Source organism: Lysinibacillus parviboronicapiens (genome assembly GCF_003049605.2).
In the GTDB taxonomy this organism is placed as follows: Bacteria; Bacillota; Bacilli; order Bacillales_A; family Planococcaceae; genus Lysinibacillus; species Lysinibacillus parviboronicapiens.
In genome coordinates this window covers 2,933,227-3,163,912 of record NZ_CP073713.1, presented here as the reverse complement: position 1 = coordinate 3,163,912, position 230,686 = coordinate 2,933,227, and the positions used below count along the sequence as shown (strand labels likewise).

The window sequence follows — 230,686 nt, the reverse complement described above, 5'->3', positions numbered from 1 at the left end:
GCAGACGGAACGGGAGTTCACACAAGGGGAGCTCGACCAATTATTCCATTACCATGGGGGCAATGAAGAGAGCGTGCAGGCAAATGTCATCAACTACGAAAAGAATTTGCCAAAGGGTTTTAATCGGACGACCCTTGAAAAGGTTGTCCATTATTTACAATCAGTGGATGGGGCTTCAGCAGAAGAAGTTGCGAGTGGCGTTGGTATCGCCCGCGTAACGGCAAGACGTTATTTAGATTATTTAGAGAAACAACAAGAAATAACGATGGATGTGCATTATGGAGGCATCGGTCGGCCTATAAATTATTACTTTAGTAAATAGTAATCGGAGTTGTCTCAACTGTCGTTATGATGACAATTTTTAGTGAAATTACTTTTTCTAAAAGGAAAGCTGTCTAAAAAGTATGTTCTCTCACTTTTTAGACAGCTTCTTTTAAGATTTAGTACATCACCTGAAGAATTTTAGTAGGGCATAATTTTTTCTACAGGCTTTGGCGTTTTGATTTTTGGTAAGATTTTGTCAAGTGTGACTGTACGATTGATAGTATGTGTTGTTTCGTCCTGATTATCGTATTGCTCAAGGAATGTAATAACCTCTTTTACAATCGGTGTGGGCGTAGAGGCTCCAGCAGTAACTGCTACGGTATTAATGCCTTTTAACCAGTCGATTTTTAGTTCAGAAACGTCTGCGATACGATAAGATGGTGTACCAGCAATCTCAACTGACACTTGCGTCAAACGATTTGAGTTATTTGATTTTGGGTCCCCAACAACAATTAGTAAATCGGCTTCCCCTGCTTGTTTCGCAACGGCCTCTTGACGTACCTGCGTAGCTAAACAAATTTCTTTATGCACTTCTATATGAGGAAATTTTTCTTTTAAACTATCCATTAAATGAGCAACATCCCACTGACTCATTGTTGTTTGGTTCGTTACAAGTAATTTATCATTTGTTAAGTTTAACGAGTCAACATCAGTGGACGACTGAACTAAATGGACGTGTTCTGGTGCAACGCCAATTGCACCTTCTGGTTCGGGATGCCCCTTTTTACCAATATAAATAATATCGTAGCCTTCAGCTGATTTTTCGCGAATTAAATCGTGTGTAACAGTTACGTCAGGACATGTGGCATCAATGGATACTAAGCCTTTACGCTTCGCGATCTCACGAATTTCAGGTGAAACACCATGCGCTGTGAAAATAACAGTGCCTGTTTCAACTTGTTCAATAATCTCTAAGCGATTGTCGCCGTCTAATGTGATGATACCATCCTCTTCAAAGGCATCAGTGACATGTTTATTGTGTACGATCATCCCTAAAATGTAGATAGGTCTTGGTAATGATTTATCTAGTGCGGCGTTACGTGCGATGACCATCGCATCAACAACGCCGTAGCAATAGCCACGTGGATTAATTTTTAATACTTGCATGGTTGTGACTCCTTTCAAGCTTACGTATCTACATTATAACGGACAGCCACAGCGAATACAAAGAAACGTTCTGTCAATTAAGTCTTGACGCAATTGCATCAAGACAGTGAATCGGTATCTACATAACAAACGATATTCAAATATGCTGCTGTATCATTGCTAATGTGCAAAAGTTATTCACTCTACCAAATTACATAGGTGGCTGGAAAATACGTGGTTTGGAAGGAAGCGGTTCACGTGGTGTTAATGGTGTATTTTGTTGTGAAGAACGCCTACTTCTTGACGTACTTACGGAATCGCTAGCGGCTGCCTCGGCTGCAACAGCTCCTGCCCCTGCAACTGCACCAGTAGCAGGAAGGCCCTGAAACCCTTTATACAATTTTAAAAGGGAAGGGATGTTTTTCACCATTGGCATTGCTTGCTGAATATAAGGGGTATACGTTTTGGCAGAGTTAAACAAACTATTTGCTGATTGTAAAAATGAGCCTATTTTTGAAGGCTCTTGCACAGGTGGCGTTGGCATTTGCCCTCCAAAAGACCCTATCCCATTAGACATTGGAAAGCCACCTGGAACTCGTGGTTGAAAGCCACCAGGAATTCTTGGTTGTGCAGGGAAGCTTCCTGGTGGATAGAAGGATTGTGGTGACATTGGTGTAGGGGTAGGCATTTGCATTGGCATTTGCATGGGCATCCCCATGCCGCCGGGATACATTTGAAACGGATAAGGTGGTCGAAATACCATGTTAATCTCCTTTCATACAAGTTTATCATTGATGACATACCTGATTATAGATATGATATGCAGATACTTAAATTAGCGTTCGACAAACACACTTAAACAAAACAAATGATAGGTATGACTACATTTCCTGTGTTCATGCAACTCTTCACTAAAATTACACTGATGTAGCGGATGGAATTAAAGAAATTTCTCAAATAACTAACTTTTCCCTTTTTTATAATTTCGGAAGCGCTAAATTTGTCGAAAAATGTCCTTATTTAGCTAAAAAGTAGTACAAATGAAGCGGAATTCTAAGGAGATTTGTTTAACTTTTCTGAAAGTTCCCCTTTGGAGAGATATTTTATGTTACGTTTATGAAAACATGTAAAGTTATTGTTAAGATTGTTTCGTTTAACAAACAAATACCATTTAACAGTAGCATGCAATTTAGGGGGAGTTCTGTGACTATTAAACTTAGAAGTATTTTATCTTTTAGTCTTATCGTATTATTAGTGTTAATTTTGGGTATTTTTCAACAACAGAATTCAAAATCTCAACTGGAACAAATACAATTGATTAAAGAAAAAACGCTTCAAGCAACATTACTAGCTGATGAGATGAAATTGTCTGTTGTGCAGGTGCAACAATATTTAACTGATATTAGTGCAACACGTGCTCAGAATAATTTAGACGATGGGTTTGAACAAGCAGAAAAATATAGTCAGATATTTTATAAAGATTTAGAACAACTGAAAAACATACATCCTCAACATAAAGAAAAATTGGAAGATATTAAAGTAACTTTTGATGAGTACTACAGTTCAGGGCGGGAAATGGCAACTAGCTATATTCAAGGTGGCCCAGAGCAAGGAAATCAAATCATGCTCGAATTTGACTCAACTTCGATTGAAATTAATGAAAAGGTTGAAATTCTTCAGCAAGAAAGTATCTTGGAAACGCAAACTGCATTAGACAGTGTTGAAGCACTAATAGATTATAATAAGAAATGGTTTTTATGGATATTTGGCATCATAGTAGGTATTTGTATAGCTGTAGGCTTTATATTGGTTCGTTCCATCGTGGTACCTGTCAATAGACTTGCTGTTGCTGCTGAAGTTATAGCTAAGGGTGATTTAAGTCAAAAAGATGTAGAAGTCAGAACAAAAGATGAAATAAGAGATTTAGCCAATTCATTTAACTTAATGAAGTCCAATTTACATAGACTGATTCATAGTATGACGGCAAATGTCGAACATACCACTTCAGTTGCTGAAGAATTAGCGGCGAGCACAGATGAAATTTCACAGTCATCAAGTGATATTGCTAAACTTGTTGAAAAGATGGCAACAAGTGACAGTCAAGCTGCTGCTACTGGACATGAAAGCTCGAGTGCGATGGATGAAACAGCGCACGGAGTGCAACGCATTGCCGAAGCAACACAGATACTGCATTCTAAAGCAATGGACACACAATCTATTGCAAATGAAGGTGAAAAAACGTTACACATAACAGAAAATCAAATGACGATTATTCAGCAATCATCGCAAGATACAAGTGAACGCATTAAGAAGTTAAGTGCACAATCGACTGAAATCGTTTCTATAACAAAAGTTATAACAGACATTACTGAACAAACGAATCTGCTTGCGCTTAATGCTGCTATTGAAGCGGCACGTGCTGGTGAACATGGAAAAGGCTTTGCTGTAGTTGCTGATGAGGTACGTAAACTTGCGGAGGAATCCAAAAAATCTGCCAATCAAATAGTTGATTTAATAGCGCTCATCCAGCAAGATACAGTCGAAGTGGAAAAGGCAGTGGGTGTCACGGTACTAAATGTGGACGAGGGTGTAACATTTATTCAAAATGCCCAAAATGCCTTCGATAAGATATTGAGCGCGATTGAAGCGATGACTTCTCAGATTGAAGACGTTTCCGCTTCTACACAACAAATTTCAGCAAGTACGGAAGAAGTGGCTGCATCTGTCAATGAAATGTCTTCCTCAGCCAATCATGCTGCAAAGCAGTCAAGTTTGATCGCATCGGCAATTGAAGAGCAAGTAGCAACCATTCAGGAAATTAACACTGTAGCAAAGTCATTAAGCGATGAAGCGTTATCGGTGAAAGAAGAAATTATTAAATTTAAAATTTAAACGAAAATAAGAAGAGCTGGAGAGTTGATTTCTATTCTCCTACTATTTTTGAAAGAGCTTTTTCGGAGCTCTAGTATCCTGATGAAACTTTACGTAAGAAAATAGAGGATAATTCATCTACTCCAAGGTATATCCATGTCTGTTGGAACTACATTTCGTCATATTTCCTTTAATAGAAATTATGCGTCCAGTACTTTGTACATATGCTCAAAACGAATTATAGTCAATCGGCGTCAAATACACTTTTTCATCATGCACGAACACTGTGTTTTGCTAAATGCAGAATTTCTAAATTTCTGACCAAGCGGTCGATCATGAGTAATGGTAGGGAAATTGTGAAAGCTAACACCGAAAGCCGTGATTTAGGGGTATTTGGAGAGAAAAAGTAAATTTCCTGCTGGCAAACTGGGAGATATTTAAAAAGATGAAAGAACATGATTAGTGAGCGTATGTAGAAAGATCCCCAAAATAAAGCCGGTAGAGCATAAAATGTGCTCTACCGGCTTCTATATGGATAAGCGAGTGCCTCGCTCTGCTACTGTTGTGAATTTACAAGTATTTTAATATGGTTTTTTTCTTTCATTAATGCTTCAAAGCCTTCTGTGACAACTTCATCAAGGTCAATACGTTTTGTCACAAGCTTGTCCGCAGGGAAATAACCTTTTGTCATTAACTCCATTACAGCTGGGAAAATATCACGATAAGCAATAATGCCTTTTACAGTGCGCTCTGAAAGAACGATGTTGTTAGGCAGAATGGAAGCTGCTGATTCCCAAATCGAAACGATAATCGTCTCGCCTTCAAATGTAGTAGCGTCAATGGCTTGTTGTAATACTACAGGTACCCCTGTCACTTCAAATGCAACATCCACGCCTCCATCTGTTAACGCATGTAATCGAGCTACTGCATCTTCATCTTTTGGATTGATGACTGCTGTAGCACCTAATTCCATGGCTTTTACTGCACGTTCTGCGGAAAGTTCTACTGCGTAAATTTCAGATGCTCCTGCTGCGCGAAGTGCTTCAATAACAAGTAGCCCAATAGGACCTGTTCCAAAAACAGCTGCTTTGTCTCCTGCTTTTAATTTACTCTGACGAACGGCATGTAATGCTACTGCTGCTGGCTCTACCAGCGCTCCTTGTTCAAATGAAAGACCTTCTGGCATTTTGTGTACCATATGTTCGTCTACCATTGTGTATTCAGAAAAGCCGCCACCACCGCCAGAAAGACCGTGGAATCCTAAATGTTTACAAATATTATATTTTCCTTTCTTACAAGCAGCACATTCACCACATGCAAGTATAGGTTCAACCACAACAGGATCACCTGTTTTAACTTTTGTAACACCTTCGCCAACTTCTACAACTTCACCAGAAAACTCATGACCCATAACTATTGGCGCAATGTCTTTACTTACATAGTGAGGTTGTTCAACTGGAATAAATATTGGCCCGGCTGCGTACTCGTGTAAATCACTACCACAAATACCTGTCCAATGTACTTTAATTTTCACTTTTCCAGGCGCAATAACTGGTTCTTCAATGTTTTCTACTCGGATGTCTCTTGCTTTATACCATCTTGCTGCTTTCATCATAAATCAACCTCCTCTAGTATCTTACATTTTCTATCATAACATGTGGTAATTCTACAAATCATTAGTTAGTGAAAATTGACATAAAAACTACTAAAAATTTACCTGCATGGCTTTTCAATTTACACATATCACTTTTTTAATTGCATAAAAGCTATATTTAAAGTAAGTTTGATAAGGGTTTGCGTTGAAACGGGGATAAATACATGAGATTAATGATAATACTTGTGTTTATAGAACGTAAGGATACCTAAATGTGCGAATCATGGTACAATAGGTTAGATATTAGGAGGTACGAAATATGTCAAAATATACAGATTATAATTTTCAGCCATTTTTGCAGGACGCAATAGCAAAACTTGGCTTCACAGAACCAACGCCAATACAAAAAGAAATCATTCCACTTATTCTTAAAGGAAAAAGTGCAATTGGCCAAGCACATACGGGTACAGGGAAAACACATAGTTTCTTAATTCCGATAGTGCAACGTGTCGATGTGACAAAACAAGAGGTACAAGCTGTTATTTCTTCACCAACACGTGAATTAGCGCAACAAATCTTTGATGCATTAACTCAACTAATTGAAGGAACAGAAATTCAAGCGAAATTATTTATTGGGGGTACGGACAAACAACGCTCCATTGATAAGTTAAAAACGCAACCACAAATCGTTGTTGGTACACCAGGACGTATTCGTGATCTTGTGAAAGAGCAAGCGTTATTTGTGCATACGGCACCAATTTTAGTAGTGGATGAAGCAGACTTAGCTTTTGATATGGGCTTTATCGAAGATATCGATGGCTTTGCTTCCCAAATGCCGGATAAGCTTGAAATGTACGTTTTCTCAGCAACAATCCCAGAACGTCTGCAACCATTCTTGAAAAAATATATGGAAGCACCAGTTCACGTGCATATGAACGACAAACGCCCTGTTGCGGAAGGTATTGACTTTGTTTTAGTCCCAATTCGTTCAAAATCACGTAACAAACGTTTGCTTGATGTGATTGAAGGCATCAACCCATTTTTAGCGGTAATCTTTACGAATACACGTAAAACAGCTGAGCACGTCGCGGGCTATTTAACAGAAAATGGTATTCGTTGTGGACAAATTCACGGTGACTTAGCGCCACGTGAACGTAGCCGTATGATGAAGCAGATTCGTGATTTAGATTATCAATATATCGTGGCAACTGACCTAGCTGCTCGAGGAATCGATATTCAAGGGATTTCCCATGTTATTAACTATGAAATTCCGGAAGATTTAGAGTTCTTTATTCACCGTGTTGGTCGTACAGCGCGTGCAGGGAATAAAGGAACTGCCATTACATTATTCGAGCCATCTGATGAGGATGCATTAGCACGTGTGGAAAAAATGGGAATTCCGTTCGTACAAAAGGACGTAAAAGATGGGGAATGGACAGAACTGAAAGATCGTCATGCCCGCAAAAACCGCGTGAAGCACGAAAATGAAATTGATGCGAAAGCAAAATCTTTAGTGCGTAAGCCGAAAAAAGTAAAACCTGGCTACAAGCGTAATATGAAGTGGGAAATGGAAAAAATTAAAAAACGTGAACGTCGCATAAAAGCACGTGGCAAAAAATAAGGGGGTATACTGATGCTACTTGGCTCACATGTTTCGATGAGTGGGAAAGAAATGCTGCTCGGCTCTAGTAAAGAAGCACTTTCTTATGGAGCCAATACCTTTATGATTTATACAGGGGCTCCACAAAATACACGTCGTAAAGCTATCGCTGATCTCAATATTATGAATGGTTTAATACACATGAAAGAGCATGGGATGACAAACATCGTCGTACATGCACCTTATATTATTAATATTGCGAACACAGAAAAACCAGAAACATTCCGCCTTGGTGTAGATTTCTTGCAATCTGAAATCGAACGTACTGCAGCTTTGGAAGCTACACAAATTGTGTTACATCCTGGTGCACATGTAGGCGCAGGGCCAGACGCAGGAATTGCGAAAATTATTGAAGGCTTGAATGAAGTATTAGCACAGGATTTCCCTGTACAAATTGCTTTAGAAACAATGGCAGGGAAGGGTACTGAATGTGGTCGCTCTTTCGAAGAATTAGCAAAAATTATCGATGGTGTGACACATAATGAACGTCTTTCAGTATGTTTTGATACTTGTCATACGCATGATGCTGGCTATAATATTGTAGAAGATTTTGATGGTGTGTTAAATGAGTTCGATAAAATCATTGGTGTGAATCGTATAAAAGTGCTTCACATTAACGACTCTAAAAATGTTCGTGGTGCCGGTAAAGATCGACACGAGAATATTGGTTTTGGTCATATTGGCTTTGATGCGTTAAAATATGTTGTACATCATCCACAGTTAATGGCGATACCAAAAATTTTAGAAACACCTTTTGTTGCATTAAATAGTGATGCAAAATCGAAGTCAGCACCTTATAAGTACGAAATAGAGATGTTGCGTAGTGAAGAATTCAAACCTGAACTGATCGATGCATTACGTGGATAAGTAAAAAATAGCCCGAAATCAGTAGATATATCTACTGATTCGGGCTATTTTATTGTCAATTATGGCTAGTGGGTCAACAGCACATTACTTGGTAAATAGGGCTATAAGTTGGCGAGAACGTTTTCTTCCCAACACCGCTTCGACTTCTACAAGTATATCTTTGGGAATACCTAAAAAGAGCCAAGAAAATGAAAATTGCTCTAAATAAGGTCTAAGTTTTTTCACTTCAGAAGTACTAATTTCAAAACCTTCACTACGTGCAATCGCCACAATTTCCTTATCACTACTCTGCGATAATTGCTGTAAAAATTGAATACTCAAAGCTAACCCTCCTCTTAAGTTGTGTTTCTTTACAAAAACGGAACTTTCATTTATACTTACAATTTGTAAATCGTAATGATTTTGAATTAGAAAGAAGCGAAAACATGAAAAAAACGTTAATTGCAATTGAAAACGTGTCATTTCAATATGACTATACACAAGTATTAAAAAATATTTCTTTTCGAGTGGAAGAAGGAGATTTTTTAGCATTACTTGGTCCGAATGGTTCAGGTAAATCGACGTTACTAAAAATTATTTTAGGTTTATTAAAGCCAATGTCTGGTGACATCAAGTTGTTTGGCGAGGCTAGTGCAACGTTTAAGCACCGCGAATGGATTGGATATGTGTCACAAAAATCAAATGCCTTCAATTCTGGTTTTCCAGCAACTGTACAAGAAGTTGTTAAAAGTGGCTTAACAAAAAAATTAGGGCTTTTTAAACGTCCTCCCCGAGATGCGAAAGCTAAAGTGCAAGAAGCTTTACAAGCAGTTGGGATGGAAGATTTTATGAATCGTAATATTGGAGAATTATCCGGTGGGCAACAACAGCGCGTCTTTATTGCACGTGCTTTGGTGAGTGAGCCCAGTCTACTAATTTTAGATGAACCAACAGTCGGCATCGATCATGAGAATGTGCAGTCATTTTATGATATGCTGGCGAAATTGAATCGGGAACAGGGAATTACGATGATTCTTGTCACACATGATGTTGATACAGTGTCAAACCGTATTAGCCATGTTGCGTGTTTAAATCAAACGATTCACTTCCATGGCTACAAAAATGAATTTGATACGATTTCGCAGGATGCGCTAGATGCTTGGTACGGCCATTCGGTGAGAAAGATACACTAAAGGAGAAGGCGTAATGATTGAAGCAATATTAAACTATGAATTTTTACAAAACGCCTTTTTCTCAGGGCTTTTAATTGGCATCATTGCACCACTTCTAGGTGTATTCATTGTAGTTCGCAGATTATCATTAATTGCGGATGCCTTATCACATGTTACACTGGCTGGGATAGCAGGTAGCTTATATGTAAGTCAAACTTTTGCTACATTTGCAATGCTTAATCCAATCTATTTAGGTATATTTGCTTCAGTAAGTGGTTCTGTGTTAATTGAACGTTTACGACGGTTATATAAGCATTATGAGGAGTTGGCGATTCCGATTATTATGTCAGGTGGGATTGGAATTAGCGCTATATTCATCTCGCTAGCAAGTGGCTTTAGTACGGATTTAATGAGTTACCTATTTGGCTCTGTATCAGCCGTATCACGTCAGGATTTATGGGTAGTCGTGGGGATAGCTGTAGTTGTCATTGTCTTTTTATTTTTATTCTTTAAGGAACTATTTGTGCTGTCCTTTGATGAGGAGTATGCAAAGGCTAGTGGCTTGCCTGCACGTTGGGTACATCTATTGTTTATGATTGTGACAGCGCTTGTTATTGCTGCTAGCATGCGTATCGTTGGTATTTTACTTGTATCTTCACTGATGACGTTACCAGTGGCCGCGGCCATGCGACTAGCAAAAGGCTTTAAACAAACAATTATCTATGCGATTATCTTTGGCGAAACAGCCGTATTAATTGGTTTAGTGAGTGCATTTTATTTAGATTTAGCACCGGGTGGGACAATTGTAGTCACGTCAATTTTAATATTATTACTCGTAATCGTGGGCAAGAAATTAGTATTTAAACGATCGGCAAAACAAGGGGAGGCAGCACTGTGAATATTTCAAGAGCGTGGGAAATTTTAAAAGAAAACGGCTATAAAAAAACCGATAAACGTGAATTGATATTAGCTATGTTTGCGGCAACGGATAAATATTTAACCGCTCGTGATTTATTAGACGTGCTGAAAAAAGATTTTCCAGGCATGAGCTTTGATACGATTTATCGTAATCTGGCAACGTTTGTGAAGCTAGGCATATTAGAAGAAACGGAATTAACTGGCGAACGTAATTTTCGTATGCAATGCGAGTCTGAACATCATCACCATCATTTTATTTGCATGGACTGTGGTAATGTCAAAGAGCTTCATCTTTGCCCAATGGAAATGCTTGGAGAAAAACTTCCTAATTATGAAATTGAAAACCATAAATTCGAGATTTACGGAAAATGTCCAAATTGTAAGTAAGAAACACTGTCAAAGTAATCTTTGACAGTGTTTTTTGGATTGTAAATATAACTGTAAAAGAAAAAACCTCTTTATGAAGAGGATCTTTCAGCAACTAACTAGGATAATCTACGAAGCGCATCAATTTTTTTACAGTCAATAATTAGTGGTGAAGTTGTTGTGCCAGCTTCAAGGAAATAAGCGCAACAATTTTGTGGACTGAAGCTAATAAATGTCAAGCCAAGGAAGCTACCACCTCCTGACAAGAAGATATCAACTAAAGTTCCTGCTTCTAATTTTCTTAGTTGGTCACAAATACAACTTCTACAATTGTTAGCGAATCTGTTTGCGCATTTGTCTTCTTTATGAGAGTGACATTTTTCTTCTTTATGAGAGTGACATTTTTCTTCTTTTTTACAGTGGCACTTTTCTTCTTTTTTACAGTGACATTTTTCCTCTTTTTTACAACAACTGCTCATTTTTTGGCATTTGCAACGATCCCAGTTCATATGTGTTCCATATCGTCTATCTTCCATGTTCAAGACCTCCTTTCTCCATAGTGAATGTAAAGCAGCGCCTTACACTAATAATCTATGATTTTTGAAGGAAAGGAGATTGGTAATATGTCCGATAAACGATTGGAAAAACTATTTTTTTCTTAAAAACTTTTCTATTGTATGAATCCCTAAGCTGATAAGGATGCTATAAAACGATAAAATTTTTATTTGTTTTCCTCGCTATTTTTCTTGTAAAGTTTACCCTCATTCAACAATTGTATTATTGTACTGGAAACAAAGTGATAGCTACAGAAATTCTCGCACGGCTCAAAAAGCGAGATAGCTGTCGGAATTTTTATGATTTAAGGGATGCAACATTCTACTTAGAAAAAAGACGGGAATGTTCAGGGAATGTTGTGTTCACTAACAAAAAATGACGAATGATTATCGTAATGAAATCATTCGTCATTCTTCATACTATTGATGTTTGTTTTGGAATGCTACCATAAAGTCGCGTAATGCTTCACAAGCTTCTAAAGGTACTGCATTATAAGTAGATGCACGACAGCCCCCTACAGAACGGTGACCGTTTAGTCCCACGAAACCAGCTGCTTTTGCTTCAGCTAAGAATTGTTTTTCTAGCTCCTCATCAGAAACACGGAAAGTGATGTTCATCAATGAACGGCTTTCTGGTGTTGCATGCCCTGTATAGAAGCCATTACTATTGTCAATTGCATCGTAGATAACTTTTGCTTTTGCTTCATTGTGCTTGGCAATTTCTTTAACGCCACCTTTAGACTCAACCCATTTCAACACTTCACCTAACATATAAATACCAAATGTCGGAGGCGTGTTGTATAAAGAGTTGCTATCAGCATGTGTTGTATATTTAAGCATTGTTGGAATCTCTTTGTTTGCTTTTTCAAGTAAATCTTTACGGATAATAACTACAGTAACACCAGAAGGTCCAAGATTTTTTTGAGCACCTGCATAAATAATTCCAAATTTGCTGATATCTACTGGTTTAGAAAGGATGTCACTAGACATGTCTGCTACTAATGGGACGTGGCCAGTTTCAGGGAAGTCATGCCATTGTGTACCGTAAATTGTGTTGTTTGATGTGATGTGGACATAAGCATCATCTTCATTGAATTGAATGTCAGCTAATGCAGGAATATTGCGGTATTTGTTCTCTTTGGTACTTGCCGCTTCTACAGCTGTACCGAAGAACTTTGCTTCTTTGATGGCTTTTTCAGACCAAGAACCTGATAAAACATAGCTAGCTTTTTGATTTGACTGTAAGAAGTTCATTGGCACCATTGTGAATTGAAGGCTTGCCCCGCCTTGGAGGAATAGTACTTCATAGTTTTCAGGGATGGCATAAAGTTTTTTCAAAAGTGTAATTGCTTCGTTATGTACTTCATCAAAAATGGCGCTACGGTGGCTCATCTCCATAATCGACATCCCTGATTCACGGAAGTTTACTAATTGTTGTTGCGCGTTTTCTAATACTTCTTGTGGTAGTGCAGAAGGGCCTGCGTTAAAATTGTATGCACGTTGTGTCAAAATGGTACACTCCTTGTTTTTGTTTAATAAATGAACTTTATAGGATTATAACTTAATTTTCAAGAGAAAAAACAAAATTCTCAATATTTGAGCATAATAGTGCCTGGCACGCACACAAATTACACACAATTAGAAATATCTCGAAATTCAAGGCGTCCACTACATGGTGAAAAATGTTGACTTTGTCCACTAAATGCCTTAAATTATTTGTTGACTAGGTCCACAAAAAGGAGGGCGACAATGAATATAGAAGATACTATCGTAGCTGATATACGAGAGTTCAATCGGTTTTATACGAAGATTCTTAGTTTATTAGATAAACACGTGTTGAATACTAGTTATTCTTTTACAGAGGCACGGGTCGTTTTAGAGATTGGTTTCATGGAATCATGTATTGCAAACAATTTAGTGGAAAAACTGGATATTGATCGTAGCTATATGAGTAGAATTATTGCCAAGCTTAGTAAAGATGGGCTACTTACTAAGGAAATTTCAACGTTAGATAACAGAACGAGTGTCATTCAATTGACAGCGAAAGGCATTGCTTTATTTAATCAATTAAATGAAAAATCGGATAAACAACTCATAAATTTACTGCATGGTTTGTCACAACGGCAAATTACAGAAATACATGCTTCGATGTTGTTGATTAAGAAGAATTTAGAAGCTTCGGGGGGCTATTGCAATGATACGATTTGAAAATGACTATACAGAAGGTGCTCATCAGCAAATTCTGCAACGTTTGGTAGAAACGAATGAAGAGCAGTCACCCGGCTATGGGACGGATGAACATTGTGAAAAGGCTAGATCTTATATTAGAAAAAGGTGTGCTGTTAAAAATGCAGATGTTCATTTTTTAGTAGGTGGAACTCAAACGAATACTACGGTCATCGCTTCAATATTGCGGGCCCATCAAGGAGTGATAGCCGCTAATAGCGGTCATATAGCCGTACATGAAACGGGTGCAATAGAAGCTACTGGACATAAAGTACTTACTTTGCCGAGTGATGATGGGAAAATTAAGGCAATGCAGATAAAAGAATTATTTGATGCGCATTGGGACGATGTGACGCATGAACATATGGTACAGCCAGGCTTAGTGTACATATCCCATCCAACAGAGAATGGAACGACTTACAGTAAAACCGAACTGGAACAAATCAGTAAAGTTTGCCGTGAATGTGGGTTACCATTGTTTATGGATGGAGCCAGATTAGGATACGGTCTAGTTTCCCAAGATGGTGATCTAACATTAGCAGATATTGCAAAACTCTGTGATGTGTTTTATATCGGAGGAACGAAAATAGGTGCTCTGTTTGGAGAAGCCGTAGTCATCATCAAGGAAGACCTTAAAAAGGATTTTCGGTATTTGATGAAGCAAAATGGTGGATTACTAGCAAAAGGGAGATTATTGGGCATCCAGTTTGAAGTGTTGTTTGAAGATGGTTTATACTATGAGATTTCTAAACATGCTGTGGAAATGGCGAATATGATTCGACAAGCATTTGTAGAAAAAGGTTTTTCGCTACGATATGATTCAAAAACAAATCAGCAGTTTCCTATTTTATCTAATGATGTGTTAGCAATATTGGGCGAAAAGTATTCTTTTTCCTTTTGGGAAAAAGTTGATGCTACACACAGTGTTGTGAGATTTTGTACCAGTTGGGCTACCAAAAAAGAACATGTTGAAATGCTAGTAGCAGATATTAAGGGATTAAAATAGGATAACTTGAATCGAGTAATGTGTAAACTTATTTTACGTATTAAATTGTCAGCTAATTTTCTCCATCAATCAAGTAACTTTCTGTATAATGAATCGTGAATAAGAAAATAAGGGGTGTTGTTATTGTTTACAGTAGAGGATGCATGTTTAGTTGTCGTTGATGTGCAAGGCAAGTTAGCGACAATTGTAGATGAAAGTGAAGCGGTAATTGGAAATGTGGCAAAATTAGTGCAAGCTATGCAGGCATTAGAAATACCTATTTTATGGCTTGAGCAAAATCCAAGTCGTTTAGGGGGCACAGCGCTGGAGATTGCACAGCACATCCACGGACAACCCATTGCTAAAATAGCTTTTAGCGCATGCCAAGAGGCTGCTTTTGTTGAGTCTATGAAGGCGAGTGGTCGTACGCAGTTTATTGTGACAGGTATTGAAACACATATTTGCGTGTATCAAACTGCAAGACAGTTAAAGGAGCAAGGATTTGAAGTTGAGGTTGTAGTGGATGCCGTATCTTCTAGAACAAAGGCAAACAAAGCGGTTGGTCTTGAAAAAATGAAGGCGCTTGGAATTTTGCCTACGAGTACAGAAATGATTTTGTATGAGCTACTTCAACGAGCGGATCATGCACATTTCAAAACAGTATTACAACTTATTAAATAAAGAAAAAAACTCATCATTATGATGAGTTTTTTGTTGTTATGCGGGCATTGCTGTTGGTGTTGGTTTAGCATAGCCATTTTTATAAGTATCATCAATTGTTTGGCGAATTTCTTGTAGGCTCATGCCGTCTTTATGCATTTTTGCTGATTGTAGGGCGATCTCTAAGCAAACCAGGCAGCGTGTACCATGATCATCCCATACAATTGTTCCATCCTCACGTTTTTCTTGAATAAAGCAGTTCAAATTACTTTTATGTCCAGCGGATTCACCACAACCACAGTAACAGGGCATCCATTCTAGAATCTCGGTAGATTGACCAGCAATTTGGTATACTAATCGAATATTTTCTGATTGACTATCTAAAAAAGATGGCAGGACATCAGCACCAGCAGTTTCTTCTTGAATATCTCCAGAATCATGTGCATGTTCGTCATGTGAAGCTTCACGTTGTGACTCATCTAGATTTTGTTCAATGACTTGTTTTTTTTCCCCACAAGCACTTAAAACAAGTAAGGCCATAACAAAAATTGATATAAGCTTTTTCAAAAATAGCGCCTCCTATATGTTTACAATGCTTCCATTATAACATCGCTCACATGTACATATATAGAAGACGAGGGCGAATATTAGTGAAATATATCTGAACCACGAATTTTGTTCATTAAAAGTTCCATTTTTTCACTCAGCAATTTTTTTAAGAAGAAACCAAACAGTATGAAAAATAACCAGAAGCATAGTAAGAAAGCAAGGTCTATCCAAACTTTGGTCCATATGATGCCACCGACTGCTTCTCGCATCATTTCAATGGCATAGGTAAAAGGTAAAAATGGATTGATGGATTGAAAAAACTTTGGTAATAATTCAACAGGGTACGTGCCGCCTGAGCCAGCAATTTGTAAAACCAACATGACAATCGCCAATGCTTTACCAACATTCCCAAATACAGATACAAGCGTGTAAACAACCGTCACAAATACAAAGCTAATAAATAGACCAAATAAGATAAAATAGTAAGGCGCACTAATTGAACCGTCTAATATGATAATATCACCGATTGTAATGATAAGTGTTTGGATAAAGGAAATAGTAGCAAATGTAAATAAACGACCAAAGTATATTTCACGAATACTATATTGTTCTGTCTGATGAATATTTACTGCAAGGAGTGATATCAATAATAAACAACCAACCCAAATAGATAACACGGTATAAAATGGTGTCATAGCCGTTCCATAATTAGCGATAGGGAACATTCTATGTTCTTCAAGTTTGATGGGTTCTTCAAAGAAATCGCGTTCGGCATTCACATCATTTTTTAGTAATTGGACGATTTCGGATAAATCAGCTTCATTTTCAAGTGTTCTCAGTTTCGTGGCAAGTTCGATAATTTTTTTGCTTAACGTAGGAAAATCAGATTGTGCAGCAGTAAGTGAATTTTGTGCGGTAGTTAATGTTTTTTGTGCATTGGTTACTAATTGAGTTGCCTGTGGAATAATCGATTGTACTTTGGTAAGCATGGATGATGCATTTGTTAATGTGTTTTTTGCAGTTGTCAACGTCGTTTGAATTTGAGGCTCTAGCTGATTGACGTAATAACTAAGAAATTCATTTATATTATTTGCAGCGTTTTGTGCAACTTGTTGTACATCCGCTATGTCTTTTTTTATGGTCTCCTCATCTACTTGACCCAATTGCTGTAAATTTTCAGATAGAGTGGTTAGTAAAGATTTTAGCTGATTTAAGGCAGTTAGTGAGTTCAAGGAATAGTCGGTTAAACTAGGGTTAGCTTGCAAATCGCCTTGTATGGCTTCAAGCTGCTGAATCAGTTGCTTAGTATTCAACTCGGAAATGGCTGTTTCTGAGTCGCTTTGTTGTAGTGAAGTAATAACGGCTTGTAAATCTTTTTCAAGCTGCTTTCGTGTTGTTGAGTCTGCTAAGGTTAAGTTTTGTAAAGCTTCGAGTGTTTGAATGCTGCTATTCACTTTCTGTAGAGACGAATTCACTTGGTTTTGAAGATTCTCTTTGGCTTGTGATAAGCCAGAAGCGTCTAAATTTGCATTATTGAGTCTTTCAAAAAGTTGAGTAAATTGATTTGCCAAATTCTGTACGCTTTGTAAATCCTTTTTGACAATTGGCGATAATTTAGTGAACACAGCCTCTGCATCATTTACCAGTTGTAAACCGTTGTGTATAGTTGAAAGGCCGTCATTTGTGAGTGTTTGAACTTCAGGAATTTGCATTTTAGCTCGATTCATTAATTTTTCAGCTTGTTGTACATCTTTGGCCGTTTGACTTAAAAATGATTCAATTTCTGGTAGGTGCTGCTCAATGGTAAAAATATAGTTTTCAAATTTTCTAAAGTCAGGGATATCTTGTTCCATTTCTATACCAAGTGTATTAAAAATAGAGAAAAGTGTTCCGTTTACGGTGGAAATAAACTCACTGGACACTTGTTGAGTAAGAACACTGGCCCCTTTACTAGTAATTTTGGGAGCAATCGGATTGATTTTTTCATTAACATAATAATCGATATGTGCTTTTGTTGGTTTATCAGTAAGTATTGACGTCAGATTTTTGGAAAAATCGTTTGGGACAACGATTACGGCAAAATAGTCACCGTTTTTTAATTCAGCAATAGCCTTTTGCCTGGAAGTAAAATGCCAGGCGAAATTTTTATTGGTATTTAAATTAACGAGTAATTCTTGTCCGACGTTTATATCCTCTCCCTTAACAGTTGTTCCGGTGTCTTCGTTGACAACAGCAATTTTCATATTTGCTGTATGCGCATATGGATCCATGGAGGCATAAATATTAAGCCAAGCATAAAGAGAAGGTAAAAAGAGTAGACCTCCAATAATGACTGCAACAACCCAATTTGTTAATATGTTATGGATATCACGTTTATAAATTTGGAAAACATGATGGATAGTATGTTTCATAGCAACATTTCACTCCATATTCATTTTGAGCATTATAGTAAGTAGGGTTCCAAAAAAGATCTAAATTATGTTTGAATTGTGGAAAAACTTAATTTGAAAGACTAATTAGTTTACTAGGATTTCAAAACCCTTTATAATCAATTCCGAATACACTAAAACTAGGATTTTAGTGTAAAAAAGGAGGAACACAGTCTAGTGAAAAAGCTATTAATTATTGGGTCAATTATTGTTGTCTTGTTTGCAGCGGTGATTGTGCTAACAAATGTGTCTAATAACAACAAGCTATCGAATGCAAATAACCCGTATGGTGACAAAAAATTAAAACAAGAAACTATTGATCAGTTAGATGATGAAAATTACCAAAATATTATGCTGCCTGACGAGCTAGAAGCAAAAATCGAAGCTGGTGAGGATGTAAATGCTTATTTCTTCAGCCCGATTTGTGTACACTGTCAAGCGTTTACGCCAGAATTAATGCCGATTGCAGATGAGCTAGGTGTCGACATTGCGCAATTAAACGTCTATGAATATGACGATTTATGGAATAAGTACAAGATTGAAGCCACACCAACATTCATCCGTTTTGAAGATGGTAAAGAAGTTAATCGCTTCGTAGGTGCGTTAAAGGAAGAAGACTTACGCGCATTCTTAAATACAGAGGTACTAAAAAAATAGCTATTACAAAGTGACTGTACAAAATTAAACTGCACCTCCATTGTTAGAGATATTTCTAACAAATGAGAGGTGTAGTTTTTTTGACGAAAGATTGTACTACAGTTAAAAGCTGTTATAGTTTCCTTAGCTATAATTTGGCTGTTGAAAGGAAGTCTATTTGTCGTTTATGTTGATATGCGTTGATTAATAAGACTTTTATTTGTTAAATGCATTGTATCTAGAGATGTTTTTTGTAGTGTATACTATAATTACTGATGAGTTGTAAACTGGAGGAAGATGTATGATAATGGATGATTATTTTTATAATGGTGAGTTGATGAAATGTTATGAGATGGCAAAGCTAGTAGTTGATGGACCTGAAAAGGCATTAGCTGATAAATATATTGCTTTACTTGAAGAATATGATTTTGCGAAATATCCAAAGCCAACACTTATCGTGGAAGTACAGCACGCTGAACGAGCGGATGAAAGCTATCCTGAATCCGATGCTGTCGTAGCAATTCGAGCTATAAAGGATGAGGCTGCGTTTGCGCAGCATGTAAAAGAGCTAGAGGAAATAGCGAAAACAGGCACAGCGAGCGAAAAGGCGCAATCCTTTTTTACCCAGGGTGAGTTATTCTTATTTGCACATCATTATAATGAAAGTGTACATTGCTTCAAACAGGCAGTTAAGGAAAATCCCAATAAGGGATTGTATTGGGGGATAACGGGTCAAACAATGCACCGCTTTGGCTGGATGCCGTTTGATGCACTCGGTTATTTAGAGCAGGCAATTATTCTTGATCCAAACAATGCGCGCTGGAAGTGGAATAAGGCACTCGTTCTTATCCAATTAGCAAAAGATTTACAAATGGCTCCGTTTATGGCCAATGCAGCCATTGCATTAGAAGAAGCGCTTGCTGACTGTGGGGAACATCAGCTATCATTAACAGATGCGATTCAAAATACTATTAATAATATGGATAGTTATGTATTTTCATAAAAAAATGAGGGTAATTTAAATTTCCTACTTGCTGAACAAGAGCATATTTATTCTTCATTCGAGTTGTCTCAAATACCAATTGAGACAACTCTTTTTTTGCATAAATAGGAAAGATTGAGCGTCAATTTACATTGTTTTTTTACATTCTAGCGTTTTAATTAATTGAATTATCGGAATTTCATGGTAATCTAATAGTATAATAGTTCCAATGTATCATGTTGATAATTAACTGTTTCATAACTTAAAATGGTGAAAGGAAGGTGTAACCATGTGGAAGATAAACGAAAATTTTTCTTTTCTTAGACAGAGTGTCCCATTTGTCCTACTATCATTCGTTTTATTGATGATGATTAGCTTTTGGAGTGACGAACTTTATGGGATTTTCGGCGAAAGCAATTATGTCACGATTCATTTAATGATGGAAATACTTATTATAGTTGTGACAATGTCGATTGCGATTCAGTCATGGTTGATTTCCCGGTATATTGTATCAAATAGAGCTCTCTATATTGGTGCTTTATTTTTAACGATTAGTTTTATTGAATTAGCACATGCCCTCTCCTATAAAGGGATGCCGTTTTTTATCACGGAGAGTACAACTTACGCTGCTACATGGTTTTATATATTAGCAAGATTGCTATTATCTATCGGGTGCTTTTTAATTTTTCTAGTAAAGGAAAAAGAGCATCATACATCCTCTCGTTGGTTGATATATAGCATACCTTTCCTGATAATTAGTGGCTGTTTTGCTCTTATATATGCACCGACACACATATTGCCCCCTCTTGTTATTGATGGTGTTGGCCCAACGATTTTAAAAAATACTTTGCAATATATCGCAATTGCATTTCATGTCATCGTTATGGTCATTTTGCTCAAATATTTTAAATATGTCCCCAAAATAATATTCTTACTGCTAGCTAGTGCAATTTACTTAATTTTTAGTGATATTCTTTTTACAATTTATCGTGATGTGTACGATATTAAAAATTTTATCGGTCATATTTTCCAACTTTGTGCTTTTTATTTTCTTTTTAGAGCGCTATATTTTTCCTCAATTGAAAAACCGTTTCAGCAGTTATTAGATACGCAAGAAAACCTAGAAAAGTCTCAAGAAAAAATGCACTTTATGGCCTATCATAATGAGTTTACAAATTTACCTAATGAACGTTTTTTGATGGAAAAATTAACACGAAATTTATACATATCTAAATCACAAAAGGCCATTTTGGCCATAGAGATCGAGCGTATTGCCACGATTAAAGCATCTCTTGGTAGTACATATGCTGACCAACTGATAAGCTTGGTTGCGCATAGGCTGAAAGAAGTTTTACCAGAGAAGTACCTACTGTGTTTGTTAAGAGAGGATTATTTTGTTGTTGTAGTAGACGAGGTGAAAAATAGCTATCATCTTACAGAGCTTAGTCAACAGCTACAGGAGGCCATGGTAGAGACATTCCAAGTACAACATTTTTCACTAAACGGCAATTTAAACATTGGGATTGCCTTATATCCGGAAGATTCCTATAAAGGAGAGGAATTAGTTAGATTTGCCTTATATGCCATGCATGAGGCAAGTAAAGTACCTACACGTCTTTTATTCTATGAGTCTTCTATGTCTAGTGAAATTACGGAAAAACTTATGTTAGAAAATGACTTACACCATGCACTTGATAATCAAGAGTTATTTGTAGAATATCAGCCGCAGATAAACTTACAGACAGGGTATATTACATCAGTAGAAGCACTTGTGCGTTGGAGACATCCAGAAAAAGGGTTGATTTCGCCTGGTGTCTTTATACCAATTGCAGAAGAATCAGGATTAATCATTCCGATAGGACAATGGATATTGGAGACTGCTTGTAAGCAAGTGAAACAATGGCAACGAGCTGGTTTACCATCGATTAAAGTAGCTGTCAATCTTTCATTAGGTCAACTGTTCCAATACGACCTGGTTAGAATGATTCAAGATGTACTACAGCGAACAGAGTTAGAGTCTCAATACCTACAACTAGAAATAACAGAAAGCATGACCATAAATACTGATCATATGACAACTATGTTGCATCAACTTAAAGACCTAGGTGTGACAATTGCGGTAGATGATTTTGGGACAGGTTACTCATCGTTATCCTATCTGAAGGATTTCCCAATCGATTGTTTAAAAATTGATCGTTCATTTATTCATAGAATTCAAACCGATTCTACTGATAAAGCGTTAGTTGACATGATCTTGTCTATGGCCAAGCATTTACGACTGAAAGTAGTGGCAGAAGGGATTGAGGAGGTAGAACAGCTTTCCTATCTAATAGCAAGTCATTGTGAAACTGTGCAAGGCTACTTATTTAGTAAACCGCTACTTCCAATATTTTTACAAGAAAACTATGACAGTATTCAACGAAATGCACAAAATATTTTAGAAAAGCTTAATGTAGTGGAAGGTTAGAAAATGAAAAGTTTTAAAACAGCCTTGCTACTTGAACTGCTTCGTGTTAAGTAGACAGTGGAAATAATATAAATGACGTTAGGTGATTTGAGCCCTGAAATTGAAAGGACTATAATGAACGCAAAAGCTGTTGGAAGTACAAATATTAAATCTGGCGTGTCCATTCTATTCTAACAAGCAACTATACAAGCCTTAATGTTGTACGTTTATTTATGTTCGACAATCATGGTATGATAGATGTGAAATGATTTGTAGATATAAAGGACGGGTTTTATAATGGCACAAGAAGTGGCGAATAAATTTATAGAAGATGTTTGTAATCATTTGGTTCGAAATATGAATATTGTACAGGTTGAACAGCATTTTAAAAAGACAATTGCGATGCAACGAGAGTCAGAGCCATCACAGATAGCTTTTTGGGATATGTTGATGATGAATATGCTATATTTCACAGAAAATGAGCAAACTTGGGAACAAGAGTTTATGAAAATGCTTGTAAAAAAAGAGTGGTTACAGCCAACTGTTCTTGAAGAGGAGCTACTGATGCACCAAATGCGCGTTCGTCAGCAAGTAGCTGAACAAATGGAGACAGCAAAGGAATTGTTCCATAAACAGTATGAAGCAGAAGGCTTAACAGAAGAAGATATTGTCTATGATTATGCTTATAGTTCAGCAGGGCATTCAATGCGCATGGATTTATTGGCAGTGTTCGTATCTACACCAGAACAATCGAAGGTGCTTTTTGATGCCGATCCGCAGGAAACGATTCGTATTATCAATGGCTATATTGCTTACCACATAGATAGTCTTATTAATAAAACGACATTAATGTAATGTTGACTGGCTCCCTTCCTAAACTGAAGTGGAGTCTTTTTATTGAAGGGTGCTAGAGCTAAAGAGTGGGTACAAGAAAAATTTTTAATTTTTTATGTGTAGTAAATAAACCAACATATGTGCAGGGGAATTATTGAATATGGTAAGATAGGAGTAATTTTATTTGAAAGGGATTTTGTTCATGAATTCACCATTTACATTTAAACATACACAACCGTCCAATATGGAACCACATAAAAAATACCCAGCAATCTTTTTACTACACGGTATGGGGAGTAATGAGGATGACTTACCACAATTAGTACAAAATTTTCAAGAGCAGTGTCACATTTTCAGTTTACGTGGTCCAATCACTCAAAAGCCGGGCTATGCATTTTTTACAATACAAGAAATTGGTCAGCCAGATCGTGCGATTTTTGATCAGGTGTTAGTGGCTCTGCAACGTTTTATGTTAGAAGCAATTGATGAATATCAAATAGACCCACATAAAGTTTACGTTTTAGGCTTTAGCCAAGGAGCGATTTTAGCGCAATCTTTGGCATTCGTCATGGGTAATTTAATTCGTGGGGTTGTCGCACTTAGTGGCTACATACCAAAATTTGTTACAGAAGAGTATGCTATTCGTCCAGTTAATCATCTACAGATATTTATCTCACATGGTGATTATGATTATGTTATACCATCACAGTGGGGCATTGAAAGTAAGGAATTATTCGAGCAATTTGGTGCACAAGTTACGTTCAAACAGTACCCAGATGGCCATGGTGTCACACCAGAGAATATGCAAGATATAGGTATTTTTTTAGCACAAGAATTACAAGAGAACATACATTAAAAAACGAGGTTGGGACAAAACATTAAATTTTAAGAAAGAGGAGCAAAGGTATTATTAAATTTGTGCTATCTAAAATGAAGAAAAAATTAGACGTTCTTCCTTTTGGCATCAATAAAATTTAGAAGAGAGCACTAGTTGATGGTTGCGAAGGCGGCGACTCCTGGGGATTAGCGTGACGCCTGAGACTACAGGCTCAGGCCACGCCCCCGGAAAGCGTCCGCCGTAGTGGACATCAACGTTCACAGCAAAAAAGTGTTAGATCGACATCAGTCAATCTAACACTTTTTTCTCTTTTGTCCCAGCCTCTATTTTTAATTTGTCACAAGACCAACGTATTATCGCCCTATCTAATATATGCTGATCGCGAAAGTAGTAATAAACTAACATATCAGATTAAAACAACTTGTACGACATCGAAACAAATTATTGCAGCTACTGCGAGTCTAGAGAAATTGCGCTAATTTTTTCTACGAGATTAAATGGTCATAGTTGTGAGTCATGATGCTATAAAAATATTACAGCCGACTTCCGTTAAGAGGGAAGCGGCTTGTGCATTACTTCGATAGGCTTCGGTCTTTATCGGTTACTGCAGCCACTGCATCATGAATCGTTGTTTCAAAATGATTACTTTGTAGAGATGATACACCTTGTATAGTCGTACCTCCTGGAGAACATACTTGGTCGACAAGTGACCATGGGTGCTCCTGTGATTGTAAAATCATTTTGGCACTGCCGAGTACCGCATTTGCGGCAATTTCGAGGGCCATATTTTTAGGCATACCTTCTCGTACGGCTGCTCGAGCTAATGCATCAATATACATATAGGTGAATGCTGGAGAAGCACCGCCAATTGTTGTAAATATCGAGAATAAGTGTTCAGGTACTTCGATAATTGTACCGACGGTTTCGAATAATGTCGTAACCAACTGAAGTTGTGTATTTGGTACTTGCTCGCTAGCCGTATAACAACTTGTCGATGCACCGATCAGGGCATTAATATTGGGCATCACACGAATAATAGGTGTGACCTCAGATAAATATCCCTGAAAATACGTTATATTTTTCCCAGCAGCAATGGAAACGATCACATGTTTTTCTTGTAAGTACGTTCTGACTACAGGTAAAACATCTGGTAGCATCTGTGGTTTGACGCCTAAAACAATAACATCACAATGCGACATTAACTCTTCAATAGAGTCTGTTGCTTGTATGCCATATGAAGTTGCTAATTTTGTTGTTTTTGCTTTTGTACGATTATAGCCGTATATAAAATGGGACTGGAAATCGCCGCTATTGCACATTCCTTTAATAATGGCTGTGGCCATATTTCCTAGGCCAATAAATCCGTATTTCACTTGGTAACACTCCTTCGTTTAGTAGAACATAGACATAAGTATAGAACAGAATGTTTTTCTTGAATAGCAATATGCAGGAATGAAGGCAATACTGTTCAAATTCATGTCAGACGGTGGTATCATAGAAGGAGTTGTGACATGGACAGGCATCTACCATTTACGAAATCATGTACTTTATGTGAACTTTGAGACATAGCCGTTCCAAAAGAGGTAAAATAATAATTTGATATGTTTGATGCAAAATTTGTCGCTTTCTATCGGGGGAGGAAGGCGTGTAGAAATTATGAGAGAAAAGGAATTAAGATGAATGGAACAGAATCTAAAAACGGAGCACAATCCACAATCTGTAGAAACGACTTTAGAGAAGCATTCGCGCTCTGATATTTTGGCGCAGACAGTGAAAACTGGGATTATAAAATCTAATTTAATTCCTATGTGGGCTGGATTGGCGCTAGGTATGTATAAAAATAAAATGACATTAATGGCAAATGTGCCAGAAATAATTTTTGCAACAATTGGTTCTGCTCTCGTTATCGGGGCAGCTGGGGCATTTAATAATGTGTATGATCGTGATATTGATGCCATTATGCCACGTACGAAAAATCGTCCGACTGTCACTGGTGAAATGACTGCGAAAACAACTTTGATGTTAGCCATTGCTATGCTTATTGGTGGCGTAGGAGTGCTAGCATTTGCTTCTCCACTTGCTGCACTATTTGGATTCTTAGGCGTCTTTTTATATGTAGTGCCCTATACAATGTGGACAAAGCGCCGCACGATTTACAATACTGAAATCGGTAGTATCTCAGGAGCTGTACCTCCATTAATCGGTTGGTCCGCTGTATCTTCTGATATTACGCACCCTGCCTTAATCGGGCTATTTTTTGTTATGGTGATTTGGCAAATGCCACATTTCTATGCCATTGCTATTCGTAAACGCGCGGATTATGAAGCGGCAAGTGTACCGATGCTACCTGTGATTAAAGGGATGCGTCGCACATACTATCAAACGAACTTTTATTTAATTTTACTGATTTTATCAAGCTTTTTATTTGGCACGTTGAGTATTGGTATTATGCTCGTTGCTTTATTACTAAGTGTCGCATGGCTTGTGATGAGTATTTACGGTTATCATAGTAATAAGGATCAAGTGAAGTGGGCGACAAAAATGTTTGTCTTCTCCCTATTTCATATGACAATTCTATTTTCAACGGTAATCATTTACTCGTTGGTAGGAGTTATATTTAAACTATATTAAGAGTAGTAATATTAAATTTAGAAGCAAAGGCCAACAAGTTATTCTTCACTTGTTGGCTTTTCCTTTTCTACGGATGTAATATGGCAACTCGGCCATTCCAATGCATGTAGCTGTCCACCAAATACTGCACCACCGTCAATTCCAATGATATTATTTTCCCCGAAATAAACCGTGTAATTGGCAGGGTCGTGGTGCAGTTTATAGGTTGGGGTATGTCCGAAAATCACTGGTTTTTCCCCTTCATAGCCTGTATGAAATTCTTCACGAATCCATAAAAGCTGCAAGGGGTCTGTATCTTCCAGAGCTAAACCAGGCACTACACCGCCATGCACGAATATAACATCCTCTAATTCAATATATGTTTCAAATGTTTCAATCAACTGTAAATGTTCTTCAAGCTTAGGTAAAGTTTGAATAAAACTAGGTAATGTATTAGTGGCAATGGCATCTACAAAGTCTTCTACCTGATAACCATAGCTAGCTAGTGTTTTATCTCCACCACAAAGATTAATCCAGTGCATCCAAGATTTAGGGATGCCTGAGCGACAGGCTTTTAACATAATAGCTTCATGATTTCCGAGCAAAACACGAGCACCCTGTGTCTGTAGTTCTCCAACTAAATTTAAAACGCCGCTAGATGAAGGCCCACGGTCGATATAATCACCAAGTAAAAATAGCTGATCTTGTTGGGCATCATAGTTTATTTTTACTAATAATTCTTCAAAAAGGTCTAATTCTCCGTGTATATCACTAATTGCTAATATTCGTGTCATAAAATAGCATCCTTTCCAGTATAAATACAGTTATTAATAAGTATAGAGAAATGTTTTACAAAATTCGACTGTTCTATCTTTTAGCACGCCGTGCCAGTTGCTAAACCTACTACTTGAAAACAGCGAGGAAATAAGACATTCAAGTAAGAACAAGCGACTATAAGTACTAACGAATGGTCTCACTGTAAATCTCTTGATAGTACTTGCACTGTATCATATGTCAGGAGGATTCCATTTCTTTATTCATTCGTCTATAGAGTTGGTATAGGAAAGGAGGAGGCGCAAAAACAATGACAAGGAGGACTATGAAATCTAGTGAAAAGTAATATTTACAACCTTTATATTGAGTGGGCAATAAGGAACTAGCAGGGAGATAACAAGGAAACGTTTAATAAAGCTTTCAGCATCTTCATACAGATAGACAACAATCAAAGGTCCAGCTATTGACTGTGGCATTTCATAGGAAGGTTATTTCAATAATGCATTAACGATAAGCCATTCCCCGTATATTGTATGCTTATCTAATATAAGCCTCACTTGAAAGGGTGGGCTTATATTAGCGTAGTATGTTTACATAAATCACTATAAACCTTAAAGTTTCTTCCATACTTGCATAGCGATTTGCTCATCAAATGAAGAGAGAAGGCAGTAGTTATTGGTATCTAAAATTCGATAATGATTACTGATAACGTTCTGCTGCAGACGATAGCCATTGCGTTCGCTAAGATTTTTCCACCATATGTAGCCGCCCATTGTTTTTTCTTTCGGTTGCAATGTCCCGTGATTGGCGATTAAATCAACGACCTCAAGTGGGTCACCACCGAGTTCATGTTGTAAAACGGTGCTATCGCGGCAAAGTGCACAAACGGCAACCGCTGTTGTCCAGCCTGTTTCAATACGGCCCTTTTCAATTTGAACAAGCGTTTTTTTGGAAAGGCCTAGTAAATCACTCATTTGGTCTTGAGTTAATGCTTTTTCTGTTCGAATTAATTTTAGTTTTTCTGTAACAAGTGTGATTAATTGTTCACGATTCATCCAAACACCCTTTCTCTCAGGTTATTAAGCTCCATTATACATGAAAGCCCAAACAGCGTAAGCGTCACTGGCTGATGTCGGTAGAATACACACTAAAAAAATAGACTGCTCAAATGCGGTATGTACACATTGAGCAGTCTATATGATAGGTATCATGGGAAAAGGCTTTTAATATTCGTATTTTTTCGTATCAGAGATGACTCTGAAATGAATGCCTTTAATTTGAGCACTTACTTTATGACGAAGTGTATCAATATCTACTAGCTCGTCTCTGTCATTTACGCACTCAGCGATTTCCTGTAAAAGTTTTGTGAATGCCTCTTTGAATAATGTGCGCATTGTATCGAAGTCCAAGCTCCGGAAGCTACCGTCAATATCAAATGCTTCCACAGAATTTAACTGCTTTGAAGCACCCGCAAAACGATCGTCGTATACTGTATAGTTTTCGTCAGTCACAACGATTATATATAATACTTCGCCTGTAATGGTTTTTAATTCAATATTTGTTTTGTGTTTTTTAACGTCGGTAATAATGTGAATACCGTCCGAATGATAAAGCTTGAATAATTTCATAGCAATGCCCCCTGAGAATAGAATCATAATTTATTATATAGGGGGATGGCTAATAATGGAACAAGTCAAGCGTATTTGGATAGAATAGCCCTATAGGTACAGGGTGATGGAAGCTAAATTTGATATAAACTATCAATAAAATATTAATACTATTTTGTTATTTCTGTTACGATAGGTGCAGTTTTTCGTAAAGGACGAACCTCTACATAATGTAGCTGGTGACCTTGTTGCTCATAGACACTAAATACATATGGAGCAAGTTCAATGTTTTTGGCTATTTTGTTACCATTATTCACTGTTAAAAACCAGCCGCCTAGTGTTTCTACTTCTTCTGCATCAAGTGCCACACCTAATAAATTTTCTACATCTTTAACACTCATTTTAGCATTTAGAATATAATGATTTTCGCTTATTTTTCGAATCTCAGCAATTTCATCATCATCAAATTCATCGCGAATTTCACCGACGATTTCCTCTAAAATATCCTCAACTGTAACTAGTCCAGACGTACCACCATACTCATCCATTAAAATAGCCATATGAATACGTTCTTTTTGCATACGTACGAGTAATTCTTGAATTGGAATCGTTTCAATAACATGAATAACAGGGTTAATAAAATCTTCAAGTACTAATGAGTCGTCTGTTAACTGTTCAATCAATCCACGGGTGAATAATTCCTTTGAGTTAAGTGAGCCTAAAATATTATCACGGTCGCCGTCATAAATGGGATAGCGTGTATATTTTTCGGAAGCGATATAGTGAATGATATTTGTAAACGTTTCATTCTTTTCTATACCAACGATTTCTGTTCGAGGCACCATAATTTCGCGTGCAATACGTTCGTCAAATTCAAAGATATTATTAACGAATTTCAACTCATTTTTATTGATTTCACCGCTTTTAAAACTTTCAGAGAGCAATAGACGTAATTCTTCCTCTGTATGGGATAGTTCATGCTCAGAAGCGGGCTTCATACCAAAGAAGCCAACGAGAACACGAGCTGAACCATTTAAGAACCAGATAAATGGATACATTAGTTTATAGAATGCCATAATTGGTTTAGCAAAAAGTAGTGTAATCTTTTCTGCTTTTTGTATCGCAGCTGTTTTTGGTGCTAATTCACCGACAACAACATGTAGGAATGTTGCGATGGCGAAGGCTGAACCAATCGTGAAAATTGTCATGTACTTATCGGAAATACCGACCATATCGAAAAGGGGATGCAGCATAAATTCAAAGGTTTTTTCACCCACCATCCCGATACCAAGGGCTGTCACCGTAATACCAAGTTGGCACGCCGATAAGTACTCATCTAAGTGATCGACGACATGTTTTGCAGAAATCGCTTTTTTATTGCCTTCCGCAATCAATTGGTCAAGCCTTGAGGAACGTACTTTTACAATGGCGAATTCCGTTGCGACGAAAAAGCCTGTTAATGCTAATAAAATGGTAAAAATCGATAAGTTAAGTATGGTCTCCAAATAGTCGTTCTGTTAAAACAGAACGTCACCTCCTAATTATTAATGAGTAGTAGTAAGGATTGCATTAGTGCAATACTTTCAGGCGAAACGTTTTTTTTTATTGTTTGTATATTTTTTTGGTCTTGTTTATCCATCTGCGCAAGGAGAGACGTTACCTCATGCTCTAAATCTTGCATTTTCAAGCGAAGCATTTGGACATCTATTTCTTCATATGGCGTGATGTTTAGTTCGTGTTGTATTTCTTCAAGTGAAAGACCCTCCAGTTTGCGTCGCTCGATATAATGCAGCCGCTCAACCATTGCAGGTGCATAATAGCGATAATTTGATGCAGATCGTTCAGCTTCTAACAGGCCAATATTTGTATAGTAATCAATTGTTCTTTTGGTAATGCCCGTTTTTTCTGCAAACTCGCCAATTCTTAATTTCTCTGTCCCAATACAAACACCTCCCAAACCATCACGTGATACTTTGATTATAGCGTGATGGTTTTATAGAATTCAAATAATAGGCTTGAATATTTCAAAATTGTAGATTTATTTAACAACGTATTTGCTAAATTCATGATTGATGGTTCATGCCATTTTTGCTGTGCAAATAAAGTTAGTACATAAAATAGAGCTGACCCAAAGATTCTCCAACCAATACTAATTAGCTTTCAAGAAGGGAACAAGGAGGGCAGGGCACAAGCCGTAACGCTCGTTGCTGTTATTTTCCTCACTATCGTTATGCTTGCTGTGCCATAGAGGCAACATGGTCTTGACCCTTTGTCTCAAAAAAAACAGCATGCCATGAGGATTACGGGCATGTTGTTTTTACTTTTGAGACAGCGCGTCTTTTATGTTTCGATAGATGTACCATTATTTTGGCTTTCCAAACGTATATGTGTTTTGTAATGGCCAATGAGCATGATCACTAATGCCGCAAAAACCATTATTCCTGCAAACAGTAAGGCAGCTTTATAGCTATTAAAATGAGCGGCTAGTTTACCTGCAATAATCGGTCCGATAATTTGACCGAAAGCATAAAAAGTAGTTAACACAGAAACGACTGCATTGCTTTGGCTAGGGAATACCTGTCTTGCATAGGACGTGGTCATCGTTACAATACCAACGAAAGTCATCCCAAATAAAAACGCTGAAACAAGTACGCTTGCAACCGTTTGTGAAAAGACTGGTAGAATGATGCCGACAACCTGCATCACATAAGCGACCGATAATATGGTTACTGGTGAATATTTTGATAACAACATTATCCATACTGGGGCAGATGGCACAGCAGCCAATCCTACTACCACCCAACTATATGTAGAATAGCTTGATAATGCAGGGATATTATGAATGATATCCACTAAGAAGGTGCCTGTTATAATATAGCCAAGCCCCTCTAAACCATATGAAGCAATCAGCCAAGGCATAAAGCCCACTGTCATCTTGTCACTAGTGGAAGACACTTGCTTGGCACCATCTTGTATGGTTAAATTGCGCCATGTGACAACTGTGATGCAGAAGAAAGCAAGTGAAAGTATACCTAGTCCTAACCATGCTCCCTTCCATGTGTAGGATAGCTCTAAGTAAGGCACAAGTAAGCCTGAAATTGCGATACCAAGCCCAATGCCACTAAATAAATAGCCTGACCATTTTGTTAATATAACCTGCGCTAGGTAATCCATAATAATACTGGAAGTTAATACAAAAATAAGGCCCCCTGTAACCCCAGCAATAAAACGCAATAACATCCATACGAAGAAAGCTTCTGTTAAGCCCATCCAAATAACCGATATGATATTTAATATAACACTGATTAATAAAAATAATTTTTTGCGTCTAAACAAAAATCCTGCCCATAATGCCCCCACAAAATAGCCAACATAATTGCTTGATGCTAAATAACCTGCTGTTTCTAATGTGAAGCCCGCGTCCCTCCGCATAAACGGTAAAATCGGTGTGAACGCGAAACGACTGATGCCCATCGCAATGATAAGCAACAGAACACCCCCCAGTAAAATGCCAGCATGCTTTTTATTCATAGCCAAAACCCCTTTGTGTAAAAATGTAAAGCGATTATTTTAGTATATAGTAGATTAGGTAGTAGGGGTATTACATTTAAGCTTTGCATAGTAGAGTGTTGCATAAAAAAACTTTTCTTAACGAAAGAATCGCTAGAAAAGCTAAGAAATTTATTTTTGTAAGTATGTATCATAGAGGTAATGAAGAGCCTCTTCACCATTCATTTGGTACATTATTTCATTATTATAGACAAGCTTTAAATCTGTGAGAGTACTATCGATTTTATCGCCGTCAATCACACACGTAACAGTAACCAAACCAGTTTCTGCTAGCTGTTTTTGCTTATCTTGGTTCCAGCCTTGCTCAGAAAATAATGGTGGTTGCCAAGTGCCTTGTACTTGAAGCTCGTTTTGTTTAGCGTCATAATCCCAGCGTACGTCACGTAAAATAGTTTTGAATAAGTCGTTTATCGTAAATGATTTGTCGTTGTAGTCAATCGCTATCGCTCTAATAGCGTGAACATCTCGACTAACAGCATTAGCTGCTGAGTCTGCTGCGGAAGTAATGCCAGATGCGGCATCTTTAATTTCAGTTAATCGCTCGCTACAGCCTACCAGTAATGTAGAAAGGCATAACACACAAGCTACTTTTGTTATCCATTTCACTAATAATCCCTCCAATATAGCAAGTTGTTACTTTCTATATTAGCGAAAAGGAAAACAGGAGAAAAGGGCATGGGGAGATGAGTTTGTGTCGTTTTTGCAACGATACGCGTTGTCATTAATTGTGATGTTGTCCATGGCAGGTAAAAAAATCTCAAAACTTCGTAACTTATTTCCAAAGAAAAGGAGCTGTTTGTTATGAAGATTAATGATGAAATACTTGAAAGGTTAGGAACTTATTTTGTGTATCACGCAATTTATGAAAACTATGGTATTACATTTGAAAGCTTTGTTGATCGATGGGTTCGAGGGATACTTGAGGTTTAAGTTGTTGAAGGGGCTTTTGTTCGTTATAAAAAAGAGTCGTGTTCAGCAATGTGAACACGACTCTTTTATTGGTAAGGCCGATGAATAATTTAGAGCATGATGATCGTCTTGGCAAAAACGCTACATCCGCGATGTTGCTTCGATTCCTTGGCCAATAATGGCAAAGTGCTTACCTATTGCTCGCACTTGTCAAGGGATATTTACTACATTTTAGCGTATTTGTTCCTTAAAATAATCTGTAATAAATTGATTGGCTTCTTGCCAGTTGTAAACACGCACAACATTGTCAGGTACAACAAGGCGATTATATGGTGTATCAAATAATACGACAGGTATTTTTAACTCTTCAGCGAGCATAACCGCATTATCATGCTTATCCTCAAAGAATGCCTCAACGCCATGTTTTTTCGCTACTGCCAGCTTATCATGACTACCTATTAATTCGATATGATCGTACGGAATCGCTTGCGAATTAAACCAATTCAACGTAATATCCGCTACATTGTCACCTCGTGCAGAAATGTAATACAACTCATAGTTATTTCGCCAAGCATTTAAAATATCTTTAGCATCTTTGGCAGCCTCTGATACTTCATACATGTAGGGTTCATTTTCTTTAAACCATGTATTGAACGCTATACGATCCACAGGATGTGGAAATGCAGACAAAAAGTCATATTCGCACACATCATCTAACGTGATATTGACATTGTATTGCTTATTAATATGTGGAATGAGTGTACTAGGACATGTCACAGTGCCATCAATATCGATACCAAAACGAGGCTTTTTCATGCTAGTACCTCCTTAAGCATTGGCTTTCGCTGCTTCTTCAGCCGCCCGCTTTTCTGCCATTTCAGCAGCTAATTTATCGATTTCTTTCTTTAACTCTTCAACCATTGTTTTTTCAGGAACTTTACGTACTGTTTTGCCTTTCATGAATAATAAACCTTCGCCACGTGCACCAGCGATACCGATATCTGCTTCACGTGCTTCACCAGGTCCATTTACCGCACAACCAAGAACTGCGACTTTTAACGGTACATTAAGTTTAGAAATGTATTCTTCTACTTCATTGGCAATCGAGATGAGGTCAATTTCAATACGACCACATGTTGGGCAAGAAATAAGTGTAGCCATGTTAGAGGCTAAACCAAATGATTTTAATAGTTCGCGTGCTACTTTTACTTCCTCAACTGGATCTGCTGATAGGGAGATACGTAGTGTATTACCGATTCCTTTTGACAGGATTGCACCTAGACCAGCAGCAGATTTTACTGTACCTGCAAATAAAGTTCCTGATTCAGTAATTCCAAGGTGAAGCGGGTAATCAAAGGCCTTTGCAGCTTTTTCATAGGCCTCGATTGCTAAATTGACATCTGATGCTTTCATCGACACGATAATATCATGGAAATCTAAGTCTTCCAAAATTTTAATATGGTGAAGAGCTGATTCTACCATGCCATCTGCTGTTGGGTAACCGTATTTTTCTAAGATATGACGCTCTAACGAACCAGCGTTTACACCAATACGAATAGGAATTCCCTTAGCTTTTGCAGCGTTGACAACTGCTTCTACTTTTTCTTTACGACCGATATTACCTGGGTTAATACGGACTTTATCGATACCATTTTCAATCGCTTTTAATGCTAATTTATAGTCAAAGTGAATATCAGCTACTAATGGAATATGGATACGTTTTTTGATTTCTGCAATCGCATCAGCCGCTCGCTCATCAGGTACTGCGACACGAACGATTTGACAGCCTGCTTCTTCTAGTCGAAGAATTTCTGCAACTGTTGCTTCGACATCATGTGTTTTTGTTGTACACATACTTTGAATGAATAATTCATTACTACCACCTATTGTTAAATTACCGACACGTACAGGACGTGTTTTTGAACGGTGACAAATTTCACTCATTAACTTTCTCTCCTTTTCGGGCCACTACTTTCAGCCGTCACTGTCATTTATTTTAGCAGTGTAAGAAAATAAGGACAAGGAAGAAACGTTAACTTTTCATTTTCCGCAGTTGTTTTCGAATGCAAAAGAGAGCGGAAGCTTAATATTTTCACCTGGAATAAGAGCCTGCAACTGTAAATGTGGGTTTAATTCGTAAAAGAGCTGTAGTCGTTCAGGAAAGGTCATGGGTACTTTTGCAGGATGTAGAGCAAATAAGCTATGGATAGTATCTCCTTGAATGGTTTGGACACTGAGATAATTTGGCTCACGTTGGTCTTCACAAAGTGCGTTTGCTGTATCTTTTGGATAAAATGCAGCAAGGGGTAATGTCCCTTCTGTTAAATCTATTTTTACAACAAAGGCGATAACTATAATAATGGCTGTTAAAATTAAGGCACGCAAAAAATCCCCTCCTTTTCTACACTATATTGAGAAGAGAGGGGATTCATGCACACTATTTTGCAATTGGTTGTTTTGGATATTTTGTAAAGGCGACAATTAATAGAGTAATGGTTAATAACAGCGATAAAATTGAGATAATTGTATTGCTAATTGGCAAGTATTCTGAAAGTGTACTCAAGATAGTCGCCCAAGTAATTGCGAATGTAGTTGTACGCCATATATGACGGTATTCTCCACGGCGTTTCATCACCTTTAAGATAAAGTGGCCAGCCAATGCATAAATGGCGATTTGCGCAAAAATAAGCATGGTTGTAAAGACAAATAGCAAGATGAATGTCGCCGGATATAATAGCCATTTAATATCTTCTATGTATTCCGTCAAACCGCTAAAATCGATGGTATTGATAGACACACCAGCTGTAAAACGTCCAAATGAGAAAACTGTGACAAAGCTCACTAGTAAAAAGGTGTATTGAATAACCTTACCGATAGGCAGTAGACGGTAAGCAGCTAGTTTTTTAGGATGAATCAGACTGTCGATAAATAGTTGTGAGTGTTTCATAAAATATCACCTCCAATCGATATTCTAACATGTTCATCTGGGACAAGATATGAATTGACTTCGATTGGCTGTTTAACAAATGCTAAAATGTTAACATTATGTAAAGAAGTTAAAGGTTTTCTTTACTTTTTGTACTTTTTCATTTAAAGATTAGAAATAGAGTAGTAGAGACAAGGAATTGGAGCGAATACAATTGACAATAGATTGGCAAAGCATACTATTTCAATTTTTAGGCGGTTTAGGGGTCTTTTTATTTTCCATTAAATTAATGGGGGAAGGGCTACAAAAATCCGCAGATGACCGACTGCGCGAATGGTTGAATCGTTTTACGACAAATCCGTTAATGGGTGTATTAGTAGGTATTATCGTAACAGTTTGTATTCAGTCGAGCTCTGCAACGACAGTCATAACAGTTGGACTAGTGAGTGCTGGCTTTTTAACATTGCGTCAAGCAATTGGTGTAATAATGGGGGCAAATATTGGTACGACATTAACGGCATTTATTATCGGTATTGATATTGGCATTTATTTTTATCCGCTACTCGCGATTGGAGCGGCATTTTTATTTTTCTTTAAAAGAGCAATTTATCATCATGTTGGGCAAGTCTTATTTGGCTTTGGCGGTCTGTTTTTAGGGCTTGAGCTTATGAGTGCTAGTATGCAGATGCTCCATCAATTAGCTGACTTTGCTTCATTAACGATACTTCTAAGTAACCAACCGATTTTAGGCGTGTTTCTTGGTACAATTTTTACGCTGCTTGTTCAAAGCTCAACAGCAACTGTCGGTGTACTACAAGGTTTATATGCTGAACATTTAATTGGATTGGAAAGTGCTTTACCCATTTTATTTGGCGAAAATATCGGCACAACGATTACCGCAGTATTAGCCTCACTGGGTGCTTCCATCTATGCCAAGCGAGCAGCGGCGGCACATGTCCTTTTTAACATCATTGGGACAGTGATTTTTATGGTATTTTTCATACCATTTATGCACTATGTTCAATGGATAAGCGGGCTGCTCCATTTAGAAGCGCGCATGCAAATAGCTGTCGCACACGGCTCGTTTAATGTCTTTAATATGTTGATTCAATTACCCTTTATTGGCGGATTGGCCGTTCTAGTAACAAAAATACTGCCAGGGCACGATGGAAATATTGATGTTACGACGAAACATCTTGATCCGACGTTCATTGATTCTTCGCCGGCTATTGCGCTTGGTCAGGCGAAAGAAGAGGTTTTACGTATGGGTGACCATGCATTACGTGGTTTGGAAGAAACATTTTTATATATGAAAACGGGTGATTCAGAGCATATCCCCACAGTCCTACAATTAGAAGTAGCACTTAATCATTTAGATAAAGAAATTACTAACTATCTCGTGATGGTGTCTAAGCAACCGCTGTCTCGGGCAGATTCGGTACGTCATCATACATTGTTAACGAATGTACGAGATCTTGAACGTATTGGTGATCATTTCGAAAATATTTTAGAACTTCTACAGTATAAGGATCACCATGAAGTAAGTTTAAGTAAATCAGCGCGACAGGATTTAATTGGCATGTTTAGTTTGGCGATAGAAGCGGTACGTAAAAGTATTGCAGCACTTGATACAGCGAGTCTTAGCCTAGCGCAAGAAGTAACTGAATTAGAAAGTCTAATTGATGATATGGAGGATAAACTAAGACAAAAACATATTGCGCGTTTAAATACGAATGAATGCAGCGGTGCAGCAGGCATAGTCTACACGGATATTGTCAGCAATTTAGAGCGTATTGGCGATCATGCCGTTAACATTGCAGATTCTATTTTAGGTATTCGCCATTAAAATTGTGAAACTTTTTATAGTATTTTACGTATAAAAGTCAATGTGAGGCAAAGGAGAGAGATTTTATGGAAGTTGTTGGCTGGATATTAGTAATCGCCTGCTTTATCGTATCTTTTGTAGGGCTAGTGTATCCGATTATACCTGGTGTAATTTTTCTAGTCGGAGGCTTTTTACTATATGGACTGTTTTTCTCATTTGCTGATTTAAGCTGGTGGTTCTGGGTAATTGAAATATTATTTGTAGTATTATTATTCGGCGCTGATACGGTTGCAAATGCATTCGGTATAAAAAAATTTGGTGGCTCGAATGCGGGCATGTGGGGAAGTACAATTGGTTTATTAATTGGCCCATTCGTCATCCCATTTGCCGGGATATTAATTGGTCCATTTTTAGGTGCTGTGATTGCAGAGCTAGCAGTGGAACGTCGTACAGTAAGTGAGGCCGTAAAAAGTGGTGTTGGTTCACTGATTGGCTTTTTAACATCAACTGTAGCAAAAGGTGTTATTCAAGTCGTCATGATTGTAGTTTTCTTTATCGCTATTTAACGTTGACAAATGCGGCTATTTCGCAAGAGTGAGACAACGAGTACAAAAACGTTCATCGAATTGATGGTATGTTTAACAAAACAAAAGAGCGGGAATGATAGTAATTGAATTGGTTTTTCAGTCAAAAGGCTGAAATCTTGGATTTGAGGTATTTTTCATTGAATGGTTTGACCAATTTTGATAATCTAAGGATGTACTAATTATTTCTTTATTTTAGGGAGGAACTTAACAATGGCTTACGAATTACCACAATTAACTTACGCTTATGACGCATTAGAACCACATATCGATGCAAAAACAATGGAAATTCACCATTCTAAACACCACAATACTTATGTAACAAATTTAAACGCAGCAGTTGAAGGCACTGAATTTGCAGAAAAAGATATTAACGAATTAATCGCTAACATCGATGCGCTTCCAGCTGATAAACAAACAGCGGTTCGTAACAATGGTGGCGGACATGCTAACCATACATTATTCTGGGAATTAATCGCTCCAGGCGGTTCAAATACACCAGTTGGTGAAGTGGCAAAAGCAATCGATGCTAAATTCGGTTCTTTCGACGCTTTCAAAGAGGAATTTGCAAAAGCTGCAACTACTCGTTTTGGTTCAGGCTGGGCATGGTTAATCGTTGATGGTGACTCAGTAGCTGTAACATCTACTCCAAACCAAGACTCTCCAGTAATGGAAGGTAAAACTCCTGTTCTAGGCTTAGACGTTTGGGAGCATGCTTACTACTTAAACTACCAAAACCGTCGACCAGACTATATCGGTGCTTTCTGGAACGTAGTAAACTGGGATGTAGTAGAAGCTAAATTCCAAGCTGCAAAATAATATTATCTAATACAGAGCTATGCTAAGGTGCGAAATCACCGTGGCATAGCTTTTTTGATTTATTGAGTACTTTCTTGATTTATCGCCTAAACTTTAAATTTTATCGAGTATTTTTTGTGATTTATCCCCCAAATTCACTAATTTACAATGGTAAGAAACTTTTTTATGAAAGTGCCGTCAAATAAATGATGCTTTCACTCAAGAGTATGCTTTTCTGTCGGTACTTCGGATGGTATACTTAATATCGTGTATTTAAACAGTAATTGAGAAGGAGGGGAATACATGCGCAAAACACCAGGGAAAAATCGCGCGGCGAGTGTTAAAGCTAAGCATCATTCCAATTTAACATTTCGAATGAATGTCCTTTTCTTTGCTATATTTATCATATTTTCGATGTTAATTTTTAGGCTTGGTTATATGCAAATTGTAAAAGGGGAAGATTATGTTCGTATTCTAGAGCGTACAGAGGAAGTTCCAGTAAATACGAGTGTACCAAGAGGGCGAATGTATGACCGTTATGGCCGTATTTTAGTCGACAATCAACCAGAAAATGCGATTACATATACAAAAATGCAGACGACAAAAACGGATGAAATGCTGGAAATTGCCGAGAAGCTGGCGCAATTGATTGAACAGCCAACGAAACGTGTCACATTACGGGATAAAAAGGATTTTTGGATTCTTAAAAATCACGATGCTGCCTATGAGAAAGTAACCGATAAAGAACAAACGAAAATTAAAACGCAAGAAAATATTACGACAAGTCAAATCAATGCTGAGATTGATAGACTTGTGCGCGAACGTATTACCGACGAAGAATTAGCGCAACTTACAGAGGCTGATTTAGAAGTGTTGGCGATTTACCGAGAAATGGCATCCGGCTATAATTTATCACCCCAAATCATTAAAAGTGAAAATGTATCCGCTGATGAATTTGCTCGTGTCTCAGAGCGGCTAACAGAATTACCTGGGGTCAATACGACAACTGACTGGAAGCGTGTCAAATTATCATCGCTTTCTATTTTAGGACGTACAACGCTACCAACGAAAGGGATTCCTAAAGAGAAACTAAACTATTATTTAGCGCGCGACTACTCACGCAATGACCGTGTTGGGGAAAGTTATATTGAAGCCCAGTACGAAGAGCTTTTACAAGGACAAAAAACAGTTGTCAAAAATATTACCAATAAAAAAGGGCAAGTTGTCGATACTGTTACTACGTATGAGGGCGAGCCAGGTAAAGATTTAGTGTTAACGTTTGATAGCGAATTACAGGCAGAGACGGAGAAAATTGTAGAGGAAGAGCTGCTCAACTTAAAATCGATAGCTGGTTCGTATTTATTAGATCGTGCCTTTTTAGTGATGATGAATCCGAATACAGGAGAAATTTTATCGATGGTTGGTAAGAAAATTGAGAAAGATCCTGAAACAGGTAAAAACATCATCGTCGATTATGCATATGGTTCATTCACAACAGCCTATGAGGCAGGGTCAGTTGTCAAAGCTGCAACCTTACTTACTGGCTATAATCAAGGAGTCATTACGCCAAGCACTGTATTAGGAGATGAACCAATTCATTTACTTGGTACACCAGTAAAGAGCTCGATTTTTAACCGTTCTGGCTATGTATCGATGGATGGTTTGACCGCTCTTGAGCGTTCTTCTAACGTATATATGTTTAAAACGGCCCTACTTATTAACGGGACACCATATAGTTATATGATGCCGCTCCGTTTAAGGGACGATACGTTTTCAAAAATGCGTAATTCCTATGCACAATTTGGCTTAGGAGTAAAAACAGGCATTGATTTACCGAATGAATTTAGTGGCGTGCAGGGTCCATCGGGTCCTACAATGGGTGGTAAAACACTCGACTTAGCGATCGGACAATACGACACATACACACCAATGCAATTAGCACAATATATTTCGACAGTAGCAAACGGCGGTTATCGTATTCAACCACACGTGGTGAAAGAAGTACGTGAGCCATCAAAAGATGGTCAAAATCTTGGCCAATTAGTATCAGAAGTGGGACCGACGATTTTAAATAGCATTGAGAATTCTGCAGATGAAATTAACTATGTGAAAAAAGGGCTTCGTCGTGTATATACTGGTAATCAAGGTAGTGCTCGAAAACAGTTTGCAAATACACCTTATACTGCAGCAGGGAAAACGGGAACAGCTGAGGTAGTTTATTATGGACCATTAAAAGAGCATTACGGTACAAATACAACTAACTTAACACATGTTGGTTTTGCGCCATATGAAAATCCTGAAATTGCTTATGCTGTTGTTATTCCTTGGGTAACTACAAACTTCAAAATTTATTTGGATCAAAATAATGAAATTGCAAAACGTTCTTTAGATAAATATTATGAACTAAAAGCGAAATATGATTCTACGAAAGTTTCTGATAGTAATGTAGAGCAACCAATTTTACCGGCAATCACAAAAGAGAAAATTGGTGAAGATGAGCAAGAATAAGAAAAACCGCTAGTGCATGAAAAATGCCTAGCGGTTTTTTTCTTTCAGTGACGGATAGAATCATTAAAGTGACGGATTAAGTGCAAAACAACAGATAGATAGACGGACTCGCCACAAAACTGGAATGGGTTTTACAGCGCGTGCTTCTATTAAATAAGAAAATCGACTGTCTCTCTTTGTAGAGGCAGTCGATTTTGTATTAGGCAGATAGTTGCTGAACAGCTAATTCAAATTGTTGCTTTGGTTTTGTACCATAAAGCTCTATATTATTACAGAAATAAGACTGTACCATAAAATCCACAGCCTCCTGTAAAGATAACTCTCGATGAGTCATGACAAGTGTTAAATACGTTTTAAAGTAATCGGCATTTTGTACTTTTGCATGTTTTATCACAAAGTCAAACCCCTTATATATTATTTTCTGACACACAATTGCTTATTATAGCACCTTTCATTGAGGAAGCAAGCTTTTTCAATTGTAAAGGTATCTTTACAATCATTTACAAACCATTACATTCCTTTACGTCTCTTTTACGAATGGTTTATACGACTTCAACAATCAGTGTTTATAGTAAAGATTGTAAGGCAAACAACTATAAAAAAAGTTAGTGACGGAGGCAAATGAGATGAAAAAGTGGAAGTACTTAACGATGACGGCGGTAATGGGTTCAGCATTAATGCTAGGTGCATGCGGTAGTGACAACTCTACTCAAAATGGTAACAATACAGAAACGAATGCACCAGCAAGTTCAGGACAAGATGCTGCTGACGAAAAACTGCAAGGTTCTGTAGCTGGAGATGGTTCATCAACAGTAGCACCAATTATTGAAGCAGTTGTAGAAGAGTATGCAGGTGCACAACCGGATGTCAAAGTATCAGTAGGTGTTTCTGGAACTGGTGGTGGCTTTGAAAAATTCATCGCAGGGGAGACAGACTTTTCAAATGCATCTCGTTATATAAAAGATGAAGAGAAAGCGAAACTAGAAGAAGCAGGTATTGCTTTTACAGAACTAGCTTTAGCATATGACGGTTTATCAGTTGTAGTAAATCCTGAAAATGATTGGGCGAAGGATTTAACAGTAGAGCAATTAAAACAGATTTGGATTGAAGACGGTAAAGAGAAGAAGTGGTCTGATATTGATCCATCATGGCCAGCAGAAAAAATCGTATTCTATTCTCCAGGTACTGACTCTGGGACATATGACTACTTTGATGAAGTGATTTTAGATGGAGCGGATCTAGTAAGTTCTGCAACATTATCAGAGGATGATAACATGCTAGTGCAAGGTGTAGCAGGTGACAAAAATGCAATTGGCTTCTTCGGCTATGCGTATTACCTAGAAAATAAAGATAAATTAAACATTGTGAAAGTAAATGGAGTAGAACCTACAAACGAAACAATTGAAACTGGTAAATACGCACCACTTTCTCGTCCATTATTCACATATGTAAAAAATAGCGCGATTAAAGATAACGCAGCAGCATACGATTTTATGAAATTCACACTAGAAAATTCAGGAGATATGGCTGAGGCTGTAGGTTATGTACGTCTACCAGAAGAAAAATATGCTGAAGGTTTAAAAACTTTAGAAGGCTTAAAATAAGTAGACATGCATTAGGGGGAAAGAGATGTATGCTCTTTCCCTCGCTTACTTGAAAGGAGCACCCAATGGTTTCTCAAAAAGAAAATAAGACAACATCTGTGCAACAATTAATTGCGAATTCACGCAATCAAAAAACGAAGAAAATAGTGGAAAAAGCAATGCCAGCTCTATTATTTTCTGCAGCCCTTATCTCTATTTTGACGACATTTGGCATTGTTTTCACCCTTATTTTTGAAACGTTTGAGTTTTTTAAACGTGTTTCGATTACGGATTTCCTATTTGGTACACAGTGGTTACCGTTTTCAGGGAAGGAACCGTTATTTGGGATTCTACCACTTATTGCAGGAACGTTGAAAGTCACACTCATAGCAGTTGTCGTGGCCGTACCGTTTGGGATTGCGTCAGCGATTTATTTAAGTGAATATGCGAATGAGAAAACAAGACGTACGGTTAAACCAATATTAGAAGTTTTAGCAGGGGTGCCCACAATTGTTTATGGTTTCTTCGCTCTGACATTTGTCACACCAATGTTACAACAAATTATTCCAGGGTTAAAATTATTTAATGCACTTAGTCCGGGGATTGTTGTGGGAATTATGATTTTACCGATGATCACTTCGCTGTCAGAAGATGCTATGTCGTCTGTCCCTAACAGTATGCGAGAAGGTGCATTGGCTCTCGGTGCTACAAAGTTTGAAGTAGCCATTAAAGTAGTTTTACCTGCTGCACTATCAGGAATTATAGCATCTGTTGTACTTGCTATTTCCCGGGCAATCGGTGAAACAATGATTGTCTCACTTGCCGGAGGGTCCACACCGAAATTTGATTTGGATGTCACGGACTCTATCCAAACGATGACAGCTTATATTGTACAGGTTTCAACAGGTGATGCGGGCTATGGAACGACAATTTACTACTCTATTTACTCAGTAGGTTTCACATTATTTATCTTTACATTAGTGATGAACTTACTCGCTCATTATATTTCGAAACGTTTCAGGGAGGTTTACTAGCATGCGCTATATGGATGACTCAGTCGTCATGAAACGAATGACAAAGCGTATTACGTTCAATAAAGTCTGGAAAACCTTGTTTTTCTTAGCTACTACATTTGCATTAGTAATGCTTGCTATTTTACTCTATCGTATTGTGACACAAGGTATTGACTTTTTAAATTTCGACTTCTTAACAAACTTCGCTTCGCGTTTTGCAGATAAAGCAGGTATTAAGGCGGCATTAGTCGGCTCACTTTGGCTGATGGGCGTTGTCGCACCTGTGTCAATCATTCTAGGTGTAGGAACTGCGATTTATTTAGAAGAATATGCAAAGAAAAATAGACTAAATGACTTTATTCGTATGAATATCTCAAACTTAGCAGGGGTACCTTCCATTGTTTTTGGTTTACTAGGGTTAACGATTTTTGTTCGTATGATGGAGCTAGGTAAAAGTATTTTAGCGGCTGGCTTTACGATGAGTTTACTAATTTTACCCGTTATTATAGTAGCTGCACAGGAAGCAATTCGTGCTGTGCCAAGTGAACAACGTGAAGCATCTTACGGCATGGGGGCGACAAAATGGCAAACAATACTACGTGTCGTTCTTCCTGCAGCAATACCAGGGATATTAACTGGAAGTATTTTAGCATTATCTCGTGCAATTGGTGAAACAGCGCCACTTGTGGTTATCGGAATCCCAGTTATTTTACAATTCTTGCCAGATAATTTACTAAGTCAGTTTACGGCGCTACCAATGCAGATTTATGATTGGGCAAAACGCCCACAAGAGGCATTTCAATATGTAGCAGCGGCAGGTATTTTAGTGCTAATGACAGTGCTCTTACTGATGAACTCTATCGCGATCTTTATTCGAAATAAATTCCAAAAACGTTATTAATGAGGTGACCTTATGGTAATAGATTTTAAAGAGGAAAAGTCAGTTGTCAAAACGATTCATACAGGCGCAAAGCCTTCTATAGATGTAGCAAAAAAAGTGGTATATGATACACGCAATTTAAATTTATGGTACGGCGATCACCATGGTTTAAAGGATGTCAATTTAAGTATTTATGAAAACGAAGTAACAGCGATAATTGGCCCTTCTGGATGTGGGAAATCGACGTATTTAAAAACATTAAACAGAATGGTAGAGCTAGTACCAATCGTTCGTACATCTGGTGAAATTTTATATCGTGAGCGCAATATTTTAGATAAAAACTATACGGTAGAAGAATTACGTACGCATGTCGGAATGGTCTTCCAAAAGCCAAACCCATTCCCGAAATCGATTTATGATAATATCGCCTATGGTCCGCGGATACATGGCATAAAAAACAAAAAAATTCTTGATGAAATTGTTGAAAAATCATTGCGTGGTGCGGCTATTTGGGATGAGGTAAAAGACCGCTTAAATCAAAATGCCTATGGCCTTTCAGGTGGTCAACAGCAACGAATCTGTATTGCGCGTTGTTTAGCAATCGAACCAGATGTCATTTTAATGGATGAGCCTACCTCCGCTCTTGATCCCATTTCTACATTAAAGGTTGAAGAATTGGTTCAAGAACTGAAAAAGGATTATTCGATTATTATTGTGACACATAATATGCAACAGGCGGCGCGTATTTCAGACCGTACAGCATTTTTCCTAAGCGGCGAAGTCATCGAATACGATAAAACAGATGTGATCTTCCAAACACCTGCAGATCAACGTACAGAAGATTATATTTCAGGACGCTTCGGCTAAGGAGGAACGATAGATGGTAGTACGTGAACGTTTTGAGCAGGAGCTAAAAGAAATTCAAGCTCAATTTGTTGAAATTGCAAGTAGCAGTATTAATGCTTTAAAAATAGCTTTTAATGCGTTATTAGAGCAGGATTTAGAAAAGTCCTTAAAGATTCTAGAGGATGATTTAATCATTAATCGTCTAGAGGAAGAAATTAATGACCGTGTAATTTTGATGATTGCCAAGCAACAACCAGTAGCGACTGATTTACGCCGTTTAATGGTGTTAGTGAAAGCGGCATCAGATATGGAAAGAGTTGGAGATTATGCTGTCAATATTGCCAAAGAGACGATTCGTCTTGGAAAAGAGCCCCTTATCTTCCCGACAACAAATTTACAGACAATGTGCAATAAAACGGTTGAAATGCTTGACAGTATTATCAAAGCCTTTACTGAAGAAGATACTGTAAGTGCGAAAGAAATTGCGGAGCTTGATGATTATGTAGATGATTTATATGGTGCAACAGTTACACTGTTGTTGCGTGCAGGTGCTGATAATCCAGCTCATATTCACCAGATTACGCATTTAACTTTTGTCTGCCGATATTTAGAACGTTCAGCTGACCATGCAACAAATATTGCCGAGCACCTATTTTACTTAGTCAAAGGTAAACATTACGAATTGAATAATTAAAAAGGAAGAGAAGGGCGGATGAAGCCATTCTCTTCCTTTTTATGTTGCTGTGCAAGTACTGAAAAAATACTGAAATAACAGCAACATTGTACTGCGTAGTAACGTCAAATATTGCGCAGCGGGTTTGTATTGTCAAAATACTAATTTGGTTATACTATAGACATTATCCAAAATTTATGCGCTAAGGTGGTGCTGCTTCGTGAAAGATGTTGTAGAAACACTCATAGAGAAATTTGAACTAGATCTCACAACTGAACAACGAGAAAGCTTGTGTTTTTTATATGAACACTTACATCTAGAGGAGTTAAGTGACAAAGAACAACATTTTTTTATTGAATATTTTTACAAGAGTGAGACATTACGAAATATGGCAGCATTTGCATATGAGTTAGCTGATATCATGCATGAAATTCGAGAAAATATACCTGCAATTGAGCAGGCGGAACGGCTAGCAAATGGCAAGGAGCAACGCTTGTATTATGAACGGAAATGGCAGGAAGCTAAGCGACAACAACTAAAACATCATACTACAAAAGAAGGAAACATCTTTTATGTGCCGTTTGCTGCTTATAAAAAAGAGCCTGGACCAATGATTGTTTGTCTTGAACAAACAACGGGAATGGTGGCCTATTCTGAGCTGTGCAAAAGTATGATTTTACCGTTATTTATGAATGCCCATCGAGAGCAACGGGATTTATATATCGTACCGTATGATCGCCAAATTCATGTACATTACCGATTTGAAAACGGGCATATAAATTTGACTGATTTTAAAGATTTTATAGAATATAAGGCAAGAGGAGAATCTGCAATCTTGCCAGTGTTACAGTTTGTGAAAGGATTGCTCAAAGAAAATCAGCAATGTACTGAAGCGGAAATTATAATTTTCACTGAAGGTAACCCTGTCGATGGTCAATATTTATTAGGAAAGCGTGCGAAAGCAATGATAGAAGATATGAAGCATAGCTACCATGCAGAGTTTGCTGTAATTGCAATGCATGAGCAAAATTTTAACGAGCAACAATTTTGGTTTGCGAATAGAGCTTTTTTTGCGGAGGATGCTATTCAATAAACACATGAAGCTGACCAGTTGGATGTTGGTCGGCTTATTTTTTGTAAACATAGGTAGGAAAAAGGAGAATTACATGGACACAATAAAATGGTTATTACCAAATGTGACAGTACCGACTTGGATGGACATAATGATTGCAATGGCTATCTGTCTAATTGGCTGGTTATTCCAGCAGTTCGTGCTGAAAAAAATAATAACGGTCATGGTTGCATTTTTGAAAAAAAGACAGCGTAACTTTCAAGCAACAGTGCTGGAACAATTTAATAAAGCGATACGTTATGCTTTCATGTCAGCCGTTATTGTACTTAGCTTAACGGTGTTACTAGAAGTACGCTTTTTTACAGATGCGGCAACAAAGAATTTTGTATTGTCCATTATGGTATTTTTTGCCTTTAAAGGCGTGTACGATGTATTGCATTATTATACAAAGCAACCTTTGGCTATCAATAGTGACGAGGAGCAAAATGTACTGTTGCCATTTTTCCTGCGCATAGGTAAAGTGTTAATCATGATTTTAGCCATGTTTACAATTGCTTCTTTTTGGGATTTTAACTTGAATGGCTTTTTAACAGGTATCGGTTTAACAGGTGTAGCCATTGCGTTTGGGATTCGTGATACACTGGCACATGTATTTGGAGGTATGTCCGTTGCACTTGACAACCCGTTTCAAATTGGTGATTGGGTAGCAACAGAAGATCAAAAGATTGAAGGAACAATTGAAGATATTAACCTACGTAGTACGCTTATTCAAACCGGTGATAAAGGACTGGTTTATGTACCTAACGCCTATTTAGTGAATCGCCCACTATATAATTTATCGAAACGAGAAAAACGAAAATGTGAACAATTTTTTTATGTAGCACTTGAAAACGAAGAAGAAAAACTACGTAGTGCATTAAGTATGATTCATCAGCAAATTTATTTACATGATGATACAGAAAAAGATCTGATTCATGTATTTATAGATGATTTCCGACCTGATTCCTACCGTATTCTAGTGCGATTCTTTGTGGCAACTAACGATACGGGTGTGTTATTGGGTGCAAGACAGGATATACTATTCGCGATTCGACAGATATTGAAAGATTATGATATTGTGCTGCCAAAGTATGATGAGAATTATTGGCTACATAACGAAAAATAATTTGAATTGTGTGACTTTTTGTTTTACAATATACACTAACAATCAGCGTTGATGAAGAGTAGTAGCTATTACATGTTGTTTCAGAGAGCTAGCGTTAGGTGAGAGCTAGTACAGATGAATGGTGAATGGACTTCGGAGCTCTAATCCTGAAAGAAGTAGTACGGGTTAGCGTTTGCCTACGTTATCAGGCTTAGAGTGGGTCTTTATGAGACCAATGAAGGTGGCACCACGGCTTTTCCGTCCTTTTGTGATGGAAAGGCCTTTTTATATTCATTCGTAAATTTGTGGAATAGTGAAGTAATAGCCCCATAAGATGGTTGCCGACTAAATAGTTAGTAACAAGAATGCGAGTGTTGCTTTTTTCAGTTTGTCGTCAAACACTGATTGATTGAAGATATTGCCTCTGACGGAAGTCTTGGATTTGAAGGCTATCGAGTAGGATGTTAGTCAAGGACTGAAATACGCTGAGGTGTTAGTAACAAGAGTATTTGGTGTAGAAGAGCAGAGCATAGCGAAGGAGAGAAAGAGCATGACAGTTGAGCTTAGAAAATTTGCCACGAAGGTATTACAAGGGGATATGATGACGCCGATTTCGGTGTATCAAGCGCTAGACGGAAAACTTAAGATGCTATTTGAATCCTCGGCCAAGCACGAGGAAAGTGGGCGTTATTCCTTTATCGCCGTTAATCCAATTGCTGAACTTATTGGGGATAAAAATGGCTATACATTTACGAAAGAGCAGGATTTGGAAAAATCAAGCGGTAATGTCTTTGCTAAATTAAAGCAGGTGATGCATGTCCATGAGGCACATTATCCATTTGCTTTTTTCGGAGGAGCAATGGGCTTTTTTGGTTACGAAACAGCGTTTTATGCAGAGAAAATCGGTGATTATTTGCACGATGATTTAGATATGCCAGATGTACATGTTTTTTTCTATGACACGTTTATCGTCTTCGATCATTTAAAGCAAGAGGTTACACTAGCAGCAATTGATTTATTTGAAGAAGGACGTTCGTTAACAATGATGGAGTCAGCTATTGATGAGATGGAGGCACAGCTTTATGCGGGTACGACATTTGGAGACATGGAGTTAGGAGCATTAAAATTCCAACCTATGCTCCCAAAAGAACAATTTGTCGCTATGGTGGACCGCGCCAAACAGCATATTATGAAGGGGGATATTTTCCAAATCGTACTATCTCAGCGTTTTTCGTCACCCTATACAGGCGACCCCTTTGCTTTATATCGTCAGTTGAGAACATCAAATCCGTCACCGTATATGTTTTATATGGATTATGGCGCATATATAATTTTAGGCACTTCTCCTGAAAGTCTTGTAAAGGTGAAGAATCGCAAGGTAACAACGAATCCTATTGCAGGTACGAAGCCTCGAGGTAAAACGGTTGAGCAAGATGAGACAATAGCGCAGAACTTGCTAAACGACGAAAAGGAAATTGCTGAACACCGGATGTTGGTAGATTTAGGTCGCAACGATATCGGCCGTATATCAAAAGTAGGTTCAGTGAAATTGGCTAAATATATGAACATTGAGCGCTATAAATATGTTATGCATATTGTATCAGAGGTTGTCGGCGAACTACGCGATGATGTACATGTATTGGATGTGCTGAGTGCATGCTTGCCAGCAGGTACTGTTTCAGGGGCGCCGAAAATTCGTGCCATGCAGCTCATTAATGAGATGGAACCAGTGAAACGCGGTGTTTATGCAGGAGCAGTTGGTTATATTTCTTCAACGGGAGCTATGGATTTAGCTCTTGCAATTCGGACAATGATTATCAAAGATGACCGTGCGCATGTACAGGCAGGGGCAGGTATTGTTTATGATTCAATCCCTTTGTCTGAATATGAAGAAACACTCAATAAAGCTCGCGCGCTACTGGAGGTAAAAAAATGATTTTACTAATCGATAACTATGATTCATTCACCTATAATTTATATCAGCAGGTAAGTATGCTGGGGAAAGAAGTGAAGGTAGTTCGAAATGATGAACTAACGATTGAAGAGATAAAGGATTTACAGCCACAAGGGATTATTTTATCACCTGGTCCTGGAACGCCGGATCAAGCAGGGATTACGGTGGATGTGGTGAAAGAGCTGTATACAGAGTTTCCGATTTTAGGAATTTGCCTTGGTCATCAATCGATTGGGCAGGCATTTGGTGGTAACATCGTGCAGGCAAAAAATATTATGCATGGAAAATTGTCTAGGTTGCAATATAGTAGAATAGGTCTATTCACTCATTTAGACGGTGAGCTTGAAGTGATGCGCTATCACTCGTTAATTATTGAACCGAGCACTTTACATGAGGATTTTATCATAACGGCAACTTCAAGTGATGATGCTGAAATTATGGCGATTCAGCATAAACAGTACCCGTTATTCGGGTTACAATTCCATCCTGAATCAATAGCTACGAAAGAGGGCAGTGATATGATGCTGGCCTTTCTAGAACAAGTGCATATGGTATAAAAAAAGGCTGTTACAAAAGTCAGTTGTCTCTGATTTTTGTAAACAGCCTTTTGCTATAGTTTAGCTTGCTGGCGACGACGATTAAGTGCTTAATCTAATGTATCACAATTGCATTATATAAGAAGTAACTTATTGCTTCTTTCCGGTAATAAGCTTAGCAATTTCTTCTAATGACATGGAAGAGTTCACTTCGTAAGCACCTATTTGTAAGCTACGTGCATATTTAGCATTTGCAAGGAGGAGTTCCATTTCTACACTATTTTCAATGATACCACCATCTTCAAGCTTCTGTGCCACGATATAAGGGGTAATACCACTATATATTTGAAGCGTCATCGTTGTTTTATCTGATGGGGTGTCAGTCTCTTTGTCGACTTCGTGTGTTTCGTTAGGCGTATCAACATCTTGCGAATCTTTGGTAGCAGTTTGCTGTGTGGCCTGCTTTTTAAACGAGGCAAGTTCTTTATTTGCCATCTCGAGTTTTTTTTGCAATGCCTCGACATCCTTATCTGTAGAGGAATTTACAGCGGGTAAACCAATATTCATATCAAAACGATCTGCTAAGGCAAGCAATGCCCCGATTAGAAAAAGAGCGATACCAAATGCACGGATAGCGGATTTATTCACAATTATCGACCTCCGTTTGCAATCACTTGGCGAACTTGCTCTTCTGTTAAATTTGAACGAATACTAATATCAGCTATAGATAGGCCTTGCTTATTAAGTTCAAGCACCTGACTAATAATTATTTGGTGAATAGGCTTCGTTTGTTGGGGCGTTGGCGCTGACTTTGTTGCTTGGGCTGCTTGTTGAACAGCTTGCATCACCTGCTGCATTTTTGGATTTTGTAGTGGCTGGTTTTGAGCTACCGGTGATTTCACCTGAAAATCTGGCTCTAGCAATAACTCCTCTTCAACAATTTTCAAGCGACGTTTCAAATTATTTGTTTCTTGAAAAATAGAGATAGATAATTCTTCAACATCTTGTTCGACTTTTTTCGCAGTATTTTTGAAAAAGAACGATACAACGATAAGAACGATACCAGCAATCATAAGTATGATGGATAAATCCAATAGTCTCACCTCATTAAATTATGTAATTATAAGGTATTTTACCACATGCAAAGTTAATATGAAATGAAGGTAGATTTTTTTTCAGTTTATGGTATAATGGATTAGTCGTATAAATCATGCTCAAATTTTAATTCTTGATATAGAGTGGGAGGGTTAATAATGCGCGTAAACATTACTTTAGCTTGCACAGATTGCGGCGAACGTAACTACATTTCAAAAAAGAACAAGCGTAACAATCCAGAGCGTCTTGAACTTAAAAAATATTGCTCTCGCGAGAAGAAATACACTCTTCACCGTGAAACAAAGTAATCGCTCATTAAGCCAAAACCACATGTGGTTTTGGCTTTCTACGTTCTAATAGGAGGTAGCCTGGCATGGAAAAAACAATTTTACGAAATGAAGTACGCGAAACGCTAGCGAAGATGACTGCAACTGCATATCGCGACCAATCATTTTTAGTAGCTAAAAAAGTGTTACAGGAACCATATATAATAGAAGCAAAGACGATAGGACTGACGATTTCTAATAAGCCAGAGGTCGACACAATTCATCTTATTGAAGCGCTGTGGCAACTGGGCAAAAAGGTGGCAGTTCCTAAATGTAACCCGAAAACGCGAGAAATGTCGTTTTATGTCATAGAATCGTTTGCGCAGCTAGAAACTGTTTATATGCATTTGCGTGAGCCAATTCCGGAAGTCACTGAATTTGTTGACGCAAATGAAATAGATATCATACTTGTTCCGGGTGTTGTTTTTGATACACATGGCTATCGTGTAGGCTACGGTGGTGGTTATTATGATCGCTATTTAGTAAACTATACAAAGGGTAAGCTCATGTCGCTGCTTTTCGATGAACAGCTACGTGCAAGTGTACCAAAAGCGCCACATGATTGTCCGGTGGATATCATTGTGACGCCTACAAAACGTATTAACTGTGTAGCACAACGAGGAGCGAATAAAAATGGATAAGATGTTAGATATTTATGAATTACTGAAAACATATGGCACTTATATTTATACCCGTGATCCAATGGGCGATTTAATGTTAATGGAAGATGAAATTCGTGAGTTATATAAGGCGAATGTTCTAGACATTAAAGATTACCAAATGGCGTTATTATTAATTCGACAAGAATCAACAAGACTTCGAGTTGAACAAAATAAACAATAGTGTTTTAATTGTGAATGATTTGGGTATGGTAAAAATATTGTAATATGTATGTAATATTCTCAGAAACAGTGGTTTCCCACTGTTTTTATGTTTTTACGAAACTTTTTACAATGAGAAACGTATATATAAGTATCCCGAGCATATAAGAGCAAGAGCAGAAAAGTTTTCCAAAAATATATCTGTTGATTATCTGTTAAAAAAGGATTAAGATATATTTTGTTTCAGTAACAGTTTAGTTAAATTTATTATTTTTTTGTGTAAGGAATAGGAGAGGATGTTAGGAATGAAATCATTAAAGTGGCCTAAACATTCATTTATGATACTAGCAGTCGTAGCAACTTGGATAAAAACGGTCATTGTTTACCACACAAGCTTTGAGATGAAAATTGAAAATGCAATGCAACAATTTATTTTGTTTATTAACCCGTTAAGTTTTTTACTATTTACGTATGGTTTATCGTTATTCTTTAAATCACCGAAAGCAAGAAATCGTTATATTATTATTGTCAGTGTTATTTTATCTATAGTCTTATATGGGAACGTTGCTTTCTATCGTTTCTACAATGACTTTATTACATTACCGGTATTATTCCAGACAAGTAACTTTAGTGATTTAGGAACATCGGCAGCGGCCATTATTAATCCATGGGATTTATTGTACTTTACGGATGTATTTATTTTAATACTGGCGAATAAATACTTACCAAGAATGAAAGCAGCGGTAAAAGTCAATATTGAATTCCGTCGTGCATTCTTCGTATTAGCGATTGCAATGACTTTCTTAAACTTAGGTTTAGCGGAAACAGAGCGTCCACAACTTTTAACACGAAGCTTTGACCGTGAATTACTTGTAAAAAATATCGGTACGTACAACTACCATTTGTATGATATTTATATTCAGTCTAAATCTTCTGCTCAACGCGCACTAGCGGATGGCAGTGAATTAGTAGAAGTAAACAACTACATTCGCTCAAATCAAGCAGCTATCAATAAAGATATGTTTGGTAAATACAAGGATCGTAATGTAATCTACGTGTCACTTGAATCTTTACAAAACTTTGTGATTAATAATGATATGGACGGCCATGAAATTACACCGTTCTTAAACTCTTTAACAAAAGACCCAGACACGTATTATTTCAGTAATTTCTATCACCAAACAGGTCTTGGGAAAACATCTGACTCAGAGTTTATTGTAGAAAACTCATTATTTGGCTTAGGTCGTGGAGCAGTATTCTTCACACATGGTGGAAACACGTATAACTCTATGGCAGAGCGTCTTGGGGAAAATGGTTACTTTACAAACGTTATGCACCCGAACAACAAATCGTTCTGGAATCGTGACATTATGTACAAATCATTAAAAATCAATAAATTTTACGATGTAGACTCATATAAAGTAGAAGAAGGCCAAGCAGTCAACTGGGGTATGAAAGATATTCCATTCTTTGAGCAATCTGCAGCACTAATGAAAGACATGCCACAGCCCTTCTACTCTCGTCTAATTACGTTAACGAACCACTATCCATTCACATTGGATCCAGATGATGTGATGATTCCTGAATATACTTCAAATTCAGGTACATTAAATCGCTATTTCCAAACAGTTCGTTACATGGATGAAGGTATTAAAGACTTCTTCCAAGCTTTAAAAGACCAAGATGTCTATGATAACTCAATTATTGTCATGTATGGAGACCATTATGGTATTTCTGAAAATCATAACAAGGCAATGGCACAGTATTTAGGTAAAGAAAGCATTACACCTTATGATAATGCATTGTTACAAGAGGTACCTTTATTCATCCATATTCCTGGTTCTGGTGAAGGTAAAGAAATGCAAGAAGTAGCTGGTCAATTGGATTTACGTCCAACGATTTTACACCTTCTAGGTATTGAAACGTCAAAAGATATGCAACTAGGGGCAGATTTATTCTCTCCAGAGCATGAGGATTTTGTTATTTTCCGTGACGGTCGTTTTGTAACTGACAAATATGTCTATGCTGGTGAAGCTTGCTATGACAAAGCAACGGGTGAGCAAATCGATGTTGAGCCATGTCAGCCTTATGCTGATCGTGCCACAATAGAATTAGAAAACTCTGATGCCATTATTAATGGAGACTTACTCCGTTTCTATGATGAAAAAACAGGCAACTTAAAACAAGATGCAGTGAAATAAAGGGCAACTTCGATCAGTGGGGGCTTTCTTCATGTCCATTGATTGTTAATGCAGGGTAAAAATTGAGAGAACTCCTTATGGGTTCTCTCTTTAGTTTGTCGTCAACTCTACCGGGTTGGACTGCCCCTAAATTGTTAGACACCAAATCTAACGATTTAGGGGTGTTTTTTATGGCTAATTTATGGCCGAAGAGGAAATATGTATTGCTAGACTTTACCAGAGGGGAAACATGGTTATATGGAACTTCAAGAGTTATATCAGGTTTCTTGTCATTGCGCTTCTACGGGGTCTTCAGCTTGCCGCTATATCCACAGAAGTCGCTGCTTGCGGTCCAATCAACTAGTGTACGTCTATAAGTGCGTGAGGTGGTGGCTATGATGACAAAAAATATAAATATCTATGCACGCCCAAGAGAAACGATTGAACGTGTCTTTGCCAATGTGCAAGCACAGCATGATATGCGTTGAACCTTGCGAGGGATTAAAAAATTGTCTATACAGGGCAATGCTACTTTTGCTACACATGCTTTTAAATTGGGCTGGTGAGACCAACAAACAGCGTAAGCCTCGCCTTTGACAAGCTCGTTTAGAGCGGTAATCAGCTTTGAGATATAATGATAAGCCGATTTACCTTTAAGTCTGGCGCTTCTTCTTGACAAGGGCCACACCAAGAAGGCAAAAATTAATGATGAGAATCTTCCCTTTGTATTGTTCCAATGTTGTCGTTGAGGCATCTAGGTGAGTTAATTTCGTTTCAAAGACAATGTGCCTCGTCCTTTTGATATTTTATTTTTCGCAGCAACCCCTATTAGTGAAATAATTAGAACGACAGAAAATACCATAAAAATGAATTTTTTACGCTGCATGATAAATCTCTAATTTAACCTTTTTTCAAATAGTGTAACTTAAATGAAAAGAGGTAACTGTTATAATTTTGTGTGATGGTGTCATGGATATTTAAAGCTGAAACATAGATGTGTTTACACTTTATATCAATAGAGTAGAAGGCATAAAAATAAAGAGCAGCCTCTCATGAGACTGCTCTTTACTCTGTCTAAATCTTAGTGTAATGTTGGTGGGTATCCGCTATGGATAACTGTCATGATTGTGAACCAACCAAATACAGCTGCACTTAATAAGTTGAAAACAACGCTTAATAGGTTCTTTTCTTTAATTGCTTGGAATGTACCAACGACTGCTAAGATCGCTACTAGACCAAAAATAACCATTAATAAGTTCATTAAAAAGACACTCCTTTCGACATCAGAAAATGAATGTCGTAAACAATATTCCTCCTTAATTGTAAACGTTCTACCTTTGTTTGTCGAGAACTAATATAGTGGAAACTATGAACTTTTATCGTCAAATTGTGGCAATGAATGTATAATATGAAGTTGAGGTGATGATGATGATGAACGTACGAAGTTATTCGCTTGGTCCAGTACAAACGAATTGTTATATCGTATCGAATAAAGACAAAGAATGTATAATTTTTGATCCAGGTGAGGAAGCAGGGCGTATTATAAAAGTGATACGTAGTAACGGACTTAAACCACTAGCTATTTTTTTAACACATGCACATTTTGATCATATTGGTGCAGTAGATGCAGTGCGAGAGGCTTTTGATCTTCCTGTATGGATACATGAAAAAGAAGTAAGCTGGTTAGGTGATCCAAGTAAAAATGGTTCTAGTAAGTACGCAGCGTTGCCGAATTATACTGTAGCAGCACCTGCAGCGGAAAATATTATTAAGCAAGAGCAACAATTTGACATAAGCAATTTTGTTTTTAAAGCTGTTTTTACACCTGGTCACTCACCAGGTAGTATCTCATATATTTTTGAAAATGATGGTTTTGCAATTGTTGGAGACACATTATTTGAGCAAGGCGTTGGAAGAACTGATTTACTGGGTGGTTCGACAAAGATACTACTGGCATCAATTCATAACAAGCTATTAACACTGCCGGAGGATATGATTATTTATCCTGGTCATGGTCATTACACGACAGTTGGAGCTGAAATGGAAACAAATCCTTTTTTAAATGGTTTTTAAAAATTATAAATCTGTATAAACGGTAAAATTATACACTTTCTTGCATTTAGGATGAAATGGAACTAGGTAATAGGTTCTGCGGATAGTTTTATGGCGGATTAGCGATAATGATTCAATTTATATGTCATTAAAGCAATCACACAATAGTAAGCCACTAATGAAAATGTTGATGTTTGTGATCCCTATTATGATAGCCATATTTTCAATTTTCATGCCCTCTGCCATACTATTCGATTAGACCGTGTCATCTTGAATGATTTTACAGACCTTTGTATTTCATAAATTTAATGCAAAAATCCCCCAAACGTTTCATATAGGTTTGATAGCAGACGAATTTTAACCTAATTGATAGTGAAGGGGATTTTTCTATGTTTTTATATGACCAACTGCTAAACAAATGGAGATTTTATTACATATTTATGTATCAATTTCTGCTCTTATCGAAATGATTGCATAAATGAACATAAAAAAAGCGTGTCTCACATATTTATGAGACACACTATTTTCTCTGTATTAATGACCCGCACCAGGTACGTGAATGAATGTTGTATAGTACGTGAAGCCAGCGAAGAATACAGTTAAATATGCTCCGAAAATGTACATGTACATACGTTCTGAAAGGTTTAAGAAGCCTAATAATAAGAATAAACCTGTATTACCTACGAATAATAGCGATACTTCGTTCATACCACCAAGGTAGAACATAACTGCAAAAATACCTGTCCAGAATGCCATAACTTTATACATATTATCCATGAAATTTCCCCTCCTTTTGCCCACGACACAATAATCTCTTATTCATTATAAATGATATGAAAGGTGTCTGTAAACTGGAACTTCTTCTTCTTTGTGACAAACAATTGGATTTTTGTTTTAGCTTTCGATTTCTGTCACGTTTATTTCATATTTACATAAATCGCAGTTATGTACCATGCTTTCAATTTGAACAAATTCATTACTTGTAAATAGGGCATCTAACTGTCCTTTTAAATAAGATTCGTGTAAAGTACAAACAATTTCTGAATGCTTATTTAGCTGCTCTTGAAATGGACAATTAAAAATGGAGAAGATCACTTTTTTTCCATGTTCTGTTTGCTGGATTTGTGGAACATAGCCGATTAATGCAGCGTTATCTGTTAACAATTGAAGTTTTTGTTCAAAGGAAAATGTAGTATTCAATTTTAATTCAGCAGTTAGATAATTTTTCATTTGCTGGAAGCCATCTTGATAACTGATGTCTTGGCATTTTGCCAATGCAATTTCACCTAATTCTTGAATCAGTTGAATGCACCATTTTAACAGACGATCTTCATCACGGCGGGGAAATGTCAGCGATACACCTTTTTCAGATGCTTTATAAACACGGCCAGGGCGACCACCTTTACCGGTTTTGGCAAAATCAGCTGAAATAATATTGATTTCAGATAGCTTCGTTAAATGAAGTCGTGCAACATTTGGGTGTATACCAAATTTATCAGCGATATTTTGTACGGTTACTGTTTTTTTCTCTTTTAGGATGTACTCATAGATAGAGTATCTAGTTTCATCAGCTAATGTACTAGTAATTTTTAATGGATGGATCATTTGCTTCACCTCAATATGGTTTTTTGAATATGTTGTTAAAATATAGCTAGGAAAAAAATCATGTTGATTCTATTATATTGTATTATTGAAAAAGTTACAGTTCCTTTCAACATAAATATTAACTTTTACATATAGTAATGTTCATTTTTAGTGAAAATTTGCAAGTTATCCACAATTTTTTAGCAAAAATCACATTTGATAGGAAAATTTATAGCAAAAATTTATTTTAAGTAAAGGGCTTTCCTCGTATCACTTTCCTATTTATACTAGGAAATAACGAATAGAGCGGTCATATTCGAACGAACCAGAAAAGAGGTGCATCTATGCAAAACTTTGAGTCGGTAGTCGAACAAAAATGTGAGCAACTATTGTTAAAGGCCTATCATTTTGGTGCTTCGGATTTATTATTAATACCGGATGAGGGTCGTTATCGTATTAACTTTCGCAAATATGATAAATTGCTTTCCGCAGGTGAACTACCAAATGAGTTAGCGGAGCGAATTGTATCCTATTATAAATTTCTAGCGGCTTTAGATATTAGTGAACGACGAAAACCCCAAAGTGGCTCCTTTCAAAAAACAGTCGAACAAAGCCGTTTTGCTTTCCGCGTTTCTACACTTCCTTCTGCCTATTTAAAAGAGAGTCTAATTATTCGGCTTCTTCTTCAAAATCAATCATTCCCTCTTACTTCCTTAAGTTATTCCAAAGGTGCAGCAAATAAGCTATTAGAGCTAGTTGATAGCAGGCAAGGCATCTTGCTTTTTAGTGGCGCAACGGGCTCCGGTAAAACGACATCCTTATATTCCCTCGTTCATCATTGTGCCATTCATCTCCAAAAACATGTGATTTCATTAGAGGACCCTGTAGAAAACAATCAGGCACATCTTCTCCAAATTCAAGTAAATGAACGAGCAGGCATCACGTATGCTTCGGGTTTAAAGGCCATATTACGTCATTCACCAGATGTTATCTATACATATGTGTTCAAAAGTATTAAAATAATCTAAATATTAATTTAATAGGGTTTTTTTAAACAAAGGAGGAATTTTGTTTGAAAAATGAATTTATAGTTGTACAAAGAGAGGTTATGAAAGATATAGGATTAAAAGAGAGAAAAATTATTCTATGCTTAAATTTTAAACATATTGATATATGTTACCCTCACCCAGTAAATAGTTTTTTTAAATCAAAATACTTTGCTAAGAACCTAGCTAATAATACTATTAGAGCTTATGCAGAAGATCTAAAAGGATTTCTAAACTATTTGATTAACAGCTATGAGCAAGTTGGAATAAAAAACATTAAGTTGGAGTATGTTACAGATTATTTGAATTTTCTGAACGAAAAAATATCTGAAGGAGATTTGAGGGAGTCTACATTTAAGAGAAAGGCAATGATTCTTGAAAGATTTATTAGATGGTTAAAAGATGAAGGTGAATTTGAGGGAATAATTCATGATAATGATTTTATTAAAGTATATATAAATAATTATTGTTTATACGTGAAGAAAAACGTATTTGAACATCCAGACTATAACGTTATTTTAGCTAAAGAGAATGATACAGACACTTTGTTTGGGAGTGAGGTTATACATGATTTCCCGGATAATAGAGTTGAATATATGAAGACATTTTTAGAGATTGCATTGTCAACTGTTCCAGAAATAGCTTTTGGGATAGCACTACAATTTTTTGGCGGTTTAAGAAGAGGAGAAGTTGTAAATCTAAGTCGTGATGCTTTTTCAAGTGAAATAGATTCTGAAAGTCCATATTTTTTTGTGAATGTAGCTGATAGATTTGAAGAAATATTCCCAGATAAAATTAATTCAGTAAATGAAGAAGTAAAAGTTGTAAGGAAACAATTAGTTTTAAATTTAGGTATTGTAAATGAAGTATATAAAATTCATAAGACAAGAATAGACACTATTAATCCTAAAAGTAAAGCTATGTTTATCTCAAAGAATGGTAAAGCCATATGTGGCCAAAGTTACGCCAGAAAATTTAATTATATTAAAGAAATTTTTTTAGACTATATCTTTATTAAAGATAGAAATGCTTATGAATATTTATCAAAGCATGAATGGGGGTCACATTTTGGGAGAGGTGTATTTACTAATTTTTTAATTGATGATCTAAAATGGACTCCCCATGATGTAATGCTTATGAGGTACGACAAAAATATAGGAATTACGCAATTATATGTAGATAGAATAACGTTGCTAAGAAAAGCGAAGAAAGTTTTAGATATTGTGCCTCAATTAATGAAAAGTAGTGAAATATCTAAAATAAAAGACGTTGCAAATTTGTTGAAAAAGTAGGTGTTCTATGCAAGAGGAAAGTAAAACAACTTTTTGGACATGGCTGTTCTAGTAAAAAATTCGTAGATTCTTTGGTTGCCTTAAACATTGTTAAAAGAAAAACAGAAAAAGATAAAGTTACTTATTGTAAAAGAGATTTAGAATTATATGTTGAAAAAGTTGATGAGATTCTTGAAAAGTCTGTACAGATTAAAGAAATTAGTTTTATTTTAAGTGGAATTAAATTCAATAGGAATCTCTATAATAAAATTTACAAATTTATCAAAACGGTGGGATTAGAAGAGATTTCTTTACCTTTGCAAATACAAAATAAAAGTGCTATTCGCATTACAAAAGATTCCATTGAAAAGTTTGAAAATGAATATATTTCTTTAGGGGATGCATATCTGATAAATGGTATGTATTCTGAGTACGCTGCTTTTAACAAATACCTCAAAAGAGAAAACATAGTATCTTTTGAAATGTTGAAATTTAATAAAGCAATTTTTATTAAGAAAAGTGATTTAGATAAACTAATTAGTATTGATGATGTTATTGAAATAGTTCAAGTATTAAAGGAAATGAATTTACCTCGTTCAACATTGTATATTGTAATTAAGCAGCATAATATTCAAACTATCAGAGGTTTCAAAAAGAAAGTGTTTTTAAAAAAGGAGGATGCAGAAAAGCTCGTAAAATATCAATCAGAGCTGATTGAACAGTTTGAAAATGAATATTATGATTTGCATAAGATAATAGGTTTGGTAAGAAAGGAAGGTTTAGCAAAAGAAAAAGGTGAATTGTTGTCAAGTTTTACTAAAAAAGAAATACCTGAAATTTTAAGAATCCCAAAATATAAAAATAAATCCATTCTTTATAGTAAAAAAGAAGTTGATAATTATTTAGAGGAACTTAGATTTAACAATAATTCAAAAAAGATTCTGCTAGACGCTAGCCTTGATAATTATGAGAAGTATATATCTCTAATCGAATTTAATGGGATTAATATTGAATCATTGAACAATTTGACTTGGAATGAGTGGTTCAATTATATAAAAGGTGAATTGAAATATTTGAAAAAAAATATTTCAAAAACTAAAAATAAAATAATACAATTAAAAAACGTGTTTATAACTTTATATCAATTCATTGGGGAAAAGGAAGTATTTGAGTTTAAGTATAATGAAATTAAATTAGCTTTGTTTAGTGATACTGTTCCAATTGTTTATAGAATGACTTTAAGAACTTTCTTGAATAGGTTAAATAAAATGTTGATTGATGCAAAGATCAAACCTATTAACACTACCAAATTAATTGAGGTTTCAGATGAGAGTTTTAAAAGAAAAGAAATATTTGGTTATGAAGAATACAAGGCAATTTATAATGTGATTTCTGATTATAATCGTCATCTAGATTTTATAGTGAAAAATAATATCATTATGAATAAAGAGTCATTATATATAGAATTTTGGATATACAGTTTGTTGCATATATTTACGGGGCTGCGTAGCCAAAATGCGCTTGATTATAAATTACGAGTTGAAGATTTGTTGGCGAAATATTCGATAGATAGTATAGAGCAAATAAATGAGAAATATATAACAGAGGATTTATTGAATTCAATTATAAGTTATATATGCAGTGCAACTTACATTCATACTAAGAATGGTAGTAAAGCTTTGATATATTGCCCTGATTTGCTAAAGAGGTCCTTTGCGTATTCGGTAATATTGTATCAATTAAAAAAATCTACAGTTTCAACTGTTGTTGAGGATACGATAGTTTTAGAAAAGAATTATTTCTCTAAAAATATAATTAAGGATTTTTTTGGAGAGTTAGAAGAATTTCATTCAAAGAAAATGACTAAGACCCTAATGACAGTAGTAAATGAGATAGAAGTGAGAGTATCTGAAGGGACGTATGATAACACATCAAAGTTTTTAAGAGGGCATAAGGATAAGAGCAATAGAAGTACTATGAGCTATCTAGTTATTACACAAGATAGATTAGATGAAATCATCTTAGAAAATTATGATACTGGATTTTTTGGTTATCTTTATGAAAATCTAGTTGAATTTATAAAAGCTGAATCAAATGATTTAGAATTTAAAAGTAAATCAGTAATTATTAATGAGATAAAAAGTGTTTTTGGTGATACCTTAGCTTTAGAGAATATAATACAAGATATTCAAAAGTTAGTAGAAATAGAAGTATCTGAGTTTGTTGATCTCATGAAGAAAAAACAACTAGTGCTGACTAAAAATGACTTTCATAATGTAGTCACAAGAGCAAATCCTAGTAAAGCTAAAAATATTAGCTGTCTATTTAAAGATTGTGTAGATAAACAAAGAGATTGTGAAAATTGTATTTTTCATATTCCACATTTTTATTCAGTGAACCAGTTAATTAAAAGACTATATGAAAACATTGATGTTTATATTTCGATAGAGTATGAAGAAGGATTACCAGCTTATAAAATTAAAATATATAATAGTATTATTAGAGATTTGAAAGAAGTTATGATGTTTGTTAAGAAATTTGGGAAACCAGTTATTGAATATATTATGGGGGAACAATTCGAGGTATTAAAAAGCAGACTTTTAAAACTTAATAAACCGACTGGACTATAGGGGAGGAGTTTCATGGAAGAAAATTTGAACATCTTTACTTTAAATGAATACGATGAAGACTCAGTAGAGGATTCTAAAAAAATACTTAAAGATTTAAAGTTAAATTCGAAACTTAATCAAAGAGAATTTGAAGAAGATTTTTGGGAGTTCTTTTGTGAAGCAAATCATGTTTTTAATAAATTTGATTTTACTAAGTTAAATACTTATTATAAAAAAACTAAGATTTTGAAGTATAATGCGGATTTAAAAGTTTTATTGAAGTGTTGGGTTGCAAATAATATTGGAACCTATAGTCTTAGTACTATGGAGCTTGCATTAAAAGTAATAATAGATTTTTTTAATATAAGCATGGAAATGGAATCATCAAAAGTTGGAGAAATTAAAGAAGTATTAAATCGAGTAGCAGCGTATAAACAAGAGGCTTTAGTTAATGGGTTACTTAATTTGAATTTTTATGATGAAGATTTATTAAGTGAATCTTTAGTAACTTATATATCTAATTTAAAGTTTGAACATTCAAATAAAACACGTGTGATTTTTTTACTAATATTCCATGAGAAAATTAGGTCTTTTGAGATGGAACTTAGTAAAAAGCCTCATAAAGTTCAATTATTACATTATTTAATTAGAATTTGGTGGGAAATTTCGATGTTTGTCCCAATGAGACCGATAGAGGTAGCAAGAATTAAATATAAAAATATAAAAAAAGTAGATAATAAAATTCACCTTACATTTGATAGAAATAAAGGAAATGGTAATCTAAAAACTACAGTGTTGCTATCTGAGTCCACATACCAATTAATTCAGAAATATTATAAGGAATCCAGAGAATATGGAAAAAGTGTTACTTTGTTTAGTAAAAAGGCGCTACCACAAAGAAAGAGCCGTGATCAACGATTATTAGAGTATTTTAATCGCGTTAGTTTAGATTTTGCAATTAATAAATATTTATCTATGGTCTTTAACGATGCTGAAAAAGAATTATATCAAAATGATTTGAATTTATTTACACCTATAGTTACAAGACATATATCAATTATAAATTTAATACGGCAAGGGTATAATCCATATGAAATAGCAGAGTTAGCTGGCCATAGATCAACAATCACTCAATACCATTATTCAAGACATTTAGAAAATTTAATTGATGTAGATTTGTTAAATATATTTAATTCCTTTAACTATGATAAAGAAGCGAGTGTTTATACTGTATATAGACAATTTAAAAAGGTTGTAAAAAGCATTGATGAACTACCTAAAATTAGGCATGAGTTACCTATAGGGTTTTGTATTGAGGAAAATATTAGATGTCCAGTCGATGGTAGTTGCTTTGATTGTCATTTTTGGAGAATTACTAAAGACCAATTGACTATATATTATAGAGACTTAGCTGAACATAAGAAAGCAAAACAAAATCAAATAAAAGATGTTTTAATTAAAATGGTAGAGTTATATCAAAATATTCAAAAATATAAAAAGAAAAGGAAGATAGATAAGGATTTGGATATTGAATTGAAAGAAAATGCCAAGAAGTTAGAAGGCTTAATGAGCCAATTTAAAGATTTTGAGCAAGTTTTCTTTAGGGAGGTGATTAGTGATGGGCAGACATAAGATTGAACTCGATGAAAACGTAGTAGAAGCAATTTTAGATAAATATGTTGAAGATTATGGTATAACGACTAAGCTGACATATAGGGAAGTCCACGAATATTTTAATCATCTAATCGAAACAGGAGAATTTATTCATGATAAAAATGAGCTAAAGAGTTCATATTGGAGGATTCCCGGGAGACAAGGTAGAAGGTTAATTGATGAATATAATGAGAAAAATTTTGCAGATCATTTTTTAGATATAGATTTCGTTAACTATTTACATTATATACCTGAGATATGTACTGAGCCTGAAAAGTTACAAAGAACGCTAAAAATTATAGAGAAAAGTTATTTAGCTGAAATGAACAAAGTAAACAAGCTAGAGGAGCAAAATATTATTTTTGAGGAAAAGATTAAAAAACTAAATCAAAAAGTGTTCTATATGGAATCTATCTTGTTTTCGTTATCTCAATCCTCTAATAAAGATAAAAGGAAACAGATACTTAAAATGCAAATTGAGTTTTTGGAAAATTTAGAGCGTTCTATAACTGATGATTTTAATTATAATATTCAAGATTCAATGTCTGTAAATAAAGATTTTGAACAAATTTTTGATAATCTGAAAGATTAGAGGGAGGGAAATTATTTTGCAAGAAAAAAGTGAACTTAGTATGATTAAAATTGGAGTTAAAGCTAGAAATATTAAATTGACCAATGCAGATTTGTTAGTAGGTAGTGCTATTCCTCCAATTGAAAGGTTGAGAATTGTATCTCCAGAAGAAATTGAATTTATTACTGAAGAGTGGGCAGTTTTCTATTTGAATAAATAAAGTATACAAGGAGGTAAGGCAGTCATGACAGATGTGACGGATTTACTTGAAAAAGTTTTAGATGCTGGTGCTAATAATATATGGAGTGAGTTAAGAAATATAAAAGGGGCATCGTCTGAAGAAATTGAAGTTGCTAGTAGAAGATGGGTGTGGGAGCTGGTTCAAAATGCTTCGGATTGTGCTAATAAAGAATTAGGAGTAAACATTAATTTTGATTTCGATGGTGAAATTTTAAAGTTCTCACATGATGGTGAAGTTTTTATATATAAAAACTTACTTGATTTGATAACTCAAATATCTTCAAAACAAAGTTCAGATGAAGAAAAAACAGGGAAATTTGGCACTGGTTTTATTTCAACACATTTATTATCTCCTACTATAAATTTAAAAAGTTATTTTAGAAATAATAATAACAACTATATGCCATTTGAAATGTTACTTGATAGAAGTGGTGAAACATATGATGAAATTAAAAGAAATATACAAAAAGAATTAGAGTATGTAGAACAAATCAAGGAAAAGAGTAACGAAATACGCTACTCAGAAGCAGAAGGGAATTTTGAGACCTGTTTTGAATATAATGTTTCTCATTCAATAGGCTCAAAAGAAGCAGTTGAAAAGGGTATACACAATCTATTGTTAACTCTTCCGTATCTACTGACATTTAATAAAAAGATAAACTCCATTTCAATTAACGGTTTGAAGTATTGGATTGAAGAAGAACTGGTAAATGAAAATACTAGAAAAGTTACGGTCTCAAATCTTAATGAAGAAAAGACAGTAGTGATGGTCTTTAAAACAAATAATACTGAAGTAGCATTTAATATATCGTTAGAAAATTCAAATGAAATCATAGAATTGAATCCTAGAATAGCAAAAATATTTTGTGATTTTCCGTTAGTGGGAACAGAAAAATTTAGTTTTCCATTAATAATAAATAATCCAACATTGGATGTATTAAAAGACAGAGATGGTATTCATGAAGGTGCTATCAATAATATACAAATATTAGAAGAAGCTAAATCGTTATATGAAAATATCTTAAATTACGTAAGCGGTAATCATTTCAAAAGATTGCATAATTTATGCATTGTCCCAGCGTTTAATAAAACTGAATTAAATGTAAAACTACTAGAGCAGGTAACTAGTATCTATTCAAAAATCCCACTTGTTGAAACTAATATAAATGGTGTTTATATAGGACTAAGGCCAATTACAGGAGAAGAAAAGGATAATTATATATCTATACCGTTTCATAGCTCTGAAGATTTAAGAGACGAGATGTGGCATATTGTTAATTCAATGTTGAAAATGCCTATCCCAACTTTAGAAACATATAAGAATTGGATAAATATTATTCCTATTAATCGTGATATTACCGATATAAATTATCACATTTTAAAGATAAATGAAAGTCTAGATAAACTTATAGAAATTTATCAAAAAGACGAACAAGAAATTATAGATTGGTTAAATCTATTTTATGAGTTATGGAAAAAAACCTTTTTAGGTAAAGAATCTATTAATGAGGTATATATTTTAAATCAAAATTTAAAATTTAAACCGGCAAAAGAACTGAATAAAGATAGAGGGATTATCGAAGAATTTAAACAAGTTCTTACAGAATTAGGGAAAGATATCAGGAATGAACTAGTAAATACTAATTTAATAATAGCAGATGAAATTATTGATGAATATTTAGAAGATAAAGATATTATTAAGAAAATTGAACGAAAAGTAGATCTTATATTAAGTGATGAAGCTGGATTAAATAATACTAAAAATAGAGATGGAAATATTCAAAGAGCATTTAATACATTAGCTGATTGGTTCTTACAGAATCCAGATAGAGGAAAAGAACTATCTGAAAAGTTATTTAAAAATAGACCCCTTTTATCTTCTCTAGAACAAACAATAACTAGGTTTAAGATTGCGGAGAAAGTAGAATCAAATAAGATTGATATTGATGATTTAGACACTATATTCAGTAATCATAAAAAAATTGAAGAAATACTAATTGCATTAGGCAATGAACAAAATACAAATATTTTAACAGAGTTTAAACATCGTTCAATTCATAATATAGATTACTATTTATATTTTAAAGAAAAGTATGATAGATCTACTGAAAGAGTTTATGAGTATTTGAAATCGAATCGTAAATATGAGGTCCCGGAAAATTTAGAAGAATGGAAAAAAAGTAGACACTCTAGAACGGTATTTCCTGCAAAAAAAGATAATGTTTATATAAATATTATTATACGACCTAGTGATGGAGACAAAATAATTATACATGAAGATGCTGAACTTGCAGTTTTGGATAGCAGATTATATGAGTTATGGACTGATAATGGTATAGATCAACCAAAGGATATTACTCTAGGTGATATTTTGAAAACCACAGGTATAAATGTAATACCTTTACGCAAGATATACTAGAATAGAAGGTGCATTATGAAGTCTAGAATAGAACAAGTAATTAAAGATAAAATTAGAAGCAATATATTATATATAGACTATCCTCTTACTAATATTAAGTTTGCCAAATATATTTGCGGATTAGCGAATAAAGAAGGCGGAATGATAATATTAGGCGTTTATGATGATGGGATAAACCTTCATATAAAAAATTATCCATTTAGTGTAAATGAAATACTAATAAGGCAATTACTAAGTCATCCATTAGAATTTAAAGTTGAAGATTATCTTATAGAGAATGGAAAATTAAGAGTACTCATTGTTGATAAAGCTGAAAATTTGATTAAAGTTGAGGGAGTAGCATATATGTATAGTGATAATGGGAATTTTGAGGAGATTACAGAAAAAACAATTTTTATGTCTTATACGCATAATGAGACCAATATAGCATCATTAATAGAGCAAAAATTAGGAGATAGATGTGGTGAAAGAATCAAAATTTCTAGAGATATAAATAGATTGAAATATAAAGATAGTATTAAAGAATATATGGAAACAATTAAAAAACATGATTTTGTAATTTCAATTATTAGTGACAAATATTTAAAGTCACAAGCCTGTATGTATGAAATTTTAGAATTAATGAGGGATAGAGATTATTATAAAAAACTGTTATTTACAGTTATTTCGGAATCTGACGTTGATACATACTTTGGGGAAAGTGAAGAACAAGTTAAACCTACACTTTATAGTGCCGAAAGATTTAATTACATTACTTATTGGCAAGAAAAGTTAGAACAACTTAAAACAACAGAAAAGAAAATTACCAATCCTGCTCATAAATCTGAGTTAGTAAGCGAAATAAAAGAAGTTGAATTAATTACTATAAATATCGGAGATTTTATAGAGAAACTTAAAGATGGTATAGGAGTTAGTATATCGGAACTCGTACAAAAGGACTTTGATCAATTCTACGAAATAATTATGCAATAATTATTTAAATTAATAAGAGGCTGCGGACCATTTTTAATAAAGATCCACAGCCTTTTATTTTGTTTTTTTGAATTCTAGAATACCGTCAATTATTTTTGATAAAGAATCTAATTCAATAATATTTAGAGTAGCTACTTTGTCCATTAAAATTATCAATGCTTCTTTTTTATTGTAATACTCTGTATTATCAACAGTTAAGGTGTGGAAAGATACAATCTCTTGTAGGCTTGCTTCCAACCCGATTGAAATTTTTTCTAATGACTCAATGGTAATATTTCTCTCTCCGCGTTCGACTCCAGCTAAGTAGGTAATATGTATTTCGCATCTTTCAGCTAAATCATCTCTAGATAAGCCTTTTAATAGTCTTAATTTTTGGCTGTTTTCTCAAAGATTGTTGCTATTGTAATAAAGGACAGTAAAATGAGTAAAGGATAACACATACTTACTTTGGAAGGTAATCGGATTGATAACCAAAGCTGAAATGATAGAACAACTGTCGTCTTTTAATAAAGGTTGATAATTTGAAACAAAGTTCGATGATTTATAATAAAGTTTGATAAAAAACAACCTGAAGATACAACTTTGAAAGAACTAGAGTTCATTACATATCAATCGAAGGGACAAGAATAATTTAATAAGTGACATGGTTAATGTTCATCCCAACCCCAAATACTTACAATTAAATGGTATAATGTAAGAATAGTGTACTAGGAGGATTAGAATGCAAATGAAAATTAATATACCTACTGATAGCGAGGGTTATTATTCTCTTGAATGTCCGCATTGTAAGGAGCGATTTAAAGCTTTGGCAGGAGATATTGATGCTGAAGATATATTGGAGTTATTTTGTCCTTCTTGTGGATTAGTGGGTAATAGTTCAAGCTTTTTCCCGAAAGATGTTATTGAACACGCTGAGGCACTTGTATTAAATTTTATGCAACAAGAAATTTTTAAATCTTTTAAACAGACGAGTAGAAAAGTAAAAGGGTCTGGAGTAACTATTAAAACTAAGAAACCAAAAGAAGAAGCACCAAAATTATTAACGGAAGATGAAGATTTAGAGATAATTGACTTATTTTGTTGTGACAAAACAATTAAGGTCAACCTTAACCATAAAGTATCAAATGTTTATTGTCCGTTTTGTGGGGTGAATTAAATGAGTCAAGAAGTTTTACTTTCAGAAAATGAGTATAAAAAGTTATCAGTAAAATTTAGAAAAATTGCAAGTAGGTTTTTGAATTCTGACTTTGAGGATGCAAGAGATAATTTGGATAGGTTTTTGATTTTTATTGAAGATTGTCCAACAATCAAAATTTTCATTGAAGAGAATAACGTTTCTGAATATGATTTCAATGATTTTTTTGAGAAGAAAGAATTTAATGAAACTATAAAGTTACCTATACGTGCATCAGAAGAAATTGCTTTCATTTATCAATTACTTAATTATATATCACAAAATAATATAAGTTATCGTGGAGTGTTCATGGGTTACGGTAGGAAGTTTCAAGAAGCATGCGATAATTTCCATAATCAAGTTGTGAAACCACTTGTTGACCACATTGTAACTTATTTAGGGGAGATGGCGATAGATATGGGATTAGATCAAAAATCAGGCACTCAATTCAATATAACAGGGTTTAAAGGACAGATTAACCATGCTGAAGGACAAGCGTCAATTACTGCTAATCAAGTTTACAATGAAGCTGATGTTCAGGCAGTAAAGGACATTGCACAAGAGTATGCTCAAGCTTTGTTTGCAGATGCATCTATTCCTGATTCAGATAAAGAAGATGCGGTAGAGTTACTGGAGGCTGCGGTTCAAGAACTAGAGTCCGAAAAACCTAAAAAAGCAATCGTGAAAATGGCAATGGAGAAAATAAGAAATATTAATGAAATTGCTGCTACTGGTAGTGCAGTGGTTACTTTTGGCGGTCAAGTACTCCAAGCATTCCAAGGTATAATAGGTTAAACATTTGCCCGAGTTGATTCTATGTAGTTTGTAGATTAACTCGGGTTCTATTTTATGTGTAGCGTTGAAATAATAGTTACACCGTTTATAAAAAAGTTGCGATAAAATAAGAAATTTAAAACCATAGAAATGTTGATTTAATAGGTTTCCGTATATTATGTAGATACATTTGTAACAAAACTTGCCGTAAAATTGGGACTAGACTGTCAAGAATTGATAGAATAAGAATTCTCGGAATTCATTATGGCTGAAAATCGAAGGAATGGGAGTATGATGACTTTGAAGAAAGAGAAAATCGAAATTCGTTTTAAAAATTTGCCATTTTTATTAAACGATATGGAGAAAAAGGAATGGATTATTGATTCATTTCTCTTTAAATACAAAAAAGAACAATATATTGTTATATTAACTCTTTATGGTGATAAGGAGCGAAAACCAGGTAAGTATGCAAAAGCTAAAGTTGAATTTGTAAAAAATAACAATACGAATCATTCCATTAAAGGATATATTGATTTCTATGAAGTACGTTTTAATAATGTAAAAGATTTTTGTGATTTTTTTGGTGTTGAAAGTGGAAATGCAATGAGAGATTTATTCAAAGATTTTTCTCAAGTTTTTTCTGATTTTATTCCTAAAGAAAAAATAATTTCGAAAAGTGATACAGAAAGAAAGTTAATTGGTAGTCGTGCAGAGGGAAATAACCCTAATGCAGTATACTGTTATGATATACGTCGAAACGGTAGGAAAACTGATGGATCACCCAACGAACGTAGCATTGAAAATAGTAATAAAGCACAATCACTACTTCCTGAACTATATGAACAATTTTTTAGGGAGAAGAATTTGAGCTTTTACTTTTCAGATAAAAAAGAACTGGGAAAAAGTGATGATGAATTAAGGAAAGCAATTGCAAGTCGATAAACCTTTTACTGTAAACGATTATTATCATTGTGGGAAAAGTAGAGGGTAGTATACATCCAACTAAGAAGATAGTTCAGATTCGTATATAAATTTTACTATTCTCATCATAATGACAGGGCAGGGGAAGTCTCCAATTGTAGCGAATGGCAGACATACGGATTGTGATTACAATAAGAAAGATAAGCGTGAGCTCAAGGGGAGAGCCCCATCCAATCTAAATAGAGATTGCACATAAAATTGTAAGAATAGCATGAATAAATTACCTCAAATAACTAAAGTGTATAGTTTTTATAATTCAAAGATTTCAACTTACTAAACTTATGTTAAGTAACAATAAAGTTGTTTAAATTACAATAAAGCCTTTTAAAAAAATAATAAAGTTGTTTAGTCAACAAACGGGCCAGATTGTGGAATAACGAATTTAAATAATTTGAGGGAATTATGTTAAAATAGGGGTCATTGTGTTCAACCAATTAATACCTACATAAGAAGGAGTAAGATAATGCGTTCTACGAAATTAATGTTATTTGGTATCTCAATAATGATAATCTCATTATTTATTCAAAATGAAGAAGGAATTAGATTTTATGGTAACGAGATATTTATATTAGCTTTTGGTTTTATCTTGACACTAATTGGATTCTTTATTAAAGGGAAAAGTAATAACAGTTAAAGTATATATCCTAAAACGAGAATTAAATAATGAACTTCCACAAACGGGCGCATTTCTTTAGTAAGGAGGAATGCGTCTTTCTTCATTTAAGGGCCCGTTTGTTGAATAACATCGTTAAGGAAATTCAGGGTAATTATGTTAAAATTTAGGTTATATTGTGAATTAATGTACTTAAACTAACGAAACAGGTTAGTTTAAAATTTAAATGTAGATGAATCAATTTCATATCTCTGAGCCCTTTGGGCTCTAAGTTTAAAACGACAAAAAAATAGGGTACCTCCCCAAATCCTGTATAATGAGAGTTACGACACACACATTAACAGACTGGAGAGATACCCCTATGTCCATTATACGACAAGAAAGCCTGTTTGACATGCAAGTTTTATTCGATTTGGAACCTACTCAACGTTTTAATTCGGTTTTATCCGGTATTGACATTCATCCAATCCTAGATGTTGTGATGAAAAGGTCGGTTGATCGGCTTTCCCAACTACAACTTTCTGTAGCATAATTAGCTATTTATACGTTTTTTTAAGAAATCATCGAAATTCTGTTTCTTTATGATTTTTTAAAAGTGCGTATTATGAAATTGATTCTACTACATAATATAAAATTATATTTTTAAGGAGAACAAGATGAAAATAGAACGTATGTTAACCATTATTGTGATGTTACTTAATAGAAATCGTGTAACAGCAAATGAATTGGCTGAGAAATTTGAAGTGTCGGTCCGGACTATTTACCGAGATATTGAAACAATCAATCTAGCTGGTATTCCCATCATTTCCCATTCCGGAAACAATGGTGGATTCAGCATTTATGAGAGTTATAAATTAAATCATCAAGTACTAACTCTTAATAACCTGTCCTCCCTTCTTTCTGTTCTCAAGGATATTAATTTCACAGTTGACGACATTGAGTTAGAATCATCCATAGAAAAACTACAAAATATCATTCCTGAAAACAAGGTAGATTATCTAAAGCTGCATATGGAACAAATCATCATTGATTTACATCCTTATGGAGACTCTCCAAATCAAAAAGCATTAGTTAAGACGCTAAGGAAAGCTATTACACAGACTAATTTACTGACTATTGACTACAGAAATTATGATAATATCGTCAGCAAAAGACAAGTTGAGCCTATGTCGCTCATATTTAAAAATTATACTTGGTATTTATTTGCTTATTGTCTTTTAAAAGAAGACTTCAGAATATTTAGAGTTTCCCGTATAAGTGATTTTCACATTGAAAATCACTCATTTGAACGTCGAGAAAAATCCTATCACGAGATTATGGCATTATTAAATGAACAAACAACAATGACAACAATTGTCTTAAAAGTTTCCCCTCAAATGAAGTCTCGTGTGAAGGATGTTTTTAATAAAGAAGATATTGCGGTGTTAGAAACAGGTGAACTTCTTGTTACAGCTACATTCCCCGAAAAAGAATGGTTGTTCTCTCTCATATTTAGTTTTGGAGAGCATATAGAGGTCTTAGCTCCAAAAGAAATGCGCAAAAAAATTGCTTCCAAACTCAGATTGATGGCTGACAAATATCATTAAGTGAGTTTCTCAAAGCTGACAGACCGTTGTCAAACGTCCATGATAATATTGTCATTGTAAGATACTTTTATTTTAATTAGGAGGATGTTAAATGACAAACAATTATGAATTTCCAACACCAACACTTATCTCAGGTAACGGTGTGGAGCTAGAGGTTTTTGAAGCTGGACAAAAAAATGGGGGGCAACCTATCGTTCTCTGCCACGGATGGCCAGAGCATGCCTTTTCTTGGAGACATCAAGTGACTCCTCTTGTAGAAGCAGGTTATCACGTTATTATTCCTAATCAACGAGGGTATGGAGAGTCTTCTTGTCCAAAAGAAGTCACAAAATATGATATTGAACATTTAACGGGTGATCTTGTTGCTCTTTTGGATCACTACCAATACAAAGATGCCATTTTTATGGGCCATGATTGGGGCGCAAGTGTTGTTTGGAGTATGGCTTTGCTGCATCCAGAACGTGTTAATAAAATGATTAACTTATGCTTGCCCTACCAAGTTCGAGGAGAGAGACCTTGGATTGATTTTATGGAAGAAGCTTTTGGCGATGATTACTATTTTGTTCACTTTAACAAACAACCAGGTGTTGCAGATGCTGTATTAGACGAAAATGCAGCCCAATTTCTTCGTAACTTATATCGAAAGAATGTTCCATCACAAGGCTCTGTTGAAGGAATGGAAATGATTAATCTAGCTAAAGCAACCCAGCCGTTAGGTGAACCTGTTATGAGCGATGATGATCTTTCTGTTTATATCACAGCCTTCAATAAGACAGGTTTCACTCCAAGCATCAATTGGTACAGAAATTTAAATCGCAATTGGCATTTATTAGGTGATGTATCTCCTATTCTTCATCAGCCAACATTGATGATTTATGGTGAGAAAGATATTATTCCGCCGCTTCCAAATATAAAAGATTTTGTACCTAATATAGACATTAAGAGTTTAAACACTGGTCATTGGATTCAAGAAGAAAGACCTGAAGAGCTTAATCAAATGATTTTAGAATGGCTGGAAAAATGAGTGAAGTGCTATTTTTTAGTAATCAAACAGAATTTATTGATTGGTTGGATATTCATCACCAAACAGCTAGTGAAATTTGGGTAGTTTTTTTTAAGAAAAAGACCAATAAAGCAAGTCTCACTTGGTCCGAATCAGTAGATTGTGCACTGTCATTTGGTTGGATTGATGGGATACGAAAAACAGTTGATGAAGATTGCTATAAAATTCGCTTTACTCCACGTAAGCCTAATAGCCTCTGGAGTAAAGTTAATGTGCAAAAGGTGCATAAACTGATAGAACACAATCAAATGAGGCCTGAGGGATTGACTGTTTTCAATCAAAGAAATGATCAAACAGGTTATTCTTCCGTTCATAGGAACGTTACTTTAACGAAAGAATATGAGGATGAAATTAGAAAACATCCAAGTTCTTGGGAATTTTTTAATCAGCTTCCACCTTCGTACAGAAGAGATTCTATTTGGTGGGTAATGAGTGCTAAAAAAGAAGAAACTCGGCTAAGAAGATTGAATCGATTAATTGTTTCATGGGACAAGGGAGAAATGTTAAGACCCTAGATTTTCATTTTGCTTCATTGTCGCAAAGAGAGTATGTAAGGGGTTATGCATTTCGCTAATCAATCAAAAAAACAACGCCGTTAAATGTCAAGCCCGTTAGAATAGACACTGAATAAAATCCTTAAAAGGCATGAACCCTAAATTCTAACAGAAAGCATGTCTTTTAGTTTCCTTTGAGGCATATCTGTATTGTACTTAATTTGACAATTCTATTGAATAAAACAAACAAAGAAGAATAACAGATGAATGTAAAGAACCTAACTAAGGAAAACAAAGATTATACGATCGGATTAAGACATCATTTTCACCAGTACCTTGGAACTAGATTAATCGCAATGTTATAAGACAATAAAGACCATCCAATAATTGGGTCAAGAACGGACATTGATGCACTACCAGTCAAAGAAGACACTGGATTACCTTTTGCCTCGAAATATAAGAAAAAGTCATTGTTTAATTAATGATTCATTGTTACTCAACAATCGGGCGCTTTCCTGGAAACATGGAAAGTGCCTTTTAGATTAATTAGAGTTCAAAACTATCACTATTTTTTAGGTTGTTGAATATCTTTGTATGAAAAAATCTTTCATTGAACATAATAGAATTTAGAATTAATAGATTTATAGGTGGGGGAGTGAAAGACACATGTTATTATCCGAAGCATGGAAAAGGTATCAACAGGATAAAAAAATCGAGGGATATTCATCGCTTACATTAAAAACATATTGTTTTCAATACAATCTATTATTACGATTTTTTGGTGATATTGATATGAACGAATTTAATACAGATAGATTAAAAGAATATTTAATACGATCAGGAGACCACTTAAAGCCTTCTAGTTTAGGACATAGGATTCGTTGTGTTAAATCATTATTTAGATGGTCACATGAAGAAGGTTATACTCTAAAAAATCCTGCAGCTAAATTAAAAGAGCCGAAATTAGGTAAAAGGATTCCTAAATTTCTCTCAGAATTAGAGATAGAACATCTAAGGGAAGCTTGTCAAACAACGATGGAGAAAGCACTATTTGAGTTTATGTATTCAACCGGCTGCCGTATTGGTGAAATTGTAAAATTAAATCGAGAAGATATCGATTTTCAATCGAATTCAGTAATTGTACAAGGGAAAGGTAATAAAGAAAGGGAAGTGTACTTTAATACCCGCTGTTCTATTTGGTTAAAAAGGTATTTAGATGAACGAGAGGATAAGGAACCTTGTTTGTTTATTACGGACAGAAGGCCGAAAAGACGAATGAGCATTGATAATTTAAGATATATTATCAAGCGCATATCAAATCGTGCAAGTATAAAAAAGAGTATACATCCGCATCAATTACGACACAGCTATGCAACGCATATGATTAATAACGGTGCGCCAATTGATGTCATACAAAGTTTACTAGGTCATGAAAAGAGTGAGACTACAAAGATATACGCTCAGCTAAGCGGAAAGCTAAGACAGGATTTATACAGTAAATACTTTTAAAAAACTTTCATTCAATTAAGACACTCATGGAGAAATGGGTGTTTTTTGTTATAGGGCGCAATTCTGTAATAAGGATCAGCGCTCGATTTCATTATAGGGCCAGTTAGTTAAAGAAGACATACTTAAACAAAACATGTGAGTAGTTTGATAATACGATAATAATTAGACAAGCATTCGGAACTCGTTGAATGAGCAACAATACTTTGGTTTTTGGTGAAATATATAACTTTCAAGTAAACTTAATAAATACTAATAGATGGATTTTTGTTGTGATTCTTTATTTTGAAAATGAACGATTTTTCCCAGTAAATCGTATTACATATAAATCATTATTGTATGGAGTAGATCTCATGGATGAAAAGGATTTAATTCGAAAAGCGAAAAAAGGAGATACATTGGCTCTTTCGAAACTGCTACAACAGAATTATTCGTTCCTCGTAAAGTATTTAATGAAAGTTACTCTTCATCCACAAATCGCAGAAGATTTAGCACAAGAGACGATGATGAAGTGTATTGAAAAAATCCAACTGTATAATGGTGAATCCAAGTTTTCATCATGGCTCATCACAATCGCAACGAACCTTTTTATCGATCACCAGCGCAGAAAGAAGCGGGAGGAAAACTGGCTAGAGCAGGAACAAGCGCTCCGAAAAATGAAATGGAATGCAGCCATTATGAACGAAGAATGGAATGATGTACTTGATGTACTTGCTCAAATTAATGAAGAAATACGTATGCCAATCGTGTTAAAGCATTATTACGGATATTCATATAAGGAAATTGGAAAAATGATGGGTATTGCAGAAGGAACAGTAAAATCTCGAGTTTCAAATGGTCTAAAAAGTGTACGAAAGGAGTTGGCTGAACTTGAAAGAGTATGATTCTAAAAATAGTCATTCTATGTTGGATGATGAAAATGAATTAACGGTTAAGCAATTAATAGATGGTTTAGAAAAACTGGATCAATGGAATCCAGTATCTACTCCAAGCTTACAATGGTTTCAACAGAATGTTGAATTAGAGAAAAAAAGAATACGAAAAAAACAATGGAAAGACCTCCTCACGTTTATCTCTGTTGCAGTATTTGTGCTTTCGGTTGGGATTGCTGTCGTTTATCGTCAGCCAATTCTTTTTCTTTATTTTCAGCTTGTGGGGATTATCTTATTGCCCTTAGCGCTTAAAAAAACTAGAAAGAAGGTCAGTAATGAATGATCTCAAATGAACTAAGTAGCACACCGCTTTGGTTATGCATCGTGATTGCATTCATTCTGATTTGTCAGAGCTCATGGATGTTTTGGGATGCACGGAAGAGGGGACACAATGCTTGGCTATGGGGCTTTTTAGGCCTTATTCAATTTCCAGCGTATCTTATTATCTATCTTATTTTTACAAGAAAAATATTTAAAAGAAAGGTCTCAGGATCAAATTCCTGAGATTTTTTTTATTTATTTTTTCGTGAGTGAACGATTAGACGAACGTAATCGTATTAAGGGTAAATAAACAATTTGGAGGAGAAAAAAATGAATGAACTAGTAAATGGAATCCTATGGGAAAGGATTGCGCAAATTCTTGTCTTACAATGATTACCGCATTAGTTTGGTTGTATTAGAAATGAAAAAATTGAATCTCTTGTAAGCAATTTTGAGAAATTACTTGATAAATATCTTTTGGAAGGCAGCTTCTATAAATTTTTACCATCTGTTAAATAAAGACAACAAGGAGATACCTTTGTTCGAAATAACAGCAATGAAATCAATCACTTATCTAAGGAGGCAATTCTTTTATGAAAAATAAACTATCTGGGGTGTTAGCCGCTACATTAGCGTTAACGATGAGCTTACCAACAGGGGCGATGGCATTTTCTAGCAGTCAGACTACGGTTGTAGCTAGCCAAGAAGTAGCTAGCCAGGAACTGAAGAAGATTGCGGCAGAGAAGGCTGCGCTACTCACGAAGTCGTATGAGACGAATAGCGTGCAGTATGCGCTAATTGACAATGGCCAAATTATTTTGTCGGGTCAGGCAGGTAAGAATGATATGAAAGGGAAACAGCCGCTGACCAAAGATACCCTATACGGGATTGGTTCAGTCAGTAAAATGTATGCAACGGCGGCTGTGATGAAATTGGTCGACGAAGGAAAAGTTGATTTGGATGCTCCTGTTGTCCACTATGTTCCTGATTTCAAAATGAAAGACGAGCGTTACAAAAGCATTACGCCGCGTATGCTGTTGAATCACTCCTCCGGCTTGCAAGGTACTGAGTATAGGAATGCATTTTTATTTAAAGATAATGATACCTATGCCCATGATAACTTGTTGCAGCAATTGTCCAACCAGCGCTTGAAGGCGGATCCAGGTGCGTTCTCGGTATACTGCAACGACGGCTTTACGCTGGCTGAGATTATGGTGGAAAGAGTCAGCGGTTTGAGCTTTACCGAATTTATACATCAACGGTTTACAGAACCCTTAAAGCTAAATCATACGAAAACGCCGCAGGACAAATGGGAAGATGATAAGCGAGCTGGACTTTATTTTCCGATGTACCAAGGGCAGCTTCCCACTGAATCGGTGAATGTTATCGGGGCGGGAGGGATCTCTTCCACAGCAGAAGATATGGTGCGATTCTCACAATTATTTATGGGACAGGAAAAAGGGATCCTCTCTGATAAGGCAGTCAAAGCGATGGAGCAAGAGGAATATAAAAAAGGAATGTGGCCGGGGGATGAAGCTAACAATCTCAACTATGGTCTTGGCTGGGATAGTGTGAAACTATATCCATTCAGTGAATATGGAATAAAGGGCTTGGTTAAGGGCGGAGACACGTTTTTACAACATGCTTCACTGGTCGTACTTCCTGAACAGAAGATGGCAGTGGCTGTGTTGTCATCCGGCGGCGGGAGTTCTGTAAATCAACTGATGGCGACTGAATTACTGCTCACTGCGCTTAAAGAGAAGGGCACAATTAAGGATATCAAGCCGAACAAATCCTTTGGCAAGCCGCTCAAAGCCAAAATGCCTCAAGACGTAGTGAAGAAAGCGGGTTTTTACGGAAATAGTTTAGGTTATTTCAAAATAGAAATTACGAAGAATGGAGAACTAATCTACCAGAGCCCATATAATCCAAAAGAAAAATATGTATATACTGCGAATGGAAGCTTTATTAATGAGAATGGTACCATCAATTTCGTCACTGAGAAGAATGGACGAACTTATTTGAAGGAGAGTACATATCCATCGGTGCCAGGTTTAGGGCAAATAGCGATGACTCAATATGTAGCCGAGAAACTAGAAGACAACGTGCTATCGAAGGAAACCACTGCCGCATGGGCAAAGCGGGAGGGGGTCAAGTTCTATCTCGTAAACGAGAAATATAGTTCTGCTCAATATCTCGTACCACTGTTGCTTACAACACAAATTAATCGTCATGATGGTCTAGAGGGCTATTGGAACGGCAGAAAAATTACCGGCCCAAACACGGCTGCACATCAGCTCCAGATCCCTGGGATGGCAGGCCGTGATACGACGGAATCTCGTTTCTATACAAAAGGCGGTAATGAATATATGGAGATGTCCGGATTTTTATACGTAAGTGAAACCAACGTAAAACCGCTGGATGTAAGCCAATCATCCAAAGTTACGCTGCAAGCAAATGGGCATGCGAAATGGTTTACGATTCCGCAAGCGGCAGCAGGGAAAACGATGACCGTGGCGTTGCCATCGAAGAGTTCGTTCGCGGTGTATGATGAGAATGGAGTAGGTATCAATTTTACCGTTGTAAGCGGCAATAACAAAGTACAACTGCCGATGAACGGAACGGTTGTATTTGCTGGTGCGCCGAATTCGGAATTTGCAATCAAGTTGAACTAACTACAATTTAAGATGTACTTCAACAAAACCAGTATGACACCGAAAAGGTGTTTTGCTGGTTTTGTTTGTATTTACGCATTCTCTTTACGAAGGGGCTTACTGAACTCTTATCATTTCCCCATAAACAATCATGGTAATAATCTGTTAATGGTGTTTGTCTTAAAATACTAAAAGCTTTATGACAATAGCTGAAAGCATAAATTAAAGTGAAAGGGAATGAAATTGTTCCCTTTTTACTTTAGAACTTCTTAAACTAATGGGGTTTACTTGAAGAACATTGAGTTGCATATGCAGCTCTTTTTTTCTTTATTGAACTAACGAAGCAGTTTAGTGCAACAAGGAACGATAGAAATACAATAAATATGGAGTTTTGGGGAATAATGATACTAAACAAATTTAAGGAGAATCAGAAATGAAAAAATTGCTTTTTAGCCTTATCTTCGTTTTAGTAATTCTTCCTCCACAAACACACTCTGAGAATAAAATTGAAGAGTTGCCATCTTGTTCAGCAATACTTGAACCAACAAAAAACGTACCTAAAAATGCCAGAGGAGTAGCACTGATCTATAATATTGAAAGAAAGTTTAATGATGAACGAACAAGTCTCAGTGTTCACGCACTTCATTTACCAAAACCATCTAGTTTTGGGGATTATGATGGTTATGAAGTATTAGCATATATTCCGAAGGAAATAAGTTGGATTTTCTCATTGTCCCCTTTAACTAAATATGGAGAAACTATTTGGGCTGGGAATTTAGATGAAGTTTCTCCTGTAATAAGACCTACTCGTATCAAAGTCCGAACAGTCAATACAACGACAAATATAACGGGTACTATTGTACTTGAAAAAATACCAAAACCTTGTTGAACTAAACCAGCTAATAGATTGTCAATAAAAATCTTTTAAATTAAAAAACACTTCATGCTATACTAAAAAGCGCAACCCAAATAACCCTCCGAATTCGATTTGGAAGGTTTTTGTTGTATTTGAAAATGCTGTCACTACATGGTTTCTTGGAATGGTGTTTTCGTTTTTAAAATCGCATAAATCCAATGTAAAAGCTTATTTGCACAAGCAATAATGGCTACTTTATATGGCTTTCCTTCCTCACGTTTTAAATCGTAGAAGGCTCGTAATCGCTTATTTCGTGCGATAGTTTCAGGTGTTGTTTTCTTTTTCCGACTATCTCGAATAGAACAACGAACAGCTGTATAAAGCATGTGGCGAAGCATAGCCGAGCCGCGTTTAGTAATGTGATTTTTCGTGCCTTTAAAGCGACCTGATTCAAACACACTGGGATCTAGTCCTGCAAAGGCTACTAACTTTTTCGGATGATTAAACCGATCAATTTCTCCGATTTCTGAAATAATCGTTGCAGCGATTTTTTCACCAATACCGGGAATTGATTGGAGTAATTCATATTCTTCAAGTTGTGCCGCTAACTCATCAATCTCACGCTCCAACGTAGAAAGTTGTTGGTGGTACACTTGAAGTAAATCAATATACATATTCAAACTGACTAGAAGACTTTGATAAAGAGTTGATTGAAATGGATTGCGTTCTGCAGCTCCGATTAATTTTTCCGATCTTTCAAGCGCCCAATTAAACGAACGTGCTTTGCAATGTGTATCAATGAATTGTGCGATCTCTTCTACCCCTGCTTCTTTAACTGATTCAGAAGTAGGGTAAGCTTGTAAAGTTTTTATGGAAATCTCAGCGTATAAATCGCCAAAAACTCCTTTGTACTCAGGGAATATTTGATCTAATACGGCTTGAAATTGAAGCTTTGTTTGAATCATAATTCCCGTCATATTTTCATGTTGCCTTGTTAGATGCCGAAGGTTTAATAACTGTACACCACGCTTTTTCTGAGGCGCTAAATCCTCTTTGTAATACAGTTCGCCTAAGTGATAAGCATCAATGGCATCTGTTTTGGTTTTTCGCAAGCTAGAACTTTTTGCTCGGTAAGATACCAGTGGATTTACGATAATGACAATGTATTCTCTTGCTTCTAAAAACTGTACAACTGGGGCATGATAGTGACCTGTTGATTCCAAAACAACAGGTGGCTTCATTCCTGTTTGACGCTCTAAATCTAATAAATAAGAGTGTAACTCTTCCAATCCATCCACCGTATGATCAACTTTCACGCTGCTTTTATAGGGCATTTTTTTATCCAAGAACATTTGAACCTGACTTTCACCTTTTGCGACATCCAGACCAACTACTGGATTCATAGTTTATCTCCTCCTAAGGTAGTGTATTGACCGGTAACCTCTATCTAGCTTGTTATTCATATCTTCGCTTGTTATACGAGATCGTAATGTCCCAACCAGCCTAATCATGTGTTAACAAGTAGAGGGCGAACAGTTTAGTTGTCGGGATCTAGTCCCACGGGTGCTTCCGTTCGACCCCGGCTACTATCAATCTATAAATTGAATAAAAAATAGTCAACCAGATTACTCTGGCTGACCTTATAATACGAACAGGTGCTTATCTTCAATAAGGTACTCAATAATCGGGCGCAATTCTTGTAGATGAATTGTGCCTTTTTCAGCAATAGGGCCATATTATTGAATAACATTCTTTTATGAAAGGTTACCTTACAATGATTAAAAACCTCCCAAAACCACGCTTAATAGGAACCAGAACTATATAATTAAACCCAAATGTGTTCATACACTCCAAACACGTCGAGTGCGTCTCGCAACTCATTTTAAAAGAAGTGAATTAATCCTTTTTAAAGAAGACAGCTAACCATCTAGGTTACTGTCTTCTATTTGCGTTTTAAACGGATTTTCGAAGTTATAATGAATTCGAATTTCTCCGTCTAGACTACACTATCATTTGCGGTATTACCTAAATAAAAGGTGCTATTTACGGATGTCACGCTGAAAATGTTTAGCTATACTTTTCATAATTTCAACACTATCAATTGCAACGGCACACAGGTGTGCAGATACATCTTTAACTAGTGTATTGGTAACATACGATAGCCGATAAATAGCGTCCTTCAGCTCGATTGTAAGAGTAGGTTTCAGATCCATCTTCTTATCACTTCTTACCTTCCTTTGCCCTTTCGTTGTCATAGAGCACCTCCATTTTATGCTTTTAATTTAAGTAACTGACTTAGTGGTCTAGAGTTATCTTCAATTATGCTGCCGCTAGGGGAGTCATACGTATAATAAAAAAGTAAATTGGCCAGACTAATTTCAAACGAAAGGTGGCCAAAACTATGACAGATGAAAAGAAAAAGAAACTACTAGAAGGCGTTCGTGCTGAATCAGAGAAGTATGGATTTCCTACTATAACTAAAAATAAAAAGAAGAGAACAAACAAGGACCAAGATAGCTGAATGCTCTCCTGGTCCTTTTCTTATTTATCTATTTTGAGTAAAGCCTTTTCCATTTGACTCTCATTTTTGTACCCAATATACATCATTAAAGCATTTAATGGGCTAATTAAAAGTTTTTATTGATAATGATACCCTTCTATTCCTATTTGAGATACGTCATAACCATTTAGTTATATACCTTATGTGAAAAATATATTTCAGTAATGAACGGATGTAACATACTATTAATGACATATTAAAAATAATAACGCGGAGGCTTTTATTATGATTAAAGTTCTGTTAGGCATTACTTCTGTTACTCTCATTTGGGGATATACATGGGTTACAATGAAAATAGCCATAAGTGACATACCCCCATTTTTATTTACCTCTTTGCGTTTATTAATAGGGGCGATTGCTTTATTTATCATCCTCCTAGTACAAAGAAAAAGGCTCTCTATAGGTAAAGGTAATTTTAAAACCTATCTGATAATGAGCTTATTAATGCCTTTAGGCTATATGGGAACAATGACTTATGGTATGCAATTTGTGGATTCAGGGAGATCTTCTGTTTTGGTGTACACAATGCCTATATTTGTCACCATTATTAGTCATTTTAAATTAAATGATAAAATTAATATGTATAAAATGATTGGATTGATATTGGGTCTAATCGGCCTTTTATTTATTCTAGGAATAGAATTTATTAATATTGATAAAAAATTAGTATTTGGAGAGTTATTATTATTTATTTCGGCTTTTAGTTGGGCATCAGCAAATGTTTATAACAAACTAAACTCCAAAAATAAAGACATCATTCATATGACTGCTTGGCAACTTATTATGGGAGCAATCTTTTTATTCATTCTCTCTTTAATATTAGAATCAAATCCTTCAATCCAGTGGTCTAATGAAGCAATTTTATCAACATTATTTACTGGTTTATTTTCTACTGCCTTTACATTTGTAGTTTGGTATTGGGTACTAAATAAAATGGATGCTTCGAAGGCTTCTATAGCATTAATGTTTGTTCCTATTTTAGGTCTTATATTCGGATGGCTCCAACTTGGGGAGAAGATAACATTTAATATTATTATTGGAGCATTTTTTATATGTACTAGCATTTTTATGAATACCTATAGATTTAAAAGAACTTCAACAAAAATGCTAAAAAAGGTTTCTTGAAAATGTTAGCGATCACTACATATTACTAATATATAATAATATGAAAAGTGTAATAGTAAAAAAAGCAGGTGCTTCAAATCAACTAACGCTCCCTGAGAAAAAAATGAACCGGGGAGGTACGGGACTGTTCCCCGTATATTAGACAGAGGTCAAAAAAGCATTATCCAACCAGTTGTCGGTATTGGATTGGCGACTGATTGTTTAGTTTATCTGGTAAGAGGTGTTCAAAGCAGAAAACGCGTAGGTTTCTACGCGTTTTTTCTTAACTTGATTTCCTTCATTAAAACCCTTTCCTGTTTGTTGCATTTTATTATTTAGTTAATATTTCGATCAGAAAAAATTAAAGATTTATGCAATTGATTCATGATGTTTATAAATTCTTTTGTTGCAGGTGTTACTTCATCAAATGAGTGTGCAATTATACCGACATCACGAGTTATCTTTGGATTAATATCCTTTACGAGTAAATTATGAGCTACAGAAGAAAGTGTAAAGTTTGAAGTAACACCTATACCTAAATTATTTTTGACCATAGTAATTAAAGTTTCGACATTTTGGACTGTTAGATTCTCTTTAAATTCAATATTATTTTTTTGAAACATGTTTGATATAGCGGTTTCATGTCCTCCTTTGCAAAAAATAATTTCATTACAATATTTTACCAGATCAACGTTTTTTTCTTGACTTAATTGATGATTATGAGGAAGTATTGCGACCATATAATCATGGTAGAGTATTTCAAATTCATATGGATCAAAGGGAGATATACTAATCCCTATATCAACAGTTCGATCCTTCACCCATTCTTTTATTTGATTTGAGGTTCCTTCTGCTAATTCTATATTTACAAGTGGATATTTCGACATGAATAATGCGATGGGCTCAGGTAGAATATTTGTTGATGCAGCAGGAACAGAGCCAATCTTAACCTTACCACTGAGAAGTTTATTTTCCCGATTAGCAACTTGATATATTTTATTCTCAATACCTTTCAATTGTCTCGCTAATATAAGAATTTCTTTTCCCACTTCAGTGAGCGTTAGTCCATTTTTCTTATCCCTATTAAACAATTTAATATTCAGGGATTCCTCTAAATTTTTTACCGCCTTACTGACTGCTGGCTGTGAAATAAATAACTCTTTAGACGCCTCTGTAATATTCATTTTTTCTGCGACTTTCAAAAATATTTGAAGGTTATTCAAATTTATATTCATAACCAATTAGTTATACCTCCTATGTTAAGAGAATATCCCTTTAAATAGATATATAATGGTGTTTATGTGTGGCTTGATTTAAATTGCTAAGGTATTTAATTTTTGCACACAATAATATCATGAGCATGTCCCGTAAAGGTACGCCCGCTGATAATGCCCCCAACTTGACGTCCAAAAAGACTTCTTCCTTGTCTTTTACAATAGCGAGTATTTATTATTTTTAGTAAGTGAATACGACGTCAAAAAATGATAGTTCGCACAGATTATGCACTCCACCTGATTTCAACTGGAGCTAGATGAAGATACCGAAGAAATGAAGCTTACTTTGAATATGGATTTTCCTACCAAAATCCATATCCAATTCCACACCTCTACGTAGCGAAAGACTGCCTAAGCAGTCTTCTCACAAGTTTATCCTACATATGTTAGTTTTTCGTTGTTTTTAAACACTTCATCAATTGTACCGCCACCAAGACATACCTCGCCGTCATATAAAACAACTGCTTGTCCCGGTGTAATGGCACGAACCGGTTCTTCAAATGTAATATGTGTACTGCCATCTTCTAAAATCTCGACTTCAACCGGAGTATCTGTTTGACGATAACGGAATTTCGCTGTGCAAAAAAATTTACGAGGTAATTTTTTTGTCGAAGTATAGCTCATTTTCACTGCTGTTAATGAAGTAGAATACAATGCATCATGGTGAAAACCTTGGCCAACAAGCAATACATTACGCTCTAGGTCTTTTCCAAGAACAAACCATGGCTCACCGTCGCCACCAATACCAAGCCCGTGACGTTGACCAAGTGTATAGTACATTAGCCCGTCATGTTGTCCCATTACCACGCCGTCCATTGTCTCCATTTTTCCAGGTTGTGCTGGTAGGAATTTACTTAGGAACTCTTTAAAGTTACGTTCGCCAATGAAGCAAATGCCTGTTGAATCTTTCTTTTTCGCTGTTGCAAGACCTGCCTCTTCAGCAATTTTACGCACTTCTTTTTTCTCAATATCACCAATTGGGAACATAACATGTTTAAGCTGCTCCTGTGTTAATTGATTTAGGAAATACGTTTGGTCTTTATTTTCATCGACACCACGAAACATTAATACTTCGCCATCACCACTCCGATCAATACGTGCATAGTGGCCCGTTGCCAGATAATCAGCACCAAGACTCATCGCATGTTCGAGGAAAGCTTTAAACTTAATTTCCTTATTGCACATAACGTCTGGATTTGGTGTGCGGCCTGCTTTATATTCTTCTAAAAAGTATGTGAAAACTTTATCCCAGTATTGCTTTTCAAAATTAACTGCATAATATGGAATACCAATTTGGTTACACACTTTAATAACATCATCATAGTCTTCTGTAGCTGTACAAACACCATTTTCGTCTGTATCATCCCAGTTTTTCATAAAAATCCCGATTACTTCATAGCCTTGTTGTTTTAACAGGTACGCAGCAACCGAAGAATCCACTCCACCCGACATGCCAACAACGACACGTATTTGCGAGGGGTCTTTTGTTTCTTTCATTAAGGTCACCTTTTCTTTTCTTAATTCACCAATCTTTTCACAATAGCTTTTTTTCCACTGCCTGTTTTATATCTTCTTCTGTCAAGCCTTAACCGAAGCTAAAACGAATTCAATTACGTAATTTTTCAGCACCATGTCCACACATTGCCATCAAGACAAGTAACGGGCCAATCGAAGCTTCTGTGCACGACGATCCACTTGATGCACAATTACCCGCCATATTAAGATTTACTAAAAACGATTCAACACATCCTGCAAAGCTTACATTGAATGCATGCGGCTACACATTTGCGTATCACCATTAACGTGGAATGTAAGTGCTTCTTCTAAGCTTATACTTCCCGTGAATCTATTTCCTTTTCTCTACGCAATTTATCCGGTGTTACATCATTTCCTAGTGAATCGAGTACAGTCATTTTTGAAAAAGTTTCGCGAACTTGTCCGCGAATTTCGCGTAAGTAGTCTTTGCGTAATACTTGTTGCTCAATCCGTTCAGCACTTGTCAAACCTTCTTCACGCTGTTTTTTCGCTAATTCATTAATACGCCCTAAGTTATTTATCATCTTATTTCATCTCTATTCTCTTCATTAATTTTGCTTATAATTTATAGCATGAGTCACTTTTAAAGGTTTTGGTGCAAAAATATCTAAACAACAGCAATTGACCTCTAAAACATGGACATTATATTCTGTTCCTACTTTTTTACAATAAACAATAATAAAATGACATATTTCCTGTACTCAACAGAAAATATGTCACTTACCCTTTATATGCTGAGTCTTTTCTTCTCATCACCTACAGTTGTTTTACCACTATGACCATTATATAAAACAACGTCATCTGGCAATGATAGAATCAAATTTAAACTTCGTATCAGGTCCTGTTCATTCCACCTTCATATTGAGTGGATCCAATACTACCTTTAAAGATGGTATCACCAACAAACGCTATTTTATCCTGTGCATTATAATACATAACTTGATCCATTGAATGACCGGGAGTATGTGTCATCGTTACTTTAAAATTCGAATTAGCTGACAGTTCAAACGTTTCACCTGATTGTACATAGCGCACATCATCAACTATGATATGTCTATTGCATAAAGCTGATAAGTTCATTCTCGCATTTTGCACATATTCCCGCCCGAGTTCGTGCATATAAACAGGGATATTTAATTTATTTCTAATTTTATCGACTGCACCTATGTGATCAAAATGTCCATGTGTTAATAATATTTTTTCGATATGATAACCATTGGATTCTATCACATGTAATATTTTCTCTGCTTCTGCACCGGGATCAAATAAAAACCCATGTTTCGTATCCTGATCAATATATAAAAATGCATTTGCATAAAATACATCTTTTACTGTTAATTGATGTACAACGCTTCGATTATTAATTACATCCATCAATACCACAGCTCATTCCTGATAAATCATTATTCTGACTATCATCCTGCATTGCTTGTTTTAACGCCGTTTTAAATGTTTCGACATTCTGAGCACCACTCAAATTGATTTCTCCATTAATCAAGAAGTAAGGTACACCTCGGACTCCCATTGAATATGCCTGCGTTTCATCTTTACGTACATCACTTTCAAATTCATTAGAATTCAAAACTTTTTCTACTTCATTTTCATCTAGTCCATTTTTCACAGCAATTTCTTTTAGTACATTTTTATCGCTCAACTCTAAATTATCAGTGAAATAGGCTTTGAATAAATCTTTTGCAATCGTTTTGTTACCCTGTTTTGCTGCATAGTGTGTTAAGCGATGAGCATCCATTGTGTTTGTATATCGTGTAGTATAATATTTGAAATCAATACCTTCGTTTTTACCATACTGCTCTATTTGTCTAATTCTTTCTGCCGCCATACTATTAGATAGACCATATTTTTTTGCGAAACGATCTTCTGTATTGGATACGACTTCGTAACTAGCGTTAGGATCTAATTCGAAACTTCTCATTTCAATATTTACTTGATCTTTAATTCCTAGCTCATTCATTGCTTTTTCCAATCTTGCTTCTCCAATATAACAGAAGGGACATGCATAATCTGACCATATTTCAATTTTCATTTTTATTACCTCTTTTCAAATTTTGATATTTTTTCTAAATCCTATAGCTTCGTTTCTATAAAGTTTGCTAACTCATGTATCAGTTGCTCATTGCGTTTATAGTATGTCCACTTTCCGATGCGTCTTGCTTCGACCAAACCTGCACGCTGTAAAGTTGATAAATATTGAGATGTAGTAGACTGATTCATCTCAAGCTTATCTCTAATCAGGCTTACACAGACCCCTACTTCATTCATTTCCTCTATCGCTTGTCGCTTTGTATCAAAATGCGTTGTAGGATCTTTTAACCAGTATAATATCTTCAGTCTCGCTTCATTAGATAATGCTTTAAATAAATCAACCTGATTAAATTGAATTTTCGTCACGACTTCACCTCACTATCATTTTTATACACATCATCATATCACGATATTACGATATGTAAATATATATGCTCACGATTTTTTTTCCATGGTGTTATCAAAAAAATAAAAATAGGCTAAAGAAATAATAAATGAGGTAAAAAAATAAAGCATTAACAATTGATCAGAAAGACTTCAGTATTAAAACCATTCAAAAACACCCCTCGAACTCTCGAGAGGTATTTTTGAATTTCCTGCTTGTTGGAGCTATTTTGATAGCAGCTCTTTATGTCGGTTTAAAACAAAGTTGAACTGTTTTGAAAAAGTCGCACCATTTTGAAGAAAGTTTAATCGTTTTAAGCCTATCAAAATCAATAAAATACCGTTATATCAACATTTATATTTAATTTTGATCAAACTTTTTTATAAAAAGTAGTCCCTACAAGTAGAAGAAAACCATCGTTTTAATCAATCTTTATTCAAAACCACGGCTCTTCGTATGCAGTGAAATCAAAAGTTTAGAGAAATTTTTAATCAAACTTTATTCCAAACCAACATTTATAAAAAAGATGAACTGTTTTTTAGATCTTAGAATGATAATTTATAAAAGTTTGATCAAAAATCCTGTTATATGCAGGATTTTTCCTTATTCAGCAATCGGGCCAGATTATTGAGGAACGTTTTCAATGGATGTTATTGTTGAAATATAGAGTTAGATAAAGATTAACTCCATTTTGATCAATCTTTTTTCAAAATGGAGTTTTTGCATTTGCTGATAAATAAAGTCTGAAGGTAATTTTTTGATCAATCTGTATTCTAAAGCTATATTTACTTGTTTTTTATTTTTTATTTGTAAGTAAATCTTTATTTGGCTGGGAAAATGAAGCAAGGAGGTGAAATAATCCAGGTAAAACAATTAACATACCAACAATCGCATATATTTGACGCGTACTTAAATTTAAAAATGTTGAGGAAGCAAACAATATCCCTAATGGCATGGTAACTCGAATGAATAGTAATCGAACTGCACTTAGTTGGGTTAAACGATCTCTAGGAGCTTCACGCTGAAAAATTGCTGCACTTTGAGCATTGAATAAAGGAAATACCATTCCTCCAAACAATTCACACACCCATGCAATAGGAACTGAATTTACAAAAAACAAGAGTACGAATGAAAGACCTCCTCCTATTAAACCGAGGTACATAGTTTGATAAGTTTTTGGTAACTTCGTAAGTAGTACCATACCTACAGCATAACCGACTGGGAAAGACCCAGAAAAGACCGCATATTCCCAAGAATGACCATTAAGGTCTCCTCGTATAAAAGGAATACTTAAAACCATCGTTGCTCCAACCGCAAATTGTACCGTGGAAGAAAGAATGGTAAGTCGAAAAAGATTTGGATATTTAAAGAATGTTCGATAGCCTTCCTTCATTTCTGCCCACCAAAATTTCTTTGTCCAAGTTGCCACTTTCTTCTTACTTGATTGAGGGATACGTGAAAGTGCGAGAAAGCTGACGAGGAACATAACAGATGAAAATCCATATATAAAATGTATAGGACTGACCAACAGCAATAATGAAGTTGCTCCAGGAGCGATAAAACTCATAAGTCGAATAGTTCCATCTAGTAATGCATTTGCTTCGACAAGTTCTTTCTCTTTACAAATTTCTGGTAGAAGTGAAAAAGATAGACTTGCGTAAATTGGTTGCATCAAGCCTAACAAACACTGTAAAACGACTAATCCTAAAATGGTTCCCACGTCTGTACCAATTAAATAACCAACAAGTGGAAGGATGTAGGCTCCAGCACGAATCAACTGTATGTTTTGAAGCATTTTCTCCTTCACAACATGGTTTAGGAAAGGCGCACTAATGCCTTGCAAAATTAAAGAGGGGATAAAATATACAAGCCAAAGTACACCCATCCATTCCCTTGAACCTGTCAATTCATAAAGTAATAATCCATTAATAATTCCTCCAGCTGCTCCACCAAATTCGGATACAATTTCACCTATCCAAAGTGCTTTAAATGACTTAGAGAACTTATTCATTTGTGAACCCCCAGGTACTGAGTGAGTCGTCCAGAAAAAGCGTTAATCTGCGTTAGATTTGCTGAATAGATACCTTTATCAACACGAATAAACTTTGCTGCTTTCAATATAGAAAGTTGGTGATGTAGTGTTGTTTTAGATGTATTAAACTGCACGCTCAACTCTTGAAGTGATAAAGGTCCCTTTAGAAGTTGATAAAGCAATTTCAATCGAAGTTCATCCCCTAAGGCCTTATGACCACGAATTAACTCATTTGATGGAACACCAGGCTCTATCAAATATTCTTCCTTTAAAGGATAAAAGAAAAGTTTAGTATCAGGTGTGCGTTTTTCTAAGATCCAAGGACGATAAGATACGTGTGGAATTAATTTGACATTCCAGACAGAAGGTTCAGGGAGATACTTGATTCCACCCGTAATTCGTTCGATTTCCTCAATAGGATTTGTTATATCCAATGATTTGTATTGTTTCTGTTCAAAAGCAAGTGCATGAGTCCATTTTTCCCATTCTTCTTGTTGACTTACCCACATGTACCACTCAACCAATGTATTGTTGAATAGGTCACAAATTTCTTGTTGTGTATAACGACTAAGATTACGCACATACCCACCTAAGTAATCGTGGTCTTCAAAATATGTCGCATACTTCTCAAATAATTCACCTCGATGATGTTCAGTGGCTGTCGCTTTTCTTATAGGCTCTGTATTCCGATCTTTGTACGGCAAAAGTATGTCATAAAAGCGAGCAATTGGAATTTCTGAAAGTTGATTCGAAAAATCTTTAACAGATAATGCAGATAGTTTATCTTGAAGCATAATCAGTCCATACCATAAATTGGTCTCCTCAATTACCTTCAAATGTTTTAACAATGATGAAGGCATTGAATCTTGCTCTGATACCCACTTTTCATCTAAATCGAATGTATGTCGAAGTTGTCCATGTGTGTACCCTGCAATACCAAGTATCACTTCCCAAACAGGTGAGGATTCTACTTGTAAGGAAATGCTTTCAGCTGGATATGGAGAATAAAGGTGTTTCATAAAAGAGCCTCCTTATTATGTATTTCCTATATTCTAATATATTAGAATTTTTTATTCAATAAATTTAGAATTAAAATTTCTGCTTGCTCCCTTGTAACAAAATACTTCCATTTATTGAAATCTAAAAGGGAGATGTTTACAGTAATAAAAGCCCGTATTTTAGTTATTCCATTAAAGGGCGCTTTTCCGTAATAAGGAAAGCGTCTTTTTTTATGAAGAGGAAAAATTGGATAATTATGTTAATGTAGAGTAGGAGTTGTGAAGAAATATACTTAAACTAACGTACAGAATAGTTAACAAGAGGCTTAAAATAGATAATGTAATCGTCCTTAATTTGGACGATTATTTTATTTGATAAAAAAACCAATAAAATTTAAGCCAAATTAGACTTTGGTTTGTCTAATAAGTGTAAGACAAAAAATGAGGAGTGAATTCCAATTATTAGATTAGTAAAAAAAGCAAAAAAAGGAGATGATAAAGCCTTTTTAAAGCTTTTCCGAGAATACGAAGAAGATATTTATCGAATGGCTTATGTATATGTTAAAAATAGAGATGATGCTTTAGATGTTGTTCAAGAGGTAGCTTACCAATCTTTTAAAAAGATAGATACATTGAAAAACCCAGAGTATTTCAAAACGTGGTTAATGAAAATAACAATGAACTGTGCAACCAATCAAGTTAAAAAGAATAAAAAAGTAGTTCAATTAAAACCAGAATATGAGGAATTTATAGGAACAGAGAATGAAGATATTCCTCTTTCTATAACATTACAAGACTTGATAGAAACATTGGAAGAGGATGAAAAAAGCATTGTTTTACTAAGGTTTTATCATAATCATACATTTAAAGAAATATCGGAGGTATTGGGAATACCACTTGGAACGGCAAAATCAGTTCTTTATCGTGCATTAGTTAAGCTTCGTAAACAATTTAAGGAGGGTGATATTTGTGAACAATAAAATAAATCAAGAGTTACAAAAAATAGAAATCCCAAAAGAATTACATAAAAGATCTAAATTGGGTGTGAAAAAAGCGAAAGCTGAGCAACAAAAAAGAAGATTTAAAAATCCATTTGTTGCGGCAGCAATGATTTTAGGGTTAACTACTACTTCAGTTGCTTTTGCCTTTCCGTCTCTTGCATCTCAAATTCCATTTATGGATAATGTCATTAGTTTTTTTAATGATGAGGAGAGAGACTACAAAGATTTTGAAACCTTTTCAACTGATATTGGTCTTGCACAGACGAGCAATGGTACGACTGTTATGATAGACAATGCGGTATATGACGGAACAAATATTACTATTTCATTCGCACTCGAAACAGAACAAGAAATTGAACAAGAAATTGAAATCAGTGCAATGAATAGGTTTGATGTTGTTGATGCAATTGGTATGGGAGGTAGTGAAAAAATTACAAAGATTAGTGACAATCGCTATGTAGGATTGGCATCTTTCACTCCCCATTTCAAAGATGAAGGATATCCTGAAACCGTTGAAATTACTTGGAGTCCTGAAGCCTTTAATAGTACATCGAATGATTCAGTAGTAGAAGGCGATTGGTCATTTGCTTTTTCACTCAAACGTTTAGAAGGTGATATACAGTTGTTAAATAAAACCGTACAGAAGGAGAATGTGAGCTTCACGCTTCAATCTATTGAGTTCACTGATGTATCCACTGTAATTAGCTATGAACAAGTGATAAAAGATGAACTTCTAAAAGAGTGGGAAAGTGTGACACCTGTTTTTCATGTAACAGATGACCTCGGTAATGTGTATATGAATGGAACTGGTGGTGGTGGAAAGACAACTAATGACTACAAAACATTTAAAGGAACAAGCGACTTCGGTACAATTAAAGAGGGAGCTAGTAAGCTCATCATTCAGCCAATTCAAATTGCAAGTCTTAATTATGGAAAAGGTCATACAAAAATTGAGCTTGAGACTATTGTCATCGACTTAAAAAAATAATAATGAAATAGTTTTTATGTGAGTTATTGTTCAATAGAGCAGTCGTTTTTTCACTAAGGGGTGCTTTAGTCGGATAATGATTTTCAACAATCGGGCCATTTAATTGAATAACACTTCTAAATTAAAAATAAGATTTTATGTTAATCTTGATGTGAGTTGTGAAACAATGTACTTAAGCTAACGGAGCAGTTTAGTTGAAGAAGGGAAGATTATTTTAAGCAGGTATACCAAAGTGGAATTTTAAATTCCATCTCTATATTGAATGAATTTTTGATAAAAAATGTGCAGAGATATTTCCTAGAAACTCAGTCATATTGAAAAATCCCCAGTTTTATACTGGGGAACTAATTATTTGACGGTTTAATCAGGCTTAATAAATACTTATTATTTTTCTGGATGATCTACATGTAATGGCGGGGGTACTAGCCAACCTTTATTTTTATTAAGGCGTAATAGTTTGGCGCCAAGCTGTTGCGGATTAAATTGAAGAAAAGCTGCAGCTGTCAACTAGCGCCGCAGCTAAGTGCGTGCGATACACTCAATATTAATATGTGCAATTTAAGGTTATCTATACATAAAAAAGCCGCAGCGAGGGAAGTAGCTGAAGCATAGATATTAACTGAACAATATGAGGAAATTAATAAATATGGTAATCCTCTACCTATTACGAATAACCAAGAATTTGTGAAGAATCATACTTTAACTAACGGAGAGCGATTGCCCAATAAATAGTGGTTGATGATCTCTACGAAATAGTGTTAAGAATCCCCAACACTCATCTTTGTAATTCTTAATTAGTATAGGTTTCGGGAAAGTTACGCAGTTAATCAATAACATGAAGAAAACGGCAACCAGCTCAAAAGAGTTTGGTTTTTTGTCTAAACCTATAGCCTTTCTACATTTTGTGGAAGCGGCTTGATGCTTGCCCCCTGGAACATGATTTTTTTAAACCGATGACCGTCAGAGATAGGAAGATAACATGTAATATACTGATTTTCCCTATGCCTTTTATACGAAAACCCTCTACATTTTTAGATAACATAAGGACTAACAATATCGCGGTAATTTATAAGTCTCCACTTTTGAATAGTCGTCGTCCTACTGTTTGAAAGTATGTAAAGTAACCACTGTGAAACGTTCAAAAGCGGAGAAAAGTAAATGTATCACTTTTCTCCGTTTTGTTTCCGTATAATTTCTGTTGCTTTATAAATTAAATATATTATTTTCCGTCTTTTCCCGTATTCACATGAAATGAAACTTAATCAGTGGGGCATTCTTCATCACCCATTGATTATTTAAGGAACTTTGGTACGCGGGATAAAAAGACACTTTACTTAAATTTATGAGTTACCATTTTTTCGAGCAGCCGCTTCATCTAAAATCTCTTCTCGAAAACCACTCATACTTTCTTCCCTACGTGCATTTTTTTGCTTAAGTGCCTTTCGTTCGTTTTCATCAACGTAAGCCATCATTTCTTCTGCAGCTTCCATATTTTCCTTAGTATTTTTCATCATATCTTGAAGCTTTTCAACATTATCTGATCGATCATCTGGCTTTGGGGTATTTTTCTCCATTTTACTTCCTCCTTCTTTTTAATAAAGTCACAAGATTTATCGTCCCCGATTTAACTAAAAATATTCAGTGCAATAAGTGGAATTTTCTTCAAAAACAAATCTTTGTAAGTAATAGGTCCTCACGTTAAGTTGTAAAGAATATAATTCACGATAAATGGATATAATCAGCATGAATAAACGGAAAAAAATTATGACTAGATAAAAAGAAAATGAGGCGGTAGTGACATGTCTATGGAATGGTTTAACAGAGTAACTGGTGAGCTTCAAGATCATTTGAAATCGATTTGCGAAGAATATGACCAAATCGGTCATATGAATATCAATCGAGGTTCAAAACATCCCCGAATTGAATTTTTTATCTCGACAGAAGATGACGACAGGGTTTACTTTTGCACCCTCCTCTTTGATCCGTATAATGAAGAATTTTACTTAGAAAGCTTTGATATGACGCTTCAACAACCTACAAGAATTATTTTGGATGATATTACTGATGTGGTTGAAGCTGTTCATGAAAGTTTTCATGAATTTATTGACGAAGATAGTGAAGTCTTTTATGTAGATGATGAAGAAGAATATGAAGTTCTAGATGATGAAATTACTCTTGAAGAAATTGATGTGGAATGGGAAACTCCGGAAGTCACGGCTTACCAAATTGAAGATAATCTTGAAGTAACCTATCAGTTTGGGGTAGATAGAGCTAATGGAGATGGCGTTCTGCGAAGAGTCAATCGGATCTGGACAGAAGACGGGGAACTATTCGAAGATGAAAGTACCTTGTCATTTAAAAAAGAAGAGGCAAGTACCATTATCGCCATGATTGCGAGCCATATGGATACTATGACTGGGTATGAAGAAATTATAAACGAATAAGAATAACTGGGCAAAAAGTTGCCCGGTCCTTTTTTGTCTATTTGACTTCAGAGCTTCATCGTTTAAAGACTTAAGGAAAATAGGTCAACAAGGGAAATTGGATAGCTCTTGGACAAGACAATAAGATATATCTTTACTCACCGAATGAAGAAGTAAATAATTTTGAAACTACAAGTACATTTTATCACTTATCTGAAGTTGAGATAGTTATTGGAAACATAGACATGAAAGAACGTAATGATCTTTCATTTTCTGTGGTGTAGTGTTGATTTTACGCGACATGTGTGGCTAACGGGCGCTTTCCTGGAATAAGGAAAGTGCTTTTTTCATTAAAGGGCCATTTAATTGAATAACACTTCTAAATTAAAAATGGGGTTTTATGTTAATCTTGATGTGAGTTTGTCAAACAATGTACTTAAGCTAACGCAGCTGATTAGTTGAATAACAACAATCTTTAAGAAAAGGGGTGAAATGGAGTGAGTAAAGATGAAAAACGATTTAAAAAATCCTACTATTTAGCAAAACATAGACAAAAAAACGAAGAACATTCTAAAGAAGTAAACGAAATGACAATAGAGGAATGGCGAGGGAAACTTGAAGAAAAAGCGAAAAAAGGGGCGAAGAAAAATAAAAAGCGATATAAGAAAATAAATAGCAAAGTAATATACGGCACGACTGCTGAAGAACGATTTAAAGAAATTCACGGAGTAACAATTGAGGAATGGGAATGGAATGCAAAAAAAGAAGAAGAGTTTATAACTAAAACAGGAATGAGTTACGACGAATGGTATATAAAACAGGTTAATTCTTTAACACCAATTGATTATCTTGAAAATTGCAATGGTGCTGTTTCTCAGGATGATGTAGAACTGGTGAAGGATTTACAAAAGTTAGGTTTAAATGATGGTGTAATAAATGTATTACTGGATTATGTGAACATTGTTAGTAAAATTGGCTTTATTCACTCGTTGGTAAGAGAAATGGGTGAAAGTTGGCTTAAGAAAAATGTCTTAACTATTGAAAGTGCAATAGCCTTTGTTAGGGAAGAATGGAAGAACTAGAGTCCCAAAAATAGATTCTCCAACATCAAATTCCTTATTGAACGGGTGCTTTAGTTCAATAACGATCTTCAACAATCGGGCGCATTTGTTGTATAAAATTAGGTTTTAAACGACTTTATTGTCGCATTTACGGGTTCTTATTTGGCAATTGTACCAAAAAATAAACGACTTTATTTTTACACCGTCCGCAAATATGGACGGTGTAATGCATTTTTCAGCTTCAATAAACAACATTATTGTCATTACTCAGAGAGATTGATCAAAATGCGTGGGTTATTATAGCAAAATTAAACGACTTTATTTTCTATTTGCATATTAAAATAACCGTTTTCTTTTAATAAAGCAGGCGTTTTTAGTTTTGGTTGTCTATTTTTTATTTATAACTTTTAATGCAGTTTAATATATCTTCGGCAAGCATTTTAGAACCAGCAGCTCCTTTAAGATATTTTAAATTCCCAGTAGCTAGCCAATCAATTTCTTTCAAATTACTTAATAGTTTAGTTATTTTAACGGAATCTGGTTGTTGAGATTTCATTAAATAGTTGTCATTAAGTAATCTATTACCAACAATCGCCAATGCATTTAGACAAGTAATATGGGTCATTCTATACAATTGATTGTCGTCCCACTGTTCTGGAAACAAATCTTTTATTAAATTAAAGTAAAATAAAGCTATATTTAATTTTCGTTCTTTTGAGAGATTTGCTAAAGCAGATTTTTTAGTTAATAAATTTATGATGTTGTACAGATTCTGTAGTGTAACGTTTTTATCTTTAGTTCTTCTTCCGATTAAGGTCCCTTTACTAAAGAAAGGACTTTCTGGCTTAAGAATTAGATTCGTAGCAACCCAGCTAATGTCATCATTGTCCCTATTTAAATAGCGACTTAGTGATGTACCAATCCCCTTAGCTTTGGAATTAATTACATCAAATAATTTAATTTCTTCATCCTCATCTAAAAAATGAAAAGCCAAGAAGGGAACGTTAAGTGTGCTATCTGTTTCATTAATATATTCACTTATCCCGCTTAATCTATGTTGTCCATCCATTAATGTAGCTTTTTTTTTGCATATTAATCTCCCAAAATTTCTTCTTTGACTATCATAAGCATGAAATTCCCAATGTCCTGAAGCATTTAATAAAATAGGGGTGTAAAGAGCATCTTCGCCTTGTGATAAATAATTTGCAAAATCTTTACACCTTTTTTTATCTATAGGTCGTTGATAACCTTTACCAGATGGGTCGTTATAAAGTTTTGAGTATGAGAAGTTGACTGCAATTTGAGATGAGACAAAGCCTTGGTAAGTAACACGACCGCGCATCTTAGATTGTAATACATTTTCTATTGCTATATTTGAAGGTAAGTTATTACTCATATTAAAACTCCTTAAGTAAAATTTAATACTAAAACATTATAGTACTTATAAGTATATATTTCAATCAAATTTATACTATATGTATCTGTAAGGTGGTACTAATCTCACATAGTCTAAATGTGAGGTGATTTTTTGGAAAGTTTAATTAAATTAGTTGGTAGCAACATCAAAGAAATTCGGAAATTGAAAAAACTCACTCAGGAAGAATTAGCTGAAAAATGTGGACTGCAAACTTCGTACTTGGCTGGGGTTGAAAGAGGGGATAGGAATATTACTATACAGACCTTAGAAAAGATTACTGAAGGATTGGAAGAAGCACCCAGTAATATCTTTAAATTTGATACTCTCAATTTAGATAATAAGTATTTAGAAAAAAAAGAATTGATTATGATTTTGCAAAATCTAATAGAAGACAGAAGCGAAGCCGAAGTTCGCTTAGTATTAAAAATTGCTAATGAAATTTTTAAAACATATGAAGAATAGAGCTTTAAAGATGTAATTTATATATTAGTTGTACCCACTCAATCGAGTGGTTTATTTTTTGTAATTCTATAACAATGTATCACACTGAAAAGTATCAAAAAAGAAAGGAGTATGTAAAATAATTTTAATTAGAGGAAAAATCTAATGTAATTATTATTTGGAAGTAATGTAAGTGTATAAATATATATTAATTAAATAAACTGAAATGGATGATCAAACGCTTTTGAAGAAGGGTATTTTAGAACGCATTCAACTTGTAACTAGATGTGATTATCCACCCGTTGTCACGTAGGAGAAAATGTAAAAGATGAATTAATCCTTGACTAAAAAGCTCTCTTTTCTAGATTGCTATCTCAAGGAATAATTATTTTTATGAGTATCACTGAACCTAAATTTATTAATATATCAAACCCAATTTTATCGCAATGCTATTTACCTTGATAGAGAAATAGAATTCTGCGCTAGGTTCTTTGAGAGTTATATCTCTTCAATATTGTAAGAGTGAAACTTGAGTAGTGATTACCTTGTCTCACGGAACGATTATCTGGTGTTTCCTAATGAAGAGGAGATTTAAAAATTGATGTAACAGTTAGCTCTTTATTGAAGTCACTGTCACGAATCTTTTATACATATGTTTTAGGATGAGTTTTTTATTTACCTTCATTTTTTATAGTTTTTTCCCTTTAGATTTGATATAGTAAATCTATACACTTTTTCTTTTATTTTTTTGTAGCAATCTACTAATGTGCTACGTTGAAATTACTTATTATCGGCCTATGTGGTTGAATCGAGAACAGGATAATTGTGTCCTTTTCTAAAACTGATTCTTCAACATGGGCTTTTTTGCGTTTTGTCGGAAAAGTGTAAATACAAATAAAAGAGAGGAAAAAAAGTATGGTCTACAAGCTTAAGGCAGAGGAGAAAGACAAAAAAAGTGGAGGTATTATCGTAATTACTTGAATAAGAGGTAATTAATACAACAATTGATTTAGAGCGTTTTAAGGCAATGCCTAATCTCCCTTGGCTACAAGTTGAATTTAAATATCAAATTAGAGGAACATTCACAACACCGTTAATGAAAGGTGCAATGTGAGTGTTTTTTTGTTTTTTTGAAAATGACCATGTTTAACATGAAGCATTTTATGCAATGGTGTTTTGAGAAAAAACAAAATAAAACAGACGGAAAGTTACTAACGGCAAATCATCAGTGGTGCAGACTCTGCACTTCAGGTGCGAATTTCATAAAGAGTTAAATCCTTCTTGCGAAAAGATAAAGATGATAATTTTTTATATATGCTTAAATAACAAATAGCTTTAGCCATAGTTCATGAAGATATCGTCTCTGTTTTGTTCATTTATTTTTTTGTTTGAAATTAATATAACGTTGAATAAATCAAGTAATATGCTTTTTGAACATGAAAATCGTATATATATAGGGAGTTATTATGATTGGCGAAATACGAGATCAAGAAACAGCAAAGATTGCAATAGAGGCCTCGCTTACCGGTCATCTTGTGTTAACGACGGTCCATGCCAAAGATTCTGTTAGTTGCCTCTATCGATTAATTGACCTAGGTGTGACTATTGAGGAACTCCGTCAAACGGTTATTGGGGTTGTGGCCCAACTACTAATCCAAGCACCAAAACAAGAAGAGCGACGTGCACTGTTAGAAATATTAAGTGACGTTCACCTTAGTGAGGCTATTCAAGCCATTAAACAAAAAGCTATCTATGAGTTGCCACATGATAGTACGCTAAATGGTCAAAAAAGATTGTTAGAGAGACAGCATTATGCATCTTCGAGTGCTTATTGAAAAATTGCAGATGGATTACAACAGGGCGACCAAATGGCGAGTGAAGGAGCAGGCTAATTTTTTCAATCGCTTAAGTGTGTTAATACAAGAAGGATATTTGTTTACACAAGCTATTTCCATGCTCCTACCACATCATATAGACGCGCATGAAGAGATACAACTAATGATCGAAGACAAATTTAAAGAAGGAGTAGGTGTAACAGGGATACTGGAAACATTGCAAATTTCTAAGCATTATTTAGTAGCTATATCTATTGCAGAAAATAATGGGCATATGATAGAAGCCTTTAAAGGTGTAGCCAAGCAGATGGCGTTGAATGAGGCAACAAAGAAAAAATTTAAAGGTCTCCTATTGTATCCCCTCGTATTAATGTTGTTTTTATTGCTGCTTTTCTTAGTATTTCGGACAATTTTCTTTCCGAATATTGAAAAAATGGTCTTAAGCCGTAGCAGTGAAACGGGGGAGACAAGCATCGCCTTCTCACGTTACTTACTACATTTGCCTGATGTGCTTCTTACGATAGGGATTGTAGCCGTTTTGGGTTCCATCATTCTTCAGTTTTGGCTTAAACGACAACCAATTGCTCAGCAGTTATACATGTCATTAAAAATACCATTTATGAACATCTTCATTCGATTATCGATGACAAGACAGTTTGCTGCATATTTAGGGAGTTTACTACAAAGCGGTTTCTCTTTACAAGCAAGTCTTCACATTTTAGAAAAACAACAGTTACAACCGTTTATTCGGTATTTTGCAGGTTGTATAAAAGAAAGGGTTATATATGGAGATACACTTACACAGGCCGTGCAGTTGATGGCGGAATGGCAAAAGGATTTCTCCATTTTTGTACAACATGGTGAGCAGAGTGGTTATCTAGGTAAAGAGCTCGTATTATATAGTGAATTACTGGCGGAAAAGCAGGAACTATTTCTAAAGCGCATGCTCGCCTTTGTACAGCCAACGTTTTTTCTCATCATTGCCCTGTGCATAGTAGCTGCATATGTAAGTTTATTATTACCGATATATCACATGATTGAACTAGTATAGGAGAGATAATAAATGAAACATGTTAAACAACAAGCAGGATTTACACTAATAGAAATGTTAATCGTACTGTTAATTATTTCGGTGCTAATCTTAATCACCATTCCAAATGTAACGAAACATTTTGCGACGATAGATGAAAAAGGCTGTACCGCTTATATTTCGATGGTGCAGGGGCAAGTAGAGGCATACAGAGTGGATTTTATGACCTATCCGACACTAGAAGAATTAGTAACGAACGGTTATTTAAAAGAAAATGAAACAACCTGTCCAAATAAAAGCGAAATAGTGATTACTAGTGATGGCGAAGTAAAATTAGCAAATCCGTCGTCTGGAGCAGATGCGGGTGGAACATGATTGAGGTGAAAAATGAGCGCGGATTTACGCTGATAGAAATGCTAATCGTCTTGTTTATCGTAATGTGTTTAACGGGTATCGTGACAAAGCTTTCCTTAAAAATAGCTGAAACTAAGGAACTTGAGCGTTTTTTTACACAAATTCAATTGGATATTCAATTTATTCAAACTTATAGCATGCAGCAGCGGGAGTATGTTTCTATGAAGTTTGAAAGCCCACCCCATCGCTATATTATAAAAAAAGATTTTTATAGCAATTACTATGAGCGAGCTTTTCCAAAGGGAGTTGAATTGATGACAGCGGCAAGTACGATTCAAACGATTATGTATAACTACAATGGGAATGTGATGAATGCAGGTACATTGTATTTTAGAACACCTCAAGGTATTAAAAAGGTTGTTATTACATTAGGACGTGGGAGATCCAGAGTGGAATGAATGAGTCCGGATACTCTTTTGTTGAAACTATTCTATCGGTGGTTATTGTCATGCTAATCTGTACAACATTCGTCCCTGTTACCTATAATATGAAAACAAATTTATACAACAAAAAGCTTGAGGTTGTCGCTGCAGAAACTGCTTATGAAGGTTTGAAGCAATATCGATACCTACAACAATTAGAAGGTATGAAAACAATAGAGGGTGTGAATTATCATTGGACTTACGATGGACAAGAGATATGTGTCGCTTTTCACAACACACGTGAATTGCGTCACAAGTGTATTCAGCTTACGGGTGAAAATAAATGAACGAAAAAGGCTATACATTATTAGAATCATTGTTGCAAGTCGTCGTTTTTGTGTTAATTTCTCATCTTTTTATAGTCATCATGCTGTGGTATGCAGAAATGAAAACAACCATATTGACGGATGAACAAACGAAATGGGAGCTATTTGTTTATGATTTGAATATGTATTTAGTGGATGTTTCATCGTTCACGATGCGCGATGATCAAAAGAGAATAACTTTCCAAGTTTCTAACACACTTCATCATATTGATTGCTACAACAATATTATACGCAATCAAGTGAATGGTGGACATGTACCATTGCTTATCGGTCTTCGTAGCTGTCAGTTCCAATTTAAAAATAATGAACTAACAGTTGCTGTTGAATTTTCGAGTGGTTTGCAGAAGGAGCGGACCTATTATGTGCCAATTATTGAAAAATGACAGAGGGGCTATATTTTTAATCGCAATTGCATTATTATTTTTTGTAACTACTTTTGTTCTTACGTATTGTATGTCTTATGAAATTCAGTTACGAACATATGATGCGCTTGAAAAGGTCAATGTTCGAGCTACGATAAATTTATTAGGACAAATTTTGTCAGACAGTGTAGAATCGTAGTTATAAGAAGGTGATTCGAATGCGAAAAATATATTTAGTTGGCTTTATGGGATGCGGGAAAAGTGCGTTAGGAAGGAGGTTAAGCTATTTATTAAAGCTACCGTACTATGATATGGATCATGAAATTGTTAGACAACAGGGCATGACAATTCCACAAATTTTCGAAAAATACGGAGAGGCACGTTTTCGAGAGATAGAAACAGAATTTTTGAAAAATTTCCGAGACGAAGCTTGTATTATTTCAACAGGCGGTGGTGTAGCCGTAAATGGAGAAAATCGAAAAATTATGAGACGTAGTGGCCTCGTGTTCTTTTTAGATGCGACATTCGAAGATATTTACAAACGAATACAGCATGATCCAAACCGACCAATTGTACAAAGTTCAACAAAGGAAGAGTTAGAAGAACTGTATCACTACAGAAGGAAGTTTTATCGTGAAGCAGGACATATACAGGTTTTGACAGAAGGTAGAACTATGCGCAATATTCTAGAGTATTTAGTATTCCAGGTGAAAAGGTTAAAAGGCGAACGATAATAAGTGGAAACACATGCAATGTTCGTTTATTATGTTAATTTAAAAAATGATTGCCTTTTCAATACAATCAATGTTAGGATATAGACTAATAAGGTAACTTAAGTACATTGAATACTAAATAGTACCAAGATGATTCTTGGGCGGATGATTGTGCGGGGAGAGCGCGTATAGACGCCACCGAAGGAGCAAGTAGCAAAGGGCTATGAATCTCTCAGGTAAAAGGACTCGTACAAGACGCAACTCTGGAGAGAGCTGTAGTACAACAGCCACCAAAGGGGAAAGCCTACTGATTGGCAATCAAGTTAATGCGAGTCAGTGTGGTGTAACTTTCAGGTGCAAGGACAGAGAATCCCGAAAAGGGGTTCGTCTGTCTTTTTTTATGTAGAAAAACAGACGAACTACTACAAGTAAAAATGATACTAACAATAAGGGGGCAATACTCATGACGAATGAATTAAAACGTACACCTCTATTCGATGAATACGCAAAGTTTGGTGGTAAAACAATTGACTTTGGTGGATGGGAACTCCCAGTGCAATTCTCTTCTATTAAAGATGAACATGATGCCGTGCGTAGTCGTGCTGGCTTATTTGATGTGTCACATATGGGAGAGATTGTCGTAACAGGTCCTGAAGCACTGGACTTTTTACAAAATCTTTTGTCAAATGACATTTCAAAAATTGCTACAGGTCAAGCGCAATACAATGCAATGTGCTATGAAGATGGTGGCGTTGTCGATGATTTATTAACGTATAAATTGGCTGACAATCATTATTTATTATGTGTCAATGCAGCGAATATTGAAAAAGATTATGACTGGATGTTGGAAAACCAAAACCAGTATGATGTCACAATCGACAATCAATCAGATGCTTATGCGCAAATTGCCCTTCAAGGTCCATTAGCTGAAGAGGTTCTTCAAACATTAACAACGACTGATTTAAGTGCAATTAAATATTTCCGCTTCCAAGAGGACGTTGAGGTTGCTGGGCACAAAGCGTTAGTTTCTCGCAGTGGTTACACAGGAGAAGATGGTTTTGAGCTGTACGGTTCCCCAGAAGATATTAAAGCACTGTGGGTCAAAATCTTAGAAGCTGGTAAAGACAAAGGTGTTGTTCCAGCAGGTTTAGGCTGCCGTGACACACTGCGTTTTGAAGCAGGTCTTCCGCTTTACGGTCAAGAGCTATCAGCGACAATTTCTCCACTTGAAGCAGGTATTGGATTTGCAGTGAAATTAAATAAAGAAGACTTTATTGGTCACGATGCATTAGTTGCACAAAAAGAAAATGGTTTATCTCGCAAGCTTGTTGGGATTGAAATGATCGATAAAGGGATTCCACGTCATGGCTACAAAGTGTTCAACAATGGCGAGGAAATTGGTGAAGTGACAACAGGTACACAGCTTCCTTCTTCTAAACGTAATGTTGGTCACGCGTTAATTAACAGCCAATTCGCAACTATCGGAACAGAATTAGAAATCGAAATTCGTGGTAAGCACTTAAAGGTAATCACAGTTGAAACACCGTTTTACAAGCGTTCAAAATAAAATTTGAAAAGAGGGACCTACATTTATGAAACATCGTTATTTACCAATGACGGAGCAAGATAAACAAGAAATGTTAGACGTAGTTGGTGTATCCTCAGTTGATGAACTATTCGAAGATATTCCAGAAATAGTACGATTTAAAGGCCTTTATGACATTAAAGAAGCGAAATCAGAATCAGCACTTTTAAAAGAATTATCAGCACTTGCTGCGAAAAACAAAGATACCAACGCTAATGTCTCATTTTTAGGTGCAGGCGTTTACAATCACTATAAACCGGTTATCGTGGATCACGTTATTTCTCGTTCAGAGTTCTATACAGCTTATACACCTTACCAACCTGAAATTTCACAAGGGGAATTACAAGCAATTTTTGAATTCCAAACGATGATTGCCGAACTAACAGGAATGGATCTTGCTAACTCTTCTATGTACGATGGAGGAACTGCACTCGCTGAAGCAGGTATGCTCGCAGCAGGCCATACACGTCGTAAGAAAATTTTAGTATCTGAAACGGTTCACCCTGAGTACCGTGACGTCGTTGCTACATATGCATACGGTCAATCGATTGACATCGTAACAATCCCTCAAAAAGATGGTGTAACGGATGTTGGCGCATTAAAAGAGCTAATCGATGACAATACTGCTGCTGTCATTGCACAATATCCAAACTTCTTTGGTCAAATCGAGGACTTACAAGTTATCGGTGACATTGCACATGAAGCAAAAAGTTTATTTGTTGTATCCTCAAATCCACTAGCATTAGGTATTTTAACACCTCCTGGAAAGTTAGGTGCTGATATTTGTGTTGGTGATGCGCAAGTTTTTGGTATCGCAGAGGCATTCGGTGGTCCTCACTGTGGTTTCTTCGCTGTGACAACAAAATTAATGCGGAAAGTTCCTGGCCGTCTTGTTGGTGAAACAGTGGATGGTGAAGGTCGACGTGGTTACGTACTAACATTACAAGCACGCGAACAGCATATTCGTCGTGATAAAGCGACTTCTAATATTTGTTCAAACCAAGCACTTCTGGCACTTGCAGCTTCAGCTGCAATGACAGCACTTGGTAAGCAAGGTGTTCGTGAGATGGCTACGCAAAATATTGCCAAAACGCGCTATGCGAAAAATGCCTTTGAAGCGGCAGGCTTCACAGTAGCATTCCAAGGTGCACACTTTAATGAAATCGTCGTAAAAACGAATAGATGCGTCAAGGAAATCAATAAAGGCTTAATTGAAAAAGGTATTATCGGTGGGTATCCATTAGGTCAAATTTATGAAGCTTTAAAGCATCATGTGTTAATTGCTGTAACTGAATTACGCACGAAGGAAGAAATTGATGCACTTGTTGCAGAAATGGGGGCTCTCAATGCATAACGAAAATCAATCACTCATTTTTGAAATTACAAAAGAAGGTCGCGTAGGGTACAGCTTAGAAGCACTTGATGTGCCAGCAGTTGATCTTACAGATTTACTTCCTGCAAACTTAATTAGAGAAGAAGCTGCAGAATTACCAGAGGTTTCTGAGCTAGACATTATGCGTCACTATACAGCACTTTCTCGTCGAAACCATGGTGTAGACTCTGGCTTCTATCCGTTAGGCTCTTGTACGATGAAATATAATCCGAAAATTAATGAAGCCGTTGCTCGTTTTTCTGGCTTTGCCAACGTTCACCCATTACAAGATGAATCCACTGTACAAGGTGCAATGGAACTGCTGTATGACCTACAAACTTCTTTAGTAGAAATTACAGGTATGGACGAAGTCACATTACAACCAGCAGCAGGCGCACATGGTGAATGGACAGCATTAATGATGATTCGTGCCTTCCATGAGGCGAATGGCGAAGGTCACCGTAATAAGGTTATCGTGCCTGACTCAGCACATGGTACAAATCCGGCATCTGCAACTGTCGCAGGTTTTGAAACAATTACGGTAAAATCCGATGAAAATGGCTTAGTTGATATTGAAGATTTACGCAATGTAGTGGGTCCTGACACAGCTGCATTAATGCTAACAAATCCAAATACGCTGGGCTTATTTGAAGAGAATATTATCGAAATGGCAGAGCTCATTCACGCTGTTGGCGGTAAAGTTTACTATGATGGAGCTAACTTAAACGCAGTAATGAGTAAAGCGCGCCCTGGCGACATGGGCTTTGACTGTGTCCACCTGAACTTACACAAAACATTTACAGGCCCACATGGCGGCGGTGGTCCAGGCTCAGGTCCAGTTGGCGTAAAGGCAGATTTAATTCCGTTCCTACCAAAACCTGTCCTAGTAAGAACAGAAGAGGGAACATACCACTTCGACTACGAACGTCCACAATCAATTGGTCGCGTAAAGCCTTACTATGGTAACTTTGGGATTAACGTCCGTGCGTACACATATATCCGTACGATGGGCCCAGATGGCTTAAAAGCTGTAACGGAATATGCAGTTTTAAATGCAAACTATATGATGCGTCGTCTAGAGCCGTTCTTCGACCTACCATATAACCGTCATTGTAAGCATGAATTTGTATTATCGGGTCGTCGTCAAAAGAAACTGGGCGTACGTACATTGGATATCGCAAAACGCCTGTTAGACTTTGGCTACCATCCACCAACAACATACTTCCCACTAAACGTGGAAGAGGCGTTGATGATTGAGCCAACTGAAACAGAATCAAAAGAAACATTAGATGCATTCTGTGACATTATGATTCAAATCGCAAAAGAAGCAGAAGAAAATCCATCTATTGTGCAAGAAGCACCACATACAACAGTCGTATCTCGTCTAGACGAAACACGCGCTGCTCGTACACCAGTGCTACGTTACCAAAAAGCATAATATGCATTGCAATAGAGCTGTTTGAAAAGTATTTATTTACTTATCGAACAGCTTTTTTGTTTGTTTTGTTACACCCTTTTACTTAGCTAGAGTCTCGCGCGAAAGGAAGCCGAACCTGTGCGGAACCTGAGTGGAACCCGAGCGAACGGAGTCCATACCCGAACAATCCGAGCCCATCTTTGAGCGTACTAATCCACCTTTCCGAACGTATCGCCGAGCAACTCGAGCGAAACGATGCCTGCCACTGAGTTTCGCAAGTTCAACCAGTTTATGTCTAGTAATGGGAAATATAATAAAAGTCATGGTTATAGCACTGACAATTGACAAGAAAATTGCTAATATAGAGGAATATATTTATATTAATTACATTAATTTGGAATTTGAACTATGACAATACGCAGTAATTTTGTCATAAAATGTACATATTTTTCAAGATGGATATTGCAAAAAAGGATGGTAGAAGGCACATGAATGCTATTTTGTACGACGTAAGCTTACCAATAAATTGTGTTCTGAAAGATACATATAAAATCAATGAGATCATTTCTTCAAGTAAGTTGTCAATTGTTTACAGAGGAGAAAACCTCGATTCTGGAGAGCAAGTTATCATAAAAGAGTTCTATCCAAGTGAAATTACTTTACGTGACTTAGATAATATAAGCGTGATTAATCGCCTTCCTTCTACAAAGGAAAAATTTGCAGAGCTCAAGGAGAATTTTCTACATGAGGCAGTTCTCTTGCAGCAAATCGTTCATAAAAATATTGTGAGGTACCTCGAACATTTTCAAGAAAACGGGACTATTTATATCGTGATGGAATTTTATGAAGGGATGCTTTTACATCAATATGTAAAAAAATATCAATTGGATAATCGAGATCAGTTGTATAAAAGTATATTTCTGCCGTTAATTGATGCGTTAGATTATCTGCATAACAAAGGCATACTACATCGAGATATTAAACCCAGTAATATAATAATTGATCAAGAAGGAAGTCCGCAGATACTGGATTTTGGTTCAGCTGTATTTTATAAAGCAGCAACGGCACATAAAATTTTTACATCCCCTGGATTTTCTCCGCTTGAGCAATATTCTGACAAAACTCAGCAGGGGGTTTACACAGATATCTATAGTTTAGCGGCAACATTTTACTATGCTCTTACTGACGTTGTACCAATGGATGTATCTCAAAGAGTAATTGAAGATGGTATAAAAAATGTCAGACAGTATAACAAAAAAGTGAGTTTTATAATGGCACAGGCGATCATGTGGAGTCTAACGGTCAACGCAAAAAAAAGATGCTTTTCGCTAAAATTCTTGTTATTGACTATTTTATCTGAGAGTATAGTCATTAAAATAAAGTATTATTTTGACTATAATAATAAATAATTTTACAAAAATAAAGCTATGTAATCATTTTGCAATTTCATAATATTGAAAATTATAACAGCTAGTGGATGCCTATATTGTCATCTAATAGCTGTTTAATATTGTTAAATCAATGTTTCTATTACAATTTAAGTTATTTATTACCACAAAAATTAACATGGTTATTTTTTACTAATAATACATTTATGTAATTTAATTTGAAAAAAATACTATTGTAAATATTGACAATAATTTTTCGTAATGTATAGTTACTTGTGATACATATTGTCACTAGTGTAACGCCCGATATGACTGGATCTTCAGTGAATGCCATTTTACAACTGCATAAACATACTGTACCCTTTGTCGGATGAGGAATTCCAAGGGCTTTCTGTGCTTTTTGGTACCATTTAATTACTATAAAGTATAAAAATAGTGTTTGTTAACTGTGTATTATTGGATAAAAAGTGTTACCACTAATGATTATGTTTTACAAATAGTTACTCAAAATTCATTATAAAGGAGGGATGGCTGTAGAATTTTGCAGCCGAATAAATGGAGATTATCAATCAAACAAACAGAACAATGCTCTTTGAGGAGATTAATCCAGAAAAGCTGGACTTAATTACCCTTGTAGGAGATGTAAAAGGAATTGACAGCCTCAGTGATGAGAAAGTCAAAGAAATCAATCAATATCTTCTAGTAAAAAGCTTCGACGAATTTTTAGATAAGTTTTCTCCTACAGTCTATTCATTCTACAATGCAGCAAATCAAAAAGTGATGTATACATTAAAAAAGCCAGAAGGCATTCAAGATGATTGTATTTCTGAAATCGCAATCGATCAAAATAATGATTTTTTAAAGATGCTATTTACCCTCATCGATACGAAACGCAGCCAGGGCATTACCAATGTTGACTTTAAATTTGAAAATCTATTAGATATGATTTCGCCGAAAAAAGTTATGGACGATATCCGTCAAGTCAGAAAAGAAATTCATTACATGTACGGTGAATATGAAAAATTAGACGACGGTGATCCTAAAAAGCTAGATACCGGGGATAAGCTAAACCTGATGTTTGAAGTAGCAAGTCGCAACTATAACAACGTAATGGCAATGTTGCCATTAGCAATCGAAGATATTAAGACGAGACTGCTACTAGGTGCTAACCAGGAAGAAGATGAATCCGAAAAACTGCAAATTGGCACACTTACTATTGGTGAAACGGGTGAACTAAAAATTATCGAAGCACCTCAAAATACGAATTCTGAACTGATGGTCATTGAAGAAAACAGTAACTATGGTTTAAGTACAGTGTTTGAAGAGGACTATGAATCGATTACAGAATCACCTTCTTCCTATGTGAAAGATTTAGTAGTAAGAACCTTCTCACCATTACCAACAGTGAGAGCAGAATTTGATGTAGAAACAGAGGTACAGAACTACAATACATACTTAGAATTCTATAAAGATGCTAAAGATGAATTTGTAAAGACTGTAAAGCCATTAGTAGAAAAATTACTTGGCGTCAAAATGTATTTTGATCAGTATGCGACAAAAAACAAAGGGATGCAGCCTTCGTTGCTTGTAACTAATACAAAATTAGACATGCTCGTTAAAAGTAATAATATCCCAAGATTGAGTACGTATCTAAATACAGTAAACTCGAAAAATGACTTTACTGACACGGTCTGGTATGGCATTGTGCCATCACTAGAGCTAGAAGCATCTGGAAAGATGAAAGTGAGCAGAGCACGTTTCAAAGGGAATGAGAAAGTTGCCAAGCAAGAAGGTAACACAATGGAATCCCTAACTATGCTGCTTGATACTGTAAAGGATTATAAAGTTCAAATATTCTTCAACTTTATGGCAGAAGAAGAAACAACTTTCAACGGAATAGCAACAGCAGGTATAGATCGACTTATCGATAAATGTTCTGTTCTCGTTCGAAAAGAATTCAGTGAATTTGCAATCCCTTGTCTCCCGAATTTCACAATTATTCCAAAAGATAAATCTGGAGTAGTGATTGATACAAGAATGCAGACAACTGAAAATGGGGCAAAGCTGTCTAAGGAAAAGGAAGATATTTTAAAGCTATGGATAGAGGGTGTCTATGTAGGTGCTAGCTATGTAGCCGCAGGTATTGTGTCTGCATATCAATGTCCAGAATATCTAAAAGAATCTTTCCGAAATGTCAAAAGAAGCTACCCTGGCGTTCGATTTGATATTGAAGCAGGAGATAACTCACTAAGAGCTGTTACAACGATGGCAAAAGAAATCTCAGGTTTTACCAACAATATTAAAGACGCCATTAACAGTAGAAGCTTTGGCTTTGTGTTCTCATCAGAAAACGCTCAGCTTCAGGATAAAGACATTAAACGTATTACCGTGTATAAAGCAAGAAGCCTTGCAATGGAGGAAGACGGATTCGATTCTATTTACAAAACACAAGTTAGTACCTATATCGAACGAATTCTACGTTTCCAATCAGGTGACTTTAAACATGAAAATATTGTTCGTTTCTTTAGTAATAATCCAAGTAGCCAAAAAAGCAAGTGGCTTAATGATAAAGGCTATGTAAACTCGGTTATCCATGATGGAGACGATATCGGCTACATTATTGATGAGAAAACGAGCTTATGTCAAATAGATTTAGTATTTAACGGCAATGTGAAGAACCTTGAAGTCATGATTACAAAAGGCACAAGTGCAGTTAAAGCTTAAGCGACTTTCACCTGCATTTTAAATTTTATCCATTGATGTATTCGTTGGATGTTTAAGATTTATTCATCAATAAATCTTTTAACATAAATATATGAATCTCCTTAAACCTGTACTTGGTGAAAGATTTACATATTTCTCGATGTTTGCTTTAGCCAAACGACGAGAAATTAAGAAAGCTTGAAACATTGCAATTTCACCAAGAATAGATTAAGTGTTGATTCGAAAAAATTCTAGGAGGTAATAAGAATGGGTTTTGTATTAAAAGTAGAAGGATCAGAAGCAATTGAACTAGGGTTAGAAAGTATTATGACGGTTGAGTATGAAACAGATACGCCAGATGACTCAAACGCTCGTTCAACAGATGTTGGAGCAACTTTAAAAATTAAAGGGAAAATCCTTACTGCAACAGATGGCGATAATTCTGATGACACGATGAAATTAGGATTATGGTCATTAGTACCTGCTGAAAAAGCTGACTGTTACCGTAAAGTAACATTAGAAGTTATCTCGGCTGATCAAGTAGTAAGAAAAATTAATTTCCCAAATGCGTTTGTTGTTGACTACACAGAAAGATACGGCGACACAGAAGGTATTGGCGAATTCTTCCTATTCATCAAACAAAAGAAAGACAAAACAGATTTAGCAAAAATCGAAGGCGGCTACGCTGTCTAAATCGTAGTTTGATAGAACACACCAAATTATCTAAGGGACTATATAGTTCCTTAGATAATTTTGAATAATCCTAATACTGGGGATGAAATTTAATGAAAAATCATTACGAAATTCTAGGCGTTAGCAGGCAAGCAACACAAGATCAAATAAAACTTGCATACAGAAAACTATCAAAAAAACATCATCCAGATGTAAGCGGTGGTAACAAGGAATCGGAAAAGATTTTTTTAGAGGTGCAAGAGGCATACAAAGTACTGAAAGACACAGATTCGAGAGAGGCATATGACGCTCGTCTTGATGATGTGAGACAAGATGCTAGTTATACAAATGACAATACGAATAAAACACGTCAGCAATCCAAGGTAAATAAGCAAGATTTTAATATGCATGATATTGAAAAGAACTTCGAGCATTTTTTTGGCTTTAATCCGAAAACGAAAGAAATGTCAGCACAAAATAAATCGGCAAAGAAAAATCCAATAGATACGACGGATTTATTTGAGCGCTTTTTTAATAAATAACAACATATGAACAATTAGTGTGGGGGAGAGTGATAACGTGTATGACATGAAAAATTCAGCCTATGCGCAGAGTGAAAAGAAACAAATGATGTTAAGAATTATAGATATTTTAATTGTTACTATCGCTTTCTTTTTCATTTTATATGTATTCGTAATGAATCAAGATTTTCTGCTGAAAACGATTATTGGATCAATACTAGCGGTCATCATCATTGTTTATGGCTCCATTATGTATGAAACGAAGAAAGTTTTAAATGACATAACGGATACAGACATTCAGAAAATCGTCCTTCTCAGTGAACAAGGGAAGGAAATGAAAGAATGGTCGATAAAAGGAAAAACCTCACTACTTATAGGAAAAAGCACAACAGAACTAGAAGCTGACATCGATTTAAGTGGTACAGAATATGAATCGCTCATTAACTACGAGCATGCTGTGTTAAATTGTGTTTCCGGCATGTGGTACATAGAGGATATTGATTCTGTTAACGGCGTAGGCATTAAGAAATCCAATAAACGGGTTAAAAATAGATTAAAATATGACAATCCATCTCGCATAAATCATGGAGATATTTTATACATAGCAAATACACGTATTTTAGTGAAATAAAGAAAATCTAGATTCGTAACAAAGACGGGGGAAAATGAAAATGAGTTTGATTAGATGTACAAATGGTCACATGTTTAGTTCAAGAAGACATAGAAATATTTGTCCGTATTGCAATGTGATGGTGGAGCAGGAACCAAAGGGTACTAGCCAACCTATCGCTGTAATGGAAGCGGATGATAAAACAATGCCCTATCTTGGAGAAATGGATGGTATTGACCCTGTTACAGGTTGGTTAGTTTGTATTGAAGGTCCTCAAATGGGAAGAGACTACCGCATTTTATCTGAAAAGAACTTTATCGGCAGAGCTGAAGATATGCATATTCGGATTATTGGAGATAATTCCATTTCTAAACGTAATCATGCTGTTATTGTCTATGATCCTAAAAAAAGAAATTTCTATCTCCTGCCCGGCGACGCATCAGGATTAGCCTATCTCAATAATGAAGCAGTCTATACGCCCACAGAGCTAGCGGCATACGATGTTATCCAATTAGGTAGAAGTATGTTTCTGTTTATTCCTTTATGTGGTGTTCACTTTGAATGGGAAAACAACCAGAGTGAGGGATGATGACAAATGGAACAGAAGTTACTGCCATACATAGTTGTACTTGGATTTCTCATTGTACTCATAGGTTTGCTAATCATTAGAAATATTATTGTGAAAAAAGTTGAAACGCGAAAGATTGAAATCGGCAATGGTCAGACAGTTGGTAGACGTGACGAGCAGGATGATTATTTTTCTACAGCTGAAACGAATATTGGAACAATGGCTGTACTTGCAGATGGGATAAGTGGTTTGGCTAACGGTCGAATGGCAAGTACGATTGCTGTCACGACATTTATTCAAGAGTTTATGAAGCTTACTAGTCTAGGAAATATCCAATCCTTCTTTAAGGAAACTGCGATGGCCAGTAATCAGATGATTGTACAAAATCTAAATGGTTCTAATGGGGGCACTACACTCGTGGCTGCAGTTATTGATGAACATGGATTTCTACATTGGGGAGCCGTCGGAGATAGTGTGATTTCAATCTTTCGAAACGGAGAATTTATAGCGATCAATCAAAAGCATATTTTTGAATCTGTATTAAAAGAGCGTTATATCTCTGGGGAAATCTCGCAGCTAGAGGTGCAAGAGAATCCATTAAAAAAAAGGCTTATTAATTATTTAGGGTATGAAGGATTTAAAAATATAGATACTGGAAAAAGTCCAATTAAGCTTCATAGAGGAGATAAGGTATGTCTATTTAGTGATGGCATCTATGATACCTTAACAGAGGTTGAAATGGAAAAAATTCTTTCCCAACAGGCTCCACCCTATGATTTAGCTCAAAATATGATAAAAGCTGTTGAACAAAAGCGCTTAAAAAATCAAGACAATGCCACCATCGTCATTCTAGAAACAACATGGACATAATGCTGATTTATGCGTGATTATTATTGGCTCAGTAAATAAGGAGGATAATCATGAGAAAGGAAAATAGCGATTTCAAAACAAGCTTTCTATCAGAAGCGGGCTCGTTTATGCAGAATAAAGACTATTTTGCCTATGCAGAGCTAGACGATGTTGTCTGCTGGGTGGCTGTAAAAGGACTAGATGCGGATCAGGAAATCAATAGTGCAGAGTTAGCGGCAAAGGGTATCCTTGAGAAATTTATGGAAAAACCATCAATGTCTAAAAGGAGCATTAAAAAATATATAAAAAATGCGCAAAACTTACTACAAGCGCAAAGCTTAAGAGTAAGACTGAAAGCAAGCATCGTCGTCGTTGTATCAGATTATTCCAAAATGATTTGTGCAGTGGCAGGGAATACAAGACTCTATCATTTTCGAAATGGCCTATTGACCTATAAAAGCAGTGATCAAAGTCTAGCACAAGAGCTAGTGAATGACAGGAACAGTTCATTCGATATTAGCCAACATGATGAACGAACGAATCTGTTAAATTATCTTGGAAAGCCGAATAGCTTTCAACCTTTCGTTTCGAATAAGATCAAGCTAATGGATGGCGACGTATTGCTACTTTGCACATCGGGATTATGGGAAGAAGTTAGTGAAATTGAGATGGCAGACGCATTAGAGGGCGCCAAGGAACCCGAGCAATATACAGATCTATTGGAGGAAGTACTTTTAAGTAGGCAAAAAAAAGTCGTCAATAACTACACAATAGCATCTATTTTCGCTAATAAGATTTATCAGGAAACAAACAAGAAAAAAATGAAATACATTAAGATGATTGTAGCTGCCCTCATCGTAGCATTAATTGTTGGAGGAAGTACGATCTTTTATCAAGCAAAACAAGCAAAAAAATTAGCAGAATTGACAGTAGAGATGAAGGAGCATGAAAAGACCGGTAACGTTAATTTTCAGGATGGAAATTATGCGGATGCTTTACTGGAATATAGCGAAGGCCGAAATGCCGCCAAGAAATTGAAAGATCCTATACATAGAAATTTACTAGCTAGAAAGTTAAGAGTGACGCAGCTGATTATTAATGGCGATAAGGCAGCTGAGGCAGGGGAATTTACTGACGCAATGGCGCATTATGAGAAGGCCAAAAAGGAAGGCAAGCTTATTAAAAGCTTCGGCAAAGAGGTTATTGAACAACGAATTGCCAATATGGATTCCATTGTTCAAATTGTTGAGGGCATAAAGGATGGCGATTTTAGATTTGAGGCAGAGGACTATAATGGCGCACTAGAAACCTATCAAAAAGCACGAAAGAAGGCACTTGCGATATCCTTTACTGGTGAACCTCAAATAAAGGTCAAGATTGAAGAAACAGAAGAAAAAATAGCGGAATTGAAGAAGGCACAGAAGGAATTGAAAGCGGAAGGATTAGAAAAAAACGGCGATCAAAGCTATGCACGACAACAATACTTGCAGGCAATCGAATCCTATACACTTGCGCAAGAAATCTATCAGGAGACAGATTTACTCGCGAAGGTTTTAGGTCTCGAACGTAAAATCATGAATGCCAATGACAAGTTAAATCCGGTTCCTCAAGCACAAACAGCTGATACAGCAGCGAGTGGAGCGGAACCGCCAATGGATGAGGCGACAGCGGCCGATCAGCATTCAGATACTGAGAAAGAAGGAAAGTAAAGTGATAAAAGAGCTCATGTTTGAACGGTTACGTAAAATAGAAAATCTAGAGCAACGTCAACTGCTAAAGGATATTGTCAGTGGCGTCTTTGTCAATTTAGTCGATTATCAGGATGAAATGAACAAAAAGCTTGAGGAGCGCATATTCAACGAAATGGAAGATTTGGAGAATAAGCACGATATTTTTGTAACACTCAGTTCAAAGGAAGATGTCGATCCCATTCATGATTGCTTATTCCCTATGCTTCCATCTGATCTTGAACGGAAACAAATTCATATTGGAAAAATGCTTGAAGCACTTAGGAAAAATGAAACATTTGTCCTGCTCACATTATTTTTACAGTGTGATTCTAGACAAATCCAGCAGTTACTTACGCAGCAGCGCTACTTTGCTGGCAAACTTTTAACGACGCAAGGACAAGTCGACATAAAGGTAAGTCTTCAAAAGAATACAACTTATTTGGAAGAGATAGACAAGCTATATCCCATTTTTCAAATAAATGGCCTACCGTGGAAAACCATCAATCACCCCTATGCCCATAAATTTTTTGATGTGGTTCTCATCGATAGCCCTCCTTTAAACGAAGATGCCGAAATTATTGAATTCACCATGGATTTACAAGAATTTGAGCATAAAAAACGTCTGGATATGGTGCCGCTATGGAATATTGAAAGACATGCGGTGAAGAATGTAGGATTCCCCACCCCAGCCGTCGATAAAGTGAATTATGAGCATGTTCTTTCCCTTCGAAAGACCGGAAGTCACCATGGCTATCTCGTAGATACACAAGAGGAAAATGTACGTTATGTGAAACGCTTAGAAAATGAAATAACCATTGTTTCACCACAGGACAAATCCGGTATTTGGCAATTATTAAAAATAGCGCAAATAGAAGAAGAGAAAATTGGAAAACTGAATTATCCACTTGTCTCTAATCGCAGAACTGATCGTTTTATGCACAAGTATGCAAGTAAATATTCAGCCAATGTGAAAACAAAAGGTGAAATCATAAGACTTGTCAATTCCTTTGAAATTGCTGAAAAGATAGAGCTGGCAAATGTAGAAATAATGGAATCATTCCAAGGAACAAGCTTCAGTCATTCTACAGATCCGTCCTTATTAGATGTAATAGGTGAAAAAAGCAACAAAAAAGTCATGCTGTTGCAATTTATAGCTAAAGAGGAAAAAAGTTTTATTTCAAATGATATTTTAAGCTTCCTTGTTTCGGAAGTGCAAAGACATTTCTTTGAATATAGATGCAAAGGTATATGGCTATGAATTATATTTGGGATTTGCTTATTAGAGCCGAGGACGAGGGCTTTGCGAAAAAGGATATCCAGTTTCATCTTGCCAAAGACTTTTCACCCTATATGGAACTTAGCCCACAATTATTGAATGCACAACAGCTAGAACAGCAGGTCGAAGTAAATCCCTATTATCGATATTATGAAATCTTTAAAAACCTATTTCATCCAGATAACGTGAATGATTTAGAGCTAAGGCAGTATTTCTTGGATTTTGTGCTGCATTTTCTGGCAGAAATCGATCGAATGCAAGGCATGAATAAACGAGAGTTCTCGATACAATTCATCCTCAGAGAAATCGACGCAAATGTATTTGGCAATACGGTGAGGGACAACATGCATGCATTTACAAAAAAGGAAAAAGAGATGGTCGTGCTAAATATTTTAAGGCTATATCAAACAGGTGATGAAATTTACTTGTTAAAGGATACGATGAAAAGGCTTTTTTCACATTGCATGATTTATGTTAAATCGGAGGAACAAGATGAGCTACTTCTATATATTGGCCAAAAGAAGTCAGCGTTTAACGAGATGAAAGTACGACTTGTTCAAGAAATCTTCCTACCAGTGAACTTTCAAATGGAGGTTTATTGGCAAAATCACTTTGGCATAATTGGTGCAGAGGAAACAATGAAGCTGGATCGCATAGCCCTTTACTGAATAGAGCGGAGGAGGATTCAGGATGAATAAATATTCGTATAAACTGTATGCAAATAAGCGCTATACAGAAAAGAAATATATGACATTTACACGTGTGGAATTAATGGAAATGACAACCTTCCAGCTTAGAAATATTTGCTCTAAGGAAAAGCTTGTCACAGGGCTCATTAATACACTAACAAGAGATCAGCTAATTCAGACCATATTAAGATACAGAGGTGCTGAAGAAAATCTTCTAATTAAAGAGAACAAAGATGGGGGCTTTGAACGAGTTGAAGCCGCGATGCAAACCTATTTAAAAACGCCTCTTTCTGACAATGGTGAGATAAAAATCCCTGCGAAAATGAGCCTTTATCAAGGAATGAAAATCGATAAGCCAGACCAGTATCTTGTAGAAACAGGCGGTTTTCTTGTGGAGTCCAATGTACTGTTAGTGAATGAACAGTTTGCGCTTTGCGGAATTCTTAACCTAATAAAAGATGACCAGTATCCGAATCGTTACTATCTTGCAGCTGAGCAAGCAATCGGCATACGGGAGACAAAAAATAAAAACTACAGCTGTATTTTCTTAAGAAAGCAAGATTCAGAGTATATTTACAAGTCTTACTATCAAGAGAACCCACTGCCACCGACAAATCTTCATTATTATAAAGTGCCATTACCAGATTTGGAAATCAAACAGTTGGAAACGACCAATGCCATTCTGGCAATCGATTTTGGAACGACGAATACAACGGCAGGTGTTTATTTAGATAGTGATTATGTTACCTCGCCATGTAGTCATGATTTATTAAACCAAAGAATTCAGTTAAATAGCATCAACTTTGTAGCGTTCCCAGACCCACTTCATCAAAATGAATGGATTGAAGTAGTGCCGACCGTTATGACCGTAGCAGATTGCTCGAATCCAGATCAAGTAAGCTATCATTTTGGCTACGAAGCGTTAAAAGTGATGAAAAAAAATAGCTATACAACGCTTGCAACAAAATTTCAGGGCATTAAACGCTGGGTCAGTAATTATGCAAAGCTGGAAGAAGTGATGGATGCAAACGGTAACACGGCACTTGTTCCACGAAGTCAAATTTTAAGAGAGTTTGTGCTGTACATTGTCCGCATGGCGGAGCATCAATTTAAATGTCGATTCAAGCACTTGCACATTTCAAGTCCCGTAAAGCTGAAAACACAATTTCTTGATATGTTTCATGTTATTTTGCCTGAATATCAAATTGAATCACAACATGCACTCGATGAAGGGATGGCTGTGCTCTATAATACCATCGCGAATCAAATAGAGAATAATAGCTTTACGGATGGCAAGGAATACAAAGCACTGGTCATCGATTGTGGAGGCGGTACAACCGACCTTTCTTCCTGTAAGTTCCAAATCGAGGATGGACATATCTCTTATAAAATTGATATTCATACAACTTACGAAAATGGAGATACCAATTTCGGTGGCAATAATATTACATACCGTATTTTTCAGTTTATGAAAATTGTTTTTGCGAATTATTATAGTCGGGGTAAGAGTGCCTATGATATCGATACATTAATCGATATTCCGGGCAAGGATATATATAGACATGTCGATGATTTTGGTGTGGAAGCAGTCTATGAGCAATTCGAAACGGCCTTTCGTGAAGCCGAACACATTATCCCTACTCGTTTTAAAGAATATGAAAATCGAACGCGCGATGAATACTTGCGTGTACGAAATAATTACTATTTCTTATGGGAAATGGCAGATGAGATGAAGAAGGAATTCTTCCGAAAGACAGGGATTTTAAGAAGTCGTTTTTATTCAGAAAATGATCTGCATCAAGATAGTGATATAAACGTAACAGCAGTGGATCGCTGGTGTCTGTCACTTCTCGAAAACAATCAATTCAAAGATGTCTACGACTATCCTAATGTCTATTTCAATATTAAGGAAATTAATCACCTTATTAAGGCTGATATTTATGATATTGTCAGAGAGTTTTTAGAGGAGTTTTATGAAAACGGCCTTCTTGGGGAATATTCGATTATTAAGCTAACGGGTCAATCCTGTAGAATCGATGCCTTCCGAGAGGCATTAAAGGAATTTGTACCAGGACGAAGCATTGAATTTAGGCAAAAGGCTGAAAATGTTGGAAAGGTACCGGAGTTAAAGCTTGCTTGTTTACGAGGCGCACTCCGATATTTAAATGCCAAGAAGATTGGCATGATCGAAACCAATGTAACCAACCATGCACCAGTAGTGCCTTATGCTGTTAGTGCCTTTACGCATAACCGTCAGGAAAAGCTGCTCATCAGCAGTCTAGAGCGACTAAACCAAATTCACGGTACGATATCACGTCCATGGGGTGTCACGGAAGTTGAATTTTACCTCAGCGGCAGTGACAACCATACAACACATAAATACATTTACTTTAATCGACAAGAAGATTTTGTTTCAGTTCTTTATGAGAACATCGCTGCCTACTATCAAGATAAAATTCCACAAGATGAGACGGATTCCATCGTTAATGGCGAAGTAAAATTCTTTGTATTTGCAGGAGAAGATCATTGGGGCTTCCATGTAGTACCTGTAGCGAGAAGAGAAGAGCAACTATTTATAGGGAAGAAAGATTTCTTTGCCTTTGAAACAGATTTGTCTGAACTGGATTTCTTTGATGGATTAAAGTAAGTCACATTTAGATGAGAGGGGTGAACGACAGAGTGTTTGCCAATCAATATCCGCATTTCCAAAAAGGAAGGATTTTAAAGCGAGAAATGCTTGAAAATCTTCGTGATTATCCAAGAGACTTTCTCGATTTGTATTTTAAGGATTATTCAAATGGCATAATCACTGGGGTTAATGTCCTTATAGCTGAAACATCGCTCATTATTACCCAGGGAATTGTCAAGTATAACGATCATCTCTATATACTCCATTCAGATTACGAGCTGCCCTATCATGCAACAGGGCATGAAACGATGGTGAAAATAAAATTTGCCGAAGAAGTAAATGAATTAGATTTTACATCTTTCACAACGCAAATTGTTCTCGATGATTCGGTGGAAATGGCTAAAAATGAGCTGGAATTAGGTCGCTTTAAATTAAAACCAGGGGCTCAGCTTCGTTCACAACATGTCGATTTTCACGATTTAGCTACTGAATATAATACGGTCAATTTTATTCACTGTCAGTATGCAGGTGTACTAAAAAGTACATGTCATCCAATCATTTTACAATTTTTTGCGCGCGAGCTTTTGAAAAATAGACCTTCAAATGCCTATGATATAGCTTTTGCGCTGCAATGTTTAAATCATGACCGTGTGCAACGGGATGTCATCGACTTTTACGTAAGCAATCGACTAGGGTTGGAAGACCAAGCGTATACAAATGTACAAATTCATAAATATTTAAGTCGTATTTTAGTGGAAGCAAAGGGCGGCAGTCGTCAGGCAGGACAGACTCTAGGACGCCCAAAGCGCATGATTGTCGACTAATAATGAAAGTCTGTAAGTGATAAAACGTTCAAGAAAGGGAAGGTGAAACAGGTTGAAATTTTTAGATGAAAAGATACTTGCACTTAGAAATGAAATGCGGGAACAAGAAAAGCATGAATTAGCCCAAAAGGAAGCGGCTTTACAAGAAAATAAGCCGGAACCTCAACAGGAGGAACAGCAGGAGCTACAAGCAATTGACCTTTACCAGGACTTTGTAGATATTGATGGTGAAGATGTTCCAGTCATCGACCAAGCTTTATTGAATGGGAAAATTACGTTACGAATGCCTAAGCTATTTTCCATCATGCTACCTGAATTAGCATCTCTCAAATACCCTTCGGAACGTAGGCCGAATATTATTTATACAGATGAATCGACAACGATCAATCTAGCCTTCAACATGACACCACATGTTTTAACAGAAACAGGGGTTGCTGAGTTTCAAGAAAACATGATTGACGTTCTCGAAAAAGCCCAGCCATCAGCGGAATGGTTAGACACAGATGTGATAGAAATTAATGACAAAACAATTGGCTTTATCGAAGTGATTACACCTGCTATAGATGGCGATATTTTTAATTTAATGTTCTTTGCTTCTATAGATGGACAAGCGCTCATTGGTACGTTCAATTGTATGGAGGAGGATCTTGAGGATTGGCGTCCTATCGCAAGGGCGATGATGGAAACCTTGCAATTTACTCCTAATGGAATGAATGGAGGGGCACAGTAATGAGCGTATCCGTCACAGCGTATCACAATTTACAGGTCTTACCTTTTGAGCTAGTCAGTCTCCAAGAGCTTACACTGACAAAGAAAATGAATGAGCATGCCACATTACGCTTTACTGGTATTGTGCCTGAGGAGATCAGAGATAAATACGTCGAAATGACTGAAGCCAACGCAGCCATTGCAGTCAATCAATTGGATCATCAAGGAAATCCCATTCCTTTATTTAAAGGTGTGATTTTAAGCATAAAAGTGAGCGCAGTTCGAGATATTTACTATCTCGAAGTAGAGGCTGCCTCAAACAGCTATCAACTTGATATTAAAACGAAAAGTCGCTCCTATCAGCACAAAGATATGACCTACGCATCCTTGTTCCAACTAATGAGTCCCGCTTACCCTGGCCTCGATATTATTGATGAAGCAACAAAAGGCGGTAAATTAGACAAATTTACGATGCAATACCTGGAAACAGATTGGCAATTTTTAAAAAGACTTGCCTCTCGTTTTAACACGGGGTTAGTACCTGCGGCGACCTTCGATAAACCGAAATTTCATTTCGGTGTTCCTGCTGGTAGTGCGAAAGGTAAGCTTGCAGACTATCACTATACAACAAGAAAAAAACTAGCAGACTATCTTCTCTATACAGAGAACGGTAATGAAGGTATGGAAGAAAATGATTTTCTTTACTATGAGGTGGAGACGGACAAAGTTTTCAATATTGGGGATCATGTATCGTTTAATGAACAAACCCTCTATGTAGCTGAAGCATCCACGTCCATGAAGGATGGACTGCTAAAACATATTTATAGCCTTTCAACAAAAAAGGGCATGAACAAAAGCGAAGTCTTTAATCAAGCTATTTCTGGTCTGTCCATTGAGGGTAAAGTGCTTGAGGTCGCTAAGGATCATATCAAGGTCCATCTAACTATCGATGAAAAACAAGATAAAGAAAAAGCACATTGGTTCTTGTACTCGACTGGCTATACAGCTGAGGGGCATAGCGGCTGGTATTGTATGCCTGAAATCAATGATTATGTCCATGTATATTTCCCGAGCCATAAAGAAGAAGAGGGGCTTGCAAGTAGCTCGATTCGCAAAAATTTAGATAGTAGTGCAACGAATAAGCTCGATGATCCTTCTACTAAATACTATCGAACGGCCTTTGGCAAAGAAATTAAGATGAGCCCAAGCGAAATTGTCATTACGGCGCAGGATGGCGATATTTTTATCCGCTTAAATGAAGAAAGCGGCATCGAGATTTTTAGCAAGAAGGACATTAAACTTATTTCAGCGGCAGATATTTCTGTCAATGCCAGTAAGAAAATTCTTTTGTCCGCGGAGGAAGAAATTTCATTAAAATGCAAAGAAAGTAAAATAACGATGGATGGCAATGTCCAGATTTTCGGCAAAGAAGTCAAGGCAAATTAACAGCCGTATAGGAGACGTTCTGACCAAAAAGAAAGCAGGAGACGTATATGCAAGCACAGGAAATTTTACAGCATTTTTATGAAACCGAAGTAGAAAAAAGACGATTGAAGTATTTATTGGCATTAGAAGATTTTTTTCAAGCTTCTAAAGATGAGCTTGCAGAAGACTTTCAAAAATCTTTTCAAAACATTTGTCTACAGTTGCAACAACAGCAATCCCAGCAACAAAAGGGGCCAATCGGACATTTCACTTTTTCCATGCTACGAACAGAGCTTCTAGAGGGGCAGCATCGTTACCTAGTGGAGGGCACGGATGAAGAATGGTTTTTTGACCTCCACCCTATTTTAGCGAGCTATGATGCAAACTGGGCATTTCGTTTTTTAGAGCAGTTCATAGCAGAGCTAACTATGTACAGCAAAACATTCATGGGCGCGATTACACTGGCAGAGATAGAGCGCATCAAGTTACAGGAAGCCACTCTTTTTCATCAGTATGTCATTAGCCTTGCAAGATATGCACTGCCTGACATCATTAGATGCCCACAATACATAGCACTTGAAAGAGCTGAAACTTTGGAAATTCGTATCGGCGAGTATATGGATATAAATGAAGTTGTTTATAGTGATGATTTCTCCAAGAAAGATACGGAAGAAATTAAGGCTTGGCTCGCCCAAAAACTAGAGGACGAATATCCGTATGAGGTCTTTAACAATTTAGATTTATCCGCAGGCAACTATGAAAGCCTCGATGTTCGCTATGCATTTTTCAAAAAAACCAATTTATCGCATAGCCATATGCGAGGTAGTCTGCTGATTGGCGCTAACTTACATGCTAGTCAGCTGATGGCAGCAGATTTAAGCTTTAGCGCGATACATGAAGCGGATTTCAGCAATAGCCAGCTACAGGGGGCGAATTTCCAACAGGTGCAAGGGGCAAGCGGTCTTGCTAATCGAGAGAAGTGGGAAATGCCAGGTTATCTTCCAGTACGCTTTACGGAAGCCAATCTAGAAGGGGCGAACTTCGAGTTGGCTAATTTACGAGGGGCTTGTTTTATCGGGGCGAAGCTAAAAAATACTGATTTTGCAGGTGCGAATTTAGAGCGGGCTATATTCTCGCAGGAAGCACGGGAGCATCTGAAGCTTGATCCGTTTCAAGCCGCAAATGTCATTTGGAAGTAGATGTTGTAAAAAGGAGCCTATAGAAGATGAACTATTTTATTCTATCCCAGGATGATCGTATCTCGAATGCTGTAGAACCAATTGGTCTATCCCAAGTCATCAAAAAAGAATTATTAACAGTGGAAAGAATGGAGGAATTGGAGGACATTGATCGTCAATTCCCAATTTTAAATAAGCATGACAATGACTATATCGATTTTATCGCAAAGCCTATTGCTCTATTAGCAGACCCTGTTAAACAATTAGTCGAAAAATACGAACCTCGACTACCATTCAAACCGGTAATTTTAATGGAACAGGCCAAGTTAAAACAGGTGTTATATTGGCTCATCATTCCACCACAAGTGGCTTGTCTTTCAGCTCAAACAGAGTTCCATCTAGATGGAACTTTGAAAAAATTGGTTATCGATGAGGCGTTAGCTGCCCCGTATACCATCTTTAAAATTGAGGGTATTAAAGAGGATTATCTCATCGTTAATATCGAGCTCGCAGAAAGCATACTGCGCCGAGCTTTTCGAGGCATTCGCTTGCTAAAGGTGCAAACTGAGGGAACATGGAACGCGACGTTTAGTGGAACAGATTGCAGTATTTCATATAACTAGATTTGGAGAGAAGTAATTATGAAAAGCAAATGGATTTCAGTTATGTTCGCAGCATTAGTACTAGCAGGCTGTGGCTCAGATGAAGCTGAAAAAGGTGAGAAAAAAGAACAAGTAGCTGGACAGGAAAGCGCAGCTAAAGAAAAAGTAGATAATAGCAAAGCGAATCTCGCTAAAATTTTTGCAGAAGGGTCATACAAAGCGGATGTTATGGCAATCGGTCTACCTGCAGATTTAAATGAAAAGATGGAAAAAATCACAGAAACTATGCAGGCGTCTCTTGCAAAAAATGAAGCATGGTATTTAGAGACAGTAAGTGGCTTAGCTGAAGGCGAGATTCTGCCCTACGATGAAAAACTAGGCATTACAGAAAATGAGTACAAGTTTTTACTAGAGGCAAATGAACACTTCCAGCTTGGAAAAGTTGGTGAAAGCGACATCACCATTACAACAGTTGATGAACAGACAACAGTACAAAATCCTACAGCTTCCATTGTTAAAGAGCTGACAATTAGTGCGGATGGCAACACGCTAACAAGCGATTTAGGTGACTTAACATATGTAGAGGAAATCGTAGCTTCTGATGCACAAAAAATTACAGGCAGATGGAACGGTCATTTCTATCGTATGGGTGGAGAAAATACAAAACAGGTCTTACAAATTTCAATTGGTCAGCTAGAGGATAGCAAGAAAAAAGTTATTTATACAGAGTTGTTTGAGGAAGGACAAGAGAAAAAAGAAGAAATTCTAATGTTCTGATACAAGGTACTATAAATTTTCTAATCAAAGTCTAGGCATTCACTCCACACGTTTGAGTTCTGTTTGTTAAGCAAGTAAAGAAACACTTCAAACGGACGCGAATGCACGATTCATATAGAAAGGAAGGTTCTCGATGGCAGACGAAATGCAAACAAAGGGCGACGAGCAGCGCAGTTATGTAGTAGCAGGCGCCAAATTATCATGCTCTCAGGGAGATCAAACAAGTAGTTTACAGATGCCCGTAAGCCACGGCGTTTACGTGAAGAACAAGGCACAGATGAATACGATGGATTTTAAACCGGGTGTCAATATTCAACCCTTTGGTTTATGCCAAACATTATCCAATCCAACGGTCGCAGCAGCTACAGCAGCGAATAACGGTGTCCTGACACCAATGCCCTGCACACCTGTTATCACGATGCCATGGATTAATGGCAAAGCAGATCAGTTGATTGAGAAATCCCCCGCACTAATCAATCAATCTATCAATATGTGCCTCTATTGCGGGACCATTAAAGTAGAAGATGACGGTCAGGAATAAGCCGCCATCCCCTGAGGAAAGAAGGGAATTCATGTGAAGACGTATGAGGAAGTGATTGGGTACGGAGAACTCGATCTCGTATCCCCCTATGAAGTCCAGACGTTGCATGATATCAGCCTGATACAAACCGTTAATGACCATGCAAGGTTATCCATTACGGGAATCATCCCCGAGGAAAAGAAAGATAGTTGTCTGCAGCTTGCTAGTAGTGCAGATCGTATAGAGCTCTACCAAAAGTACAATGGCCAGCGCGTGCGCCCACTTTTTAAGGGACAAGTAACCGAAGTGGCGGTTCGTATGGTGAGAGGCGTCTATCAAATTGAATTTGAAGCTGTGTCGTCAACATTCACGTTAGATTGTAAACGAAATGCGCGTTCCTTCCAACACGATAAGCTGACGTATAGTAAAATGCTTGAGCAAGTGCTCGCTGCTCATCCCGGAGCGGACGTCATAGATACGGCGTCAAAGGCTACTCCTATCAAGCAGTTTATATTACAATATAAGGAGACAGATTGGCAGTTCTTCCAGCGTATGGCCTCTCATTTTCGGACAGTACTGGTACCCGCAGTAGATGCCGATACGCCCAAGCTATGGTTTGGTCTGCCGGAAGGACAAGTAGAAAAGCTGTCCGCTACTAGCTATACCATCGCTAAGGATCGCTCCATCTATTTACATACGCTACACAATGACACCGAACGACCGATGGAGGAGCGAGATACGGTATCGTATATAATTGAATCGAAAAAAACATTAGCACTCGGTGACCGTGTCCTTATCCAAAATAAGGAGCTAGTCGTGGCAAAGTCCATTGCCCACATGCAACGAGGAGTTCTTACTTATGAATACCATTTACTGTCGGAGGCAGGAATTCGCCAAGGGAGACTCAGCATTCCCTCCCTTCCAGGCACAGCGATTGAAGGGACCGTATTAGAGGTAAAGAAGGATCAAGTGCGACTGCACCTAGCCATTGATGAGGCGCAAAAGAAGGAAGAAGCCACGTGGTTTTCACTGGCTACGTCGTATACAGCCGAGGGTCATAGCGGTTTTTACAGTCCACCGGAAATCGGCGATAGTGTCCACCTTGCCTTCCCGAATCACCGAGAGGAAACAGCAGTCGTTCGTCACAGTGTTCGCAAAGGCGGCGATGCCAACCCTAAAATAGCCGATCCCAAAACAGCTTATTGGGGCACACCAAAAGGCAAAGACATGAAACTCGACCCACAATCTGTGAGCTTTACCGCCAAGGAAGGCGCCGTTTTCCTGCAGTTAAACCAGGACAGCGGAATTGAGGTGCATAGTAACCATCCGCTTACACTAAAGGCCAATGACAATATTACCTTTGGGGGTAAAACCATCTCCATAAGCGCCTCAGAATCCATGCGCTTAACCTGTGGCTCCTGCAGTATCGTGCTCGATGGCATTACCGATATGCAGGGACAAGTTGTTGAAATGGAGGGCTCCGTCAAGGCGCCTGTTCCGGCATCTAGTGCATCCGAAGAGGGGAACGGAGATGACCTTGAATCCGCTCTCGACGTCATGGGCATGATTCCCCTCGCAGGGGGTGGTGCGTAATGGCGAAGAAAGGCAAAGGTGGGAAAGGCAAGGGCTTCTTCGGAACAATAGGCAGTTTTCTTGGGAGTATCCCAGCTGTCGGCAAAGTCAAGAACGCCGCCAAGTCTGTAAAAAAGAAAATCAAAAATACGAAAAAGAAACTAAAAAAAGCTATAAAAAAGGCGAAGAAAAAACTAAAGAAAAAGCTCAAGAAAAAGATTGGGAAAGTATTTACAAAAGCCAGGAAGCTTAAAAATAATCTATCCAAGAGTAAAATGGTGAAGAAGTTTAAGCGGGCTGCCAAGAAAGTAGTACTTGCAACGAAAAAGGTTGCAAGTAAAGCGAAAAGTACAGCAAAAGCGGTTACAAAGGCAGTTACGCAGACAGCGAAGAAAGTGGCAACAGCAGTTAAGTCGATTGATGTAAAACAAGCGATATCAACCGCCGTTGATTTTATCCCGATTGTAGGCAATGTCAAGGCAGCCTACGAAGTAGTAGTCGGGAAAGACCCATTCACTGGAAAGAAATTAGCGCCATGGGAACGAGCGGTATCAGCAGCAGCCATCGTAGGTGGACCGGCAGTCAAAGGTGCGAAGCACGCAGCAAAAATTGGGGGATCAGCAGTCAGTGGTATTGCTAAGGCTGGAAAAAAAGGAGTCCCAACTAAAGCACCAGCAGCACCACCGAAAGCAACAAAGCCACCTGCTAAGCCAACAGAAACAAAGAAACCGAGCAAGAGTACACCACCAGTTGCTGCGAAACCAAAAGCAACACCGGCACCGACGAAAGCGACAAAACCACCTGCCAAGCCAACAGAAACAAAGAAACAGAGCAAGAGTACACCACCGGTTGCTTCGAAACCAAGTGCTACACAGGCACCGCCGAAAGTGACAAAACCAGCAGCGGTAAAAGGGCCGAGTAAGGATACTCCTTCGGATAAGGTGAAATATTATAGAGTTCAAGGCGGTAGCGGTGACAATGCTAGTTTCAAAAGAATGAATGTAAATGATGATGGAACTATAAGTATAGCGACTAAAAATTCGAATCTAAGCGTAAGCGCTGAAACAATGGAGCATGCTGAATACTTCCATAGAAAAAGAGGTGATGATTCTTATATTATTGAAATGGAAGTCGATGTCTGGTTCCATGATATAGTTAAGGAGTACGCAATTAAACAGAAAGATTATAAAACTAATCCACTTAATCAAGGAAAAACTGCTCCGAAAATTGTTGATCCTTCTAAACCAGGTTTTGCCATGGAGCTTCCACCAATTTGGCATGATTGGCTTGAAGAATATGTTACAAATGCTAAAATCATAAAATAAGGAGTGGAATAAAGTGAAGTGCGAACCTAATTTTCCAGATTATGTAATAGTTTTGGTGAAAGTTAATAACTCTTTTCATTGGTATGTTACTGAAAAAGAACTCTGGATTTTGAATTTGTTAAAGTTAGATAATGCTTTTAGAAAAAAAATGAATGAGCCGATAGTTGATGAGACAGTTGCTGAAGATGAACGAAGAGGTTTTGAGCTGCTTGATGAGACTAATATTTTAGATTTTATGAAAGTTATTAAAGACTTTAAAGTGGATTCCCAAGAATTAATAGATTATTATAAAGTACTTGAGAACAAGGAATTCAGTAGTAGAGAAATATTGAAGAAAATATCTTTCTTTATAGATTTTGATAAAAAATGTTTTTATTCATTTTTCCTAGAACCGGGTTCCTATGAGGAATATATCCCTAAGGGATGGGATGGAATATTATCGAATGACATTGGAAAATTTCTTTAGTGTGATTTTTTTGTTGTATAGAATGGAGGATTATATTGAAAACAAATATTAATGTATTTGAAGATGAATATTCAAAGGAAAATAGTAATGAGGTAGTAAAAGCCGTTACGATAGTGATTGATGGGGAGTTTAAACAGATTGTTGATACAATTCAATCTGTTTCTAAACAGTATCCAAATAATATTGAGATTATTTCCAATGCATTAATTTATGGAATTAATAAAATGGTACTTGAAGGGAAGAACAAGAAATGAATGATTTCTATATTTTTGAGGATGAGTTGGCCTTTGAAGGAAGTTCTGAAAATGTAAAAGGAATAAGAATTATGATAGATGGAGATTTTAAACAAGTATTAGATAAACTTAAAGAACATCATCCAAATTGTTCTTCCTATTCTGAAATAGTCGCATTAGCAGTTACAAATGGTATTACTGAAATAATTCAAGAAATAAAAGCAAATAGTTAGTGAGTATCTTAAGATACTTGCATTAGATTAAATTTCAAAGCTTATTCCTACTTAAAATAAGGAGGATTAAGCTTTTTGGCTTTTTTTGAAATCAATTGTCTATATTACAAATAAAGTTGTCAGAGAACATTCCTTATTTCCATATGGAGATTTAGAGTTTTTTTATGGGGGGACATGGGAAAATTGGATCAAGTAAATTCTCATTTTCTAAGGTAACAGAAATATTATTAAAATTATTGATTATTGAGCTTGAAAATAAAAGTATTAATCAAATAGAGAATTTAGCTAAGATTGGTCTGTAGTTTAAAATATGCAACGAATCAATCATTTTAAGAAATTTAAGTTATTTGCAAAAGGCTGAACAGAGATCTGTAGTAGCCTCTAGTAGTGACATTAGACGATGGAATAATCCAATTGTTTAATGTCTTTTCCTATCATTGATAGAATAGAATTAACCGTTAGACTACCATATTCACTTATTTTATCAAATGACTAACCGTAGTATTAGCCATTTTATGAGCACCTCTATTAATGGATAATTAATTTTATGGCAATAGCGGAGGAAAAGATGGATATATATGAACAATTAAAGAAATACACAGATTATTCGCTAGAATTATCAAAGGAAGAATATAATCTTTTGAGCACAGAGGAATCCCTGCACTTCACGTGCGGGTCTAGTAGCCTCGTCCTTGATGGCATTACCGATATGCAGGGACAGATAGTTGAAATGGAGGGCTACATCAAGGCCCCTGTTCCAGCTATCTGGTGCATCCGAAGAGGGTAACGGAGATGACCTTGAATCCGCTCTTGACGTCATGGGCATGATTCCCCTCGCAGGGGGTGGTGCTTAATGGCGAAGAAAGGGAAAGGTTTCTTCGGCTCGATAGGCAGTTTTCTTGGTAGTATCCCAGCTGTCGGCAAAGTCAAGAATGCCGCCAAATCTGTAAAAAAGAAAATCAAAAATACGAAAAAGAAACTGAAAAAAGCTATAAAAAAGGCCAAGAAAAAACTAAAGAAAAAGCTCAAGAAAAAGATTGGGAAAGTATTTACAAAAGCCAGGAAGCTTAAAAATAATCTATCTAAGAGTAAAATGGTGAAGAAGTTTAAGCGGGCTGCCAAGAAAGTAGTACTTGCAGCGAAAAAGGTTGCAAGTAAAGCGAAAAGTACAGCAAAGGCGGCTACAAAGGCAGTTACGCAGACAGCGAAGAAAGTGGCAACAGCAGTTAAGTCGATTGATGTAAAACAAGCGATATCAACCGCCGTTGATTTTATCCCGATTGTTGGTAATGTCAAGGCAGCCTACGAAGTAGTAGTCGGGAAAGACCCATTCACTGGAAAGAAATTAGCGCCATGGGAACGAGCGGTCTCAGCAGCAGCCATCGTAGGTGGACCGGCAGTCAAAGGTGCGAAGCACGCAGCAAAAATTGGGGGATCAGCAGTCAGCGGTATTGCTAAGGCTGGAAAAAAAGGAGTCCCAACTAAAGCACCAGCAGCACCACCGAAAGCAACAGGAATGAAAACAAAAACAGCACCCCTACCAAAGTCGAATCCAACAGGCGGAATGAAGATAGCAACAGCGAAGCCGCCAAAGTCGAATCCAACAACTGGCACGAAAGTAGCGTCTAAAAACCCAGGTCCAAAAGGTACGGTTCTACCGAAAGTGGCATACAAAGAACCACCGAAAAAACCAGATCCAAAAAATACGGTTCAGACAAAAGTGGCATATAAAGAACAACCAAATAGCAATTCACAGGTAAATAGTCTACCAAAGGCTGTAGGTATGGAAACAACTCCTAACTCCATTGAAAAGATACAGATACCAAAAGCAGCAAGTAAAAATGAAGCGCAAGTAATTAGTTTTCCGAAGGCAGTAGGCGAATCGGGATCAACACCACGTCCAACTCCAAAGAGTAATTCAATGCCGTCTGCAAAGAGTGGAGAGACTAAGGGTACGGGAAACCCTAAGTTACCTTCTGATGAAGAGTTATTTAATGCTGTTACTGAATGGTCAAATATGCAGAAAAAATTAGCACCCTCTAAACGGAAAAAGGATAGTTTTAATACATCAACTGTAATTTATGATTCACGAACTGGTGAATATTATTATGGAATGAATAAAGGTGTGCAATTAAGTGGTGATTCCAAAAACCCAATATTATTTGGTGATAAAGGAAAAGGAGGGTTACTACCAGAGAATTCGTTGAATAAATATGCCTTAGGGAATTGTGCAGAGGTAGATGGAGTGAACCAAGCTTTAAATAGAGGTGCAAATACAAGTGATTTGTATTTATACACTATTGAAACGACTCCAAGTGCGTTTGGAAAAGCAAAAGAAGCTTGTAAAAATTGTACGTTTACCTTTAAAGGAAATGTAGCAGATGTATTGACGGGATGGTATAAAGGAGGAGATTAGGGTTGAATATGGATAGATTTAAACAAATTTCATTTAGAGGTAGAGTGGCATACGGGGTTAGTTGTTTTGAAAATGCATTAATATCATTAAAATATGTTTCAGAAGATTGGAAGATTGTTCTAAGATACCTATGGGAGTTTACAAATTCAAGTAATTTAGAAGATTGCCACTCAGCTACGGCTGAATTAATTCCTGAAAATTTAATGGAAACAAAAATATATGATGAAGATTTTGAGCGAATAAGTGAAGAAGAGTATTTATGCTTGTATAGACTTTATCAAAATATTGATGAATCCATTCATATTTTACTACGAGACATTCATGAACTTGGGGTAAGTCATGCTTATACTAATATTAGTGGGTATGGAGAAAGAAGTTTAGATTCATTACAAACACTCATTTGTCATATGTTGAACTACAATTATCCATTACCTAGTATTGAACCCTTTTTAAAATCTTCTATATTGGAAGACGATGGCTGGGGATATGAATTTGACGGTACTAAATTTTCTAAAATTCTATAATAATGTATAGGGCTAATCCCCTATTTGCCTAATAAAAGGAGATAGAGTTAAGGATGAAGCTTATTACTTATTTAGTCAATTAGCTTTAAAGGTTTCTTTTGTAGTTAGACAGTGAAAACTAATAGTCTCTAACTTTTTAATACCATGATGCGAGCTAGTAACTTTCATCATGGTATTTTACAATTTATAACATTGTAATCGAAACAACCTATTAGGGCAACACAAAAGGCAAGGACATTAAGCTTGATCCACAAGCCATCACCGTCACGGCGAAGGAAGGGTCTGTATTTAATAAGGCAGACCAAGCGAGCGGTATTACGGTACATAGTCAGCACCCGTTGTCGATTACAGCAGGCGGCGATTTAACTTGGACAGGCAAAAGCATCAGCTTCCAAGCACAGAAAACCTTGCGTTTTACTTGTAGCTCCAGTAGCCTTGTATTAGATGGCAATACGGATATTCAAGGACAAGTCGTGTCACTAGATTGCAGTATCAAAGCACCGTGTCCATCGCCAGTGCAGAGGATGACGGAGAAGAGCCTGATATGGAAGCCGCTCGGATGTGCTAGGCGCCATCCCACAAGGTGGTGGTGCGTAATGGCCAAAAAGGGTGGAGGATTTTTCAAGGCAGCAGCAAGCTTCTTAGGCAGTATTCCTGCTGTAGGCAAGGTCAAAAAGGCCGCCAAAATCGGTGAACAAGAAAATCGCTAAGTTCAAAAAGAAAGCGAAAAAGAAGTTTGAAAAGCTGAAGAAGAAGCTGAAAAAGAAAATTGGTAAAGTATTCACCAAGGCAAGGAAGCTGAAAAACAATTTATCCAAGTGGAGGCTCGTAAAGAAAATCAAAAAAGCGGCGAAAAGTCGTCATGGCAACGAAAAAAGCTGTGAAAAAACAGTGCAAGCGGTGAAAAAGGCAACCAAGACAGTGGTAAAGCAAACGAAGGCAGCCGCAAAGACCATCAAAAAAAGCAGCTGTTTCTGCAGGTAAAAATACCAAGCAATTTATGGCGAAAACAGGCGCCAAAAACACCAAGTATCATCGTGTAAATCCGATGCTGTCGGATTGAATCTAGGATTTCCCGTTCTTAAATCTGTTTGCTACATCTATGGCTTCGTCTTGTTTTAATACCCTAGTTGTATTTTTATCAGTACCCTTAACAGGCCCTGAGCTACCTTCCCTTGGCTCGCTGAACTTTCTTGCACTTTCGGCTTCGTTGTCGCAGCTTTATTCACCTTATTCGACTTATTCCCACCTGTCGCGATCTTCATGACCGCTTTTCCACCACGCTTCAGTCCTTTGACGGCTGTCCTCCAAGTACCGCTGCTGCGGAGATTGCTCGTTCTGCCTTGCTTAGTTTGCGACCTGTGATCGGGTCCTTACCTGTCGCAGATTCATATAGTGCCTTGGCATTGCCGACGACGGGAATAAAGTCCTCGACGGCTGAGGTGGACACCTTTCCAGCCTCCCTCCTAAAGGAGTTATAGGCAAAAAAGTTGGTGGAAAAAACTAAACAGAGTGCGATGGAAAAAGAAGGTAAAGATAGTTTTGAGAGATGGGAAGTAGAAAACTGTGCAGAAATTCAAGCAGTAAATCAAGCTTTTAAGGAAGAAGCAAAGCTTGAAGATATAAAAAGTGTACAGTTATGGGGAAATACAAACCCCTTACATTCCAGGTTTCCTTGCATTTCGAGAATTACCTTTAGTAATAGAGGCAGTTAAAAAACTAACGAAGCAGCCAGATGTATATATGTTTGATGGCAATGGTTATTTACATTATCGTCACATGGGTATTGCTACTCATGCCTCATTCTTTTTAAATAAACCAACGATTGGAGTGGCAAAAAGTTATCTTAAAATCCAGGATGTAGACTTTATTATGCCAGAGAATCTAAAAGGCTCTTACACCGATATTGTAATAAATAATGAAATCTATGGTCGGGCTTTGAGAACAAGAATAAATGTTAAACCCATTTTTGATTCTTGTGGGAACTGACTTTACTTTAATAATGCGATAGATAGTGTGTTTGTATAAGTTCATGGTTTTGGGAATTGTATAGGGGTATAATTTGTTGTGCTGATACCCTTGACTAGTTTACAATTAGCGATTTTTTTAGTGTTATACACAATAAAAAATGGGTTCTTGTCTTCGAGCTGACCTTGATTGGAGGGTAAAATGGTTTAAAACGTTACACTTCCGCAGTGGTAATAAGATTAAACTGTCAATATAAAAAATGGAACTTCCAAACTAATGAAAACTTAAGATATTAATGCCCTTGTAAAATTTAAAGCACTTGATTGTCTATGAAAGGCGGCAAGTGCTTTTTTGAATGTTTAAATACGTAAATTGAAAGTGTACTGAGTGTTAAATTTTATTTGAGCATGAACATAAATGATGAAGAACAGGCAATTTTTATTCCTACTACCAAAGGTGATGGCTAACTAAAAAAAGATTTTTATGCTCATAGTGGAATTCATGATTGAAAAAAGAGTATTTTACTACGATTTTAATCCCATAATAATTCAGCCCAAGTGAGATGTGAATCGTTACTTGGGCATTTTTTATTAATGCTAGTACTATACATATGTGAATCAACTTTTGCTAGTAGGCTAGGCTACATGTGAAATGTGTCGTAGCAATAAAAAAAAGTACTATTTATTAATTGGTTTAGTATTTGCAAGGAAGAATCAAAGACCACGAGTGATAAAGGGGGAGCGATCTCTATTCGTTGAATCTATTAAAAAAAGACACCTATTTTACGTAAATCTTTGATGAACGAGTGCAGGTTATCCAAATAAGGATGCTGGATTCAACAATTAAGAATCAAAGCCCAATGCATTAGCGAAAAATGACGTTGTGAACAAAAAACACACCTAATCTAAAAAAAATTAGCATTTAATAGAAAATAATGTTGAAAAATTGTGAATTGATAGTATAATTAATTTATAGTTACATTTATGGTTATTAATTACTTTTTGTTAATTGAAAAGTAGGCTATTCACTGTGCGATAGCTATTAAGATTCTACTAGTTATAATTTTGTGAATGTGACTATGCGCTAGAAAAAAACTAATGAAATGAGGAGATTTTATGATTAACATGATTCAATTTTTAGAGCAAAATCCGACATTGGTTACACTGTTAAAAGAAAAAAAGGCTTCTCTAGTTGGCGTAACAGAACTTGAACAAAAGGCTATTTTAGAATCTTATGATGAAGAGCTTTGCCTGAATAATCGAATTTGGCAATAAAGTTAAAGAAATGTGAATGGTTTTGGCCTGCTATAAGTGTATATCTAGTATTAGGGTTTTATTTGCTCTATATCTCTTATAGCGCGCCTTTTTTAAGTATTGAATTGAAGGAAAAAAATGAGCAATGGCTCATCACAGCGCCTTATTATAAAGAGTGGGCATTTAAACAACAAATAGAAGCTGGAGATAGAGTTTTAAACGTAGATGGTATCCAAATTGAAGATATTCCTAGTATCAAGTACGATTCAGTCATTCGAGCAGCTAATGAGTTAACAATATTAAAGCCGGATGGAAAACGTATGGATATTCAAATAAATCATGAAGATATTCCGCAACAATTTTACTCAGTGCTGATAGTCCCGGCTAGTTATTTTTTTCTAACTTTAATTATCTCGTTTTATTTGTATTACAAACAGAGAAATAACACACTATTAAGTTTACTCATTTTGTTTATATTAACTGTATCCTTAGCGTATGTTAGTATCGGCGCATCTAGTAAATTAAATAGCATAGGAATTATTGTGAATAGCGGTAGTATGCTTTTGTGTTTAGTAATTTTAATACACTTTTTAAGAAATTATTTTCTCTTTTTAGACTTACATTGGCAGCTTTTTAATAACATAAAGTTATTTTATACAATACCTTTAGCAGCTGTATTTCTAAGTATTTTTAGTATTATCTTTCCATTTAAAAAATTTGTGTTCTCTAATGCTGTCTTATGGTTATTTTTTCTATTACTTATTATGATTCTAAGTACTTTAATGATTTGTTATCTCAAGTACAAAACACAACAATTAAAATTACTATTAATTAGTATTATTATCCCGTTTCTGCCGTTCCTTTTTCTATATGCTTTACCCGAAATCTTATTTCATAGATATTTTCTTTCTGCAGATATCTGCTCTATATTTCTTATGTTAATCCCTTTTAGCTTTATTTTTACTCAGTTAACAGAACGCATATTTGATATGGAATACTTTATTACGCGTTTACGCTATTACGTTAGTTTTTCATTTGCCTTTACGCTTTGGTTATTATTAGGGCTATATTGGTTTGCTGACTTATCCATATCAAAAATGGCAGAAATATTCTTCTTTACTTTTTTTTCTCTAACAGTTCTTTTTTATGCTAAGGAAAAAATCGATTATCGAATGCGGAAAGTTTTATTTTCCACAAAAGGAGATTACATTCATCGATTGTATAAGACTGTCGATCGAATAGGCCGTGTCATTAAAATTGAGGATTTACTTCAAAAATTTGTACAGGAAGCCTCTTTACATCTTGAGATTGACTGTGTGTATGCTATAACCTATGATTACAAAAACCACCAATTTACTGCTGCCAATAAATCACCAGCATATCTACATCATCATTTTAATGAAGGCATAATTGAGCGGTTACAGCTCGGGGATATAAAGAGATTTGACAAATATTATCTTGCCTTCATCCATCAAGATTTGGATTATAAAAGAATATTAGTAATAGATCATTATAATTCAATCCATTTAAAAGATGAGGAACTATTGTGGCTAGAATTGCTACTTTTATATTTAAATAATTTTATTGAAAATACGAAAATGGTTGAAGAATTGTTAGAACAGTTAAAGCATGTGAAAGAGGCTGATAAAAATCAACTACCTTGGCTAAACAAGTTGCTATGGTTTAGATTTGAAGAAGAGAAATATCAGTTGGCGCAAGAGCTTCATGATACTAATTTACAAGAGCAGCTTCATATTGCTCGTGAAGTCAATGCACTTATTCATGACAAGAATACGATGGAAATTCAGTCGAAGCTTGCCAAAATTCATGATCACATGATAGCCTCGTTGCAGGATTTACGATTATATTGTGAGAATTTAAAGCCCCCACTATTGGATACTTTAGGGTTAAATGCTGCACTCGAAAAACTAATTCAGAAGATTCATAAGAGAGCTGACTTTGTGTTAATTTACACGGTGGATCGACTTTATTTAGAAGATGAACGTTTAAACCTTATGATTTATCGACTTTTTCAGGAATTACTAAACAATGCATTAAAGCATTCCTATGCAAACTCAGTCGAAATTCATCTGCAAGAAATGGCCAACGGTTTTGAAATTATTTACTCAGATGATGGAGTAGGTTGTGATATGGAAGCTTTTAGACAATCTGATTCTATGGGGATAAAGGGCATGCAAGAACGTGTACAAGCCTTTAATGGACAGTTTTATATCGAGTCAGCTATAGACGAAGGAATGTCTATTCGAATCACTGTAAATGAAGGAAGTGACATACTTGATCATACTGTCCACAGTAGATGGTCGTCTCACTTTATAAAAGGGTACTAAAAGTTATTGCAAAAAGGATAGTAAAGAAAAACTACAATGCACAATACCTTCTAATTAATTTCCGTACTGAGGCGATTTGTTCAGTATAAAAATTGAGTAGGAGGTTTTTTTAGTGGAAGTTTTTCGAATGAATACTTATAAAATATTGAAACGTTTTATTGAATTTGTATACGCATGGATACATATAGCACTATATAAAATTGGAGGATACAGGTTTTATTATGCCAGTAAATAAAGTAGGGGAGTTTTAATCATATTACTATCAAATGGGGAGGTAATTTGGTTGTCTCTCGTGTGGAATCTAGATACCTGAGCGATTTTTGGTTAGACCCGAGCGGAAAGCATGTGTACCCGAGCGTTACTTGGCTCGGCCAGAGCGTTAAACCGTTGTACCCAAGCGATTCCTCTCTTGACTCAAACAAAACTTCGACAGACGGAAGCAATATAACTGCGCTTACCCCAAGATAGCCCCATTATTTAGTTGTGTAAAAAACTATAGTGTTAAAAAAGAGGCGTCTCAAAGTTTGAGATGCCTCTTTTCTGCTGATATTCCATACTGCATTGAATCTTATTTTATATACGCCGACCTTGGACACGAAGATATTTTTCAACGTCATTGTAGAGCCCCGTTTGATTTGCGTATTTAACGTAGTTTTTTGCTGTACGCAGCCATTCTAACGTAGATGGTTGTAAATCTTTTAATACATGTAGTAAATCATTTGTTGTAATTGGTCGTTCATCACCAGTTGTTAAAATTTCAGCAAGTACATTTTCAGTAGCTAATTCAATGACATTTTCGATATCTGCACCAGAGAAAAATTCAGTTTGCGCAGCAAGTGTTGTTACATCTATATCTTCAGCATATCGTCCTTTTAACTTCAATTGAAAAATTAGTTGTCTTGCTTTTTCATCTGGTGGGGCGACGAAAATGAGTCGATCAAATCGACCTGGAAACTTTATATGAAACGCTCCGGGAATTTTGTCAACAGTCTGAGGGCTAGTCAATCATTTGGATGGCTAGATTTTTTTGTTAAATTGATTGAGGAAAATACTGACAGTTTATTATTAAAAAAATCTTATGATAGCTGCGTAATATTTGATATGAAAACGATGAAAAAATCAAATTATTATTTATTGGATAATAAAACTTGGTAGAAAATACACTTTATTAGAAAAATGCCATAAAACAAAGGAAATTATTTAAATGTTACCGATATAACTCTATAGAAGGAAAGAGGAGGACTGAGTATATTGAATAAAAAATTACTTTTCACAGTAGCAGCCATTCCGGCAGCCTTTATTGTTCCTACTGTAGCAGGGGCAGAGGAAGTATCCACGGTTTTAGTCACAGGTACGAATACAGTCAATGAGACGTTAAAGGCGTCCATTGAAAAATTACCAGCAAACACAATTATCAATAAGTATCAGTGGTACTATGTAGAGAGCGAAAGTGGGTCAAGCACTACTACGAATAAACCGATTTCTGGTGCAACAATGGCATCTTTCACAATCCCAGCTGAAGCAGCAGGAAAAACCATTTTTGTAGAAGCGATTTCGACGACGGGCACTACGTTCAAAAGTGAATCACGTACCATTAATACTTTGGAACTTGAGATTACACAGCCAACATTCGATACGACTTCAAACTTTGTAGCACCAAATGAAACGATAAGGGTCACAGGAGCCAAAGTAACAGATAAAGGCGGGGCAAAGTTACAAAGCAGTCAAATTACATATAGCTATCAATGGTTTTATAAAGTTGGTGAATCTTTCACTATTATTAACGGGGCAACAGGTGGTACATATAAAATTCCTGCGGATGCTTTAGAAAAAGGAATGAAGGATTTTATCGTCAAGGTGCAAGCGAAGGTTGGTCCTGCAGTTGTTGAGTCGGATGTATCGGCTCCGTTGACTGTATCTAAAGAACCTTCTGATACATTGATTAACGATATTAAAACTATACGTATAAGCGATAGTAAATATAATGTAACAACCTTCGAATCGTTTAAAGCAGAAGTAGATTTATTAGAAAAGAAATACCAAGAGCTATCTGCCGCGGCAAAGGCGAATGTAACCAACTATGATGTACTGAAGCGAGCACTTGCTGACATAGAGGCAATTAGCAAACTAAATGAAAAAGTGAATAAAGTAAAAGAAGTAAGTGAAAAAGACTTGCCAAAATATATAGCGGAAATTGAAGATACCTACAATAAGTTTGACTTATTGCTACGAAGCTTAGATTTAGGTGATGTTTTATATACGAATATCAAGGACATTTTGAAAGAGCCAGCAGATATAGCAGAAATTGCGGAAGTTAGAAGATTGAATCAAGCAATTGTTGCATTATTATCCTATGAGAATGCTCTTGTGAAGTATGTACCTACAAGTATGGAGTCTCTTAAAGCAGCAGTTGGGGCGATTGAAACGGATATTGCGAAGTTATCAAAAAACTACCAAGTAACAGTACAAAATCAAACGATCTTAAACGAAGCGAAGCAGGACATTAAAAAGATTGAACAATTTATTAAACTTTTTGATAAATTATCAGTAAATAATACACCAAGCAAGCAAGTAACAACTGCAAAATCCATTCGTACTGCTTATGAAAAGCTAACGTATAAACAGCTTCAATTAGTGCCTGCTACTTATGTCACGCAATTATTAGAGGCGGAAAATGCAGAAGAGAATCAAATTTATTATTTAAATGCTGAGATAAATCGCTATCTTGGAGAGGAAAGCTATCCTATAAATCCATCAGCGGAAACATGGCAGGGTCATGTGAAAGTTGTCAACAAAATAATTGCTGATTATAAAACTTTAACGAAAAATTCAGCTGCTAAAATTATCGGATATCAAAGTATTTTAACGCTCCAAAAAGATTTAAAAGCAGCAGAAAAAATCATTAAAGATATGGTCGCGTATAACAATCTTAAACTGACAAGCGGTGTAGCTGCAAGTAAATTACAATCAACTTATAGTAGTACTTTAAAAGCTTATAATAAGCTGACAAGCTTGCAACAATCGCTTGTTTATAATGCAGATGAATTTTTGCGTAACTCACCGGATGTAACGGTTGATGGCAATGGCAAAGAGCCAGCAGATAAAGCTGCAGCAGAGGCGCTAAAAGTTGATATTGCAAAGTTTGCTGATATCACAAAGTACTCGTTTACACAATTAGAAACTGCTGTAAACGCAGCGACAGCGACGTATAAAAGTCTTTCCTCTTCAGCACGTAAGTATGTGACGAACTACCATTTATTAACGGCAGCTAGTAAAGATGTTTCAGGGGTAAAATCCTTCCATAAAAAGGTGCAAACTGCTAGGGAAGAAATGGATGTTGCGAAGCAAGCTAAGAAAATCGAAACTGTGGAAAAGGCCTATGCAAAATTACCAGCAAACCAGCAACATCTAGCAAAACCACAGTATGAGGATTTACTTAACAATCGTTTAGTAGATGAAAATGCACCAAATCTATCAACATTAAACGGAAAAATCGGTGCCTTAGTTTCGGACGATTTATATACGGTATCTCTCCAAGAAATTCAAAATCTTTCAGCTCAATATAATAAGTTGAGTGCTAGTGATAAGAAACTCATCACCAATGCTTCGATTTTAACAGCAGCTGTAGCGGATGTGAAAAAAGTAGAGACTTTCATGAAGCAGTATGATAAGTCATTTGCTAGTAATCCATCTACGGTTATTAAAGCCTTCACTAAACTAACGGCAAAGCAAATGAATTTGGTGAGTCAGGATACGCGTCAAAAGATTATTGAAGCTGATAAGAACCAACAAAAAGCAAATGAAACGGCTCTAGGCTTAATAGAAGCTATTAATTTGCTTGTTCAAAATGGTGATTATGTAGCTGATTTACAAACGAAGGTTACGAGCATTCGAGCAGATTATGATAAACTTAGTTCTTCAGAAAAAAGTATTGTGAAAAATTATTCAAAGCTCACACAGGCAGAGAGTGATTTGAAAAAAGTAGCGGAAGTACATGCATTGCATGAAGCAATCCCTGCTGAAAATGGGGAAACGGCTCGTAAAGCTTGGCAAACTGCGTATGGGAAGCTCTCAAAAAAATTAGAGATTCTATACAATAATCTATACCCAAATGATTTGTAGGTGCCTGGCACTCACGCAATTTTCACACAATTTACTCCCCGTCTAAGGGGAGTATTTTTTTGGCTGTCATTGATTAATGACAGAAACATCTGTAAAGATTAAATTTGAAGGGGTAGCCTCAAATCTTATTTCAAATAAAACACTTTATGATATTATGTATAAGCAGATGCTTGAAATAGGGATGCCTACGTACACAACTGAAGCAAAAAACATGCTGAAGCTATTTATAAAGACGTTTTCTCCCGAGGTTCAGGCGACAGCATTAGCAGGGTTAAGTAAAAAAGATGCAACACAGCTAAAAGATAAAGTGATTGCTGATAGTATCCCCAATATACTACCAGAATTTATAATGGGTGGCTCTACCGATGTACAGATGTAAGTTGGAATGTTCCAACTGTGCAATGTCCCACAACTTGTATAGCATTGGGTACATGGCGTTGTGTCGCAAGGAGTGATGCCAATTGCTCATAAAGGCATGTTGCAGGCGGCAAAAGCAATGGCTTGTACCGCCATTACATTGATGGACAATCCTGCGTTTATTGAAGAGGCGAAGAAAGAATGGCAAGAGCATCTTGAGGGGAGAAGTATGTTTCATTCATTCCTCAGGATGCTACTCCTCCAAAGTTTTAACAAGGGATTGCTAATTTTTGAATAGAGCCTTCATAGGGTTATTCTATGAAGGCTCTGCTTTTCTTGAAAGGAGAACATAAAGATGTTAGATAACCATACAAAAATAGCACAATGGGTGGAACAGTTTCGCCCTTATGCAAAAGAAGGCAATTGCGCTAGCTATATACCAGCACTGGCCGAAAAAAATCCCAATCAATTAGCGATAGCTGTCATCGGACCAGATGGTAGTGAAATGCGGGCAGGAGATACGACTGAAAGATTTACACTCCAAAGTGTATCTAAAATTGTGACGTTTATTTTAGCTTGTATGGATAAAGGATTGCCATATGTATTAGAGCGTGTTGACGTAGAACCTACTGGTGACACGTTTAATTCTATCGTACGTTTAGAAAGTCATCAGCCTGGAAAGCCTTTTAATCCAATGATTAATGCAGGGGCTATTACAGTTTCTTCGATGCTTTCAGGAGATTCACCACAGGAAAAAATTGATAATTTACTGCGTTTTCTAGAAAAAATGATAGGGAAAAAAGTAAGTGTTAATGAAGAGGTTTTTCAATCGGAATGGCACACGGCTAATCGGAACAGGGCGCTAGCGTACTATTTGATGGCATCTGGTTATTTAGATTGCCCAGTAGAGGAAGCATTAGAGGTTTATTTAAAACAATGTGCCATTGAAATAGACGTTTCGGATATGGCTATGATCGGCTTGATAATTGCCAATGATGGTTATCATCCTCTTTTAAAAACACAACTATTTCCAAAGCAAGTAGCTAAATTAACGAAAGCATTAATGGTGACATGTGGTATGTATAATGCGTCTGGCAAATTTGCAGCGTTTATTGGATTGCCTGCCAAGAGTGGTGTTTCGGGAGCGATTTTAGCTGCTGTGCCTAGCCATGCAGGCTTAGAATCACCATTTCCGACTGGTTGTGGTATCGGCATTTATGGACCTGCCATCGATACAATCGGCAACAGTGTTGCAGGTGTTCATTTACTAAAGCATATCGCTACAGAGTGGAACATGAATATTTTCTAGTGACTATAGAGGTTTCGTGAGTTGGCCCACTTGCCTGAGTGAATGGAAGCGCTCATGTCACAGCTGTTCTTGCGGTAATCCTTGACATGCATATGCACTAAAAATCAGTAGACAAGCACAGTGGCTTGTCTACTGATTTTATTTTCTTTTTACTTTGTAGAGTATAAATAACACGATAAACCATACGGGTGTTAACAGCAGTGCTGTTCGTGTTGCTTCAGAGATGAACATGATTACTAATAAGAAAGCAAAGAAGGCAAGCACCAAATAGTTCACAAATGGTGTCAACGGTGCTTTGAAAATCGATGCTTCATGAAGGGCTCTCTTTTTACGTTTATAGATGATATGAGAGATTAAAATGATACTCCATACCCAAATAAAACAAATAGCACTAATGGTCGTCACGACACTAAAGGCATTCTCTGGCATTAGCTTACTTAATAATGCGCCTACCGATACGACAAATGCAGACACAACAAGTGCATTACTTGGCACACTGTTTTTATTTAATTTTGCAAATGTTGGTGATGCTTGCTTATTGCTACCAAGATTAAAAAGCATGCGACTAGTGGAGAATAGGCCACTATTACCAGCAGAAGCAGCTGATGTTAGCACAACAAAATTAATAATACCTGCTGCAATAGGAATTCCAGCTAGCGTAAATACTTGCACGAATGGGCTACTTGTCGCAGACATTTCATTCCAAGGGTTAATACATAGAAGGACAAATAGGGCACCTACGTAAAAAAGTAAAATCCGTAATGGAATTTTATTGATGGCAGATGGGATGTTTTTTTGTGGATTTGCTGTTTCGGCAGCAGAAACACCGACTAGTTCAACACCTACAAAAGCAAAGACTACCATTTGGAAGGCCATTAGGAAACCGTAGATACCGTTAGGGAAAAATCCACCATGTGCCCAAAGATTTTCCACAGAAACTGTACCAGAGCTTGTTTGGAAGCCAGTAAATAGCATAAATAATCCTATAATAATAAGCGCGACAATCGTCACGACTTTAATAAGTGCAAACCAGAATTCTAGCTCACCAAATAGTTTTACTGTCAGTAAGTTTAAAATTAATAACAGTACTAAACAGCCAATTGCTGGTACCCATTGTGGAATATCAAACCAATATTGTGTATAGACACCGACCGCAATAATATCCGCCATCGCCGTCATAATCCAGCAAAACCAGTATGTCCAACCCGTGACATAGCCTGCCCATGGCCCGATATATTCTGTGGCGAAATCAGTAAATGATGTATAACCTGCATTCGATAATAAAAGTTCACCAAGCGCACGCATAACAAAGAATAGGGCAATTCCGACAATTAGATAGGCGAAAATAATTGATGGTCCTGCTAAGGCGATGGCTTTTCCTGATCCTAAAAATAAGCCTGTGCCTATTGTGCCGCCGATGGCAATTAATTGCACATGACGATTTTTTAATTCGCGTTTTAAGTGTTGTTGTTCCACGTTAACCCCTCCAAAGATGCGTAAAGCGAAGACTGGAAAATAAAAAAGAGACTAGTAGCGACACTAGTCTCGTAAACGTCAGAATAACAAATACCATTTGAGGGTGTTTAATTTAAAAAAATTAAGCTCCATTCGTGTGGTATAGCTTTCATGGTGAAAGTTTGTATTACTCCTCTGTCCTTTTGCCTGAGATAGTGAACCCTTCGGCGACGCATATTGCGCTCTCTCCAGAAATGCTCCTGCTATAGTTTTATCCATAGCATTCATAGCACGTATCGTCGTAAAGACAATACAATATTTTAAGATATTATCCATCCTATCAGTGCTTTCACTATTATTCAAGTATAAAAAATTAGCTATTTTCAGAAAAAAGAAAAATAGCGTGCTGCTTGTTAATTTATTTACACAATGTAGTATTTTTAGACATACTAAAAAAGCTATATTTTGCTACTAGACATGTCCGATTGCATGCTTTACGGGGGAGCGGGTTATAATTTTCCAAGTGGAATGACAGGATAAAAACGAATGGAAGAAGCGGTGAGGTTATTAGCAAAACGAGAATTGTGACAAGGTGAAGTTATTATTACTTAAAAAAACAATTTCAGAAGATAGTCATGTAGCCAATCATAATGTAGCACAGCTATATAAAGAACGACGGGTATGACAAGTTGTGTAGCTACTAAGTCATACAGGCTAATAGCGGGGAGCCTAAAGCTTTTATTGGCAACAAGAAATGTTCGCTCCGAATGAAATGTAATGGCCTCATGATTTTACTCTTTTTGTCCTATGCATGCTCAAGGGCTTGGTGAAAGAGAACTAAATGGTTAGTCGTTAGACAACTACTATTATATAGTAGAAACTCAGAATATTAGAAAAAAGCTAGCAATAAAAAAGTTGCTAGCTCTTTATCAAAAATATAAGCATTCGCGCTGCATCCAGCACACATAAGTCCGTTCAGCTATCAGTTATGGCGCGTTTTACCTACATAGCCGCCGAGCGAACAGTTATTTGAGCAATGAGAACCGCCAATTTAAAAAGTGTGCAAAGGCGCAAATCTTATTGTTTTTTTGTTTTAATTTTACCAGTCCAATTACGGAAGCCGCCTTCAAGCTGGTAAATTTGGTTGTAGCCACGTTTTTTTAGGAATAGTGCAGCACGTGCACTACGACCTGTGTTTTGACAGTATAAATATACTGGTAAATCTGGTCGGATTTCTTTGTAACGTTGACGTAGTGCTGTAGAAGGAACGCTTCGTGCACCAAGAATATGACCTGCCTCGAATTCTTTTTGCTCACGCACATCAATTAGCTGTGCTTTGCGATAGCCTTCAATAAATTGTTCTTGTGTTAAGTTGGTTACGGCTTTTTTTAGGCGCATTGCATTGATACCGATATATGCAATTAGAACTACTAAAATTACACCAATTGTGATAAGTATGTCCAAGATTTTCTTACCCCTTTCTATCTTCTTTATTATTATAAAAGATGCGGTAGCGATAGTCCAATGAGTTTGATAAAATTAACTAGATTGTGGCTAAAAATGATATTTCTTTGTCGGCAGATGCTAAACGTAGCATCAACCACGACAGTCGCTTACATATAGGTAATGTGATTGCTGGCAATAATGCTGTATGATAAAGCCTCTGGTGGAGGTCACAAATTTTGAAAGGATTCGTCACATCGATGCGACAACTACTAATTGATGGTATTGGAAAAACGGCACATCCTGTAGTTTAAGCAGTTTTATTAAGTGATCGACATCGGGTCAGCCTATGTTTAGACCTAAAAAATTCAAAAATTGGACTTACTTATGCAGAGGCGTAATTGATATTTGTAGGAGATGATTGTATGACAACTTGGTATTTTCTAAATTCAGGGAAATGTAGTCCTTCGTTTAATATGGCGCTAGATGAGGCATTGCTCGATTGGCATAGTGAAGGTTTAATTCCTCCAGTGATTCGTTTTTATGAGTGGGAGCCCGCAACACTCTCGATAGGTTATTTTCAGCAAGCGAGAAGAGATATAAATTTAGATGCTGTGCGTCAACAAGGGCTAGGTTTTGTGCGACGTCCAACTGGTGGAAGAGCAGTTTTACACGAACATGAGTTGACATATAGCGTCATTGTCACAGAAAGCTATCCAAATATGCCGGAATCGGTAACAGAGGCCTATCGTGTTCTGAGCGAGGGGATTTTACAGGGCTTTCATAATTTAGGGATGGATGCATATTTTAGTGTGCCTGACACAGAAGAAAAAAAGGCTGACTTGAAGCAACCAAAAAGTGCAGTATGTTTTGATGCACCAAGTTGGTATGAGCTTGTCGTAGAAGGGAAAAAAATAGCGGGTAGTGCACAAACGCGTCAAAAAGGTGTCATTTTACAGCATGGTGCGATTTTACTGGATCTCGATGAAGAGAAACTACTGTCAGTGTTTAACTTTTCTAGTGACGAGGCGAAAGAACGCATGCGTAAAAAGCTGCCAGAGAAGGCTGTTGCCATTAATAGCCTTGTGAACGAACCTGTTTCCATTGAACAATGTGTGACAGCTTTTCGAGATGGTTTTGCAAAATCGTTGCAAATTGAATTAAAACCATTTACACTTTCTGAGGAGCAATTAGAATATGTACGAGCACTTGAAGAAAAAAAATATGCACATGATGATTGGAACTTCAAAAAGTAAAAAATGGTATAAGAAAAATATTTTTTTATCGTTTAAACCTTGTGATGACAAGCAGTACTGATTCTAGTCAAAATTGCAAGAGTTGAATTAAAAAACTATATATAGTATCTTTTGTTAAGAAACATACACAATATGTAGTGTTTAACGACACATGATATTGTGTATTTATTATTGTAAGCAGAACATAAGGGAGGCAAAACGATGGTACTCACAAATCATCAACCCGAAGTAAACAAACAAATTGAACAGTTAAACAAAGATATTGAACAATTTCCACAGGTTCACCCCGTAACCCCTGATATGCACATTACGCATAAAGGTGTTTCTAGACTTGTAATGATCGATCGCTATTCATTTAAGGATACGGAGAAGAAAACACTTAAAGCTGGTGATTTCGTTGTCTTAACAGTAAAAGCAGATCCAAAATTCCCTGCACGTGGTTTAGGGACTATTCAAAAGATCGATTTGTCTACAAAAACAGCAGATATTTTGATTGAAGAAGACTACCGTAGCGCTTTAGATGATCCAAAAGAGCAAGGAACGGGTGTGATTACGCGTTCAATTGACGTGTTAGAAAAGCCTCTTGAAATTTTTTATGAGCAAATTGCCAAGCGTAATGCAACAGGGCTTGCCTCAGTTGAAAAAACAACTGAAAAACGCCAGGAATGGTTTGAAAGATTTTATGAGCAACTTGTATCATTGAAATTTATCCCAGCTGGACGTGTGATTTATGGAGCAGGTTCTGAAACAGATGTAACATTCTTCAATTGTTACGTAATGCCGTTTGTTGCGGATTCACGTGAAGGAATCAGTGATCACCGTAAGCAAGTAATGGAAATTATGAGCCGTGGTGGTGGTGTAGGGACAAACGGTTCGACACTTCGTCCACGTAATACGTTAGCACGTGGTGTGAACGGAAAATCATCTGGTTCGGTTTCATGGTTAGATGATATTGCCAAACTGACTCACCTTGTGGAACAAGGGGGATCACGTCGTGGTGCTCAAATGATTATGTTAGCAGATTGGCACCCTGATATTGTGGAATTTATCATTTCCAAAATGCAAAATCCACGTATTCTACGATACTTAATTGAAAACACGACGGACAAGTCGATTATCCGTCTAGCTAAAGAAAAGTTAAACTTTAAGCCTTTATCACAGCAAGATGAAGCAATGTATCAAGGTATTGTTAATTACAAAAATATCGAAGGCTTAGGTGGATTTGATGCTGCGATTATCCGTGATGCAGAAAATAAACTACGCGACGGTGGTACGTTTACAGTCCATAACTCAGAGTTTTTAACTGGCGCGAATATCTCCGTAACATTGACAAAAGAATTTATGGAAGCTGTTGAAAAGGACGCTGATTTTGAGCTACGTTTCCCAGCTGTTGAAGAATATACAAAAGAAGAAATGGCTGTCTACAATACAGAATGGCATAAGGTTGGCGACGTGCGAGAATGGGAGAAGTTGGGCTACAAAGTACGCACATACCGTACGATTAAAGCGAAAGAGCTTTGGAATTTAATCAATGTATGTGCAACTTACTCTGCAGAACCAGGTATCTTCTTTATTGATAATGCAAACGACATGACAAATGCCAAGGCGTATGGACAAAGCGTTGTTGCAACAAACCCATGTGGGGAACAACCACTTGCCCCTTATTCGGTATGTAATTTAGCAGCTGTGAATTTAGCGCAGTTTGCCAATAAAGAGGACCAAACAATTGATTATGAAGCATTGCGTGAAACGGTACGCGTAGGTGTACGTATGCAGGATAATGTCATCGACGCAACACCTTATTTCCTAGAGGAAAACCGCGTACAAGCATTAGGTGAGAGACGCGTTGGTTTAGGGGTAATGGGCTTAGCAGATTTACTCATCTATTGTGAAAAAGAATATGGCTCAGAGGGAGGAAATGCACTTGTTGATGAAATCTTTAAAACAATTGCAGAAACTGCTTATGAGGCTTCAACAGAACTAGCAAAAGAACGTGGTAGCTTCCCATTCTTAGTAGGTGCGACAGCGGAAGAAACTGCACGTTTACGTAAAGCCTTCACTGAAACAGGCTTCATGCAAAAAATGCCAGCGCATATCAGAGAGCAAATTTTAGCAACAGGTATTCGAAACTCGCATTTACTGACTGTAGCGCCTACAGGTTCTACTGGAACGATGGTAGGAGTAGCAACAGGTCTTGAACCTTACTTCTCATTCACATATTACCGTTCAGGTCGCTTAGGTAAATTCATCGAGGTTAAAGCAGAAATCGTACAGGAATACTTAGATAGTCATCCAGAAGTAAGTGCTGACGAGTTACCTTCATGGTTCGTATCATCGATGGAATTAAAACCAGAGGCTCATGCGGATGTACAATGTATCATTCAAAAATGGATTGATTCATCGATTTCGAAAACGGTAAATGCTCCAAGAGGCTATACCGTACAACAGGTAGAAAAAGTATATGAACGTCTATATAAAGGTGGCGCTAAAGGTGGTACGGTTTATGTAGATGGTAGCCGTGACTCACAAGTACTTACGCTGAAAGCCGAAGAAAATGATATGGATCAACTATCATTTGAAGAAGAATTAGTAGAAGAACACACAAAGCGTCCAGTCGTATTAGTCGATACGATTCAAGCGCTAGCGTCAACGACAGTTATTGGCTCTGACGTTGGAAATACATGCCCAGTATGTCGTAAAGGAACAGTCGAAGAAATGGGTGGCTGTAACACATGTACAAACTGTGGTGCACAGCTTAAATGTGGTTTATAAAATTATGAAAAAGGTCTATATATAGATTTACCATAAATTGCACCGTTTTACCCCTTTAGATATAATGATCTAAAGGGGTGTTTTTATGTCAAAAAGAACGAGAACATCTAAAGTTGAAAAGTGGATTAAGGAAGGTCGAGGTTCGGGTATTGGAGTAGACTATAAGTCATGGCTAAACATTCAGGACGTTTCCTCATTAGGAAGATCCACCCGTCTTAGAGAAATTAAAACCGACAGCATGAATTTCTATCAGATTTGGAACGAGACTACTTTTATTTAACAGAATATTCTGATTTTTTTGTTGTTGATATTCGAGAACAATACCCATTATTACCGTTGGAAGAAACAATTGTTATTGCAGATGAATTAGGTCTTAAACATCCTACAGACCCAAAAACAATTGAGCCAGATGTGATGACAACGGATTTTTTATTAACAGTATTCGAAATTATTATCATCTCCTACATTTTCTCAATATGATACAGATGTTAAATCAAGTTACCGAAATTCTGCGTGTGGTCCAACTACTATAGCAGTTATTCTACAATACTGGCATGATTCAAAAAGTAAATCAAAATTACAAGTTTTTAACAGTGGTTATTCAACTAAAGGGGCATTTATTAATAGCATGTATGCTAATCGTGGTGGCACTTCCTATGGTATGAGTGTAAATGGTGTGCGTTCAGGTCTAGAAAATGAAGCGATTGCAAGAGGATATTCAGCTTCATCAAGTAGTTTTAATAATTTTTTCTCATATAAGACTGAAATAGATAATAATAGACCGCTTGCAGTAAAATTTGATAAATACTTTACTCTTTTTGAACCTAATGCAGATTATGCATATGATTATCACTGGACACCTGGACTTGGATATATCTACGCTTCCACAGGTACAATGTTAAGAGTTCAAACGTTAGCTCCTAATAGTACGATACGTGATATAAACTATAACGTTAACTCTGCAATTATATCGATGGTGAGTTTTTCAATTAATAATTAATTGTATTATTATAAATTTTCTTTATTGTTAAATTGGTAGGTAAAGACACTAAAATTGAATTTTTATAGTTTGAAAAATTGTAATTATTAATAAATATAGTCTTGATACTTGATATGGCGGAAGGAGAGGAAAATGAAAAAAAAATAATTATCTTTAATCTATTATTTTGTATAGTAGTTATTTTTGTTAATTACAATTATTTTAATTCTAAATCTCGAAACGCTATCGTATACAACTATGTGGAAAACTATATTGAAACTAACTATGGTATTGGTAGAGAAGATTTAAAATCTGAAGAAAGCAATTACCTAAGAGGAATGGGGTTGTTTGCAATAGAAGTTAAAGATATAGTAACTAAAAAAAATTACTTTTTTGAAGTGGATATTAGAGATGACTATTCATTAATTTATATAAAAGATCTTACTGAGGTTCATCGTAAAAATCAAGCTGATTAAAGAAAGTTTATTTCAACAGGTATCAGCAATATTTTGAGGAAGATATAAATTTTTACAATACAACAATATATCCTGACTTATAAAGCATTCTTGAGAGAGTGCTTTTTTATTATGTTTAAAATTAACTGAATCAATTTCATAAATCATCTTTTTCAAAATTTTAGAAGGCTGCTAAATCGATACCTGCATTTTAAGAGAGGAAAAGGGATAGGAATTTGTTGAAGATTAGATCACAGAAAATGATCAAACTTTTTTATAAAAATTAAACAATACTTCACAGAGGAAGAATCCGTTTTGATCAATCTTTTTTCAAAACGGGTTCTATTAATTTAACGTAAGATGTGGGTTTAAGAGGTGTTTTTGATCAAACTTTATTTTAAGCCTACGCTATATATAGATTTACCATAAATTGCACCGTTTTACCCCTTGATATAATTATCTAAAGGGGTGTTTTTATGTCGAAAAGAAAAAACATCTGAGATTGAACAGTGGATACACAAGGTTGAGTCGCAGTCAGGTGATTGCTCGCGTCAACAGCAAGAATTTTTTACGCAGTCTCTATTTCAGAAGGGGACAAGATAGCCGAGGGAATTAGCTTAATACTGTCATGCTTGATACTGAGGCAAAATTGAACAGGTTTTCTATCAGTTAAGGATTAGGGCAGTCCCAAAAGCCATGGAAAATTGGCTGAGGGGTTGCCCCTTTTTATGTCAAGAAAACCAAAAAGAAACCATCCTTTGCTAAAATGGAAGTACCACCCACAACGCACAAAAGGAGAGACAAGTATTTCAAACTTACAAAAATTGAACATTAATGATTACCCAACCTCTGGCATGGTCCTCCATTAAAGGGCGCTTAAATAAGGGAAATATCATAGATTATACTTTTTTATAAAAGAATGATTCAAAAATTATAGTAAGAGCGTGTTTGATTAATCTTATCAATCTTTATGAAAAAGGGAATAGCTATGAGGCAATCGAGAAGAAATCTTTAGGAGATATATGTAATAATATTAGGAAAAAGGTGGTATGCGATATGAAAATTCATCGAATAGATCATGTGGGTATAATCGTCAATGATCTTCCTGCCGTTAAAGCGTTTTTTCTTGACTTTGGCCTTGAAATGCTAGGTGAAGGAAAAGTGGAAGGCGAGTGGGTGGAGCGGATGGAGCGGATAATAGGACTTCCAAACGATAAGGAAGTTGCCGAGTTGCAAAAGTCAAATGGTGAAGCAAATATAGAACTAGTAATGTTGCGAACGCCAGACGGTGACGCAAATATAGAATTAGTAAAATTTCACTCACCATTAGATGAAAATGGCATACAGCGTTCTGTAACAAATACTCAGGGTATCCAGCATATTGCCTTTGCTGTTGAAGATATTGAAGCTCTTGTTACCAAATTGACAAAGAAGGGCGCTGGACTTATTGGTGATATATATAACTACGAAAACGTTTATAAATTATGCTACATTCGCGGGCCTGAAGGAATTATTTTGGAGCTGGCTGAGGAAATCAAATAAAATAGACAATCTTTTATAAAAACAGCAAATTCGTTGATAAGAAAAGAAACCACTTGATTAATCTTTGAACTGAACCCCGAATAGTGGACACTTTAAAAAGTGACCCTATTCGGGTTTTTTTGTTCATTTCACTAAAAAACCCGTTATACTGAACTATACGAAATTAAGAACGGGAGAAATTAGCATGAGTAAAATCATTTTTAACGTATATCAAATACGACAAATAGAAGCAAATCGATTTGTAGCATCTGTATCAGATCGTTCTATTCAATATACACCGGAATTTAAAATTTTTGCGGTCAAAGAAAATCTAGCTGGAAAGGGACCAGTACAAATCTTTAAAGAAAACGGATTTGATTTAGAAGTGATTGGTGTGGAAAAAGCAAGATCATCGATTAAACGATGGAGAGCATCTTTTAAAACTCATGGAGAACAAGCATTTTCGGAGGAAAGACGCGGAAAAGGAGGTTCTGGTCGACCAAAGAAAGAAAACCTATCGGCTGAAAAGAAATTAGAAAAAGCAGAGGTACGTATTCGTTTACTTGAAGCTGAATTAACACTGTTAAAAAAGCTAGACGAGATGGAAAGGCAGGCAAAGAAACGGCAATTTTAATGCCAAGGGAAAAGTATCAAGCAATTAATGATACCATTCGACTGTATCAGTTGAAAAATATGACACGTTATTTATGTTATTTGGCAAATGTAAGCCCCAGTGGTTATTATAAATGGCTCCAAAATAGTGAGAAACAAGCGATACGTGAAGAAGCAGATTTTCAGGACTACGTCCTATTAAAAAAGATTTATGATGCGTCAAAAGGAAAAGTGGGTTATCGAGGACTTTACATGGCACTAGAAGAACTACTTGAAGTCCCGATGAATCATAAAAAAATTCTACGATTAATGCGTAAATTCAATCTATATTCGAAAGTAAGACGTGCAAACCCTTATCGAAATCTTGCCAAAGCTACAGAAATCCATCGTCAAGTACCTAATCATCTAAATCGTGATTTTCATCAAACAGAGCCAGGCAAAGTGTTTTTAACAGATATTACGTATTTACAATACCGTGGCGGACAAACAGCGTATTTATCGTGTATAAAGGATGTTGCAACACGAGAAATCGTTGCATATGACGTATCGACAAGTTTACGCATGGAGTTTGTTTATCGTACGCTAAAGAAATTAGAAGAGCATATCAATGACAATTTACATCCAGAAGCGATGATTCATTCAGATCAAGGTTTTCATTATACACACCCAGCATTTCAAAAATGCGTCAAAGAAATGGGATTACTTCAGTCAATGTCTCGCCGAGGAAACTGCCTAGATAATTCGCCAATGGAATCATTCTTTGGGCATTTTAAAGATGAAATAGACTATAAAGAAGCTGAAAGCTTAGCAGAATTAGAATATATGGTAGATAATTATATGGAGCACTACAACAATACAAGAAAGCAATGGACATTAAAAAAAATGACTCCGGCAGCATACCGAAGTCATCTAATCGCTGTTTAATGTAGAGAATGGTCTTTTATTAAACTGTCTACTTTATAGGGTTCAGTTCACTTTTTTTTCCAAATGGTTTCTTTTCTTTGATTATTTTAGAATTTAAGCGAAAAATGAGCGCGTAAAGATGAAATTAATATTTAAGTAGGACTTATTAGGATTGCTATAGAATACTTAATGAAAGGGGGAAGGTGTATGTCGAGTTTACCAATTATAGTGGCACCCATGTTTTTAGTATCTAACCCAGCGATGGTGATTGAAGCAAGTAAGGCAGGGGCTATCGGTTCGTTTCCATTATTGAATGCTAGACCAGCAACAGTTTGTGCTGAATGGTTACAGAACATTAAAGAGGCGCTACCAACAGAGCCGTGGGCGGTCAATTTCATTTGCCATCCTGTAGCGAATGCGCGCTTTGAAGAGGATTTGCAGTTAATTGAAAGACATCAACCACCGATTGTTATTACATCACTGGGTCATCCGAAGCGTGTCATTGAAATTGTGCATGGCTATGGTGGAAAAGTCTATGCCGATGTAGCGAATGTCAAGCATGCTGAGAAATCAGCGGCCACTGGCGTGGATGGTCTAATACTTGTTTGTGCAGGTGCAGGAGGACATGGTGGTCAACTAAATCCATTTGGCTTTGTATCTGCTGTGAAAAAGTTTTTTAAGGGTACAATTATTTTATCGGGCTCTATGTCAAGCGGTGCAGACGTGTTGGCTGCACAAATTATTGGCGCCGATTACGCTTATATGGGGACACGTTTTTTAGCTTGTGATGAGGGCGATGCACCAGAAGATTATAAAAAGATGGTGATTGACAGTAAGACAGATGACATTTTATATACGGATGCCTTTAGTGGCGTGCATGTGAATGTCTTAATTCCTTCGCTATTAAAGGAAGGGATTGATCCATCTACGTTAAAGCCGAGAGAAGATATTGATTTAAGCCATCTTGTAAATGCCAAGGCTTGGCGAGATATCTGGTCAGCGGGTCATGGCGTTACAAATATCCAACAGCGAGAGTCAGTTCGAGAAATATGCGGGACATTGCAAGAGGAGTATGAGGCGGCGAAGCAACAAATCATTGCTGTGCAGCCTCAATAAGTGGAACTTAAAGTAGAAAAGCAAGAGAAATCATGTATGAATGATTTCTCCTGCTTTTTAGTCGTGATTTAAGGTTGCCGCGATTTCTGGCTGTTGTTCGACCTGACGAAGCATATTAAATGAAGCGATGGCAACTTCTACTTGGTCGTCTTTTGGTTCTCTTGTTGTTAATAATTGCAGCCATAAACCTGGATAACCAAGGAAGCGTAACACAGGTAAGTTACGGCAGGCATTTGTTGCTTGTAGTACTTCAAATGATACGCCGAGTACAACAGGAATTAATAAAATGCGGTCTACAATACGTAACCAAAGTGGATCAGTTGGTACGAAGAAATATAAAAACATGCCGACGAACACAGTAAATAGCATGAAACTACTACCGCAACGATAATGTAAACGAGATTGTGCTTGTACATTTGCAACTGTTACTTCCATACCAGCTTCATAGCAATTGATAACTTTATGTTCCGCACCGTGATATTGAAAGACTCGTTTTATGATGGGTGTTAATGAAATAAAGTACAAATAAGTAAGGAGTAGTATAAGCTTAATACCACTTTCCAATAAGATTTGGCCTGTTTTGCCTTCTATCCAATTGGAGAAAAAGTCTGCAATAAATACTGGGATTAATGTAAAGGCAAATTTGCCAAATAAAAAGGATAGTATCCCAACTACAGCAACCCCTAAAATCATTTGCAGCTTAGAGCCTTCCTCTACTTTTTCCTCTTCCTCGCCAGGTGTCACATCGTAGCGATCTCCTGAAAACTGCATATGGCGTGAACCTAAACCAGCGGATTCAATAAGTGCAACAACACCTCGTACAAAAGGAATTTTTTTTAGTTTTTGTAGAATTGGTTTTTGAACTTTTTTGAAATGATAATAATCAATGGAATCATCGTTACGGCGAATGGCTGTAATCGTATGTTCCTTTCCTCCGAACATCACACCTTCTAATTGTGCTTGTCCCCCGTATACAGGTGAATTGCTCAAGGCTAACACCACTCTCTTTATATATTTCAACTGTACCATTGTACTAAATTTAGTGAAAAACCTCTAGAGGAACGCATAGTAAATTTTCTATATGGCTACACTAAACGTATAATTTTGATTTATTTGAATGCTTGAATGCAACGTTCATGTAGTAGCTTACGAAACGCTCGGGTCAACGCGAGAAGCGCTCAGGAGCAACGGAGGAAAGCTCGGGTCAACGCGAGAAACGCTCAGGTGCAAAGATTTTGTGCTCGGGCGCTCGACTCCATAGCCTATAACGCTTGGGTAATAGTGTAAAACATTTAAATTTAGGAGGGGTATGCTTGAAAGTAGCGAGTATAACATCAATTGTAAGTGCATTTGTTCTAGCATTATGCTTGAGAGGGCTTCACTTCTTTCATTTAATTGATTGGAATCCGATAGGTTTTTATAAGAAGTGGGAGCTCTTTGAAGATAGTTCTAAATTGTTTCAATGGAGTTTTCTAACTTTCATCCTGTTCTTATTCGGCTTCTTTTTGTTTATTACTTTGCGTTATGTCCATATTATACCGGCGGTTCTGACATCTTTTTTATTGGGTCTTATTTTTACGATCACATTAGAATGGATTGTCCTAGATTTACCTTTACAGCCCGCTTCTTTTAAAAAATTATCAATTCCCTTTATGGTAGTAGTTATTTGTTTATTGCGATTCTTACTTGAAACAGCAAATTTCCACCAGAAAGAGCATACTGCACAAAAAGGAAATTAGTTGCCGTATGCAACGGGTATGATAAAATAAAGTGCAAGTACATAGAAAGAGGCGAATATTGCGTGAAGTTATTATGTTTAAATGGGCCTAACCTAAATCGGCTTGGTAAACGAGAACCACATATTTACGGACATGAAACGTTAGATGATGTAAAAAATAATGTTCAACAACTTGCGGCATCACTAGGAGCAACAGTTGAGTTTCGACAATCCAATCACGAAGGAGTGCTAGTTGATTGGGTGCATGAAGCAGAGGACGAAAAATATGATGGTATTATCTTTAATCCTGGTGCTTATACACATACGAGCATTGCATTACATGATGCAATTGCAGGAATTTCAGTGCCAGTTATAGAGGTACATATTTCAAATATCCATAAACGCGAGGCTTTCCGCCATCATTCTTATCTTGCACCAGCTTGCATTGGCCAGATTTGTGGACTAGGTACAAAAGGCTATGAGCTAGCATTACGCACATTCATCGAAGGGGAGAACTAAAATGTTGAAATTACAAAAGCTTCGTAAGGCATTACAGGAACAAAACATCGACGGTATTTTAATTACGAACGAGTACAACCGCCGTTATATGACAGACTTTACTGGAACAGCGGGTGTAGCGATTGTGTCACAAAACGATGCTGTGTTTATTACAGATTTTCGTTACACAGAACAAGCAACTGCTCAAATCAAGGACTATCGTATCGTCAAGCATGAAGCGACAATCCTCGAGGAAATTGCGACACAAGTAAAAGCAATGGGCATCAAATTATTGGGCTTTGAGAAAGATGCTGTCAGCTATGGCACATATGAGCTATACAAAAATGTGATTCAAGCTGATTTAGTACCGGTTTCTGGACTAATTGAAAAAATTCGCTTGATTAAGACGGAACAAGAGATTAATATTATTAAGGTTGCGTGTGAAATTGCTGATCACGCATTTACACATATTATAGACTTCATCAAGCCAGGTAAAACAGAGCTTGAGGTTTCGAATGAATTAGAATTTTTCATGCGTAAACAAGGGGCAACACAGTCTTCATTTGATACGATTGTCGCGTCTGGTCTTCGCTCAGCATTACCTCACGGTGTTGCAACAGATAAAGTTATTGAAAATGGCGACTTTGTCACACTGGATTATGGTGCCCTTTACAATGGCTATATCTCTGACATTACACGTACAGTGGCTGTTGGCGAACCATCTGCAAAATTAGTAGACATGTACAATACCGTGCTTGCTTCACAGCTATTAGCACTTGAAAAAGTGGGTCCTGGATTAACAGGAATTCAAGCAGATGCAATTGCACGTGACTACTTAACAGAAAAAGGCTATGGCAAGGCTTTTGGTCATTCATTAGGACATGGTATTGGTCTTGAAGTACATGAAGGCCCTGGCTTATCGATGCGTTCAGATACGGTACTAGAGCCAGGTATGGCCGTAACGATTGAACCAGGCGTGTATTTACCAGGAATCGGTGGTGTACGTATCGAGGATGATATTCTAATCACAGAGACAGGTAATGAACTCCTAACACATTCGTCAAAAGAACTCATCATTTTATAAACAATGGAGGAAAATAAATGATTTCAGTAAACGATTTCCGAACAGGTCTAACAATTATTGTGGATGGCCAACTATACCGTGTAATGGATTTCCAACACGTAAAACCAGGTAAAGGTGCTGCATTCGTACGTTCAAAATTACGTAACTTACGTAATGGTAACGTCCAAGAAAAAACTTTCCGCGCTGGTGAGAAAGTTGAAAAAGCACAAATTGATAATCGTAAAATGCAGTATTTATATGCACAAGGTGACGAGCATGTCTTCATGGATATGGAGTCTTATGACCAAACAGAATTAGCATCATCTGCAATTGAGTATGAGTTAAAGTTCCTTAAAGAGAACATGGAAGTACACATCCAATCTTATCAAGGTGAAATGCTAGGTGTAGAGTTACCAAATACTGTTGAACTAGAAGTTACTGAAACAGAACCAGGTATTAAAGGAGATACAGCTTCAGGCGGTACAAAACCTGCAACACTTCAAACTGGTCTTATTGTTCAAGTACCATTCTTCGTCAACCAAGGTGATGTTTTAATTATCAATACAACTGATTCATCTTACGTTTCTCGCGCGTAATCAATGTTTAGTAGGCCTACTCTTTACCAAAAGAGTAGGTTTTTACTTTTTTTTTATACATTTATGACTTATTTATTGGAAATTATGAGAATAGATAGACGGACAATTACCTTTTTTTATCTTTAGGCATTTGTTTCTATCATCAGATAGATGGTCTTAAGTAAAAAAAGTGTTTACAATAAAAGTAAGGAGTGAATGCTATGTTACATAAATTCGAGATGCAATATCCAATTATTCAAGCACCCATGGCTGGGGTTACATCGCCAAAATTTGTTGCAGCTTGTGCGGAAGCTGGAGTTTTAGGTTCAATAGGAGCGGGTTATTTAGATGGGGAGCAAACAAAACGCTTTATTCAAGAAGTGAAAAAACTTACACAAAAGCCATTTGGGATTAATTTATTTGTGCAGGAGGAGCCACGTATTGATGTCGATGTATTGCAAAATGCACGTATGGCTCTACAGCCGTTTTATGACGAGCTTGGTCTTTCACCTGTCCAAAGTGTAGTATCTTCGGAAGTTTTTGAAGGACAAATACAAGCTGTTTTGGATGAAAATGTAGCCGTCTGCTCATTTACATTCGGTATTCCATCAGCGGATGTCATCCGTCGCCTAAAGGAGCATAACGTTTATGTCATAGGTACGGCTACCACATTAAATGAAGCGCAGTGTGTAGAGGAAGCGGGCATGGATGCTGTAGTGTTGCAAGGTGGTGAAGCTGGTGGTCATCGCGGCTCTTTTACTGAGCCTATGCAGTTAATCGCTCGTAATGACCTACTACAACAAGTTGGAGGTAAAATTACCATTCCGATTATTGTGGCAGGAGGAATTGTCTCCAAGGATGATGTACAGACGGCGTTAGCAAATGGTGCACAGGCTGTACAAATTGGCACGGCTCTTTTAGTGGCACATGAATGCGAAATATCGTCACAATACAAAAATGCCGTACTGCAATCAAAAGCACAGCAGACGACCATTACTCGTGCTTTTACTGGTAAACCGGCACGTGGTTTAGCCAATGATTTTACGGAACGAATGAAGGATGCAGTGGTAGCGCCTTATCCACTGCAACATTATTTAACGACTACTATTCGTAAGGAAAGTGCAGAGCAAGGAAACGCCCAATACCTATCAATGTGGATGGGGGAAAATAGTTATTTAGTGCAAGCTGGCTCTGTGAAAGATATTATTGCAAAGTTTATATAGTTTCTTGTATGTAAAAATCATGTGAGACGATTAATAGCTAGTGTACACCAAAGACACATTTTCAGCCCTTTGGCTTAAGTTGCTAGGTCCTGTTGCGGTAAGCTACATCTTGTTTACTGTAATTCTCTTATGTTGAAGGCTGTAGAATTGTACTAGCACAATTTAAATCGTAGGTAATTACGCAAAAACTTAAATATTTTATGATCAAGACCACTATACGTTTGTATGGAGGTCTTTTTTTTTTGCTAGCGTCATATATTGCTGTACACGAGGGGGCGTATGAATGGAATTACAAGACGTATTAAGAGTCGCTGGAGTGGGACTAGTAGTTGCGCTTCTTCATGTTTTCTTTGATCAAACAGGGAAGAAAGAGTTTTCGTTTTTCTTATTTTTTATTGCCTACTTATATATGACAGCAGAATTACTGCGATTTTTAAGGTTATTTTTCAATGAAATTTTAACCTTCTTTCAATGGTTAACCTCTTCTGGGTAATGTAGATGGAAATTGTCCTTGTCGCTGTTGTCATGCTGCTTTTATTATTGCTTATAAAAGAAGTTATAAAACCACTCCATGCGCTCATTAGTGTAATGTTTTCGTTTTTACTGTTCAGTTTATTGTTTTCGACACTCCTCTTGCCACTCGTGAAGCAGCTCCTCGAAATGTTAGCTTTTTTGCCTTATGCAAAAGCTATTGTCATGAGCGCTAGCCTTTTTTATGTAGGGCAATGGGTGTCTCTGTTGCTGGTTGAACATAGCTATAAGGTACTCGGTGGGTTGGTTTTTGACGCGGTGAAAATTGTTATCTTGTTGTACTGGTTCAAAGAATTTCTGGCTGTTTTACAGGAGGTGTCGGCCATTTTACAAAGGATAAGCTAAGGAGCGAATACATTGCAGGAGCAACTACTTTCGTTTTTGATAGATCCTTTTTTTCTCTTGCTCAAAATGACACTTATATTGTGTGGCTACGTCATTATCATTCTGATTGTCAATATGGTGTTACCTGAATTTGAAAAAGGGACAAGGATTCTATTTTTTCTCATTGTATTAGCGACAATTGGACCTGTGGTGGTCAACTCATTTAAATTAATCGATCAAATTGCACAGGGACTTTCGCATATATTTACGGCATTCTATCCGATTCTAACATCAAGTTTTCTTTTGTCTAGTAGTATTACAGCGATTGCTTCTTGGCAGCCTTTTTTACTTTTTTTTGTACAAGTCTTAACAATAATTAGTAGTAAATGGCTTATCCCTGGCGTGCTTTTTGCCATTGTCTTTGATGTTTGTAGCGTAATTGTAAAAGAAATATCCTTTACGAGAATTGCAGATCTCATTCGATTCACAATTATGAGTATCGTATCAGCATCTGTCATATGTTACATCATTTTAATGTCGGCAAGTGGTGTTGCAGCATTTAGCGTCAACAAAGCTGTTTCAGAACCTGTGAAAAAACTTATTGAAGAAAATATTCCAGTTGTCGGGTCTTTTATAGTTGATAGTTTTTCCATGTTTCAGCATATGACACAATTTTCTTCTTCTATTAGTAGTATTAGTGCTTTTATAGCGGTTATCACAATTTCGTTTATTCCAACTGTACAGCTTGTTGTCAGTGCCTATTCATTAAAGATGTTAGCTGCTATTTTAGAACCAATTGCCTTTGATGATATTTGTAGATTACTAGATCATGTTAGTAAATCTCTATTTACTCTATGTGCAGTATCATTTCTAATTGCTTTTTCATTTATGTTTTCTTGTTTTTTCCTTATCGTTTTTGTGCAGGTTATGGCAGGGGGGAGATAAATTGATTCTTTTATTGGCGTTGCTCTTTATTTGTCAGCTTTTCGTGTTTCTAACGGATGATAAGCAGATAATTTCACTAACAAAACTCGTCATTACGTTAGTATTTTTGCAATTGCTATTAAAGATTCCATTTATCAACTCATAGGAGGAAACAAGCGTACATACACTTGAAAAAGAGAAGATGAAGGGAGGCAATGTACAAGTGATGTGGAAAAGACAGGAAAAAAAACAAAGTCATTTTTGGTCTTAATGCTTATTGCCGCCTCCGTGGGACTTTTCATCGTGTTGCCAATGTTTCAAACAAGTTCAACAAATGAGCGAGTAACACCGTCTTCAAATGAGGAAAAGCTAGAACAGACACTGCGAGCTATGCAAGGTGTTGGGGAGGTAAAAGTTTATTTTTATTATGGAGAGATGACGAATGAGACGGATGAAAATAATTTATTTAGCCAATATTTTAGGGGGACTGACAAAGGCGTGAAGGATGTAACAGGAATGCTCATTGTTTCAGAGGGAGCATCGGATATTTTTGTTAAAAATGAAATTCGTGCTGTCGTCAGTCAAGTGATGCAATTGCCTATTCATCGAATTATTATCGTTCCAATGGAAAATAAGGGGGAAAAATGAATGCGCGTGCGTAGAAGAACTGTTTGGTTTATGACATTATTAAGTCTAGTAGCAGTAATTTCAGTATACTATTTAGTTGATCCAGCAAAACAATTTAATGGTTTAACTATTTTCTCAGATGATACATTACAGCAAACAGCGATAACAGGTGTAACAGATCAAGAGGCTTCAAAGCAAGGTGTGACGACAGAAGTATCTTCGCCAAGTCATATGTTTGAAGAAATGCGTATGCAAGTAAGTGATGAGAGAAGCCAATTACGACAGCAGCTAACGCAAAAAATTGCATCTGAAGAAGCCACAGCTGAAGAAAAAAATAAGGCATTCAATGAAATTGATGGACTTATTAAACAGGAATCAGCGGAAGCGATGTTAGAAATGCTTGTTAAATCTTTAGGATATTCGGATGCCTTTGTACGAGCGGAAGGTGAAAAAGTATCTGTCACTGTCATGGCGGAAGAGCTATCTAAATCACAAGCAAATGAGATAATCTATTTGGTAAGAAGTGAATGGGAAGGCGCAAATGACGTGCAAGTTAAGTTTAGTGCGAACAACTATTAAAACTTAGTGAAAAAAAGGAATATTCTGTTTATTATGTAGTCGTTGTTATATATCAGGATAATGAAAAGGCTTTCGTTTAGTAAAAGAAAGCCTTTTATTATGTTTATATTTACTTAATTTTCATTAAACTATTTCAAATTGTTCGAAATAAATATAGAATAGTGGGTGTAGTAGATATTATTTCATAAGGAGACTTAGACATGTTCAAAATTCAAGAAATTCGTGAAATTATTAAATTAGTAGATTCTTCTTCAATTGACGAGTTCGTTTATGAAGTAGATGGCGCAAAAGTTAAATTAAAAAAGAATGGTGTTGTTGTTACTGAAACTGTAGCACCTAAGAAAGAAGTTGCAGCTCCTGTTGTACAACAAACTGCACCAGCAGCAACTCAAGCGGCACCAGCAACCCCAGCAAAAGTTGAAGAAGCTCCAGTAGCACCAACAAACAACGACTCTTCGTTACATAAAATCGTATCTCCAATGGTTGGTACTTTCTATGCAGCTCCAAATCCAGAATCTCCAGCTTATGTACAAGTGGGCGACAAAGTGGGCGACGAAGCGATTGTATGTATCGTAGAAGCTATGAAACTATTCAACGAAATCGAAGCAGAAGTTAAAGGCGAAATCGTTGAAGTACTTGTAAAAGATGGCGAATTAGTAGAATACGGTCAACCATTATTCCTTGTAAAAGCTGAGTAAGGAGTGTTCACAACCATGAAAAAAGTTTTAATTGCAAACCGCGGCGAAATCGCTGTACGAATCATTCGTGCTTGTAAAGAGCTTGGTATCAAATCAGTTGCCGTATACTCTGAAGCAGACGTAGAAGCATTACATGTGAAATTAGCGGACGAAGCTTATTGCATCGGTCCTAAACTATCAAAAGATTCATATCTTAGCTTCCCAGCTTTACTGAGTGTAGCAGAGAAAACAGGTGCAGACGGTATCCACCCAGGTTACGGTTTCGTATCTGAAAACGCTGACTTCGCTGAAGCATGTGAAAACGCAGGCATTAAATTCATTGGTCCTTCATCTGATTCTATCAAAATTATGGGGATTAAAGACGTTGCGCGTACAACAATGGAAGCAGCAGGGGTTCCACTTGTGCCCGGTACTGGTATTGTGCCAGATATCGAAACAGGTAAAGAGTGGGCTGCTAAAATTGGTTACCCAGTTATCATCAAAGCAACAGCTGGTGGTGGCGGTAAAGGGATCCGTGTAGCTCGTACGGAAGAAGACCTTGTAAAAGGTATCGACATTACGCAAAAAGAGGCTGCTGCAGCATTCGGCAACCCAGGCGTATATCTAGAAAAATTCATTGAATACTTCCGTCACTGTGAAATTCAAGTGTTAGCGGATGGTCACGGTAATGTTGTACACTTAGGCGAACGTGACTGTACAGTTCAACGTCGTATGCAGAAATTAGTTGAGGAAGCCCCATCTCCTGCACTATCTTCTGAACGTCGTGCTGAAATGGGTGCAGCAGCGGTGAAAGCAGCACAAGCATGTAATTATGAAGGTGCTGGTACAATCGAGTTCATCTATGATTACCAAGAAGACAAGTTCTACTTCATGGAAATGAACACACGTATTCAAGTAGAACACCCAGTAACAGAAATGATTTCTGGTGTCGATCTTGTTCAACAACAATTGAAAATTGCATCTGGTGAAAAACTACCATTTGCACAAGAAGATATTAAATTAAACGGTTGGGCAATTGAATGCCGCATTAACGCAGAAAATGCATACAAAAACTTTATGCCATCAGCGGGTACTGTAGATACTTACATCACTCCAGGTGGTTATGGTGTACGTATTGACTCTGCTGTATATGCCGGTTATACAATCCCTCCATACTATGATTCAATGGTAGCGAAGCTAATCGTTCATGCAGATACGCGTGAGGAAGCAATTGCGAAAATGAATCGTGCACTAGGGGAATTTGAAGTTTCTGGTCCTGGTATCAATACAACCATTCCGTTCCATGAAGCATTAATGAATAACGACGTCTTCAAATCTGCGAAATTCAACACGAAATTCCTAGAAGAAAACGACGTATTAGGGACAAGCAAATAATCGTTCATACAAAGGCGAAGAAATCCTTATGATTTCTTCGCTTTTCATGATTTATCGAGACATTTTTATATTTAATAGCTATTGTTTCTTGATTTATCGAGCATGTATGGGAATTTATCGCCTAACTTTTTGAAAATATCGATATGAACCTTCCATAGAGTTGACTACTTTGAAATTATAACGGCTTTCCAAAGCCAAACCTTCCTTTTTATAGTATAATAAACGTAACAACAGCATTTGCTTGCGATGTGTAAGGGAAAGGATGATATTTGCATGGCAGAGAAAGTAGGACAATCTTTTGTACAACCAACACCATCTGGTAAAGAGGAACTTGGTAAAATTGAGGTAGCGGCGGAAGTAATTGAAATTGTCGCTGGGATTGCTGTTAGCGAGGTAGAAGGTATCGCAGCAACACGTGGTAATATTGCAACAGGCGTTGTAGAACGCTTTGGTAAAAAAGTACACAACAAGGGCATCAAATCTGGCGTCACTGAAAGTGGTGAAATTGCCATTGATGTATTTTGCTCTGTAAAATATGGTTATGCAATTCCTAAAGTGGCAAAGGACGTGCAAACGCAAATTCGCCAAGCGATTTTAAATATGACTGCACTTGAAACAGCAGAAGTGAATGTACATATTACAGGCATTCATTTTGAAAAAGAAGAAGTGGCTGTACAAGAATAAGAAAAACGAGGTTATCTCAAAATTTTGAGATAGCCTCGTTTTCTGTTAACTTAATAATAATTTAAAGTTCAACATGATTCGGTTTTTTCCAGAAAAATGCAAGTATCACCCCGACAACTAATACAATTGTTGCAAAGTAATACGGATAGTTTAAATTAATGTCGAACAACATGCCACCTAAAATGGGACCGAAAATATTGCCGAGACTGGTAAACATGGAGTTCATACCACCTACAAAGCCCTGTTCATTTCCTGCGATTTTTGATAAATAAGAAGTAGCGGCAGGGCGTATTAAATCAAAGCCGACAAAAATAAAGAAAGTTACAAATAATATTGCAGCATAATGATTTACGATGGTCATGGCAAAAGTAAGGATAGCCGATAAAACAAGTGAGTAGCGAATAACGTTAATTTCGCCCATTTTTTTTGTCAGCCAATCAAATAATAAAAGCTGTGCAAGTGCCCCAATAATGCCACTACCAGTAATAATAATTGCAATATCTTTAGGTGTGAATCCAAACTTATGATCTACGAACAAACTAAATAAAGATTCAAACGCAGCAAGGCCAAATGATAGTACAAAAATTATCATGAAGGCGATGAAATATAAAGGGCTAATTATACGTTTTGCACTACCAAAAATAGAACTTGCAGCTTCAGTATCATCGGCTGCTCGTGTTGGTTCTTTTAGCAATGTCAATGATAAGATGGCTGCTAAGAAACCAAGTATACCTGCAGCGTAGAATGGTACTCGGGTACCATATTCCGCTAAAAAGCCACCGATTCCTGGTCCAATAATAAAGCCGGTACTAATGGCAGCACTCATATAGCCAAGAGCCTTGGGACGTTGGGCCATTGTTGTAATATCAGCAATGTACGCTGTGACCGCTGGCATAATAAATGCCGCACTTACACCACCAAGCATACGCGATATAAATAACACTTCAATGGTACGGCCCATCCCGAATAATAGCTCAGAAAGTCCAAAAACAAAAAGACCTGCAACGATCATAACTTTCCGACCAATGCGGTCTACGAGTCTACCTGCAATTGGTGAAACAATAAGCTGTGTAATCGCAAATGCTGCAACCATATAGCCGACGACAGACCCTGTAATATTAAGCTCGTTCATAATTGTTGGTAAGACAGGAATAACTAGACCGATGCCTAAAAAGGCGATAAATAGATTAGTTAACAAAATAGTTAACGTTAAGATTTGTTTCTTGTTCATTTTCTTTACTCCTTCAACATTTCACGTTACATAAGATACCAAAAATCCAATCTACTAGAATATTTTCAAGTATTACAATAAACCCTATAGTAGCTATAGGGTCAAAAGATTTGTTTCAAAAAAAGAAGGAAATGACATTAGTTGAGGGATTTTTGCCTAATTTTCAATTCAACGATAAACTTTTTTTCTTGCTCTGCTATTAATGTAGCCGGCATATATAGTTCATATACAGTGGATTCGAACGCTTTTTTTTGTGAATCTACATAATTTTTAAGTTTTTCATAATATGAAAAATACGTTTCGGGGTGATAGATAAAGGCAATACATACATAAATGCCAGCGGGTACAACTGTTTGTTTTACGTCAGTCGAAAGTTTAGAAAAGGTTCGCTCGGTTAGTAGGGGTGTAAATATGGCATCATAAATAATATCATTTACATCTATGTAGTTGGCAAGTGGATAGCTGCAACCGTAACGACTATTTAGCACACTCCCTTCATTTTCGATGATTTTGGTTAATGTACTGTAGTACGAATTTGTGCTAGATGTCGGTGTTAGTTCGTTGGTTGTAACTTGTAAAATTGCCATATCTTCTTCTAACTGCGTATAAACCTCACCAAAGACAGGAATATCAATTTGCTCTTGCATTTGTTTTTTTGTTTTTAGAAGGGTATATTTTACTTCATTTAATCGGGAAATTTTTTCTTCTAGACGTTGCTCTTTTTGTTCTAAAAAAACGAGTAGTTCTTCTGGTGTCAGCATAAGTGCTTTTTTTATGTCTTCAAGTGATGTACCGATATACTTAAGCGATTTAATGAGATCTAAGTAAAAAATCTGATCATCTTTATAATAGCGGTAATTACTAGAGTTATCTGTATAAGCAGGTTTAAATAAATTTATTTGATCATAGTAGCGAAGTGTTTGGACAGAAAGATTGGATAATTTTGCTACCTCTCCAATTGTATAATAATGTTCTTTCATAGATAGCCTCCCTAGCAGTAGAAAAGAAATTTCTAATTCTTTACTTCATGATGACGATAAACACCTCTAAAGCTAGAATTGAATCGTTTTTATTATAACATTCAAGGTATTTAAAAAAATATGGCTAGCCCTATCATTTTTACACAAGCTTACAATGACATTGCGGCAGTCGCTAAGCTACACCACGTGCATAACATCTGACGCTGTCGCTTTCTTATTGTGCAAAAAACATTTGTCTTTGGTGTTTCCTTTTTACACAAAAAACATCTATTGCTGTCGATTTACTTTCGCACAAAAAACAATTTGTCGCTGTCGTTTCCGTTTTGCACAAAAAACCATTGATTAAGAAAGTTAAAATAAGCAGAAAGTTGCTTGAAAAAGGTTTCAGATTATTGAAAACTTGCTTGAAATCGTGTTTCTCACACGAATTTATGCTATTATAAACCTTAATGCCACTTAAGAAGGAGAGCTTTACATGAAACGACATGAAGCACGCGAAAAAGCGTTGCAAGTTTTGTTTCAGCTAGACAATACCGATCTAACAGTCGAAGAAGCAATGGGACATATTAAAGGTCAACCGACAAATGCTTTCTACGAAAAGATTGCAAATGGAACAGCTGAAAATTTGGAGGAAATCGATGCGGCCCTTGCGCAGCATCTAGAAAAGTGGTCACTTGCCCGTCTACCGAAAATTGAAAGAACAGTGTTACGTTTAGCTGTATATGAACTTTTATACATGCCAGAAACACCAAAAAGAGTAGTACTTAACGAAGCAATCGAGTTATGCAAAACATTTGGCGACGAGGGATCGTCGAAATTTGTTAATGGCGTACTTTCTAAATTTACAGAACAATAAAAACGTGTTGTATTGGAAGGAGTAACATAGGTTTATGTCAAGTGCAATTATTAATGGTAAAGAAATTGGTCAAGAAATTCGTAATTCTGTAGCAGAGCGCGTAGCTCGTTTAAAAGAACAAGGATTAACACCAGGCTTAGCGGTTGTATTAGTTGGGGACAACCAAGCTTCTGCTACATATGTTAAAAACAAGCAAAAGTCTTGTGAAGCAATTGGTATGTTTTCTGAACTAGTAAAATTACCAGAAACAACTACGCAAGAAGAATTACTAGCGCAAATCGAATTATTAAATGAACGTGAAGATATTCACGGTATTTTAGTACAATTACCACTACCAAAACATATTGATGAGGATACGGTTATTGCGACAATCGCTGTTGAAAAAGACGTAGATGGCTTCTCACCAGTAAGTGTTGGGAAAATGATGCTTGGCCAAGAAACTTTTTTACCATGTACGCCGTTTGGTGTTATGAAGCTTCTTGAATATTCAGGAATTGAAATTGCAGGAAAGCATGCGGTCATTGTCGGCCGTAGTCATATCGTAGGGAAACCTATGGGACAATTGCTATTGCAAAAGGATGCAACAGTGACATACACGCATTCAAAAACACCTGATTTACCTTCATTTACTAAACAAGCGGATATTTTAATTACAGCAGTTGGACGTGCAAACTTTATTACGAAGGAGCATGTCAAAGAAGGTGCAGTTGTTATTGATGTTGGTATTAACCGCGATGAAAATAACAAACTATGCGGTGACGTAAACTTTTCAGATGTGGATGGCATTGCGTCACATATTACACCAGTACCAGGTGGTGTAGGGCCAATGACTATCACAATGTTACTTTTCAACACAGTGCAAGCAGCAGAATATACGCTTGCCAGTAAAGTACAACAATAACAGGTGAGAATTTTCTTCCCTGGCGATTTTTAGAAAACTAAACAAAAAAATAGTTCGTTTAGCAAAGGCGAAATGAAAATACTAATTAAGGAGCATGTCTCATAAATTGAGATATGCTCTTTTTTTGTGCGAACCTTTAAGACGGACTCAACGTCTAATTTAAAGTTTGCGTTATACAATACATCCTAAATATGGAGGGTATTAATGGAAAATTTAGATATAATGCTTATTTTGAAGCATATTATTATTGGACTTGTCCAAGGATTCACGGAGCCAATTCCCGTATCGTCAAGTGGTCATGTCCTCATTGCTAGTGAAATTCTTGGTTTGGGTGATCAAGGCTTTACTTTTGCGATTTTAACGAATACGGCGTCATTATTAGCCATTGTCTATATTTATCGCGAAGATATAGTACGCCTTATTACGAATTTTTTCCTTTATATCAAAACGCATGAGAAACGATATAAAGCGGATTTTCGCTTTGCTCTATACATTGTTATTGGTTCCATTCCAGCTGGTGTATTAGGCGTTTTATTAAGTGATGTCATTGCAGACAATATAAGCATGACGACCATTGCTATGATGTTATTTGTAACTGGGATTGCACTTTGGTTAATTCGTAATATGCGCGGTACGAAGAAGGATGCTGATTTGAGTGTGAAAGATGCGATTATAGTAGGGCTTGGTCAAGCTGTTGCATTAACGCCTGGTATTAGTCGCTCAGGTGCAACGATTATTTCAGCCATTGCAGTTGGCATGAGACAGGACACAGCTTTACGCTTCTCGTTCATGCTCTATATCCCAGTCAGTCTCGGTGGCGTCGTACTTGGGATTACAGATTTTTTAGATGAGCCAAATAAAGGTGCTTTAGCAATTCCTTATGCAGCGACATTTATTGCCACACTATTTATGACATACTTTGCAATGCGCTGGTTTATGGGCATTATGAAAAGTGGCAAGCTTAGTTACTTTACCTATTATTGTTTTATTGTCGGTATATTATTGTTGATTTTCTATTAAATCCTTTGCCGCATGACGATACTCTCGTTATGTGGCTTTATCTTTTCGTTCGTCAATAAATTTTTATTATATACTTTTAAGACTGGCCTTTTTTCTTACGAAACTGCATTTATACAGGTCAGGCACAATAAAAAATGTTATGATAGGTGTAGTTTTGTGAAAAACTTGATTCTAGTAAAGGAGCCGAATAAAATGTCATCAGCTTCTTATTTAACTGTAAAAGCATTAACAAAATATATTAAACGAAAATTTGATGCTGACCCACATTTACGTGAGGTTTATGTCAAGGGAGAGCTATCAAATGTCAAGGTACATCAGTCAGGGCATATTTACTTTACGTTGAAGGATGACGGTGCACGTATTGCGGCAACGATGTTTAAAACAGCAGCATCTAAACTAGCTTTTGAGCCAAAGGATGGCATGCAGGTATTTATCCGAGGAGATGTAAACGTTTACGAAGGTTATGGTACATATCAATTATATGTGCAGGAAATGCAACCAGATGGAATCGGCAGCTTATTTGTTGCCTATAACCAACTTAAGGAACAGTTACAAAAAGAAGGACTTTTTAAAACTGAATGGAAGCAGTCGATACCGAAGTTTCCAGAAAAAATTGGTATCTTAACGTCCACAACGGGAGCGGCGATTCGAGATATTTGTACAACGTTGAAACGTCGATATCCGCTTGCTGAAATTTTGATTTATCCAACACTTGTGCAAGGAGCACAGGCCGCTCCAAGTATTGTCCAAAGTATTGTACGTGCAAATCGGGATGCAAGTTGTGACGTATTGCTTGTTGGTCGTGGTGGAGGTTCCATTGAGGATTTATGGGCATTTAATGAGGAGATGGTTGCACGTGCAATCTTTGAAAGTCGTATACCCATCATCAGTGCAGTTGGTCATGAAACCGATACAACGATAGCTGATTATGTCGCAGATTTGCGGGCACCCACACCAACAGCAGCGGCTGAAATGGCCGTGCCAGATCAGCAGGAATTATTCCAACGTGTACTAGCTCAGAAGTCGCAACTTCATCAAATTGTGAGAGCGCAACTTATGACAGAACGACAACGTCTAAATAAGCTCCAACAGTCTTATCCACTATCGATGCCGGAGAGATTGTATCGTCCATTTACAGAAAAACTAGCACAGCTTGAGTCGGGTTTGCAAAAAGCAATGCAGGTTGACTTAATGAAAAAAGCTGCACAGCTTCAAAAATTACACAGTGCTGTAGAACAGCAATCACCGAAAAAAGCATTAGCATTCCATCAAAAAGAACTGGCAACACGCGTCCATCAGCTAACACGTTCGGCAACACATTTTGTAACGAAGCAAAAGCAACAATTCGAGGCATCTGTCCGAACACTTGAAGCATTAAATCCACTTGCTATTTTAACAAGGGGTTTTACGGTTGCTTATAAAGATGACAAAATGTTGAAATCGTCAGCTAACTTAAAGCAGAAAGATCAGCTAACACTTTCCTTCCATGATGGGAAAGTACTTGCTGAAGTGACTAATGTCTTGCCAAATAATGAGGAGGAATAGATGTGGCGAAGAAACAACAAACATTCGCAGAAGCAATGACGGAACTGGAGGAAATTGTCCGTCAGTTAGAGCAAGGGGATGTACCATTAGAAAATGCAATTGATTTATATAAGCAAGGTATGGAGCTTTCACAATTTTGCCATAGTAAGCTGCAACACGCAGAAGAACAGTTAATTTCGATTGTTCAAGAAACAGGAGAAACGACAGCATTTGATCCGCTAAAGGGAGAGAACTAATCAATGAACGAGCAATTAAAACATTTTATTGAAAGCAATACACCACAAGTAGAAGCTGAAATGTTCGCACTTGTTGAAAAAATTGATGCACCGGCCGATTTAAAGGAATCGATGCTCTATTCTTTACAAGCAGGAGGCAAGCGCATTCGTCCGCTTTTCGTATTAGCAGTATTAGAATTGTTTGCGAAAGACAAAGAGCACGGACTCACTGTAGGTGCGGTTATTGAAATGATTCATACGTATTCTTTGATTCATGATGACCTACCAAGTATGGATAATGATGATTTCCGTCGAGGTAAGCCAACGAATCATAAGGTATTTGGTGAGGCACTTGCCACACTTGCAGGTGATGCATTAAATACATTAGCTTTCGGAATTTTAGCGCGTCTGGATTTATCTGCGGAAAAACGAATTGAACTAGTGAATCTGTTAAGTGTAGCAGCTGGTGCAGAAGGTATGGTTGGCGGTCAAGTACTGGACATGGAAGGTGAGAAACGCCAGTTAAACCTAACAGAGCTTGAGCATGTCCATGTCAATAAAACAGGTGCATTATTACGATTTAGTATTGAATCAGGGGCCGTATTAGCGGATGTATCCGAAGAAGACCGTGCAACTTTAAAGGAATACGCCCATCATATAGGCCTTGCTTTCCAAATTCAAGACGACATTTTAGATATTGAGGGAACAACAGAGGAACTAGGTAAAACAGCAGGGAAAGATGTAGCGAGTGATAAAAGCACATATCCGGCATTGTTAACGTTAGATGGAGCAAAAGATAAACTTGACGAGCATTATCAACTTGCTATTGCTGCACTAGAGAAATTACATGTAAATGCAAGCTTACTACATGAGTTCGCAACGTATATTGTTCATCGTAAAAACTAAGAGAAAAACAAGGCTATATAGGCAAAGAATATGCTAGAATAGGTGGGGACGTTTGCCAATGTGTAAACAAGAAAGTGTTCGTACTTTTAGCATAATGATAACACTGTTATAATGGTGGAAACACGATTGCGGTGAATAATTTATTGAAAAGGTGTGTGAGAAAGGTGGATTTAAACAAGATCTCTAGTCCATCCTTTTTAAAAAACTTAAATAAGAAGGAACTTGAACAGCTTGCAAAAGACATTCGAGCCTTCTTAATCGAAAAATGTTCTGTCACAGGTGGTCATATTGGACCAAACCTAGGCGTTGTGGAGCTAACGATTATGCTTCATAAAATGTTTGACAGTCCACAAGATAAGTTTTTATGGGATGTTGGCCACCAAGCTTACGTGCATAAAATTTTGACAGGTCGCGCTAGTCAATTTGATACATTACGTCAGTTCAAAGGGCTTTGTGGATTTCCAAAGCTTGTGGAGAGTGAACATGATGAATGGGAAACAGGTCATAGCTCGACTTCATTATCAGCAGCCATGGGTATGGCAGCAGCACGTGATATAAAAAACGAAAAAAACTTTGTTGTGCCTATTATTGGGGACGGCGCCTTAACAGGCGGTATGGCACTTGAAGCGTTAAATCATATCGGTCACGCAAAAACAAACATGATTGTCATTTTAAATGATAATGAAATGTCAATTGCACCAAATGTTGGTGCCTTGCATAATGTACTTGGGCGTATGCGTACTGCTAAGGAATATTCAAAAGCCAAGGAAGAATTAGAATCCTTAATCAATAAAATCCCTGTTCTTGGTGGTAAGCTTGCTTCAACCGCGGAACGTTTAAAAGATAGCTTGAAATATTTAGTAGTATCAGGTGTGTTCTTTGAAGAATTGGGCTTTAAATATTTAGGACCAATTGATGGTCATGATTTTGAAGCACTTGAAACGACGTTATCGTATGCTAAAAAGGTAAAAGGCCCTGTACTTTTGCATGTTATTACGAAAAAGGGCAAAGGCTACAAGCCGGCTGAAGATGATACGATTGGTAATTGGCACGGGACAGGTCCTTATAAAATGGAGACTGGCGCATTTGTGAAATCAGAGACGAGAGGCCCTGCTTGGAGTAGTTTAATCGCGGAGACAGTTCGTAAAATTTCACATGAAGATGAGCGTATTGTCACAATTACGCCTGCGATGCCAGTTGGTTCTAAATTACAAGGTATACAGCAGGATTTCCCTAAACGTTTCTTTGATGTAGGGATAGCTGAGCAACATGCTGCCACGATGGCGGCAGGACTTGCTACACAGAAAATGAAACCTTTCTTAGCTATTTATTCAACGTTTTTACAACGTGCTTACGATCAAGTGCTCCATGATATAGCACGCCCTAATTTAAATGTCTTTATTGGTATTGATCGTGCTGGCCTAGTTGGTGCAGATGGTGAAACGCACCAAGGTGTCTTTGATATTGCGTTCCTACGCCATATGCCCAATATGACAATTATGATGCCAAAGGATGAAAATGAAGGGCAGCATATGGTGAAAACTGCTATTGATTATAATGGTGGACCGATTGCGCTTCGCTATCCACGTGGCAATGGTTTAGGTGTGCCGATGGATGATGAACCAATGAGTTTGCCAATTGGTAGCTGGGAAGTATTACGTGAAGGAAAAGACGCGGCTATTTTAACATTTGGTACGACGATTCCAATGGCGATGGAAGCGGCAAATATTTTAGCGCAACAAGGTATTGAAGTAGAAGTGGTCAATGCACGATTTATTAAACCAATGGATGAGGATATGCTACATCGTATTTTAACGAATCGCATGCCAGTGCTTACGATTGAAGAGGCCGTATTACAAGGTGGTTTTGGTAGCGGTGTACTCGAATTTGCGCATGATCATAGTTATTTAAATGCCATTATCGATCGCATGGGGATACCAGACCAATTTATCGAGCATGGTAACGTCGACCAATTGCTCGCAGAAATCCATATGACAGCAGAAGATACAGTAGCACGTATGCATGTGTTACTACAACAAAAACAGCAAGTAGGTTTAAATAAATAATGACAAAACAACCAAAAGAACGTGTAGACATTTTACTTGTAGAGCGTGGACTAAGTGAAACACGCGAAAAGGCGAAACGCTCTATTATGGCGGGACTAGTCTTTTCCAATGAAATTCGCATTGATAAGGCAGGAGAAAAAATTGCTATTGATGCACCGCTCCAAGTAAAAGGTTCTGATTTAAAATATGTCAGCCGTGGTGGCTTGAAACTAGAAAAAGCACTACAAATTTTTGATATGTCTGTAGAAGGTAAGCTGATGCTCGACATCGGCTCCTCTACAGGAGGCTTTACAGATTGTGCCTTACAAAATGGTGCAAGACATTGTTATGCACTTGATGTAGGCTCGAATCAGCTTGCATGGAAAATCCGCTCTGATGAACGTGTAACTGTTATGGAAAAAACAAACTTTCGCTATACGACGGCGGCTGATTTAACAGAAGGATTGCCGGAATTTGCTACAATAGATGTCAGCTTCATTTCATTATCGTTAATTTTGCCAGTTTTAAAAACGGTATTAATGCCTGGCGGTGATGTAATGGCGCTTGTGAAGCCACAGTTTGAAGCAGGGAAAGAAAATGTGGGCAAAAAGGGTATTGTACGTGATAAAAAGGTACACCTTGATGTCTTAGAAAAGACTGCTAAAATGGCAACTGAGGTTGGATTTGTTGTCAAGGATGCATCGTTTTCGCCAATCACGGGTGGCGAAGGAAACATTGAATTTTTATTCCATTTAGTGAATCCAATTACCACAGAAGAAATTCCTGCGTATACAGCTTTTAATGCACTCGTTGAAGAAGCGCATAGTGCACTAAAATAACACGTGCTCGCTTGTAGAGCCGTGTTTTTTCTTGTGCTTTTATGTGTTAGATGGTAGTGTAAATATACAAATACTTAATTATTTATAAGAGGTGAAGGACATGAATAAAGGCCAAAGACATATACGGATTAGGGATATTATTGCCAATCATGAGATTGAAACACAAGATGATTTAGTCGATTTTTTAAAAGATGCAGGCTATAATGTGACGCAAGCAACAGTATCACGTGATATTAAAGAACTGCACCTTGTAAAGGTGCCATTGCAAGATGGACGCTATAAATATAGCTTACCCGCGGACCAGCGATTCAATCCTGTCCAAAAATTACACCGAGCATTAGCAGATGCTTTTATCAGCATTGATGGCGCTTCGCATTTTTTAGTCATGAAGGCACTTCCTGGTAATGCTAATGCCATTGCGTCACTACTTGACCATTTAGATTGGCCAGAAATTTTAGGAACTATTTCTGGGGATGATACAATTTTAATCATTTGTCGCGATGAAAATGAGCGTGAAAATACAAAAAATCGCTTGTTAGAAATGCTATAATTGCAAATTTAATCGCTGGGTCCCTAATTGTTAGTTGAACGAATGGGTGCTTGATTTTCCACTGTCTTCGTTTTAAAATGAAAGACTTAATAGTAACACCAGTTAGTAATAACAGGGTGAATTTGATACAGAGGTGACATTTTGTGTTAAGAGAGCTTAGTATTCGCAACTTTGCCATCATTGAGGATTTAACAGTCAGTTTTTCAGATGGTTTAACGGTGTTAACAGGTGAAACAGGAGCAGGAAAATCAATTATTATTGATGCGGTGCATTTGCTTGCTGGTGGGAGAGGGAATTCAGAATTTATTCGCCATGGCGCTAAAAAAGCAGAGTTAGGTGGATTATTTCAAATTGCTAGTCCTGCACACCCTGTATACAAAAAATTAGATGATGCAGGTATTGAAATAGAAGAAGATACCATTATTTTACGTCGTGATTTAAATGACACCGGAAAAAGTATTTGTCGTGTAAATGGCAAGCTTGTGCCATTATCTGTTTTACGTGATGTTGGTGCCAGTCTTATTGATATTCATGGACAGCATGAAAACCAAGAATTAATGGATGAAAAGCAACACATTCATTTACTTGATCAATTTGCTGAGGACCAGCTTGCACCAATTCAAGATAAGTACAGTAAGCAATATGATGAATATCGTGCATTGAAAAAAGAATTGGCATCGATTTCTATTGATGAGCAGTTAATGGCACAGCGTATTGATTTGTACCAGTTCCAAATGAAGGAGCTAGAGGATGCAAATTTAAAGCTAGGTGAGGAAGACGATCTCCTCGATGAGCGTCGCCGTCTCATGAATTTCAATAAAATTTTTGAACGATCTAGTGCGGCCTATGAAGCCATCCAAGGCGAAACAAAGGGCCTGGATTGGATCGGCAATGCAATGGGCGCATTAGAGGATGCGGCAACCATCGATGAACAATTTAAAGAGGCTTCTGAAGCGGTTACAACCGCGTTTTATGCTTTGCAGGATGCAGCCTATCAGGTGAAAAATGTCCTTGATGAACTAGAATTTGATCCAGCCCGATTAAATGAAGTCGAGCAACGGCTTGCACTATTACAAAACATGAAGCGTAAATATGGAGCAACTGTTGAAGATATTTTAGCCTATTATGAAAAAATTAAAACTGAGCTAAACGAGCTATTAAATCGTGATGAAATTTTACAGGTGAAAGAACGCAAAGTTCTTGAGATGGAAGAGGTTTTATATGATTTTGCAGCTGAACTATCTAATGTACGTAAAGTAGCTGCACATGAATTAAGTGAAGCCATTATGGCTGAGTTACGTGAATTACATATGGAAAAAGCAAAGTTTATTGTAAATTTTGATGAATTATCATATTTCGATGCATATGGGAAAGATCAAGTTATATTTTATATTTCAACGAATGTTGGTGAGCCACCAAAATTTTTACCGAAAATTGCCTCTGGTGGAGAATTATCGCGTATGATGCTCGCGTTGAAGACTATTTTCTCTTCATCCAATGGTGTAACATCCATTATTTTTGATGAGGTTGATACTGGTGTAAGCGGTCGAGTGGCACAAGCCATTGCTGAAAAAATTGCTGCCGTTTCCATTAATTCGCAAGTTTTATGTATTTCACATTTACCACAGGTGGCTGCAATGGCAGATCATCATTATTTTATAAAAAAAGAAGTCGAACATGATCGTACCTTTACGTCATTGGCAGAAATAGATACACATGCTCGTATTGAAGAAGTAAGTCGTATGATGTCAGGTGCAGAAATTACTGACTTAACTTTACAGCATGCAACAGAGCTTTTAAACATGGCCAATGAGCGAAAAAAGCACATGCGTAGCATAATTTAAAAAAAATCCAGAAACGATTTCAAGTGTTTCTGGGTTTTTTTCATTTTGCGCAAATATTTACCGCTCATAAGAATGATACAAAAACACATAGTAACAAGACTATAATGAAAAGGAGGTGTCGTATGAATCGTCGTTGGCGTCAATTTGTCATTTTGCCTATGCTCATCGTGTTCTTATGTTTGCCTATTCAAGCTTTTGCAGCCAAAAAGCTTATTCCGATGGGCGAAGCAATTGGGATTCAGCTTCAGTTATCTCATGTATTTGTTGCTCATGATGTGTTGTTAGCTTCCAATCAATGGGTGAAAGGTGGTGCAGTCATTGAAAAAATTAATGACACCACTGTAAAAACCCTTGATGATGCCAAACAAGCTATTGCGCAACAGGAGCAACAGACATGGACGATTAAAAGTGAAGGAAAGCAAGTAACAGTTGAATTAAAGGCACAAGAAGCAGAACATGTTATTTCCTTTTTGAAAGATGAAACAGATGGAGTAGGAACATTGACATATATTGATCCAGAGACACAAAATTATGGTGCATTAGGTCATCAAATCGTTGACTCAACCTTACAAGAAGCCCCCGTCTTTCGAGCAGGCTCGATTTTTTTAGCTTCCATCCAACAAATCCGTAAAAGTACACCTGGGCAACCAGGCTACAAAATTTCCTCCATCGAAAAACACCAAGAACGACTAGGTAGCATTGATAAAAATACAGTTTACGGTATCTTTGGACGTTGGGAAGTCGGTTATCAACAAAGATTGCCAAAAGCAATTGAAATTATGCATGAAAAAGATATAAAAACAGGGAAAGCTGAAATCTTTACAGCAATTGAGGGCAGTAAGGTGGAGAAATTTTCAATTGAAATAACAAAGATTGAAAATGGACGACTCGAATTTATAGTATCTGACCAAAAGCTCATTGAGAAAACAGGTGGCATCCTGCAGGGAATGAGTGGCAGTCCTATTATTCAAGACGGACGTTTTGTAGGCGCAGTAACGCATATGTTTGTGGAAGAACCAAAAAAAGGGGCAGCAATTACAGTAGCAGAAATGCTAAAAAAATCTTCATGAAGAAATAACGGGGCTGCCATAGGTAGCTCCGTTCTCTAAAGTTTATGCAATTTATTATAGCGTTCACCAAGTATTTCATACCAAAATTAAGGAGGATTTATCGATACCTAAAAAAAAGTGTAGTTTTATATGGGATTTTTCACTAAAATAAACATATTGCACGCTAACCATTCCACTGGGAAATATCGTAAATTGTCGATATGAAAAGAAAGTATCGGACTACATACTCATTTTTGGAAATAGAAAAGGTTTTTAACACAAAAATGTCGAAAATTCCACAGTGTGTCAAAATGGCATAAGGGTAAAAGGTTTAACGCTTTGATGATTCAAGGCGAAGTCCAGAAGGAGGAATTGAAATGACAAAGGTAAAAGTGGCGATAGCAGATGATAATCGTGAATTATTAAAAACAATGGAGCAGTATTTTCAAGGACATCCGGAGATTGAAATAATTGCAACTGCTTCAAACGGGAAAATTTGTCTTCAAATGCTTGAAGAATTTACACCAGATATTTTATTGCTAGATATTATTATGCCTCATCTTGATGGCTTAGCGGTATTAGAGGCAATGTATCAAAATGATCGTATGTCATCGATTCAAGTAATTATGCTCACTGCATTTGGACAAGAGGATGTTATGAAACAAGCAGTAGATTTAGGGGCCTCTTACTTTATGCTTAAGCCATTTGAGTTTGATCAGTTGGTTCAAAAAATCTTGCATTGTGCAGGTCAGAAGGCCACATTACCGAAAAAGACGAGTGTTTTACAACAAGCAACTCCTCAAAAATTAAATCAACATCAATTAGATAGTACGATTACAGCCATCATTAAAGAAATCGGTGTTCCTGCCCATATTAAAGGTTACTCTTATTTACGAGAAGCGATTCAAATGGTGTATGAAGATATCGAGTTATTAGGTTCTGTGACGAAAATTCTATATCCAGAAATTGCTAAAAAATTTAACACAACGCCTTCCCGTGTAGAGCGTGCCATTCGTCATGCTATAGAAGTTGCATGGAATCGCGGTAACTATGAATCGATTTCGTCGATGTTTGGTTATACAGTACATCACTTAAAGTCCAAGCCGACAAATAGCGAATTCATCGCCATGATTGCAGACAAGATTCGCATCGATATGATGGCGAGCTAAGGATTGATATGACTGAGTTTTGACTATTTAGCGTAGCGATGAACAAGCGGTGAACATATTATTTAGAACGCATATATTGCATATTTTATAACGCCTTTTTAGACAGTTTGCGCCGACTGTTTGAGGGGCGTATTTTTTTATCCTTTAGGAGACAAGACCCAATACTTGATAAAAGAAAAATAGTGAGGAAGACAATCTGATTAGTTAATTTGAAAAAAATAAAATGTAGATTGGCTGTTTTTTACAGAAATTTTGTACAATTATGACAGTATTAGCTTTTTAATGGTGTAAAAAATGTTTTTGTGTAGGAAAAATAGGCTACTATTACTGATAAAAATGCTTGGATTCTAATGAAGCATTACTGATAAAGTAGGGGTATTTTCTTTGTGAGTAGTGACAATTGTCTCTAAACAAATGTAAATAGATTGTATATACTTACAGATAGAGGGAAGGAGGAGGTAGCGTGATTCTAGTTCGAAATGATAACTTCGAAATATCGGAGGAAAACGGAAAGGTATTTATGCTCACATACAATGCCGGTTTTCCATTAAAAGAATTTGATGGCATCTTACGTAGTCATCCCCGACTAAAACTGTCAAACTTTTCTATTTTAAAAAGCGTATTAGCGACAGAAAGTACAAGTCCTGTTGAAATTGGGCGTTGGCTTCCAAATATAGAAGCTGAAATTGCACGAGACAAAATGTCTGCTACTATATTTATATATGAAAAAACGGACTACATTCATAAGAATAAAGAAAAGCTAAATCAACAAATTCTCGATACACTAGCGAACGAAGGAATTACACATGGCATTTTAGATTTTGATATTACGAAGATTGAACCCGGTAAAGCATTTTTAATTGCTCAAGGAACACCAGCTGTGGCAGGAACGGATGCACAAATTACATACTTACCAAAACCAGAGAGAAAGCCAGTTATTCGTGATGACGGGAAAGCGGATTACTATGATATGAATTTTATATCAGAAATTTCAGAAGGTTCTTGGCTTGGGGAGAAAATTCCTGCAACATTAGGCAAGCAAGGCCAAAATGTTTGTGGTGAAATACTAGCCGCGACACCAGGTCGTGATTACCCTATTCGCTATGACAAAAAATCAGCATATGAAGTAGAAGAAGACGGAAAAACTGTCATCCGGTCAAAAATTGCTGGTGTTTTAGATGATGTCAAAGGGATGATTGGCGTCAATCGTCATTTACCAATACATGGGGATGTTGGAGTTGAAACAGGCAATCTAGAATTTAATGGTTCTTTAAGCATTAAAGGAACAGTTACCACGGGTTATACAGTTATTGCAACAGGTGATATTTCAATCGAAGGAGCAGAAGGCGTAAGTGGCGCGAAACTCATCAAATCTATAGAGGGTGATGTGTTTATTCGCGGTGGCATTTTTGGTCTTGGTTCAACGCTTGTGGAAGCAGGGGGCAACATTTTCGTAAAACATGTAAATGAAGCCAATTTAGTAGCGGCTGACAGTATTCATATAGGCTTTTATTCACTGGGCTCGCATCTTTCGGCACATTCTATTTTTGTAGATGAACGAAAGGGTAAAATTATTGGTGGTCAAGCTGTTGCAAAAAGTTCTATTGTAACCGCTATATCTGGAAATCGTTTAGAACGTCGAACAGATTTAATTATTGAAAGTGTCAATAAACAGGAGAGCTATTCTTTGATGCAGGAAAAGGCAACTCTGTTAAAACAACTACAATCGGAGATTGCTGGTCATGAGGCGAAGATTAAGAGCTTATTACCAATCCTCAATCAAATGACTACGCAACAAACTGCTGCTTTTGAGCAAACAAAACAGAGTTTATCAAAGATGAAGGCTGAAGCAGTGACGGTAGACCGTGAAATAAAGTTAATGATGGATGAAATGCGTCATGCTGGAAAAGAAGAAATTACGGTGACAAAGGAAGCGCATCCAGGTACCTATATTCAAATTGGCAAAAAATCATCTTTATTAACTAAAATGACCAATGGTAAATTTATACTAGAATTTGGTGAATTAAATGTCTGAAGAATCGTTTGTCCCTGTTTTTGCACATCGAGGGGCTTCTGCCTATGCACTTGAAAATAGTTTCAAAGCTTTTGATAAAGCGCTAGAGCTTGGGGCTGACGGTATTGAGATAGATATTCAGCTGTCAAAAGAGGGGATACCCGTTGTGTATCATGATCCACAATTATCTAGACTAGTTGGCATCAATAAACTTGTGAATCAATGTACGATAGACGAACTACAGCGTTTTAAACTTGGAAAGCCGTGGAGAAGGCTATTTTCATCGTATAAAATTCCAGTCTTTGATGCCGTTTTAGTGTGGGCTAATACGCAACAATTACCACTAAATATCGAATTAAAATCAACCATTCTTGACAATAAAGATGCACTTGTCCGAATGCTTCATGGACTAACATTACCAGAGGGCAGTCATTTTTCATCTTTTCATTATGAGCTATTAGAGATTGTGAAACAACATACTCCACAATATGAGACAGCACTTATTGCCACGAAAAAATTGAAATGGGATTTGCTATGTGATTACCAAGCAATTGACAGTGTACATATGCATAAAAAGTATTATAAACCTCGTTATTTAGAGGCGTGTGTAGCAAGCGCTAAAGCATGTCGTTTTTATGCAATTGATGGGAGTGAAAAATTTCTGAAGAATCCGCATTCATCAGTTATTGGTTGGATTACAGATTTCCCCGATAAGGTAATTTCAGTGCAGCGCCGTCAATAAAAATAGCTATCCAGTAAGTCAAACGACTTATTTGGATAGCTATTTTTATTTTTTTTGGAAGCGCGGAGCCACTTTTCCTTTTTTTCGATCGCGGTGAAGTAAAAAGCCTGCGAAAAAGCCAAAGCCGACAACAAAAAATATGATGCCAACAACAAATTGTAGCCATAGAAATGGGAAAGGTGAGATGAGCTTACCGAATAATGTATCACGCATAAATTTAATGCCACCCGCAGCCATAAGACCTGGAATCAGCATTACAATGAATGCAGCAAAACGAGCCATGCATATCCCTCCTCATACCTAGTTTAATTGTACCTGCGGATGATGGAATGTCAAGAAAGCCTATGTACCAGTCATAGTTTGTGAGCACTATAGTGAGTAACTCGAAAACTAGCAAGAGGAACTGAATTTTTAGAAAATTCTTACTTAGACGAGAATGTGTAATAATAGTTGCGAAATTGTGAAATTGTCAGTATTGTAAAATTAAATGGAGCAATATTATCCATTACAAAATAGTTTTCTCACTATTTATAACTTGATTGGAATGGGCATTTGGGGATGCACTTTTCAAAGCAAAGGGGCGAGTTTTCATGGAAATCTTCAAGTATATGGAAAAGTATGATTATGAACAATTGGTATTTTGCCAAGATGAAGCATCAGGGTTAAAAGCGATTATCGCTATCCATGACACAACACTTGGACCAGCACTAGGCGGTGCACGTATGTGGACATACGCAACAGAAGAAAATGCGATTGAAGATGCATTGCGTTTGGCACGCGGGATGACTTATAAAAACGCGGCTGCTGGTCTAAACCTTGGCGGTGGAAAAACGGTCATTATCGGTGACCCATTTACAGATAAAAATGAAGAAATGTTTCGTGCATTAGGCCGATTTATTCAAGGACTGAACGGTCGCTATATTACGGCTGAAGATGTTGGTACTACTGTGACAGATATGGATTTAATTCATGAGGAGACGAATTATGTAACAGGAATCTCTCCAGCATTTGGATCATCAGGTAACCCATCGCCAGTGACTGCTTATGGTGTGTACCGTGGTATGAAAGCAGCTGCAAAGGAAGCGTTTGGTTCAGAAATGTTAGATGGTCGTACAATTGCTGTACAGGGTCTAGGAAATGTAGCATACAAGCTTTGCGAGTATTTACATAATGAAGGTGCAAAACTTGTTGTCACTGATATTAACCAAGCAGCGATTGATCGTGTTGTGAATGACTTTGGTGCAGTAGCAGTGGCTCCGGAGGAAATCTACTCACAAGATGTTGATATTTTCTCACCGTGTGCACTTGGGGCAATTTTAAATGATGACACAATTCCACAGTTAAAAGCTAAGGTCATTGCGGGCTCTGCAAACAACCAGTTACAGGACTCTCGCCATGGAGATTACTTACATGAATTAGGTATTGCGTATGCACCTGACTATGTTATTAACGCAGGTGGCGTAATCAACGTTGCTGACGAATTATACGGTTATAATCGTGAACGTGCGATGAAGCGTGTGGATGGTATTTACGATAGCATTGAAAGAATCTTTGCTATTTCAAAACGTGATGGTGTGCCAACTTATGTTGCAGCCAATCGATTAGCAGAAGAGCGTATTGCTCGAGTAGCTAAATCACGCAGCCAATTTTTAAAAAATGAAAAAAATATTTTGCACGGTCGTTAATAACCGTCTTGAAACGAAAAGAAGTCGCTTTGTCGACTTCTTCTATTATACACATTAAAAAATATGCTTTAAATGATGTCTGGGCTAAAGAGTCATCCTTTCTTAAGTGAAGTGAATCATACGTTTATAGTGGTTTCTCTGACTAGTATGGGAGTAGTAAAACCTTGCTGTAGTGATGCTCTCTCATTGAGCAATTGCCACAAGTCAGCGCTTGTCTTGAGTAGGGGATGCGTTAGCACTTTTCTCATATAGGAGGAATAATAAATGGCTCAAAATTATGATGTTGTCATTTTAGGCGGAGGTACAGGAGGCTATGTGGCTGCTATTCGCGCGGCGCAACTTGGCTTGAAAACAGCCATTGTTGAACGAGAGCGACTTGGAGGCACATGCTTGCATAAAGGTTGTATCCCTAGCAAAGCGTTACTTCGAAGTGCGGAAGTATATCGTATGGCGAATAAAACGGCTAGTGAATTTGGTGTAGATATTGCAAGCGTTACATTGCAATTCGATAAAGTGCAGGCTAGAAAGCAAGCCATCGTTGAGCAACTGAGTCAAGGTGTGAATACACTGATGAAAAAAGGCAAAATCGATGTCTATGAAGGTACAGGACGAATTTTAGGACCGTCCATTTTTTCACCAATGCCAGGTACCATTTCTGTAGAGATGAACAATGGCGAAGAAAATGAAATGCTTGTACCGACTAATGTTGTAATCGCAACTGGGTCAAAACCTAGAGGTATGGCAGGTCTAACCGTTGACGGAAAGTACGTCATGAACTCGGATCATGCGTTACAAATGGAAGTATTACCAAAGTCGTTATTAATAGTTGGTGGCGGTGTTATTGGTATTGAGTGGGCCTCCATGCTTTGTGATTTTGGCGTTTATGTAACGATTGTTGAGTATGGGCCATCAATTTTACCAGCGGAAGATGCAGATATTGTTAAAGAAGTAACGAAGCAACTTGAAAAAAGAGGCGTCCGTATAGTGACGAATGCAAAGCTAGATCCTGCAAGTTTTAAAATTGAAAATGATAACGTTTTCATTTCGGCTAACCTGAATGACAAAGAAGAGTTATTTGAGGCAGACAAATTATTGCTTTGTGTAGGTCGTGAAGCAAATACGCAAGGTATAGGTTTAGAAAATACAGAAATTGAAGTTGAACATGGCTTTATCCAAGTACGTGATACTTATCAAACAAAAGAATCACATATGTATGCGATAGGCGATGTTATCGGCGGCTTGCAATTGGCTCATGTGGCTTCCCATGAAGGATTGTCCGCCATTGAACATATTGCCACAGGGACAACAGAAGCACTTAATATACTTAACGTACCAAAGTGCATCTATTCCTATCCTGAGGTTGCAAGTATTGGCTTAACAGAAAATGCTGCACGTGAACAGGGATATGCATTAAAAGTTGGTAAATTTCCATTTAAGGCAATTGGAAAAGCGCTAGTTAATGGTGAAACTGATGGTTTTGTAAAAATCATTGCTGATGAACAAACAGACGATATATTGGGCATTCATATGGTAGGACCGCACGTGACAGATCTAATAGGAGAGGCTTCACTAGCTAAATTACTGGATGCCACTCCGTGGGAAATTAGTCAGGCTGTCCACCCGCATCCATCTTTGAATGAGGTATTGGTGGAATCTGCGTTAGCAGTCGATGATCGTGCAATTCACTTTTAAATATGTAGACTAAGGCGCATGCTACGTGGGGATTAAAGCGCTATAGCACTTTTTTAATACGAGAGGGGTGTTCGTATGCAAGATGTTCAAATCAAACATGAAGATTTAGGTCTATCAAATGAAGATGTACTTGCTATGTTCGAAACAATGTTAATGGCTAGAAGACTAGATGAACGTATGTGGTTGTTAAATCGTTCAGGTAAAATTCCGTTTGTTATCTCTTGTCAGGGACAGGAGGCAGCACAAGTTGGGGCAGCCTTTGCTCTTGATAAGGATAAAGATTATATCGCACCATATTATCGAGATATGGGTGTGGTGTTACATTTCGGAATGACACCAAAAGAGCTAATGTTGTCCGCTTTTGCCAAGGCCGAGGACCCAAATTCAGGCGGTCGCCAAATGCCTGGACATTTTGGACAAAAGAAAAATCGTATATTGACGGGATCCTCACCAGTTACAACACAAGTACCACATGCAGTGGGCATAGCGCTTGCGGGACGATTACAAAACGAGGACTTCGTTTCCTTTGTTACGTTAGGTGAAGGATCATCTAACCAAGGGGATTTCCATGAAGGGGCAAACTTCGCAGGTGTGCATAAACTGCCAGTTATTATTATGGTAGAAAATAATCAATACGCAATCTCAGTACCAGTAGAGCGCCAGTTAGGCTGTGCTAAAGTATCTGATCGAGGCATTGGCTACGGTATGCCGGGTGTGACTGTCGATGGTAAGTGTCCATTGCAAGTATATAAAGTTATTAAAGAAGCAGCAGATCGTGCACGTAGCGGTGGTGGCCCAAGTCTAATAGAAACAGTGACTTTCCGATTAACAGCGCATTCTTCTGATGATGATGATCGTCAATATCGAACAGCAGAAGATATTGCAGAAGGAAAGGCTAAAGACCCTATTGTGTTATTCGAAAAGTATTTGCAAGATGTTGGCGTGATGACAGAAACGCTTCGTACTGAAATAGAAGAACGTGTCATGGCAGAGGTGAATGAGGCGACAGATTATGCTGAAGCAGCACCTTATGCGAAGCCTGAAGAGGCCTTGAAATACGTATATGCACCAGTGGACGGAGGTGACGTGTAATGGCAGTAATGTCTTATATTGATGCGATTACATTAGCGATGAAAGAAGAGATGGAACGCGATGAGCGAGTTTTCATTTTAGGAGAGGACGTTGGCCGCAAAGGCGGTGTTTTCAAAGCAACTACTGGTCTTTACGAGCAATTTGGTGAATATCGAGTGCTTGATACGCCGCTTGCAGAAAGTGCGATTGCAGGAGTTGGAATTGGCGCAGCAATGTATGGCATGCGCCCCATTGCTGAAATGCAATTTGCTGACTTCATCATGCCGGCTGTTAACCAAATCGTGTCAGAGGCAGCGAAAATTCGTTATCGTTCAAACAATGACTGGACTTGTCCCATTGTAGTACGTGCACCATTTGGTGGAGGGATACATGGGGCGCTTTATCATTCGCAATCAGTAGAATCACTTTTTGCGGGTACACCAGGATTGAAAATTGTTATTCCATCAACACCTTATGATGCCAAGGGCTTATTAAAAGCAGCAATACGCGACGAAGATCCGGTCTTATTTTTCGAACATAAACGCGCATATCGACTGATAAAGGGTGAGGTTCCATTAGATGACTATACGCTCCCAATAGGTAAAGCGGATGTCAAGCGCGAAGGTGATGATGTTACTGTTATTACGTATGGGCTAGCTGTACATTTTGCTTTACAAGCAGCAGAAAGACTAGCGGCTGATGGCATTTCTGCGCATATTCTTGACTTACGTACGGTCTATCCACTAGATAAAGAAGCGATTATTGAAGCTGCTAGTAAAACAGGTAAAGTATTACTAGTCACTGAGGACAATAAAGAGGGAAGCATTATGAGTGAGGTTGCAGCAATAATCGCAGAGCATTGCTTATTTGATCTTGATGCGCCAATTCAACGTTTAGCAGGTCCGGACGTGCCAGCGATGCCATATGCACCAACGATGGAAAAGTTTTTCATGATTAATCCTGAAAAAGTAGAAAAAGCGATGCGACAGTTAGCTGCATTTTAAACATATTCGATAACATTCTTACGCCGCTATAAATGGTGAGAGAAGTACTAATTTGTAGTAACTATTGAGTGGGCGTAAGGGGCGCTTGCTGGAACAGTTAAAGCCTCCGGCGGATGTCACGAGTTTGGAATTATGGTCTATGCAAAATTCAGACTTATTTTCGTCGAGGCCTAATTGATGGGAGGAATAAATGATGGCGATTCAAAATATTACAATGCCACAGCTTGGTGAAAGTGTGACAGAGGGTACGATTGAAAAGTGGCTCGTACAACCAGGCGATAAGGTAAAAAAATATGATCCATTAGCAGAAGTTGTAACCGATAAAGTAAATGCAGAAATCCCATCTTCCTTTGAAGGGGTTATTACAGAGCTACTTGCAGAGGAAGGGCAAACTTTACCTGTTGGAGCAGTTGTTTGTTCAATTGAAATAGCGGGTGACAGTGAATTACCACCACCACCTCCTGCGAAAAAATCAGCAGTAAGCACAGCGATTTTAAATGCAGGCGTTCAAAAAAAACAAGAAACGCCTAAGGCAACTACAGCTACTATTACTGCTGAAAAGCCAGTACGACAGAATAAAGGTCGCTACTCACCAGCTGTACTAAGACTTGCACAAGAGCATGATATTGCACTTGAACACGTTACTGGAACAGGTGAAGGCGGGCGAATAACAAGAAAAGACCTGCAGCAATTGATAGATGCTGGACATGTGCCGACGACACAGGCAACACCTTCTGAGCCAGTGGCTACCACTGCTGTTCCGCAGGCAACATCGGCACCAGTATCACAGGAAAAACCAGTCCTATCATCAGCTGTTCATGCAGGCGATATAGAAATACCTGTAACAAAGGTGCGCCGTGCCATTGCTAATAATATGGTGCGTAGTGCCCAAGAAGTGCCGCATGCTTGGATGATGATGGAAGTTGATGTCACAGATTTAGTTGCTTACCGAGATAGTATTAAGTCAGAGTTTAAGCAAAAAGAAGGCTTTAATATTACGTACTTTGCATTCTTTGTCAAAGCCGTTGCACAGGCTTTAAAGGAATTCCCGATGATGAACTCCATGTGGGCAGAAGACAAAATCATTCAAAAGCATGATATTCATATTTCCATTGCAGTTGCAACAGATGATGCGTTATATGTTCCTGTTATAAAACATGCAGATGAAAAATCTATTAAAGGTATTGCCAGAGATATACATGAGCTTGCTACAAAAGTTCGTGCAGGAAAACTAACGATGGATGATATTAAAGGCGGCACATTTACAGTAAATAATACAGGTGCTTTTGGTTCTGTTCAGTCTATGGGCATTATTAATTATCCGCAGGCAGCCATTTTACAAGTGGAAAGTATTGTTAAAAAACCAGTTGTCTTACCAGGTGGTATGTTTGCAGCGCGTGATATTGTGAATTTATGTTTATCTTTGGATCATCGTGTATTAGATGGATTAGTTTGTGGTAAATTCCTAAATAGAGTAAAAGAAATACTCGAAAATACAAATTTATCCTCAACGTCAGTCTACTGACGACTTGTCGGAAACCTGTTGTATAACGGTTTCCGATTTTTTTTTGCTTTTCGAGTCGCAATTTGTCATGTAGAATAACAAATAGAAACTACTAAGGGGGGAAGCTGATTAAGCGTCCGCATGTCAAACAACATGAAAAATATAGAATTTGAAAAGCCGTCCTTTTCAGAATGGCAAGATGCAGCAATCAAAGCTTTAAAAGGGAAACCATTCGAGTCTCTTTTAACGAAAACAAGTGAAGGTATTACATTAGAACCTCTTTACACACAAGAAAGTTTAGTAGCAAAACTTGGTGAAGAACTTGATAAACAAGTTGCCACAATCCGTTCCCTACAAAATAGACAAGTATTTCGTGTGGCACAACAAGTTTATGCAGACACAAGCGAAGCATTCTTTGCACAACTTGATGATAGCTTAGCTCGTGGTAATGAAATCGTAACAGTTGATAGCCGTGTAAACTTTGAATGGACAGAAGAAGTAGTGGCACAATTAGCGACTTATTTCTCAGAATATTCATTTAAAATTACCGTAAAAAGCGCAAAAGACCCTTTATTAGCAGTATTTGACAACATCGCTGCTGACAAACGTAAAGTTGTTAACGGTTTCATTGTATCTCAAAATCCAATCACTCTTGCGGACTTCCCTAATGTACGCACTTATGTGGCTGACACAATAGTTTATCACAATGAAGGTGCGAATGCTGTGCAAGAATTGGCGTATGCGCTTGCAACTGCGGCAAAATATGCAGAGCAAGAAGAAAGCTTTGAAGCATTCTCGAAGAAATTTTATGTTTCATTTGCAGTGGATACACAGTTCTTTACAGAAATTGCAAAACTCCGTGCTTTTAAAGTTCTTTGGAAAGCGTTCTCATCTGCTTATGGCATAACAGAAAACGTAAAAATTCCGACTGTAGTAGAAACTTCACTTCGTAGTTTCTCTAAATTAGACGTTTATGTAAACTTACTGCGAGCTGCAAATGAAGCGCTTTCTGGACTAATTGGCGGTGCGGATGTCTTTACAGTTCACCCACATGATGCGTTAACGAAACCAACAGAACAATCTGTTCGTATTGCTCGAAACGTATCATTAGTATTAAAAGAAGAAACAAATGTCCTAAAAATAACCGATCCAGCAGGTGGTTCATACTTCATTGAATCATTAACTGCAGACTTCATGAAAAAGGCATGGGCATTATTCCTAGAAATCGAAGCAGCTGGGGGCATGGACGCTTACACAGCATCCGGTAAATTAGCGGCAGAACTAGAAGTATCTTACCAAGCACGTCTGAAAGCAGCACAAACTCGTAAGCAATCATTAATTGGTACGAACATTTATGCGAATCCTGCAGACGATCTTGTCCATGAAACAAACCCACTATTTGCAGAAATTAAGCGTATTGCTGTACCTTTCGAGCAATTGCGTGCTGACATGACCGCCGCTAATGTGAAAACAGGTATTTTAGCTTTAGGCTCCTTGAAAAGTTCAAAACCGCGTGCTGATTTCGTATCTGGTTTCTTGAACACGATGGGTCTGGTTCCAGAAAAAAGCGAACCAGTAACAACAGTTGAGGAGGCTTTAGCTTGGTTAAATGCCACAGATGCTAAATATGTTGTTATTGCAGCAAGTGATGACCATACAAAAGCATTAGTACCAGCCATTTTGGCAGGTAAACCAGCAGATGTGATGATAGACGTTGCAGGTAAATTTAAAGACGAAGAAGAAGCTTGGTTAGCAAATGGCTTAAACGGCTTTATTTTCGCAGGACAAAACATCATTGAAAAATTAAATTCAGTGTTCGCTAGCATGAAGGAGGTCCAACGATGAGCAAGCCAAATTTTAGTGCTGTTGAAATCGAAAAAGTATTAACAGTGGAAGCACCAGCGGCGTCAGAAGAAAAATTCATGACGAACGAGGGAATTGAAATAAAAGATATCTATACAAAAGAAGATATCAAAGATGCAAAACACTTAAATGACGTGGCAGGTATTGCGCCAAACACACGTGGGCCATACCCTACTATGTATGTTGCTCGTCCTTGGACTGTACGACAATATGCAGGTTTCTCAACTGCTGAGGAATCCAATGCTTTCTACAAACGAAACCTTGCTATGGGTCAAAAAGGTCTGTCAGTGGCCTTTGACTTAGCAACACACCGTGGCTATGATTCTGACCATCCACGTGTAACTGGTGATGTTGGTAAAGCAGGGGTAGCGATTGACTCTGTAGAAGATATGAAAATTTTATTTGACCAAATTCCTTTAGATCAAATGTCGGTTTCAATGACAATGAATGGTGCTGTTTTACCAGTACTTGCATTCTATATCGTTGCAGCTGAGGAGCAAGGCGTTACACCTGATCAACTAGCTGGTACAATCCAAAACGATATTTTAAAAGAATATATGGTGCGTAACACATATATTTACCCACCAGCAATGTCGATGAAAATTATTGCAGATATTTTCGAATATACTGCGAAATTCATGCCGAAGTTTAACTCAATTTCTATTTCTGGTTATCATATTCAAGAAGCGGGTGCAACGAACGACATCGAGCTTGCCTATACACTTGCAGATGGACTTGAATATGTTCGTACAGGTCTAAAAGCTGGTATTGACATCGATGCCTTTGCACCGCGTTTATCTTTCTTCTGGGCAATTGGTATGAACTATTACATGGAAGTTGCGAAAATGCGTGCTGCTCGTCGTATTTGGGCGCAAATGATGTCAACATTCAATCCGAAAAACCCAAAAACATTAGCATTACGTACACATTCACAAACATCTGGTTGGTCCTTAACAGAACAAGATCCATTCAATAATGTGACACGTACTTTAATCGAAGCAAATGCATCTTCAATGGGTCATACACAATCATTGCATACAAACGCACTTGATGAAGCCATCGCTTTACCAACAGACTTCTCTGCGCGTATTGCACGTAATACACAGTTATTCTTACAAGAAGAAACTGCTATGACGAAAGTAATCGATCCATGGGGTGGTTCCTACTACGTTGAGAAATTAACAGATGAAATTACCCAATCTGCTTGGGCATTAATTGAAGAGATTGAAGAGCTTGGCGGCATGGCGAAAGCGATTGAAACAGGTCTTCCAAAAATGAAAGTTGAAGAAGCTGCCGCAAAACGACAAGCAAAAATCGACTCTAAATCAGAAACAATTGTGGGTGTAAATAAATATCGTTTAGACAAAGAAGAACCTATTGATATTCTCGACATCGACAATACGCTTGTACGTCAAAAGCAAATTGAGCAATTAGATGCGATGAAGGCATCTCGTGATGAGGCTGAAGTGCAAAAGCATTTAGCTCGACTAACAAAAGCGGCACAAGATGGTGAAGAAAACTTACTAGCTGTAGCTGTTGACGCAGCCCGTGCACGTGCATCACTAGGTGAAATTTCAGATGCTATTGAAGTTGTATCAGGTCGCCATAAAGCGATTATCCGTTCTATCTCTGGCGTATATTCTGCAAACTTCTCTGACGAAGAGCAAATTACTGAAGTGAAAAATATGACAGATGAATTCCTTGAAAATGAAGGACGCCGTCCACGTATTTTAGTCGCAAAAATGGGCCAAGATGGCCATGACCGAGGTGCGAAAGTTATTGCTACAGGCTATGCTGACCTAGGGTTTGATGTAGATATTTCACCCTTATTCATGACACCAGAGGAAACTGCACAGATGGCAGTTGAAAATGATGTGCATTGTATCGGCGTATCCTCTTTAGCAGCTGGTCATAAAACATTGGTACCAGCGCTGGTTGCTGAATTAACAAAGTTAGGGCGCGAAGACATTATTATTATTGTTGGAGGTGTTATTCCAGCACAAGATTATGATTTCCTTTATGAAGCTGGCGCAGTTGCAATCTTTGGACCAGGTACAGTTATTCCTGTTTCAGCAATTAAAATTATCGAGGAAATCTATAAACGTTTAGGTTACGAGGAAGTGTCTAAATAATGGACAAAAACAAAGGGACGCAGGAAAGTGCACTATTTGTCATGGGTGGCGTAGAGGCATCTCACGACGGTATGCAATACGGTGTACCGAAAAAATTCCGAAAGAAAAAAGTAGACAAAATTGATATACAGGAGCTTGCGCGTGAAGTACGTGCAGGCTCTCGTACGCAATTGTCGAAGGCCATTACGCTTATTGAAAGCTCGAACACAGCCCATAAAGTGCAGGCACAAGAGTTATTACAAGAGCTTCTGGCGCATACAGGAAATAGTGTCAGAATTGGTATTACGGGCGTACCTGGTGCAGGAAAGAGTTCATTCATTGAAGCTTTCGGAACAATGCTTTGTGAGATGGGGAAAAGGGTAGCGGTCCTTGCTATAGACCCGAGTTCTTCTTTATCGGGTGGCAGTATTCTAGGCGATAAAACACGTATGGAAGAGCTTGTGAAAAAGCCAAATGCGTTTGTACGTCCATCACCGTCTGCTGGTACCCTTGGGGGTGTTCATAAAAAGACGCGTGAGACGATGCTTGTCTGTGAGGCAGCAGGCTATGATGTCATTTTAATTGAGACGGTTGGTGTTGGGCAAAGTGAAACGTATGTCCGAGGTATGGTTGATTTCTTCTTACTGCTAGTATTGACGGGCGCAGGAGATGAGCTGCAAGGCATGAAAAAGGGCATTATGGAATTAGCTGATGCCATTGTCGTGCATAAAGCCGATGGCGATAATGTACGTCTAGCGAAAAAAACTGTATCCGAGTATAAGCAAATTTTGCATTTCCTTCAGCCAGCAACACCCGGTTGGATGTCTACAGCGATGCCAGTTAGTTCGTGGGAAAAACGGGGGCTCGACAAAGTTTGGGATACAATAGGCGAATTTAGAGAGACTGTTGAAGCCAATAAATACTGGTCCATAAGGCGCCAAAATCAGACAAAAGAATGGTTCCAGTCAATGATTACTGACCATTTAATTGATACATTTTATGGGGATCCGGAACGTAAAGCTCAGGTACAACTTTTTGAGCGACAAATTCTCAATGGACAACTGACAGTCACACAAGGTGTAGATCGTTTGTTTAGCGATGAGCAGGCACAGAAATAATGTACGCTTTTATATGAGCATGTAGGTGCACAAAATCGTCACTTACTGCTATGATAGGAGATGTATTAGCGTTTTAATATCTAAAGTATCGCTTTAGATGGCGCGAACTTGAAAGGAGCTATCGCTTTATGAATATGGATTACGATTTATTTATGCAAGAAATTTTAAAAACAGCACGTGCTGAAATTGAGGCAGCAGGTTATGAGCAGTTACGCACACCAGAAGCTGTTGAAGAGGCGTTTGCGCGTCCAGGAACAACATTAGTTATGGTGAACTCAGTTTGTGGATGTGCAGGAGGTATTGCACGTCCAGCAGCAACACAATGCGTGCATTACGATAAACGTCCAGACCATCTTGTAACTGTTTTTGCGGGGCAAGATAAAGATGCAACAGCGGCAGCTCGTTACCACTTTGGTGAAGACCACTTACCATCATCTCCATCATTTGTTCTGCTAAAAGATGGACAAGTAGTAGCAGAAGTTGGGCGCTATGAAATCGAAGGTCATGACCCAATGTCAGTTGTGACAAATTTGCAAGCAAATTTTGAAGAATACTGCGAAGAACTATAAGATTCATACGACTATGACTAGAGTGTTTCGAGCACTTTAGTCATATTCCTTTTTCGAATTTTTGTAATATTGGCTATTTTTGTAGATGAACACTTGAACAATTTCCCCGCTATTAATGGATGACTTTGTTATGCTTCCTTATTGTTACTAAGTTGATAGGAGTGCCTACAACTTGAGCCTTGAAAATGAGCTGTGGAGCAAGACTCTTATATGAAACAGAGTAGCAAAAAAGCCTAAAAGCGCCCATTTCAGTAGCAACACTCGCATGAACATCTTCTATTAGTACCGCAATGTGTAGGGGATTTAACAAGGAAGTAAGTCCACTCAGATACAGCATCAACGATTACAATTCACAGTAGCTAATGAATAAAAATTTGTTAAGAACTTTGCAGGATGGGAGGCAGTCGACTTGAAAAAGTTTTCAATCGGCTATCGTACATTAAAAACAGCAATTGGTGCATCCATTGCCATTGCCATTGCCCAGTATTTCGATTTAGCTTCTTATGCGTCAGCTGGTATTTTAACGATACTATGTGTGCAACCGACAAAGAAAAAATCTCTTCACGCTGCCTATACACGCTTCATCGCAAGTATGGTCGGCATGCTCTATGCATTTGTGAGTTTTGAACTATTTACGTATCATCCACTGACGTTAGCAGGCATGCTTGTGCTGTTTATACCAACAATTGTGTCATTAAAGGTAGCAGATGGCTTTGTCTCTAGTGCGGTTATTATTATGCATATCTACGCAGCTGAGGGCTTTTCATTATCACTTGTTTATAATGAGTTGGCATTAATGGCGATTGGTTATGGAACAGGGATTGCGATTAATATGTATATGCCAGATATTCAAAAAGAATTAAATTATTATCGGCTGAAAATCGAGGAACTTTACAGTAAGATTTTTTTAGAAATTGCCGTGTATTTAAGAGAAGGCGATACTTTATGGGGCGGACAGGAATTAATTGAAGCTATCAAAGTATTGAATAGTGCTAAGTCATTAGCGTTTAAAGATGTTGAAAACCATTTTACGAGACGAGAAAATGATTATTATGTGTATTTTGATATGCGTGAACAACAGCTAGAAATAATTGAGCGAGTGTTACCAAAAGTGACGGCACTTCCTGTTATAGTACAAGAGGCTTCGATTGTGGCAGACTTTTTGCAGGACTTAGGAGAGCATGTTCATTCAGGGAATACGGCAGTCCATTTTAGGGAGAAATTAGAGCGCGTGAAACGAGATTTTTCTCAATTACCATTGCCCATAAACCATGCTGAATTTTTAGCGCAAGCGGCTCTCTATCAATTTATCGAAGAAATGGACCGTTATTTAGAAATAAAGCAATCATTTAAAGGATTGAAGGCAAAGAAAGAGCGCCCACAGTAGTGTGGACGCCTATCATTCCTTTAGACTAGCATTGATAAACCGAATGCAAGAGATGAAATTAGCATGATTACTATCATGGCATAAATAACGATTTTCTGAAATTTTTTATTACTCATATGCTCGTTCGCTCCTTCTTTTCTTATAAATAGTTTAGCAAATCTGAAAAATTTCTCAAGTAGTAGAGTTTTGACAAAAAAGTCTGTAAAATAGATTATGTACCATAACAGAAGGAGATGTCACCATGGAGAAAGTAGATCATATTGGGATTGCGGTGCGTGATCTTGATGAACGCATTACATATTATACAGAAACTTTAGGATTAAAGTTACTAAAAGTGGAAGAAGTTGAATCTCAACAGGTACGCGTTGCATTCATCGACGCTGGCAACGTAAAAATTGAGTTATTAGAACCAATGAGTGAGAAAAGCGCTATTCACGGATTCATCGAAAAACGTGGGGAAGGTATTCACCATGTTGCATTCGGTGTAACAGGGATTCGTGAGCGTATGGCAGAACTTCGTGAAAAAGGCGTACGTCTTTTATCTGATGAGCCTGGCCCAGGTGCTGGTGGTGCAGAGGTTGCATTCATGCATCCTAAATCATCTTTCGGTGTGTTGTATGAATTATGCGATAAAAGTGGAAAAGGGGATAAGTGATCAGTATGGATATGTTCGACAAAATTAATGACTTGTATGATCGTAAGACGGTAATTGAACTTGGTGGTGGCTATGAGCGCATCGAGAAGCAACATGAAAAAGGCAAATTAACGGCTCGTGAACGTATTGAATTATTACTAGACGAAGGTACTTTTTTCGAGATTAACCCATTCATTACACACCGTACAGTAGACTTCGGTATGGACAAAATGGAAGGCCCTGGGGACGGTGTAGTAACTGGTTTCGGTAAAATTAACGGACGTCCTGTATACTTGTTCTCTCAAGATTTCACTGTATTCGGTGGCGCACTTGGTGAAATGCACGCGAAGAAAATGGCGACAGTAATGGATCTTGCTGCGAAGAATGGTACACCATTCATTGGTATCAACGATTCAGGTGGCGCACGTATTCAAGAGGGTGTTCTTTCCCTTGATGGTTACGGTCATATTTTCTACCGTAATGCAATCTACTCTGGTGTAATTCCACAAATCTCTGTCATTATGGGTCCATGTGCGGGTGGTGCTGTATATTCTCCAGCAATCACAGACTTTATCCTAATGGTAGATAAAACATCTCAAATGTTCATTACTGGACCAAAAGTAATCGAAACGGTAACAGGAGAAAAAATTTCTGCTGAAGACCTTGGTGGTTCAAAAGTTAATAATGCAATTAGTGGAAATGCTCACTTCCGTGCTCCTTCAGAAGAGGCAGCTGTTGATCAAATTAAACAATTATTAAGCTATTTACCGCAAAACAATAAAGAGAAAGCACCTCGTCAAGCGAAGCCAGAGGGTGACGACTACCGTCCAGAAATCGTCGATACTGTGCCGATTGAAACAACTCGACCATACGATGTGCGTAAAGTAGTAGCACAAGTAGTGGACGAAGGTTCCTTCATGGAAGTTCACGCAGAATTTGCGAAAAACGTTGTAGTTGGTTTTGCACGTATCGCAGGTGAATCGGTAGGTCTTGTATGTAACCAACCAAAAGTATTAGCTGGTGGTCTTGATATCGACTCTTCAGACAAAGCAGCACGTTTCATCCGTACTTGTGACGCATACAATGTACCAATCATTACATTTGAAGACGTTTCTGGTTTCTTCCCAGGCGTTAAACAAGAACATGGTGGTATCATCCGTCATGGTGCAAAAATCCTGTATGCATACTCAGAAGCAACTGTACCGAAAATTACAGTTATCCTGCGTAAAGCATACGGTGGTGCGTATGTTGCACTTAACTCTAAATCTATCGGCGCTGACCTTGTATTCTCTTGGCCAAACGCTGAAATCGCTGTTATGGGTGCTGCAGGTGCAGCAAATATTATCTTCGCGCGTGAAATTGCAAAATCTGATGATCCAGAAGCAACACGTGCAGCAAAAATCGAAGAATACAAAGAAAAATTTGCAAACCCTTATGTTGCAGCATCTCGCGGTATGGTAGACGATGTTATCGATCCTCGTGATACGCGTATTAAGCTCATCCAAGGTTTAGATATGCTATCCAATAAACAAGAAACACGTCCAGAGAAAAAACACGGTAATATTCCGCTATAAGTTGGACGGACGAGCCCAGTAACCATTTGTTACTGGGTTTTTCTTGTGTAAGACAGCAAAATAATCACCCGAAATGACAGATTATTGAAACATTTTTTAGGTTCATTCGTACAACTATATAAGGGGAGTTGAGATGAATGGAATGGCAACAATTACAAAAAGATCAAGAAATGATTCATGCACAGTTAAGAAAGGCTAGTAGGTTAAGTGAACAAAAGCTTTTAATTGAAGGGCAAATCGACCATGCACAACGGGACATTAACAACCATTCAACAGCACTCAATCATATTCGGAGTAGACTCGACAAGTTAGAAGGATTTTCGTTCATGAATATGATTCGTACATGGACTGGACAACAAGATGAGCTACGTGCAGAGAAAATTGATAAAGCAGCAATTCTAGAGTTAAAAATAAAAGAAGCGCACAATATGCTACAAGACTTGACGGAGGATCTTGGGCAGGTACATACAAAATTAGCTCAAATCAATGAACAACAACTACAAGAAAACTTATCTCAATTGAATGCAAAAAAGAAAGGTTATCTCCAATTACATGCACCAGAAAAAGCACAGAGATTAGCACAATTGGCAAATGAAGAAATGTTAACAAAGCTACTTCTGATAGAAATAAAAGAAGCCGAAGAAGCAGGAGATTTCGCTCTTACGAAACTTGGACAAGCAGCAGCTTCATTGCATTCAGCAAATGGTTACTCGACTTGGGATACGTTTTTTGGTGGTGGTCTAATTGCTACTCATTTAAAGCATGACGCTCTCGATAAAACCGAAAGCTATCTTCATAATGCTCAAATTGCTTTACAACGTTTTCAAAATGAGCTTTTAGACGTTCAGGATATGGCTACTAAATCTCTACACATTGAGACGGATGGCTTTGTGAAATTTGCCGATTATTTCTTTGATGATATTTTTTCAGCGTGGTCTGTGCATTCAAAAATATCGACAGCAAGAGAACAGGTATCTCGTGTACAGGATGATGTACATAATACCATTTGGCGCTTGCAGGATAAACATACTAAAGCAATTGACTATTTAGAGACATTACAACAAGAAAAGGATGCTATTTTACAACTTTAACGAAACCTGTGGGAAGGGAATCACACCTCTTTTCACAGGTATTTCTTTGTGCTTCCCCATAAAAGGAAAGATATCTCATGTGATTTATTTCAACTCTACATTGGTTGTGCTAAAATAATACCTATACTATGACGTGGAATAACACGTAAACTAAGGGAGTCTTACAATATGACAAGTCGTTTAGTAGAAGAGTTTTTTGAACTCGTACAAATCGATTCAGAAACAAAATATGAGCAAGTGATTGCTCCCATTTTAATCGACAAATTAACTGCACTCGGATTCACAGTAGAGCAAGATGATGCGCATACGCGTAATGGACATGGTGCAGGAAATTTAATAGCTACTTTAAAAGGTACTTTAGATGTAGCGCCAATTTATTTCACTTGTCATATGGATACAGTCGTACCCGGAAAAGGCATAAAACCATCCATTCGTGAGGATGGCTATATCGTTTCTGATGGTACAACAATATTAGGTGCTGATGATAAAGCGGGTATGGCAGCATTATTTGAAATGGTGAAGCGCTTAAAAGAGCAAAATATTGCACATGGGGATATTGAATTTATCATTACCGCAGGAGAAGAAAGTGGTCTAGCTGGAGCAAAAGAATTAGATCCTTCGAGAATTAAAGCAAAATATGGCTTTGCAGTAGATAGTGATGGCAAAGTTGGCGGTATCGTGACAGCAGCTCCATTCCAAGCAAAAGTTTTCGCAAAGATAATTGGTAAAACAGCTCATGCAGGTGTTGCACCAGAAAAAGGTATTTCGGCAATTACAGTTGCTTCAAAATGTATAGCACAAATGAAACTTGGCCGCTTAGATGAAGAAACAACTGCAAATATTGGTCGTTTTGAAGGCGGTCAGGCAACCAATATTGTCTGTGACGAAGTGATGATTTTAGCAGAAGCACGTTCTATTGATAATTCAAAATTAGACGCTCAAACAAAGCACATGCAGGATACCTTCGAGCAAGTGGCTGCAACAATGGGGGCGCGTGCTGAAGTAGAAGTGAAGCTGATGTACCCTGGCTTCCGTGTGACAGAAAATGATAAAGTGGTGCAAGTAGCGATGGCCGCAGCTCGTAACATTAATCGTACACCACAGCTTGGTATTTCTGGTGGCGGCTCAGATGCCAATATCATTGCAGGATTTGGTATTCCTACGGTAAATTTATCTGTTGGTTATGAAGATATTCATACAACAAATGAAAAAATCCCAGTAGAAGAATTAGAAAAATTAGCAGATTTACTTGTCGAAGTAGTCAAAGAAACAGCGAAAAAATAACATAGAATTAGAGGAGGTGACCGCATGGAAAGTGTAAAGGCAGTCGTTTTTGCTTGTGGAACAGAGGAATATGCAGTGCCAGTTGAACAAGCGATATCCATTGAAAAACTAGAGCATGTTACGCCGATTCCTCATTTGCCCAATTATTTACTAGGCTTTACAAGAATACGCGGAGAACTTGTACCTGTGCTAGATTTTGAGCGTATTTTATATAATCGTTCATCAAATTCACAAACGGCACGTGTTATCGTATTAAATACAGATGTTGTGAATTATGGCTTGCTTGTAACGGAGGCTCGTGAAATTCTTGATTTAGAAGAGTCGGTATTAAAACAGATGGGGCTTGTTAATTATTCAAAAACCCGTTACTTTACTGCTGTGGCTAACCTAGAAAATCGTATGATTACTTACGTTGACCCTAAAATACTTGTTAACTCATTGGATGGTATCCGTGAAATTATTAATTATTTACACAAAATGCTTGAAAACGAACAAGAAAACGTAGAGGCCTGAGTCTCTACGTTTTTTCAATTTATCTTTTAATTAGTGAGAGACATAAATCAATCTACCTGTGTGAGCGAGTTTTTGGTTCCTAAGGTTTTGATAATTATCCATTTGTCCTACAGACATAAACAATATTGCAGTGTAATATTTTTAATGAAATACTACTGAAAAAGGCAAACTTCTCCGAAAGGGAAGGACGTAAAGCCATGAGTCTAAACACTACGGAGTGCAAGATTGTCAGGCTGCCAGGTTCTATTCTATGAGCCTTGGTGAATGGAATGGAGAAGCAAAAAAATGGTAAAGTCTGTACTGTTAAAAACTGTAATTATTTTCGTGATAACGATTACAAGTACATTTGGGGTTTTATTTGGAAAGGCTGACGCGATGTCAATACAAGAGAGAACGACTTGGTTATGGGATACCGCAATGCTTATCGAAGATGAAGCGGGTGTACTGCAATTTTTAGAAAGTAAACACATTACCAAAGTATATTTACAAATTAATTATGAAATAACACATGATATTTATAGCGGCTTTATTGAAAAAGCAACTGCCAACGGCATCAACGTATACGCATTAGATGGTTCTGCAAGTTGGGTTTCCGCTAAAGGCTATAGTGAGCAGGATCAGTTTATAGGTTGGTTAAAATCCTACAATAATAATGCAATACCATCAGCACGATTTGTAGGTATTCATATAGATGTAGAGCCTTATTTAAATAGTGGATGGCAAATGAATCAAGCACTAACAATTCAAGCATACCAAGCAATACTTCTCCAAGCAAAAGAGGGGGCACAGCAATTACAAGTTCCTCTTGAAGTAGATATGCCATTTTGGTTTGATGAAATTTCGTATGACAATCAATATGGGAATGGTGTATTAGCTGAATGGGTTATTGACCAAGTAGAAAGTGTCACGATTATGGCATATCGTGATGTCGCTCAAGAGATTATCAATATTGTTGAAAATGAGATAGTCTATGCAAACAAAGTAAACAAAGCTATCGTTGTAGGCGTTGAAACGGATCCTTCTAGTGAAGGGCAACAGATTACCTTCTATGAAGAAGGTGAAGCCTTTATGTATAAGCAATTAACACTTGTTCAACATCATTATAATCATTTACCAAGTTTTAGGGGCGTTGCCATCCATCATGTGGGTAGTTGGATGACGATGTTGCCGTAAAGAAAAACACAGTACTTCCTAAGAGCGGAGGTACTGTGTTTTCATGTTTACAGTGAATGTCTTTGTAAATATTTAAGAGCCCCTCATGTTTGGTTGGAGGGGCTCTAAGTTCATTTAAGAAAGTCTACCGCTATAATCTTCAAACTTAAATTCACGAATGACTTTAATGCCTTCTTCATCATTATAAGAAACGATAGAAGGAAGATTGACGCCATTAAACATATGGTTTTTCACCATCGAATAATGTGCCATATCTGTGAAAACAAGACGATCGCCTGGTTGTAAAGGTTTTTCAAATGAATAATCACCAATAACATCACCTGCAAGGCATGTAAGCCCTCCTAAGCGGTATGTGTAGGCAAGTTCATTTGGCTGACCTGCACCGATTATAACAGGGCGATAAGGCATTTCTAATACGTCCGGCATATGGCATGTTGCCGATGTATCTAAAATAGCTAGGTCCATACCATTTTTCTGTACATCTAGAACAGTTGCCACTAAGTAGCCTGTATTTAATGCTACTGCTTCACCAGGTTCTAAATAAACAAGAAGATTATACTTGTCTTGCATGTAATTAATAATGCTTACAAGCTTTTCTACATCGTAATCATCACGTGTAATATGATGCCCACCACCGAAATTTAACCATTTCATTTGGTGCAATACATCACCAAAGTTTTCTTCGACCACTTTGATAATACGTTCTAACGTATCAGAGTTTTGCTCACACATCGCATGGAAGTGTAGACCGTCAATACCATCAAGTTGTGTCTTGTCGAAGTTGGCTAATGTTGTACCAAGACGTGAATTTGTATAACAAGGGTCGTAAAGTGCCGTTTCAATTTCAGAGTACTCAGGATTAACACGAATACCACATTCAATTGTTTTACCAGCTGCTTTTACTTTGTCCTTGTACTGTGCCCATTGGTTGAATGAGTTAAACACAATATGATCGACATAGCCTAGTAGCTCGCCCATTTCATGCTCTACATAAGCAGGTGCATAAACATGAACTTCCTTGCCCATTTTTTCGTAGCCAAGGCGCGCTTCATATAATGAACTTGACGTAATTCCTGCTAAATATTCACCCACTAAAGGGAATGTCGAATGCATCGAAAATCCTTTAAGGGCAAGTAATATACGACAGCCTGTACGAGTTTGAATCGATTTTAAAAGCTCTAGATTTTTGGTTAATAAGCGTTCATCCACAACGTAAGAAGGGGATGGGACCTTTGTGAAATCGATTGCTTTCATCGGCTTAGTTCCTTATTGTCTACATTTAGGTCAAGTAGTTCAGGATTATGGCTTTCTTGCCATGGAAGACCCCATTTGTTTAATGCGTCCATGAATGGATCTGGATCGAATTCTTCAACGTTCCAAACTCCAGGTTTTTGCCATTGACCGTTCATGACAAGCATTGCACCAATCATAGCTGGTACACCTGTTGTGTATGAAATCGCTTGTGAACCGACTTCGTTGTAACATTCTTCGTGATCACAGATGTTATAGACGTAGTAAGTTTTCTCTTTGCCATCTTTTAATCCGCGAATGATACAGCCGATATTTGTTTTCCCTTTTGTGCGTGGTCCAAGTGATGCTGGATCCGGTAATACTGCTTTAAGGAAATGGATTGGCTGAATCAATTGTCCTTCAAATTCGATTGGCTCAATCGATGTCATGCCAACATTCTCTAATACTTTTAAGTGTGTTAAGTATTTCTCAGAGAAAGTCATCCAGAAGCGGATTTGTTTTAAGCCTTTAATGTTTTTCGCAATTGATTCTAATTCTTCATGATATAGCAGGTAAATATCTTTTGGACCGATTTCGGGTAAATTGTATACTTCTTTTTTCTCAAGTGGTGCTGTTTCAATCCACTCGCCTTCTTTCCAATAACGGCCATTTGCTGTGATTTCACGGATATTGATTTCTGGATTGAAGTTAGTTGCGAAATGATAACCATGGTCACCAGCGTTGGCATCGACAATATCAATGTAATGAATTTCATCGAATTCATGCTTTTGTGCATGTGCTGTGAAAACGCCCGTTACGCCTGGATCAAAACCACTACCTAGTAGTGCCGTTAAGCCAGCTTTCTCGAATTTCTCTTTATAAGCCCATTGCCATTTATATTCAAATTTTGCCGTTTCAGGTGGCTCGTAGTTTGCAGTATCCACATAGTGCACACCTGTCGCTAAGCAAGCATCCATAATCGTTAAGTCTTGATAAGGTAGTGCAACGTTAATAACAACGTCTGGTCCAAAGGCTTTAATAAGCTCAATCACCTCGTCCGTATTATCTGCGTCTACCTGTGCTGTATGAATCTTTGTTTTTCCGCCGTCTAGTTTTTCTTTTAGAGCGTCACATTTTGAAACAGTTCTACTTGCGATACAGATTTCCTCAAATACGTCCGAATTTTGAACACACTTGTGTACCACAACACTGGCAACTCCGCCAGCTCCTATAATCAATGCTTTACCCAATTGTCTACCCCCAAGTTCATCTAAAGTATTGTCAAACAAGCTGATTATACAGAAAATTGATTTACTACTCAATCATTGTTTTTTAATTTTCTACAAAAAATTTTATTTTTCTACAATCATCAAACATTTTCAGCGGTGAATAGCCCGAAAATAGAAGGAAATTACGTAAAAAAGGACGAAGACATTTTAAAAAAATATCTTTAATTATGTTCCTCTTTGAGAACACGAGGAGATTTTTTGGAAAATTAGCTAAAGAACCGTAAGTGCTTGCGAGACTATTGTGTAGGAATACAAATAAAGTGGCCATTTTTAGAAAATAGGGAGAATGCTAGTAACTCTAAAATAGTGTCAAAAGCAATAAAGATTGTAGCAATGGCACTCACTACAACCTTCAGTCATTTGCGCTATTTGAAAAAACGGTTTGAAACATGTGGCTTGTCATTCCCCCATAAATAAAAAATAAAGATTAATAGCGTGCTTAAAAATCCCATCACGAGGCCATAGGTGCTGAGGGCGACCTGTACTTGGCTTTGTATGGCATATACGAAGATAGCCCCTAGTGTTAACAGATTTCCCATAATAAGTGTCAAAAAATGAAAACGTCTATTCATAGCAAGCCCCCCTTTAATGTAATACTGCCTCTCAGATGAAGAAAATACACTTCAATTATCGCATAATTCGGAAAAATAACCAAGACCTTTGCAAAAGTTTGAGATTAAAAGATGCTTTTTAAATACATCTTATTATAGTATGATGGTTGAGAAGGACGAATTTTCATAGATTTTTACAAGAAAGGGGAGAGTATGAATCGTGAATTTACGAAATTCATTAACTTTTCAACTTGGAACGATTATTGCTGGTATCTTAGTGGTGATGCTAGGTATTACTTCGATTGCTACATACATAACGGCTTATAACAAGTTATATGATGCAGCTGGCGTCGAGGCATATGGCTGTGCCAATATAACGACAGGGTTGATTGGTCCAGCAGATATAGAACAAGCGCTTAATGGAGATCGACAAGCAATGGAACGTATCGGAAATGATTTAAATTGGACTACCAATCATAAAAATATATTCCAAACACAGTACATTTTAACGTTAGATGGCACACTACTTGCACTTGATAAAAACTTAGCGGATAAGGGGTTTGTACCTGGAGATGATTTTTTTATGGACGAAGATGCTATGGCAATGCTACTGGACATGAAACATCCAACTTATTCTGAACCATATACATTCGGCGGAATGAACCGTCTTTCTGGTTATGCACCCATTTTTAAGGATCATGATGCCAGTAAAGAAATTATAGCCATAAGTGTTATAGATTTCGATGCCAACATCGTGAAAGAACGAACGTGGGCTGTTGTACGAGATGGTATTTTAATCAGCATTATTCCTATGCTTTTAGCTTCAATTATTACAGGCTTTTTAATTCGTCGAAAAGTAAGACCGATTAGCCTACTGATTGAACAGGCGAAACAAATTGCGGATGGCAACTTGGCCGTTAAGGGGACGGATGTCAAAAGTCATGATGAAGTAGGGGATTTAGCCAATACTTTAAATCGTATGACGAAGAGTTTACAAAATATGATTATAACAATGCAATCCACATCTGATTCATTAACCGCCAATGCGGTTGAAACGTCTAATACACTTAATGAAATGACCAACACTGTGCAAATCGTTGCAAATAATATTGGTGAGGTAACGACAGCAGTGACGGAAGGTATGCATCATGCAGAAAATGCTACTGAAGCACTTTCTTCATTGGCAGAGGATTTACAAGATATGAAAGTGAAGGCGGATTATAGCGTTGAAATTTCACATGACACGATGAAAATTGCAACCGAGGGCGAGCAACGTGCGAAGGACATAAGTAACGATATGGCGTTAATACGCAACGGTTCTGATGAAGTCAGTCAAACGGTGCAAAACTTAGTGGTATCGGCAACGAAAATTCAAGATATTACGAATTCAATTGCGGGCATCGCTACACAAACAAACCTTTTAGCGCTTAATGCGTCCATAGAAGCGGCAAGAGCTGGTGAACATGGCAAAGGATTTGCAGTTGTAGCAGAGGAAGTACGTAAACTTGCCGAACAATCAAATCAAGAAGTATTAGAAGTAGAAAAATTAGTACAAGACATCATGCTCCGTATTCAACATGTTATTTCTTCCACAAACGACAATACGAAATATATTGAAAAAGGTACGAATACCGTACGTTTAACAGCACAGTCATTAAGTGATATTTCATCTGCAGTTGCAGAAACAGTTGAGGAAATAACAGGTATTTCTAAGTTAATGACCATTGAGACAGAGAAATCCGATCATGTTGTACAAATGATTCAACAGTTAACTCAGGCTATTCGTGAAATCGAAGAGACGATGAATCATATCACAGCAGCTGCGCAACAAACGACGGCAAGTATTGATGAAGTAGCAAATGGATCAAATGAAACAAGTCAATTGGCAAAGGAACTCCATAAATATGTAGAAACGTTTAAATTGCAAGAGTAGTTTTTTTCGATAATCGCTATTTTTCCTGCTAAAGATGGTAAACTACCTATAAGACTTTTTCTTTTGGTGAAGGTGAGGATTTTAATAGTGATAAAACAATTTGATGAGCAAGTTCAACAAATAAACGAATTATTTGTAAATGGTAGCGTCAAAGAAAGCTATACTTTTGCGAAGGCATTATTAGCGAATGAATTGTTTACAATCGATGCATCTTTTTCTATTGTTCAACAGCATGTCGCACTTTTAGAGGCCAATGGCTATGCCAATATGCCAACCCCTACTAGTGAAAAGGTGAAACAAAGTGTCGAACGTGCGGATGGGTCATATCCGGAGCGTGATGTACTTGCTGGCTTTTTAGGCACTCAGGATGATGAGCAGTTTGGAAAAGTGGTAGATGAATTACTGGCAGGACCCATTGAGGCTCAGGCGAACGCTTACTATACGATGGCGGAGTATTTTATACTTGCCAATGAACATGATAAAGCAATGGCTCAATATGCAGAAGCTATTAAATTACAACCCAATACAGCACTTTACTGGGGAGCCTTTGCACTGTTTTTAAATCGTATTGAAGCGAGCCCTTATTTAGCACTGCGTCTTATTGAAGAAGCTATTCAGTTAGATAGCATGAACGCTCGTTGGTACTACATACAGGGCAATATCTTTTTACAGCTTGTCGCATCTACGAAAAATTTAAGCTATTTGCCTGCTTTAGAGGAAGCTTGGAACAAAGCGAAAAAACGCTGCACGGCCAAGCAGGTTGCATTAAAGATTGACATTGCGAAGTCAGAAGATCTCCTAGTTCAGTGGAAAAAGCAAATGTTATAAAGAAAACAGGCATCTGTTATTATTTAAGCTGGCTCAGCCGCAAGACAACCTTGGAAAAATTCCGAGATTGTCTTGCAGCTTTTTTGTTTTATAAAGCTAGTTGACGAAGTCTGTGATTCACTAATGCTGACCCAAGCAAACCCTAACTACGCTCAGTGCTGTTGTCCTGCTTTTGCCGCCATCGGTTTCAATCGTTTAGAGGTGCCTTTATGGTATGACCTGTTTTTGTTAATACAGTATCTACTATATTTGTTAGAGTAGCAATGCTCACTATCTCAGTGAACTCATTTTTTTGAATAAATATAAAAAATTCAAGATGTTTCCGTATTTTTATGCTAGAATTGTCATATAAACGGACGTATGAAACTTATTTTATTGCATGAAAGAAGTGTTTCTGTGAGTTTGTATGTAGCGTATGTCATGGTAGGGCTAGCAATTGCCATGCCAGTAGGTGCCATTACGGTAGAAATGACAAAGCAAGGATTAAAAAATGGTTTTGTGCACGGTTGGGCTGTAGGGCTTGGTGGCATGACAATCGACATTGCATTAATTTTCGCTTTGTATATGGGCCTTGCTTCCATTTTAGCAATGCCAATGATTCAATTGCCAATGTGGATTATTGGGGCAGGATTTTTATTGTTATTAGGACTCGATTCTATTAAAAATGCCGACCATGATATTACATTGGCTGGTGAAAAGGTGACGAAGTCTTTTTTTAAATCCTATCGAAATGGCTTACTTGTAGCAGTATCACCAGGCAATCTAGTTTTTTGGGTTAATGTTTTTGGTGTCGTGCTAGCCAAGTCATATGATCAGACGGAGTCGACTAGTTTTTTAGTAATTGCTGCAGGTGTGCTGAGTGGTATTTTACTGCATGATATCGGTCTAATGACGATTGTTTCCGTGACGCGTAGGGCGATGAGCCGTAAGATGATCAAAACGCTGACAATGGTATCAGGTGTATTATTGATCGGCTTTGCAGGTTATTTTATTTATGAATTTATTCAGGGAATAAAAGTGTATATGTAAAAAAGTGTACAGGAATGTTGTACTTGCAGACTGTCAACAAACTGGGAATTTCAAGTTTGTCGACAGTCTTTTTTGTTTTACTATAAATATAGAAATTGCCAAGGTCGGTCTGTGAGCTCGCCGGGTCGCACCTAGCCCACGCTTTTCCGCTGGAGTTACCACCTGGAAAAAGACAAAAAGGTATGGAGAGAAGCACTTCTCAATACCTTTTGTCGCAAGTTTTAATACGCTAAAATTTGTGTTTGCTCTGCAATACAGGCTAGAATTTCTTCAGCCACTTGATGGGCTAATGTGAGTGCAGATGTGAAACCTACACAAGAGCAGTTCATTTCACCTAAAATGTAGCAGTCTTCACCAGCTCCATTTGTATCTAGCATGAAATCAGCTGTCCAAATTAGTGGCAGATCATAGTTGCCAAGTAAGCTTGTCACTAGGGGTAATTGTATTAAAAAGTTTTGGACAAGTTCTTCCCAATCTTCAGGTGCATCATAGCGATATTGGGCACCTGAAAATAGCGTCGCACTAAAGGCATCCTCAGCATCAGCTGGCTTTTTATGTACCACATGTACTGGTTTATCACGCAACATAAATAAGCGGATTTCGCCTTCTGTAATACGAGGGAGGAAACGCATATCAATTAACATGCCGTTTGCACCAGTAATATACTGTTCACAAAACGTCATGAATTCACCTAGTTTCCAATATTCTACGTGATTATCTTTAGCTTCTGTACATTTAATCTCTGCATCTAGGGGCACTTCAGTAACTCCTTTTGCGAGTGGGTTGACTAATTTCACCCGCCAGATGCCTTCTCCTGTAGAACCTCGATTTTGCTTTAACACGCGTTCAGTATTGGCAAGCGAAGTAGGAAATTGGGCTTTAAATGCTTCCATCGTGTAATAAGCAAACGTATCATCGGGTACAAGATTTGTTGAAACTAACTTTGATAAGACATCTTTAGAACCATAGCCGATCATTGCATCAGGATGAGGCATACCAATCACACCCATTGCGCACAACTCACGTAGCATCGTAAAATATTCTGCCTCATGCTTTAAATTTCCAGGATTGATGCGTGATACGTAGGCGATGCCATGGTCTTTTACATAGTTAAAAATTTCTCCCTGTTTTGTTACATCAAAAAAAATTACTTCAGCATCTTGTCCTCGTTGTTTCAGCGCATTAACCATTGGCATTGTATCTTTTCGGTAACCATCTGGTCCTTTGTCATTACCACCTTGCACCTCGAAGAAAATCACTTTTTTAACCATATTATTTCCTCCTTCATATGATGATAAATTCAGTATAATGGACAAACAAGGAAAAAAGATATATGAATTATGTAATTTTTATGTATAAATTCTTAGCTTTATATTGCTGTTATAGGAATTTATAACCATTTGTTATTTGAATTATCTGAATTCTGTACAATCCGATGTATATAGGCATTTTTGTCACGATTTCATGCGTTTTTTCTGAAATACCGTGAGATATAAAATCATACTTAAAATGAGTAACGTCCCGATGGTTTGGCCACCACCAAAGGGGATTTGTAGCCAAAGTACACTTGTGACAACAGCTGTTAAAGGTTCAAGACTACCAAGTAAACTTGTTTCCTTAGGCGATAAATACTGTAGGCTCTCAATATAAAACCAAAATGCTAGCATTGTCCCGAAAATTACGATAAAGACAAAATAAAGCGTAGTTGAAAGTGCCCAATTTGCAATATTGATGTGCCATGGTTGATAAAATACACTCATGACCACACCACCAATAAGCATTGACCAGCCTACGACAAGCAATGAATGAAACTGTTGTAAAAGCGGTACAGCATATAATGTATAAAAGGCGGCCGAAAGCCCAGATAAAACACCCCAGAACACCGCCGTTATTGGAACTGAAAGTGTAGAGAGTGAACCATTAGTTAGTAATAGAAATGTTCCAATAAGTGTGAGTGACACAGCTATACCATCCTGTTTTGTCAATTGGCTGTGTTTCGTGATGAAATAATATGCCATGATAAAAAGAGGTGCTAAATATTGCAGTAATGTCGCTACAGCAGAGTTACCTAAAGCAATGGACATCATATAGGTATATTGCACAGCTAGCATGCCAAGTAAGCTAAATAATATTTGTCTAAAAGTATTATACTTTGTGCCCCAAATCACAAAGATGGATTCTTTCCGATGTGTAATTTTATAAATGCTAATTAATAAAATGCCTGCTAAAAGAAGGCGACTGGAAACGAGCCAGCCCACTTCAATATTTTCCTGCTGGAAGAGTTTTTGAGCGACGGTACCGCCAATTCCCCAAAAGCTTGCGCCAAGAATGACAAGGATAAAACCCAGTGTTCGATTTTTCGGCAGTGGTGCTTGTTGATTCATCTAATAACATCTCCTAAACTATCAATATAGAGCAATTATAAAGGTTATTAATGGCATGAAATATCGAATTATATGGCTAAAAATATCAATATATTGAGGTGGAGAAAGTGGCATTAACACATATTAAAGTAGCAAAGGACTTACAAGAATTAACGTTGCATGGTACGAAGGCGTTTCCTGTGGCGTTGTATGAAACTATACTGCGACTAGATCGTCTGGATTTTTTACCTTTACATTGGCATAAGGAAATTCAATTTGTTTACGTCAAAGAAGGTAGTGTGCAATATCGTGTTGGAGCTGAAGTATTTGTGCTTGAACAGGGAGATGGTGTCTTTGTTAATGCTTCTTGTTTACATGAAGCAAGACCTTATGAAATAGAGCAAGCAAAGATTTACTGCGTCAATGTTGATCCTATGCTATTAGGGGGACAAGAGGGGCGTATTATGGCTATAAAATATGTTGACCCCTATATTACGACTAACAGCCTACCATTTGTAAGGCTATCTGGTGCGTTAGCACGGGCGGTTGAAGGTGTAGCACTGCTGTTGAAAGAACGAGAACTATTTTTTGAGATGAAAGTATGGCGAGAACTGTTATTAATTTGGGAAACAATGTTGACCCAATCTTTGCTAACAGAGGAGCTAATGAGTCCATCGGTGATAGTGCAGCATGAGCGTGCAAAGGAAATGTTAGATTATTTACATAATCATTATCAGGAGAAGATAACGCTTGACGATTTAGCCGCACATGTTTTTTTAAGTCGAGCTGAATGTAGTCGCTTTTTTAAGAAAATAGTGGGAATAACACCGTTCACATATATTTTACATTATAGACTTCGTAAAAGTATGGAGCTGTTACGTGATAGTGAGCAATCCGTAACGACTATTGCCTCCAGTACAGGATTTAGTACGGTTAGTTATTATATTGATCGCTTTAAGGAATATACTGGATACACACCGCACGTTTATCGCAAGAAATTTTTAATGACAAATTACAAGGTTTAACGGTGACTAGTGACGTTTAAAATGCTCTCACTACGAAGCGGAGAACCTACAGAAGACAGTATTTTGCGAGGAATTCATAAGGTTTTTGCTTATTTACAGCAGGAAAATTTACTCAAAGAGGAGATAGTTGTGCAAGATGAAATCGATATTTACACGCTTTTATCGATGGACTTGCCTTGCATGTCTTGATGGGTTTTGTGGCGATGGATAAGAAACGACTATATTGTCTAATTGAAAAGGAAATAGATAAAATCATAAAAGCATAAAGAAATACTGTAGCCCGCCTAGTTAATCTAGGTGGGCTATTGCATTTAGTATGTCTTCACTTACTGCCTCCCAAAATTGCTGTTGTACCAAATCGCAATAAGTATAGAGCTCTTTTTTTTGGACATGGTCATATATCTCAGCGATTGTTTCTTTGTAAAAATGAAGTCGATGATTTAAGGATTCTCGCTCATCTTCCAAACAAAAATATTTATATATATCTGCAAGACGTGCGAGCTTTGTACACTTATGTCTTGTTGCCTCATACTGTGTTTGATGAAAACGTCCAATAGCACTGTGCATGGAGCTTTTCATTCGATGTTCAGCCTGTAATATTTTAAATTCCTCTTGGCGAATGGCTATACGGTACCAAAATTCGTAACGCATCGGTAAGTCCTTAAGTTCATAAGTAAGCAATGATTTAAGAATAAAACCAACATGCTCATATGTATCGATGATCTTTTCAGATTCCTTAAATATTCCAAACATTCAGCCACCCCCATGTATTTAAATACTACAGAACAACTTCAAAACCCTTTCATTTTCCGCATTATAGTTAACAAATCTCGCTAATAGAAGATGGATTTATACTGATAGCATGGTAAGAATCGCTGTTAGAGCCGAGAAATACGTAGAAAGGTTCTCGCGCTTGAAGAAAATTGTAGTTCTCGCGAAATTTGCTATATTTTGTAAAGAAGTGAAGTGTTTTTGTAGAAAAAATGAAAGAGCATTTACAAAACGAAAATAAATGTGTTAACTTAATTTGTGTAGTTAGTTAACTCAAAAGAGGGGGAGGTTAACATTGCAACATTTTTGGGTTGTTGGAACAGATACGGAAGTAGGGAAGACATGTGTGACCACATTATTGATGCGGCAATTACAGCAGCAGGGTCTTCGAGTTACACCCTACAAACCTGTACAAACTGGTGAAGTGTATAAGGATAGTGAAGGTTATTACCAGGATACAGCAATGTATGAAAAGTATTCGATGCAAATGCTTGATCTAGAGAATGTGAATGGCTATTCGTTTAAAGAGCCAGCATCACCTCATTTTGCGGCACAACTGGAGGGGCAGCAAATAAATATTCATCACTTATTAAAGCAAATGCAGTTGTTACAGCAATCTTACGATGTCGTTATTTGTGAAGGTGCAGGAGGTCTTTTTGTCCCGCTAGATACAATCGAAAAGACGACACTCCTTGATGTAATTGTTCAAAGTAAACTACCAGTTGTAGTCGTAACACGCACAACACTGGGAACAATAAATCATACGCTTTTGACTTTAGAATCTTTGCGGACACGTGATATTGAAGTACTTGGCATTGTATTTAATGGTGACACAGGTAGCCGAATGGAGCAAAGCAATGTAGAGACGATATTACTCCATCATGCTTTACCATTCGCAATCATTCCACAGCTTCAAAATATTTCGGAGATTGTTGATTATAGCATTACAGACACATCATTGTTCGAAAGGCTGTATACAAAATGACACAGGCATTAACTGAATTACAAACAAGCGATTTGCAACATGTATGGCACCCATGCTCACAAATGAAAGATTATGAACAATTCCCACCCATTGTAATTAAAAAAGGACAAGGTGTTTGGCTTTACGATGAAAAAGATCAGCGTTATTTGGATGCAGTGTCTTCGTGGTGGGTTAATTTATTTGGACATGCCAACCCACGTATTAGTCAAGCTTTAAGTGATCAAGCGTTTACATTAGAGCATGCAATCTTTGCGAATTTTTCCCATGAACCGGCTATTAAGTTAGCAGAGAAGTTAGTAGCTTTAACGCCAGAAGGTTTAAATAAAGTATTTTTTGCAGATAATGGCTCATCAGCAATAGAAATCGCATTGAAAATGAGCTTCCAATATCATATGCAAACGGGAAAAACATCCAAAAAACGCTTTATAGCATTAACGGATGCTTATCATGGTGAAACACTTGGTGCTTTATCCGTAGGTGGGGTAGATCTATATAACGAGGTGTACCAGCCTCTTTTACTGGATACAGTGCGTGCACAGGGGCCTGATTGCTATCGATGTCCGTTTAAAGAGCAGCCGGTCTCATGCCAAGCCCAATGTATTAGCTTTGTCGCAAAAGAACTCGCTATACACCATACAGAAATTTCCGCAGTCATTATTGAACCACTGATTCAAGCGGCAGCAGGCATGAAAATGTATCCACCGATATATTTGAAGCAATTACGGGAGTTATGTACACAGTATGATGTACATTTAATTGCCGATGAAATTGCTGTTGGTTTTGGTCGTACAGGGACGATGTTCGCCTGCGAGCAAGCAGCAATTACCCCTGATTTTATGTGCTTATCAAAGGGACTTACTGGTGGTTATTTGCCACTTTCTGCTGTCGTAACTTCGAACAAAGTATATAACGCTTTTTACGATGATTATGGGACAATGAAAGCCTTTTTACACTCTCACAGCTATACTGGCAATACATTGGCATGCCGCGTTGCATTAGAAGTATTGACAATGTTTGAGGAGGAACATTATATCGACATTGTGCAAGAAAAAGGAGAGCGCATGGATAAGCTTGCAAGAGCAGCCTTTAATCAGTTGCCATATGTGGGAGAATATCGTCAAGTAGGGCTCGTCGGGGCAATTGAACTTGTAGCGAATGCTGTGACGAAGCAAGCGTTACCAAGTGAAGAACGGATTGGCTATCAGATTTATAAAAGAGCTTTAGCAAAGGGCTTACTTATTCGTCCACTTGGGAATGTATTGTACTTCATGCCGCCATATATCATAACAGATGAAGAAATGACTTTCATGATTGATACAGCGAAAGAAACAATTTTGCAATTTTTTGCGGAATGGGAGGGGTAAGGGATGCAACCACGACCATCAACACTATCACTCATGATGATTGCGATGTTTGCTGGTTTAACTGCCATCGGAGCATTTATGAAAGTGCCACTACCAGTAGTGCCGTTTACCTTGCAAATTGTCTTTGTCTTTTTGGCCGGATGTTTGCTCGGTAGTCGTAATGGGTTTCAAAGTCAGTTAGTCTACATCGGAATTGGTTTAGTTGGTTTACCCGTTTTTACACAAGGAGGAGGCATCACCTATGTGTTGCAGCCGACGTTTGGTTACTTAATCGGCTTTGCCCTTGCTGCGCTTGTCATTGGCTTCATGATAGCAAGAGTACAAGTGCCGACGAAAAAGCATTTTATCGGCGCAAATATCGTAGGACTCATCATTATTTATGCGGTGGCAGTACCTTATTTATATGTATCGTTGAACTTTTGGCTACACATGAAAACGAGCTGGTCCCATATTTTCTTAGTTGGTTTTTTGAATAGCATTGTTGCAGACTTTTGCTTAGCAATTGCTTCGGCAATTTTAGCGGAACGACTGTATAAAGTATTTCATTCAGCAAGGTCAATCAATTATGCCTCAGTGTAAGGGTTCCTGCTATTACTACAGTAAACGTATGCCGTTGTCTCACAGCCTATTTCAGGCAAAATTTCGAGAGGATAGGAAGATTTAGGGCTACTCAATCAAAGGGCATTCGGCTCCCATGTCAATCCTGACAGGAAGACATGCTTGACTCATCATTTGTGGCCCATCATCTCTAGTGAATAAAGCTATTAATAGAACAAGTAGAAAAGGAGAATGTTTAGTGAATTGGTTACAGCTAGCAGAAGAAGTCATTGCGGGAAAGATGATTAGCAATGAGGAGGCATTGGCTATTGTAAATAGTGATGATGACGACCTATTAAAGATTATGGACGGAGCCTTTGCTATTCGTAAATATTATTATGGGAAAAAAGTGAAATTAAATATGATTATGAATGCCAAAAGTGGTTATTGCCCAGAAGATTGTGGTTATTGCTCGCAGTCATCTAAATCAACTGCACCGATTGATAAATATCCCTTCATTACAAAAGATGAAATTTTAGCAGGAGCGAAACGAGCATTTGAAAATAAAATTGGTACATATTGCATCGTCGCGAGTGGACGAGGGCCAACGCGTAAAGATGTCAATGTAGTCAGTGAAGCGGTAGAAGAAATTAAAGAAAAATATGGCTTAAAAGTTTGTGCCTGCCTAGGCTTATTAAAAGAGGAACAGGCACAACAATTAAAAGAAGCGGGGGTAGATCGTTACAATCATAACTTAAATACTTCAGAACGCCACCATTCATACATCACAACTTCCCATACGTATGAGGATCGTGTCAATACAGTAGAAATTGCTAAGAAACATGGGATTTCTCCCTGCTCGGGTGCAATTATTGGCATGAAGGAAACGAAGAAGGATGTCGTGGATATTGCACGTGCACTTCATCAATTAGATGCAGATTCGATACCTGTCAATTTTTTAAACGCTATCGATGGTACGAAACTGGAAGGCACAAAGGAATTAAACCCTCGCTATTGTTTAAAAGTATTAGCATTATTCCGTTATATAAATCCAACAAAAGAAATTCGTATTTCTGGGGGACGTGAGGTTAATCTTAGATCGCTTCAGCCATTGGGAATGTATGCTGCAAATAGCATTTTTGTTGGGGATTACTTAACTACTGATGGGCAAGAAGCGAATAGTGATTATCGTATGCTCGAAGATTTAGGATTTGAAATCGAGTTAACACAAAAGCAAGAAGAAGTATTCTGCTGAGCAATATAACCAGCCTTAGTATCATCAACATGGAAAAACCGTATGTGCGTCGTGAAAAGGGGACATGCGGTTTTTATTATAGCTGACGGATAGAAACGTGGAAATGACGGATAGGACACTAAAAGTGATGGATAGAATCTACAAAGTGACGGATAGGAAGAGCCATAGTTCTGGTGACGAAATATACGCACGTTATGCCTAAAAAAATCTATTTTTCACAATTTGTTCAATGAAAGCGTTTTGAATATGAACAGTTTGTGAAGGGTTTCACATACCTATTTCTTTTTGGAAAAATCGGCGTAGAATAGGAATTAAGCAAGAGGTTTTTATAAGAAAGATTAATAGAAATATCACATTTTTAGGTGATAGTTATATTACAAAACAAATTAGAAGGGAGATTTAACAATGTGGGTTATTACCGTTTTTGAGAAAAAGGATATTCGCATTTTTGAATACACAGATAAAGTTGAGGCGACAAAAGCTTTAGCTAAATTTAAGAAAAATGCTGTTTTAACTTATACAAAATAATTCATGATTAGATGTTCATGATTTGAAAGTGGTAAATATTATATGCTAAATACTAGTATCTGCTAGATTTCCGCGGTGAGCAGCAAACATTGTCAGGACTTGCGTGTTGCTTGGCTTACTCTCCATCGGAAAACTTGCAGATTTTTTTTAATTTTAAAAAATTAGATGTGTACCATATTAATACTAGTGCACCACAATTGAAAAAGCACTATACACTAATAAGATGGCCATGACGATATTAAATTGCCGTCTATATTGCAACAAAAACTTTTGAAATGCACAACCAAATAGACCCCAGCTGTATGTACTCATAATACCGACCATTCCTAAAAATAAGGAAAAAAGGAAATAGCTAACGTAAGAGTTATGATACGGAAGAATAAACGAAGCAACTACTGTGATACCAAAAAAAATTCCCTTCGGATTTACAAACTGTAACAGCATACCCATTAAAAATAGATTGTTCGTACTTTCAATATTTTCGCTGTCATTGGCTTTACTTGTCAGGATTTTATAAGCAAGATATAGCATATAGCCTACGCCCAGAATTGTTAAAGGAAGTTCAATAATTGGCATAACATTTGTTAGCGCTATATTAAAAACACTACATAGTAAGGTAATGACAAAAAATCCTATGCCCACGCCTAGACAAAATGGAATGGTTTTTTTTAGACCGAGTTTATTTGCAAAAGCCAGTGCCATGAAATTGTTTGGACCTGGGGTAAAACTAGTGATAAAAACAAATAACAAAAATGACAATACTGGCATATTTAGCCCCCCTTAAATAATGTATGTTATAATGTCTAAAATGAACAATATAACGTCAGTCTTTTTATTATACATATCGACCGTTATATTGTACAGAATTATAGGAGTGAGTTTATGGAAGAAATTCATCTAATTCTTGCCAGAAATTTAAAAGCGATTAGAGAGAAAGAAAAATTAAGTTTAGAAAAAGTCTCCCAATTAAGTGGCGTAAGTAAAACGATGATTGGGCAAATTGAAAGAGGGGAGTCAAGTCCAACTCTTACAACTATATGGAAAATAGCGAATGGGCTAAAAATCTCCTTTACGACACTCATAAATAATCCACAACCTGATACAAAGGTTATTCTAAGAGATGAAGTCCAAGTATTGTGTGAGGACAATGGAAAATATAGAGTCTATCCTTATTTTCCATTTCAAGATGATTGCCGCTTTGAAATGTACACGGTTGAAATTGATAAGGATGGAAAATTAAAAGCTGATGCTCATCGTGAGGGTACTGAGGAATTTATTACGGTTTTTGAGGGTGAACTAACTATTTGTGTGAATGACAGCGAATATTGCTTAAAAAAGGGTGATGCCATTCGATTTAAAGCGGATAGACCGCACACGTATTATAATTCAAGGGAAACGTTAACTAAATTAAGTATGACAATTTATTATCCAAGCTAATGGCACATCTTGAAAAGATGATGACCTTTGGGAACCCAAGCAGGACAAATTGTCTTTCAATAAAAAAAGATTCCATAAGTAAAACCCGTATGAGTGTCGTCATGGAGAACGCTCATACGGGTTTTTACTAGTTTACTATAAAATACTGCCTAATCGTTTAATCCCTTCTCGGATGACTTCAGGAGTAGCGTTTGTATAGTTTAGACGCATTGTGTTCACATCTGTTTTAGAAGTGTAGAATGGGTCGCCAGGAACAAAGGCAACTTTTTGTTCCATCGCTTTATGGAACACGTCTAATGATGAAGCGCCGTTATTCATGGTAGCCCAAATGAACATCCCACCATCTGGTCGTGTGTACTCAACATGTGCAGGGAAGAACTCCTGTATTGCATCTAGCATGGCATCTGATTGGTTTTTATATAAAGCGATAATTTTTTTTACATGTTCTGTATAGTCATTGTTTGCTAAGTAATCATAAATAACATATTGTGAGAAAATATTTGTGTGTAGGTCAGTTGCTTGCTTCGCTGTCTCAATGTGTCGCATCAACTGTTTGTTCTTCGTAATGATGAAGCCGAGGCGCATACCCGGTGTGACCGTTTTAGAGAAAGAACCTAATAAAATACTATTTTCTAATTTACCAGCACCAATGTAAGGTAGTGGCTCACCTTGGAAGCGTAATTCTCCATATGGATCATCCTCGATTAATGCTACATCATATTTTGAAACAATGTCATAAATTTGCTGACGTTTTTCCTTTGAATACGTAAGCCCAGTTGGATTTTGAAAGTTTGGTACAGTGTAGATGAACTTTACATTTGGTTGTTGTAAAGCACTCTCTAATTCTTCTAAGTTAAGACCATCATTTTCAAGAGTTACACCATAGAAAGTTGGTTCACTTAATGTGAACGCTTGAATAGCACCCAAGTAGCCAGGTTCCTCAATGACAATCCCGTCACCTTTATTAATAAGTACTTTCCCAATTAGTTCAAGTGCTTGCTGTGAACCTGTTGTTATAAATACATCATCAGCATTGATATCTAATCCGTGCAGACGTTTGTATTTGGCAGCAATATATTCACGCAGTGGTGCATAGCCTTGTGTAGATGAATATTGGAATAGTTTGCTACCATTTTCTCTAATAGCATGGTCAACAGATGCTTGTAAAGCATCGACTGGGAAAGAGATTGGGTTTGGAAGCCCGCCTGCAAAGGAAATGACATCCACTGCATCGGTTACTTTCAAAATGTTTCGGATAAATGAAGATGGTGTTTTTAAGATTCTTTCTGAATATTGCATAATTTATCGGTCCTTTTTTCTGATTTTTTAAAAATTATATCATTGTAATCATTTGCATACAATATTATGATTGTATGCAAGACAATTATATATTGTATGCAAATGCACGTCGAGATAGGAGGGGCTTGAATAATGCCAGTAAATTCATTTGAAGAATATCCTATGAGCTGGAAGCCAGATATCAGCAATATTACAGCGCCATTATATATAGCAATCGCTGAGCAATTGGAGCAAGATATTAAAGATGGAAAATTATCGCCTGGGACAAAGCTGCCGCCACAACGAGAGTTAGCCGATTTTTTAGATGTTAACTTAAGCACGATTACACGAGCGTTCAAACTTTGCGGGCAGAAGGGGCTTATTTATGCCTCAATTGGGAGCGGTACGTTCGTTTCCTCAGATGCAGCTACGAATAAAATTTTATTACCAACAAGTAATTCGGCGCATATTATTGAAATGGGTTCAGTATTGCCTGAAAACCATGCAAATGAGGAAATTACACGCTACATGAAAAAAATGTTGAACGATCCTAATTTCAGCAAGTTATTTCAGTATGGGCGACCAGAAGGAAATGCATGGCAAACAGAGGCAGCAACGAAACTGTTAGAAAAGATCGGCTTTCAAACAGATCAACCTGTATTACTTGCAGCAGGAGGTCAAAATGCAATAGTAGGGACGTTAGCTGCATTATTTCAACCA

General features: G+C 37.0%; 218 protein-coding genes, 8 pseudogenes, 3 riboswitches and 1 other annotated feature (2 of these 230 running past the window's edge). Of the genes and pseudogenes, 168 read left to right on the top strand and 58 right to left on the bottom strand.

The window, feature by feature from the left end; all coding sequences use genetic code 11:
• Positions 1-322 carry the 3' portion of a response regulator gene (locus C9J31_RS15240; protein ID WP_107924559.1) on the top strand. Its footprint begins 380 nt before the window's first position, so 322 of the gene's 702 nt are visible here — the last part of the coding sequence; the start codon falls outside the window, past its left edge; it ends in the stop codon at positions 320-322.
• A gap of 140 nt (positions 323-462) precedes the next feature.
• Here C9J31_RS15240 and C9J31_RS15235 read toward each other — a convergent pair whose 3' ends face one another.
• Together C9J31_RS15235 and vrrA are read right to left on the bottom strand one after the other, a co-directional pair.
• Positions 463-1,431: a 4-hydroxy-3-methylbut-2-enyl diphosphate reductase gene (locus C9J31_RS15235; protein ID WP_107924560.1), complete on the bottom strand. Its 969-nt coding sequence runs from the start codon at positions 1,429-1,431 to the stop codon at positions 463-465.
• A 190-nt stretch (positions 1,432-1,621) separates the two neighbouring features.
• Positions 1,622-2,173, bottom strand: coding sequence for a VrrA/YqfQ family protein (gene vrrA / locus C9J31_RS15230; protein ID WP_054768197.1), 552 nt, complete (start codon positions 2,171-2,173; stop codon positions 1,622-1,624).
• Between the two features lie 440 nt (positions 2,174-2,613).
• On the opposite strand from vrrA, the gene C9J31_RS15225 reads away from it, so the two are divergent.
• Positions 2,614-4,302, top strand: a complete 1,689-nt coding sequence (locus C9J31_RS15225; RefSeq protein ID WP_193767094.1) for a methyl-accepting chemotaxis protein — start codon at positions 2,614-2,616, stop codon at positions 4,300-4,302.
• Positions 4,303-4,837: 535 nt separating this feature from the next.
• Here the strand turns inward: C9J31_RS15225 and C9J31_RS15220 are convergent.
• Positions 4,838-5,893, bottom strand: a complete 1,056-nt coding sequence (locus C9J31_RS15220) for a 2,3-butanediol dehydrogenase (protein ID WP_107950311.1) — start codon at positions 5,891-5,893, stop codon at positions 4,838-4,840.
• A 301-nt stretch (positions 5,894-6,194) separates the two neighbouring features.
• Here C9J31_RS15220 and C9J31_RS15215 point away from each other — a divergent pair, with 301 nt between their 5' ends.
• Together C9J31_RS15215 and C9J31_RS15210 are read left to right on the top strand one after the other, a co-directional pair.
• The gene (locus C9J31_RS15215) at positions 6,195-7,496 is read left to right on the top strand and encodes a DEAD/DEAH box helicase (RefSeq protein WP_107924565.1); all 1,302 of its coding nucleotides are present in this window, start codon (positions 6,195-6,197) and stop codon (positions 7,494-7,496) included.
• A gap of 12 nt (positions 7,497-7,508) precedes the next feature.
• Entirely contained in the window at positions 7,509-8,402 is an 894-nt protein-coding gene (locus C9J31_RS15210; protein WP_107950222.1) for a deoxyribonuclease IV, read from the top strand.
• Between the two features lie 84 nt (positions 8,403-8,486).
• Here the strand turns inward: C9J31_RS15210 and C9J31_RS15205 are convergent, their stop codons facing one another.
• Positions 8,487-8,723 (bottom strand): endonuclease IV, encoded by a 237-nt coding sequence (locus tag C9J31_RS15205; RefSeq protein ID WP_054768200.1) that lies wholly within the window; start codon positions 8,721-8,723, stop codon positions 8,487-8,489.
• Positions 8,724-8,827: 104 nt separating this feature from the next.
• Between C9J31_RS15205 and C9J31_RS15200 the strand changes: the two genes are divergently transcribed.
• Genes C9J31_RS15200 through C9J31_RS15190 form a run of 3 tightly spaced genes read left to right on the top strand, consistent with a single transcriptional unit; the run spans position 8,828 to position 10,858 of the window.
• On the top strand, positions 8,828-9,574 hold the full coding sequence (locus C9J31_RS15200; RefSeq protein ID WP_107950220.1) for a metal ABC transporter ATP-binding protein: 747 nt from the start codon (positions 8,828-8,830) through the stop codon (positions 9,572-9,574).
• Positions 9,575-9,587: 13 nt separating this feature from the next.
• Positions 9,588-10,451 (top strand): metal ABC transporter permease, encoded by an 864-nt coding sequence (locus tag C9J31_RS15195; RefSeq protein WP_107950218.1) that lies wholly within the window; start codon positions 9,588-9,590, stop codon positions 10,449-10,451.
• Positions 10,448-10,858: a Fur family transcriptional regulator gene (locus C9J31_RS15190; RefSeq protein WP_107950216.1), complete on the top strand. Its 411-nt coding sequence runs from the start codon at positions 10,448-10,450 to the stop codon at positions 10,856-10,858. Before C9J31_RS15195 ends, C9J31_RS15190 begins: the two co-directional genes overlap by 4 nt.
• Before the next feature lie 98 nt (positions 10,859-10,956).
• Here the strand turns inward: C9J31_RS15190 and C9J31_RS15185 are convergent, their stop codons facing one another.
• Positions 10,957-11,373, bottom strand: a complete 417-nt coding sequence (locus C9J31_RS15185; RefSeq protein ID WP_107950215.1) for a hypothetical protein — start codon at positions 11,371-11,373, stop codon at positions 10,957-10,959.
• Positions 11,374-11,811: 438 nt separating this feature from the next.
• Entirely contained in the window at positions 11,812-12,900 is a 1,089-nt protein-coding gene (serC, locus tag C9J31_RS15180) for a 3-phosphoserine/phosphohydroxythreonine transaminase (protein WP_107950213.1), read from the bottom strand.
• 240 nt (positions 12,901-13,140) lie between these two features.
• Here serC and C9J31_RS15175 point away from each other — a divergent pair, with 240 nt between their 5' ends.
• The 3 genes from C9J31_RS15175 (at position 13,141) to C9J31_RS15165 (ending at position 15,283) form a co-directional block, all read left to right on the top strand.
• The gene (locus tag C9J31_RS15175; protein ID WP_107950211.1) at positions 13,141-13,599 is read left to right on the top strand and encodes a MarR family winged helix-turn-helix transcriptional regulator; all 459 of its coding nucleotides are present in this window, start codon (positions 13,141-13,143) and stop codon (positions 13,597-13,599) included.
• A complete protein-coding gene (locus C9J31_RS15170) occupies positions 13,586-14,623 on the top strand; it encodes a threonine aldolase family protein (RefSeq protein ID WP_107950209.1) in 1,038 nt (345 codons plus the stop codon). Before C9J31_RS15175 ends, C9J31_RS15170 begins: the two co-directional genes overlap by 14 nt.
• Before the next feature lie 123 nt (positions 14,624-14,746).
• Positions 14,747-15,283, top strand: a complete 537-nt coding sequence (locus tag C9J31_RS15165; RefSeq protein ID WP_107950207.1) for an isochorismatase family protein — start codon at positions 14,747-14,749, stop codon at positions 15,281-15,283.
• Between the two features lie 36 nt (positions 15,284-15,319).
• On the opposite strand, the gene C9J31_RS15160 is transcribed toward C9J31_RS15165, so the two are convergent.
• Complete coding sequence (locus C9J31_RS15160) at positions 15,320-15,829, bottom strand: PCYCGC motif-containing (lipo)protein (RefSeq protein ID WP_107950205.1); 510 nt, start codon at positions 15,827-15,829, stop codon at positions 15,320-15,322.
• Positions 15,830-15,909: 80 nt separating this feature from the next.
• On the bottom strand, positions 15,910-18,222 hold the full coding sequence (locus C9J31_RS15155) for a YhgE/Pip domain-containing protein (RefSeq protein ID WP_107924574.1): 2,313 nt from the start codon (positions 18,220-18,222) through the stop codon (positions 15,910-15,912).
• Positions 18,223-18,417: 195 nt separating this feature from the next.
• On the opposite strand from C9J31_RS15155, the gene C9J31_RS15150 reads away from it, so the two are divergent.
• The 5 genes from C9J31_RS15150 to C9J31_RS15130 all read left to right on the top strand — a co-directional run bounded on the left by C9J31_RS15150 (position 18,418) and on the right by C9J31_RS15130 (position 23,994).
• Positions 18,418-18,897, top strand: a complete 480-nt coding sequence (locus C9J31_RS15150) for a thioredoxin family protein (RefSeq protein ID WP_107924575.1) — start codon at positions 18,418-18,420, stop codon at positions 18,895-18,897.
• Positions 18,898-19,177: 280 nt separating this feature from the next.
• Positions 19,178-19,879, top strand: a complete 702-nt coding sequence (locus tag C9J31_RS15145) for a tetratricopeptide repeat protein (RefSeq protein ID WP_107950203.1) — start codon at positions 19,178-19,180, stop codon at positions 19,877-19,879.
• A gap of 268 nt (positions 19,880-20,147) precedes the next feature.
• Positions 20,148-22,325 (top strand): bifunctional diguanylate cyclase/phosphodiesterase, encoded by a 2,178-nt coding sequence (locus C9J31_RS15140; RefSeq protein WP_107950201.1) that lies wholly within the window; start codon positions 20,148-20,150, stop codon positions 22,323-22,325.
• A gap of 276 nt (positions 22,326-22,601) precedes the next feature.
• Complete coding sequence (locus C9J31_RS15135) at positions 22,602-23,159, top strand: hypothetical protein (protein WP_107924578.1); 558 nt, start codon at positions 22,602-22,604, stop codon at positions 23,157-23,159.
• A 181-nt stretch (positions 23,160-23,340) separates the two neighbouring features.
• Positions 23,341-23,994: an alpha/beta hydrolase gene (locus C9J31_RS15130; protein WP_107950310.1), complete on the top strand. Its 654-nt coding sequence runs from the start codon at positions 23,341-23,343 to the stop codon at positions 23,992-23,994.
• Between the two features lie 554 nt (positions 23,995-24,548).
• Here C9J31_RS15130 and proC read toward each other — a convergent pair.
• A complete protein-coding gene (gene proC / locus C9J31_RS15125; RefSeq protein WP_107950199.1) occupies positions 24,549-25,349 on the bottom strand; it encodes a pyrroline-5-carboxylate reductase in 801 nt (266 codons plus the stop codon).
• A gap of 307 nt (positions 25,350-25,656) precedes the next feature.
• On the opposite strand from proC, the gene cyoE reads away from it, so the two are divergent.
• Positions 25,657-26,607 carry a heme o synthase gene (gene cyoE, locus C9J31_RS15120; RefSeq protein ID WP_107924579.1) on the top strand — a complete coding sequence of 317 codons (951 nt, stop codon included), beginning with the start codon at positions 25,657-25,659 and terminating at the stop codon, positions 26,605-26,607.
• A gap of 38 nt (positions 26,608-26,645) precedes the next feature.
• Here cyoE and C9J31_RS15115 read toward each other — a convergent pair whose 3' ends face one another.
• The 7 genes from C9J31_RS15115 to C9J31_RS15085 all read right to left on the bottom strand — a co-directional run bounded on the left by C9J31_RS15115 (position 26,646) and on the right by C9J31_RS15085 (position 33,143).
• A complete protein-coding gene (locus tag C9J31_RS15115) occupies positions 26,646-27,380 on the bottom strand; it encodes a metallophosphoesterase (protein ID WP_107950197.1) in 735 nt (244 codons plus the stop codon).
• Positions 27,381-27,971: 591 nt separating this feature from the next.
• Positions 27,972-28,415, bottom strand: a complete 444-nt coding sequence (locus C9J31_RS15110; RefSeq protein WP_107950195.1) for a helix-turn-helix transcriptional regulator — start codon at positions 28,413-28,415, stop codon at positions 27,972-27,974.
• 168 nt (positions 28,416-28,583) lie between these two features.
• Entirely contained in the window at positions 28,584-28,988 is a 405-nt protein-coding gene (locus tag C9J31_RS15105) for a hypothetical protein (protein ID WP_107924581.1), read from the bottom strand.
• A gap of 149 nt (positions 28,989-29,137) precedes the next feature.
• Positions 29,138-30,472 (bottom strand): hemolysin family protein, encoded by a 1,335-nt coding sequence (locus C9J31_RS15100; RefSeq protein WP_107924582.1) that lies wholly within the window; start codon positions 30,470-30,472, stop codon positions 29,138-29,140.
• Between the two features lie 32 nt (positions 30,473-30,504).
• Positions 30,505-30,924 (bottom strand): MerR family transcriptional regulator, encoded by a 420-nt coding sequence (locus C9J31_RS15095; RefSeq protein WP_238602131.1) that lies wholly within the window; start codon positions 30,922-30,924, stop codon positions 30,505-30,507.
• Between the two features lie 383 nt (positions 30,925-31,307).
• Positions 31,308-32,498, bottom strand: coding sequence for a YbfB/YjiJ family MFS transporter (locus tag C9J31_RS15090; RefSeq protein WP_107950193.1), 1,191 nt, complete (start codon positions 32,496-32,498; stop codon positions 31,308-31,310).
• 150 nt (positions 32,499-32,648) lie between these two features.
• Positions 32,649-33,143, bottom strand: coding sequence for a hypothetical protein (locus tag C9J31_RS15085; RefSeq protein ID WP_107950191.1), 495 nt, complete (start codon positions 33,141-33,143; stop codon positions 32,649-32,651).
• A 195-nt stretch (positions 33,144-33,338) separates the two neighbouring features.
• Between C9J31_RS15085 and C9J31_RS24010 the strand changes: the two genes are divergently transcribed.
• Positions 33,339-33,467, top strand: coding sequence for a hypothetical protein (locus C9J31_RS24010; RefSeq protein WP_268807922.1), 129 nt, complete (start codon positions 33,339-33,341; stop codon positions 33,465-33,467).
• 210 nt (positions 33,468-33,677) lie between these two features.
• On the opposite strand, the gene C9J31_RS15080 is transcribed toward C9J31_RS24010, so the two are convergent.
• From C9J31_RS15080 to C9J31_RS15065, 4 genes are all read right to left on the bottom strand, one after another.
• Positions 33,678-34,262 (bottom strand): 5' nucleotidase, NT5C type, encoded by a 585-nt coding sequence (locus C9J31_RS15080; protein ID WP_054768289.1) that lies wholly within the window; start codon positions 34,260-34,262, stop codon positions 33,678-33,680.
• 12 nt (positions 34,263-34,274) lie between these two features.
• A complete protein-coding gene (gene ispG / locus C9J31_RS15075) occupies positions 34,275-35,390 on the bottom strand; it encodes a flavodoxin-dependent (E)-4-hydroxy-3-methylbut-2-enyl-diphosphate synthase (protein ID WP_107924584.1) in 1,116 nt (371 codons plus the stop codon).
• Positions 35,391-35,486: 96 nt separating this feature from the next.
• Complete coding sequence (locus tag C9J31_RS15070) at positions 35,487-35,831, bottom strand: hypothetical protein (RefSeq protein ID WP_054768290.1); 345 nt, start codon at positions 35,829-35,831, stop codon at positions 35,487-35,489.
• A 52-nt stretch (positions 35,832-35,883) separates the two neighbouring features.
• A complete protein-coding gene (locus tag C9J31_RS15065; protein ID WP_107924585.1) occupies positions 35,884-36,393 on the bottom strand; it encodes a DUF1189 family protein in 510 nt (169 codons plus the stop codon).
• A gap of 193 nt (positions 36,394-36,586) precedes the next feature.
• Here C9J31_RS15065 and C9J31_RS15060 point away from each other — a divergent pair, with 193 nt between their 5' ends.
• The 4 genes from C9J31_RS15060 to C9J31_RS15045 all read left to right on the top strand — a co-directional run bounded on the left by C9J31_RS15060 (position 36,587) and on the right by C9J31_RS15045 (position 42,087).
• The gene (locus tag C9J31_RS15060; protein WP_107950189.1) at positions 36,587-38,218 is read left to right on the top strand and encodes a Na/Pi cotransporter family protein; all 1,632 of its coding nucleotides are present in this window, start codon (positions 36,587-36,589) and stop codon (positions 38,216-38,218) included.
• A gap of 65 nt (positions 38,219-38,283) precedes the next feature.
• Complete coding sequence (locus C9J31_RS15055) at positions 38,284-38,763, top strand: DUF456 domain-containing protein (protein ID WP_107950187.1); 480 nt, start codon at positions 38,284-38,286, stop codon at positions 38,761-38,763.
• Positions 38,764-38,994: 231 nt separating this feature from the next.
• Entirely contained in the window at positions 38,995-39,600 is a 606-nt protein-coding gene (locus C9J31_RS15050) for a superoxide dismutase (protein ID WP_107950185.1), read from the top strand.
• Positions 39,601-39,882: 282 nt separating this feature from the next.
• Positions 39,883-42,087, top strand: a complete 2,205-nt coding sequence (locus C9J31_RS15045; RefSeq protein ID WP_107950183.1) for a peptidoglycan D,D-transpeptidase FtsI family protein — start codon at positions 39,883-39,885, stop codon at positions 42,085-42,087.
• Between the two features lie 199 nt (positions 42,088-42,286).
• Here the strand turns inward: C9J31_RS15045 and C9J31_RS15040 are convergent, their stop codons facing one another.
• Positions 42,287-42,481: a hypothetical protein gene (locus tag C9J31_RS15040; protein ID WP_235616278.1), complete on the bottom strand. Its 195-nt coding sequence runs from the start codon at positions 42,479-42,481 to the stop codon at positions 42,287-42,289.
• Between the two features lie 232 nt (positions 42,482-42,713).
• Between C9J31_RS15040 and C9J31_RS15035 the strand changes: the two genes are divergently transcribed.
• From C9J31_RS15035 to C9J31_RS14995, 9 genes and pseudogenes are all read left to right on the top strand, one after another.
• A complete protein-coding gene (locus tag C9J31_RS15035; RefSeq protein WP_107950181.1) occupies positions 42,714-43,691 on the top strand; it encodes a PstS family phosphate ABC transporter substrate-binding protein in 978 nt (325 codons plus the stop codon).
• Between the two features lie 65 nt (positions 43,692-43,756).
• Positions 43,757-44,704, top strand: coding sequence for a phosphate ABC transporter permease subunit PstC (pstC, locus tag C9J31_RS15030; RefSeq protein WP_107924590.1), 948 nt, complete (start codon positions 43,757-43,759; stop codon positions 44,702-44,704).
• 1 nt (position 44,705) lies between these two features.
• Positions 44,706-45,584, top strand: coding sequence for a phosphate ABC transporter permease PstA (gene pstA / locus C9J31_RS15025; RefSeq protein WP_107950179.1), 879 nt, complete (start codon positions 44,706-44,708; stop codon positions 45,582-45,584).
• 90 nt (positions 45,585-45,674) lie between these two features.
• Positions 45,675-46,430: pseudogene (gene pstB / locus C9J31_RS15020) on the top strand (phosphate ABC transporter ATP-binding protein PstB); the annotation flags it as partial.
• Between the two features lie 13 nt (positions 46,431-46,443).
• Positions 46,444-47,103, top strand: coding sequence for a phosphate signaling complex protein PhoU (phoU, locus tag C9J31_RS15015; RefSeq protein WP_107950177.1), 660 nt, complete (start codon positions 46,444-46,446; stop codon positions 47,101-47,103).
• A 199-nt stretch (positions 47,104-47,302) separates the two neighbouring features.
• Complete coding sequence (locus tag C9J31_RS15010; protein WP_107950175.1) at positions 47,303-48,175, top strand: vWA domain-containing protein; 873 nt, start codon at positions 47,303-47,305, stop codon at positions 48,173-48,175.
• Positions 48,176-48,248: 73 nt separating this feature from the next.
• Positions 48,249-49,319: a mechanosensitive ion channel family protein gene (locus C9J31_RS15005; RefSeq protein ID WP_107924592.1), complete on the top strand. Its 1,071-nt coding sequence runs from the start codon at positions 48,249-48,251 to the stop codon at positions 49,317-49,319.
• A 39-nt stretch (positions 49,320-49,358) separates the two neighbouring features.
• Positions 49,359-49,567: a binding site (T-box leader), on the top strand.
• Between the two features lie 281 nt (positions 49,568-49,848).
• Positions 49,849-51,234 (top strand): anthranilate synthase component I, encoded by a 1,386-nt coding sequence (trpE, locus tag C9J31_RS15000; RefSeq protein ID WP_107950173.1) that lies wholly within the window; start codon positions 49,849-49,851, stop codon positions 51,232-51,234.
• The gene (locus C9J31_RS14995; RefSeq protein WP_107950171.1) at positions 51,231-51,809 is read left to right on the top strand and encodes an anthranilate synthase component II; all 579 of its coding nucleotides are present in this window, start codon (positions 51,231-51,233) and stop codon (positions 51,807-51,809) included. The genes trpE and C9J31_RS14995 overlap by 4 nt, the downstream gene beginning before the upstream one ends.
• A 129-nt stretch (positions 51,810-51,938) precedes the next feature.
• Here C9J31_RS14995 and C9J31_RS14990 read toward each other — a convergent pair whose 3' ends face one another.
• A complete protein-coding gene (locus C9J31_RS14990; protein ID WP_107950169.1) occupies positions 51,939-52,436 on the bottom strand; it encodes a hypothetical protein in 498 nt (165 codons plus the stop codon).
• A 2-nt stretch (positions 52,437-52,438) separates the two neighbouring features.
• The gene (locus C9J31_RS14985; RefSeq protein ID WP_235616279.1) at positions 52,439-52,891 is read right to left on the bottom strand and encodes a hypothetical protein; all 453 of its coding nucleotides are present in this window, start codon (positions 52,889-52,891) and stop codon (positions 52,439-52,441) included.
• Between the two features lie 150 nt (positions 52,892-53,041).
• On the opposite strand from C9J31_RS14985, the gene rpmG reads away from it, so the two are divergent.
• From rpmG to C9J31_RS14965, 4 genes are all read left to right on the top strand, one after another.
• Positions 53,042-53,191: a 50S ribosomal protein L33 gene (gene rpmG / locus C9J31_RS14980; RefSeq protein ID WP_008408521.1), complete on the top strand. Its 150-nt coding sequence runs from the start codon at positions 53,042-53,044 to the stop codon at positions 53,189-53,191.
• A 65-nt stretch (positions 53,192-53,256) separates the two neighbouring features.
• The gene (locus C9J31_RS14975) at positions 53,257-53,850 is read left to right on the top strand and encodes a 5-formyltetrahydrofolate cyclo-ligase (RefSeq protein WP_107950167.1); all 594 of its coding nucleotides are present in this window, start codon (positions 53,257-53,259) and stop codon (positions 53,848-53,850) included.
• On the top strand, positions 53,843-54,052 hold the full coding sequence (locus C9J31_RS14970; protein WP_054768295.1) for a YqgQ family protein: 210 nt from the start codon (positions 53,843-53,845) through the stop codon (positions 54,050-54,052). The genes C9J31_RS14975 and C9J31_RS14970 overlap by 8 nt, the downstream gene beginning before the upstream one ends.
• Before the next feature lie 283 nt (positions 54,053-54,335).
• The gene (locus C9J31_RS14965; protein WP_107924597.1) at positions 54,336-56,231 is read left to right on the top strand and encodes an LTA synthase family protein; all 1,896 of its coding nucleotides are present in this window, start codon (positions 54,336-54,338) and stop codon (positions 56,229-56,231) included.
• Between the two features lie 1,060 nt (positions 56,232-57,291).
• On the opposite strand, the gene C9J31_RS14960 is transcribed toward C9J31_RS14965, so the two are convergent.
• Positions 57,292-57,471, bottom strand: a complete 180-nt coding sequence (locus tag C9J31_RS14960; protein WP_010859823.1) for a DUF2759 domain-containing protein — start codon at positions 57,469-57,471, stop codon at positions 57,292-57,294.
• Between the two features lie 167 nt (positions 57,472-57,638).
• On the opposite strand from C9J31_RS14960, the gene C9J31_RS14955 reads away from it, so the two are divergent.
• Entirely contained in the window at positions 57,639-58,283 is a 645-nt protein-coding gene (locus tag C9J31_RS14955; RefSeq protein ID WP_107950165.1) for an MBL fold metallo-hydrolase, read from the top strand.
• Positions 58,284-58,796: 513 nt separating this feature from the next.
• Here C9J31_RS14955 and C9J31_RS14950 read toward each other — a convergent pair.
• Positions 58,797-59,039, bottom strand: a complete 243-nt coding sequence (locus tag C9J31_RS14950; protein ID WP_010859821.1) for a DUF2626 family protein — start codon at positions 59,037-59,039, stop codon at positions 58,797-58,799.
• A 117-nt stretch (positions 59,040-59,156) separates the two neighbouring features.
• Positions 59,157-59,867 (bottom strand): helix-turn-helix transcriptional regulator, encoded by a 711-nt coding sequence (locus tag C9J31_RS14945; RefSeq protein ID WP_107950163.1) that lies wholly within the window; start codon positions 59,865-59,867, stop codon positions 59,157-59,159.
• 323 nt (positions 59,868-60,190) lie between these two features.
• Between C9J31_RS14945 and C9J31_RS14940 the strand changes: the two genes are divergently transcribed.
• From C9J31_RS14940 to C9J31_RS14905, 8 genes are all read left to right on the top strand, one after another.
• Positions 60,191-60,874 carry an ATPase, T2SS/T4P/T4SS family gene (locus C9J31_RS14940; RefSeq protein ID WP_107950161.1) on the top strand — a complete coding sequence of 228 codons (684 nt, stop codon included), beginning with the start codon at positions 60,191-60,193 and terminating at the stop codon, positions 60,872-60,874.
• 44 nt (positions 60,875-60,918) lie between these two features.
• Positions 60,919-62,184: a site-specific integrase gene (locus tag C9J31_RS14935; protein WP_107950159.1), complete on the top strand. Its 1,266-nt coding sequence runs from the start codon at positions 60,919-60,921 to the stop codon at positions 62,182-62,184.
• 71 nt (positions 62,185-62,255) lie between these two features.
• Positions 62,256-64,793: a hypothetical protein gene (locus C9J31_RS14930; protein WP_107950157.1), complete on the top strand. Its 2,538-nt coding sequence runs from the start codon at positions 62,256-62,258 to the stop codon at positions 64,791-64,793.
• Between the two features lie 12 nt (positions 64,794-64,805).
• Positions 64,806-66,404 (top strand): site-specific integrase, encoded by a 1,599-nt coding sequence (locus tag C9J31_RS14925; RefSeq protein ID WP_107950155.1) that lies wholly within the window; start codon positions 64,806-64,808, stop codon positions 66,402-66,404.
• On the top strand, positions 66,391-67,017 hold the full coding sequence (locus tag C9J31_RS14920; protein WP_107950153.1) for a hypothetical protein: 627 nt from the start codon (positions 66,391-66,393) through the stop codon (positions 67,015-67,017). Before C9J31_RS14925 ends, C9J31_RS14920 begins: the two co-directional genes overlap by 14 nt.
• Before the next feature lie 16 nt (positions 67,018-67,033).
• Positions 67,034-67,216 (top strand): hypothetical protein, encoded by a 183-nt coding sequence (locus C9J31_RS14915; protein ID WP_107950151.1) that lies wholly within the window; start codon positions 67,034-67,036, stop codon positions 67,214-67,216.
• Positions 67,217-67,240: 24 nt separating this feature from the next.
• Entirely contained in the window at positions 67,241-69,655 is a 2,415-nt protein-coding gene (locus C9J31_RS14910) for a sacsin N-terminal ATP-binding-like domain-containing protein (protein WP_107950149.1), read from the top strand.
• 15 nt (positions 69,656-69,670) lie between these two features.
• The gene (locus C9J31_RS14905; RefSeq protein ID WP_107950147.1) at positions 69,671-70,627 is read left to right on the top strand and encodes an RNA-binding domain-containing protein; all 957 of its coding nucleotides are present in this window, start codon (positions 69,671-69,673) and stop codon (positions 70,625-70,627) included.
• 54 nt (positions 70,628-70,681) lie between these two features.
• Here the strand turns inward: C9J31_RS14905 and C9J31_RS24325 are convergent.
• Positions 70,682-70,987: pseudogene (locus C9J31_RS24325) on the bottom strand (helix-turn-helix domain-containing protein); the annotation flags it as partial.
• A 361-nt stretch (positions 70,988-71,348) separates the two neighbouring features.
• Here C9J31_RS24325 and C9J31_RS14895 point away from each other — a divergent pair.
• From C9J31_RS14895 to C9J31_RS14845, 11 genes are all read left to right on the top strand, one after another.
• Positions 71,349-71,783: a hypothetical protein gene (locus C9J31_RS14895; RefSeq protein WP_107950143.1), complete on the top strand. Its 435-nt coding sequence runs from the start codon at positions 71,349-71,351 to the stop codon at positions 71,781-71,783.
• Positions 71,784-72,596, top strand: a complete 813-nt coding sequence (locus C9J31_RS14890; RefSeq protein ID WP_107950141.1) for a hypothetical protein — start codon at positions 71,784-71,786, stop codon at positions 72,594-72,596. It abuts the gene before it with no gap.
• Between the two features lie 279 nt (positions 72,597-72,875).
• Positions 72,876-73,517, top strand: a complete 642-nt coding sequence (locus C9J31_RS14885) for a DUF6037 family protein (RefSeq protein ID WP_202973812.1) — start codon at positions 72,876-72,878, stop codon at positions 73,515-73,517.
• Positions 73,518-74,825: 1,308 nt separating this feature from the next.
• Complete coding sequence (locus tag C9J31_RS14880; RefSeq protein WP_010861406.1) at positions 74,826-75,755, top strand: helix-turn-helix transcriptional regulator; 930 nt, start codon at positions 74,826-74,828, stop codon at positions 75,753-75,755.
• Positions 75,756-75,846: 91 nt separating this feature from the next.
• Entirely contained in the window at positions 75,847-76,779 is a 933-nt protein-coding gene (locus tag C9J31_RS14875; protein ID WP_010861405.1) for an alpha/beta fold hydrolase, read from the top strand.
• Positions 76,776-77,333 (top strand): YdeI/OmpD-associated family protein, encoded by a 558-nt coding sequence (locus C9J31_RS14870; protein WP_107950305.1) that lies wholly within the window; start codon positions 76,776-76,778, stop codon positions 77,331-77,333. The genes C9J31_RS14875 and C9J31_RS14870 overlap by 4 nt, the downstream gene beginning before the upstream one ends.
• A gap of 645 nt (positions 77,334-77,978) precedes the next feature.
• Entirely contained in the window at positions 77,979-78,821 is an 843-nt protein-coding gene (gene xerA / locus C9J31_RS14865) for a site-specific tyrosine recombinase/integron integrase (protein WP_107950139.1), read from the top strand.
• 188 nt (positions 78,822-79,009) lie between these two features.
• Complete coding sequence (gene sigY, locus C9J31_RS14860; protein ID WP_338016372.1) at positions 79,010-79,702, top strand: RNA polymerase sigma factor SigY; 693 nt, start codon at positions 79,010-79,012, stop codon at positions 79,700-79,702.
• Positions 79,689-80,033, top strand: coding sequence for a YxlC family protein (locus C9J31_RS14855; protein ID WP_107950135.1), 345 nt, complete (start codon positions 79,689-79,691; stop codon positions 80,031-80,033). The genes sigY and C9J31_RS14855 overlap by 14 nt, the downstream gene beginning before the upstream one ends.
• A 571-nt stretch (positions 80,034-80,604) precedes the next feature.
• Positions 80,605-82,686 carry a serine hydrolase domain-containing protein gene (locus C9J31_RS14850; protein ID WP_107950131.1) on the top strand — a complete coding sequence of 694 codons (2,082 nt, stop codon included), beginning with the start codon at positions 80,605-80,607 and terminating at the stop codon, positions 82,684-82,686.
• 412 nt (positions 82,687-83,098) lie between these two features.
• A complete protein-coding gene (locus tag C9J31_RS14845) occupies positions 83,099-83,554 on the top strand; it encodes a YoqH family protein (protein ID WP_107950130.1) in 456 nt (151 codons plus the stop codon).
• A gap of 134 nt (positions 83,555-83,688) precedes the next feature.
• On the opposite strand, the gene C9J31_RS14840 is transcribed toward C9J31_RS14845, so the two are convergent.
• Together C9J31_RS14840 and C9J31_RS14835 are read right to left on the bottom strand one after the other, a co-directional pair.
• A complete protein-coding gene (locus C9J31_RS14840; protein WP_107951746.1) occupies positions 83,689-84,924 on the bottom strand; it encodes an IS110 family RNA-guided transposase in 1,236 nt (411 codons plus the stop codon).
• Between the two features lie 636 nt (positions 84,925-85,560).
• Positions 85,561-85,776 carry a hypothetical protein gene (locus tag C9J31_RS14835; protein ID WP_107951157.1) on the bottom strand — a complete coding sequence of 72 codons (216 nt, stop codon included), beginning with the start codon at positions 85,774-85,776 and terminating at the stop codon, positions 85,561-85,563.
• 530 nt (positions 85,777-86,306) lie between these two features.
• Here C9J31_RS14835 and C9J31_RS14830 point away from each other — a divergent pair.
• The gene (locus tag C9J31_RS14830; RefSeq protein WP_107951156.1) at positions 86,307-87,206 is read left to right on the top strand and encodes a DMT family transporter; all 900 of its coding nucleotides are present in this window, start codon (positions 86,307-86,309) and stop codon (positions 87,204-87,206) included.
• 314 nt (positions 87,207-87,520) lie between these two features.
• Here C9J31_RS14830 and C9J31_RS14825 read toward each other — a convergent pair whose 3' ends face one another.
• The 8 genes from C9J31_RS14825 to C9J31_RS14790 all read right to left on the bottom strand — a co-directional run bounded on the left by C9J31_RS14825 (position 87,521) and on the right by C9J31_RS14790 (position 95,474).
• Positions 87,521-88,420 (bottom strand): LysR family transcriptional regulator, encoded by a 900-nt coding sequence (locus C9J31_RS14825; RefSeq protein ID WP_107951165.1) that lies wholly within the window; start codon positions 88,418-88,420, stop codon positions 87,521-87,523.
• A 411-nt stretch (positions 88,421-88,831) separates the two neighbouring features.
• Positions 88,832-89,956 (bottom strand): tRNA 2-thiouridine(34) synthase MnmA, encoded by a 1,125-nt coding sequence (gene mnmA / locus C9J31_RS14820; RefSeq protein ID WP_107951155.1) that lies wholly within the window; start codon positions 89,954-89,956, stop codon positions 88,832-88,834.
• A 332-nt stretch (positions 89,957-90,288) separates the two neighbouring features.
• Positions 90,289-90,519, bottom strand: coding sequence for a DUF896 domain-containing protein (locus C9J31_RS14815; protein WP_038190423.1), 231 nt, complete (start codon positions 90,517-90,519; stop codon positions 90,289-90,291).
• A gap of 310 nt (positions 90,520-90,829) precedes the next feature.
• The gene (locus C9J31_RS14810) at positions 90,830-91,369 is read right to left on the bottom strand and encodes an MBL fold metallo-hydrolase (protein WP_238602201.1); all 540 of its coding nucleotides are present in this window, start codon (positions 91,367-91,369) and stop codon (positions 90,830-90,832) included.
• Positions 91,356-92,039 (bottom strand): DsbA family oxidoreductase, encoded by a 684-nt coding sequence (locus tag C9J31_RS14805; protein ID WP_107951154.1) that lies wholly within the window; start codon positions 92,037-92,039, stop codon positions 91,356-91,358. The genes C9J31_RS14810 and C9J31_RS14805 overlap by 14 nt, the downstream gene beginning before the upstream one ends.
• A gap of 41 nt (positions 92,040-92,080) precedes the next feature.
• Positions 92,081-92,395 carry an ArsR/SmtB family transcription factor gene (locus C9J31_RS14800; protein WP_107951164.1) on the bottom strand — a complete coding sequence of 105 codons (315 nt, stop codon included), beginning with the start codon at positions 92,393-92,395 and terminating at the stop codon, positions 92,081-92,083.
• A gap of 824 nt (positions 92,396-93,219) precedes the next feature.
• Positions 93,220-94,434 (bottom strand): MFS transporter, encoded by a 1,215-nt coding sequence (locus C9J31_RS14795; protein WP_107951153.1) that lies wholly within the window; start codon positions 94,432-94,434, stop codon positions 93,220-93,222.
• Positions 94,431-95,474, bottom strand: a complete 1,044-nt coding sequence (locus C9J31_RS14790; protein ID WP_107951152.1) for an ArsR family transcriptional regulator — start codon at positions 95,472-95,474, stop codon at positions 94,431-94,433. The genes C9J31_RS14795 and C9J31_RS14790 overlap by 4 nt, the downstream gene beginning before the upstream one ends.
• Before the next feature lie 431 nt (positions 95,475-95,905).
• Here C9J31_RS14790 and C9J31_RS14785 point away from each other — a divergent pair, with 431 nt between their 5' ends.
• Together C9J31_RS14785 and C9J31_RS14780 are read left to right on the top strand one after the other, a co-directional pair.
• The gene (locus C9J31_RS14785) at positions 95,906-96,433 is read left to right on the top strand and encodes a sigma-70 family RNA polymerase sigma factor (RefSeq protein WP_107927010.1); all 528 of its coding nucleotides are present in this window, start codon (positions 95,906-95,908) and stop codon (positions 96,431-96,433) included.
• On the top strand, positions 96,423-97,442 hold the full coding sequence (locus C9J31_RS14780) for a DUF4179 domain-containing protein (protein WP_107951151.1): 1,020 nt from the start codon (positions 96,423-96,425) through the stop codon (positions 97,440-97,442). Before C9J31_RS14785 ends, C9J31_RS14780 begins: the two co-directional genes overlap by 11 nt.
• Before the next feature lie 384 nt (positions 97,443-97,826).
• On the opposite strand, the pseudogene C9J31_RS24320 reads toward C9J31_RS14780, so the two are convergent.
• Together C9J31_RS24320 and tlp are read right to left on the bottom strand one after the other, a co-directional pair.
• A pseudogene (locus C9J31_RS24320) lies at positions 97,827-97,910 on the bottom strand (DUF3231 family protein); the annotation flags it as partial.
• Between the two features lie 872 nt (positions 97,911-98,782).
• Entirely contained in the window at positions 98,783-99,016 is a 234-nt protein-coding gene (tlp, locus tag C9J31_RS14775) for a small acid-soluble spore protein Tlp (protein WP_036221151.1), read from the bottom strand.
• 225 nt (positions 99,017-99,241) lie between these two features.
• On the opposite strand from tlp, the gene C9J31_RS14770 reads away from it, so the two are divergent.
• Positions 99,242-99,886 (top strand): hypothetical protein, encoded by a 645-nt coding sequence (locus tag C9J31_RS14770; RefSeq protein WP_054613295.1) that lies wholly within the window; start codon positions 99,242-99,244, stop codon positions 99,884-99,886.
• A 476-nt stretch (positions 99,887-100,362) separates the two neighbouring features.
• A complete protein-coding gene (locus C9J31_RS14765) occupies positions 100,363-100,947 on the top strand; it encodes a replication initiation and membrane attachment family protein (protein ID WP_107951150.1) in 585 nt (194 codons plus the stop codon).
• Between the two features lie 373 nt (positions 100,948-101,320).
• Here C9J31_RS14765 and C9J31_RS14760 read toward each other — a convergent pair whose 3' ends face one another.
• The gene (locus tag C9J31_RS14760) at positions 101,321-102,322 is read right to left on the bottom strand and encodes a DGQHR domain-containing protein (protein WP_107951149.1); all 1,002 of its coding nucleotides are present in this window, start codon (positions 102,320-102,322) and stop codon (positions 101,321-101,323) included.
• Between the two features lie 132 nt (positions 102,323-102,454).
• Between C9J31_RS14760 and C9J31_RS14755 the strand changes: the two genes are divergently transcribed.
• The 39 genes from C9J31_RS14755 to C9J31_RS14565 all read left to right on the top strand — a co-directional run bounded on the left by C9J31_RS14755 (position 102,455) and on the right by C9J31_RS14565 (position 139,682).
• Positions 102,455-102,805 carry a helix-turn-helix domain-containing protein gene (locus C9J31_RS14755; RefSeq protein ID WP_107951148.1) on the top strand — a complete coding sequence of 117 codons (351 nt, stop codon included), beginning with the start codon at positions 102,455-102,457 and terminating at the stop codon, positions 102,803-102,805.
• Between the two features lie 1,445 nt (positions 102,806-104,250).
• Entirely contained in the window at positions 104,251-104,619 is a 369-nt protein-coding gene (locus C9J31_RS14750) for an ATPase, T2SS/T4P/T4SS family (protein ID WP_107951147.1), read from the top strand.
• On the top strand, positions 104,597-105,670 hold the full coding sequence (gene comGB, locus C9J31_RS14745) for a competence type IV pilus assembly protein ComGB (RefSeq protein WP_107951146.1): 1,074 nt from the start codon (positions 104,597-104,599) through the stop codon (positions 105,668-105,670). Before C9J31_RS14750 ends, comGB begins: the two co-directional genes overlap by 23 nt.
• A gap of 12 nt (positions 105,671-105,682) precedes the next feature.
• Complete coding sequence (comGC, locus tag C9J31_RS14740; RefSeq protein ID WP_054768296.1) at positions 105,683-106,024, top strand: competence type IV pilus major pilin ComGC; 342 nt, start codon at positions 105,683-105,685, stop codon at positions 106,022-106,024.
• On the top strand, positions 106,021-106,461 hold the full coding sequence (gene comGD / locus C9J31_RS14735) for a competence type IV pilus minor pilin ComGD (RefSeq protein WP_107924603.1): 441 nt from the start codon (positions 106,021-106,023) through the stop codon (positions 106,459-106,461). Before comGC ends, comGD begins: the two co-directional genes overlap by 4 nt.
• Positions 106,458-106,772: a hypothetical protein gene (locus tag C9J31_RS14730; protein WP_054768297.1), complete on the top strand. Its 315-nt coding sequence runs from the start codon at positions 106,458-106,460 to the stop codon at positions 106,770-106,772. The genes comGD and C9J31_RS14730 overlap by 4 nt, the downstream gene beginning before the upstream one ends.
• Positions 106,769-107,194 (top strand): competence type IV pilus minor pilin ComGF, encoded by a 426-nt coding sequence (gene comGF / locus C9J31_RS14725; protein WP_107951145.1) that lies wholly within the window; start codon positions 106,769-106,771, stop codon positions 107,192-107,194. Before C9J31_RS14730 ends, comGF begins: the two co-directional genes overlap by 4 nt.
• Positions 107,172-107,372, top strand: coding sequence for a hypothetical protein (locus tag C9J31_RS14720; protein WP_010859812.1), 201 nt, complete (start codon positions 107,172-107,174; stop codon positions 107,370-107,372). Before comGF ends, C9J31_RS14720 begins: the two co-directional genes overlap by 23 nt.
• A gap of 19 nt (positions 107,373-107,391) precedes the next feature.
• On the top strand, positions 107,392-107,907 hold the full coding sequence (locus tag C9J31_RS14715; RefSeq protein ID WP_054768299.1) for a shikimate kinase: 516 nt from the start codon (positions 107,392-107,394) through the stop codon (positions 107,905-107,907).
• Between the two features lie 144 nt (positions 107,908-108,051).
• Positions 108,052-108,144: riboswitch (glycine riboswitch) on the top strand.
• Positions 108,145-108,349: 205 nt separating this feature from the next.
• Positions 108,350-109,453: a glycine cleavage system aminomethyltransferase GcvT gene (gene gcvT / locus C9J31_RS14710; protein WP_054768300.1), complete on the top strand. Its 1,104-nt coding sequence runs from the start codon at positions 108,350-108,352 to the stop codon at positions 109,451-109,453.
• A 25-nt stretch (positions 109,454-109,478) separates the two neighbouring features.
• Positions 109,479-110,825 carry an aminomethyl-transferring glycine dehydrogenase subunit GcvPA gene (gene gcvPA / locus C9J31_RS14705; protein ID WP_107951144.1) on the top strand — a complete coding sequence of 449 codons (1,347 nt, stop codon included), beginning with the start codon at positions 109,479-109,481 and terminating at the stop codon, positions 110,823-110,825.
• Positions 110,818-112,281, top strand: a complete 1,464-nt coding sequence (gene gcvPB, locus C9J31_RS14700) for an aminomethyl-transferring glycine dehydrogenase subunit GcvPB (RefSeq protein ID WP_107951143.1) — start codon at positions 110,818-110,820, stop codon at positions 112,279-112,281. The genes gcvPA and gcvPB overlap by 8 nt, the downstream gene beginning before the upstream one ends.
• A gap of 467 nt (positions 112,282-112,748) precedes the next feature.
• Positions 112,749-113,669, top strand: a complete 921-nt coding sequence (locus C9J31_RS14695) for a serine/threonine protein kinase (protein WP_107951142.1) — start codon at positions 112,749-112,751, stop codon at positions 113,667-113,669.
• A 534-nt stretch (positions 113,670-114,203) separates the two neighbouring features.
• On the top strand, positions 114,204-116,372 hold the full coding sequence (locus tag C9J31_RS14690; RefSeq protein WP_107924607.1) for a transcriptional regulator: 2,169 nt from the start codon (positions 114,204-114,206) through the stop codon (positions 116,370-116,372).
• A 246-nt stretch (positions 116,373-116,618) separates the two neighbouring features.
• Positions 116,619-117,044, top strand: coding sequence for a hypothetical protein (locus C9J31_RS14685; protein ID WP_010859805.1), 426 nt, complete (start codon positions 116,619-116,621; stop codon positions 117,042-117,044).
• A 92-nt stretch (positions 117,045-117,136) separates the two neighbouring features.
• Complete coding sequence (locus C9J31_RS14680) at positions 117,137-117,565, top strand: J domain-containing protein (protein WP_107951141.1); 429 nt, start codon at positions 117,137-117,139, stop codon at positions 117,563-117,565.
• 46 nt (positions 117,566-117,611) lie between these two features.
• The gene (locus C9J31_RS14675) at positions 117,612-118,175 is read left to right on the top strand and encodes an FHA domain-containing protein (RefSeq protein WP_107951163.1); all 564 of its coding nucleotides are present in this window, start codon (positions 117,612-117,614) and stop codon (positions 118,173-118,175) included.
• A 40-nt stretch (positions 118,176-118,215) separates the two neighbouring features.
• On the top strand, positions 118,216-118,743 hold the full coding sequence (locus C9J31_RS14670; RefSeq protein WP_010859802.1) for an FHA domain-containing protein: 528 nt from the start codon (positions 118,216-118,218) through the stop codon (positions 118,741-118,743).
• Between the two features lie 6 nt (positions 118,744-118,749).
• Complete coding sequence (locus tag C9J31_RS14665) at positions 118,750-119,592, top strand: PP2C family protein-serine/threonine phosphatase (RefSeq protein ID WP_107924609.1); 843 nt, start codon at positions 118,750-118,752, stop codon at positions 119,590-119,592.
• Positions 119,593-119,642: 50 nt separating this feature from the next.
• Entirely contained in the window at positions 119,643-121,280 is a 1,638-nt protein-coding gene (locus C9J31_RS14660; protein WP_238602197.1) for a PP2C family protein-serine/threonine phosphatase, read from the top strand.
• 1 nt (position 121,281) lies between these two features.
• Complete coding sequence (locus tag C9J31_RS14655; protein WP_342345563.1) at positions 121,282-122,559, top strand: normocyte-binding protein; 1,278 nt, start codon at positions 121,282-121,284, stop codon at positions 122,557-122,559.
• Positions 122,550-123,245, top strand: a complete 696-nt coding sequence (locus C9J31_RS14650; RefSeq protein ID WP_107924610.1) for an iron-dependent peroxidase — start codon at positions 122,550-122,552, stop codon at positions 123,243-123,245. Before C9J31_RS14655 ends, C9J31_RS14650 begins: the two co-directional genes overlap by 10 nt.
• A 22-nt stretch (positions 123,246-123,267) precedes the next feature.
• On the top strand, positions 123,268-125,913 hold the full coding sequence (locus C9J31_RS14645) for an acetate and sugar kinases/Hsc70/actin family protein (protein ID WP_107951140.1): 2,646 nt from the start codon (positions 123,268-123,270) through the stop codon (positions 125,911-125,913).
• Positions 125,914-125,945: 32 nt separating this feature from the next.
• Complete coding sequence (locus tag C9J31_RS14640; RefSeq protein WP_107951139.1) at positions 125,946-126,719, top strand: DNA and RNA helicase; 774 nt, start codon at positions 125,946-125,948, stop codon at positions 126,717-126,719.
• 52 nt (positions 126,720-126,771) lie between these two features.
• Positions 126,772-127,449, top strand: a complete 678-nt coding sequence (locus C9J31_RS14635; RefSeq protein WP_238602196.1) for a hypothetical protein — start codon at positions 126,772-126,774, stop codon at positions 127,447-127,449.
• On the top strand, positions 127,449-128,873 hold the full coding sequence (locus C9J31_RS14630; protein WP_107951138.1) for a hypothetical protein: 1,425 nt from the start codon (positions 127,449-127,451) through the stop codon (positions 128,871-128,873). The genes C9J31_RS14635 and C9J31_RS14630 overlap by 1 nt, the downstream gene beginning before the upstream one ends.
• A gap of 47 nt (positions 128,874-128,920) precedes the next feature.
• Positions 128,921-130,051: a pentapeptide repeat-containing protein gene (locus C9J31_RS14625; RefSeq protein ID WP_107951137.1), complete on the top strand. Its 1,131-nt coding sequence runs from the start codon at positions 128,921-128,923 to the stop codon at positions 130,049-130,051.
• Between the two features lie 26 nt (positions 130,052-130,077).
• Positions 130,078-130,653, top strand: coding sequence for a serine protease (locus C9J31_RS14620; protein WP_107951136.1), 576 nt, complete (start codon positions 130,078-130,080; stop codon positions 130,651-130,653).
• An 18-nt stretch (positions 130,654-130,671) separates the two neighbouring features.
• On the top strand, positions 130,672-131,409 hold the full coding sequence (locus C9J31_RS14615) for a hypothetical protein (protein ID WP_107951135.1): 738 nt from the start codon (positions 130,672-130,674) through the stop codon (positions 131,407-131,409).
• 133 nt (positions 131,410-131,542) lie between these two features.
• Positions 131,543-131,950, top strand: coding sequence for a DUF4280 domain-containing protein (locus tag C9J31_RS14610; RefSeq protein ID WP_010859790.1), 408 nt, complete (start codon positions 131,543-131,545; stop codon positions 131,948-131,950).
• Positions 131,951-131,983: 33 nt separating this feature from the next.
• A complete protein-coding gene (locus C9J31_RS14605) occupies positions 131,984-133,522 on the top strand; it encodes a contractile injection system protein, VgrG/Pvc8 family (RefSeq protein WP_107951134.1) in 1,539 nt (512 codons plus the stop codon).
• Positions 133,522-134,826 (top strand): pre-toxin TG domain-containing protein, encoded by a 1,305-nt coding sequence (locus C9J31_RS14600; protein WP_107951133.1) that lies wholly within the window; start codon positions 133,522-133,524, stop codon positions 134,824-134,826. The genes C9J31_RS14605 and C9J31_RS14600 overlap by 1 nt, the downstream gene beginning before the upstream one ends.
• Before the next feature lie 13 nt (positions 134,827-134,839).
• Positions 134,840-135,292, top strand: coding sequence for a hypothetical protein (locus tag C9J31_RS14595; RefSeq protein ID WP_107951132.1), 453 nt, complete (start codon positions 134,840-134,842; stop codon positions 135,290-135,292).
• 35 nt (positions 135,293-135,327) lie between these two features.
• Positions 135,328-135,546 carry a hypothetical protein gene (locus C9J31_RS14590; RefSeq protein ID WP_107951131.1) on the top strand — a complete coding sequence of 73 codons (219 nt, stop codon included), beginning with the start codon at positions 135,328-135,330 and terminating at the stop codon, positions 135,544-135,546.
• A complete protein-coding gene (locus tag C9J31_RS14585; protein ID WP_107951130.1) occupies positions 135,543-135,758 on the top strand; it encodes a hypothetical protein in 216 nt (71 codons plus the stop codon). The genes C9J31_RS14590 and C9J31_RS14585 overlap by 4 nt, the downstream gene beginning before the upstream one ends.
• Before the next feature lie 547 nt (positions 135,759-136,305).
• Positions 136,306-136,545 (top strand): hypothetical protein, encoded by a 240-nt coding sequence (locus tag C9J31_RS14580; RefSeq protein ID WP_107951129.1) that lies wholly within the window; start codon positions 136,306-136,308, stop codon positions 136,543-136,545.
• A gap of 66 nt (positions 136,546-136,611) precedes the next feature.
• The gene (locus tag C9J31_RS14575; RefSeq protein ID WP_107951128.1) at positions 136,612-138,174 is read left to right on the top strand and encodes a pre-toxin TG domain-containing protein; all 1,563 of its coding nucleotides are present in this window, start codon (positions 136,612-136,614) and stop codon (positions 138,172-138,174) included.
• 8 nt (positions 138,175-138,182) lie between these two features.
• On the top strand, positions 138,183-138,698 hold the full coding sequence (locus tag C9J31_RS14570; protein ID WP_238602202.1) for a hypothetical protein: 516 nt from the start codon (positions 138,183-138,185) through the stop codon (positions 138,696-138,698).
• 690 nt (positions 138,699-139,388) lie between these two features.
• Positions 139,389-139,682: a hypothetical protein gene (locus C9J31_RS14565; RefSeq protein ID WP_107951126.1), complete on the top strand. Its 294-nt coding sequence runs from the start codon at positions 139,389-139,391 to the stop codon at positions 139,680-139,682.
• Positions 139,683-139,816: 134 nt separating this feature from the next.
• Here C9J31_RS14565 and C9J31_RS14560 read toward each other — a convergent pair whose 3' ends face one another.
• Positions 139,817-139,963, bottom strand: a complete 147-nt coding sequence (locus C9J31_RS14560) for a hypothetical protein (protein ID WP_193767158.1) — start codon at positions 139,961-139,963, stop codon at positions 139,817-139,819.
• Positions 139,964-139,983: 20 nt separating this feature from the next.
• A complete protein-coding gene (locus C9J31_RS14555) occupies positions 139,984-140,148 on the bottom strand; it encodes a pre-toxin TG domain-containing protein (RefSeq protein ID WP_193767157.1) in 165 nt (54 codons plus the stop codon).
• Between the two features lie 176 nt (positions 140,149-140,324).
• On the opposite strand from C9J31_RS14555, the pseudogene C9J31_RS14550 reads away from it, so the two are divergent.
• From C9J31_RS14550 to C9J31_RS14540, 3 genes and pseudogenes are all read left to right on the top strand, one after another.
• Positions 140,325-140,684, top strand: a pseudogene (locus C9J31_RS14550) (endonuclease V); the annotation flags it as partial.
• Between the two features lie 1,097 nt (positions 140,685-141,781).
• Entirely contained in the window at positions 141,782-141,940 is a 159-nt protein-coding gene (gene comX / locus C9J31_RS14545; RefSeq protein ID WP_107951124.1) for a competence pheromone ComX, read from the top strand.
• A 104-nt stretch (positions 141,941-142,044) separates the two neighbouring features.
• Positions 142,045-144,267, top strand: coding sequence for a sensor histidine kinase (locus C9J31_RS14540; RefSeq protein ID WP_238602195.1), 2,223 nt, complete (start codon positions 142,045-142,047; stop codon positions 144,265-144,267).
• A 573-nt stretch (positions 144,268-144,840) separates the two neighbouring features.
• On the opposite strand, the pseudogene C9J31_RS14535 reads toward C9J31_RS14540, so the two are convergent.
• Positions 144,841-145,227: pseudogene (locus tag C9J31_RS14535) on the bottom strand (ATP-binding protein); the annotation flags it as partial.
• Positions 145,228-145,518: 291 nt separating this feature from the next.
• On the opposite strand from C9J31_RS14535, the gene C9J31_RS14530 reads away from it, so the two are divergent.
• From C9J31_RS14530 to C9J31_RS14515, 4 genes are all read left to right on the top strand, one after another.
• Positions 145,519-148,389: a hypothetical protein gene (locus tag C9J31_RS14530; protein ID WP_107951123.1), complete on the top strand. Its 2,871-nt coding sequence runs from the start codon at positions 145,519-145,521 to the stop codon at positions 148,387-148,389.
• 76 nt (positions 148,390-148,465) lie between these two features.
• Positions 148,466-148,768, top strand: a complete 303-nt coding sequence (locus C9J31_RS14525) for a zinc-binding metallopeptidase family protein (protein WP_193767155.1) — start codon at positions 148,466-148,468, stop codon at positions 148,766-148,768.
• Positions 148,769-148,843: 75 nt separating this feature from the next.
• Positions 148,844-149,044, top strand: a complete 201-nt coding sequence (locus C9J31_RS14520) for a hypothetical protein (RefSeq protein ID WP_193767232.1) — start codon at positions 148,844-148,846, stop codon at positions 149,042-149,044.
• A 57-nt stretch (positions 149,045-149,101) separates the two neighbouring features.
• Positions 149,102-150,055, top strand: a complete 954-nt coding sequence (locus C9J31_RS14515; RefSeq protein ID WP_107924626.1) for a glutaminase — start codon at positions 149,102-149,104, stop codon at positions 150,053-150,055.
• Between the two features lie 138 nt (positions 150,056-150,193).
• On the opposite strand, the gene C9J31_RS14510 is transcribed toward C9J31_RS14515, so the two are convergent.
• Both C9J31_RS14510 and C9J31_RS14505 read right to left on the bottom strand, forming a co-directional pair.
• Positions 150,194-151,531 (bottom strand): amino acid permease, encoded by a 1,338-nt coding sequence (locus C9J31_RS14510; RefSeq protein ID WP_107951122.1) that lies wholly within the window; start codon positions 151,529-151,531, stop codon positions 150,194-150,196.
• A 164-nt stretch (positions 151,532-151,695) separates the two neighbouring features.
• Positions 151,696-151,772, bottom strand: a riboswitch (glycine riboswitch).
• Positions 151,773-152,587: 815 nt separating this feature from the next.
• Positions 152,588-152,974 (bottom strand): rhodanese-like domain-containing protein, encoded by a 387-nt coding sequence (locus C9J31_RS14505; protein WP_107924628.1) that lies wholly within the window; start codon positions 152,972-152,974, stop codon positions 152,588-152,590.
• A 404-nt stretch (positions 152,975-153,378) separates the two neighbouring features.
• Here C9J31_RS14505 and C9J31_RS14500 point away from each other — a divergent pair, with 404 nt between their 5' ends.
• The 9 genes and pseudogenes from C9J31_RS14500 to C9J31_RS14460 all read left to right on the top strand — a co-directional run bounded on the left by C9J31_RS14500 (position 153,379) and on the right by C9J31_RS14460 (position 162,567).
• On the top strand, positions 153,379-154,209 hold the full coding sequence (locus C9J31_RS14500; RefSeq protein ID WP_193767153.1) for a lipoate--protein ligase family protein: 831 nt from the start codon (positions 153,379-153,381) through the stop codon (positions 154,207-154,209).
• A 201-nt stretch (positions 154,210-154,410) separates the two neighbouring features.
• Entirely contained in the window at positions 154,411-156,981 is a 2,571-nt protein-coding gene (locus tag C9J31_RS14495; RefSeq protein WP_107951121.1) for a vitamin B12-dependent ribonucleotide reductase, read from the top strand.
• Between the two features lie 85 nt (positions 156,982-157,066).
• A pseudogene (locus tag C9J31_RS24140) lies at positions 157,067-157,422 on the top strand (PDDEXK family nuclease); the annotation flags it as partial.
• Between the two features lie 79 nt (positions 157,423-157,501).
• Positions 157,502-157,981 (top strand): annotated as a pseudogene (locus tag C9J31_RS14485) (hypothetical protein); the annotation flags it as partial.
• A gap of 113 nt (positions 157,982-158,094) precedes the next feature.
• A complete protein-coding gene (locus C9J31_RS23735; RefSeq protein WP_107951119.1) occupies positions 158,095-158,436 on the top strand; it encodes a histidine kinase in 342 nt (113 codons plus the stop codon).
• A 505-nt stretch (positions 158,437-158,941) separates the two neighbouring features.
• A pseudogene (locus tag C9J31_RS14475) lies at positions 158,942-159,031 on the top strand (DUF2785 domain-containing protein); the annotation flags it as partial.
• A gap of 440 nt (positions 159,032-159,471) precedes the next feature.
• Positions 159,472-159,957: a VOC family protein gene (locus C9J31_RS14470; protein ID WP_107951118.1), complete on the top strand. Its 486-nt coding sequence runs from the start codon at positions 159,472-159,474 to the stop codon at positions 159,955-159,957.
• Between the two features lie 184 nt (positions 159,958-160,141).
• A protein-coding gene (locus tag C9J31_RS14465; RefSeq protein ID WP_211634920.1) for an IS3 family transposase occupies positions 160,142-161,472 on the top strand; the annotation gives its coding sequence in 2 pieces (ribosomal slippage) (positions 160,142-160,520 and positions 160,520-161,472; 1,332 coding nt in all).
• Positions 161,473-161,658: 186 nt separating this feature from the next.
• The gene (locus tag C9J31_RS14460; protein ID WP_107949401.1) at positions 161,659-162,567 is read left to right on the top strand and encodes an NAD(P)H-dependent flavin oxidoreductase; all 909 of its coding nucleotides are present in this window, start codon (positions 161,659-161,661) and stop codon (positions 162,565-162,567) included.
• Positions 162,568-162,624: 57 nt separating this feature from the next.
• Here the strand turns inward: C9J31_RS14460 and C9J31_RS14455 are convergent, their stop codons facing one another.
• Positions 162,625-163,596 (bottom strand): DUF1385 domain-containing protein, encoded by a 972-nt coding sequence (locus tag C9J31_RS14455; protein WP_193767063.1) that lies wholly within the window; start codon positions 163,594-163,596, stop codon positions 162,625-162,627.
• Positions 163,597-163,880: 284 nt separating this feature from the next.
• Between C9J31_RS14455 and C9J31_RS14450 the strand changes: the two genes are divergently transcribed.
• The 13 genes from C9J31_RS14450 to C9J31_RS14390 all read left to right on the top strand — a co-directional run bounded on the left by C9J31_RS14450 (position 163,881) and on the right by C9J31_RS14390 (position 173,384).
• Entirely contained in the window at positions 163,881-164,306 is a 426-nt protein-coding gene (locus C9J31_RS14450) for a hypothetical protein (protein ID WP_107924638.1), read from the top strand.
• 62 nt (positions 164,307-164,368) lie between these two features.
• Complete coding sequence (gene aroQ, locus C9J31_RS14445; RefSeq protein ID WP_107924639.1) at positions 164,369-164,803, top strand: type II 3-dehydroquinate dehydratase; 435 nt, start codon at positions 164,369-164,371, stop codon at positions 164,801-164,803.
• Position 164,804: 1 nt separating this feature from the next.
• Positions 164,805-165,866, top strand: coding sequence for a M24 family metallopeptidase (locus C9J31_RS14440; protein ID WP_107949405.1), 1,062 nt, complete (start codon positions 164,805-164,807; stop codon positions 165,864-165,866).
• Between the two features lie 17 nt (positions 165,867-165,883).
• A complete protein-coding gene (gene efp / locus C9J31_RS14435; RefSeq protein WP_107924640.1) occupies positions 165,884-166,441 on the top strand; it encodes an elongation factor P in 558 nt (185 codons plus the stop codon).
• A 200-nt stretch (positions 166,442-166,641) separates the two neighbouring features.
• Complete coding sequence (locus tag C9J31_RS14430) at positions 166,642-167,643, top strand: NAD(P)H-dependent flavin oxidoreductase (protein ID WP_107949407.1); 1,002 nt, start codon at positions 166,642-166,644, stop codon at positions 167,641-167,643.
• 283 nt (positions 167,644-167,926) lie between these two features.
• Positions 167,927-168,136, top strand: a complete 210-nt coding sequence (locus C9J31_RS14425) for a hypothetical protein (protein ID WP_012295089.1) — start codon at positions 167,927-167,929, stop codon at positions 168,134-168,136.
• Between the two features lie 5 nt (positions 168,137-168,141).
• Positions 168,142-168,519: a hypothetical protein gene (locus C9J31_RS14420; RefSeq protein WP_107923869.1), complete on the top strand. Its 378-nt coding sequence runs from the start codon at positions 168,142-168,144 to the stop codon at positions 168,517-168,519.
• A 12-nt stretch (positions 168,520-168,531) separates the two neighbouring features.
• Complete coding sequence (locus C9J31_RS14415) at positions 168,532-169,443, top strand: stage III sporulation protein AE (protein WP_107923870.1); 912 nt, start codon at positions 168,532-168,534, stop codon at positions 169,441-169,443.
• Positions 169,444-169,734: 291 nt separating this feature from the next.
• Positions 169,735-170,070 (top strand): hypothetical protein, encoded by a 336-nt coding sequence (locus C9J31_RS14410; protein ID WP_235616223.1) that lies wholly within the window; start codon positions 169,735-169,737, stop codon positions 170,068-170,070.
• Positions 170,071-170,628, top strand: coding sequence for a SpoIIIAH-like family protein (locus C9J31_RS14405; protein WP_107949409.1), 558 nt, complete (start codon positions 170,071-170,073; stop codon positions 170,626-170,628).
• 200 nt (positions 170,629-170,828) lie between these two features.
• Positions 170,829-171,326 (top strand): acetyl-CoA carboxylase biotin carboxyl carrier protein, encoded by a 498-nt coding sequence (accB, locus tag C9J31_RS14400; protein ID WP_054767485.1) that lies wholly within the window; start codon positions 170,829-170,831, stop codon positions 171,324-171,326.
• A 15-nt stretch (positions 171,327-171,341) separates the two neighbouring features.
• Entirely contained in the window at positions 171,342-172,700 is a 1,359-nt protein-coding gene (gene accC / locus C9J31_RS14395; protein WP_107949411.1) for an acetyl-CoA carboxylase biotin carboxylase subunit, read from the top strand.
• Positions 172,701-172,973: 273 nt separating this feature from the next.
• Positions 172,974-173,384, top strand: coding sequence for an Asp23/Gls24 family envelope stress response protein (locus C9J31_RS14390; protein WP_107949413.1), 411 nt, complete (start codon positions 172,974-172,976; stop codon positions 173,382-173,384).
• Positions 173,385-173,445: 61 nt separating this feature from the next.
• Here the strand turns inward: C9J31_RS14390 and C9J31_RS14385 are convergent, their stop codons facing one another.
• Entirely contained in the window at positions 173,446-174,615 is a 1,170-nt protein-coding gene (locus C9J31_RS14385; protein ID WP_054767487.1) for an MFS transporter, read from the bottom strand.
• Positions 174,616-174,752: 137 nt separating this feature from the next.
• The gene (locus C9J31_RS14380; RefSeq protein WP_107923874.1) at positions 174,753-175,595 is read right to left on the bottom strand and encodes a MerR family transcriptional regulator; all 843 of its coding nucleotides are present in this window, start codon (positions 175,593-175,595) and stop codon (positions 174,753-174,755) included.
• A 475-nt stretch (positions 175,596-176,070) separates the two neighbouring features.
• Between C9J31_RS14380 and nusB the strand changes: the two genes are divergently transcribed.
• The 14 genes from nusB to C9J31_RS14310 all read left to right on the top strand — a co-directional run bounded on the left by nusB (position 176,071) and on the right by C9J31_RS14310 (position 191,290).
• Positions 176,071-176,451: a transcription antitermination factor NusB gene (gene nusB, locus C9J31_RS14375; protein ID WP_054767488.1), complete on the top strand. Its 381-nt coding sequence runs from the start codon at positions 176,071-176,073 to the stop codon at positions 176,449-176,451.
• A 34-nt stretch (positions 176,452-176,485) separates the two neighbouring features.
• On the top strand, positions 176,486-177,352 hold the full coding sequence (gene folD / locus C9J31_RS14370; protein ID WP_107949414.1) for a bifunctional methylenetetrahydrofolate dehydrogenase/methenyltetrahydrofolate cyclohydrolase FolD: 867 nt from the start codon (positions 176,486-176,488) through the stop codon (positions 177,350-177,352).
• Positions 177,353-177,556: 204 nt separating this feature from the next.
• Positions 177,557-178,372: an undecaprenyl-diphosphate phosphatase gene (locus C9J31_RS14365; protein WP_107949416.1), complete on the top strand. Its 816-nt coding sequence runs from the start codon at positions 177,557-177,559 to the stop codon at positions 178,370-178,372.
• A 192-nt stretch (positions 178,373-178,564) separates the two neighbouring features.
• Complete coding sequence (xseA, locus tag C9J31_RS14360; RefSeq protein ID WP_107949418.1) at positions 178,565-179,917, top strand: exodeoxyribonuclease VII large subunit; 1,353 nt, start codon at positions 178,565-178,567, stop codon at positions 179,915-179,917.
• A 2-nt stretch (positions 179,918-179,919) separates the two neighbouring features.
• Positions 179,920-180,153 (top strand): exodeoxyribonuclease VII small subunit, encoded by a 234-nt coding sequence (gene xseB, locus C9J31_RS14355; protein ID WP_054767489.1) that lies wholly within the window; start codon positions 179,920-179,922, stop codon positions 180,151-180,153.
• A 3-nt stretch (positions 180,154-180,156) separates the two neighbouring features.
• Positions 180,157-181,038, top strand: coding sequence for a polyprenyl synthetase family protein (locus tag C9J31_RS14350; protein WP_107949420.1), 882 nt, complete (start codon positions 180,157-180,159; stop codon positions 181,036-181,038).
• Between the two features lie 164 nt (positions 181,039-181,202).
• Positions 181,203-183,104, top strand: coding sequence for a 1-deoxy-D-xylulose-5-phosphate synthase (gene dxs, locus C9J31_RS14345; RefSeq protein ID WP_107949422.1), 1,902 nt, complete (start codon positions 181,203-181,205; stop codon positions 183,102-183,104).
• Complete coding sequence (locus C9J31_RS14340) at positions 183,104-183,922, top strand: TlyA family RNA methyltransferase (protein ID WP_107949423.1); 819 nt, start codon at positions 183,104-183,106, stop codon at positions 183,920-183,922. Before dxs ends, C9J31_RS14340 begins: the two co-directional genes overlap by 1 nt.
• Before the next feature lie 100 nt (positions 183,923-184,022).
• A complete protein-coding gene (gene ahrC / locus C9J31_RS14335; protein ID WP_107923881.1) occupies positions 184,023-184,472 on the top strand; it encodes a transcriptional regulator AhrC/ArgR in 450 nt (149 codons plus the stop codon).
• Positions 184,473-184,615: 143 nt separating this feature from the next.
• On the top strand, positions 184,616-186,316 hold the full coding sequence (gene recN / locus C9J31_RS14330; RefSeq protein WP_107949426.1) for a DNA repair protein RecN: 1,701 nt from the start codon (positions 184,616-184,618) through the stop codon (positions 186,314-186,316).
• Between the two features lie 122 nt (positions 186,317-186,438).
• Positions 186,439-187,386, top strand: a complete 948-nt coding sequence (locus tag C9J31_RS14325; protein WP_107923883.1) for a SpoIVB peptidase S55 domain-containing protein — start codon at positions 186,439-186,441, stop codon at positions 187,384-187,386.
• Positions 187,387-187,742: 356 nt separating this feature from the next.
• On the top strand, positions 187,743-188,534 hold the full coding sequence (gene spo0A / locus C9J31_RS14320) for a sporulation transcription factor Spo0A (RefSeq protein WP_107923884.1): 792 nt from the start codon (positions 187,743-187,745) through the stop codon (positions 188,532-188,534).
• A 463-nt stretch (positions 188,535-188,997) separates the two neighbouring features.
• Complete coding sequence (locus C9J31_RS14315; protein WP_107949427.1) at positions 188,998-190,569, top strand: flagellar assembly protein A; 1,572 nt, start codon at positions 188,998-189,000, stop codon at positions 190,567-190,569.
• The gene (locus tag C9J31_RS14310; RefSeq protein ID WP_107923886.1) at positions 190,562-191,290 is read left to right on the top strand and encodes a glycerophosphodiester phosphodiesterase; all 729 of its coding nucleotides are present in this window, start codon (positions 190,562-190,564) and stop codon (positions 191,288-191,290) included. The genes C9J31_RS14315 and C9J31_RS14310 overlap by 8 nt, the downstream gene beginning before the upstream one ends.
• Positions 191,291-191,335: 45 nt before the next feature.
• On the opposite strand, the gene C9J31_RS14305 is transcribed toward C9J31_RS14310, so the two are convergent.
• A complete protein-coding gene (locus tag C9J31_RS14305; RefSeq protein ID WP_010859733.1) occupies positions 191,336-191,572 on the bottom strand; it encodes a DUF2627 family protein in 237 nt (78 codons plus the stop codon).
• Positions 191,573-191,880: 308 nt separating this feature from the next.
• Between C9J31_RS14305 and C9J31_RS14300 the strand changes: the two genes are divergently transcribed.
• The 10 genes from C9J31_RS14300 (at position 191,881) to C9J31_RS14255 (ending at position 205,294) form a co-directional block, all read left to right on the top strand.
• Positions 191,881-192,975, top strand: a complete 1,095-nt coding sequence (locus C9J31_RS14300; protein ID WP_107923887.1) for a Leu/Phe/Val dehydrogenase — start codon at positions 191,881-191,883, stop codon at positions 192,973-192,975.
• A 264-nt stretch (positions 192,976-193,239) separates the two neighbouring features.
• A complete protein-coding gene (gene lpdA / locus C9J31_RS14295) occupies positions 193,240-194,667 on the top strand; it encodes a dihydrolipoyl dehydrogenase (RefSeq protein ID WP_107949429.1) in 1,428 nt (475 codons plus the stop codon).
• Positions 194,668-194,742: 75 nt separating this feature from the next.
• Positions 194,743-195,759 (top strand): thiamine pyrophosphate-dependent dehydrogenase E1 component subunit alpha, encoded by a 1,017-nt coding sequence (locus C9J31_RS14290; RefSeq protein ID WP_107949431.1) that lies wholly within the window; start codon positions 194,743-194,745, stop codon positions 195,757-195,759.
• Positions 195,759-196,742 carry an alpha-ketoacid dehydrogenase subunit beta gene (locus C9J31_RS14285; protein WP_107923890.1) on the top strand — a complete coding sequence of 328 codons (984 nt, stop codon included), beginning with the start codon at positions 195,759-195,761 and terminating at the stop codon, positions 196,740-196,742. Before C9J31_RS14290 ends, C9J31_RS14285 begins: the two co-directional genes overlap by 1 nt.
• A 193-nt stretch (positions 196,743-196,935) precedes the next feature.
• On the top strand, positions 196,936-198,267 hold the full coding sequence (locus C9J31_RS14280; RefSeq protein ID WP_107949433.1) for a dihydrolipoamide acetyltransferase family protein: 1,332 nt from the start codon (positions 196,936-196,938) through the stop codon (positions 198,265-198,267).
• Between the two features lie 132 nt (positions 198,268-198,399).
• Complete coding sequence (locus tag C9J31_RS14275) at positions 198,400-200,091, top strand: methylmalonyl-CoA mutase family protein (protein ID WP_420798418.1); 1,692 nt, start codon at positions 198,400-198,402, stop codon at positions 200,089-200,091.
• Positions 200,088-202,241, top strand: coding sequence for a methylmalonyl-CoA mutase (scpA, locus tag C9J31_RS14270; protein WP_107923892.1), 2,154 nt, complete (start codon positions 200,088-200,090; stop codon positions 202,239-202,241). The genes C9J31_RS14275 and scpA overlap by 4 nt, the downstream gene beginning before the upstream one ends.
• Complete coding sequence (meaB, locus tag C9J31_RS14265; protein WP_107949437.1) at positions 202,241-203,338, top strand: methylmalonyl Co-A mutase-associated GTPase MeaB; 1,098 nt, start codon at positions 202,241-202,243, stop codon at positions 203,336-203,338. Before scpA ends, meaB begins: the two co-directional genes overlap by 1 nt.
• Before the next feature lie 128 nt (positions 203,339-203,466).
• Positions 203,467-203,907 carry a BrxA/BrxB family bacilliredoxin gene (locus tag C9J31_RS14260; RefSeq protein WP_054767492.1) on the top strand — a complete coding sequence of 147 codons (441 nt, stop codon included), beginning with the start codon at positions 203,467-203,469 and terminating at the stop codon, positions 203,905-203,907.
• Between the two features lie 409 nt (positions 203,908-204,316).
• Complete coding sequence (locus C9J31_RS14255; protein ID WP_107949439.1) at positions 204,317-205,294, top strand: aromatic acid exporter family protein; 978 nt, start codon at positions 204,317-204,319, stop codon at positions 205,292-205,294.
• A 20-nt stretch (positions 205,295-205,314) separates the two neighbouring features.
• On the opposite strand, the gene prli42 is transcribed toward C9J31_RS14255, so the two are convergent.
• Positions 205,315-205,410, bottom strand: a complete 96-nt coding sequence (gene prli42 / locus C9J31_RS14250) for a stressosome-associated protein Prli42 (protein ID WP_153062525.1) — start codon at positions 205,408-205,410, stop codon at positions 205,315-205,317.
• A 125-nt stretch (positions 205,411-205,535) separates the two neighbouring features.
• Here prli42 and mce point away from each other — a divergent pair, with 125 nt between their 5' ends.
• The 6 genes from mce (at position 205,536) to C9J31_RS14220 (ending at position 211,563) form a co-directional block, all read left to right on the top strand.
• Positions 205,536-205,949 carry a methylmalonyl-CoA epimerase gene (mce, locus tag C9J31_RS14245; RefSeq protein ID WP_107949440.1) on the top strand — a complete coding sequence of 138 codons (414 nt, stop codon included), beginning with the start codon at positions 205,536-205,538 and terminating at the stop codon, positions 205,947-205,949.
• A gap of 5 nt (positions 205,950-205,954) precedes the next feature.
• The gene (locus C9J31_RS14240) at positions 205,955-207,502 is read left to right on the top strand and encodes an acyl-CoA carboxylase subunit beta (protein ID WP_107923895.1); all 1,548 of its coding nucleotides are present in this window, start codon (positions 205,955-205,957) and stop codon (positions 207,500-207,502) included.
• 137 nt (positions 207,503-207,639) lie between these two features.
• A complete protein-coding gene (locus C9J31_RS14235) occupies positions 207,640-208,593 on the top strand; it encodes a hypothetical protein (RefSeq protein ID WP_107949442.1) in 954 nt (317 codons plus the stop codon).
• A 168-nt stretch (positions 208,594-208,761) separates the two neighbouring features.
• On the top strand, positions 208,762-209,877 hold the full coding sequence (locus C9J31_RS14230) for a M20/M25/M40 family metallo-hydrolase (protein WP_107923897.1): 1,116 nt from the start codon (positions 208,762-208,764) through the stop codon (positions 209,875-209,877).
• A gap of 24 nt (positions 209,878-209,901) precedes the next feature.
• Positions 209,902-210,390 (top strand): chemotaxis protein CheW, encoded by a 489-nt coding sequence (locus tag C9J31_RS14225; RefSeq protein WP_054767494.1) that lies wholly within the window; start codon positions 209,902-209,904, stop codon positions 210,388-210,390.
• A gap of 153 nt (positions 210,391-210,543) precedes the next feature.
• Positions 210,544-210,631: riboswitch (cyclic di-GMP riboswitch) on the top strand.
• A 44-nt stretch (positions 210,632-210,675) separates the two neighbouring features.
• Complete coding sequence (locus tag C9J31_RS14220) at positions 210,676-211,563, top strand: amidase (protein ID WP_107949444.1); 888 nt, start codon at positions 210,676-210,678, stop codon at positions 211,561-211,563.
• 114 nt (positions 211,564-211,677) lie between these two features.
• Here C9J31_RS14220 and nspC read toward each other — a convergent pair whose 3' ends face one another.
• The 3 genes from nspC to C9J31_RS14205 all read right to left on the bottom strand — a co-directional run bounded on the left by nspC (position 211,678) and on the right by C9J31_RS14205 (position 214,654).
• Positions 211,678-212,817, bottom strand: coding sequence for a carboxynorspermidine decarboxylase (nspC, locus tag C9J31_RS14215; RefSeq protein ID WP_107949446.1), 1,140 nt, complete (start codon positions 212,815-212,817; stop codon positions 211,678-211,680).
• Entirely contained in the window at positions 212,814-214,043 is a 1,230-nt protein-coding gene (locus C9J31_RS14210) for a saccharopine dehydrogenase family protein (RefSeq protein ID WP_107949448.1), read from the bottom strand. Before C9J31_RS14210 ends, nspC begins: the two co-directional genes overlap by 4 nt.
• Before the next feature lie 404 nt (positions 214,044-214,447).
• Positions 214,448-214,654 (bottom strand): hypothetical protein, encoded by a 207-nt coding sequence (locus C9J31_RS14205; protein WP_107923900.1) that lies wholly within the window; start codon positions 214,652-214,654, stop codon positions 214,448-214,450.
• Between the two features lie 199 nt (positions 214,655-214,853).
• Here C9J31_RS14205 and C9J31_RS14200 point away from each other — a divergent pair, with 199 nt between their 5' ends.
• From C9J31_RS14200 to C9J31_RS14190, 3 genes are all read left to right on the top strand, one after another.
• Positions 214,854-216,566 (top strand): methyl-accepting chemotaxis protein, encoded by a 1,713-nt coding sequence (locus C9J31_RS14200; protein ID WP_107949450.1) that lies wholly within the window; start codon positions 214,854-214,856, stop codon positions 216,564-216,566.
• A gap of 87 nt (positions 216,567-216,653) precedes the next feature.
• Positions 216,654-217,394 (top strand): tetratricopeptide repeat protein, encoded by a 741-nt coding sequence (locus tag C9J31_RS14195; RefSeq protein ID WP_238602094.1) that lies wholly within the window; start codon positions 216,654-216,656, stop codon positions 217,392-217,394.
• Between the two features lie 396 nt (positions 217,395-217,790).
• A complete protein-coding gene (locus tag C9J31_RS14190; protein ID WP_107923901.1) occupies positions 217,791-218,423 on the top strand; it encodes a LysE family transporter in 633 nt (210 codons plus the stop codon).
• A 221-nt stretch (positions 218,424-218,644) separates the two neighbouring features.
• On the opposite strand, the gene C9J31_RS14185 is transcribed toward C9J31_RS14190, so the two are convergent.
• Together C9J31_RS14185 and C9J31_RS14180 are read right to left on the bottom strand one after the other, a co-directional pair.
• Entirely contained in the window at positions 218,645-219,694 is a 1,050-nt protein-coding gene (locus C9J31_RS14185; RefSeq protein ID WP_107949452.1) for a Cj0069 family protein, read from the bottom strand.
• A 183-nt stretch (positions 219,695-219,877) separates the two neighbouring features.
• The gene (locus C9J31_RS14180; RefSeq protein WP_107923903.1) at positions 219,878-220,807 is read right to left on the bottom strand and encodes an EamA family transporter; all 930 of its coding nucleotides are present in this window, start codon (positions 220,805-220,807) and stop codon (positions 219,878-219,880) included.
• 107 nt (positions 220,808-220,914) lie between these two features.
• On the opposite strand from C9J31_RS14180, the gene C9J31_RS14175 reads away from it, so the two are divergent.
• Positions 220,915-221,811 (top strand): AraC family transcriptional regulator, encoded by an 897-nt coding sequence (locus C9J31_RS14175; RefSeq protein ID WP_107949454.1) that lies wholly within the window; start codon positions 220,915-220,917, stop codon positions 221,809-221,811.
• Between the two features lie 288 nt (positions 221,812-222,099).
• On the opposite strand, the gene C9J31_RS14170 is transcribed toward C9J31_RS14175, so the two are convergent.
• Positions 222,100-222,564 carry a hypothetical protein gene (locus tag C9J31_RS14170; protein ID WP_107949456.1) on the bottom strand — a complete coding sequence of 155 codons (465 nt, stop codon included), beginning with the start codon at positions 222,562-222,564 and terminating at the stop codon, positions 222,100-222,102.
• A gap of 313 nt (positions 222,565-222,877) precedes the next feature.
• Here C9J31_RS14170 and bioD point away from each other — a divergent pair, with 313 nt between their 5' ends.
• The 5 genes from bioD (at position 222,878) to C9J31_RS24005 (ending at position 227,251) form a co-directional block, all read left to right on the top strand.
• Positions 222,878-223,567, top strand: coding sequence for a dethiobiotin synthase (bioD, locus tag C9J31_RS14165; protein WP_107949458.1), 690 nt, complete (start codon positions 222,878-222,880; stop codon positions 223,565-223,567).
• Positions 223,564-224,931, top strand: a complete 1,368-nt coding sequence (gene bioA, locus C9J31_RS14160) for an adenosylmethionine--8-amino-7-oxononanoate transaminase (RefSeq protein WP_107949460.1) — start codon at positions 223,564-223,566, stop codon at positions 224,929-224,931. The genes bioD and bioA overlap by 4 nt, the downstream gene beginning before the upstream one ends.
• A gap of 3 nt (positions 224,932-224,934) precedes the next feature.
• Positions 224,935-225,510: a biotin transporter BioY gene (locus C9J31_RS14155; RefSeq protein WP_107949462.1), complete on the top strand. Its 576-nt coding sequence runs from the start codon at positions 224,935-224,937 to the stop codon at positions 225,508-225,510.
• Positions 225,511-225,727: 217 nt separating this feature from the next.
• The gene (gene bioB / locus C9J31_RS14150) at positions 225,728-226,723 is read left to right on the top strand and encodes a biotin synthase BioB (RefSeq protein ID WP_107949464.1); all 996 of its coding nucleotides are present in this window, start codon (positions 225,728-225,730) and stop codon (positions 226,721-226,723) included.
• Positions 226,724-227,128: 405 nt separating this feature from the next.
• Positions 227,129-227,251, top strand: coding sequence for a hypothetical protein (locus C9J31_RS24005; RefSeq protein WP_268807913.1), 123 nt, complete (start codon positions 227,129-227,131; stop codon positions 227,249-227,251).
• A gap of 183 nt (positions 227,252-227,434) precedes the next feature.
• On the opposite strand, the gene C9J31_RS14145 is transcribed toward C9J31_RS24005, so the two are convergent.
• The gene (locus tag C9J31_RS14145; RefSeq protein ID WP_107949465.1) at positions 227,435-228,019 is read right to left on the bottom strand and encodes a LysE family transporter; all 585 of its coding nucleotides are present in this window, start codon (positions 228,017-228,019) and stop codon (positions 227,435-227,437) included.
• A gap of 114 nt (positions 228,020-228,133) precedes the next feature.
• Between C9J31_RS14145 and C9J31_RS14140 the strand changes: the two genes are divergently transcribed.
• Complete coding sequence (locus C9J31_RS14140; RefSeq protein WP_107949467.1) at positions 228,134-228,688, top strand: helix-turn-helix domain-containing protein; 555 nt, start codon at positions 228,134-228,136, stop codon at positions 228,686-228,688.
• A 135-nt stretch (positions 228,689-228,823) separates the two neighbouring features.
• Here the strand turns inward: C9J31_RS14140 and C9J31_RS14135 are convergent, their stop codons facing one another.
• Positions 228,824-229,987: an aminotransferase-like domain-containing protein gene (locus tag C9J31_RS14135; RefSeq protein ID WP_107949469.1), complete on the bottom strand. Its 1,164-nt coding sequence runs from the start codon at positions 229,985-229,987 to the stop codon at positions 228,824-228,826.
• 132 nt (positions 229,988-230,119) lie between these two features.
• On the opposite strand from C9J31_RS14135, the gene C9J31_RS14130 reads away from it, so the two are divergent.
• On the top strand, positions 230,120-230,686 hold the start of the coding sequence (locus tag C9J31_RS14130; protein WP_107949471.1) for an aminotransferase-like domain-containing protein. It continues 837 nt past the right edge of the window; only the first 567 of its 1,404 coding nucleotides appear in the window; it begins with the start codon at positions 230,120-230,122; its stop codon lies off the right edge, out of view.

Excerpts from the sequence above, each read along its gene's own strand:
- pstA (WP_107950179.1), top strand. The coding sequence starts at position 44,706 with ATGCGCTATATGGATGACTCAGTCGTCATGAAACGAATGACAAAGCGT.
- C9J31_RS14835 (WP_107951157.1), bottom strand. The coding sequence starts at position 85,776 with ATGACAACGAAAGGGCAAAGGAAGGTAAGAAGTGATAAGAAGATGGAT.
- C9J31_RS14225 (WP_054767494.1), top strand. The coding sequence starts at position 209,902 with ATGGAAAGTGTAAAGGCAGTCGTTTTTGCTTGTGGAACAGAGGAATAT.
- xerA (WP_107950139.1), top strand. The coding sequence starts at position 77,979 with ATGTTATTATCCGAAGCATGGAAAAGGTATCAACAGGATAAAAAAATC.
- C9J31_RS14790 (WP_107951152.1), bottom strand. The coding sequence starts at position 95,474 with ATGAAACACCTTTATTCTCCATATCCAGCTGAAAGCATTTCCTTACAA.
- ispG (WP_107924584.1), bottom strand. The coding sequence starts at position 35,390 with ATGAGTGAAATTTGTCACCGTTCAAAAACACGTCCTGTACGTGTCGGT.
- C9J31_RS15170 (WP_107950209.1), top strand. The coding sequence starts at position 13,586 with ATGATACGATTTGAAAATGACTATACAGAAGGTGCTCATCAGCAAATT.
- C9J31_RS14440 (WP_107949405.1), top strand. The coding sequence starts at position 164,805 with ATGTTGAAATTACAAAAGCTTCGTAAGGCATTACAGGAACAAAACATC.
- xseA (WP_107949418.1), top strand. The coding sequence starts at position 178,565 with ATGTCATCAGCTTCTTATTTAACTGTAAAAGCATTAACAAAATATATT.
- lpdA (WP_107949429.1), top strand. The coding sequence starts at position 193,240 with ATGGCTCAAAATTATGATGTTGTCATTTTAGGCGGAGGTACAGGAGGC.
- C9J31_RS14750 (WP_107951147.1), top strand. The coding sequence starts at position 104,251 with ATGATTGGCGAAATACGAGATCAAGAAACAGCAAAGATTGCAATAGAG.
- C9J31_RS14945 (WP_107950163.1), bottom strand. The coding sequence starts at position 59,867 with ATGATCCATCCATTAAAAATTACTAGTACATTAGCTGATGAAACTAGA.
- C9J31_RS14955 (WP_107950165.1), top strand. The coding sequence starts at position 57,639 with ATGATGAACGTACGAAGTTATTCGCTTGGTCCAGTACAAACGAATTGT.
- C9J31_RS14730 (WP_054768297.1), top strand. The coding sequence starts at position 106,458 with ATGAATGAGTCCGGATACTCTTTTGTTGAAACTATTCTATCGGTGGTT.
- C9J31_RS15145 (WP_107950203.1), top strand. The coding sequence starts at position 19,178 with ATGATAATGGATGATTATTTTTATAATGGTGAGTTGATGAAATGTTAT.
- C9J31_RS15065 (WP_107924585.1), bottom strand. The coding sequence starts at position 36,393 with ATGAAACACTCACAACTATTTATCGACAGTCTGATTCATCCTAAAAAA.
- gcvPA (WP_107951144.1), top strand. The coding sequence starts at position 109,479 with ATGAAACATCGTTATTTACCAATGACGGAGCAAGATAAACAAGAAATG.
- C9J31_RS14460 (WP_107949401.1), top strand. The coding sequence starts at position 161,659 with ATGTCGAGTTTACCAATTATAGTGGCACCCATGTTTTTAGTATCTAAC.
- nspC (WP_107949446.1), bottom strand. The coding sequence starts at position 212,817 with ATGAAAGCAATCGATTTCACAAAGGTCCCATCCCCTTCTTACGTTGTG.
- C9J31_RS14875 (WP_010861405.1), top strand. The coding sequence starts at position 75,847 with ATGACAAACAATTATGAATTTCCAACACCAACACTTATCTCAGGTAAC.
- C9J31_RS14470 (WP_107951118.1), top strand. The coding sequence starts at position 159,472 with ATGAAAATTCATCGAATAGATCATGTGGGTATAATCGTCAATGATCTT.
- C9J31_RS15110 (WP_107950195.1), bottom strand. The coding sequence starts at position 28,415 with ATGAATCGTGAACAATTAATCACACTTGTTACAGAAAAACTAAAATTA.
- C9J31_RS14880 (WP_010861406.1), top strand. The coding sequence starts at position 74,826 with ATGAAAATAGAACGTATGTTAACCATTATTGTGATGTTACTTAATAGA.
- C9J31_RS14185 (WP_107949452.1), bottom strand. The coding sequence starts at position 219,694 with ATGGTTAAAAAAGTGATTTTCTTCGAGGTGCAAGGTGGTAATGACAAA.
- C9J31_RS14720 (WP_010859812.1), top strand. The coding sequence starts at position 107,172 with ATGTGCCAATTATTGAAAAATGACAGAGGGGCTATATTTTTAATCGCA.
- C9J31_RS14795 (WP_107951153.1), bottom strand. The coding sequence starts at position 94,434 with ATGAATAAGTTCTCTAAGTCATTTAAAGCACTTTGGATAGGTGAAATT.
- C9J31_RS14340 (WP_107949423.1), top strand. The coding sequence starts at position 183,104 with ATGACAAAACAACCAAAAGAACGTGTAGACATTTTACTTGTAGAGCGT.
- C9J31_RS14670 (WP_010859802.1), top strand. The coding sequence starts at position 118,216 with ATGAGTTTGATTAGATGTACAAATGGTCACATGTTTAGTTCAAGAAGA.
- C9J31_RS14845 (WP_107950130.1), top strand. The coding sequence starts at position 83,099 with ATGAAAAAATTGCTTTTTAGCCTTATCTTCGTTTTAGTAATTCTTCCT.
- comX (WP_107951124.1), top strand. The coding sequence starts at position 141,782 with ATGATTAACATGATTCAATTTTTAGAGCAAAATCCGACATTGGTTACA.
- cyoE (WP_107924579.1), top strand. The coding sequence starts at position 25,657 with ATGGAACAGAATCTAAAAACGGAGCACAATCCACAATCTGTAGAAACG.
- C9J31_RS15175 (WP_107950211.1), top strand. The coding sequence starts at position 13,141 with ATGAATATAGAAGATACTATCGTAGCTGATATACGAGAGTTCAATCGG.
- C9J31_RS14350 (WP_107949420.1), top strand. The coding sequence starts at position 180,157 with ATGAACGAGCAATTAAAACATTTTATTGAAAGCAATACACCACAAGTA.
- meaB (WP_107949437.1), top strand. The coding sequence starts at position 202,241 with ATGGACAAAAACAAAGGGACGCAGGAAAGTGCACTATTTGTCATGGGT.
- C9J31_RS14680 (WP_107951141.1), top strand. The coding sequence starts at position 117,137 with ATGAAAAATCATTACGAAATTCTAGGCGTTAGCAGGCAAGCAACACAA.
- mce (WP_107949440.1), top strand. The coding sequence starts at position 205,536 with ATGGAGAAAGTAGATCATATTGGGATTGCGGTGCGTGATCTTGATGAA.
- C9J31_RS15215 (WP_107924565.1), top strand. The coding sequence starts at position 6,195 with ATGTCAAAATATACAGATTATAATTTTCAGCCATTTTTGCAGGACGCA.
- C9J31_RS14665 (WP_107924609.1), top strand. The coding sequence starts at position 118,750 with ATGGAACAGAAGTTACTGCCATACATAGTTGTACTTGGATTTCTCATT.
- C9J31_RS14940 (WP_107950161.1), top strand. The coding sequence starts at position 60,191 with ATGCAAAACTTTGAGTCGGTAGTCGAACAAAAATGTGAGCAACTATTG.
- C9J31_RS14230 (WP_107923897.1), top strand. The coding sequence starts at position 208,762 with ATGACAAGTCGTTTAGTAGAAGAGTTTTTTGAACTCGTACAAATCGAT.
- C9J31_RS15105 (WP_107924581.1), bottom strand. The coding sequence starts at position 28,988 with ATGAAATTATTCAAGCTTTATCATTCGGACGGTATTCACATTATTACC.
- C9J31_RS14430 (WP_107949407.1), top strand. The coding sequence starts at position 166,642 with ATGTTACATAAATTCGAGATGCAATATCCAATTATTCAAGCACCCATG.
- C9J31_RS14975 (WP_107950167.1), top strand. The coding sequence starts at position 53,257 with ATGGAAAAAACAATTTTACGAAATGAAGTACGCGAAACGCTAGCGAAG.
- phoU (WP_107950177.1), top strand. The coding sequence starts at position 46,444 with ATGGTAGTACGTGAACGTTTTGAGCAGGAGCTAAAAGAAATTCAAGCT.
- C9J31_RS14585 (WP_107951130.1), top strand. The coding sequence starts at position 135,543 with ATGAATGATTTCTATATTTTTGAGGATGAGTTGGCCTTTGAAGGAAGT.
- C9J31_RS14140 (WP_107949467.1), top strand. The coding sequence starts at position 228,134 with ATGGAAGAAATTCATCTAATTCTTGCCAGAAATTTAAAAGCGATTAGA.
- C9J31_RS14495 (WP_107951121.1), top strand. The coding sequence starts at position 154,411 with ATGGTACTCACAAATCATCAACCCGAAGTAAACAAACAAATTGAACAG.
- pstC (WP_107924590.1), top strand. The coding sequence starts at position 43,757 with ATGGTTTCTCAAAAAGAAAATAAGACAACATCTGTGCAACAATTAATT.
- C9J31_RS14970 (WP_054768295.1), top strand. The coding sequence starts at position 53,843 with ATGGATAAGATGTTAGATATTTATGAATTACTGAAAACATATGGCACT.
- C9J31_RS14925 (WP_107950155.1), top strand. The coding sequence starts at position 64,806 with ATGGAAGAAAATTTGAACATCTTTACTTTAAATGAATACGATGAAGAC.
- C9J31_RS14610 (WP_010859790.1), top strand. The coding sequence starts at position 131,543 with ATGGCAGACGAAATGCAAACAAAGGGCGACGAGCAGCGCAGTTATGTA.
- C9J31_RS14770 (WP_054613295.1), top strand. The coding sequence starts at position 99,242 with ATGTCTATGGAATGGTTTAACAGAGTAACTGGTGAGCTTCAAGATCAT.
- comGB (WP_107951146.1), top strand. The coding sequence starts at position 104,597 with ATGCATCTTCGAGTGCTTATTGAAAAATTGCAGATGGATTACAACAGG.
- C9J31_RS15185 (WP_107950215.1), bottom strand. The coding sequence starts at position 11,373 with ATGGAAGATAGACGATATGGAACACATATGAACTGGGATCGTTGCAAA.
- C9J31_RS14145 (WP_107949465.1), bottom strand. The coding sequence starts at position 228,019 with ATGCCAGTATTGTCATTTTTGTTATTTGTTTTTATCACTAGTTTTACC.
- C9J31_RS15210 (WP_107950222.1), top strand. The coding sequence starts at position 7,509 with ATGCTACTTGGCTCACATGTTTCGATGAGTGGGAAAGAAATGCTGCTC.
- C9J31_RS14275 (WP_420798418.1), top strand. The coding sequence starts at position 198,400 with ATGAAAAATATAGAATTTGAAAAGCCGTCCTTTTCAGAATGGCAAGAT.
- C9J31_RS14280 (WP_107949433.1), top strand. The coding sequence starts at position 196,936 with ATGGCGATTCAAAATATTACAATGCCACAGCTTGGTGAAAGTGTGACA.
- C9J31_RS14205 (WP_107923900.1), bottom strand. The coding sequence starts at position 214,654 with ATGAATAGACGTTTTCATTTTTTGACACTTATTATGGGAAATCTGTTA.
- C9J31_RS14840 (WP_107951746.1), bottom strand. The coding sequence starts at position 84,924 with ATGAATCCAGTAGTTGGTCTGGATGTCGCAAAAGGTGAAAGTCAGGTT.
- C9J31_RS14675 (WP_107951163.1), top strand. The coding sequence starts at position 117,612 with ATGAAAAATTCAGCCTATGCGCAGAGTGAAAAGAAACAAATGATGTTA.
- spo0A (WP_107923884.1), top strand. The coding sequence starts at position 187,743 with ATGACAAAGGTAAAAGTGGCGATAGCAGATGATAATCGTGAATTATTA.
- C9J31_RS14825 (WP_107951165.1), bottom strand. The coding sequence starts at position 88,420 with ATGAATATAAATTTGAATAACCTTCAAATATTTTTGAAAGTCGCAGAA.
- C9J31_RS15140 (WP_107950201.1), top strand. The coding sequence starts at position 20,148 with ATGTGGAAGATAAACGAAAATTTTTCTTTTCTTAGACAGAGTGTCCCA.
- C9J31_RS14600 (WP_107951133.1), top strand. The coding sequence starts at position 133,522 with ATGGCGAAGAAAGGCAAAGGTGGGAAAGGCAAGGGCTTCTTCGGAACA.
- C9J31_RS14650 (WP_107924610.1), top strand. The coding sequence starts at position 122,550 with ATGGCTATGAATTATATTTGGGATTTGCTTATTAGAGCCGAGGACGAG.
- C9J31_RS14690 (WP_107924607.1), top strand. The coding sequence starts at position 114,204 with ATGGAGATTATCAATCAAACAAACAGAACAATGCTCTTTGAGGAGATT.
- C9J31_RS15080 (WP_054768289.1), bottom strand. The coding sequence starts at position 34,262 with ATGAAAAAGCCTCGTTTTGGTATCGATATTGATGGCACTGTGACATGT.
- C9J31_RS14155 (WP_107949462.1), top strand. The coding sequence starts at position 224,935 with ATGCAACCACGACCATCAACACTATCACTCATGATGATTGCGATGTTT.
- prli42 (WP_153062525.1), bottom strand. The coding sequence starts at position 205,410 with ATGAGTAATAAAAAATTTCAGAAAATCGTTATTTATGCCATGATAGTA.
- C9J31_RS14615 (WP_107951135.1), top strand. The coding sequence starts at position 130,672 with ATGAAAAGCAAATGGATTTCAGTTATGTTCGCAGCATTAGTACTAGCA.
- C9J31_RS24010 (WP_268807922.1), top strand. The coding sequence starts at position 33,339 with ATGAAGATTAATGATGAAATACTTGAAAGGTTAGGAACTTATTTTGTG.
- C9J31_RS15050 (WP_107950185.1), top strand. The coding sequence starts at position 38,995 with ATGGCTTACGAATTACCACAATTAACTTACGCTTATGACGCATTAGAA.
- C9J31_RS14525 (WP_193767155.1), top strand. The coding sequence starts at position 148,466 with ATGACAGAAACATCTGTAAAGATTAAATTTGAAGGGGTAGCCTCAAAT.
- C9J31_RS14135 (WP_107949469.1), bottom strand. The coding sequence starts at position 229,987 with ATGCAATATTCAGAAAGAATCTTAAAAACACCATCTTCATTTATCCGA.
- C9J31_RS15220 (WP_107950311.1), bottom strand. The coding sequence starts at position 5,893 with ATGAAAGCAGCAAGATGGTATAAAGCAAGAGACATCCGAGTAGAAAAC.
- folD (WP_107949414.1), top strand. The coding sequence starts at position 176,486 with ATGTCAAGTGCAATTATTAATGGTAAAGAAATTGGTCAAGAAATTCGT.
- C9J31_RS15090 (WP_107950193.1), bottom strand. The coding sequence starts at position 32,498 with ATGAATAAAAAGCATGCTGGCATTTTACTGGGGGGTGTTCTGTTGCTT.
- C9J31_RS14965 (WP_107924597.1), top strand. The coding sequence starts at position 54,336 with ATGAAATCATTAAAGTGGCCTAAACATTCATTTATGATACTAGCAGTC.
- C9J31_RS14515 (WP_107924626.1), top strand. The coding sequence starts at position 149,102 with ATGTTAGATAACCATACAAAAATAGCACAATGGGTGGAACAGTTTCGC.
- ahrC (WP_107923881.1), top strand. The coding sequence starts at position 184,023 with ATGAATAAAGGCCAAAGACATATACGGATTAGGGATATTATTGCCAAT.
- C9J31_RS14420 (WP_107923869.1), top strand. The coding sequence starts at position 168,142 with ATGGAAATTGTCCTTGTCGCTGTTGTCATGCTGCTTTTATTATTGCTT.
- C9J31_RS14325 (WP_107923883.1), top strand. The coding sequence starts at position 186,439 with ATGAATCGTCGTTGGCGTCAATTTGTCATTTTGCCTATGCTCATCGTG.
- C9J31_RS14425 (WP_012295089.1), top strand. The coding sequence starts at position 167,927 with ATGGAATTACAAGACGTATTAAGAGTCGCTGGAGTGGGACTAGTAGTT.
- C9J31_RS14905 (WP_107950147.1), top strand. The coding sequence starts at position 69,671 with ATGAAGTCTAGAATAGAACAAGTAATTAAAGATAAAATTAGAAGCAAT.
- C9J31_RS14620 (WP_107951136.1), top strand. The coding sequence starts at position 130,078 with ATGAACTATTTTATTCTATCCCAGGATGATCGTATCTCGAATGCTGTA.
- efp (WP_107924640.1), top strand. The coding sequence starts at position 165,884 with ATGATTTCAGTAAACGATTTCCGAACAGGTCTAACAATTATTGTGGAT.
- gcvT (WP_054768300.1), top strand. The coding sequence starts at position 108,350 with ATGACGAATGAATTAAAACGTACACCTCTATTCGATGAATACGCAAAG.
- scpA (WP_107923892.1), top strand. The coding sequence starts at position 200,088 with ATGAGCAAGCCAAATTTTAGTGCTGTTGAAATCGAAAAAGTATTAACA.
- C9J31_RS14560 (WP_193767158.1), bottom strand. The coding sequence starts at position 139,963 with ATGAAGATCGCGACAGGTGGGAATAAGTCGAATAAGGTGAATAAAGCT.
- vrrA (WP_054768197.1), bottom strand. The coding sequence starts at position 2,173 with ATGGTATTTCGACCACCTTATCCGTTTCAAATGTATCCCGGCGGCATG.
- C9J31_RS14180 (WP_107923903.1), bottom strand. The coding sequence starts at position 220,807 with ATGAATCAACAAGCACCACTGCCGAAAAATCGAACACTGGGTTTTATC.
- C9J31_RS14500 (WP_193767153.1), top strand. The coding sequence starts at position 153,379 with ATGACAACTTGGTATTTTCTAAATTCAGGGAAATGTAGTCCTTCGTTT.
- C9J31_RS14890 (WP_107950141.1), top strand. The coding sequence starts at position 71,784 with ATGAGTCAAGAAGTTTTACTTTCAGAAAATGAGTATAAAAAGTTATCA.
- C9J31_RS14300 (WP_107923887.1), top strand. The coding sequence starts at position 191,881 with ATGGAAATCTTCAAGTATATGGAAAAGTATGATTATGAACAATTGGTA.
- comGD (WP_107924603.1), top strand. The coding sequence starts at position 106,021 with ATGATTGAGGTGAAAAATGAGCGCGGATTTACGCTGATAGAAATGCTA.
- nusB (WP_054767488.1), top strand. The coding sequence starts at position 176,071 with ATGAAACGACATGAAGCACGCGAAAAAGCGTTGCAAGTTTTGTTTCAG.
- C9J31_RS14310 (WP_107923886.1), top strand. The coding sequence starts at position 190,562 with ATGTCTGAAGAATCGTTTGTCCCTGTTTTTGCACATCGAGGGGCTTCT.
- C9J31_RS15005 (WP_107924592.1), top strand. The coding sequence starts at position 48,249 with ATGGACACAATAAAATGGTTATTACCAAATGTGACAGTACCGACTTGG.
- C9J31_RS14695 (WP_107951142.1), top strand. The coding sequence starts at position 112,749 with ATGAATGCTATTTTGTACGACGTAAGCTTACCAATAAATTGTGTTCTG.
- C9J31_RS14455 (WP_193767063.1), bottom strand. The coding sequence starts at position 163,596 with ATGGTACAGTTGAAATATATAAAGAGAGTGGTGTTAGCCTTGAGCAAT.
- C9J31_RS14950 (WP_010859821.1), bottom strand. The coding sequence starts at position 59,039 with ATGGATAATATGTATAAAGTTATGGCATTCTGGACAGGTATTTTTGCA.
- comGF (WP_107951145.1), top strand. The coding sequence starts at position 106,769 with ATGAACGAAAAAGGCTATACATTATTAGAATCATTGTTGCAAGTCGTC.
- C9J31_RS14380 (WP_107923874.1), bottom strand. The coding sequence starts at position 175,595 with ATGAAAGAACATTATTATACAATTGGAGAGGTAGCAAAATTATCCAAT.
- C9J31_RS14715 (WP_054768299.1), top strand. The coding sequence starts at position 107,392 with ATGCGAAAAATATATTTAGTTGGCTTTATGGGATGCGGGAAAAGTGCG.
- C9J31_RS14995 (WP_107950171.1), top strand. The coding sequence starts at position 51,231 with ATGATTTTACTAATCGATAACTATGATTCATTCACCTATAATTTATAT.
- C9J31_RS14580 (WP_107951129.1), top strand. The coding sequence starts at position 136,306 with ATGGCAATAGCGGAGGAAAAGATGGATATATATGAACAATTAAAGAAA.
- C9J31_RS14645 (WP_107951140.1), top strand. The coding sequence starts at position 123,268 with ATGAATAAATATTCGTATAAACTGTATGCAAATAAGCGCTATACAGAA.
- C9J31_RS14385 (WP_054767487.1), bottom strand. The coding sequence starts at position 174,615 with ATGAACAAGAAACAAATCTTAACGTTAACTATTTTGTTAACTAATCTA.
- C9J31_RS14810 (WP_238602201.1), bottom strand. The coding sequence starts at position 91,369 with ATGGATGTAATTAATAATCGAAGCGTTGTACATCAATTAACAGTAAAA.
- C9J31_RS15115 (WP_107950197.1), bottom strand. The coding sequence starts at position 27,380 with ATGACACGAATATTAGCAATTAGTGATATACACGGAGAATTAGACCTT.
- C9J31_RS14760 (WP_107951149.1), bottom strand. The coding sequence starts at position 102,322 with ATGAGTAATAACTTACCTTCAAATATAGCAATAGAAAATGTATTACAA.
- C9J31_RS15055 (WP_107950187.1), top strand. The coding sequence starts at position 38,284 with ATGGAAGTTGTTGGCTGGATATTAGTAATCGCCTGCTTTATCGTATCT.
- C9J31_RS14870 (WP_107950305.1), top strand. The coding sequence starts at position 76,776 with ATGAGTGAAGTGCTATTTTTTAGTAATCAAACAGAATTTATTGATTGG.
- C9J31_RS14575 (WP_107951128.1), top strand. The coding sequence starts at position 136,612 with ATGGCGAAGAAAGGGAAAGGTTTCTTCGGCTCGATAGGCAGTTTTCTT.
- C9J31_RS14960 (WP_010859823.1), bottom strand. The coding sequence starts at position 57,471 with ATGAACTTATTAATGGTTATTTTTGGTCTAGTAGCGATCTTAGCAGTC.
- gcvPB (WP_107951143.1), top strand. The coding sequence starts at position 110,818 with ATGCATAACGAAAATCAATCACTCATTTTTGAAATTACAAAAGAAGGT.
- C9J31_RS14920 (WP_107950153.1), top strand. The coding sequence starts at position 66,391 with ATGGGCAGACATAAGATTGAACTCGATGAAAACGTAGTAGAAGCAATT.
- C9J31_RS14570 (WP_238602202.1), top strand. The coding sequence starts at position 138,183 with ATGGATAGATTTAAACAAATTTCATTTAGAGGTAGAGTGGCATACGGG.
- C9J31_RS14910 (WP_107950149.1), top strand. The coding sequence starts at position 67,241 with ATGACAGATGTGACGGATTTACTTGAAAAAGTTTTAGATGCTGGTGCT.
- C9J31_RS14390 (WP_107949413.1), top strand. The coding sequence starts at position 172,974 with ATGGCAGAGAAAGTAGGACAATCTTTTGTACAACCAACACCATCTGGT.
- bioA (WP_107949460.1), top strand. The coding sequence starts at position 223,564 with ATGACACAGGCATTAACTGAATTACAAACAAGCGATTTGCAACATGTA.
- C9J31_RS14850 (WP_107950131.1), top strand. The coding sequence starts at position 80,605 with ATGAAAAATAAACTATCTGGGGTGTTAGCCGCTACATTAGCGTTAACG.
- C9J31_RS14520 (WP_193767232.1), top strand. The coding sequence starts at position 148,844 with ATGCCAATTGCTCATAAAGGCATGTTGCAGGCGGCAAAAGCAATGGCT.
- C9J31_RS14365 (WP_107949416.1), top strand. The coding sequence starts at position 177,557 with ATGGAAAATTTAGATATAATGCTTATTTTGAAGCATATTATTATTGGA.
- mnmA (WP_107951155.1), bottom strand. The coding sequence starts at position 89,956 with ATGAAAGAAACAAAAGACCCCTCGCAAATACGTGTCGTTGTTGGCATG.
- C9J31_RS14405 (WP_107949409.1), top strand. The coding sequence starts at position 170,071 with ATGCGCGTGCGTAGAAGAACTGTTTGGTTTATGACATTATTAAGTCTA.
- C9J31_RS14660 (WP_238602197.1), top strand. The coding sequence starts at position 119,643 with ATGAGAAAGGAAAATAGCGATTTCAAAACAAGCTTTCTATCAGAAGCG.
- C9J31_RS15045 (WP_107950183.1), top strand. The coding sequence starts at position 39,883 with ATGCGCAAAACACCAGGGAAAAATCGCGCGGCGAGTGTTAAAGCTAAG.
- C9J31_RS15195 (WP_107950218.1), top strand. The coding sequence starts at position 9,588 with ATGATTGAAGCAATATTAAACTATGAATTTTTACAAAACGCCTTTTTC.
- C9J31_RS14305 (WP_010859733.1), bottom strand. The coding sequence starts at position 191,572 with ATGGCTCGTTTTGCTGCATTCATTGTAATGCTGATTCCAGGTCTTATG.
- accC (WP_107949411.1), top strand. The coding sequence starts at position 171,342 with ATGAAAAAAGTTTTAATTGCAAACCGCGGCGAAATCGCTGTACGAATC.
- C9J31_RS14895 (WP_107950143.1), top strand. The coding sequence starts at position 71,349 with ATGCAAATGAAAATTAATATACCTACTGATAGCGAGGGTTATTATTCT.
- comGC (WP_054768296.1), top strand. The coding sequence starts at position 105,683 with ATGAAACATGTTAAACAACAAGCAGGATTTACACTAATAGAAATGTTA.
- C9J31_RS14285 (WP_107923890.1), top strand. The coding sequence starts at position 195,759 with ATGGCAGTAATGTCTTATATTGATGCGATTACATTAGCGATGAAAGAA.
- trpE (WP_107950173.1), top strand. The coding sequence starts at position 49,849 with ATGACAGTTGAGCTTAGAAAATTTGCCACGAAGGTATTACAAGGGGAT.
- C9J31_RS15035 (WP_107950181.1), top strand. The coding sequence starts at position 42,714 with ATGAAAAAGTGGAAGTACTTAACGATGACGGCGGTAATGGGTTCAGCA.
- C9J31_RS14290 (WP_107949431.1), top strand. The coding sequence starts at position 194,743 with ATGCAAGATGTTCAAATCAAACATGAAGATTTAGGTCTATCAAATGAA.
- C9J31_RS14240 (WP_107923895.1), top strand. The coding sequence starts at position 205,955 with ATGGATATGTTCGACAAAATTAATGACTTGTATGATCGTAAGACGGTA.
- C9J31_RS14170 (WP_107949456.1), bottom strand. The coding sequence starts at position 222,564 with ATGTTTGGAATATTTAAGGAATCTGAAAAGATCATCGATACATATGAG.
- C9J31_RS15200 (WP_107950220.1), top strand. The coding sequence starts at position 8,828 with ATGAAAAAAACGTTAATTGCAATTGAAAACGTGTCATTTCAATATGAC.
- C9J31_RS24005 (WP_268807913.1), top strand. The coding sequence starts at position 227,129 with ATGTGGGTTATTACCGTTTTTGAGAAAAAGGATATTCGCATTTTTGAA.
- C9J31_RS15130 (WP_107950310.1), top strand. The coding sequence starts at position 23,341 with ATGAATTCACCATTTACATTTAAACATACACAACCGTCCAATATGGAA.
- C9J31_RS15155 (WP_107924574.1), bottom strand. The coding sequence starts at position 18,222 with ATGAAACATACTATCCATCATGTTTTCCAAATTTATAAACGTGATATC.
- C9J31_RS14815 (WP_038190423.1), bottom strand. The coding sequence starts at position 90,519 with ATGATAAATAACTTAGGGCGTATTAATGAATTAGCGAAAAAACAGCGT.
- C9J31_RS14260 (WP_054767492.1), top strand. The coding sequence starts at position 203,467 with ATGAATATGGATTACGATTTATTTATGCAAGAAATTTTAAAAACAGCA.
- rpmG (WP_008408521.1), top strand. The coding sequence starts at position 53,042 with ATGCGCGTAAACATTACTTTAGCTTGCACAGATTGCGGCGAACGTAAC.
- C9J31_RS14235 (WP_107949442.1), top strand. The coding sequence starts at position 207,640 with ATGGAATGGCAACAATTACAAAAAGATCAAGAAATGATTCATGCACAG.
- C9J31_RS14630 (WP_107951138.1), top strand. The coding sequence starts at position 127,449 with ATGAGCGTATCCGTCACAGCGTATCACAATTTACAGGTCTTACCTTTT.
- C9J31_RS14805 (WP_107951154.1), bottom strand. The coding sequence starts at position 92,039 with ATGAAAATTGAAATATGGTCAGATTATGCATGTCCCTTCTGTTATATT.
- C9J31_RS14410 (WP_235616223.1), top strand. The coding sequence starts at position 169,735 with ATGTTTCAAACAAGTTCAACAAATGAGCGAGTAACACCGTCTTCAAAT.
- accB (WP_054767485.1), top strand. The coding sequence starts at position 170,829 with ATGTTCAAAATTCAAGAAATTCGTGAAATTATTAAATTAGTAGATTCT.
- C9J31_RS14625 (WP_107951137.1), top strand. The coding sequence starts at position 128,921 with ATGCAAGCACAGGAAATTTTACAGCATTTTTATGAAACCGAAGTAGAA.
- tlp (WP_036221151.1), bottom strand. The coding sequence starts at position 99,016 with ATGGAGAAAAATACCCCAAAGCCAGATGATCGATCAGATAATGTTGAA.
- C9J31_RS23735 (WP_107951119.1), top strand. The coding sequence starts at position 158,095 with ATGGCGGAAGGAGAGGAAAATGAAAAAAAAATAATTATCTTTAATCTA.
- C9J31_RS14685 (WP_010859805.1), top strand. The coding sequence starts at position 116,619 with ATGGGTTTTGTATTAAAAGTAGAAGGATCAGAAGCAATTGAACTAGGG.
- sigY (WP_338016372.1), top strand. The coding sequence starts at position 79,010 with ATGAGCAACAATACTTTGGTTTTTGGTGAAATATATAACTTTCAAGTA.
- C9J31_RS14220 (WP_107949444.1), top strand. The coding sequence starts at position 210,676 with ATGGTAAAGTCTGTACTGTTAAAAACTGTAATTATTTTCGTGATAACG.
- C9J31_RS15235 (WP_107924560.1), bottom strand. The coding sequence starts at position 1,431 with ATGCAAGTATTAAAAATTAATCCACGTGGCTATTGCTACGGCGTTGTT.
- C9J31_RS14830 (WP_107951156.1), top strand. The coding sequence starts at position 86,307 with ATGATTAAAGTTCTGTTAGGCATTACTTCTGTTACTCTCATTTGGGGA.
- C9J31_RS15135 (WP_107924578.1), top strand. The coding sequence starts at position 22,602 with ATGGCACAAGAAGTGGCGAATAAATTTATAGAAGATGTTTGTAATCAT.